At 74.5% G+C, this 224,014-nt stretch carries 220 protein-coding genes, 1 tRNA gene, 1 pseudogene and 3 riboswitches (1 of these 225 cut by a window edge); of the genes and pseudogenes, 118 read left to right on the plus strand and 104 right to left on the minus strand.

Going from position 1 to position 224,014, the window contains the following annotated elements; all coding sequences use genetic code 11:
• Positions 1–516: 516 nt before the first annotated feature.
• The 12 genes from Q6350_RS13790 (at position 517) to Q6350_RS13845 (ending at position 13,230) form a co-directional block, all read left to right on the plus strand.
• Positions 517–1,203 (plus strand): hypothetical protein, encoded by a 687-nt coding sequence (locus Q6350_RS13790; protein WP_304603820.1) that lies wholly within the window; start codon positions 517–519, stop codon positions 1,201–1,203.
• Complete coding sequence (locus Q6350_RS13795; protein WP_305066493.1) at positions 1,200–2,210, plus strand: HAD-IIA family hydrolase; 1,011 nt, start codon at positions 1,200–1,202, stop codon at positions 2,208–2,210. The genes Q6350_RS13790 and Q6350_RS13795 overlap by 4 nt, the downstream gene beginning before the upstream one ends.
• 74 nt (positions 2,211–2,284) lie before the next feature.
• Positions 2,285–2,470 (plus strand): hypothetical protein, encoded by a 186-nt coding sequence (locus Q6350_RS13800; RefSeq protein WP_171245879.1) that lies wholly within the window; start codon positions 2,285–2,287, stop codon positions 2,468–2,470.
• A complete protein-coding gene (locus Q6350_RS13805) occupies positions 2,470–3,360 on the plus strand; it encodes a TlyA family RNA methyltransferase (protein WP_304607630.1) in 891 nt (296 codons plus the stop codon). Before Q6350_RS13800 ends, Q6350_RS13805 begins: the two co-directional genes overlap by 1 nt.
• Positions 3,357–4,295: an NAD kinase gene (locus Q6350_RS13810; protein ID WP_171245877.1), complete on the plus strand. Its 939-nt coding sequence runs from the start codon at positions 3,357–3,359 to the stop codon at positions 4,293–4,295. The genes Q6350_RS13805 and Q6350_RS13810 overlap by 4 nt, the downstream gene beginning before the upstream one ends.
• 2 nt (positions 4,296–4,297) lie before the next feature.
• Positions 4,298–5,998 carry a DNA repair protein RecN gene (gene recN, locus Q6350_RS13815; RefSeq protein WP_304604443.1) on the plus strand — a complete coding sequence of 567 codons (1,701 nt, stop codon included), beginning with the start codon at positions 4,298–4,300 and terminating at the stop codon, positions 5,996–5,998.
• A 6-nt stretch (positions 5,999–6,004) separates the two neighbouring features.
• Positions 6,005–7,195 carry a putative cytokinetic ring protein SteA gene (gene steA, locus Q6350_RS13820; protein ID WP_304603823.1) on the plus strand — a complete coding sequence of 397 codons (1,191 nt, stop codon included), beginning with the start codon at positions 6,005–6,007 and terminating at the stop codon, positions 7,193–7,195.
• Between the two features lie 40 nt (positions 7,196–7,235).
• The gene (locus Q6350_RS13825) at positions 7,236–8,282 is read left to right on the plus strand and encodes a copper transporter (protein WP_305066495.1); all 1,047 of its coding nucleotides are present in this window, start codon (positions 7,236–7,238) and stop codon (positions 8,280–8,282) included.
• Positions 8,282–9,169 carry a hypothetical protein gene (locus Q6350_RS13830; protein ID WP_304603825.1) on the plus strand — a complete coding sequence of 296 codons (888 nt, stop codon included), beginning with the start codon at positions 8,282–8,284 and terminating at the stop codon, positions 9,167–9,169. Before Q6350_RS13825 ends, Q6350_RS13830 begins: the two co-directional genes overlap by 1 nt.
• Entirely contained in the window at positions 9,166–10,812 is a 1,647-nt protein-coding gene (gene murJ, locus Q6350_RS13835; RefSeq protein WP_305066496.1) for a murein biosynthesis integral membrane protein MurJ, read from the plus strand. The genes Q6350_RS13830 and murJ overlap by 4 nt, the downstream gene beginning before the upstream one ends.
• Positions 10,813–10,891: 79 nt before the next feature.
• Positions 10,892–12,577: a CTP synthase gene (locus Q6350_RS13840; RefSeq protein WP_305066497.1), complete on the plus strand. Its 1,686-nt coding sequence runs from the start codon at positions 10,892–10,894 to the stop codon at positions 12,575–12,577.
• Positions 12,574–13,230 carry an NUDIX hydrolase gene (locus Q6350_RS13845; protein WP_304603828.1) on the plus strand — a complete coding sequence of 219 codons (657 nt, stop codon included), beginning with the start codon at positions 12,574–12,576 and terminating at the stop codon, positions 13,228–13,230. Before Q6350_RS13840 ends, Q6350_RS13845 begins: the two co-directional genes overlap by 4 nt.
• Before the next feature lie 16 nt (positions 13,231–13,246).
• On the opposite strand, the gene Q6350_RS13850 is transcribed toward Q6350_RS13845, so the two are convergent.
• The 3 genes from Q6350_RS13850 to Q6350_RS13860 all read right to left on the minus strand — a co-directional run bounded on the left by Q6350_RS13850 (position 13,247) and on the right by Q6350_RS13860 (position 15,996).
• Positions 13,247–14,200 (minus strand): heme A synthase, encoded by a 954-nt coding sequence (locus Q6350_RS13850; RefSeq protein WP_304607632.1) that lies wholly within the window; start codon positions 14,198–14,200, stop codon positions 13,247–13,249.
• Between the two features lie 66 nt (positions 14,201–14,266).
• Positions 14,267–15,043 carry an ABC transporter permease gene (locus Q6350_RS13855; protein WP_304607633.1) on the minus strand — a complete coding sequence of 259 codons (777 nt, stop codon included), beginning with the start codon at positions 15,041–15,043 and terminating at the stop codon, positions 14,267–14,269.
• Positions 15,040–15,996, minus strand: coding sequence for an ABC transporter ATP-binding protein (locus tag Q6350_RS13860; protein ID WP_304603831.1), 957 nt, complete (start codon positions 15,994–15,996; stop codon positions 15,040–15,042). Before Q6350_RS13860 ends, Q6350_RS13855 begins: the two co-directional genes overlap by 4 nt.
• Positions 15,997–16,035: 39 nt before the next feature.
• Between Q6350_RS13860 and Q6350_RS13865 the strand changes: the two genes are divergently transcribed.
• From Q6350_RS13865 to Q6350_RS13905, 9 genes are all read left to right on the plus strand, one after another.
• Positions 16,036–16,662, plus strand: coding sequence for an HdeD family acid-resistance protein (locus Q6350_RS13865; RefSeq protein ID WP_304603832.1), 627 nt, complete (start codon positions 16,036–16,038; stop codon positions 16,660–16,662).
• Between the two features lie 191 nt (positions 16,663–16,853).
• Positions 16,854–17,600: a metalloregulator ArsR/SmtB family transcription factor gene (locus Q6350_RS13870; RefSeq protein ID WP_304603833.1), complete on the plus strand. Its 747-nt coding sequence runs from the start codon at positions 16,854–16,856 to the stop codon at positions 17,598–17,600.
• Positions 17,597–19,048, plus strand: coding sequence for a Fe-S cluster assembly protein SufB (gene sufB / locus Q6350_RS13875; protein WP_171245865.1), 1,452 nt, complete (start codon positions 17,597–17,599; stop codon positions 19,046–19,048). Before Q6350_RS13870 ends, sufB begins: the two co-directional genes overlap by 4 nt.
• A gap of 1 nt (position 19,049) precedes the next feature.
• Entirely contained in the window at positions 19,050–20,249 is a 1,200-nt protein-coding gene (gene sufD / locus Q6350_RS13880) for a Fe-S cluster assembly protein SufD (protein ID WP_305066499.1), read from the plus strand.
• A gap of 7 nt (positions 20,250–20,256) precedes the next feature.
• Entirely contained in the window at positions 20,257–20,604 is a 348-nt protein-coding gene (locus tag Q6350_RS13885; protein WP_171245863.1) for a non-heme iron oxygenase ferredoxin subunit, read from the plus strand.
• Between the two features lie 37 nt (positions 20,605–20,641).
• The gene (gene sufC / locus Q6350_RS13890; RefSeq protein ID WP_171245862.1) at positions 20,642–21,412 is read left to right on the plus strand and encodes a Fe-S cluster assembly ATPase SufC; all 771 of its coding nucleotides are present in this window, start codon (positions 20,642–20,644) and stop codon (positions 21,410–21,412) included.
• A gap of 11 nt (positions 21,413–21,423) precedes the next feature.
• A complete protein-coding gene (locus tag Q6350_RS13895) occupies positions 21,424–22,728 on the plus strand; it encodes a cysteine desulfurase (RefSeq protein WP_304603835.1) in 1,305 nt (434 codons plus the stop codon).
• 10 nt (positions 22,729–22,738) lie between these two features.
• Positions 22,739–23,239: a Fe-S cluster assembly sulfur transfer protein SufU gene (gene sufU / locus Q6350_RS13900; RefSeq protein ID WP_304603836.1), complete on the plus strand. Its 501-nt coding sequence runs from the start codon at positions 22,739–22,741 to the stop codon at positions 23,237–23,239.
• Positions 23,232–23,594 (plus strand): metal-sulfur cluster assembly factor, encoded by a 363-nt coding sequence (locus tag Q6350_RS13905; protein ID WP_304603837.1) that lies wholly within the window; start codon positions 23,232–23,234, stop codon positions 23,592–23,594. Before sufU ends, Q6350_RS13905 begins: the two co-directional genes overlap by 8 nt.
• 75 nt (positions 23,595–23,669) lie before the next feature.
• Here the strand turns inward: Q6350_RS13905 and Q6350_RS13910 are convergent, their stop codons facing one another.
• Together Q6350_RS13910 and Q6350_RS13915 are read right to left on the minus strand one after the other, a co-directional pair.
• On the minus strand, positions 23,670–25,181 hold the full coding sequence (locus tag Q6350_RS13910; RefSeq protein WP_304603838.1) for a DUF2809 domain-containing protein: 1,512 nt from the start codon (positions 25,179–25,181) through the stop codon (positions 23,670–23,672).
• A gap of 44 nt (positions 25,182–25,225) precedes the next feature.
• Positions 25,226–26,086, minus strand: coding sequence for a formate/nitrite transporter family protein (locus Q6350_RS13915; protein WP_304603839.1), 861 nt, complete (start codon positions 26,084–26,086; stop codon positions 25,226–25,228).
• A gap of 138 nt (positions 26,087–26,224) precedes the next feature.
• Here Q6350_RS13915 and Q6350_RS13920 point away from each other — a divergent pair, with 138 nt between their 5' ends.
• Complete coding sequence (locus Q6350_RS13920; protein WP_304603840.1) at positions 26,225–27,823, plus strand: ABC-F family ATP-binding cassette domain-containing protein; 1,599 nt, start codon at positions 26,225–26,227, stop codon at positions 27,821–27,823.
• Here Q6350_RS13920 and Q6350_RS13925 read toward each other — a convergent pair.
• Genes Q6350_RS13925 through Q6350_RS13935 form a run of 3 tightly spaced genes read right to left on the minus strand, consistent with a single transcriptional unit; the run spans position 27,796 to position 29,281 of the window.
• Positions 27,796–28,689, minus strand: coding sequence for an SURF1 family protein (locus Q6350_RS13925; RefSeq protein ID WP_305066500.1), 894 nt, complete (start codon positions 28,687–28,689; stop codon positions 27,796–27,798). The two genes, Q6350_RS13920 and Q6350_RS13925, sit on opposite strands and share 28 nt — an antisense overlap.
• Positions 28,686–28,925 carry a hypothetical protein gene (locus Q6350_RS13930; RefSeq protein ID WP_171245854.1) on the minus strand — a complete coding sequence of 80 codons (240 nt, stop codon included), beginning with the start codon at positions 28,923–28,925 and terminating at the stop codon, positions 28,686–28,688. Before Q6350_RS13930 ends, Q6350_RS13925 begins: the two co-directional genes overlap by 4 nt.
• Positions 28,925–29,281, minus strand: coding sequence for a DUF3099 domain-containing protein (locus tag Q6350_RS13935; RefSeq protein ID WP_304603842.1), 357 nt, complete (start codon positions 29,279–29,281; stop codon positions 28,925–28,927). The genes Q6350_RS13930 and Q6350_RS13935 overlap by 1 nt, the downstream gene beginning before the upstream one ends.
• A 170-nt stretch (positions 29,282–29,451) precedes the next feature.
• On the opposite strand from Q6350_RS13935, the gene fabG (Q6350_RS13940) reads away from it, so the two are divergent.
• The 3 genes from fabG (Q6350_RS13940) to Q6350_RS13950 are packed head-to-tail and all read left to right on the plus strand — an operon-like array spanning position 29,452 to position 31,572.
• Entirely contained in the window at positions 29,452–30,177 is a 726-nt protein-coding gene (gene fabG, locus Q6350_RS13940; RefSeq protein WP_304603843.1) for a 3-oxoacyl-ACP reductase FabG, read from the plus strand.
• Between the two features lie 59 nt (positions 30,178–30,236).
• Positions 30,237–31,004, plus strand: a complete 768-nt coding sequence (fabI, locus tag Q6350_RS13945) for an enoyl-ACP reductase FabI (protein WP_171245851.1) — start codon at positions 30,237–30,239, stop codon at positions 31,002–31,004.
• A gap of 10 nt (positions 31,005–31,014) precedes the next feature.
• Positions 31,015–31,572 (plus strand): histidine phosphatase family protein, encoded by a 558-nt coding sequence (locus tag Q6350_RS13950; RefSeq protein ID WP_304607640.1) that lies wholly within the window; start codon positions 31,015–31,017, stop codon positions 31,570–31,572.
• Positions 31,573–31,591: 19 nt separating this feature from the next.
• Here the strand turns inward: Q6350_RS13950 and serB are convergent, their stop codons facing one another.
• Positions 31,592–32,314, minus strand: a complete 723-nt coding sequence (gene serB, locus Q6350_RS13955) for a phosphoserine phosphatase SerB (protein ID WP_305066501.1) — start codon at positions 32,312–32,314, stop codon at positions 31,592–31,594.
• A complete protein-coding gene (glgC, locus tag Q6350_RS13960) occupies positions 32,307–33,551 on the minus strand; it encodes a glucose-1-phosphate adenylyltransferase (RefSeq protein ID WP_304603846.1) in 1,245 nt (414 codons plus the stop codon). Before glgC ends, serB begins: the two co-directional genes overlap by 8 nt.
• A gap of 67 nt (positions 33,552–33,618) precedes the next feature.
• Here glgC and glgA point away from each other — a divergent pair, with 67 nt between their 5' ends.
• Positions 33,619–34,845, plus strand: coding sequence for a glycogen synthase (gene glgA / locus Q6350_RS13965; RefSeq protein WP_305066503.1), 1,227 nt, complete (start codon positions 33,619–33,621; stop codon positions 34,843–34,845).
• 44 nt (positions 34,846–34,889) lie between these two features.
• On the plus strand, positions 34,890–35,468 hold the full coding sequence (locus Q6350_RS13970; RefSeq protein ID WP_304603848.1) for a hypothetical protein: 579 nt from the start codon (positions 34,890–34,892) through the stop codon (positions 35,466–35,468).
• 15 nt (positions 35,469–35,483) lie between these two features.
• Here Q6350_RS13970 and Q6350_RS13975 read toward each other — a convergent pair whose 3' ends face one another.
• Positions 35,484–36,251, minus strand: a complete 768-nt coding sequence (locus Q6350_RS13975; RefSeq protein WP_305066505.1) for a hypothetical protein — start codon at positions 36,249–36,251, stop codon at positions 35,484–35,486.
• 97 nt (positions 36,252–36,348) lie between these two features.
• Between Q6350_RS13975 and Q6350_RS13980 the strand changes: the two genes are divergently transcribed.
• The 7 genes from Q6350_RS13980 to Q6350_RS14010 all read left to right on the plus strand — a co-directional run bounded on the left by Q6350_RS13980 (position 36,349) and on the right by Q6350_RS14010 (position 44,997).
• Complete coding sequence (locus Q6350_RS13980) at positions 36,349–37,146, plus strand: ABC transporter ATP-binding protein (RefSeq protein ID WP_305066506.1); 798 nt, start codon at positions 36,349–36,351, stop codon at positions 37,144–37,146.
• A 92-nt stretch (positions 37,147–37,238) separates the two neighbouring features.
• Positions 37,239–37,730, plus strand: coding sequence for an NfeD family protein (locus tag Q6350_RS13985; protein WP_305066507.1), 492 nt, complete (start codon positions 37,239–37,241; stop codon positions 37,728–37,730).
• Between the two features lie 35 nt (positions 37,731–37,765).
• Positions 37,766–38,950 carry an SPFH domain-containing protein gene (locus tag Q6350_RS13990; protein ID WP_305066509.1) on the plus strand — a complete coding sequence of 395 codons (1,185 nt, stop codon included), beginning with the start codon at positions 37,766–37,768 and terminating at the stop codon, positions 38,948–38,950.
• Positions 38,951–39,070: 120 nt separating this feature from the next.
• Complete coding sequence (locus Q6350_RS13995) at positions 39,071–40,822, plus strand: ABC transporter ATP-binding protein (protein WP_305066510.1); 1,752 nt, start codon at positions 39,071–39,073, stop codon at positions 40,820–40,822.
• Entirely contained in the window at positions 40,819–42,834 is a 2,016-nt protein-coding gene (locus tag Q6350_RS14000) for an ABC transporter ATP-binding protein (RefSeq protein ID WP_305066511.1), read from the plus strand. Before Q6350_RS13995 ends, Q6350_RS14000 begins: the two co-directional genes overlap by 4 nt.
• Positions 42,835–42,864: 30 nt before the next feature.
• A complete protein-coding gene (locus Q6350_RS14005; protein ID WP_305066512.1) occupies positions 42,865–44,097 on the plus strand; it encodes an alpha/beta hydrolase in 1,233 nt (410 codons plus the stop codon).
• 75 nt (positions 44,098–44,172) lie between these two features.
• A complete protein-coding gene (locus Q6350_RS14010; protein ID WP_305066513.1) occupies positions 44,173–44,997 on the plus strand; it encodes an RNA methyltransferase in 825 nt (274 codons plus the stop codon).
• A 25-nt stretch (positions 44,998–45,022) separates the two neighbouring features.
• On the opposite strand, the gene Q6350_RS14015 is transcribed toward Q6350_RS14010, so the two are convergent.
• A complete protein-coding gene (locus tag Q6350_RS14015; protein ID WP_171245839.1) occupies positions 45,023–45,181 on the minus strand; it encodes a hypothetical protein in 159 nt (52 codons plus the stop codon).
• Positions 45,178–45,828, minus strand: coding sequence for a DsbA family protein (locus Q6350_RS14020; RefSeq protein WP_304603855.1), 651 nt, complete (start codon positions 45,826–45,828; stop codon positions 45,178–45,180). Before Q6350_RS14020 ends, Q6350_RS14015 begins: the two co-directional genes overlap by 4 nt.
• A 218-nt stretch (positions 45,829–46,046) precedes the next feature.
• Here Q6350_RS14020 and Q6350_RS14025 point away from each other — a divergent pair, with 218 nt between their 5' ends.
• Positions 46,047–46,967, plus strand: a complete 921-nt coding sequence (locus Q6350_RS14025; protein WP_171245963.1) for a siderophore-interacting protein — start codon at positions 46,047–46,049, stop codon at positions 46,965–46,967.
• On the opposite strand, the gene Q6350_RS14030 is transcribed toward Q6350_RS14025, so the two are convergent.
• Both Q6350_RS14030 and Q6350_RS14035 read right to left on the minus strand, forming a co-directional pair.
• Entirely contained in the window at positions 46,968–47,555 is a 588-nt protein-coding gene (locus Q6350_RS14030; RefSeq protein ID WP_304607650.1) for a YbaK/EbsC family protein, read from the minus strand.
• Positions 47,552–48,082, minus strand: a complete 531-nt coding sequence (locus tag Q6350_RS14035; RefSeq protein ID WP_304603858.1) for a YbhB/YbcL family Raf kinase inhibitor-like protein — start codon at positions 48,080–48,082, stop codon at positions 47,552–47,554. The genes Q6350_RS14030 and Q6350_RS14035 overlap by 4 nt, the downstream gene beginning before the upstream one ends.
• A gap of 80 nt (positions 48,083–48,162) precedes the next feature.
• On the opposite strand from Q6350_RS14035, the gene Q6350_RS14040 reads away from it, so the two are divergent.
• Complete coding sequence (locus tag Q6350_RS14040; RefSeq protein WP_305066514.1) at positions 48,163–49,134, plus strand: squalene cyclase; 972 nt, start codon at positions 48,163–48,165, stop codon at positions 49,132–49,134.
• Positions 49,135–49,141: 7 nt separating this feature from the next.
• Here Q6350_RS14040 and fabG (Q6350_RS14045) read toward each other — a convergent pair whose 3' ends face one another.
• Positions 49,142–49,903, minus strand: coding sequence for a 3-oxoacyl-ACP reductase FabG (gene fabG / locus Q6350_RS14045; protein ID WP_304603860.1), 762 nt, complete (start codon positions 49,901–49,903; stop codon positions 49,142–49,144).
• 188 nt (positions 49,904–50,091) lie between these two features.
• Between fabG (Q6350_RS14045) and Q6350_RS14050 the strand changes: the two genes are divergently transcribed.
• From Q6350_RS14050 to Q6350_RS14060, 3 genes are read left to right on the plus strand one after another with little or no spacing between them, the layout of a single operon-like run.
• Positions 50,092–50,904, plus strand: a complete 813-nt coding sequence (locus tag Q6350_RS14050; protein WP_305066515.1) for a hypothetical protein — start codon at positions 50,092–50,094, stop codon at positions 50,902–50,904.
• Positions 50,901–52,550 (plus strand): DNA polymerase Y family protein, encoded by a 1,650-nt coding sequence (locus Q6350_RS14055; RefSeq protein ID WP_305066517.1) that lies wholly within the window; start codon positions 50,901–50,903, stop codon positions 52,548–52,550. Before Q6350_RS14050 ends, Q6350_RS14055 begins: the two co-directional genes overlap by 4 nt.
• Positions 52,543–56,097 carry an error-prone DNA polymerase gene (locus Q6350_RS14060; protein ID WP_305066518.1) on the plus strand — a complete coding sequence of 1,185 codons (3,555 nt, stop codon included), beginning with the start codon at positions 52,543–52,545 and terminating at the stop codon, positions 56,095–56,097. The genes Q6350_RS14055 and Q6350_RS14060 overlap by 8 nt, the downstream gene beginning before the upstream one ends.
• Before the next feature lie 29 nt (positions 56,098–56,126).
• Here the strand turns inward: Q6350_RS14060 and Q6350_RS14065 are convergent, their stop codons facing one another.
• Positions 56,127–56,525, minus strand: a complete 399-nt coding sequence (locus tag Q6350_RS14065; protein ID WP_171245831.1) for a hypothetical protein — start codon at positions 56,523–56,525, stop codon at positions 56,127–56,129.
• A gap of 199 nt (positions 56,526–56,724) precedes the next feature.
• Between Q6350_RS14065 and thpD the strand changes: the two genes are divergently transcribed.
• The gene (thpD, locus tag Q6350_RS14070) at positions 56,725–57,624 is read left to right on the plus strand and encodes an ectoine hydroxylase (RefSeq protein WP_305066519.1); all 900 of its coding nucleotides are present in this window, start codon (positions 56,725–56,727) and stop codon (positions 57,622–57,624) included.
• A gap of 106 nt (positions 57,625–57,730) precedes the next feature.
• Here thpD and Q6350_RS14075 read toward each other — a convergent pair whose 3' ends face one another.
• The gene (locus tag Q6350_RS14075; protein ID WP_305066520.1) at positions 57,731–58,573 is read right to left on the minus strand and encodes a serine protein kinase RIO; all 843 of its coding nucleotides are present in this window, start codon (positions 58,571–58,573) and stop codon (positions 57,731–57,733) included.
• A 176-nt stretch (positions 58,574–58,749) separates the two neighbouring features.
• Here Q6350_RS14075 and fmt point away from each other — a divergent pair, with 176 nt between their 5' ends.
• Together fmt and Q6350_RS14085 are read left to right on the plus strand one after the other, a co-directional pair.
• Entirely contained in the window at positions 58,750–59,712 is a 963-nt protein-coding gene (gene fmt / locus Q6350_RS14080) for a methionyl-tRNA formyltransferase (protein WP_305066521.1), read from the plus strand.
• Positions 59,709–61,238 (plus strand): RsmB/NOP family class I SAM-dependent RNA methyltransferase, encoded by a 1,530-nt coding sequence (locus tag Q6350_RS14085; protein ID WP_305066523.1) that lies wholly within the window; start codon positions 59,709–59,711, stop codon positions 61,236–61,238. The genes fmt and Q6350_RS14085 overlap by 4 nt, the downstream gene beginning before the upstream one ends.
• A gap of 12 nt (positions 61,239–61,250) precedes the next feature.
• On the opposite strand, the gene Q6350_RS14090 is transcribed toward Q6350_RS14085, so the two are convergent.
• Positions 61,251–61,475, minus strand: a complete 225-nt coding sequence (locus Q6350_RS14090; protein ID WP_304607660.1) for a hypothetical protein — start codon at positions 61,473–61,475, stop codon at positions 61,251–61,253.
• On the minus strand, positions 61,469–62,218 hold the full coding sequence (locus tag Q6350_RS14095; RefSeq protein ID WP_305066524.1) for a DUF3592 domain-containing protein: 750 nt from the start codon (positions 62,216–62,218) through the stop codon (positions 61,469–61,471). The genes Q6350_RS14090 and Q6350_RS14095 overlap by 7 nt, the downstream gene beginning before the upstream one ends.
• Before the next feature lie 182 nt (positions 62,219–62,400).
• On the opposite strand from Q6350_RS14095, the gene Q6350_RS14100 reads away from it, so the two are divergent.
• Positions 62,401–62,649 (plus strand): helix-turn-helix transcriptional regulator, encoded by a 249-nt coding sequence (locus Q6350_RS14100; RefSeq protein WP_304607662.1) that lies wholly within the window; start codon positions 62,401–62,403, stop codon positions 62,647–62,649.
• Positions 62,636–63,916 (plus strand): type II toxin-antitoxin system HipA family toxin, encoded by a 1,281-nt coding sequence (locus tag Q6350_RS14105; RefSeq protein ID WP_304607663.1) that lies wholly within the window; start codon positions 62,636–62,638, stop codon positions 63,914–63,916. The genes Q6350_RS14100 and Q6350_RS14105 overlap by 14 nt, the downstream gene beginning before the upstream one ends.
• Positions 63,917–63,920: 4 nt before the next feature.
• Here the strand turns inward: Q6350_RS14105 and Q6350_RS14110 are convergent, their stop codons facing one another.
• Positions 63,921–64,469 (minus strand): GNAT family N-acetyltransferase, encoded by a 549-nt coding sequence (locus Q6350_RS14110; RefSeq protein WP_304603870.1) that lies wholly within the window; start codon positions 64,467–64,469, stop codon positions 63,921–63,923.
• 38 nt (positions 64,470–64,507) lie between these two features.
• On the opposite strand from Q6350_RS14110, the gene rpe reads away from it, so the two are divergent.
• The 4 genes from rpe (at position 64,508) to Q6350_RS14130 (ending at position 66,963) form a co-directional block, all read left to right on the plus strand.
• Positions 64,508–65,170: a ribulose-phosphate 3-epimerase gene (rpe, locus tag Q6350_RS14115; RefSeq protein WP_171245822.1), complete on the plus strand. Its 663-nt coding sequence runs from the start codon at positions 64,508–64,510 to the stop codon at positions 65,168–65,170.
• A 149-nt stretch (positions 65,171–65,319) separates the two neighbouring features.
• Positions 65,320–65,583 (plus strand): phosphoribosyl-ATP diphosphatase, encoded by a 264-nt coding sequence (locus tag Q6350_RS14120; RefSeq protein ID WP_304603871.1) that lies wholly within the window; start codon positions 65,320–65,322, stop codon positions 65,581–65,583.
• Positions 65,584–65,652: 69 nt separating this feature from the next.
• On the plus strand, positions 65,653–66,501 hold the full coding sequence (hisG, locus tag Q6350_RS14125; RefSeq protein WP_304603872.1) for an ATP phosphoribosyltransferase: 849 nt from the start codon (positions 65,653–65,655) through the stop codon (positions 66,499–66,501).
• Between the two features lie 3 nt (positions 66,502–66,504).
• Positions 66,505–66,963: a PH domain-containing protein gene (locus Q6350_RS14130; RefSeq protein WP_304603873.1), complete on the plus strand. Its 459-nt coding sequence runs from the start codon at positions 66,505–66,507 to the stop codon at positions 66,961–66,963.
• A gap of 17 nt (positions 66,964–66,980) precedes the next feature.
• Here the strand turns inward: Q6350_RS14130 and Q6350_RS14135 are convergent, their stop codons facing one another.
• The gene (locus Q6350_RS14135) at positions 66,981–68,792 is read right to left on the minus strand and encodes a DEAD/DEAH box helicase (protein ID WP_304603874.1); all 1,812 of its coding nucleotides are present in this window, start codon (positions 68,790–68,792) and stop codon (positions 66,981–66,983) included.
• A gap of 272 nt (positions 68,793–69,064) precedes the next feature.
• Between Q6350_RS14135 and Q6350_RS14140 the strand changes: the two genes are divergently transcribed.
• The 8 genes from Q6350_RS14140 (at position 69,065) to Q6350_RS14175 (ending at position 74,803) form a co-directional block, all read left to right on the plus strand.
• The gene (locus Q6350_RS14140; RefSeq protein WP_304604444.1) at positions 69,065–69,667 is read left to right on the plus strand and encodes a CDP-alcohol phosphatidyltransferase family protein; all 603 of its coding nucleotides are present in this window, start codon (positions 69,065–69,067) and stop codon (positions 69,665–69,667) included.
• A complete protein-coding gene (locus Q6350_RS14145) occupies positions 69,664–70,530 on the plus strand; it encodes a DUF881 domain-containing protein (protein WP_305066525.1) in 867 nt (288 codons plus the stop codon). The genes Q6350_RS14140 and Q6350_RS14145 overlap by 4 nt, the downstream gene beginning before the upstream one ends.
• Entirely contained in the window at positions 70,527–70,859 is a 333-nt protein-coding gene (locus Q6350_RS14150) for a small basic family protein (RefSeq protein WP_171245815.1), read from the plus strand. Before Q6350_RS14145 ends, Q6350_RS14150 begins: the two co-directional genes overlap by 4 nt.
• A 2-nt stretch (positions 70,860–70,861) precedes the next feature.
• Positions 70,862–72,133 carry a DUF881 domain-containing protein gene (locus tag Q6350_RS14155; RefSeq protein ID WP_304603876.1) on the plus strand — a complete coding sequence of 424 codons (1,272 nt, stop codon included), beginning with the start codon at positions 70,862–70,864 and terminating at the stop codon, positions 72,131–72,133.
• Positions 72,134–72,238: 105 nt separating this feature from the next.
• Positions 72,239–72,715, plus strand: coding sequence for an FHA domain-containing protein (locus tag Q6350_RS14160; protein ID WP_171245814.1), 477 nt, complete (start codon positions 72,239–72,241; stop codon positions 72,713–72,715).
• Positions 72,712–73,449 (plus strand): MerR family transcriptional regulator, encoded by a 738-nt coding sequence (locus tag Q6350_RS14165; RefSeq protein WP_304603877.1) that lies wholly within the window; start codon positions 72,712–72,714, stop codon positions 73,447–73,449. Before Q6350_RS14160 ends, Q6350_RS14165 begins: the two co-directional genes overlap by 4 nt.
• A 78-nt stretch (positions 73,450–73,527) precedes the next feature.
• Entirely contained in the window at positions 73,528–74,046 is a 519-nt protein-coding gene (locus Q6350_RS14170; protein WP_304604445.1) for a bifunctional nuclease family protein, read from the plus strand.
• A gap of 169 nt (positions 74,047–74,215) precedes the next feature.
• Positions 74,216–74,803, plus strand: coding sequence for a MerR family transcriptional regulator (locus tag Q6350_RS14175; RefSeq protein WP_304603878.1), 588 nt, complete (start codon positions 74,216–74,218; stop codon positions 74,801–74,803).
• 54 nt (positions 74,804–74,857) lie between these two features.
• On the opposite strand, the gene Q6350_RS14180 is transcribed toward Q6350_RS14175, so the two are convergent.
• Both Q6350_RS14180 and Q6350_RS14185 read right to left on the minus strand, forming a co-directional pair.
• Entirely contained in the window at positions 74,858–76,138 is a 1,281-nt protein-coding gene (locus Q6350_RS14180; protein WP_304603879.1) for a phosphatidylserine/phosphatidylglycerophosphate/cardiolipin synthase family protein, read from the minus strand.
• 4 nt (positions 76,139–76,142) lie between these two features.
• Positions 76,143–77,249 (minus strand): tyrosine-type recombinase/integrase, encoded by a 1,107-nt coding sequence (locus Q6350_RS14185; RefSeq protein WP_304607668.1) that lies wholly within the window; start codon positions 77,247–77,249, stop codon positions 76,143–76,145.
• Between the two features lie 114 nt (positions 77,250–77,363).
• On the opposite strand from Q6350_RS14185, the gene Q6350_RS14190 reads away from it, so the two are divergent.
• The 6 genes from Q6350_RS14190 to Q6350_RS14215 all read left to right on the plus strand — a co-directional run bounded on the left by Q6350_RS14190 (position 77,364) and on the right by Q6350_RS14215 (position 82,312).
• A complete protein-coding gene (locus Q6350_RS14190; RefSeq protein ID WP_305066527.1) occupies positions 77,364–77,906 on the plus strand; it encodes a hypothetical protein in 543 nt (180 codons plus the stop codon).
• A gap of 185 nt (positions 77,907–78,091) precedes the next feature.
• Positions 78,092–78,158: riboswitch (guanidine-III (ykkC-III) riboswitch) on the plus strand.
• Between the two features lie 12 nt (positions 78,159–78,170).
• Complete coding sequence (locus Q6350_RS14195; RefSeq protein WP_304603882.1) at positions 78,171–78,488, plus strand: multidrug efflux SMR transporter; 318 nt, start codon at positions 78,171–78,173, stop codon at positions 78,486–78,488.
• Positions 78,489–78,652: 164 nt separating this feature from the next.
• Positions 78,653–79,090 (plus strand): GNAT family N-acetyltransferase, encoded by a 438-nt coding sequence (locus Q6350_RS14200; protein ID WP_304603883.1) that lies wholly within the window; start codon positions 78,653–78,655, stop codon positions 79,088–79,090.
• Between the two features lie 225 nt (positions 79,091–79,315).
• Positions 79,316–80,773, plus strand: a complete 1,458-nt coding sequence (locus tag Q6350_RS14205; RefSeq protein ID WP_304603884.1) for a choice-of-anchor B family protein — start codon at positions 79,316–79,318, stop codon at positions 80,771–80,773.
• 241 nt (positions 80,774–81,014) lie between these two features.
• A complete protein-coding gene (locus tag Q6350_RS14210; RefSeq protein WP_304603885.1) occupies positions 81,015–81,788 on the plus strand; it encodes an SDR family oxidoreductase in 774 nt (257 codons plus the stop codon).
• 17 nt (positions 81,789–81,805) lie between these two features.
• Positions 81,806–82,312: an Hsp20/alpha crystallin family protein gene (locus tag Q6350_RS14215; protein WP_246246260.1), complete on the plus strand. Its 507-nt coding sequence runs from the start codon at positions 81,806–81,808 to the stop codon at positions 82,310–82,312.
• On the opposite strand, the gene Q6350_RS14220 is transcribed toward Q6350_RS14215, so the two are convergent.
• The 7 genes from Q6350_RS14220 to adhP all read right to left on the minus strand — a co-directional run bounded on the left by Q6350_RS14220 (position 82,300) and on the right by adhP (position 88,865).
• Positions 82,300–83,175: a phosphotransferase gene (locus Q6350_RS14220; protein WP_305066529.1), complete on the minus strand. Its 876-nt coding sequence runs from the start codon at positions 83,173–83,175 to the stop codon at positions 82,300–82,302. The genes Q6350_RS14215 and Q6350_RS14220 overlap by 13 nt on opposite strands.
• Positions 83,176–83,179: 4 nt before the next feature.
• Positions 83,180–83,692: a GNAT family N-acetyltransferase gene (locus tag Q6350_RS14225; RefSeq protein WP_304603887.1), complete on the minus strand. Its 513-nt coding sequence runs from the start codon at positions 83,690–83,692 to the stop codon at positions 83,180–83,182.
• A 3-nt stretch (positions 83,693–83,695) separates the two neighbouring features.
• Positions 83,696–86,092, minus strand: a complete 2,397-nt coding sequence (locus Q6350_RS14230; RefSeq protein WP_304603888.1) for an excinuclease ABC subunit UvrA — start codon at positions 86,090–86,092, stop codon at positions 83,696–83,698.
• Complete coding sequence (locus tag Q6350_RS14235) at positions 86,089–86,508, minus strand: VOC family protein (RefSeq protein ID WP_304603889.1); 420 nt, start codon at positions 86,506–86,508, stop codon at positions 86,089–86,091. Before Q6350_RS14235 ends, Q6350_RS14230 begins: the two co-directional genes overlap by 4 nt.
• Before the next feature lie 10 nt (positions 86,509–86,518).
• A complete protein-coding gene (locus Q6350_RS14240; protein ID WP_171245802.1) occupies positions 86,519–86,962 on the minus strand; it encodes a helix-turn-helix transcriptional regulator in 444 nt (147 codons plus the stop codon).
• A 48-nt stretch (positions 86,963–87,010) separates the two neighbouring features.
• Positions 87,011–87,652 carry a YitT family protein gene (locus Q6350_RS14245; protein WP_171245801.1) on the minus strand — a complete coding sequence of 214 codons (642 nt, stop codon included), beginning with the start codon at positions 87,650–87,652 and terminating at the stop codon, positions 87,011–87,013.
• A gap of 184 nt (positions 87,653–87,836) precedes the next feature.
• A complete protein-coding gene (gene adhP / locus Q6350_RS14250; RefSeq protein ID WP_305066532.1) occupies positions 87,837–88,865 on the minus strand; it encodes an alcohol dehydrogenase AdhP in 1,029 nt (342 codons plus the stop codon).
• Between the two features lie 127 nt (positions 88,866–88,992).
• Between adhP and Q6350_RS14255 the strand changes: the two genes are divergently transcribed.
• On the plus strand, positions 88,993–89,322 hold the full coding sequence (locus Q6350_RS14255; RefSeq protein ID WP_304603890.1) for a helix-turn-helix transcriptional regulator: 330 nt from the start codon (positions 88,993–88,995) through the stop codon (positions 89,320–89,322).
• Positions 89,319–89,756, plus strand: a complete 438-nt coding sequence (locus tag Q6350_RS14260; protein ID WP_305066533.1) for an SRPBCC domain-containing protein — start codon at positions 89,319–89,321, stop codon at positions 89,754–89,756. Before Q6350_RS14255 ends, Q6350_RS14260 begins: the two co-directional genes overlap by 4 nt.
• Here the strand turns inward: Q6350_RS14260 and Q6350_RS14265 are convergent.
• A complete protein-coding gene (locus Q6350_RS14265) occupies positions 89,705–90,706 on the minus strand; it encodes a methylenetetrahydrofolate reductase (RefSeq protein ID WP_305066535.1) in 1,002 nt (333 codons plus the stop codon). The genes Q6350_RS14260 and Q6350_RS14265 overlap by 52 nt on opposite strands.
• 154 nt (positions 90,707–90,860) lie before the next feature.
• Here Q6350_RS14265 and Q6350_RS14270 point away from each other — a divergent pair, with 154 nt between their 5' ends.
• The gene (locus Q6350_RS14270; RefSeq protein ID WP_305066537.1) at positions 90,861–92,012 is read left to right on the plus strand and encodes a ThuA domain-containing protein; all 1,152 of its coding nucleotides are present in this window, start codon (positions 90,861–90,863) and stop codon (positions 92,010–92,012) included.
• On the opposite strand, the gene Q6350_RS14275 is transcribed toward Q6350_RS14270, so the two are convergent.
• Positions 91,978–93,402 (minus strand): NAD-dependent malic enzyme, encoded by a 1,425-nt coding sequence (locus tag Q6350_RS14275; protein WP_304603894.1) that lies wholly within the window; start codon positions 93,400–93,402, stop codon positions 91,978–91,980. The two genes, Q6350_RS14270 and Q6350_RS14275, sit on opposite strands and share 35 nt — an antisense overlap.
• A gap of 118 nt (positions 93,403–93,520) precedes the next feature.
• Here Q6350_RS14275 and Q6350_RS14280 point away from each other — a divergent pair, with 118 nt between their 5' ends.
• A complete protein-coding gene (locus Q6350_RS14280; protein ID WP_305066539.1) occupies positions 93,521–94,402 on the plus strand; it encodes an aminoglycoside phosphotransferase family protein in 882 nt (293 codons plus the stop codon).
• Between the two features lie 3 nt (positions 94,403–94,405).
• Here Q6350_RS14280 and Q6350_RS14285 read toward each other — a convergent pair whose 3' ends face one another.
• Complete coding sequence (locus Q6350_RS14285; RefSeq protein ID WP_305066628.1) at positions 94,406–95,425, minus strand: LLM class flavin-dependent oxidoreductase; 1,020 nt, start codon at positions 95,423–95,425, stop codon at positions 94,406–94,408.
• Positions 95,426–95,497: 72 nt separating this feature from the next.
• Between Q6350_RS14285 and Q6350_RS14290 the strand changes: the two genes are divergently transcribed.
• From Q6350_RS14290 to Q6350_RS14315, 6 genes are all read left to right on the plus strand, one after another.
• Positions 95,498–96,289: an alpha/beta fold hydrolase gene (locus tag Q6350_RS14290; protein WP_304603896.1), complete on the plus strand. Its 792-nt coding sequence runs from the start codon at positions 95,498–95,500 to the stop codon at positions 96,287–96,289.
• Positions 96,290–96,335: 46 nt separating this feature from the next.
• The gene (locus Q6350_RS14295) at positions 96,336–96,842 is read left to right on the plus strand and encodes a GNAT family N-acetyltransferase (protein ID WP_304604447.1); all 507 of its coding nucleotides are present in this window, start codon (positions 96,336–96,338) and stop codon (positions 96,840–96,842) included.
• Positions 96,843–96,894: 52 nt separating this feature from the next.
• Positions 96,895–97,428: a DinB family protein gene (locus Q6350_RS14300; RefSeq protein ID WP_304603897.1), complete on the plus strand. Its 534-nt coding sequence runs from the start codon at positions 96,895–96,897 to the stop codon at positions 97,426–97,428.
• Positions 97,429–97,516: 88 nt separating this feature from the next.
• Positions 97,517–97,906, plus strand: a complete 390-nt coding sequence (locus tag Q6350_RS14305; RefSeq protein WP_304603898.1) for a hypothetical protein — start codon at positions 97,517–97,519, stop codon at positions 97,904–97,906.
• Between the two features lie 75 nt (positions 97,907–97,981).
• Positions 97,982–99,439 carry a tyrosine-type recombinase/integrase gene (locus tag Q6350_RS14310; protein WP_305066540.1) on the plus strand — a complete coding sequence of 486 codons (1,458 nt, stop codon included), beginning with the start codon at positions 97,982–97,984 and terminating at the stop codon, positions 99,437–99,439.
• Between the two features lie 106 nt (positions 99,440–99,545).
• Entirely contained in the window at positions 99,546–100,574 is a 1,029-nt protein-coding gene (locus Q6350_RS14315; protein ID WP_305066541.1) for a DNA-binding protein, read from the plus strand.
• Between the two features lie 16 nt (positions 100,575–100,590).
• Here Q6350_RS14315 and Q6350_RS14320 read toward each other — a convergent pair whose 3' ends face one another.
• Positions 100,591–101,148, minus strand: a complete 558-nt coding sequence (locus Q6350_RS14320; RefSeq protein ID WP_304607680.1) for an Lrp/AsnC family transcriptional regulator — start codon at positions 101,146–101,148, stop codon at positions 100,591–100,593.
• Between the two features lie 131 nt (positions 101,149–101,279).
• Between Q6350_RS14320 and ald the strand changes: the two genes are divergently transcribed.
• Both ald and Q6350_RS14330 read left to right on the plus strand, forming a co-directional pair.
• Positions 101,280–102,392, plus strand: coding sequence for an alanine dehydrogenase (gene ald / locus Q6350_RS14325; RefSeq protein WP_304607681.1), 1,113 nt, complete (start codon positions 101,280–101,282; stop codon positions 102,390–102,392).
• Entirely contained in the window at positions 102,389–102,865 is a 477-nt protein-coding gene (locus Q6350_RS14330) for a hypothetical protein (protein ID WP_304603903.1), read from the plus strand. Before ald ends, Q6350_RS14330 begins: the two co-directional genes overlap by 4 nt.
• A gap of 25 nt (positions 102,866–102,890) precedes the next feature.
• Here Q6350_RS14330 and galE read toward each other — a convergent pair whose 3' ends face one another.
• Genes galE through Q6350_RS14345 form a run of 3 tightly spaced genes read right to left on the minus strand, consistent with a single transcriptional unit; the run spans position 102,891 to position 105,739 of the window.
• The gene (gene galE / locus Q6350_RS14335) at positions 102,891–103,913 is read right to left on the minus strand and encodes a UDP-glucose 4-epimerase GalE (protein WP_304603904.1); all 1,023 of its coding nucleotides are present in this window, start codon (positions 103,911–103,913) and stop codon (positions 102,891–102,893) included.
• Between the two features lie 48 nt (positions 103,914–103,961).
• Complete coding sequence (locus Q6350_RS14340) at positions 103,962–104,582, minus strand: FMN reductase (RefSeq protein WP_171245785.1); 621 nt, start codon at positions 104,580–104,582, stop codon at positions 103,962–103,964.
• Positions 104,579–105,739, minus strand: a complete 1,161-nt coding sequence (locus Q6350_RS14345; RefSeq protein WP_171245784.1) for an LLM class flavin-dependent oxidoreductase — start codon at positions 105,737–105,739, stop codon at positions 104,579–104,581. Before Q6350_RS14345 ends, Q6350_RS14340 begins: the two co-directional genes overlap by 4 nt.
• Before the next feature lie 294 nt (positions 105,740–106,033).
• Here Q6350_RS14345 and Q6350_RS14350 point away from each other — a divergent pair, with 294 nt between their 5' ends.
• Positions 106,034–106,378: an RNA polymerase-binding protein RbpA gene (locus Q6350_RS14350; protein WP_171245783.1), complete on the plus strand. Its 345-nt coding sequence runs from the start codon at positions 106,034–106,036 to the stop codon at positions 106,376–106,378.
• A 113-nt stretch (positions 106,379–106,491) separates the two neighbouring features.
• Here the strand turns inward: Q6350_RS14350 and Q6350_RS14355 are convergent, their stop codons facing one another.
• The 10 genes from Q6350_RS14355 to Q6350_RS14400 all read right to left on the minus strand — a co-directional run bounded on the left by Q6350_RS14355 (position 106,492) and on the right by Q6350_RS14400 (position 118,163).
• Positions 106,492–107,247: a polyprenol monophosphomannose synthase gene (locus Q6350_RS14355; RefSeq protein ID WP_304603905.1), complete on the minus strand. Its 756-nt coding sequence runs from the start codon at positions 107,245–107,247 to the stop codon at positions 106,492–106,494.
• A complete protein-coding gene (gene lnt, locus Q6350_RS14360; protein WP_305066542.1) occupies positions 107,244–109,007 on the minus strand; it encodes an apolipoprotein N-acyltransferase in 1,764 nt (587 codons plus the stop codon). Before lnt ends, Q6350_RS14355 begins: the two co-directional genes overlap by 4 nt.
• 4 nt (positions 109,008–109,011) lie before the next feature.
• A complete protein-coding gene (locus Q6350_RS14365; RefSeq protein WP_305066543.1) occupies positions 109,012–110,673 on the minus strand; it encodes an amidohydrolase in 1,662 nt (553 codons plus the stop codon).
• Between the two features lie 53 nt (positions 110,674–110,726).
• On the minus strand, positions 110,727–113,576 hold the full coding sequence (locus tag Q6350_RS14370) for an RNA helicase (protein WP_304603908.1): 2,850 nt from the start codon (positions 113,574–113,576) through the stop codon (positions 110,727–110,729).
• Between the two features lie 16 nt (positions 113,577–113,592).
• Positions 113,593–114,579, minus strand: a complete 987-nt coding sequence (locus Q6350_RS14375; RefSeq protein WP_304603909.1) for a diacylglycerol kinase family protein — start codon at positions 114,577–114,579, stop codon at positions 113,593–113,595.
• Positions 114,576–115,349, minus strand: a complete 774-nt coding sequence (gene tatC, locus Q6350_RS14380) for a twin-arginine translocase subunit TatC (RefSeq protein ID WP_343035560.1) — start codon at positions 115,347–115,349, stop codon at positions 114,576–114,578. Before tatC ends, Q6350_RS14375 begins: the two co-directional genes overlap by 4 nt.
• A 10-nt stretch (positions 115,350–115,359) precedes the next feature.
• Complete coding sequence (locus Q6350_RS14385; protein ID WP_171245777.1) at positions 115,360–115,671, minus strand: twin-arginine translocase TatA/TatE family subunit; 312 nt, start codon at positions 115,669–115,671, stop codon at positions 115,360–115,362.
• A gap of 105 nt (positions 115,672–115,776) precedes the next feature.
• The gene (locus Q6350_RS14390; protein ID WP_304603910.1) at positions 115,777–116,145 is read right to left on the minus strand and encodes a hypothetical protein; all 369 of its coding nucleotides are present in this window, start codon (positions 116,143–116,145) and stop codon (positions 115,777–115,779) included.
• 10 nt (positions 116,146–116,155) lie between these two features.
• Positions 116,156–117,130: a YafY family protein gene (locus Q6350_RS14395; protein ID WP_304607686.1), complete on the minus strand. Its 975-nt coding sequence runs from the start codon at positions 117,128–117,130 to the stop codon at positions 116,156–116,158.
• A complete protein-coding gene (locus Q6350_RS14400) occupies positions 117,123–118,163 on the minus strand; it encodes a YafY family protein (RefSeq protein ID WP_304603911.1) in 1,041 nt (346 codons plus the stop codon). Before Q6350_RS14400 ends, Q6350_RS14395 begins: the two co-directional genes overlap by 8 nt.
• Positions 118,164–118,198: 35 nt before the next feature.
• Between Q6350_RS14400 and Q6350_RS14405 the strand changes: the two genes are divergently transcribed.
• From Q6350_RS14405 to Q6350_RS14435, 7 genes are read left to right on the plus strand one after another with little or no spacing between them, the layout of a single operon-like run.
• Positions 118,199–119,395: a DUF3866 family protein gene (locus Q6350_RS14405; protein ID WP_304603912.1), complete on the plus strand. Its 1,197-nt coding sequence runs from the start codon at positions 118,199–118,201 to the stop codon at positions 119,393–119,395.
• A complete protein-coding gene (locus Q6350_RS14410; RefSeq protein WP_304603913.1) occupies positions 119,392–120,111 on the plus strand; it encodes a DUF4129 domain-containing protein in 720 nt (239 codons plus the stop codon). The genes Q6350_RS14405 and Q6350_RS14410 overlap by 4 nt, the downstream gene beginning before the upstream one ends.
• Positions 120,108–120,590: a hypothetical protein gene (locus tag Q6350_RS14415; protein ID WP_304603914.1), complete on the plus strand. Its 483-nt coding sequence runs from the start codon at positions 120,108–120,110 to the stop codon at positions 120,588–120,590. Before Q6350_RS14410 ends, Q6350_RS14415 begins: the two co-directional genes overlap by 4 nt.
• Positions 120,587–121,570, plus strand: coding sequence for a MoxR family ATPase (locus tag Q6350_RS14420; protein ID WP_305066544.1), 984 nt, complete (start codon positions 120,587–120,589; stop codon positions 121,568–121,570). The genes Q6350_RS14415 and Q6350_RS14420 overlap by 4 nt, the downstream gene beginning before the upstream one ends.
• Positions 121,567–122,964 carry a DUF58 domain-containing protein gene (locus Q6350_RS14425; RefSeq protein ID WP_305066545.1) on the plus strand — a complete coding sequence of 466 codons (1,398 nt, stop codon included), beginning with the start codon at positions 121,567–121,569 and terminating at the stop codon, positions 122,962–122,964. Before Q6350_RS14420 ends, Q6350_RS14425 begins: the two co-directional genes overlap by 4 nt.
• Positions 122,961–123,527, plus strand: a complete 567-nt coding sequence (locus Q6350_RS14430) for a hypothetical protein (protein ID WP_305066547.1) — start codon at positions 122,961–122,963, stop codon at positions 123,525–123,527. The genes Q6350_RS14425 and Q6350_RS14430 overlap by 4 nt, the downstream gene beginning before the upstream one ends.
• Entirely contained in the window at positions 123,515–124,201 is a 687-nt protein-coding gene (locus Q6350_RS14435; protein ID WP_370375400.1) for a GNAT family N-acetyltransferase, read from the plus strand. The genes Q6350_RS14430 and Q6350_RS14435 overlap by 13 nt, the downstream gene beginning before the upstream one ends.
• A 64-nt stretch (positions 124,202–124,265) precedes the next feature.
• Here the strand turns inward: Q6350_RS14435 and Q6350_RS14440 are convergent, their stop codons facing one another.
• From Q6350_RS14440 to Q6350_RS14450, 3 genes are read right to left on the minus strand one after another with little or no spacing between them, the layout of a single operon-like run.
• Positions 124,266–124,910, minus strand: a complete 645-nt coding sequence (locus Q6350_RS14440) for a hypothetical protein (protein WP_305066550.1) — start codon at positions 124,908–124,910, stop codon at positions 124,266–124,268.
• A 4-nt stretch (positions 124,911–124,914) separates the two neighbouring features.
• Complete coding sequence (locus Q6350_RS14445) at positions 124,915–126,219, minus strand: MFS transporter (RefSeq protein ID WP_305066551.1); 1,305 nt, start codon at positions 126,217–126,219, stop codon at positions 124,915–124,917.
• A complete protein-coding gene (locus Q6350_RS14450) occupies positions 126,216–126,851 on the minus strand; it encodes a transcriptional regulator (RefSeq protein ID WP_305066553.1) in 636 nt (211 codons plus the stop codon). Before Q6350_RS14450 ends, Q6350_RS14445 begins: the two co-directional genes overlap by 4 nt.
• A 50-nt stretch (positions 126,852–126,901) precedes the next feature.
• Here Q6350_RS14450 and Q6350_RS14455 point away from each other — a divergent pair, with 50 nt between their 5' ends.
• A complete protein-coding gene (locus Q6350_RS14455; RefSeq protein WP_305066554.1) occupies positions 126,902–127,567 on the plus strand; it encodes a YigZ family protein in 666 nt (221 codons plus the stop codon).
• A 28-nt stretch (positions 127,568–127,595) separates the two neighbouring features.
• Here Q6350_RS14455 and Q6350_RS14460 read toward each other — a convergent pair whose 3' ends face one another.
• From Q6350_RS14460 to Q6350_RS14470, 3 genes are read right to left on the minus strand one after another with little or no spacing between them, the layout of a single operon-like run.
• The gene (locus Q6350_RS14460; protein ID WP_305066555.1) at positions 127,596–129,005 is read right to left on the minus strand and encodes a UTP--glucose-1-phosphate uridylyltransferase; all 1,410 of its coding nucleotides are present in this window, start codon (positions 129,003–129,005) and stop codon (positions 127,596–127,598) included.
• A 57-nt stretch (positions 129,006–129,062) separates the two neighbouring features.
• Positions 129,063–129,683 carry an L-threonylcarbamoyladenylate synthase gene (locus Q6350_RS14465; protein WP_304603922.1) on the minus strand — a complete coding sequence of 207 codons (621 nt, stop codon included), beginning with the start codon at positions 129,681–129,683 and terminating at the stop codon, positions 129,063–129,065.
• 9 nt (positions 129,684–129,692) lie between these two features.
• Positions 129,693–130,688 carry a threonine/serine dehydratase gene (locus tag Q6350_RS14470; protein ID WP_304603923.1) on the minus strand — a complete coding sequence of 332 codons (996 nt, stop codon included), beginning with the start codon at positions 130,686–130,688 and terminating at the stop codon, positions 129,693–129,695.
• Between the two features lie 95 nt (positions 130,689–130,783).
• On the opposite strand from Q6350_RS14470, the gene Q6350_RS14475 reads away from it, so the two are divergent.
• A complete protein-coding gene (locus tag Q6350_RS14475; RefSeq protein WP_304603924.1) occupies positions 130,784–131,740 on the plus strand; it encodes a LysR family transcriptional regulator in 957 nt (318 codons plus the stop codon).
• Positions 131,741–131,749: 9 nt separating this feature from the next.
• On the opposite strand, the gene Q6350_RS14480 is transcribed toward Q6350_RS14475, so the two are convergent.
• A complete protein-coding gene (locus tag Q6350_RS14480) occupies positions 131,750–133,576 on the minus strand; it encodes an ABC transporter ATP-binding protein (RefSeq protein WP_304603925.1) in 1,827 nt (608 codons plus the stop codon).
• A complete protein-coding gene (locus Q6350_RS14485; protein WP_305066556.1) occupies positions 133,573–135,435 on the minus strand; it encodes an ABC transporter ATP-binding protein in 1,863 nt (620 codons plus the stop codon). Before Q6350_RS14485 ends, Q6350_RS14480 begins: the two co-directional genes overlap by 4 nt.
• A 70-nt stretch (positions 135,436–135,505) precedes the next feature.
• Here Q6350_RS14485 and Q6350_RS14490 point away from each other — a divergent pair, with 70 nt between their 5' ends.
• A complete protein-coding gene (locus Q6350_RS14490; RefSeq protein WP_304603927.1) occupies positions 135,506–136,147 on the plus strand; it encodes a class I SAM-dependent methyltransferase in 642 nt (213 codons plus the stop codon).
• Here Q6350_RS14490 and thiD read toward each other — a convergent pair.
• The 6 genes from thiD to Q6350_RS14520 form a co-directional block, all read right to left on the minus strand.
• Entirely contained in the window at positions 136,123–137,049 is a 927-nt protein-coding gene (gene thiD, locus Q6350_RS14495) for a bifunctional hydroxymethylpyrimidine kinase/phosphomethylpyrimidine kinase (protein ID WP_369810862.1), read from the minus strand. The genes Q6350_RS14490 and thiD overlap by 25 nt on opposite strands.
• A riboswitch (TPP riboswitch) is annotated at positions 137,041–137,136 on the minus strand. (Overlaps the previous gene by 9 nt.)
• Positions 137,137–137,222: 86 nt before the next feature.
• On the minus strand, positions 137,223–138,227 hold the full coding sequence (locus Q6350_RS14500; RefSeq protein ID WP_304603928.1) for a hemolysin family protein: 1,005 nt from the start codon (positions 138,225–138,227) through the stop codon (positions 137,223–137,225).
• A complete protein-coding gene (locus Q6350_RS14505; protein ID WP_304603929.1) occupies positions 138,224–139,651 on the minus strand; it encodes a hemolysin family protein in 1,428 nt (475 codons plus the stop codon). The genes Q6350_RS14500 and Q6350_RS14505 overlap by 4 nt, the downstream gene beginning before the upstream one ends.
• 170 nt (positions 139,652–139,821) lie before the next feature.
• Positions 139,822–142,254 carry a glycoside hydrolase family 3 protein gene (locus Q6350_RS14510; RefSeq protein WP_304607696.1) on the minus strand — a complete coding sequence of 811 codons (2,433 nt, stop codon included), beginning with the start codon at positions 142,252–142,254 and terminating at the stop codon, positions 139,822–139,824.
• A gap of 119 nt (positions 142,255–142,373) precedes the next feature.
• Entirely contained in the window at positions 142,374–142,802 is a 429-nt protein-coding gene (locus Q6350_RS14515; RefSeq protein ID WP_369810863.1) for an organic hydroperoxide resistance protein, read from the minus strand.
• A gap of 35 nt (positions 142,803–142,837) precedes the next feature.
• Complete coding sequence (locus Q6350_RS14520; RefSeq protein ID WP_304603931.1) at positions 142,838–143,293, minus strand: MarR family winged helix-turn-helix transcriptional regulator; 456 nt, start codon at positions 143,291–143,293, stop codon at positions 142,838–142,840.
• A 107-nt stretch (positions 143,294–143,400) separates the two neighbouring features.
• On the opposite strand from Q6350_RS14520, the gene Q6350_RS14525 reads away from it, so the two are divergent.
• Positions 143,401–143,670 carry an acylphosphatase gene (locus tag Q6350_RS14525; RefSeq protein ID WP_171245754.1) on the plus strand — a complete coding sequence of 90 codons (270 nt, stop codon included), beginning with the start codon at positions 143,401–143,403 and terminating at the stop codon, positions 143,668–143,670.
• A gap of 17 nt (positions 143,671–143,687) precedes the next feature.
• On the opposite strand, the gene Q6350_RS14530 is transcribed toward Q6350_RS14525, so the two are convergent.
• A complete protein-coding gene (locus Q6350_RS14530; RefSeq protein ID WP_304603932.1) occupies positions 143,688–145,028 on the minus strand; it encodes an amidohydrolase in 1,341 nt (446 codons plus the stop codon).
• A 120-nt stretch (positions 145,029–145,148) separates the two neighbouring features.
• Here Q6350_RS14530 and Q6350_RS14535 point away from each other — a divergent pair, with 120 nt between their 5' ends.
• Complete coding sequence (locus Q6350_RS14535) at positions 145,149–145,997, plus strand: LLM class F420-dependent oxidoreductase (protein WP_305066559.1); 849 nt, start codon at positions 145,149–145,151, stop codon at positions 145,995–145,997.
• 81 nt (positions 145,998–146,078) lie between these two features.
• On the opposite strand, the gene Q6350_RS14540 is transcribed toward Q6350_RS14535, so the two are convergent.
• The 11 genes from Q6350_RS14540 to Q6350_RS14590 all read right to left on the minus strand — a co-directional run bounded on the left by Q6350_RS14540 (position 146,079) and on the right by Q6350_RS14590 (position 156,619).
• A complete protein-coding gene (locus Q6350_RS14540; protein WP_305066560.1) occupies positions 146,079–147,458 on the minus strand; it encodes a copper resistance CopC/CopD family protein in 1,380 nt (459 codons plus the stop codon).
• Positions 147,455–148,000: a DUF305 domain-containing protein gene (locus tag Q6350_RS14545; protein WP_305066563.1), complete on the minus strand. Its 546-nt coding sequence runs from the start codon at positions 147,998–148,000 to the stop codon at positions 147,455–147,457. Before Q6350_RS14545 ends, Q6350_RS14540 begins: the two co-directional genes overlap by 4 nt.
• A gap of 81 nt (positions 148,001–148,081) precedes the next feature.
• Positions 148,082–148,546: a hypothetical protein gene (locus tag Q6350_RS14550; RefSeq protein WP_305066564.1), complete on the minus strand. Its 465-nt coding sequence runs from the start codon at positions 148,544–148,546 to the stop codon at positions 148,082–148,084.
• Between the two features lie 10 nt (positions 148,547–148,556).
• The gene (locus Q6350_RS14555; protein WP_305066565.1) at positions 148,557–149,957 is read right to left on the minus strand and encodes an NADH-quinone oxidoreductase subunit N; all 1,401 of its coding nucleotides are present in this window, start codon (positions 149,955–149,957) and stop codon (positions 148,557–148,559) included.
• A gap of 7 nt (positions 149,958–149,964) precedes the next feature.
• The gene (locus Q6350_RS14560; protein WP_305066567.1) at positions 149,965–151,482 is read right to left on the minus strand and encodes a NuoM family protein; all 1,518 of its coding nucleotides are present in this window, start codon (positions 151,480–151,482) and stop codon (positions 149,965–149,967) included.
• A gap of 4 nt (positions 151,483–151,486) precedes the next feature.
• Positions 151,487–153,436 (minus strand): proton-conducting transporter membrane subunit, encoded by a 1,950-nt coding sequence (locus Q6350_RS14565; protein WP_305066568.1) that lies wholly within the window; start codon positions 153,434–153,436, stop codon positions 151,487–151,489.
• Positions 153,433–153,747 (minus strand): NADH-quinone oxidoreductase subunit K, encoded by a 315-nt coding sequence (locus Q6350_RS14570; RefSeq protein ID WP_304603940.1) that lies wholly within the window; start codon positions 153,745–153,747, stop codon positions 153,433–153,435. The genes Q6350_RS14565 and Q6350_RS14570 overlap by 4 nt, the downstream gene beginning before the upstream one ends.
• Positions 153,744–154,304: an NADH-quinone oxidoreductase subunit J gene (locus tag Q6350_RS14575; protein ID WP_304603941.1), complete on the minus strand. Its 561-nt coding sequence runs from the start codon at positions 154,302–154,304 to the stop codon at positions 153,744–153,746. The genes Q6350_RS14570 and Q6350_RS14575 overlap by 4 nt, the downstream gene beginning before the upstream one ends.
• Positions 154,301–155,245: an NADH-quinone oxidoreductase subunit H gene (locus tag Q6350_RS14580; protein WP_305066569.1), complete on the minus strand. Its 945-nt coding sequence runs from the start codon at positions 155,243–155,245 to the stop codon at positions 154,301–154,303. The genes Q6350_RS14575 and Q6350_RS14580 overlap by 4 nt, the downstream gene beginning before the upstream one ends.
• Entirely contained in the window at positions 155,238–156,278 is a 1,041-nt protein-coding gene (locus tag Q6350_RS14585) for a hypothetical protein (RefSeq protein WP_305066570.1), read from the minus strand. The genes Q6350_RS14580 and Q6350_RS14585 overlap by 8 nt, the downstream gene beginning before the upstream one ends.
• The gene (locus Q6350_RS14590; protein ID WP_304603944.1) at positions 156,269–156,619 is read right to left on the minus strand and encodes an NADH-quinone oxidoreductase subunit A; all 351 of its coding nucleotides are present in this window, start codon (positions 156,617–156,619) and stop codon (positions 156,269–156,271) included. Before Q6350_RS14590 ends, Q6350_RS14585 begins: the two co-directional genes overlap by 10 nt.
• 103 nt (positions 156,620–156,722) lie before the next feature.
• Between Q6350_RS14590 and Q6350_RS14595 the strand changes: the two genes are divergently transcribed.
• Positions 156,723–157,451: an alpha/beta fold hydrolase gene (locus tag Q6350_RS14595; protein ID WP_305066571.1), complete on the plus strand. Its 729-nt coding sequence runs from the start codon at positions 156,723–156,725 to the stop codon at positions 157,449–157,451.
• A gap of 6 nt (positions 157,452–157,457) precedes the next feature.
• Here Q6350_RS14595 and Q6350_RS14600 read toward each other — a convergent pair.
• Positions 157,458–158,406: pseudogene (locus tag Q6350_RS14600) on the minus strand (aldo/keto reductase).
• An 80-nt stretch (positions 158,407–158,486) separates the two neighbouring features.
• Between Q6350_RS14600 and Q6350_RS14605 the strand changes: the two are divergent.
• Together Q6350_RS14605 and Q6350_RS14610 are read left to right on the plus strand one after the other, a co-directional pair.
• A complete protein-coding gene (locus tag Q6350_RS14605) occupies positions 158,487–159,836 on the plus strand; it encodes a carboxylesterase family protein (protein ID WP_305066572.1) in 1,350 nt (449 codons plus the stop codon).
• A 60-nt stretch (positions 159,837–159,896) separates the two neighbouring features.
• Positions 159,897–160,817 (plus strand): NAD(P)-dependent oxidoreductase, encoded by a 921-nt coding sequence (locus Q6350_RS14610; RefSeq protein WP_304603947.1) that lies wholly within the window; start codon positions 159,897–159,899, stop codon positions 160,815–160,817.
• A gap of 12 nt (positions 160,818–160,829) precedes the next feature.
• Here the strand turns inward: Q6350_RS14610 and Q6350_RS14615 are convergent, their stop codons facing one another.
• Positions 160,830–161,435: a DUF998 domain-containing protein gene (locus Q6350_RS14615; protein ID WP_305066573.1), complete on the minus strand. Its 606-nt coding sequence runs from the start codon at positions 161,433–161,435 to the stop codon at positions 160,830–160,832.
• A gap of 181 nt (positions 161,436–161,616) precedes the next feature.
• Here Q6350_RS14615 and Q6350_RS14620 point away from each other — a divergent pair, with 181 nt between their 5' ends.
• The 5 genes from Q6350_RS14620 (at position 161,617) to Q6350_RS14640 (ending at position 164,522) form a co-directional block, all read left to right on the plus strand.
• Entirely contained in the window at positions 161,617–161,904 is a 288-nt protein-coding gene (locus tag Q6350_RS14620) for a hypothetical protein (RefSeq protein ID WP_171245735.1), read from the plus strand.
• A 102-nt stretch (positions 161,905–162,006) separates the two neighbouring features.
• Complete coding sequence (locus tag Q6350_RS14625; protein ID WP_305066574.1) at positions 162,007–162,429, plus strand: hypothetical protein; 423 nt, start codon at positions 162,007–162,009, stop codon at positions 162,427–162,429.
• Positions 162,430–162,527: 98 nt separating this feature from the next.
• Positions 162,528–162,770, plus strand: a complete 243-nt coding sequence (locus Q6350_RS14630) for an SHOCT domain-containing protein (RefSeq protein ID WP_304603949.1) — start codon at positions 162,528–162,530, stop codon at positions 162,768–162,770.
• A complete protein-coding gene (locus tag Q6350_RS14635) occupies positions 162,770–164,233 on the plus strand; it encodes a multicopper oxidase family protein (protein WP_304607708.1) in 1,464 nt (487 codons plus the stop codon). The genes Q6350_RS14630 and Q6350_RS14635 overlap by 1 nt, the downstream gene beginning before the upstream one ends.
• Positions 164,234–164,255: 22 nt before the next feature.
• Positions 164,256–164,522: an SHOCT domain-containing protein gene (locus Q6350_RS14640; protein ID WP_304603951.1), complete on the plus strand. Its 267-nt coding sequence runs from the start codon at positions 164,256–164,258 to the stop codon at positions 164,520–164,522.
• An 11-nt stretch (positions 164,523–164,533) separates the two neighbouring features.
• Here Q6350_RS14640 and Q6350_RS14645 read toward each other — a convergent pair whose 3' ends face one another.
• From Q6350_RS14645 to Q6350_RS14655, 3 genes are all read right to left on the minus strand, one after another.
• A complete protein-coding gene (locus Q6350_RS14645; protein ID WP_304607709.1) occupies positions 164,534–166,162 on the minus strand; it encodes a LuxR family transcriptional regulator in 1,629 nt (542 codons plus the stop codon).
• A 60-nt stretch (positions 166,163–166,222) separates the two neighbouring features.
• Positions 166,223–167,344, minus strand: coding sequence for an NAD(P)/FAD-dependent oxidoreductase (locus Q6350_RS14650; RefSeq protein ID WP_304607710.1), 1,122 nt, complete (start codon positions 167,342–167,344; stop codon positions 166,223–166,225).
• Positions 167,345–167,437: 93 nt separating this feature from the next.
• Positions 167,438–167,806, minus strand: a complete 369-nt coding sequence (locus Q6350_RS14655; protein WP_305066576.1) for a DUF2200 domain-containing protein — start codon at positions 167,804–167,806, stop codon at positions 167,438–167,440.
• A 162-nt stretch (positions 167,807–167,968) separates the two neighbouring features.
• Between Q6350_RS14655 and Q6350_RS14660 the strand changes: the two genes are divergently transcribed.
• On the plus strand, positions 167,969–168,937 hold the full coding sequence (locus Q6350_RS14660; RefSeq protein ID WP_305066629.1) for a peptidoglycan-binding protein: 969 nt from the start codon (positions 167,969–167,971) through the stop codon (positions 168,935–168,937).
• A gap of 3 nt (positions 168,938–168,940) precedes the next feature.
• The gene (locus Q6350_RS14665; protein ID WP_305066577.1) at positions 168,941–169,315 is read left to right on the plus strand and encodes a hypothetical protein; all 375 of its coding nucleotides are present in this window, start codon (positions 168,941–168,943) and stop codon (positions 169,313–169,315) included.
• On the opposite strand, the gene Q6350_RS14670 is transcribed toward Q6350_RS14665, so the two are convergent.
• Positions 169,295–170,083 carry a BTAD domain-containing putative transcriptional regulator gene (locus Q6350_RS14670; RefSeq protein WP_304607712.1) on the minus strand — a complete coding sequence of 263 codons (789 nt, stop codon included), beginning with the start codon at positions 170,081–170,083 and terminating at the stop codon, positions 169,295–169,297. The two genes, Q6350_RS14665 and Q6350_RS14670, sit on opposite strands and share 21 nt — an antisense overlap.
• 199 nt (positions 170,084–170,282) lie before the next feature.
• Here Q6350_RS14670 and Q6350_RS14675 point away from each other — a divergent pair, with 199 nt between their 5' ends.
• The 13 genes from Q6350_RS14675 to Q6350_RS14735 are packed head-to-tail and all read left to right on the plus strand — an operon-like array spanning position 170,283 to position 188,787.
• Entirely contained in the window at positions 170,283–170,927 is a 645-nt protein-coding gene (locus Q6350_RS14675; RefSeq protein ID WP_304603957.1) for a hypothetical protein, read from the plus strand.
• A 1-nt stretch (position 170,928) separates the two neighbouring features.
• A complete protein-coding gene (locus Q6350_RS14680; protein WP_304603958.1) occupies positions 170,929–171,225 on the plus strand; it encodes a hypothetical protein in 297 nt (98 codons plus the stop codon).
• Positions 171,222–172,373, plus strand: coding sequence for a hypothetical protein (locus Q6350_RS14685; protein ID WP_304607713.1), 1,152 nt, complete (start codon positions 171,222–171,224; stop codon positions 172,371–172,373). Before Q6350_RS14680 ends, Q6350_RS14685 begins: the two co-directional genes overlap by 4 nt.
• Positions 172,370–172,888 (plus strand): phage baseplate assembly protein V, encoded by a 519-nt coding sequence (locus tag Q6350_RS14690; RefSeq protein ID WP_304603960.1) that lies wholly within the window; start codon positions 172,370–172,372, stop codon positions 172,886–172,888. The genes Q6350_RS14685 and Q6350_RS14690 overlap by 4 nt, the downstream gene beginning before the upstream one ends.
• Positions 172,888–173,211: a hypothetical protein gene (locus Q6350_RS14695; RefSeq protein ID WP_304607714.1), complete on the plus strand. Its 324-nt coding sequence runs from the start codon at positions 172,888–172,890 to the stop codon at positions 173,209–173,211. The genes Q6350_RS14690 and Q6350_RS14695 overlap by 1 nt, the downstream gene beginning before the upstream one ends.
• Complete coding sequence (locus Q6350_RS14700; RefSeq protein WP_305066579.1) at positions 173,208–173,612, plus strand: GPW/gp25 family protein; 405 nt, start codon at positions 173,208–173,210, stop codon at positions 173,610–173,612. The genes Q6350_RS14695 and Q6350_RS14700 overlap by 4 nt, the downstream gene beginning before the upstream one ends.
• On the plus strand, positions 173,609–176,161 hold the full coding sequence (locus Q6350_RS14705; protein WP_305066580.1) for a hypothetical protein: 2,553 nt from the start codon (positions 173,609–173,611) through the stop codon (positions 176,159–176,161). Before Q6350_RS14700 ends, Q6350_RS14705 begins: the two co-directional genes overlap by 4 nt.
• Positions 176,158–178,608: a baseplate J/gp47 family protein gene (locus Q6350_RS14710; RefSeq protein ID WP_304603964.1), complete on the plus strand. Its 2,451-nt coding sequence runs from the start codon at positions 176,158–176,160 to the stop codon at positions 178,606–178,608. The genes Q6350_RS14705 and Q6350_RS14710 overlap by 4 nt, the downstream gene beginning before the upstream one ends.
• Positions 178,605–180,833, plus strand: a complete 2,229-nt coding sequence (locus tag Q6350_RS14715) for a phage tail protein (RefSeq protein WP_305066581.1) — start codon at positions 178,605–178,607, stop codon at positions 180,831–180,833. Before Q6350_RS14710 ends, Q6350_RS14715 begins: the two co-directional genes overlap by 4 nt.
• Before the next feature lies 1 nt (position 180,834).
• Positions 180,835–183,822, plus strand: a complete 2,988-nt coding sequence (locus Q6350_RS14720) for a DUF6519 domain-containing protein (RefSeq protein WP_305066582.1) — start codon at positions 180,835–180,837, stop codon at positions 183,820–183,822.
• A 5-nt stretch (positions 183,823–183,827) separates the two neighbouring features.
• The gene (locus Q6350_RS14725) at positions 183,828–185,534 is read left to right on the plus strand and encodes a DUF4157 domain-containing protein (RefSeq protein WP_305066583.1); all 1,707 of its coding nucleotides are present in this window, start codon (positions 183,828–183,830) and stop codon (positions 185,532–185,534) included.
• Between the two features lie 11 nt (positions 185,535–185,545).
• Positions 185,546–186,715, plus strand: a complete 1,170-nt coding sequence (locus Q6350_RS14730) for a DUF4157 domain-containing protein (protein ID WP_305066630.1) — start codon at positions 185,546–185,548, stop codon at positions 186,713–186,715.
• Positions 186,716–186,744: 29 nt separating this feature from the next.
• Positions 186,745–188,787, plus strand: a complete 2,043-nt coding sequence (locus Q6350_RS14735) for a DUF4157 domain-containing protein (protein ID WP_305066584.1) — start codon at positions 186,745–186,747, stop codon at positions 188,785–188,787.
• A 308-nt stretch (positions 188,788–189,095) separates the two neighbouring features.
• Here Q6350_RS14735 and Q6350_RS14740 read toward each other — a convergent pair whose 3' ends face one another.
• The 6 genes from Q6350_RS14740 to Q6350_RS14765 are packed head-to-tail and all read right to left on the minus strand — an operon-like array spanning position 189,096 to position 196,106.
• On the minus strand, positions 189,096–191,012 hold the full coding sequence (locus Q6350_RS14740) for an ATP-binding protein (RefSeq protein ID WP_305066585.1): 1,917 nt from the start codon (positions 191,010–191,012) through the stop codon (positions 189,096–189,098).
• A complete protein-coding gene (locus Q6350_RS14745; protein WP_305066586.1) occupies positions 191,009–192,268 on the minus strand; it encodes a DUF4255 domain-containing protein in 1,260 nt (419 codons plus the stop codon). The genes Q6350_RS14740 and Q6350_RS14745 overlap by 4 nt, the downstream gene beginning before the upstream one ends.
• Entirely contained in the window at positions 192,265–193,275 is a 1,011-nt protein-coding gene (locus Q6350_RS14750) for a hypothetical protein (protein WP_304603972.1), read from the minus strand. The genes Q6350_RS14745 and Q6350_RS14750 overlap by 4 nt, the downstream gene beginning before the upstream one ends.
• A gap of 6 nt (positions 193,276–193,281) precedes the next feature.
• Complete coding sequence (locus tag Q6350_RS14755) at positions 193,282–194,019, minus strand: hypothetical protein (protein WP_304603973.1); 738 nt, start codon at positions 194,017–194,019, stop codon at positions 193,282–193,284.
• 7 nt (positions 194,020–194,026) lie between these two features.
• The gene (locus Q6350_RS14760) at positions 194,027–194,548 is read right to left on the minus strand and encodes a phage tail protein (protein ID WP_304603974.1); all 522 of its coding nucleotides are present in this window, start codon (positions 194,546–194,548) and stop codon (positions 194,027–194,029) included.
• A 28-nt stretch (positions 194,549–194,576) separates the two neighbouring features.
• Positions 194,577–196,106 carry a phage tail sheath subtilisin-like domain-containing protein gene (locus Q6350_RS14765; protein WP_305066587.1) on the minus strand — a complete coding sequence of 510 codons (1,530 nt, stop codon included), beginning with the start codon at positions 196,104–196,106 and terminating at the stop codon, positions 194,577–194,579.
• A 197-nt stretch (positions 196,107–196,303) separates the two neighbouring features.
• Between Q6350_RS14765 and Q6350_RS14770 the strand changes: the two genes are divergently transcribed.
• Both Q6350_RS14770 and Q6350_RS14775 read left to right on the plus strand, forming a co-directional pair.
• Positions 196,304–196,717, plus strand: coding sequence for a hypothetical protein (locus tag Q6350_RS14770; protein ID WP_304603976.1), 414 nt, complete (start codon positions 196,304–196,306; stop codon positions 196,715–196,717).
• Between the two features lie 44 nt (positions 196,718–196,761).
• Complete coding sequence (locus Q6350_RS14775; protein WP_305066589.1) at positions 196,762–197,331, plus strand: dienelactone hydrolase family protein; 570 nt, start codon at positions 196,762–196,764, stop codon at positions 197,329–197,331.
• 37 nt (positions 197,332–197,368) lie between these two features.
• Here Q6350_RS14775 and Q6350_RS14780 read toward each other — a convergent pair whose 3' ends face one another.
• The 3 genes from Q6350_RS14780 to Q6350_RS14790 all read right to left on the minus strand — a co-directional run bounded on the left by Q6350_RS14780 (position 197,369) and on the right by Q6350_RS14790 (position 199,086).
• On the minus strand, positions 197,369–197,659 hold the full coding sequence (locus tag Q6350_RS14780) for a DUF1905 domain-containing protein (protein WP_305066590.1): 291 nt from the start codon (positions 197,657–197,659) through the stop codon (positions 197,369–197,371).
• Between the two features lie 74 nt (positions 197,660–197,733).
• On the minus strand, positions 197,734–198,408 hold the full coding sequence (locus Q6350_RS14785; protein ID WP_305066591.1) for an SDR family oxidoreductase: 675 nt from the start codon (positions 198,406–198,408) through the stop codon (positions 197,734–197,736).
• 195 nt (positions 198,409–198,603) lie between these two features.
• Positions 198,604–199,086 (minus strand): SRPBCC family protein, encoded by a 483-nt coding sequence (locus Q6350_RS14790; protein ID WP_304603980.1) that lies wholly within the window; start codon positions 199,084–199,086, stop codon positions 198,604–198,606.
• Positions 199,087–199,377: 291 nt separating this feature from the next.
• Here Q6350_RS14790 and Q6350_RS14795 point away from each other — a divergent pair, with 291 nt between their 5' ends.
• Together Q6350_RS14795 and Q6350_RS14800 are read left to right on the plus strand one after the other, a co-directional pair.
• Entirely contained in the window at positions 199,378–199,845 is a 468-nt protein-coding gene (locus Q6350_RS14795) for a hypothetical protein (protein ID WP_304603981.1), read from the plus strand.
• A gap of 237 nt (positions 199,846–200,082) precedes the next feature.
• Complete coding sequence (locus Q6350_RS14800) at positions 200,083–202,638, plus strand: VCBS repeat-containing protein (RefSeq protein WP_305066592.1); 2,556 nt, start codon at positions 200,083–200,085, stop codon at positions 202,636–202,638.
• 167 nt (positions 202,639–202,805) lie between these two features.
• Here Q6350_RS14800 and Q6350_RS14805 read toward each other — a convergent pair whose 3' ends face one another.
• Complete coding sequence (locus tag Q6350_RS14805; RefSeq protein ID WP_305066593.1) at positions 202,806–203,429, minus strand: NAD(P)H-dependent oxidoreductase; 624 nt, start codon at positions 203,427–203,429, stop codon at positions 202,806–202,808.
• A gap of 112 nt (positions 203,430–203,541) precedes the next feature.
• Between Q6350_RS14805 and Q6350_RS14810 the strand changes: the two genes are divergently transcribed.
• Positions 203,542–203,895, plus strand: coding sequence for a helix-turn-helix transcriptional regulator (locus Q6350_RS14810; protein WP_305066595.1), 354 nt, complete (start codon positions 203,542–203,544; stop codon positions 203,893–203,895).
• Between the two features lie 160 nt (positions 203,896–204,055).
• Positions 204,056–204,736, plus strand: coding sequence for an HNH endonuclease family protein (locus tag Q6350_RS14815; RefSeq protein ID WP_305066597.1), 681 nt, complete (start codon positions 204,056–204,058; stop codon positions 204,734–204,736).
• Between the two features lie 195 nt (positions 204,737–204,931).
• Here the strand turns inward: Q6350_RS14815 and Q6350_RS14820 are convergent.
• The 13 genes from Q6350_RS14820 to Q6350_RS14880 all read right to left on the minus strand — a co-directional run bounded on the left by Q6350_RS14820 (position 204,932) and on the right by Q6350_RS14880 (position 216,708).
• Positions 204,932–205,005, minus strand: a tRNA-Pro gene (locus tag Q6350_RS14820).
• A 134-nt stretch (positions 205,006–205,139) separates the two neighbouring features.
• Positions 205,140–205,634 (minus strand): 6,7-dimethyl-8-ribityllumazine synthase, encoded by a 495-nt coding sequence (gene ribH, locus Q6350_RS14825; RefSeq protein WP_305066598.1) that lies wholly within the window; start codon positions 205,632–205,634, stop codon positions 205,140–205,142.
• Positions 205,631–206,965, minus strand: coding sequence for a bifunctional 3,4-dihydroxy-2-butanone-4-phosphate synthase/GTP cyclohydrolase II (locus Q6350_RS14830; RefSeq protein WP_305066600.1), 1,335 nt, complete (start codon positions 206,963–206,965; stop codon positions 205,631–205,633). Before Q6350_RS14830 ends, ribH begins: the two co-directional genes overlap by 4 nt.
• Positions 206,962–207,600, minus strand: a complete 639-nt coding sequence (locus tag Q6350_RS14835; protein ID WP_305066601.1) for a riboflavin synthase — start codon at positions 207,598–207,600, stop codon at positions 206,962–206,964. Before Q6350_RS14835 ends, Q6350_RS14830 begins: the two co-directional genes overlap by 4 nt.
• Positions 207,600–208,712 carry a bifunctional diaminohydroxyphosphoribosylaminopyrimidine deaminase/5-amino-6-(5-phosphoribosylamino)uracil reductase RibD gene (ribD, locus tag Q6350_RS14840; RefSeq protein ID WP_305066603.1) on the minus strand — a complete coding sequence of 371 codons (1,113 nt, stop codon included), beginning with the start codon at positions 208,710–208,712 and terminating at the stop codon, positions 207,600–207,602. The genes Q6350_RS14835 and ribD overlap by 1 nt, the downstream gene beginning before the upstream one ends.
• 130 nt (positions 208,713–208,842) lie before the next feature.
• Positions 208,843–208,973: riboswitch (FMN riboswitch) on the minus strand.
• A gap of 77 nt (positions 208,974–209,050) precedes the next feature.
• Entirely contained in the window at positions 209,051–210,610 is a 1,560-nt protein-coding gene (gene der / locus Q6350_RS14845; RefSeq protein ID WP_305066604.1) for a ribosome biogenesis GTPase Der, read from the minus strand.
• A complete protein-coding gene (cmk, locus tag Q6350_RS14850; protein ID WP_171245712.1) occupies positions 210,607–211,305 on the minus strand; it encodes a (d)CMP kinase in 699 nt (232 codons plus the stop codon). Before cmk ends, der begins: the two co-directional genes overlap by 4 nt.
• Before the next feature lie 50 nt (positions 211,306–211,355).
• Positions 211,356–212,165 carry a pseudouridine synthase gene (locus Q6350_RS14855; RefSeq protein WP_171245711.1) on the minus strand — a complete coding sequence of 270 codons (810 nt, stop codon included), beginning with the start codon at positions 212,163–212,165 and terminating at the stop codon, positions 211,356–211,358.
• A 38-nt stretch (positions 212,166–212,203) separates the two neighbouring features.
• Positions 212,204–212,863, minus strand: a complete 660-nt coding sequence (scpB, locus tag Q6350_RS14860) for an SMC-Scp complex subunit ScpB (protein ID WP_305066606.1) — start codon at positions 212,861–212,863, stop codon at positions 212,204–212,206.
• The gene (locus Q6350_RS14865) at positions 212,860–213,741 is read right to left on the minus strand and encodes a ScpA family protein (RefSeq protein ID WP_305066607.1); all 882 of its coding nucleotides are present in this window, start codon (positions 213,739–213,741) and stop codon (positions 212,860–212,862) included. The genes scpB and Q6350_RS14865 overlap by 4 nt, the downstream gene beginning before the upstream one ends.
• Positions 213,725–214,636 carry a ParA family protein gene (locus Q6350_RS14870; protein ID WP_304603996.1) on the minus strand — a complete coding sequence of 304 codons (912 nt, stop codon included), beginning with the start codon at positions 214,634–214,636 and terminating at the stop codon, positions 213,725–213,727. The genes Q6350_RS14865 and Q6350_RS14870 overlap by 17 nt, the downstream gene beginning before the upstream one ends.
• 109 nt (positions 214,637–214,745) lie before the next feature.
• Positions 214,746–215,702, minus strand: coding sequence for a site-specific tyrosine recombinase XerD (gene xerD, locus Q6350_RS14875; RefSeq protein WP_304603997.1), 957 nt, complete (start codon positions 215,700–215,702; stop codon positions 214,746–214,748).
• Between the two features lie 91 nt (positions 215,703–215,793).
• A complete protein-coding gene (locus tag Q6350_RS14880; RefSeq protein WP_304604451.1) occupies positions 215,794–216,708 on the minus strand; it encodes a heme o synthase in 915 nt (304 codons plus the stop codon).
• A gap of 403 nt (positions 216,709–217,111) precedes the next feature.
• Here Q6350_RS14880 and tkt point away from each other — a divergent pair, with 403 nt between their 5' ends.
• Both tkt and upp read left to right on the plus strand, forming a co-directional pair.
• Positions 217,112–219,388 (plus strand): transketolase, encoded by a 2,277-nt coding sequence (tkt, locus tag Q6350_RS14885; protein ID WP_305066608.1) that lies wholly within the window; start codon positions 217,112–217,114, stop codon positions 219,386–219,388.
• Between the two features lie 2 nt (positions 219,389–219,390).
• Positions 219,391–220,026, plus strand: a complete 636-nt coding sequence (gene upp, locus Q6350_RS14890; protein ID WP_171245974.1) for a uracil phosphoribosyltransferase — start codon at positions 219,391–219,393, stop codon at positions 220,024–220,026.
• 33 nt (positions 220,027–220,059) lie between these two features.
• Here upp and Q6350_RS14895 read toward each other — a convergent pair whose 3' ends face one another.
• A protein-coding gene (locus Q6350_RS14895; RefSeq protein WP_305066611.1) for a sigma-70 family RNA polymerase sigma factor crosses the window boundary here: on the minus strand, positions 220,060–224,014 show its 3' portion. Its footprint extends 11 nt past the window's final position; 3,955 of the gene's 3,966 nt are visible here — the last part of the coding sequence; its start codon lies off the right edge, out of view — the gene reads right to left on this strand; its stop codon occupies positions 220,060–220,062.

Below are 224,014 nucleotides of genomic sequence, written 5' to 3' on the forward strand. Positions count from 1 at the left end.
CAGCGCCGATGGTACTGCCCTGGAGACGGGGTGGGAGAGTAGGACGCCGCCGGACACCCTTCACAGCAGGCCCCCCACCACAGGTGGGGGGCCTGCTGCTGTGTGGGCGACTCCACACGCGCCCACCGCAGCCCGCGGGGGGCCGGTTCGCGGGCCGGCCGACGGACATGGGAGAATCGGGCGTTGCCCAGTCACGAGAGGACCACAGTGAACGACACGCCGCGCGGCACCCCGGATTCCGGCGACGGACACGACCCGCGCCGGGGAGCGCCACGCGGAGGTTCGCGCGGGGGAGCCCCTCGGGGCCGCCCGTCGCGGGACGGTCGTCCCGGACGTGGCGACCAGCCCCGCCGTGGGAACGACTCGCGTCGTCGCGACGGAGGCCACCCGCACGGCGGTCACCGGGACCGCGCGGACGACCAGCACCGTGGCAACCGCGGTGCGCCCCGGGGCGATCGACCCTCCGCCCCGGCCGACCGTGGCCCCCGTGACCCGCAGCTCCCCGAGGACGTGCACATGCGTGACCTCGACAAGGAGGCACGTGCCCGGCTGCGCGGACTGAGCAAGGAGAACGCCGAGCGGGTGGGCGCCCATCTCGTCATGGCCGGTCGCCTGCTCGACAGCGACCCGGAGCTCGCCTACGCCCACGCCCAGGCGGCGGTCCGCCGTGCCGGGCGCATCGACGTCGTGCGCGAGGCCGCGGGGATCGCCGCCTACCGCACCGGACGCTACGCCGAGGCGCTGCGCGAGCTGCGCACGGTGCGGCGCCTGAACGGCTCCTCTGAGCACCTGCCGTTGATGGCCGACGCGGAACGCGGGCTCGGGCGTCCGGAGCGCGCGATCGCGCTGGCCGGGTCCGAGGAGGCGCGCACGCTCGACGCCGCGGCGCGGACGGAGCTGGCCATCGTCGTCAGCGGCGCCCGCACCGACCTCGGCGAGCACGACGCCGCACTGGTGGTGCTTGACCGCATCCCCGCGTCGGAGCGACGTGGTGACCTCGGTCTGCGCGTCCTGCAGGCGCGGGCCGTCGCTCTGGAGGCTGCGGGACGGTCCGACGAGGCCGCGACGGTCCTGGCAGGTGTCGACCCGGTGGCGCTCGAGCGGGCCATCGGTGCCGCCGCGACGCCCGACGAGGACGTCGTCGTGTTCGACGCCTACGACGAGTCGGCCGACGAGGGGAACGAGGCGGAGGACGACCGGTGAGCGCCGGTCTCGAGGCCTGCGACGTCCCGCTCGCCGAGGCCTACGACCTCGCTCTCGTCGACCTCGACGGGGTGGCCTACCAGGGTCACCTGCCGATCGACCACGCGGCCGCGAGCCTGGGCTCGGCGCGTGACACCGGCCTGCAGTTGCTCTTCGTGACCAACAACGCCTCGCGTGAGCCCGAGGAGGTGTCCGGCCAGCTGAGCGACCTCGACATCCCCACGTCACCGGACGAGGTCATGACGGCTGCGCAGGCCTGCGCCAGCCTCCTCTCCTCGCGCCTCGCGCCGGGGGCCCGCGTGCTGGTCGTCGGCGGACGGGGACTGGTCACCGCGGTGCGCGAGGCGGGTTTCGAGGTCGTCGGCAGCGCCGACGACGCGCCGGACGCCGTGGCGCAGGGATTCGCCCCGGAGCTGGCGTGGGCCGACCTGGCCGAGGCGGCCTACGCGGTCGCCGGCGGCGCCTGGCACGTCGCGAGCAACCGCGACATGTCCCTGCCGACCGCCCGGGGCTTCGCGCCCGGCAACGGTGCGCTCGTCGCGGCCGTCGTCGCCGCGACCGGGATCGAGCCGGACAGCGCGGGCAAACCCTCGCCGACGATGTACCGCCTGGCCGTCGACCGCGTCGGTGCCGAACGACCCCTGGTGATCGGGGACCGGCTGGACACCGACCTGGCCGGTGCCCGGGCCGCCGGCTACGCCGGCCTGCACGTCCTGACCGGGGTCTCCTCGGCCCGGGACGCGGTGCTGGCCGAGCCGGGCCTGCGCCCGCACTTCGTGGGGGCGGACCTGCGGTCCCTCCTCGAGCCGCACGAGGCACCGTCCCGCGAGGGCGGCTGGTGGCGGTGCGGTGACCGGGCGGCCCGCGTCGTCGACGGCCGGCTCGAGCTCGACGACCAGGGCCCCGCCGGCATCGACGTCGTGCGGGCAGCCTGTACCGCCGCATGGAGCGCCGCCGACGACGGCGAGCAGGTCGCCGCGGACAGCGTGCCGGAACTGACCGCCTGAGGGCTCCTGTGCGTCGGGACGGCCGGACGGGCCCGACCAGGTAGCGTTGAGCAGGATCGATCGAGGGGAGTGCCATGTCGGACGACGCGACCGCCGTCGGCGACCAGCCGACCGACCGCACCACCTCTCTCGCCCCGCTGGACGGGCTCGACGACCTGCCGACGACCGAGCACCCGGCGCGTTTCGAGGCCGTGCACGAGCACCTGCGGGCGCGTCTGGACGACCCCGAGGGCTCGAGGACGGACGGAGCGGAGGCCTGATGCCCAGCCGTGCCGACAGCGAGCTCGTGCGGCGCGGACTGGCCCGGTCCCGTCGCCAGGCCACCGCGTTCGTCGCCGAGGGGCGGGTCCTGGTCGACGGGACCGTCGTCACCAAGGCGTCCGCACCCGTCGGCGACGACGACCGTCTGACCGTCACCCCCGACCCGGACGATCCCGGCTACGCCTCACGTGCCGGCGGCAAGCTCGCCGGGGCGTTGGACGCCCTGTCGCGGCAGCCGGCGGGTCGTGCCCTGACGGACCGGCTCGCCGGCGCCCGCTGCCTGGACCTGGGCGCCTCCACCGGCGGGTTCACCGACGTGCTGCTGCGTCGTGGGGCGTCGCACGTCGTCGCGATGGACGTCGGGCACGACCAGCTCGTCGACGCGCTGCGCAGCGACCCTCGCGTCACCGTCGTGGAAGGGTTCAACGTCCGCGACCTCACGCCCGACGACCTGCCCGTGCCGCCCGACGTCGTCGTCGGTGACCTGTCGTTCATCTCCCTGCGGCTCGTGCTGGGTCCGGTGGCCGCGTCCGTCCCGCCGGGGGCCGACCTGCTGCTCCTGGTCAAGCCGCAGTTCGAGGTGGGGAGGGACCGTCTCGGCAGCGGGGGCGTCGTCCGCGACCCGTCGCTGCACGCCGCGGCGGTGACGGACGTCGTCACGGCAGCCGCCGGCCACGGGCTCGTGCCACGGGCCGTCGTGCCCAGCCCGGTGCCCGGGCCCAGCGGCAACCGGGAGTTCTTCGTCTGGCTGCGTCGTTCGGCCGAGGTCGCCACGGCCGACGACGGCGCCGTGCGGCAGGCGGCGGACCGGTCCGCCGCCTGGGAGCCCGACGGCCAGCTGCCGCCGGTGATCGCCGTGGCCCGGCCCGGCACGGGAGGTGAGAGATGACGCGCCGCGTCCTGATCGTGACCCACGCGGGCCGTCCACGCGCCGTCGCCGCGATGTCCGAGGCGGTCGAGGAGCTCGAGGCGGCCGGCTTCGAGGTCACGCTGCACGACGACGACCTCGCCGAGACCTTCGGCGACCGGATCTCCTCGGTCCGGCTGCGCGAGGGCGTCGCCGAGTCCGAGGTCGTCATGGTGCTCGGCGGGGACGGCACCATCCTGCGCGCCGCGGAGCTGACGCACGGCACGGACGTGCCCCTGCTCGGGGTCAACCTGGGCCACGTCGGCTTCCTCGCCGAGTCCGAGCGCGAGAACCTGCACGACGCCGTGCGCCGGCTGGCGGCCCACGACTACGTCGTCGAGGAGCGGCGCGTGGTCGACGTCGTCGTGCACCGGCCGGACCAGGACGAGCCCGTCACGGGCTGGGCGCTGAACGAGGCCACGATCGAGAAGGGTGACCGCGAGCGCATGCTCGAGGTCGGGATCGCCGTCGACGGTCGTCCGCTGAGCTCCTTCGGGTGCGACGGCGTGCTGGTCTCGACCGCGACCGGCTCCACGGCGCACGCCTTCTCCGCCGGGGGACCGGTGATGTGGCCGGACGTCGACGCCGTCCTGCTGGTGCCCCTGTCCGCCCACGCGTTGTTCTCCCGGCCCCTGGTGATCAGCCCGCGCTCGGAGTACGTCGTGGAGGTCCTGGAGCGCAGTCCCGTCCCCGGCGTGCTGACGTGCGACGGCCGGCGCAGCATCGAGCTGCCCGCCGGCTCCCGCGTGCACGTCCGCAGCGGCGCGATCCCGCTCCGGTTCGCCCGCCTGATGCCGGCCCCGTTCACGGACCGGCTCGTGTCCAAGTTCAACCTGCCCGTCATCGGCTGGCGGCAGGCCGCCGACGGGTCGGCGCGGCGGTCCGTGCCCACCGACCAGGGCCAGAAGGAGGCGTGAGGGTGCTCGAGGAGATCGCGATCGAGGACCTCGGGGTCATTCGCTCGGCACGGGTCCCGCTGTCCGCGGGCCTGACCGTGATCACCGGTGAGACCGGTGCGGGCAAGACCATGGTGCTGACCGGGCTCGGGCTGCTCATGGGTGGCAAGGCCGACCCGGGCGGCATCCGGCCCGGTGCCGAGCGGGCCGTCGTGGAGGGCCGGATCGACCTGACCCGTCACCCCGAGGTCGTCGGACGGGTCGACGACGCCGGGGGCAGCGTGGACGACGACGGCTCGGTCGTGGTCGTGCGCACGGTCGCCGCGGGCCGGTCCCGCGCCCACCTCGGCGGACGCGGAGTGCCCCAGGGGGTCCTGGCCGAGGTCGCCGACGAGCTCGTGACGGTCCACGGGCAGTCCGACCAGCTGCGGCTGCGGACGCCGGCCAAGCAGCGCGAGGCTCTCGACCGGTTCGCCGGGTCCGAGCACGCGGAGGTGCTGTCCGCCTACCGCACGGCGTGGACCGAACGGGCCGGGCTGCGGGCCGAGATCGACGACCTGACGTCGCGCGCCGCCGAACGCGCCCGCGAGGCGGAGCTGCTGCGGCTCGGGCTGGCCGAGGTCGAGCGCATCGACCCGCAGCCCGGCGAGGACGCGGAGCTGACCGCCCTCACGTCGCGGCTCGGCAACGCCGAGGAGCTGCGGCAGGCCGCCCAGCGGGCGCACGACGCCGTCGTCGGCCTCGACATGGAGACCGAGGGGTCGGCCGTGCACGCGCTCGAGCAGGCCCGTCGCTCCCTGGAGGCCGTCGCGGAGGCGGACCCGGCGCTCGGCGAGCAGGCCGGGCGGCTCGCGGAGGCGACCTACCTCGTCAACGACGTGGCGACCGAGCTGTCCGGCTACGTGGCCGACCTGCAGGCCGACCCGGCCGCGCTGGAGACGGCGCACCAGCGACTCGCGGAGCTCGGCACGCTGACCCGCAGCTACGGCGACACCGTCGACGAGGTGCTGCGCTGGGCCTCCGACGCCGGGCTGAGGCTCCTCGACCTGGACGACGGGGACGACCGCGTCACCGCGATGCGCGACCGGGTCGTCGAGCTGGACGACCGCCTCGCCGAGCTCGCCACGCGGGTGACGGCGGGGCGTCGGGCCGCCTCCGACCGGCTCGCCGAGGCGGTCACCGCCGAGCTGTCGGGCCTCGCGATGTCCGGGGCGCGCCTCGAGGTCGAGGTGCGCGGGACCGACCCCGGGCCCTCGGGTGCGGACCAGGTCGCCTTCCTGCTCGAACCGCACCCCGGGGCCCCCGCCCGCCCGTTGGGCAAGGGAGCCTCCGGCGGTGAGCTCTCGCGCGTCATGCTGGCGGTCGAGGTCGCCCTGGCCACGGCCGGCGACGAGCCCGTGCTGCCCACCTTCGTGTTCGACGAGGTCGACGCCGGGGTCGGGGGCCGCGCCGCCGTGGAGGTCGGCCGCCGCCTGGCGCAGCTGGCCCGTCGCACCCAGGTGGTGGTGGTCACGCACCTGGCGCAGGTGGCCGCGTTCGCGGACGCCCACCTGGTCGTGACGAAGGCGACCGAGGGCGACGACGTCACCGTCACCGGGGTCCAGCAGGTCGCCGAGGACGACCGGGTCCGCGAGCTGGCGCGGATGCTGTCCGGCCAGGAGGACTCCGCGACGGCACGTCAGCATGCCCTCGAACTTCTCGAGTCCTCGGCCGTGGGACGATAGGCGGCGATGAAAATGATCCTGCGCCGGGCCGACCGCAGCCCCGACACCAGCGACGACGCCGACGGCGGGGGCACGGCGCGCGTCGGCGCGCGGACCAAGGACCTCACCAAGCGGCTGCGTCCGGGCGACGTCGCCGTCATCGACCACGCCGACATCGACCGGGTCGCCGCCGAGGCGCTGGTGGCCGCCGGCCCGTGCGCGGTGCTCAACGCCGCGCCGTCGACGACCGGCCGCTACCCGAACGCGGGTCCCGACATCCTGCTGCAGGCGGGCATCATCCTGGTCGACGACCTCGGTCCGGAGATCATGACCGTGCACGACGGCGCGCGGGTGACCGTCGAGGGCGGCGCCGTGCTCGTGGACGGTCAGCGCTTCGCGACGGGCACCCGGCAGACGCCCGAGACCGTGGAGCGGGACCTCGCCGCCGCGCGCGAGGGGCTCTCCGACGAGATCGAGCGGTTCGCCGAGAACACGCTGTCGTACCTGCGGCGTGAGCGCGACCTGCTGCTCGACGGCGTGGGCGTGCCGGACGTGCGCACCGAGATCGACGGCCGGCACGTGCTGATCGTCGTGCGCGGGTACCACTACCGCGAGGACCTCGCGATGCTGCGCTCGTACATCGCGGAGAACCGGCCCGTGCTGGTCGGTGTCGACGGCGGGGCGGACGCCATCCTGGACGCCGGGTACCGGCCGGACATGATCGTCGGGGACATGGACTCGGTCTCGGACCGTGCACTGTCCTGCGGCGCCGAGATCGTCGTGCACGCCTACCGCGACGGCAACGCCCCGGGACTGGAGCGCGTGCGGGCGCTGGGGGTCGACCCCGTCGTGTTCCCGGCCACCGGCACCAGCGAGGACATCGCGATGCTGCTCGCCGACGACAAGGGCGCCAAGCTGATCGTCGCGGTCGGCACCCACGCCACCCTGGTGGAGTTCCTCGACAAGGGCCGCGCCGGCATGGCGAGCACCTTCCTGACCCGGCTGCGGGTGGGCGGCAAGCTGGTCGACGCCAAGGGTGTCTCCCGGCTGTACCGCACCAGGATCTCCAACCTGCAGCTGACACTGCTGTCGCTCGCCGGCGTGGCGGCGGTCCTGGCCGCCCTGTGGTCGACGGCAGCCGGGCAGACCGCGTTCGGGCTCGTCGGAGCCCAGATCGACGACCTCGTGTCGTGGATCGGTAGCCTCTTCGGCGGCTGAGCCGCCCGCGATCCCCTCGACCTAGGAGCACCCCGACCCCGTGATCGACTTCCGTTACCACCTCGTCTCGCTGATCAGCGTCTTCCTGGCGCTCGCGGTCGGCATCATCCTGGGCGCCGGCCCCCTGCAGAACGCCATCGGGGACCAGCTCACGGACCAGGTGGAGGCGCTGCGCGTGGAGCGCACCGCCCTGCGCGACAGCCTCACCGCGACCGAGGCGGAGCTCGCCGACCTGCAGGCGTACGCCCTGGGGGCCGGTGCCGAGCTGGTCGACGGCTCGCTCGAGGACGTCAACGTGGCCGTCGTGGACGTCGACGGCATCTCCGAGACCCTGGAGCTCGACGTCGTGAACCAGCTCGAGGCCGCCGGGGCCCGGGTGGTGGCCCAGTCCTCGATGACCGAGTCCTGGGACGCCGTCGACGACTCGGTGCTCCGCGACACGGTCGCGGACGGCCAGCGGGGCCGTCTCGAGGACATGGTCGCCGAGGACGCCACCACGTCCCAGGTGCTCGGCACGGTGCTGGGCGTGGCCCTGACCGAGGCCGACGAGCAGACGCCGGGACAGCGCAGCGACCGCGCCGTCGAGCTCTACCAGCTGCTCACCCAGGTCGGCCTCGTCGACTCCCGGTTCGCGCCGTCGGCGCCCGCGGACGCGGTGCTGCTGCTCACCGCGGGTGCGGCCAAGGACGACGGTGCACCCGGCTCGGAGTCGCCGGAGGTGGACGAGGACGTCGACGTGCCGAGCACCGTGGTGACGCTGCAGTCGGTGGCGGGCACGGTCGTCGTGGCCGGCCCGACCGCGGTCGACGGCGACCTGCTCACCGAGCTGCGGGCGACCGAGGAGGTCGTGGCGTCCACGAGCACGGTCAGCGGGATCGAGCAGGAGACCATGCGGATGAACGTCCCGCTGGCGATCGCCGCGCAGGCGGCCGACGAGGTCGGGCAGTACGGGTTCGAGGAGGACGCCGAGGCCGTGCCCCCGGTGGTCCGGGCCCCCGACGGGGAGGACACCGCGCAGGAGTCCGGTGGCACGGCCGGTGACGAGGCGTCCACCGGGGACACCGGGACGACCGGCGAGGACTCCTGATGCGGTCGCTCCGTCTGCTGGCGGCCGGGCTGTCCGCCGCCGTGGCGACCGCTGTCGCGCGCCGGGTGCTGGAGTCCGCACCACCCGGCGGGCGCGAGCGGTGGACGCGGACGAACCATCGCGACGAACCCGTCTCCATGCTGGAGGGCCCGGCGGCGGCCGCCGGGCTCGTCGTGGGAGCGGTCGTGGGCGGTGCCGACACCAGGACGCGTGCGGCGCTGGTGACGGCGACCACGGGCGCCGCGGCGTTCGGCGTGGTGGACGACCTCGCCGAGGACACCACCACCCGCACCAAGGGGCTGCGGGGTCACCTGGGCGCGCTGTCGCGCGGCGAGGTCACGACCGGCGGCCTGAAGGTCCTGGGTATCGGGACGACGGCGCTCCTCGCCGCGGCGGTCGGGACACCTCGTCGGGGCGGTGCGGCCGGGCACCTGGCGGACGTCGTCGTCAACGGCGCGCTGATCGCCGGCACCGCGAACCTCGTGAACCTGCTCGACCTGCGCCCGGGCAGGGCGCTGAAGGCCTCCGCGGCGCTGTCCGCGGGGGTGCTCGCCGCACCGGGCGGCGGGACCACGGGTGCGGTGCTGGGTGTCGCGGCGGCGTCCGCGCCCGCCGACCTGGCCGAGCGCGACATGCTCGGCGACGGTGGGGCGAACGCTCTGGGTGCCTTCGTGGGGGCGCAGTGGGCGGTCTCCGCGTCCCGCCCGGTCCGGGTCGGGGCGCTGGCCGCCGTGGTGGGGCTGACGCTCGCGTCGGAGCGGGTCAGCTTCTCCACCGTCATCGACCGCACGCCGTGGCTGCGGCGCCTCGACCGGCTCGGTCGGCGCCCCGCGGCACCCGCGGCGGTCGCGGGCCGGGCGCCCGACGCCGGGGGCGCGGCCGGGTGAGCGCGCCGGGCGCTCGGCGGATCGGCTCAGCGGTCGCCGGCGCGGCGGCACTGATCACCGTCGTCACGCTGGCGAGCCGGGTCGTCGGGTTCGGGCGCTGGCTGGCGCAGGCCCGGTTCGTGGGAACCGACGGGGTCGACGCCCCCCTCAACGCCGCGAACCTGCTGCCGAACGTCCTGTTCGAGATCGCGGCCGGCGGCGCCCTGACGGGTGCCGTCGTCCCGCTGCTGTCCGGGTTCCTCGTGCGCGGGGACCGGCAGAACGCCTCGCGGACCGCCTCGGCGCTGCTGGGCTGGACCGTCGTGGTCCTCGTCCCGGTCGCCGGTCTCATGGCGCTGCTCGCCGACCCCCTGGCCGAGCACGTCCTGCGGCTGCACGACCCGGTCAACGTGGCCGTCGCGGCGGACTTCCTGCGGGTCTTCGCCGTGCAGGTGCCGCTGTACGGCCTGGCCGTCGTCCTCGGCGGCATCCTGCAGGCCCACAACCGCTTCTTCTGGCCGGCGTTCGCGCCGCTGGTCTCCAGCCTCGTCGTCATCGGGGTCTACGCCCGCTTCGGGCAGCTGGCCGAGGGCAACCAGCAGGACGTCGCCGAGCTCACGTCCCAGGCCCTCGGCTGGCTCGCCTGGGGCATGACGGCGGGGGTGGCGTTCCTCGCGCTGCCGCTGGTCGTGCCCGTCGCGCGGACGGGCCTGCGGCTGCGCCCCACCCTGCGCTTCCCGGACGGCGAGGGCCGGCGGGCCGCACGGCTGGCCTCGGCGGGCATCGGCGCGCTGGTCGCGCAGCAGCTCGCGCTGCTGGCCACGATGGCGTCCGCCAACGAGGCCGGGGGTGACGGGACCTGGACGATCTTCCTGTACGCCCAGAACGTCTACTTCCTGCCGTACGCGGTCCTGGCCTTCCCGATCGCGACGAGCGCCTTCCCGCGGTTCTCCGAGCTGGCCTCCCAGGGACGCGGCGACGACCTCGCGCGGCTGGTGTCGTCGACCACGCGGGTCCTCGTGGTCGTCTCGGCGGCCGGTGCCGCCGCGCTCGTCGCCGCGGCGCCGCTGGTCGAGAACGTCTTCGGCGTGGTGGCGGACGGGGACGCCGACGGGCTCGCCGCCGCGCTGGCCTGGATGGCACCCGGCCTGCTCGGCTACGCCCTGATCCTGCAGCTGTCGCGCCTGCTGTACGCGGTCGGCGCCCCCCGGGCCGCGGTCGTGGCGACGGCGTCCGGCTGGGTCGTCGTCGCCGTCGGCGTCGGGCTCGCGGTCCCGGTCTTCGCCGGGGGAGCGGACGCCGAGCAGGCCGTGCTGGCCTGGTTGGGCGGGGCCACCACGGTCGGCATGACCGTCGCCGGTGCCGCCCTGCTGCTGGCGGTGCGGCGCCGGGTCGGGGTACCCGCCCTGCGCGGCGTGGTGCGCACCGGTGGTGTCGCGGTGCTCGCCGGCGCGCTCGGCGCGGTCGCCGGGCGCTGGGCGGTGCCGGTCGTGGATCGTGCCACGGACGACCTCGAGGCCGCCTGGATCGCCGCCGACGTCGGCTGGGGGCTGCTCGCGGGGCTGCTCGCGGCGCTCGTGGTCCTGCTCGCGGCGGCGGTGGCCGACCGGGGCGTGCGGTCGCGGGCCCTCGGCACGGGGCGACGGCTGCTGCGACGCCGGTGACCCGCTGTGCCGCACGGCACGCTCCCGACCCCCGTGTCCCGCACGCCGAGCGGGCGGGGTTCGGTTAGCATGGAGTTCCGTGGCTGACACCGTGAACCGAACCTCCCGTTCCTCGAGCCGCGCCGGTGCCACGCACCCGACGCGCCACATCTTCGTGACGGGCGGCGTCGCCTCGTCTCTCGGCAAGGGGCTGACGGCCTCCTCCCTCGGACGCCTGCTGCGGTCCCGCGGCCTGCGGGTCACGATGCAGAAGCTCGACCCGTACCTCAACGTGGACCCGGGCACGATGAACCCGTTCCAGCACGGCGAGGTGTTCGTCACCGAGGACGGCGCCGAGACCGACCTGGACATCGGGCACTACGAGCGCTTCCTCGACGTCGAGCTCCCGGCCTCGTCCAACGTGACCACCGGCCAGGTCTACTCCCGCGTCATCGCCAAGGAGCGCCGCGGGGAGTACCTCGGCGACACGGTGCAGGTCATCCCGCACATCACCGACGAGATCAAGCTGCGGATGCGGGACCAGGCGGGCCCCGACGTCGACGTGATCATCACCGAGATCGGCGGCACCGTCGGAGACATCGAGTCGCTGCCGTTCCTCGAGGCGGCCCGCCAGGTGCGCCACGAGCTCGGCCGCGACGACTGCTTCTTCCTGCACGTGTCCCTCGTGCCGTACATCGGGCCCTCCGGCGAGCTGAAGACGAAGCCGACCCAGCACTCGGTCGCCGCGCTGCGCTCGATCGGCATCCAGCCGGACGCCATCGTGCTGCGGTCCGACCGGACCGTGCCGACCCCCATCAAGCACAAGATCGCGATGATGTGCGACGTGGAGAACGAGGCGGTCGTCAACGCGGCGGACGCGCCGAGCATCTACGACATCCCGCGCGTCGTGCACTCCGAGGGGTTGGACGCCTACGTGGTGCGCCGGCTCGACCTGCCGTTCCACGACGTCGAGTGGGGCGGCTGGAACCGTGTCCTGGAGCGGGTGCACGCCCCCGAGCACAACGTCGAGATCGCGTTGGTCGGCAAGTACATCGACCTGCCCGACGCCTACCTGTCGGTCACCGAGGCCCTGCGCGCCGGCGGGTTCGACAACGACACGCGGGTCGGGATCCGCTGGGTCGCGGCGGACGACTGCGCCACGCCCGCGGGGGCCCAGGAGGCCCTGGCCGGTGTGGACGCCGTCCTCGTGCCCGGCGGCTTCGGGGTGCGCGGCATCGACGGCAAGGTCGGGGCGCTGCGCTGGGCGCGTGAGAACCTCGTACCCACCCTGGGCATCTGCCTCGGGCTGCAGTCCATGGTCATCGAGTACGCACGCAACGTGCTGGGGCTGACGGAGGCGTCCTCGACGGAGTTCGACCCGGACTCCGCCGACCCCGTCATCGCGACCATGGCCGAGCAGCTCGCCATCGTCGGCGGCGACGGGGACCTGGGTGGCACGATGCGTCTCGGTGCCTACCCGGCGGCCCTGGCCGAGGGATCCGTGGCGGCCAAGACCTACGGCACCACGGAGGTCTCCGAGCGGCACCGGCACCGGTACGAGGTGAACAACCTGTACCGCGACCGGCTGGAGGAGGCCGGGCTGCGGATCAGCGGCACCTCGCCCGACGGTGACCTCGTGGAGTTCGTCGAGCTCCCCGCCGACGTGCACCCGTACTACATCAGCACGCAGGCGCACCCGGAGTTCAAGTCCCGGCCGACGGGCTCGCACCCGCTGTTCTCCGGCCTCGTCGCCGCGGCCCTGGAGCGCCAGGGCGCGACCGCATGAGCGGCCGGACGTCGGAGGTCGTCGCGGGCCGGGACGAGGTCGCCCCGCGGCCCGTCGTCGGCCGGACCACGGTGCATGCCGGCACGGTCTTCGACCTGGTGCGCGACGACATCGACCTCGGCGACGCCGGCGTCGTGACGCGTGAGTACCTGGACCACCCCGGAGCCGTCGCGATCGTCGTCCTGGACCCGCAGGACCGGGTCCTGCTGCTGCGCCAGTACCGGCACCCGGTGCGCACCGTCATGTGGGAGGTGCCGGCCGGGTTGCTCGACGTCGACGGCGAACCCGCCGTCGAGGCGGCGGCGCGCGAGCTCGCCGAGGAGGCCGACGTCGTCGCGGACCGCTGGGACGTGCTGGCCGACTACGCGACGACGCCCGGTTTCAGCAACGAGTCCGTGCGGATCTTCCTGGCGCGGGACGTGCACGAGGTGCCGGAGGCCGAACGCCACGAACGGCACGGCGAGGAGGCCGAGATCGTCACGGCGTGGGTGCCGCTGGACGAGGCGGTCGCCCACGTCCTCGCCGGTGAGCTGCACAACCCGTCCGCCGTGACGGGCATCCTGGCCGCGGCGGCGAGCCGCGCCGGCGGCTGGGCCTCGCTGCGACCTGTGGAGGCGGAGTGGCCCCACCGCCGGGGAGTGCTGCCCGACTGACCGCGGGCGTGGTGGGTCAGGCGCGGGTGCGCAGCCGCAGGACGGCGTTCGCCGTCGCCCACACGAGCAGACCCGCGCCCAGCATGTGCAGGGCGACGAGGATCTCGGGCAACCCGGTGAAGTACTGGACGTAGCCGACCGCGCCCTGTGCCAGGGTCACGGCGAGCAGGAGCCACGCGCCGGCCCGCGCGCGGCGCACGAGCGGGTCCTCGGCAGCGTCAGGGGTCCGGTGCAGCAGGACCAGCAGCACCGTGAGCACCCCGACGAACAACCACACCGAGGCCGAGTGGGCGCGTGTCATGAGCAGCGGGTCGACGGCCAGGCGGTAGCCGACCTCCGCGTCCCCGGAGTGCGGTCCGGCGGCGGTGACGGCGACGCCGAGCAGCACGACGGGCACCACGAGCAGCGCCAGGGCACGCCCGGCGAGGGTGACGGTGCGGGGTCCGACCGGGGTCGGGGCCCCGTCGCCCTCGCAGTGCCGGTGCAACAGGTACGCGGCGAGCCACACCAGCGCCGCCGAGACGACGAAGTGCAGCGAAACCCACGCCGGGTGGAGGTCGAGCAGGACGACGACGCCGCCGATGACGGCCTGGGCGACGACGCCGGCCAGCGGGACGACGCCGAGCCACCGGTAGGCACGCGACCGGCGGCGGTCGGTGAGGACCAGGAGCAGCACGAGCACCGCGATCGCCGCCAGGACGAACGTCAGGAGCCGGTTGCCGAACTCGATGTACGGGTGGATCCCGACCTCGGCGTGGAAGACGGGGGTGAAGCTCCCGGGCTCGCACTGCGGCCACGTGGAGCATCCCAGCCCGGACCCGGTGAGCCGCACGGCGCCCCCGGTGACGATGATGCCGATCTGGGCGATCACGTTGGCGATCAGCACGCCCCGGGTCCAGCCGCGGAACCGGGCGAGCCGGTCACGGCGTGCGGGGGTACGGGAGGCCTCGGCGGGTGCGGACGTGCTCACAGCACCACGGTAGCCGCTGCGGCGGGCCGTTCTCGCCCGTCGTCGGGGTCATGGGTGTGATGTCGGTCAGTGCCAGCGGAAGAGCCGTCCGGCGCCGGCACCGAAGGCCGCCGTCCAGGCCACGAGCACCACGACGCTCAGCGCGGGCACGCCGTCGCCCAGCAGGGCGCCGCGCAGTCCTTCGCCGAGGGCCCCCGAGGGCAGGAACGCCGCGACGTGGGCCAGCGGCCCGGGCAGCTCCGCCGGGGGCACGATGAGCCCGCCGCCGACGACGAGCAGCACCAGCACGAGGTTGGCCACCGCGAGGACCCCTTCCGCGCGCAGGGTCCCGGCCAGGAGCAGGGCGAGGGCGGTGAAGGCCGCGGTGCCGAGCAGCAGCAGACCTGCGGCGGGCAGCAGCCCCGTCGGCTCGGGCCGCCACCCGAGGGCGAGGGCGACGGTGCCGATCACGACGACCTGGACCGCCTCGACGGCGAGCACCCCGAGGACCTTCCCCGCCAGCAGCCCGCCGCGTCCCAGGGGCGTGGTGGCCAGGAGGCGCAGCACGCCGTTGCGCCGGTCGAAGGCGGTGGCGATGGACTGCGAGGTGAAGGCCGTGGTGACACAGGCCAGGGCGAGGACGCCCGGGGTGACGAAGTCGATGCGGGTCGCGCCGGCGGTGTCCAGCTCGACGACGGAGGTCCGCACCAGGCCCACGAGCAGGAGCACGGGCACCACGATGGTCACGAGGAGCTGTTCGCCGTTGCGCAGGATCGCCCGGGTCTCGAACCCGGCCTGGGCCGCGACGCGCCGGGCGGGAGAAGCCGCGCCGGCGTGCACCGCGGGGGTGGTCGAGGGGCTCATCGCAGGTGCCGTCCCGTCAGGTCGAGGAAGACGTCTTCGAGGGTGCGCCGTCCGACGGTGACCCGACGTGCCAGCACGTCCTGCTCGGCGAGCCACGCGGTGAGCGTCGCGAGCGCGGCCGGTCCGGCGTCGCCGGTCACGGTGTACACCCCGGGGGACGGCTCGGCGGCCGTCCAGGCGTCGCCGTCGTCCTCGGCGAGGAGGGTCGCGAGCGCGGCCACGTCGAGGCCGGGCCGAGCCTCCAGACGGATCGTGGGCGAGGACCCGGGACCGGCCGCCACGAGCTCGGGCACGCTCCCGGAGGCGATGACGCGTCCGTGGTCGACGACGTGGACGAGGTCCGCCAGGTCCTCGGCCTCGGCCATCAGGTGCGTGGTCAGCACGACGGCGACCCCCTCGTCGCGCAGCTCGCGGACGAGGTCCCACACGGCGTGCCGGGACTGCGGGTCCAGCCCGGCGCTCGGCTCGTCGAGGAACACGACCTCGGGGCGCCCGACCACGGCGGCCGCCAGCGCGAGCCGCTGGCGCTGGCCCCCGGAGAGGCGGCGGACGGTGGTCCGGGCGAAGGCGTCCAGACCGAGCCGCGCGGAGAGCTCGTGCAGGTCACGGGGCGCCGCGTACATGGCCGCCACGTGGCGGAGCATCTCCGCGGCCCGCACGCCGGTCGGCAGGCCGCCGTCCTGGAGCATCACCCCGACGCGGGGTCGCAGGCGGGCGGCGTCGGCGACGGGGTCCAGGCCGAGAACGCGGACGGTGCCTCCGTCGGGGGAGCGCAGGCCCTCGCAGCACTCGACGGTGGTGGTCTTGCCGGCGCCGTTCGGGCCGAGCACCGCGGTCACCGCTCCGGCGGTAGCCTGCAGATCGAGCCCGTCGACGACGTCGCGGCCGGCGTAGGTCTTGCGCAGGCCGCGCACGACGACGGCGGCGCCGGGTGGCGCATCGGTGGTGGGCACCCGAGGATTCTACGAGGCGACGGAACCCAGGGAGCGACGATGTCCTTCTACACCTTCACCCCGCCGGCCGACCTGGCGCAGATCGCGCGACGGATCTGGTACTGGCCGGTCGTCCGCGGCGTCCTGGCCGTGGTCTTCGGCCTGCTGGCCATGGTGCTCCCGCGCGACGTCCCGGACCTGCTCGTGCAGGTCTTCGGCGCGTTCGTGCTCGTGGACGGCCTGGTCTCGCTCGTGGACGGCCTGCGTCGCCGCGGGACCCCGGCGGGTTCGGGCAACCTCGGCATCGGCGTGGTGGCCGTGGCGTTCGGCGCCGCGCTGCTGTTCCTGCCCGGGGTGTTCCTGACGATCGCCGTCGTGCTGGTCGGGATCTGGGCGATGATCTTCGGCCTGCTCCAGATCGTGGGGGCGTTCGCGGTGCGTGGCAGGGGAGGGGCCTCGTGGCTGCTCAGCCTGCTCTCCGGGGTCCTCTTCGTCGCGCTGGCGGTGGTCTGCTTCGCCAACCCCGGCACGGCGATCACCGCGATGGCCGTCGTGGTGGGCGTCTTCGCCGTCGTGATCGGTGCGGCGCTCATCGCCCTGGGGGTCAAGCTCCGCTCGATCGGCCGGCAGCCCGGTCCGGCCGGGTCCGGTCACGACGTCATCGAGGGCGAGATCGTCGAGGAGTGATCGACGGTCACGCCGGGCGAGGTGAACCGCCGGTGAAACCTCTGTGACGTCGGTCCCGACGCCCGCACGAACGTGCCGGTCGCGGGGTTCGGTGAGGCATGCCTTGCTTGACATTCGCAATTTCGCAACAAGGATGTTCTCTATATCGACGTCAGGTCCGGGCCGAGCGATGCCCCGGACGACCCCGGGAGGTGAGCACGTTGACGACGACCCCGACACCGGTCGGCACCGTGCCGCACGCCGGAGCGGACACCGACGGCACGCGCCGCCGGGTCCTCGCACTGGTCGCCAGCGACGGACCGGTCACCGCCGGTGACCTGGCCCGCACCCTGCGCCTCACCTCCGCCGCCGTGCGCCGTCATCTCGCCTGCCTCGAGCAGGACGGCACCATCGCGGTGCACGACGCCGGGCCCGCGGGCGGTCAGGCCCGCCGGGGCCGTCCCGCACGGCGCTACGTGGTGAGCACCGCGGGACAGGCCGAGCTCGGGGGCGAGGACGTCGAGCTCGCGACGCAGGTGATGCGTTACCTGCGCCGCACGGCCGGGGACCAGGCGGTGGCGGAGTTCGCCGCCGAACGCAACGACGCCGTCGTGCGTCGCTACGCCCCGCGCCTGACCGGCACCGACCCGCACGAGCGGGCCGCCCAGCTCGCGGACCTGCTCGCCGCCGACGGCTACGCCGCCTCGGTGCGGCCGGTCGCCGGCCCCCGGGTTCCCACGGTCCAGCTGTGCCAGGGCCACTGCCCGGTCCAGCACGCGGCCGAGGACTTCCCCGAGCTGTGCGAGGCGGAGGCCGACGCCTTCGCCCGGCTGCTCGGGACCCACGTCCAACGTCTGGCCACGCTCGCGGGCGGCGCGCACGCCTGCGTGACCAACGTCCCGCTTGCTCCCACCACCCCCGCCGGCCGCTCCCGCGGTACGCAGGAAGGAACACGATGAGCGCCCCCACCCAGGACGCCGCCCAGGCGGCACCGGAGCAGCGCACCGACGAGGAGATCATCAACTCCATCGGTGCCTACGAGTACGGCTGGCACGACGACGACGCGGCCGGCCAGACGGCCGAGCGCGGCCTGAACGAGGCCGTCGTGCGCAACATCTCGGACCTGAAGGACGAGCCCGAGTGGATGCGCAAGCGTCGGCTCAAGGCGCTGCGCCTGTTCGAGAAGAAGCCGATGCCGAACTGGGGCGCCGACCTCACGGGCATCGACTTCGACCGCATCAAGTACTTCGTCCGCTCCACGGAGAAGCAGGCCACCAGCTGGGAGGACCTGCCCGAGGACATCAAGGCGACGTACGACAAGCTGGGGATCCCCGAGGCCGAGAAGCAGCGCCTCGTGGCCGGCGTCGCGGCGCAGTACGAGTCCGAGGTCGTCTACCACCAGATCCGTGAGGACCTGGAGGCCCAGGGCGTCATCTTCGTCGACACCGACACCGGCCTGCGCGAGCACCCGGAGCTCTTCGAGGAGTACTTCGGCACGGTCATCCCGGCCGGCGACAACAAGTTCTCCGCGCTCAACTCGGCCGTCTGGTCGGGCGGCTCGTTCATCTACGTGCCGCCGGGCGTGCACGTCGACATCCCGCTGCAGGCCTACTTCCGGATCAACACCGAGAACATGGGCCAGTTCGAGCGGACGCTGATCATCGCCGACGAGGGCTCCTACGTGCACTACGTCGAGGGCTGCACGGCGCCGATCTACTCCACCGACTCGCTGCACTCCGCGGTCGTGGAGATCGTCGTCAAGAAGAACGCCCGCGTGCGCTACACGACCATCCAGAACTGGTCGAACAACGTCTACAACCTGGTGACCAAGCGCGCCACGGCCGAGGCCGGCGCCACCATGGAGTGGGTCGACGGCAACATCGGCTCCAAGGTCACCATGAAGTACCCGGCGATCTACCTGCTGGGCGAGCGCGCCCGCGGCGAGACGCTGTCCATCGCCTTCGCCGGCGAGGGCCAGCACCAGGACGCCGGTGCCAAGATGGTGCACGCCGCCCCGCACACGTCGAGCTCGATCGTCTCGAAGTCCGTGGCCCGTGGCGGCGGCCGCACCTCCTACCGCGGTCTGGTGCAGGTGCTCGAGGGTGCCGAGGCGTCGGCGTCGAACGTCCTGTGCGACGCGCTGCTCGTCGACCAGATCTCCCGGTCCGACACCTACCCGTACGTCGACGTCCGCGAGGACGACGTGTCCATGGGGCACGAGGCGACGGTGTCCAAGGTGAGCGAGGACCAGCTGTTCTACCTCATGTCCCGAGGCATGGAGGAGACCGAGGCCATGGCCATGATCGTGCGCGGGTTCGTCGAGCCCATCGCGCGGGAGCTGCCCATGGAGTACGCCCTCGAGCTCAACCGCCTCATCGAGCTGCAGATGGAAGGGTCCGTCGGCTGAAATGACTCTCACTACCGATCACTCCCGCGCGACCGCCGACGGCGCCCACTCCCACGGTGTGGTGCCCGCCGGTTCGCGCGCCGAGCGCAAGACCTCCTTCGACCTCGCGGACATCCCGGTGCCCACCGGCCGCGAGGAGGAGTGGCGCTTCTCGCCGGTGGCGCGGCTCCAGCCGCTGTTCTCCGACGAGCTGACCGGTGACGGCGTCGCCGTGACCGTCGAGACGGCCCCCGAGGTCACCGTCGAGACGGTCGGACGCGACGACGAGCGCCTCGGCCGCACCGGCAAGCCCGGCGACCGTGCCGCCGTCACCGCGTGGAACGCCGTGCGCGAGGCCACCGTGGTGACCGTCCCGGCCGACACCGTGGCCTCCGGCCCGACCTCCGTGCGGATCGACGGCACCTCGAAGGACGCCACCGCGTCGCACCTGCTGGTGCACGCCGAGCGGCACTCCGAGGCCGTCGTGGTCATCGACCACCGCGGGGACGCGCTGCTGAACCAGACCGTCGAGGTCCTCGTCGAGGACGGCGCCCAGCTGACCGTCGTGTCCGTCCAGGACTGGGAAGACGGTGCCGTGCACGCCTCCTCGCACCGTGCGAGCATCGGCCGTGACGCCAAGCTCAAGCACGTCGTGGTGACCTTCGGCGGCGACGTCGTGCGCGTCACGCCGGACGCGACCTTCACCGCCGAGGGCGGCGAGGTCGAGATGGTCGGGCTGTACTTCGCCGACGCCGACCAGCACCAGGAGCACCGGCTCTTCGTCGACCACGCCGTGCCGCGGTGCCGCTCGCGCGTCACCTACAAGGGCGCGCTCCAGGGTGCCTCCGCGCACACCGTGTGGGTGGGCGACGTGCTCATCCGCGCCGAGGCCGAGGCGACGGACACCTACGAGCTGAACCGCAACCTCGTGCTGACCGACGGCGCGCGGGCGGACTCGGTGCCGAACCTCGAGATCGAGACCGGTGAGATCGACGGGGCGGGCCACGCCTCGGCGACCGGCCGGTTCGACGACGAGCAGCTCTTCTACCTCATGGCGCGCGGCATCCCCGAGATCGACGCCCGTCGTCTCGTCGTGCGCGGCTTCTTCGCCGAGCTGATCGACGAGATCGGCGTCGAGTCGGTCGAGGAGCGGCTGCTCGCCTCCATCGAGGCCGAGCTGGAGAAGTCGATGAGCGTCATCACCGGCGCTCCGGCGCAGTGAGCACGTCGTGACCGCACAGATCGCCTGCGCCACCGCCGACCTCGGCCCGGAGGAGAGCCTGCTCGTCGAGCTCACCGCCGCCGACGGCGCCTCCGTGCCGGTCGCGGTCGTCCGCGACGAGGACGGCGACTTCCACGCCATCAGCGACATCTGCTCGCACGGTGCGGTGTCGTTGTCCGACGGCGAGGTCGAGGGCTGCCGCGTGGAGTGCTGGTTGCACGGTTCGCAGTTCGACCTGCGCACCGGCAAGCCGCTCCAGCTGCCGGCGACCCGGCCCGTACCCGTCTACCCGGTGACGGTGGACGGCGACAAGGTGCTCGTCGACATCGACGCACCGCTCGCCGCCGCGTCCTGACCAGCCTTTTCGAGAACAAGACCTGGAGAACCATCTGATGTCCACCCTGGAGATCCGCGACCTGCACGTCAGCGTCGACACCAAGGAAGGCGCCAAGCCGATCCTGCGCGGTGTCGACCTGACCATCAAGTCCGGCGAGACGCACGCCATCATGGGCCCCAACGGCTCCGGCAAGTCCACCCTCGCCTCGGCGCTGGCCGGGCACCCCAAGTACGAGGTGACCTCCGGCACCGTGACGCTCGACGGCGAGGACGTCCTGGCCATGAGCGTCGACGAGCGCGCCCGCGCCGGCCTGTTCCTCGCGATGCAGTACCCGGTCGAGGTGCCGGGTGTGTCGGTCGCGAACTTCCTGCGGACGGCCAAGACCGCGATCGACGGCGACGCCCCGTCCCTGCGTCACTGGGCCAAGGAGGTCCGCGGCGCCATGGAGAACCTGCGCATCGACTCCTCCTTCGCGGAGCGCTCGGTGAACGAGGGCTTCTCCGGCGGTGAGAAGAAGCGGCACGAGATCCTGCAGATGGAGCTCTTCAAGCCGCACTTCGCGATCCTCGACGAGACCGACTCCGGTCTCGACGTCGACGCCCTGCGCGTCGTCTCCGAGGGCGTCAACCGCGCCAAGGAGTCCACCGACGTCGGCGTGCTGCTCATCACGCACTACACGCGCATCCTGCGCTACATCAAGCCGGACTTCGTGCACGTGTTCGTCGACGGCCGCATCGCGGAGGAGGGCGGCCCCGAGCTGGCCGAGCGCCTCGAGGAAGAGGGTTACGACCGCTTCCTGCCCGCGGGCACGACGGCCTCGGCCTGACGGAGGATCGCATGACCGCCACCGACGCCGTGCGTCCGGACGACGCGATGGGCTCGCGCGAGCTCGCCGCCGTGCGGGCCGACTTCCCGTTGCTCGGACGCACGGTGCGGGGCGGGCAGCCGCTGGTCTACCTGGACTCGGCGGCGACGTCGCAGAAGCCGAGCGTCGTGCTCGAGGCCGAGGTCGACTTCTACGAGCAGCGCAACGCGGCCGTGCACCGCGGCGCGCACCAGCTGGCCGAGGAGGCCACCGAGGCCTTCGAGGGCGCCCGGTCCGCCGTGGCGTCCTTCGTGGGCGCCGACGACGACGAGATCGTGTGGACCTCGGGCGCGACGGCGGCCATCAACCTCGTGACCTACGCGCTGTCCAACGCGACGGCCGGGCGCGGGGGCGAGGCAGCCGCGCGGTTCCGGCTCGGCGCGGGCGACGAGATCGTGGTCACCGAGGCCGAGCACCACGCCAACCTCGTGCCGTGGCAGGAGCTGTGCGCGCGCACCGGCGCGACCCTGCGCTGGTTCGGTGTGACCGACGACGGCCGGCTCGACCTGTCGGACGTCGACGCGGTCATCACCGACCGCACCAAGGTCGTGGCCTTCGGGCACGTCTCCAACGTGACCGGCGCCGTGGCCCCGGTGGCCGAGATCGTCGCGGCCGCCCGCCGGGTCGGTGCGCTGACCGTGCTGGACGCGTGCCAGTCCGTGCCGCACCTGCCGGTCGACCTGCACGCCCTGGGCGTCGACTTCGCGGCGTTCAGCGCCCACAAGATGCTCGGCCCCACGGGTGTCGGTGCGCTGTACGGGCGGCGGGAGCTGCTCGAGGCGATGCCGCCGGTGACGACGGGCGGGTCGATGGTCGAGGTCGTGACCATGACCGAGACGACGTACATGCCGCCGCCGCAGCGGTTCGAGGCGGGCACGCAGATGGTCGCCCAGGCCGTCGGCATGGGAGTGGCCGCGCAGTGGCTCGGCGACCTCGGCATGGACCGCGTGGCGGCGCACGAACGGCGCCTCGCCGCGGAGCTGCTGCGGGTCACCGAGATCCCCGGCGTCCGCGTGATCGGTCCGACCGACACCACGGACCGGGTCGCGGTGGTGTCGTTCGTCGTCGACGGCGTGCACTCCCACGACGTCAACCAGGTCCTGGACGACCAGGGCATCGCGATCCGGGTCGGGCACCACTGCGCCCAGCCGCTGCACCGCCGGTTCGGGCTGGCCGCCACGGCGCGTGCCTCGGCCTCGGTGTACACAGGAGTCGAGGACGCCGCCGCCCTGCGGGAAGCCCTGGCGGGGGTCCGGACGTTCTTCGGGGTGGAGTGAGGAGACCCGCATGAGCTCGCTGCAGGACCTGTACCAGCAGGTCATCCTGGACCACGCCAAGCACCCGCACGGCCACGGCCTGGTCGAGGTGGCCGACGGCCACCTGGGCGGGGAGTCCCACCAGGTCAACACGACCTGCGGGGACGAGATCACCCTGAGGGTGGACGTCCGGTCCGTCGACGGCGACCCGACGCTCGAGCGCGTGTCCTGGGAGGGTCAGGGCTGCTCGATCTCGCAGGCGTCCGCGTCGGTGATGACCGAGCTGGTGACCGGCCAGGACCTGGCGGAGGTCGAGCGGCTCGACGCCGCCTTCCGCGACCTCATGGGCTCGCGGGGCAAGGGCCTGGACGACGAGGACACGCTGGACGCCCTCGGCGACGGCACCGCCTTCACCGGGGTCTCCCAGTACCCCGCCCGCATCAAGTGCGCGCTGCTCGGCTGGGCAGCGTTGAAGGACTCGCTGGCGCGCAGCGGCGCGCTGGCCGACCGACCCGGAGGATCGGATGACTGACAACCCGACCGACACCGCTCCCGAGCAGACGCCGGCGGCGCCGGGCGCCACCACGGCGGCCGACGTCGAGGAGGCGATGCGCGACGTCATCGACCCCGAGCTCGGCATCAACGTCGTCGACCTCGGCCTCGTCTACGGCGTCGAGGTGGACCAGAACAACCACGCCACCATCGACATGACGCTCACCTCGGCGGCCTGCCCGCTGACGGACGTCATCGAGGACCAGTCCGCCCAGGCGCTCGAGGGCATCGTGACCGGGCACCGGATCAACTGGGTCTGGATGCCGCCGTGGGGTCCGGAGAAGATCACCGACGACGGCCGCGAGCAGCTGAGGATGCTCGGCTTCAACGTCTGAGACGTTCCCGACCACGCGGGCCGCGGACACCTTCTACCGGTGTCCGCGGCCCGCGTCGTCGTCGCGCGACCGCGGTCAGTAGGCGTCCGGGGTCTCCACCGACTCCCAGTGCCACGGCTCCGGCAGGCGCCCGGTCGGCCCGGCCCAGTCCGGGTGGGTCCAGCCGTACTCCTCGGCGTGCTCCGTCAGCCAGGCGAACCGTGACCCGCTGAACCCCTCCGGCCCGACGCTGAGATCGACGGCGGTCCCCAGGCCGTGGTTCGAGCAGCCGGGCGGTGCGGCCAAGGGGTTCGGGTTCGCGGGGGTGTAGACCGCGGTCTGGTCCTCCATGCTGCGGTAGGCGGAGTTCACGGTGAGGTGCTCGCCGAACGCCGCGAGATAGGCCTCGTCGAGCGCCACCAGCCCGTCCAGGAGGTCCGCCCGGATCGAGTGCTCCGGCGCCCACGGGATCGGGGCGAGCCGGTCGGCGGCGATCCGCCCGCCCTCGGGGAACCAGACCTGGTCGGGGAACGGGCACACGACGGCGTCCTGGGCCGACATGAGGTCGGCGGTCGCCTCCCCGACGGCGTCGTGACGGGCCAAGAGCGCGGGAGCGACCTGCTCGAGGTCGGAGAGCGGCAACGCCGCGAGGCGGTCCGGGTCGGCCAGGGTGACCGTGTCGTCGGCGGCGCCGAGGGCGTCGCGGACCGCAGCCCGGCTGGCCTCCCCGGCGTCCTGGCCCGCCGCGGCGAGCTCGTCGGCCGCGTCCAGCACGGTCTCGGCGCGGCGCCGGGCCGGCGCCAGCTCCTCGCGGGCGGCGGTCGCCTGGTCGGTCGCGAACTCGCGTCGGGACTCCCGCACCACGGCGACGGCCCGCTCGAGGTCGGTGACCGCTGCCGGGGCGTCTCCCGGCAACCGCTGCAGGACCGGGGTGGCCTCGAGCACGGACTCGCCCTGGCCGAGCGCCTTGCCGAGCCGCTCCCGGACGGCGTCGTCGGTCACCTTGTCCGCGGACGTGTCCAGCTCGCGCTGCGCCGTGGCGACCTGAGCGCTCAGCGCGTCGGCCTCGTCGTCCACGACCCCGACGAGGAGGACGCCGCCGGCGGTGAGGAGAGCGAGGACGGTGAGCGGCGCGACGACGGACGCGACACGGCGGCCGCGCCGCGTCGAGCCGCTGCCCGACGGCTGGGCGGAGCGATGGGTGACGGCGGCCAGGACGGCCGCACCGAGGCAGGCCCCGATCGCGTTCCAGGCGAGGTCCACGACGCCGAAGGGCGTGCCGAGCACGAGCCGGGCGAGCAGGAACCGGTCGAGCAGCGCGTCGGCGACGGGGGTGAGGTGCAGGGTCTCGACCGCCGCGCACACCGCGAACGCGACCGAGGCTGCGACGGCCAGGGGAGTGCGGGGGAACGCCAGCGCGAGGAGACCGACCACGGTCACGGCGGCGAGGGCGTCGGCGAGCGGGTCCCCGACCGGCGGGGGGAGCAGCGCCCGTCCGGCCGGCCCGACGGTGATCGCGGCGGCGGCGAGCAGTGCGGACGCGGCACGGGGGACCCGCGGTGCCGGAGCGTCCACCGTCGTCCGGGGAAGGGCGTCGGTCCAGGTCACGGGCGCGACTCTACCGCCCTGAGGACGTGGCGGGAGACAGCCTCCTAGGCGTCGGTCGCCGCACCGGCTCCCTGCTGGCGCAGGTAGCGCCGGTCGTCGTTGGCGAAGGCGTAGTAGTAGCCGATGAGCAGCCCGCCGCCGAGGAAGTTCCCGGCGAGCACGATCGCCAGGTTGCCGAGGGCGAGCCCGACGTCGATGCCGTGGTTCAGCCCGACCATGAGGAACAGCGCCGTGTTCGCGACCGAGTGCTCGAAGCCGACGAACGCGAAGATGAACACGCTGACGACCATCACGAGCGCCTTGGTGATGTCGTTCGTCACGAAGCCGTTGTAGACGAGCAGCATCCCGACGTTGATCATGAAGTTGCACAGGATCGCCCGGACGAACAGGTCCGACCAGCCGGCGAGACCCTCGCCGAGATAGGCCAGCTTGTGGTCCACCGAGTGCTGCATCTGCTCGCCCACGGCACCGTCGCCGAGCGACGAGGAGACCACGGCCAGCGCCACGGCCAGGCCGCCGAGGATGTTGCCCGCGTAGCAGAGCAGCAGGACGCGCAGGCCCCGCCACGCGGTGATCTTCCGGTAGTACCGCCCGACCGAGACGATCATCATGTTCGACGTCAGCAGCTCGGACTTGCTGAAGTAGATGAACACGAGCGCGAAGCCGAACACGAGCGCGCCGACCATGCTCCCGAGTCCCGTCAGGTCGCCGTCCCCGATCCCCGCGAACGTCGCGATCACCGAGTAGTAGGTGATGTACATGATCCCGATGAGCACGCCGGCCATGGCGGCTCGCATGAGATAGATGTGGGCCAGGCCGCCGCTCATCGTGCTCTTCGTCTGGAGGGCGTCCAGGACGGTCGAGATGAACTGCTTGCCAGGGAACAGCTTGCCCTGATCGGTCATGGTCACACGGTACTCAGGTCGGGTGCCGCAGGTCCGCAGCGCGACGGGTCCGGAGGGGTGACCTGCGTCGCTGTCGGCGCGGACGGCGGGCCGTAGACTGGCGCACGACCCCGCACTCTTTCGAAGGACACCCCTGCCTTGATCACGGCCCACGGCGTCGAGCTGCGCTTCGGCGCGCGCACCCTGCTGCACGAGGCCACGTTCCGCGTGGCCCCGGGCGACCGCGTCGGCCTGGTCGGTCGCAACGGTGCCGGCAAGACCACGCTCACCAAGACCCTGGCGGGCGAGACGCTGCCGGCGGGTGGGACGATCACGCGCGGGAACGAGATCGGCTATCTGCCGCAGGACCCGCGTACCGGTGATCTCGACGTCGTGGCGATGGACCGGGTGCTCAGCGCTCGCGGCCTCGACGTCATCGTGACGAGGATGCGCCAGACCGAGAAGGAGATGGCCAGCGAGGACCCGCAGGTCCAGGCCGCGGCGCTGGAGCGGTACCCGAAGCTGGAGACGCGTTTCCTCGCGGCGGGCGGGTACTCGGCCGAGTCCGAGGCGCACCGCATCACGAGCAACCTGGCGCTCGACGACCGGATCCTCGCCCAGCCGCTGCACACGCTCTCCGGCGGCCAGCGTCGCCGGGTCGAGCTGGCGAGGATCCTGTTCTCTGGCGTGGACACGTTGCTGCTCGACGAGCCCACCAACCACCTCGACGCCGACTCCATCGTGTGGCTGCGCGAGTACCTGCGGTCCTACTCCGGGGGGTTCATCGTGATCTCCCACGACGTCGAGCTGCTGCGCGCGTGCGTGAACAAGGTCTTCCACCTCGACGCGAACCGCGGCGAGCTCGACCAGTACAACCTCGGCTGGGACAAGTACCTGGAGCAGCGCGAGCAGGACGAGCGCCGTCGTCGGCGCGAACGCGCCAACGCCGAGAAGAAGGCCGAGACCCTCATCGCCCAGGCGAACAAGATGCGCGCCAAGGCCACCAAGGCGACCGCCGCGCAGAACATGCTCAAGCGGGCCGAGCGTATGCTCGCCGGCACCGAGGGCGAGCGGCAGACGGACAAGGTGGCCGCGCTGCGGTTCCCGAAGCCGTCGCCCTGCGGCAAGACGCCGCTGATGGCACGGGAGCTGTCCAAGAGCTACGGCTCGCTGGAGGTCTTCACGGGTGTCGACCTGGCGATCGACCGGGGGTCACGGGTCGTCATCCTCGGACTGAACGGTGCGGGCAAGACGACGATGCTGCGGCTGCTCGCCGGTGTGGAGACGCCGGACACGGGCGAGATCCTGCCGGGCCACGGGCTGAAGATGGGCTACTACGCCCAGGAGCACGACATGCTCGACATGGACGCCACCGTCGTGGAGAACCTGCGGCACGCCGCCCCCGACCTGACCGACACCCAGGTGCGCACCACGCTGGGGTCGTTCCTGTTCAGCGGCGACGACGCCGACAAGCCCGCGCACGTGCTCTCCGGCGGGGAGAAGACCCGCCTGGCGCTGGCCACGCTGGTCGTCTCGAGCGCGAACGTGCTGCTGCTCGACGAGCCGACGAACAACCTGGACCCGGCCTCGCGCCGGGAGATCCTCGGGGCGCTGAACACCTACGAAGGTGCCGTCATCATGGTCACCCACGACGACGGTGCGGTCGACGCGCTGAACCCGGAGCGGGTGCTGCTGCTGCCCGACGGCGACGAGGACCTGTGGTCGGACGACTACGCCGAGCTGGTGTCCCTGGCCTGATGCTGGGCGGCGTCCACCAGGGCGTCCTCGTAGTCCTCGTCGACGCGGCGCCGGCGCTCGCGGCGGGGGCGTGAGGTCCCGCCCGGGTCGTCGGCGGCCAGCAGCTCGCCCGCGGTGACGGTCGCGGCACGCGTCTCGCGGCGCCACAGCAGCACGTAGCCACCCACGGCGCCGAGCGCGAAGATCGCCCACTGGAACGTGTAGCTCAGGTGCGAGCCGGGGTCGGTGTCCGGGCGGGGGAGCGCGACCGGGGTCTCGGCGGCCGCCGGGTCCTCGTCCCGCAGCTGCCCGTAGGCGCCGACCGTCGTGCCGTCCGCCCAGGCCCCGCCCTCGGGGCCCTGGTCCAGCACCTGGTCGGTGTTGATCCGCACCACGGTGCCCGACGGCGCGCCCCGGTCGGAGGCCGGCTCGTCGGCGCGCAGCGTCACGGTCACGGTGACCTCGCCGGACGGCGGCTCCGGGACGAGGGCAGGCTCGGTGGCGTCCGCCCCGAGCGGGACGAAACCGCGGTCGACCACCAGTACCGTCTCCTGCCCGTCCAGCTCCGTGCGCAGCGGGACCAGCAGGTGGAACCCGGGCGTGCCGCCGACCGGCCGGTTGCGCAGCAGCACGGTGCTCTCCGGGACGTACTCGCCCGTGACCTCGGCCGGCCGCCACACGTCCTCAGGAGCGAGGGTGTCCCCGGGGCCGGTCACCAACGCCGACAGCGGCTCCGGCGCGGCGGTGTAGTTGGTCTCGACGAGGTCGATCTGCGCCTGGCGGTCGGTGTACCGGTGCCACTGCCAGAAGGCGGCCAGGACGCACAGGGACGCCAGCAGCACGGCGGCCAGACCGAGCGTGACCCACTGACGGCGGGTCCGCTTCACGCACGCTCCAGCTCGTCGACCCCGACGGTCTGCTTCCAGAAGCTCCGGGCACCGAGGAACTGCTCGAGGTGGTCGCGGTGGTCGTCGCAGGCGAGCCACACCTTGCGCCGTTCGGGCGTGTGCAGCCGAGGGTTGTTCCACAGCAGACCCCAGCGCGCGTCCGCGTGGCAGCCCTTGGCGGAGCAGACCAGGGCGTCGTCGGCGACGGGGTCGGCCCCCAGGCCGAGCACGTCCATCAGTCGTCCTTCCGGTCGGGGTCGTCGGTCTGCTCGACGATGCGGATCTCCTCCTGCGGGGCCGAGGCGCTCGCGGGCAGCTCGGGCGGCATCGCCGGCGGGACGGCCTCGACGTCCCGGGCCGACCGGTCGCGACCCGCGTTCGCGAAGAGCACGGCCGTGTACGGCAGGATCACGGCACCGGCGACGAACACCCACAGCAACCAGCCGTCGACGAACAGCGCCGCGGTGATGATGAGCACGACGCGCAGACCCATCTGGATGAGGTACGTGCGCATGCGCCGGTGCTGGTCGTCCGTCAGGTTCGTCGGGACGGCCGTGATCGAGTGCACCTCGGACGGGCTGGACGTACTCACCCGGTCAGTCTACGGCGGCTCGGCGATGGTCCGGATTTTGGAGGGTTCCCACAACGCCGGGGCGTGACATGTGGCGCGCCGTCAGCGCGGCCGGGGGGCACCGACCGGGTACGGTCGCTGCGGCGTACGTCGTGCGTCCGGGCACGGCCCGTCGTCGAGAGGAGCATCCCGTGGCAGAGCAGGCAGCAACCGGTGGTCGCACCGTGGTCGTGACCGGGGCCGCGCGCGGCATCGGGCGGGCGATCGCGGAGCGCTTCGTCGCCGCCGGCGACACCGTCGCGACGATCTACCGCGGGGGAGACCTGCCCGAGGGGGTGCACGGGTTCGTCGCCGACGTCACCGACAGCGCCGCCGTCGACGCCGCGTTCACCGAGATCGAGCAGCAGCTCGGCGCGCCGACCGTCCTCGTGGCCAACGCCGGCGTGACGCGCGACCAGCTCCTGATGCGCATGAGCGACGAGGAGTTCGAGCAGGTCGTCGACGTCAACCTCACCGGGACCTTCCGGTGCGTGCGGCGCGCCTCCAAGGGCATGATCCGTGCGCGTGCCGGACGGATCGTCCTCATCGGCTCCGTCGTCGGCCTCTACGGCGGCGCCGGGCAGGTCAACTACTCCTCGACCAAGGCCGCCCTGGTGGGCATGGCCCGGTCGATCACCCGCGAGCTCGGCGGACGCGGGATCACCGCCAACGTCGTCGCCCCGGGGTTCGTGGAGACCGACATGACCGCGGCCCTGCCGGAGGACACCCAGAAGAAGTACAAGTCCTCCATCCCGGCCGGACGGTTCGCCGACCCCGCCGAGATCGCCGGGGTGGTCGAGTTCCTCGCCTCCGACGCCGCCGCCTACGTCTCCGGCGCCGTCGTGCCCGTCGACGGCGGCCTCGGCATGGGGCACTGACTGTCCCTCGGGCATCCCCACCCAGTACGCTCCGGAAAGAACTTCACCGAAAGGTCACCATGGCTCTGCTCGACGGCAAGAAGCTGCTCGTCACGGGCGTCCTCACGGACAGCTCCATCGCCTTCCACGCCGCACGCCTCGCCCAGCAGGAGGGCGCCGAGGTCGTCCTGACGTCCTTCGGGCGTCAGATGAAGCTCACCCAGGCCTTCGCCAAGCGCCTGCCGGTCACCGCGCCCGTCGTCGAGCTCGACGTCACCAGCGGCGAGGACCTGGCGGCGCTCGCGGAGCGCGTCGGGGAGCACACCGACCGGATCGACGGGGTCGTGCACTCCATCGGGTTCGCGCCCCAGAGCGTCATGGGCGGCAACTTCCTGTCGGCCGAGTGGGACGACGTCGCCACCGCCGTCCAGATCTCGACCTTCTCCTACAAGTCGCTCATCACCGCGGCCCGGCCGCTGATGACCGACGGGGGGTCGTACGTCGGCCTGACCTTCGACGCCCAGTTCGCCTGGCCCGTCTACGACTGGATGGGTGTGGCCAAGGCCGGTCTGGAGTCCGCCAACCGGTACGTCGCCCGCGACCTGGGCCCGGAGGGCATCCGGGCCAACCTCGTCTCGGCCGGCCCGATCCGCACCACCGCCGCGAAGTCCATCCCGGGCTTCGAGACCATGGAGGACGCCTGGCCGAAGCGCGCCCCGCTGGGGTGGGACCAGACGACCGCCGAGCCGGCCGCACGAGCGGTCGTGGCGCTGCTGTCCGACTGGTTCCCCGCCACGACCGGCGAGATCGTGCACGTCGACGGCGGCCTGCACGCGATGGGACAGTGATCTCGGCCCGATGAACGTGTCGTCGACGCACACGCCGGACGTCCCGCGCGAGGGGCGCCGTCTCGTGCTGCTGCGGCATGCCAAGGCCGAACCGGGCAGCGACCCCGTCCCGGACGCCGACCGACCGCTCGCCCTCCGGGGGCGCAAGCAGGCCGGTCGGGTCGGGTCGGCCCTCACCGCGGCCCACCTCGTCCCCGACCTGGCGCTCGTCTCCTCGGCGCTGCGCACCCGCCAGACCTGGGAGCTGGCCGCCGCGCACCTGCCGTCGCGCGAGTCGATCACGGTGGACGTGCGCGACGAGCTGTACGCCGCCAGCGTCAAGGACGTGCTCGAGCTCGTCCGCGGTGCCGCCGACGACGTGACGACGGTTCTCGTCGTCGGGCACGAGCCGACCATGGCCGCCACGGCGGCCTACCTGGCGGCCCCGGGTTCGGACGACGCCGCGCTCGCCCAGGTGCGGGTCGGGGTGCCGACGGCGACCTACTCCGTCCTGCACGCCGAGGACCTGCCCTGGTCGCGGTGGGGGAAGAACAGCGCGACCCTGGTGCGGGTGGGTCGGCCCTCCTGAGACGAGCCGACCCGTCGCCTCAGGACGGGTGCGTGTCCGCGGCGGTCCGCCGTCCGTCGACCGTGTCGACGATCCGCAGCACCGCGTCCAGGCGCGGTCCGTCGAGGCTGTAGGGCGCCCGCGCCCGCACGGCGGGCTTCGCCGCGAAGGCGATCCCGATCCCGGCCGCGTCGATCATGTCCAGGTCGTTCGCGCCGTCCCCGACCGCCACGGTGTCCGCCATCGACAGCCCGAGCTCGGCGGTCCACTGCCGCAGCGTGGCCTCCTTGAGCGCGCGGTCCACGACCGGCCCGGTCGTGCGACCGGTCAGCACGCCGTCGACCGCCTCGAGACGGTTGGCCCGCCAGCGCGTGATCCCCAGCGACGTCGCCAGCGGCTCGAGGACCTCGGCGAAACCGCCGGAGACGAGGCCGAACTCCCACCCGCGACGTCGCACCTCGGCCACGAGCTCCTCCGCGCCCGGCGTGAGCACAACGGCCTCGCGGACGGCGTCCAGGGCGCTCACCGGCACCCCGGCGAGCGTGGCGACCCGCTCGCGCAGGGAGTCGGCGAAGTCGAGCTCGCCGCGCATCGCCCGCTCGGTCACCGCGGCGACCTGCTCGCGGGTGCCGGCGTGCTCGGCGATGAGCTCGATGACCTCCTGGGTCAGGAACGTCGAGTCGACGTCGGTCACGACCAGCCGCCCCGGGCGGGGCCGTGCGGTGGAGTGCTCGGGCAGGCGCGTCGGGGCGCTGTCAGGCAACGTGAGTACCCTTCGGGACGACGGTGATCCCCGAGTCGGTGACGGTGAACCCGCGGGCCCGGTCCTCCTCGTGGTCGACGCCGATCCGGGCCCGCTCGTCCACCACCACGTTCTTGTCGAGGATGGCGCGGTGGACCTGGGCGTGCCGGTGCACCTGGACGCCGTCCATCACGACCGAGTCGGTGAGCGTCGCCCAGGAGTGCAGGTGCACGCCCGGGGACAGGATGGACCCCGCGACGGTCGCGCCGGAGACGAGGACACCAGGTGAGACGATCGAGTCGGCGGCGTGCCCCAGCCGGCCGGGCCCGGCGTGGACGAACTTCGCCGGCGGCAGTCCCGTGTACCCCGTGTACAGCGGCCAGTCCTCGTTGTAGAGGTTGAACACCGGCTGGACGGCGATGAGGTCCTTGTTCGCCTCGAAATACGCGTCGATCGTGCCGACGTCGCGCCAGTAGTACCGGTCACGGTCGGTGGCCCCGGGCACGTCGTTGCGGATCATGTCGTAGACGCCGGCCGTGCCCTCGTCGACGAAGGCCGGGATGATGTCGCCGCCCATGTCGTGCCGTGAGTCCGGGTTCGCCGCGTCCTTGGTGACGGCCTCGACCAGCGCGTCGGCGTCGAAGACGTAGTTGCCCATCGAGGCCAGCACCTCGGTGGGGGAGTCCGGCAGGCCCACCGGGTTGACGGGCTTCTCGAGGAACTCCCGGATGCGCGTCGGGTCCTGCGGGTCGACGTCGATGACGCCGAACTGGTCGGCCAGGGCGATGGGCTGGCGGATCGCCGAGACGGTCGCCCGGGCGCCGGACTCGACGTGCGCCTCGACCATCTGGGAGAAGTCCATGCGGTAGACGTGGTCGGCCCCCACCACGACGACGATGTCGGGACGCTCGTCCTCGATGATGTTGAGCGACTGGTGGATCGCGTCGGCCGAACCGAGGTACCAGTGCTTGCCGACGCGCTGCTGGGCCGGGACCGAGGAGACGAAGTTGCCCAGCAGGGGCGACATGCGCCAGGTCTTGGAGATGTGCCGGTCCAGCGAGTGCGACTTGTACTGCGTCAGCACCACCACGTGCAGGTACTGCGAGTTGATGATGTTCGACAGGGCGAAGTCGACCAGCCGGTAGATCCCGCCGAACGGCACCGCGGGTTTCGCGCGCTGTGCCGTCAACGGCATGAGTCGTTTGCCCTCGCCGCCTGCGAGAACGATGGCCAGGACCCGGGGATGTGACGACGCCATGGGTCGACCCTAGAACCTCGGCGGCGTGCATGCCGCACGACGCGGCGGGCGACGCTATGTTGAACGGGTGAGCACCCGACCCACCATCGACCTGTTGACCCGCGAGTACCCCCCGCACGTCTACGGTGGCGCCGGCGTGCACGTGGCCGAGCTCTCGGCCGTGCTGCGCGACCACGCCGAGGTGCGCGTGCGCTGCTTCGACGGCCCGCGACCGGACGCCGACGACGTGACCGGCTACGACGTGCCCGGCACGCTGACCGCGGCCAACGCCTCCCTGCGCACGCTCGGCGTCGACCTCGCGATGGCCGAGGACGTCGCCGGGGCCGACGTCGTGCACTCCCACACGTGGTACGCCAACATGGCCGGCCATCTCGGCGGGCTGCTGCACGACGTCCCGCACGTGGTGACCGCCCACTCGCTGGAGCCGTTGCGGCCCTGGAAGGCCGAGCAGCTCGGCGGCGGGTACGCCGTGTCCAGCTGGGCCGAGCGGACCGCGTACCTCGGCGCGGCCGGCGTCATCGCGGTCTCCGCCGGGATGCGGGCCGACATCCTGCGCTGCTACCCCGAGCTCGACCCCGACCGGGTGCACGTGGTGCACAACGGCATCGACCTGGACGGCTGGGTCCGCCCGCACCGGGACGCCGTGGCCCGGGTCGCCGCAGCCCGCGGGATCGACCTCGACCGGCCCGCCGTCGTCTTCGTCGGGCGGATCACCCGGCAGAAGGGGCTGCCGCACTTCCTGCGCGCCGCCGCCCAGCTGCCCCCCGAGGTGCAGGTGATCCTGTGCGCGGGCGCCCCGGACACCGAGGAGATCATGGCCGAGGTGCGCGGGCTGGTCGACGAGCTGCGCGACGCCCGCGGCGGCGGACCCGAGGCGGGGGTCGTCTGGATCGAGGAGATGCTGCCGCGCGACGAGCTGTGCGCCGTCCTGGCGGCGTCGACCGTCTTCGTCTGCCCCTCGGTGTACGAACCCCTCGGCATCGTCAACCTGGAGGCCATGGCCGTCGGGCTCCCCGTGGTCGGGACGGCCACCGGCGGCATCCCCGAGGTCGTCGACGACGGTGTGACGGGCACCCTGGTCCCGATCGAGCAGTCCGACGACGGCACCGGGACGCCGCTCGACCCGGAGCGGTTCGAACGGGACCTGGCGACGGCGCTGACCGACCTGGCCGGCGACCCCGCCCGGGCCGCCGAGATGGGGGCTGCCGGCCGGCGTCGTGCCCAGGAGCACTTCGCCTGGTCCGCGATCGCCGAGCGCACCATGGACGTGTACCGGCGCGTGCTGGCGACGTGAGCCCGGCGCGTCGTCGCCGCCAGGGGCTCTGGGAGGATGTCCGCGTGCGCGCCCTGAGCCCGGAGGAGAAGGTCCGCCCGGCGGCCTTCCTGCGTGCGGGTACGGGGGACGCGGCGACGTTGCTCGTGCTGCGTGCGATGCGCCGTGCGGTCTGGCCGCTGATGGTGCTCGGTCTCGCGGTGGCCCTGTCGAGCGGGGACCTGACGGCCGAGGAGCTGGACCAGCTGACGAACCCGGTCGAGCTGACCGACCCCTCCCGGCTGTGGGCGCTCGTCCTGTCCCCCCTGGTCGTGCTCGCCGCCGGGCTGGCGCTGCGTCTCGTCGTCAACCTCACCGCTCTGGTCGTCTCGGCGCCGCTGGCACGGGGCGCCTGGGTCGCCGGGACGGAGGCGACCTCCCGCTGGCGGCGGCTGATGGACCTGACCCACCTGTCCGCGGGGTATCGGTCGGTGCGCTGGTCGTACGCGGTCCAGCGCGAGGCCGTGGCCCGCTGCGGGCTCCTGGGACGCCAGCTCGCGCTGGCCGAGACGTTCGGGCGCATCGCGCTGCCCGTGTCGGTCGCCGTCCTGCTCTGGGTGCTGTTCCAGGGCGTGCCGGACGCGGTGGGCACCCTGCAGGGTTGAGCAGGGCGCGTGGCGTCATCCCACCGCCGCGTAGGTCGCCGCCCCCAGGGCCCGCCGGGCGGTGCGGTCGACCTCCCGCAGCGCGGTGGAACGCTGGTCGGCCTGCCAGAGGTTCACGGCGCCGCCGTCGTCGGCCGTCGCGAGCTCGACGATCTGCAGCAGGCGCCAGGCGAGCTGCAGCACCCGCGCCCGGCGTCCCTCCAGCTCGGGGACGGGCCAGCCGGCCGTCGTCGAGTGCCGCAGCCGCTCGATGGCATCGGCGGCGTCGTCACGCCAGCGCGCGACGTCCAGGGAGTCCAGGGCTTCGGTGGCCACGACGAGGCTGCTGCGCAGCTCCCGCTCGGCGTCCGCGAGGGAGCCGACCGTCCCGGCCACCAGTGTCGACCACGGCGGCACCGTGATGACCTCCCACGACACCAGGTGCCCGGGCTCGAGCGCGCTGCCGAACGCGGTCACGCGTGGCACCAGGGCCCACGAGCCCGCCGGGGTGGCGACGAGCACGCACTCGCCGGACTCCACGGCGTCGTGGGCGGCAGGGGCCGGCACTCCCGACGGGTCGCCGGGCGCGGGCAGCAGGGCGCAGACCTCCCGGGGGCCGGCCGTGAAGGCGGCGACCAGCTCGGTCAGCGTGCCCGGGTCCGTGCCGGCGCCCGGCAGCCCGACCACCGTGTGGGGCTCGTCGTCGTCGGTGACCGACCGCACGGCGACACCGTGCGAGGCGCCGACGGCCTGGAGCCACAGCGCCAGGACCACGCTGCGCGGCAGGAGGTTCGTCGCTTCCACCCCAGCACGATAGACGCCCGCGACGCCGGTACGCTCGCAGCGGTACCTGCTGGTCGGCGGTCCGCGGGCGGGGCGGGCTCCGGTAGGGTCGGACACCATGAGCGCGGTACTCGACCTGCAGGGCGTCACCGTCCGACGCGGCACCTCGACCATCGTCGACTCGATCGACTGGAGCGTGTCCGAGGGGGAGCGCTGGATCGTCCTCGGGCCCAACGGGGCCGGCAAGACGACCCTGCTGCAGATCCTCGCCGCGCGGTCGCACCCGACCTCCGGGACCGTCACCCTGCTGGGCGAGCAGCTCGGCGCGACCGACGTCTTCGAGCTGCGCCCCCGCATCGGGTTCTCGTCGGCGTCGCTGGCGGACAAGATCCCGTCGGGGGAGACGGTGCGCGACGTCGTCCTCACCGCCGCGTACGGCGTCACCGGCCGGTGGCGCGAGGAGTACGAGGAGCTCGACGAGGAGCAGGCCCGGGCGCTGCTGGCCGCCTTCGACGTGGACGACCTGGTCGACCGCCGCTACGGCACGCTGTCCGAGGGCGAGCGCAAGCGGGTGCAGATCGCCCGGGCGCTGATGACCGACCCCGAGGTGCTGCTGCTCGACGAGCCGGCCGCCGGGCTCGACCTCGCCGGCCGGGAGGAGCTCGTGGGGGCGCTGGCCGAGCTCGCCGGCGACCCGGCCTCGCCGGTCCTGGTGCTGGTCACCCACCACGTCGAGGAGATCCCGCCCGGCTTCACACACCTGCTGCTCATGGGCGACGGCACCGTGGAGGCCGCCGGCCCGATCGAGGAGGTCCTCACCTCGGAGAACCTCTCCAAGGCCTTCGGCATGGACCTGCTGGTGGCGCACGGCGGAGGCCGCTGGCTGGCGCGCGCCGCCCGACCCGCCGGCCGCTGAGGCGGCCGGCGCGACACTCCCGCCGGACTCTGTCCGGGGACGCTCCCGTTTGGTAAATTCGGAGCAAAGCAGACGGTGAGGTCGGAGGCGTGATGGACGGCTGGTTGTGGTGGATCGCCGGGGCACTGGTGCTGGCGGTCGTCGAGATGATCTCCCTCGACCTCGTCTTCATCATGCTCGCCGGCGGCGCGGTCGCCGGCGGCCTCACGGCGGCGGGAGGTGGACCGTTGTGGCTCCAGATCATCGTGGCCTGCGTCGTGGCGGTGCTGCTGCTGGCGGTGCTGCGCCCCTGGCTCCTGCAGAACCTGCGTCAGCGCACGGACCTCGTCGAGACGAACGCCGCGGCCCAGGTGGGTCGGACGGCGGTCGTGCTCGCGGAGGTCACCGAGACCGGCGGCCGCGTCAAGCTCTCCGGTGAGGTGTGGTCGGCGCGCCTGCCCGACGACGGCGTCCCCAACAGCTCGGACCGGATCCCGGCGGGCGTGGAGGTGCGGGTCGTCGCCATCGACGGGGCGACCGCCGTCGTGACGCCCGCGTCCTCGCCGAGCGCGCCGACCACCGACGACGGCGGCCGGATCGTCTGACCTCCCTGCACCACCCACAACCGAAGGAGCGCTTCGTGGAAGGCATACCCATCTTCGTCTGGGTCGCACTGCTCGCCCTCGTCGTCTTCATCATCACCGTGCTGTTCAAGATGGTGCAGGTAGTCCCTCAGGCGAGCGCACAGGTCGTCGAGCGACTTGGGCGGTACGACAGGACCTTTCAACCGGGGCTGCACTGGCTCATCCCGTTCATCGAGAAGGTCCGGGCCCGTGTTGATCTGCGCGAGCAGGTCGTCTCCTTCCCCCCGCAGCCCGTCATCACCTCGGACAACCTCGTCGTCGAGATCGACACCGTCATCTACTTCCAGGTGACCGACCCGAAGTCCGCGGTCTACGAGATCTCGAACTACATCAAGGGCATCGAGCAGCTCACCGTCACGACCCTCCGCAACGTCGTCGGGTCGATGGACCTCGAGCAGACGCTCACCAGCCGTGACCAGATCAACGGCCAGCTGCGCGGCGTCCTCGACGAGGCGACGGGCCGCTGGGGCGTGCGCGTCAACCGGGTCGAGCTGAAGTCCATCGAGCCGCCGGCCTCCGTGCAGGGCGCGATGGAGCAGCAGATGCGCGCCGAGCGCGACCGTCGCGCCGCCATCCTCACCGCCGAGGGTGTCAAGCAGTCCCAGATCCTCACCGCCGAGGGCGAGAAGCAGTCCCAGATCCTGCGGGCCGAGGGCAACGCGCAGTCCGCGATCCTGCAGGCCGAGGGCGAGGCCCGGGCGATCCTGCAGGTGTTCGAGGCCATCCACCAGGGCAACCCGGACCCGAAGCTGCTGGCCTACCAGTACCTGCAGATGCTCCCGCAGATCGCCAACGGCACCGCCTCGAAGATGTGGGTCGTGCCGACCGAGTTCACCGCGGCCCTCAGCTCGGTCGCCAAGGGCTTCGGCGGGACCCCGGGTACGCCCGGCATCCCCACCGAGCCCGGCGACGACGAGGACGGCGGCGGTGCGGGCGCCCTGTCCACGGCCCTGGGCCAGGCCGGGCTGCAGGACCCGGGCGAGGCGCTCGCCGAGGCCCGCCGCCAGGCCGAGGCGGCCACCGCCGACGCCACGAGCTCGGGCACCCGGTCCGGCGCGCCGTTCGACCCGTCGGTCGAGCGCGGCCAGCGCCCGGCGGGGGAGCAGCCGCCCGCCGCGCCGCCGTCGCCCCGGCCGCGGCCGCTCGGTGACGAGGAACCGCCCGCCCCGCCCCAGCAGTGACCTGACGCGTGCCGTCCTCGCGCGGCACGCCCGGCGCGCCCCGCCGTCCACCGCTGGACGGCGGGGCCCGCCGCGTCCAGGCTGAGGGGTGCACCGCCCGCCACGGACCCAGGAGCCGCGATGCTCGTCGCGCTGATCCGGCGCTACCTGCGCCCCTACCTCGGCGCCGTCGTCGTGCTCCTGGTGCTGCAGCTCGTCCAGACGCTGGGGACGCTCTACCTGCCGTCGCTCAACGCCGACATCGTCGACCAGGGTGTCGTCCAGGGGGACACGGGCTACATCCTGCGGGTCGGGGGCTGGATGCTGGTCGTCTCCCTGGCGCAGGTCGTCTGCGCGATCGGGGCGATCTTCCTCGGTGCCCGGGCGGCGACCGCGTTCGGCCGCGACCTGCGCCGCGACCTGTTCGACGCGGTCCAGGGGTTCTCGGCCCGCGAGCTCGGGCAGTTCGGGGCGCCGTCGCTGATCACCCGGACCACCAACGACGTCCAGCAGGTCATGATGATGGTCCTGCTGACGTTCACGATCATGGTCGTGGCGCCGATCATGATGGTCGGCGGCGTCGTGATGGCGCTGCGCGAGGACGGCAGCCTGTCGCTGCTCCTGCTCGTCGTGGTCCCCGTGCTGGGCGTCACGCTCGGGTTGCTGCTGTGGCGCATGGTGCCCTACTTCCGGGCCATGCAGGCGCGCATCGACGCGATCAACGGCGTGCTGCGCGAGCAGATCGCCGGGCTGCGCGTGGTGCGGGCGTTCGTGCGGGAGCGGGCCGAGGCGGAACGCTTCGCCGCGGCCAACACCCGGCTCTACGACGTCTCGCTCGGGGCCGGGAAGCTGATGGCGCTGGCGTTCCCCTCGGTGATGCTCGTCATGAACCTGTCCCAGGTGGCGGTGCTCTGGTTCGGGGCCGCGGAGGTCGCCGACGGGTCGCTGCAGGTGGGCTCCCTCATCGCGTTCCTCAGCTACATCATGTTCATCCTCATGGCGGTGATGATGTCCACGATGATGTTCATGATGGTGCCGCGGGCCTCCGTCGCCGCGGGCCGCATCAGCGAGGTCCTGGCCACGGAGTCCTCCGTCCGCGAGCCGGACCGGCCGGTCGCCCTGTCCCGCCTGGCGGGCGGCGCCGGGCCGCGGGGGCGGGTGACCTTCGACGGCGTGCGGTTCGGCTACCCCGGTGCCGACGCCCCGGTGCTGCAGGACGTCACCTTCGCCGCCGAGCCGGGCGCCACGACCGCGATCATCGGGTCCACCGGGTCCGGCAAGACGACGCTGCTGAACCTGGTGCCGCGCCTCTACGACCCGACGGGTGGCCAGGTCCGCCTCGACGGCGTCGACGTGCGCGACCTGTCCCTCGCGGACCTGGGCTCCGTGCTGGGTCTGGTGCCCCAGCAGGCCTACCTGTTCTCCGGCACGATCGCCGACAACCTGCGCTACGGCCGGCCCGAGGCCACCGAGGACGAGATGTGGGAGGCCCTGGACGTGGCCCAGGCCCGCGACGTCGTCGAGGCGCTGCCCGAGGGTCTGCAGGCCCCGGTGTCCCAGGGCGGGACCACCTTCTCCGGCGGGCAGCGCCAGCGGCTCGCCATCGCCCGCGCGGTGATCCGGCGGCCGCTGGTCTACCTGTTCGACGACTCGTTCTCCGCCCTGGACTACGCCACCGACGCCCGCCTGCGCGCGGCGCTGCGACCCCGGACCGCCGAGGCCACGGTGCTCGTCGTCGCCCAGCGCGTCGCCACCATCCGCGACGCCGACCAGATCCTCGTGCTCGACCACGGCCGCATCGTCGGCCGCGGCACGCACACCGAGCTGCTCGCCTCGAACGAGACCTACGCCGAGATCGTCACCTCGCAGATGTCCCTGGAGGAGGCACGATGAGCGGGCCGGCGGCGCACCGCCCGCCGCCCCGACCGCCCGGGCCGCCCGCCGGGGCGCACGGGCCCCGGGCCGTCGCCGGCATGCCCACGGCCAAGCCGCTGGACTTCACCGGCTCGCTGCGCCGGTTCGCCGCCGTCATGCGGCCCGAGCGCGTCCGCGTCACCGTGCTGCTGCTGTGCGGCACCGCCTCGGTCGTGCTCACGGTGCTGGGGCCCAAGCTCCTCGGGGACGCGACCGACGTCATCTTCGCCGGCGTGGTCGGCCGGATGCTGGGGCGCGCCATGCCGCCGGGCACCACCACCGCCGAGGCCGTCGAGCAGCTGAGGGCCGCCGGCGACGTCAACCAGGCCGACATGGTCGCCGCCATGAACGGCGTCGTGCCCGGGGTGGGCATCGACGTCACCCAGCTCACCCAGATCCTCACGACGGTCGCGGCGGTCTACGCGGGGGCCTTCCTGTTCGGGTGGTGGCAGGCACGGCTGATGACCGTCGCCGTGCAGAACACCGTGCGGCGGCTGCGTGACGAGGTCGAGGCCAAGCTGCACCGGATCCCGCTCAGCTACGTCGACCGCCAGGCGCGCGGCGACATCCTGTCCCGCGTCACCAACGACATCGACAACGTCGCCCAGACGACCACGCAGACCCTGGCCCAGCTCGTCACCGCCGTGCTGACCGTGGTCGGCGTGCTGACCATGATGTTCTGGATCTCCTGGGTGCTGGCACTGGTCGCCCTGGTGACCGTGCCGGTCTCGATCCTGCTGACCATGGCGATCGCACGGCGCTCCCAGCCGCAGTTCGTCGAGCAGTGGGCCGCCACCGGCCGGCTCAACGCGCACGTGGAGGAGATGTTCACCGGTCACGCGCTGGTCAAGGTCTACGGGCGCCAGGCCGACGCCGCCGAGACCTTCGCCCGGGAGAACGAGGCCGTCCACGACGCGACGCGGCGCTCGCAGTTCATCTCCGGCACCATCCAGCCCTCCATGGGCTTCCTGGCCAACCTCAACTACGTGCTGGTCGCGGTCATCGGCGGGCTGCGCGTCGCGGGTGGTCAGCTCTCGATCGGGGACGTGCAGGCGTTCATCCAGTACTCGCGCCAGTTCACGCAGCCGTTGAGCCAGATCGCCTCGATGATGAACCTGCTCCAGTCCGGGGTGGCCTCGGCCGAGCGGGTCTTCGAGCTGCTGGACGCCCCGGAGCAGGAGCCCGACCCGGACCCGGCGCGGGACCCGGCGATGGTGCGCGGGCGGGTCGAGTTCGACGACGTGTCCTTCTCCTACGTGCCCGACGAGCCCCTCATCGAGCACCTCGACCTCGTGGCCGAGCCCGGCCGCACGATCGCGATCGTGGGGCCGACGGGGGCCGGCAAGACGACGCTGGTCAACCTCGTCATGCGCTTCTACGAGGTCGACGGCGGCCGGATCCTGCTCGACGGCGTCGACACGCGCGAGATGACCCGCGACGGGCTGCGGTCCCGGATCGGGATGGTGCTGCAGGACACCTGGCTGTTCGGCGGCACGATCGCGGAGAACATCCGGTACGGCGTGCGCGAGGGCCGCGACGTGTCCGACGAGGAGTTCCTGGCGGCCACCCGGGCGACGTCGGTCGACCCGTTCGTGCGCACCCTGCCCGACGGCTACGACACGGTCCTCGACGAGGGCGGCGCCGCGCTGTCGACCGGCGAGAAGCAGCTGCTGACGATCGCGCGGGCCTTCCTCGCCGACCCCGACATCCTCATCCTCGACGAGGCGACGAGCTCGGTCGACACCCGCACCGAGGTGCTCGTGCAGGAGGCGATGAACGCCCTGCGTTCCGGGCGCACCTCGTTCGTCATCGCCCACCGGCTGTCCACCATCCGCGAGGCCGACCTCATCGTGGTCATGGAGCACGGCCGCATCGTCGAGCAGGGCGACCACGACGGTCTGCTCGCGGCGGGCGGCGCCTACGCCCGGCTCTACGCGAGCCAGTTCGCCGCTCCGATGACGGACGAGCCCGACGGCGGTTCCGGTGCGTGAGACGCCGCCGCGCGTGCCACAGTGGAGCGCGTGACCGCACCCGACACCCGTCCCGACCAGGAGCCGACGTCCGCGGCCACGGTCGGGCCGGGCCGCCCCTCGCGTGGCGGCGGACTCGCCGTCGGCGTGCTCCTGGCCGTCGCCCTGCCGCTGGCGGTCCTGTCGTCCGGCGCCCTGGTTCCCGGCACCCCCTGGTGGGGGCACGTCGGGGTGGCGGTGTCTCCCTGGGCGGTGTGGTTCGTGGCGGCGGGGATCGTCGTGGTCGTGCTGGGGACGATCGCGCTGCTGCGCCGGGCGTCGGTGGCGCGGGTCCTGGTGCTCGCGGCCGGCGTCGTCACCACGGTGTGCGCGTTCGTCGTCGTGACCCAGCAGCTGCTCGTCGCCCAGCACCACGACGTCGCCGTCCGGATCGGCGAGCTGTTCGCCGTGTCCCGGGGTGACGTGTCCGCCGACCTGCACGCCACCTACGGGCAGCAGGACGGCGAGGCGCAGGAGCTGTCCGTCTGGCTGCCCCGCACCGGCGGGGACGACGCCCCGGCGCCCGTGGTCGTGCTCGTGCACGGCGGCGGGTGGGCCACCGAGAACCGCCTGCAGCCGACCACGGCCTCGCACGCCGCCTGGTTCGCGCAGCAGGGCTTCCTGGCCGTCAGCGTCGACTACCCGCTCTCGGACGACGAGCACCACCGCTGGGACGTCGTCGAACCGCAGGTGGCGTGCGCGCTGGTATGGGTGGGCCGGCACGCCGCCGAGCACGGCGGAGACGGCACCGCGGTCCACCTCGCCGGGGACTCCGCCGGTGGCAACGTCGCGCTGGACGTGGCCTACCGCGCCGCCACCGGGGAGATCGAACCCGCCTGCACCGGCGACCTGCCCCGCGTCGCCGCCGTCAGCACGCTCTATCCCGTGGCCGACCCGGTGGCCTTCCACGACAACACCGACCCGGTCGTCGGGAGCAGGGCACGGGTGCTGTCCGAGCGGTACACGGGCGGGACCCCCGCCGAGGTGCCCGAGCGCTACGCCGCGGTGACGCCGGCCGAGCACGTCGCCGGCGGGGCGCCGGCGACCCTGATGATGCTCGGGACGGCGGACCGTCTCGTCCCGCCGGCCGGCGCGCAGGACCTCGCCGACGAGCTCGCCCGGCACGGGGTGGAGCACGAGCTGGTCGAGCTGCCGCGGGCCGGGCACGCCTTCGACGTCGCCCCCGGGGGAGTGGGGACGCAGACCTGGCGCGAGCTGACGCTGCGGTGGTTCTCGGGGTCCTGACGCGGTGGGCTCCGCCGACGGCGGCTCGACGAGCCGACGGCGTCGACGGGTTCGGGAGTACGGGAGAATCGGCGGATGCCGCTCGTCCACGTCACCGACCCCGCCGACGCGCGCCTGCGCGACTACACCGACCTCACCGACGTCAAGCTGCGCACGGCCCGCGAGCCCGCCGAGGGGCTGTTCATGGCCGAGTCGTCCAACGTCATCCGCCGGGCGCTGGCCGCCGGGCACCGGCCGCGGTCGTTCCTCATGGCCGACAAGTGGCTCGACTCGATGTCCGACGTGCTCGCCGCGCACCCCGACGTGCCCGTCTTCGTCGCCGACGAGGTCGTGCTGCGCGAGATCACCGGGTTCCACCTGCACCGCGGGGCGCTCGCGGCCATCCACCGCCCCGCGCTGCCGGCCGTCGCCGAGCTGCTCTCGCGCGGCGGGGCGGCCGGGGGAGCGCGCCGGGTGGCGGTGCTGGAGGACATCGTCGACCACACGAACGTCGGGGCGGTCTTCCGCTCCGCGGCGGGGCTGGGCGTGGACGCCGTGCTGGTGACCCCGCGGTGCGCGGACCCGCTGTACCGGCGCAGCGTGCGGGTCTCGATGGGCACGGTGTTCCAGGTGCCGTGGACGCGGCTCGACGCGTGGCCCGCCGACGTGGGCGTCTTGCAGGACCTCGGGTTCACGGTCGCCGCCCTGGCGCTCAGCGACGACGCCGTCACCCTCGACGAGCTGGCGGCCGAGGCCCCGGACCGGCTCGCGCTCGTGCTCGGGACGGAGGGCGACGGGCTGTCGCGCGGTGCGGTGGCCGCCGCCGACCGGGTCGTGCGCATCCCGATGGCCGGCGCCGTCGACTCGCTCAACGTCGCCGCGGCCTCGGCGGTCGCCTTCTGGGCGACGCGCGTCCGCTAGGTCGACTTCTCCGGGGGCCGGCCGGTCAGTCCGTCGGCTGAGCCTCCTGCGGCGCCGCGGCACCGGGGGCGGCGCACGCGTCTCCCTCGCACAGCGCCGCCCCGGGGTCACCGAGGACGACGAACGGTCCGGTGGGGGTGCCGTCGTCGGAGGGCCGGTCGGCGGGGCGGTCCGGGGTGCTCACGCGGCGTCCTCGGCGGCGGCCTGCCGGAGCGCGTCGACGAAGACCTCCACCGGCTGCGCGCCGGAGACCGCGAACCGTGAGTCCAGGACGAAGAACGGCACTCCCCGGATGCCGAGGGAGGCGGCCTGGGCGACGTCCTGGTCGACCGCGGCGCCGAACGAGCCGTCGGCGAGGACTCCCAGCGCCTCCTCGCGGTCCAGCCCGACCTCGGCGGCCAGGTCGGCGAGCTCGTCGTGGCGACCGACGTGCCGTCCCTCGGTGAAGTAGGCCGCGAGCAGGCGCTCCTTGAGCTGGGCCTGACGTCCGTGGGCCAGGGCGTGGTGCAGCAGACGGTGCGCGGCCCGGGTGTTGGCCGGGTGGACCTGCTCGTAGTCGAAGGCGAGGCCTGCGCGGGCGGCGAGCTCTGTGGTGCGCCGCTCCATCTGGTGCGCCTGGTCGACGTCCACGCCCATCTTCGCGGCCAGCATCTCGGCGTGGCTGCCGGTGGTGTCCACGGGGAGGTCCGGGGAGAGCTCGAACGAGTGGTAGACGATCTCTGCCGGGACGTCGGCGACCTCGACGGCCGCCTCCAGGTTGCGCTTGCCGATGTAGCAGAACGGGCAGGCGATGTCGGACCAGACGTCGACACGGATCGGGGTGGCAGGCATGCGGGCGTCGCTCTCCTCGGGATGCGGTACGGGCCGCGGGGTCGGCCCGCCGTCGCCAACCGACCGTCCGGCACCGTTGTTCCGACCGAGGCGGCGCCCGGTGTGTGGTGCGGGTCACTCTTGCCGGAGCCTGGTCAGGTGAGGTTAGGCTGGCCTACGTGACCGAAGCCGTGACCGACTCCCGCACCGAGACCTCCGTCGCGCCGCGCCCCTGGCGCATGTTCGACGTCGAGGTCCTGCGCGTCACGCGGCTGTGCCCGTCCTTCGTACGGATCACCTTCACCGGTGAGGACCTGCACGAGTTCGCCGACAACGGCCGCGACCAGCGGATCAAGTTCCTGCTGCCCGCGCCGTGCGGCGGCTGGGAGTACCTGGACCGGCAGAACCCGGACTGGTTCACCTCCTGGCGTGCCCTGCCCGAGGAGCGTCGCAACCCGCTGCGCACCTACACCGTGCGCGCCGTGCGGCCCGCGCGGCGCGAGGTGGACGTCGACATCGTCCTGCACGGGGACACCGGGCCCGCCTCGCGGTGGGCGAACGGGGCCCGGCCGGGCTCGCCCCTGGTCATCCTGGGGCCGAACGCGGCCTACGACGGCGGCCCGCACGGCGGGCGCGAGTTCGCCCCGCCGTCCTCGAGCCACGCCCTGCTGCTGGCCGGCGACGAGACCGCCGTGCCGGCCATCGCGTCGATCTGCGAGTCGCTGCCCGCGGACGCCGTCGGGGAGGTCTTCCTCGAGGTGCCGCACGCCGAGGACCGCTGGACGCTCGCCGCCCCGGCGGGCGTGCGGGTCACCTGGTTGCCACGCGACGGCGCGGAGCACGGCGACGTCCTCGTCCCGGCCGTGCAGGACGCCGCCGACCGCCTGCTGGCGATGGGCGTGCGCCCGACGGCGGACGGCGCGGCCGCGACGCCGTCCGCCGAGCTGGCCGACGTCGACGTCGACACCGACCTGCTGTGGGAGGTCCCGGTCGACGCCGACGGGCGCCCCCTGGCGCAGGACACGGTGCTGTACGCCTGGCTGGCCGGCGAGGCCGGCGTCATCAAGACGTTGCGCCGCTACCTGGTGCGCACCAAGGGCGTGGACCGCCGGTCCGTGGCCTTCATGGGCTACTGGCGGCGCGGCCGCTCCGAGTGCTGATCAGTCCCGCACCACACCCAGGTCGTCGACGACCTCGACGCCCGGCGCGGCGCACAGCAGGTCGCCGGGCATGAGCAGCTTCGAGGACCGCAGCCCGGAGCCCATCAGGGCCGGGGCCGCGGCGTCGTCGAAGCGGCCGTCCACCAGGACCCGCCACGCGGCCGGCACCCCGATCGGGGTGATGCCGCCGTAGGCCATGCCGGACTCGCGCGTGGCGCGGTCCATCGGCAGGAAGGACGCCTTGCGGGCGTCGAGCAGCTTGCGCACCCGGGTGTTGACGTCGGCGAACGTCGTGGCGGGCACGACGCAGGCCGCGACGCGCTCGACCTCGCCGCGCCGGCCGGCCACCACGACGCAGTTCGCCGACGCCTCGGGCGGGAGCCCGTGGACCTTGTTGAGCGTCGCCGTGTCGGCGTGGTCCGGGTCGATCTCGGCGACGGCCACCTGTCGCGCGACCCGGGCGTCCGTGGCGGCCCAGTCGCGCAGCGCCGCGGCGACGGGCGCCGCCAGCAGGTCGGGCCGCTGCAGGGCGGGCTCCCACCCCAGGTCGCCCAGCGTGGGCAGGCCCGCCCCGGCCGTCTCGCTCATCGGCGATAGGTCCCGGTCAGCGTGGCGCGGGCGATGACGTGGAAGTACACGTTGAACGCGGCGTGCACGTTCGTGTTCTCGGTGGTCAGGCCGAGGGTGTCCACGTCGAGGGCGTGCACCGCGAAGACGTAGCGGTGGGCGTGGTCGCCGGGCGGCGGCCCGGCGCCCTCGAAGCCGATCTGCCCGCCGTCCGAGGTGAGCTGGAAGGCGCCGGCGGGCAGCCCGTCGCCGTCGGGCGACCCGGCGCCGCGCGGCAGCGAGGTCACCGAGGCCGGGACGTCCAGGACGTGCCAGTGCCAGTAGCCCGACGGCGTGGGCGCGTCCGGGTCGAAGCAGCTGACGACGAACGACTTCGTCTCGGGCGGGAACCCGGACCAGGCCAGCGCCGGGGAGGTGTTGCCGCCGTCGGCGGCGTGGTCGGCGGACATCGGGTCGCCCTCGGTGACGTCGGCGCTCGTGAGCTCGAACGTCGCCGGGACGGGCAGCAGCGAGTAGGGGTCCGGTGGGGTCGGCCGTGTGAAGTCCATGCCCCCACCCTGGTACGCGCCCCCGGCGGCGGCAACGGCACACGCGGGCGTGCGCACCCGGTGCGCCCTACGATCGCGGCATGACCGTGCCCACGTCGTGGCTGCTCGACGCCGACCCGGCGCTGCGGTGGCAGGTGGAGCGCGACCTGCTCGGGCTCGACGAGAGCGTCTGGCGTGCCACGCGCGCCCGGGTGGCGTCCGAGGGGTTCGGTGCCCGGCTGCTGGCGCTGCAGGACGACGACGGCCGGTGGGCCGGCGGCGCGTTCTTCCCGGGCGGGCAGGCGTACTTCGCCGTGCAGCGTGCCGAGGCCGACGCGCCCCAGCCGTGGACGGCGACGACGTGGTCGCTCAACGCGCTGCGCGAGTGGGGCCTGGACGCCGCGGTGCTGCGCGCCCGCGACACCCCCGGCCGCCTCGCCCGGGACTGCCGGTGGGAGTACGACGACCTGCCCTACTGGGGCGGGGAGGTCGACTGCTGCATCAACGCCTTCACGCTCGCCAACGGCGCCTGGCTCGGGGTGGACGTCGAGCCGGTCCTGGACCGTCTTCTCGAGGTGCGCCGGGCGGACGGCGGGTGGAACTGCGACTGGGTCGAGGGGGCCACGGTCTCCTCGGTCACCTCGACGCTGAACGTGGTCTCCGGGCTGCTGGACTACGAGCAGCGCGTCGGCGGCGACGAGCGCGCCCGCGAGGCGCGTCGCACGGGCCAGGAGTACCTGCTGCGGCGCCGCCTGATGTACCGGCTGTCCACCGGCGAGCTCATCGGCCCGTGGGTGCTGCCGGCCGAGTACCCGTACCGCGGCCGCTACAGCGTGCTGCGCGCGGCCGACCACGTCCGCCGCGCCGCGGCGTACGACGGCCTCGCCCCGGACGAGCGGCTGGCGGACGCGGTCGAGGTCGTGCGGGCGGCCCGCCGCGAGGACGGCACCTGGGTGCGCGACCGCCACCACCCGGGCGAGGAGTGGTTCGAGGTGGACGTCCCGGCCGGTGAGCCCTCGCGGTGGCTCACGCTGGCCGGGACGCTCCTGCTGCGGTGGTGGGACGGCGCGTGAGCGGCCGTCAGTCCTTGGGGCCGCCCGCGACGTACAGCACCTGACCGTTGGTGTACCCGGCCTCGGGCGAGCAGAAGAACGACACGGCCGCGGCGATGTCCTCGGGCCGCCCGACGCGGCCGGCCGGGACGTCCTTCGCGATGCCGGCCAGGAACTCCTCCAGCGGCACGCCGACCCGCTGGGCGGTCTCGGCGATCATGTCGGTCTCGATGACCCCGGGGGCCACGGCGTTGGCCGTGACGCCGAACTTGCCGAGCTCGACGGCGAGGGTCTTGGTGAACCCCTGCATGCCGGCCTTGGCCGCGGAGTAGTTCGCCTGACCGCGGTGCCCCTGGGCCGAGGTGCTGGACAGGTTGACGACGCGGCCCCACCCGGCGTCGACCATGTACCGCTGCACGGCACGGGTCATGAGGAACGCGCCGCGCAGGTGCACCCCGAGCACGGCGTCCCAGTCGTCGGCGGACATCTTGAACAGCAGGTTGTCGCGCAGGATGCCGGCGTTGTTGACCAGCACCGTCGGGGCGCCGAGCTCGGCGACCACGCGCTCGACGGCGTCGGTCACGGACTGCTCGTCGGCGACGTCCACGCCGACGCCGATCGCGCGGTGCCCGTCCGCGACGAGGGTGGCGGCGGTCTCGGCCGCGGCCTCCTCGCGCAGGTCGAGCAGCGCCACGGCGTGGCCGTCCGCGGCGAGCCGGGCGGCGGTGGCGGCGCCGATGCCGCGGGCGGCGCCGGTGACGATCGCGACGCGGTCAGTGGTGGGGGTCATCGAGGGTCCTCTCGTCGACGGTGACGGTCGGGGGCGGGGTTCTCCCGCGCGCCCGGTCCAGTGTGCCAGGCCTCGGCGACCCGGTTGACACCCGGCGCCGCGGCGCGTGTACTAGAGACATGTTCGAACAGATGTTCGAACAGGGGTCGACGGTCCGTCGGCCGCCGCATCACCGGGGGAGGGGGCGTGTGACCGTCGTCCCCGAGGCGCCCGCCCGCAGCGACCACGCCGCACGGCACGCGCGGGCGCTCGCCGCCCTGCGGTCCGCGGAGCGTGCGGTCCCCGCGCGGCCGCGGCCGACCCCGGTCGGCGTGCCCGGTCCCGGCGACGACGCACCGCCCGCCGCCGGGCCGCCCCGGACCGCCCCGCCCCGCGGCGGCCGCGCCGTGCACCCGGACCTCGCGCCGCTGCTGCCCGGCGGGGTGCTGCCCACCGGCGGCGTCCTGGCGGTGCAGGGGTCGACGAGCCTGCTGCTCGGGCTGCTGGCCGCGCCCTCGCGCGCCGGCGCCTGGACCGTCCTGGTCGGGGCGCCGGCCGTCGGGCTGCTGGCCGCCGCCGACGCCGGGATCGACCTGGCGCGCACCGTCGTCGTGCCGGCCCCCGGCCCGGACGCCCCCGCGGTGCTGGCCGCGCTGCTGGACGGCATGGACGTCGTCGTGGTCGGTCCGCAGGCCCCGCTGGCGGACGCCGACCGGCGCCGCCTCGCCGCCCGGGCCCGCCAGCGCGAGGCCGTCCTGGTCGCGGCCGGCCGCTGGGCCGGTGCCCACGTCACGCTCGACGCCCGCGGCGGGACCTGGACCGGCGTGGACGCCGGGGCGGGCTGGCTGCGCCGACGCACCCTGCGCGTGCTGCGCACCGGGCGCGGGGCGTCCGCCCGCCCGGTGGAGATCGACGTCGAGGTGCCGCTCGGCGGCGAGCCGCCCCTTGCCGCCTCCCCGGCGGACACCGTCGCGCAGGACCTGCCCGGCCTGCCCGACGACCGGCACCTGAGGGTCGCATGAGCACGCCCGGCCCCCACGGGACCCGGCACGCCCCCACCCGCACCGCGGCGCTGTGGGTCCCGGACTGGCCGGTGGTGGCGGCCCTGGCCGCCGCCGGGCTGGACGCGCACGTGCCGGCCGCCGTCCTCGGTGCCCGCGCCGGCGGGGGGACGACCGCCGGGCGCAGCGTCGTGGCGACCTCCGCCGTCGCGCGCAGCGCCGGGGTGCGGCGCGGCATGCGGCGTCGTCAGGCCCAGGAGGCGTGCCCCGAGCTGGTGCTGCTGGAGGTCGACGACGAGCGCGACGCGCGCACCTTCGAACCCGTGGCCGCGGCCGCCGAGACCGTCGTGGCCGGTCTGGAGATCGCCCGCCCCGGCCTGCTGCTGCTGCCCGCCGACGGCGCGGCGCGCTACCACGGCTCCGAGCCCGCGCTGGCCGAGGCCCTGGCCGACGCGGTGGCCGCGACGGGCCACGAGTGCCAGGTCGGGGTCGCCGACGGGCTGCTGGCCGCGGTGCTCGCCGCCCGCTCCGACGCCGTCGTGCCGCCCGGCGGGTCGGCGGCGGCGCTGGCCGCCCGACCCGTGGGCGAGCTCGTGCACGCCGTGTGCGACCCCGGTGTGGTGGCGGCCGTGCGCGACGCCGTGGGGCTGTGGTGGCGCCTCGGGCTGCACACCCTGGGGGACCTCGCCGCCCTGCCCGCGGCGAGCGTGGCCGCCCGGTTCGGCGACCTCGGTGCCTGGGCGCACCGCCTGGCTCGCGGCGAGGACGAGCGCCCGCCCGCCCGCCGCCGCCTCGAGGCCGACCTGGCCGTGGAGACCGCGCTGGACCCGCCCGCCGACCGGGTCGACGTCGCCGCGTTCGCCGCCCGCCGCCTCGCCGAGGAGCTGCACGCGCTGCTCGTGGCCCACGGCGTGGCCTGCGGCCGGCTGCGCATCACCGCCCGCACGACCGAGGGCGAGCTGGAGCGCTGCTGGCGCACCGACACCGCCGCCGGCGGGCTGTCCGCCGCCCGGATCACCGACCGGGTGCGCTGGCAGCTCGAGGGCTGGCTGACCGACGCCGCCCGGCGGCGCACCGGCACCGCGGGCTCGCCCGAGGTCGCCCCCGTGGTCCACCTCGCCCTCGCCGCCGAGGACGTCGCCCCCGCCGGCACCCACCAGCCCGCCCTGTGGGGCGCCGACGCCGGGCAGGACGAGCGCGCCCGCCAGGCGCTGGACCGGGTGCAGGGGCTGCTCGGCGGGGACGCCGTGCTCACCGTGCGCCGCGCCGGCGGCCGCGACCCGCGCCACCGGGTCCGGCTCGTGCCCTACGGCGAGGAGGCCGTCGTCGACCGCCCGCCCGACCGGCCCTGGCCCGGGGCGCTGCCCAGCCCGGCCCCGGCCACGCTGCTGCCCGAACCCGCCCCCGCCCGGCTGCTCGACGCCGCCGGCACCGACGTCGTGGTCGACGCCCGCCTCGGGCGCAGCGGCGACCCGCACCGGGTGCGCTGGGACGACCAGGAGCACCGCGTCGTCGGCTGGGCCGGCCCGTGGCCGCTGGCCGAACGCTGGTGGGCGCCCGACGGCGGCACCCGGCGGGTGCACCTGCAGGCGGTGCTCGACGACGGGCGCGGGCTGCTGCTCGCCCAGACCGCGGGCGCCTGGACCGTGGAGGCGCTCTATGACTGAGCCCCGCCCGGCATCCCGGTACGCCGAGCTGCACGCCCACTCGGCGTTCAGCTTCCTCGACGGCGCCAGCCACCCCGCCGAGCTCGCCGCCGAGGCCGCCCGGCTCGGCCTGGAGGCCCTGGCCCTGACCGACCACGACGGCCTGTACGGGGTGGTCCGGTTCGCCGAGGCCGCCCGCGCCGTCGGGCTGCCCACCGTGTTCGGCGCCGAGCTGCACCTGCCCGCTCCCGTGCCCGGCGGCGCGCCGGTGCTCGACGAGCCCACCGGCGTGCCCGACCCGCGCGCCACGCACCTGCTCGTGCTCGCCCGCGGACCGGACGGCTACCGGAACCTGTCGCGCGCGATCGCCACCGCCCACCTGGAGGCCGGCGTCAAGGGCAGGGCCCGCTACGACCTCGACCGGCTCGGGGCCGAGGCCGACGGCCAGTGGCTGGTGCTCACCGGCTGCCGCAAGGGGGCCGTGCGGCAGGCGCTCGAGCAGGGCCCGCCCGGCACGGACCCGCTGCGCGCCGCCCGCCGCGAGCTCGACCGGCTCACCGCCGTCTTCGGCCGCGACAACGTGGCCGTGGAGCTCACCGCCACCGGCGACCCCCGCGACGCCGACCGGCACCAGGCGCTCGCCGCGCTGTCGCAGGAGGCCGGGCTGCCGCTGGTGGCCACCACCGCCGCCCACTACGCCCGCCCCCGCGACGCCGACCTGGCCGGGGCGCTCGCGGCCGTGCGCGCCCGCTCCTCCCTGGACGACCAGGACGGCTGGCTGCCCGGCGCCCCCACGGCGCACCTGCGCTCGGCGGCCGAGATGGCCCGGCTGCACCACCGGCACCCGGCCGCCGTGCCGACGGCCGCCGACCTGGCCACCGAGTGCGCGTTCGACCTGCACCTGGTGGCGCCGGACCTGCCGCCGTACCCGGTGCCGGACGGCCACGACGAGGCGAGCTGGCTGCGCGAGCTCACCCACCGGGGCGCCGCCGAACGCTACGGCCCGCGCCCCGGGCCCGGTGTCGCCGAGCGGGAGCCCGGGGCGTGGGCGCAGATCGACCACGAGCTGCGCGTCATCGACCAGCTCGGCTTCCCGGGGTACTTCCTCGTGGTCTACGACCTGGTCGAGTTCTGCCGGCGCGAGGGCATCCTGTGCCAGGGCCGCGGCAGCGCCGCCAACTCCGCGGTCTGCTACGCCCTGGGCATCACCGCCGTCGACGCCGTGCACCACGGGCTGCTGTTCGAACGCTTCCTGGCCCCCGAGCGCGACGGACCCCCCGACATCGACATCGACATCGAGTCCGGACGGCGCGAGGAGGTCATCCAGCACGTCTACGCCCGGTTCGGGCGGACGCACGCCGCCCAGGTCGCCAACGTCATCTCCTACCGGCCGCGCTCGGCGGTGCGCGACGCCGCCCGCGCGCTCGGGTACGACGTCGGCCAGCAGGACGCCTGGAGCAAGTCCATCGAACGCTGGGGGTCGCTGCGCGGCCCCGACCCGGCCGGCCCCGCGGCGGACCGCGCCACCGCGGCGGACCGCGCCGCCGCCGGGGCCCCGGTCACCCGGCGCGACGAGCGCCGCGCCGAGGTCGCCGCCCGGTGGCGGCACGGCACCCCGCCGCGGCCGGACGCCCCCGTGGTCGACCCGCTCGCCGTCGACGGCGGGCTGCGCCGGGCCGACGACCCGCACGACGTCGTGCCCGCCCAGCCGCCGCCGTCGGCCGAGCAGGAGGGCCACATCCCCGCGGCGGTGCTGGACCTCGCCGAACGGTTCCTGCGCCTGCCCCGGCACCTGGGCATCCACTCCGGGGGCATGGTGATGTGCGACCGGCCCGTCATCGAGGTCTGCCCGGTCGAGTGGGCCCGGATGGAGGGACGCACCGTGCTGCAGTGGGACAAGGAGGACTGCGCCGACGCCGGGCTGGTCAAGTTCGACCTGCTGGGGCTCGGGATGCTCACCGCGATCCGGTACGCCTTCACCTCCGTCCGCGAGGCCACCGGGCAGACCCTCGCGCTGCACACCCTGCCGGCCGAGGACCCGCGCGTGTACGACCTGCTGTGCGCCGCCGACACCGTCGGGGTGTTCCAGGTGGAGTCCCGCGCCCAGATGGCCACCCTGCCGCGGCTGCAGCCCCGGACCTTCTACGACATCGTCGTCGAGGTCGCCCTCATCCGGCCCGGCCCGATCCAGGGCCGCTCGGTGCACCCCTACATCGAACGCTCCCGGGGCCGCGAGGAGGTCACCTACCTGCACCCCCTGCTGGAGCCGTCGCTGCGGCGCACCCTGGGGGTGCCGCTGTTCCAGGAGCAGCTCATGCAGATGGCGATCGACGTCGCCGGGTTCACCCCCGCCGAGTCCGACCGGCTGCGCCGGGCCATGGGCTCCAAACGCTCCGTGGAACGCATGGAGGCGCTGCGCGGGCGCCTGTTCGCCGGCATGACCGAGCGTGGCGTGCCGCCGGACGTCCAGGAGGAGATCTACGACAAGCTGCGGGCCTTCGCCGACTTCGGGTTCCCCGAGTCGCACGCCTACTCGTTCGCCTTCCTGGTCTACGCCAGCTCCTGGCTCAAGGTGCACCACCCCGAGGCGTTCTACGCCGGGCTGCTCGCCGCCCAGCCGATGGGGTTCTACTCCCCGGCGTCCCTGGTCGCCGACGCCCGCCGGCACGGGGTGCGCGTGCTGCGCCCGGACGTCAACGCCTCGGCGGCGCTCGCGGGCGTCGAGGCGCAGACGCACGACCCTGTCGCCGGCCCGGTCGAGCATGCCCGGGGGGCCCGGCCGGAGAGCGGGACGGGCCCCCCGGGCATGCTCGACGAGGGCGTCGTCGGCAGCGGCGGGGTGCCGCTCGACGTCGACGAGGCGCTGGCCGTCCGGCTCGGCCTCGGCGCCGTGCGGGGGCTGGGCGCCGACGTCGCCGAGCAGATGGTCGCCGAGCGGGCCGCGCGCGGGCCGTTCACCGACCTGCGCGACCTCGTGCGCCGCGTCGAGCTGTCCACCGCGCGCCTGGAGGCCCTGGCCACCGCCGGGGCGCTGGCCTCGCTCGGGGTGACCCGCCGCGAGGGGCTGTGGGCCGCGGGCGCGCTCGGGCAGGAGGGGCCCGCCACGCTCGAGGGGGTCAGCGTGGGGGTGTCCGCCCCGGCGCTGCCCGGCATGGACCCCCTGGAGATCGACGTCGCCGACGCCTGGGCCACCGGCATCACCCCGGACTCCACCTCACCGCTGGAGCACGTGCGCGCCGGGCTGGACCGCCAGGGCGTGCTCACGGTGGCCGCGGCCACGGCGACGGAGCCGGGACGCCGCGTCGCGGTCGGCGGGGTGGTCACCCACCGGCAGCGGCCGGGCACCGCCGGCGGGGTGACGTTCCTGTCCCTGGAGGACGAGACCGGGCTGCTCAACGTCATCTGCACCCCCGGGCTGTGGCGCCGGTTCCGCACCGTGGCGCGCGGCGCCCCGGCGCTCGTGGTACGCGGACAGGTGGAGCAGGCCGACGGCGCGGTCAACCTGCTCGCCGAGCACCTGGCGCCGCTGCGCCTGCCGGTCACGACCCGGTCGCGCGACTTCCGCTGACAGCGCTCGGCGCCGGTCCGCCCGCCGCCTCAGGCGAGCGGCACCACGACGCAGACCTCGAAGGTGCCCCGGGCCCGCCGCAGCAGGTAGCGCACCCGCCGGCTGGAGCGTTCCGCGGCCAGCTCGTCGCGCAGGCTCCAGCGCACCTCGACCCACAGCAGCGCCCAGCCCAGCTCGGCGGAGTCGGTGACCTGGGGCACCAGCGCGACGGCGTCCCCCGGGTCCGGCGCCCCGGCGTGCTCGCGCAGCATGTCGTGCACCCGCTCCGGGGTCGACAGCGCCACCGTCTCCTCGGCGAGCACCAGCACGGCGGTCGCGTCGAACCGGTCGGCGACCGCCTCCAGGTCGCCGGAACCCAGTGCCAGGCCCTGCTCGACGAAGTAGGTGCGCAGCGCCTCGTGGTCGTAGTCGCCGGTGTCGGTCGCCATCTGCCCACGGTAGGCCGGGTGCCGGGTCCACACGAGCCGACCGCCACGGCACGGCCCGGCGGCCGACCTTTTGACACGACCGGTCCGGTCACGTACTGACTGGAGGGTGCGCGTGCTCGCCCCGTCGGCCCTGACGGCGCGGGCACGCTGCGTGCATGAGACGCCACGATCCCGGGACGACCCGGGAGAAGGGAGACCCATGACCGCCATGGTCGAGACCACGACCGACCTCTACCCGAGCCGTCTGGCCCAGCCCGGCGCGTTCGTCGAGCGTCAGCACCCCACGGTGTGGGGCACGGCCGAGGACGGCCCGTTCGACGCCGACACCCTCGCGGCGCACGAGCAGCGGGGCTTCACCGTCCTCGAGGACTTCATCACCCCCGACGAGGTGACCCGGTACAGCGCGGAGCTGAGCCGGCTGTCCTCGGACGATTCGCTGCGGGGCGACCCGCGGGTCGTCACCGAGAAGAGCTCCGGCGAGGTCCGCTCCGTCTTCGAGGTCACGAGGCTCAGCCAGCAGATCGACGCGCTCGCCCGGGACCCGCGGCTGCTCGACCGTGCCCGCCAGCTGCTCGGCTCGGAGGTGTACCTGCACCAGACGCGCGTCAACTACATGCCCGGCTACAAGGGCGCCGGCTTCTACTGGCACTCGGACTTCGAGACCTGGCACGCCGAGGACGGCATGCCGGCCCCGCGCGCCGTGAGCTGCTCGATCGCGCTGACGCCCAACTACCCGTACAACGGCGGCCTGATGGTCATGCCGGGCTCGCACCGCACCTACGTGCCGTGCGTAGGCGAGACCCCGGAGAACTACCACCAGGACTCCCTCAAGGAGCAGCGGATCGGCGTGCCCTCCGAGGACGCCATCACCGAGCTCGCCCGGAGGTACGGCATCGACCAGTTCACCGGTGCGGCCGGCTCGGCGCTCTGGTTCGACGCGAACATCATGCACGGGTCCGGCAACAACATCACGCCGTTCCCGCGGTCGAACATCTTCCTGGTGTTCAACAGCGTCGAGAACGCGCTCACCGAGCCGTACAGCGCGCCCGCGCCGCGGCCCGAGCACATCGGCAGCCGCGACACCACGCCGCTGCGGTAGTCCGGGAGCCGGGCTGGGCCGGGCAACACGGTGCCCGGCCCAGGTCGGCCGCCGGTCTGCCGGCCCGAGCGCCGGTGCGCTCGCAGCGCACCGGCGCCCGGTGCCGTCACCAGGCCTGCGCCAGCAGGTCGGCGAACACCTCGTCGGCGTCCACCGCGAGCCCGCGCGCGGCGAACCAGCGGCAGACCGTGCGGCAGTCGCGGTGCAGCAGCTCGGGGCCCGCAGGGTTGGCCACGAGGTCCACGACCTGGGGCACGTCGATGACGACGATGCGCCCGGCGTCGACCAGCACGTTGTACGGCGACAGGTCCCCGTGCGCCCAGCCGAGCCGGGCCAGCACGCTCATCGTGGCCAGCAGCTGCTCGAACCAGTCGGCGGCCTCGTCCGGGGCCGGCCGGCTGCGGTCCAGGCGCGGCGCCGCGACCGCCGTGCCGTCGTCGTCGACCGTGCCGACGAACTCCATGAGCACCTCGGTGCCGTCGACCTGCACCGGGTAGGGCACGGCCGCCCCCGCGTCCCACAGCGTGCCCAGCGTGGTGAACTCGGCGTCGGCCCACTGGGTCGCGCGCACGCCGCGCCCCCACGCCGAGCGACGGTCCTCGACGGCGCGCTGGTCGCGCGTGCGGCGCACGCGGCGTCCGTCGGTGTAGGTGCTGTCGCGGTGGAACTGGCGGTGCTCGGGGGAGCGGTACCGCTTGGCGGCCAGGAGCGAGGCCTGGCCGGGGTCGGCGGGCACGGCACGTTCGACGAGGAAGACGTCGGCCTCCTTGCCGGTCTTGAGGACGCCGAGCTCGGTGTCCAGGGCGGCGGCCGCGGTGACGACCCAGTCGGGTCGTGGCGCCGGGCCGCGCTGACCCTTGGCGACGGTCGGCCAGGTCGACCAGCGCTGGTCCGGGCCGGGGCCGTCGTGGTCGGCGGTGGTCAGGGAGAGGGAGAGGTTCGGGGGCACGGAAGGATCCTTCGGGTGGTGAGGGCACGAACGGTCCGGTGGGTCAGGGTCATCGCTCGGCCTCCTTCCGTGTCGGCCCGCGCAGGTCGCGGGTGCGTGCTCCGGCGCGTGCGGTGCCAGTCTGGGCCCGCCGGCGCGCGGGACGCACGGGATTTTCCGCGGCCTAGACTTGCACGGTGCGTCTGCTGTTTGCCGGAACCCCCGAACCCGCCGTGCCCGCCCTGCGGGCCCTGATCGACTCCGACCACGAGGTCGTCGCCGTGCTGACCCGCGCCGACGCCCGCGCCGGCCGCGGTCGCCGGCTGGTGCCGAGCCCCGTGCGCGTCGCCGCGGAGGAGGCCGGCCTCGAGGTCATCACCGACGTCCCGCGCGGGGAGGAGTTCGTGGCCCGGCTGCGCGCCCTCGAGGTGGACGCCGCCCCCGTGGTCGCCTACGGCCACCTGCTGCGCCCCGACGTGCTCGCCGTGCCCCGGCTGGGCTGGGTCAACCTGCACTTCTCCGTGCTGCCCGCCTGGCGCGGCGCCGCCCCCGTCCAGCACGCGGTGCTGGCCGGCGACGACGTCACCGGCGCCACCACGTTCCTGCTCGACGACGGCATGGACACCGGCCCGGTGCTGGGCACCTCCACCGAGACGATCCGGCCCCGCGACACCTCCGGCGACCTGCTCGGGCGTCTGGCCACCTCCGGCGCGGGGCTGCTCGTGGCCACCCTGGACGCCCTGGAGGCCGGCACCCTGTCCCCGCAGCCGCAGAGCCCCGACGGCGCCTCCTACGCCCCCAAGATCACCGCCGAGGACGCCCTGGTGCGCTGGGACGACCCGGCGCTCGCGGTCGACCGGCGCGTGCGGGCGGTCACCCCCGCGCCGGGGGCGTGGACGACGCTGCCCGCGTCCGAGGAGGGCACGCCGGGTGCCCGGCTCGGCCTGGGCCCGGTGCGCCCGCGACCCGACGTGGTCGACCTCGCCCCCGGCCAGGTGCGGGCCGGCAAGTCCGAGGTGCTGGTGGGCACCGCCACCCATGCCGTCGAGCTGGGCGAGGTGCGGCCCGTGGGCAAGAAGCCCATGGGCGCGGCCGACTGGGCGCGCGGCGCCGGACGGGACGTCGTCGAGTCCGGCGCCCCGCTGGGTGGTGCCCGATGAGCGAGGACCGTCGCGACGAGCGCCGCAACCCCCGGGGACGTCAGCGGGGGGCCGCCCGCTCCCGCGGGCAGGGCCACCGCAGCGCCCAGGCGCCCTCCGAGCGCCGCCGACGCACCGACCCGGCGCGCACCGCCGCCTACGACGTGCTGCGCGAGGTCGACACCTCCGACGCCTACGCCAACCTCGTGCTGCCCCCGCTGCTGCGCGAGCGCGGCCTGAGCGGGCGCGACGCCGGGTTCGCCACCGAGCTCGCCTACGGCACCCTGCGCCTGCGCGGGCGCTACGACGCGATCCTGGCGCGCTGCGTCAGCCGCCCGCTGGACCGCCTCGACACCGAGGTGCTCGACGTGCTGCGCCTGGGCGCCCACCAGCTGCTCGGCATGCGGGTGCCCGCCCACGCCGCGGTCTCCGAGACGGTCGCCCTGTGCCGCGACCGGGTCGGCGCCGGGCCCGCCCAGATGGTCAACGCCGTGCTGCGTGCCGTGGGTCGCCGCCCGCTGGACGAGTGGCTCGACGAGCTGCGCGCCGACGCCCCCGACGCCGTCACGGCCCTGGCGCAGGTCGGCTCGCACCCGGTGTGGGTGACCCGCGCCCTGCGCGAGGCCCTGCACGGGTCCGGGCGCGACGTCGGCGAGATCGGCGACCTGCTCGACGCGGACAACACGCCCCCGCGGGTGACCCTCGTCGCCCGGCCCGGGCTCGTGGACGCGGACGCCCTGACCGACGGCGCCGGGGACGACGTGCACGTGGAGGCCGGCCGCTGGGCGCCGACCGCCCGGGTGCTCGCCGCCGGGACCGACCCCGCCGACCTGCCGGCCGTGGCCGACGGACGGGCCGGCGTCCAGGACGAGGGCAGCCAGCTCGTCACCCTCGCCCTGGCAGCCGCACCGCTGGGCGGGCGCGACGCGCGCTGGCTCGACCTGTGCGCCGGCCCCGGGGGCAAGGCGGCCCTGCTGGCCGCGCTCGCCGCGCAGCGCGACGCCCGCCTGGTCGCCAACGAGGTCCAGCCGCACCGGGCGCGCCTGGTGCGCCGCGGGCTGCGGGCCGTGCCCGAGGGGGTCGTGGAGCAGGTGCGCACCGGGGACGGACGCGAGATGGGCTCCGAGGAGCCCGGCGCCTACGACCGCGTGCTCGTCGACGCCCCCTGCACCGGCCTGGGGGCGCTGCGCCGGCGTCCCGAGTCGCGCTGGCGACGCACCCCCGCCGACCTCGGGGTGCTCACCCGGCTGCAGGGCGAGCTGCTCGACTCCGCCGTGGACGCCGTCCGGCCCGGGGGAGTGGTCGCCTACGTGACCTGCTCGCCGCACCTGGCCGAGACGCGGCTCGTGGTCGACGACGTGCTGCGCCGCCGCGACGACGTCACCCGCCTGGACGCCCGCGCCGCCGTGCGTGACGTGCTCGTCCCGGGGGCGCAGATCGACCTCGGGCCCGACGACGGCGGCGCGGGCGGGCTCGACGTCCAGCTGTGGCCGCACGTGCACGGCACGGACGCGATGCACCTGACGCTGCTGCGCCGGACCGGCTGACCGGGACCGGCGTCAGCCGTCGACGGGCGTTCGTCGACGTCGTACCAGGCCGGTGACGGCAGCCGGGACGAGGATGGCCGTCACCACGAGGCCGGTCGCCGCCAGGACGGCCGCGGACCGCTCGGACGTCCCCCACACGCCCGCGCCGGCCTGGGCGACCAGGGAGGGGTCCTCGGGGTCGACGACCACGTCCAGGATCTCGTCCCGGGCCGGTACGCCGTGCCAGTGGCTCAGCATCGCCCGCTCGTACCCCTCGACGTCCACGACGAGCCGGTGGCCGACCGGTCCCGCCCAGTCGGCGTGGACGACCGTCGCGTGGGCGGGAACACCCTGCAGCTCCAGAGTGCGCGACCGCTCCCACGTGGCCACCACGAACCCTGTCGCCGCCACGGTGACGTCAGCGGAACGACGAGCAACGCGATCACGGTGCGCGTGACGGGGGCGTGCTGGGCGTGACGGGCGATGTGCCCCAGCACGTCGGTACGCCACCAGCCACGGCGTCGGCGTGACCAGAGCACCGAGACGCCGTACCCGGAGGGGAACCAGAGGATCAGCGCCAGCACGTCGAGGGCCGTGACGAGGAGGATCTCCGCGTCCACCAGGGGCTCGTCCACGGCGATCGCCCGGGCGGGGTCGTCGGGGTCGTAGACGACGTCGAGGACCGATCCTTCCCGCTTCCCTCCGGGCGGGTGCGCGATGCGCACGGTTCCGCCGGTACCGTGGAGCAGCTCGACCGTCACGGCCCCGACGAGGTCCCGGCGCCCGCCCTCCACGTGCACGACGCGTGCCCGGGACTCGACACCGTCCTGCGCGAGCGCGATCCGCGTACCGACGTGGTCGACGGACAGACCTGCCAGCACGAGCGAGAAGATGGTCATGAGGGCCAGGACCAGGGCGATGTGCCCCGTGGAGCTCGCCTCGACCCTGCGGAACGCCTGCTGCCACCGGGCCGGCGGGGGATGATGACCGGCGTGGTTCATCGGATTCTTCCGGGGCTGCCAGTCGGGATGTGTCCTGCGTGCCAACGGTCCGCCTCCCCGGAGTGTGTCGCCGCAAGGTAGCGCAGACGCGGCCCAAGACGCCAGGTATTCCTTGCACAGCGAGGGATGTCGGGATACTCTGACAGAAAGGTCCGTCAGAGAAACCTGACATCGGAGGCGACATGACCACCACCGACCGCTGGACCCGCGCCCGCGGCGCCCGTGACCTCGGTCGCTTCGTGCAGCAGGCCCGCAAACGCCGCGGACTCAGCCAGGCTGCGCTCGCGGACGAGCTCGGCCTGACGCGCCAGTACGTCTCCGAGGTCGAGTCGGGTGTCGGGAACCTCTACATCACCCGGCTGTTCGAGATGTTCGACGAGCTCGGCATCGACGTCCGGCTCGAGGAGCGGGGCACGGATGACCGCGTCTGAGCTCGACGCCTGGCTCTACGGCAGCCGCGTCGGCCGGTTCTCCGCGCGGGACACCGGCCGGGGCGCCCTGCGCGTGGAGCTGGAGTGGGACGCCGCGGCGATCGACCGCTGGGGATACGGGTCGCGCGTGCTGTCCCACCTGCTGCCCATGGACGCCGACGCCCCGCCCGCACCGGCCCGTGTGAACGCCTGGCTCGACGGACTGATGCCCGAGGGTCGCGTCCGTGACCACATGGCGATGGACGTCGGTGTCGACCCGGACGATCCGGTCGGCTTCTTCGGCGCCTACGGCGGGGACACCGTCGGGGCGCTCCAGTTCGTCGCCGTGGGCGCGGACCTCCGCAGCGTCGACGGTGATCCCGTACCGCTGGACGAGTCCGGTGTCGCCGACCTGCTGCGCGCGAGCATCGCCCGCGCGGGCGGGACGGCGCGCAGCCAGCGGCTGACGAGCTCGCTGCCGGGCATGGAGCCGAAGATCGGTCTCGTCCGGGACGCCGGCACCTGGTGGCGCGCCGCCCCGGACCGGCCGACCACCCACATCCTCAAGGTCGCCCGGGACGCCGACTCGCCGACTGCGGACCTCGTCGACACCGAGGCGGCGGCGATCGAGCTCGCACGGCGTATCGGCCTCACCACGATCCAGGCGCACGTGGAGACCTTCGAGGACGTGCGCTGCCTCGTGGTGTCCCGGTACGACCGTGTCCCCGACGCCGAGGCACCGGGCGGGCTGCGGCGGATCCACCAGGAGGACGCCGCCCAGGCGCTGGGCATCAACACCCGCGACCCGGAGCGCAAGTTCCAGCACGGACGGACCATCCCGTCGCTGCGGGCGATCGCCCAGGTGCTGCGCGACGACGGCTCCCGCCCGGACCGCCTCCTGGCGCTGACGACGCTCAACCTGGCCCTCGGCAACACCGATGCACACGCCAAGAACATCTCGATGCTGCGCCGCGCGGACGGGACGGTGTCCCTCGCCCCGGCCTACGACATCTCCATGCACCTGCACCACGAGCACGCCTCGCGCGTCTTCGCCATGGACGTGGCGGGCACGCGGGACATGGATGCGATCACCGGCACCGACCTCGTGGACGAGGGGGTCGCGTGGGGGCTGCCGCGTCGCCGGGCGGAGCGGGTCGTCACGACCACGCTGGACGGCCTGCGCACGGCGCTGGGGGAGGTCGACCGCGACGCCCACCCCGGCGTCGGCGAGGCGGCGTGGCGCACCGTCGAGGCCTGCACCGACCGTCTGCGCGCTGACCTGCGCTGACCGGTCAGTGCAGCGTGCGCTGCATCAGCATCGTGCTGACGTCGCGTCCGTGCTTGCGCCCGACGTCGCGCAGCACCCCGACGACCTCGAACCCGAGGCGACGGTGCAGGGGCACCGACCCGGCACCCGCCGGGTCGTCGGCGACGACCGCGACCACCTGGCGGATGCCGGCCACCGTGCAGGCGTCCAGCAGCGCCGACAGCAGGCGGGTCCCCACGCCGCGCCCCTGCGCGGCCGGTGCCAGGTAGATCGTGTCCTCGACGGTGTGGCGGTAGGCCGCCCGCGGACGCCAGGGTGTCACGTAGGCGTACCCGACGACCGCGCCGTCGAGCTCGGCGACGAGGAAGGGGAGTCCGCCCGCGTCCGCGTCCTCCAGCCGGTCGGACCAGTCGGCGGCGCTCGGCGGGTCCTCCGCGAACGTCACCGCCGTACCGGTCACGTACGGCGCGAAGATCGCGGCGACCGCCGGGAGGTCGGCCGGGACCGCGCGCCGGATCCGGGGACGGTCCACCGCACCGGGCGGCCCGTCGCCGGGGGAGGGGAGTGGTGCCACGGGGCGAGCGTAGACCGACCGCGGCCTAGGCTGAGGCCATGCCTGCACTGATCAACCCGAGCATCCTGTCCGCCGACTTCGCCAACCTCGAGCGTGACCTGCACGCCATCGCGACGGCGGACGCCGCCCACGTCGACGTCATGGACTACCACTTCGTGCCGAACCTGACGCTCGGCCTGCCGGTGTTCGAGCGGCTGGTGCAGGTCTCGCCGGTGCCCGTCGACGGCCACCTGATGATCGCGGACCCCGACCGGTGGGCGCCCGCCTACGCCGAGGCCGGCGCGGCGTCGGTCACCTTCCACGCCGAGGCGGCACAGGCCCCGGTGCGGCTGGCGCGCGAGCTGCGACGCCTGGGAGCCCGCGCCGGGGTGGCGCTGCGCCCGGCGACGCCGGTGGAGCCGTACCTCGACCTGCTCGCCGAGGTGGACATGATCCTCGTCATGACCGTCGAACCGGGCTTCGGCGGTCAGTCCTTCATCGAGGGCACGCTGCCCAAGATCCGCCGCGCGCGGCGCGCGATCAGCGAGCAGGACCTCGATGTGCACATCCAGGTCGACGGGGGAGTGTCCCGCGACACGATCGAGCGGGCGGCCGAGGCGGGGGCGAACGTCTTCGTGGCGGGCTCCGCGGTGTACGGCGCCGAGGACGTCCCGGGGGAGATCGAGACCTTGCGGGCGATGGCCGAGCGCCACGTGCACTGAGCGGCACGGAGCCGGGTCGGCGCGCGATGACGCGCCGACCTCGCTCCCACAAAAAATAGTGTGCCAAGCACCAAAGGGTGACCAGATCGACGTCCGCACCACGGACCCCAGCAGCAGGGACGCGAGGGTCTCCGTCTACGCTGGGGATCGTGAAGACCTTCGACTCCCTGTTCGCCGAGCTGTCCGCCAAGGCCGAGTCCCGTCCCGCCGGGTCGGGGACCGTCGCGCAGCTGGACGCCGGCGTCCATGCGATCGGCAAGAAGATCGTGGAGGAGGCCGCCGAGGTGTGGATGGCCGCCGAGCACGAGTCGGACGACGCGGCCGCCGAGGAGATCTCCCAGCTGCTCTACCACCTGCAGGTCCTGATGCTGGCCAAGGGGCTCACGCTGGAGGACGTCTACGACCATCTCTGAGCGCTCGGTCGTTCCCGGCCCGGCGCGCTCCGACGTCTCCACCGATCCAGACCAGAACGAGGTAACCCGTTGCTCCGCATCGCCGTCCCCAACAAGGGGTCACTGTCCACACCCGCCACCGACATGCTGCGCGAGGCCGGGTACCGCCAGCGTCGCGACGGCCGTGAGCTCGTGCTCACCGACGCCGACAACGACGTCGAGTTCTTCTTCCTGCGCCCGCGGGACGTCGCCGTCTACGTCGGCGCCGGCACCGTCGACGTCGGTATCACCGGCCGCGACCTGCTGCTCGACTCGGGCGCCGCGGCGGTCGAGCACCTTCCGCTCGGCTTCGCAGGGTCGACGTTCCGCTACGCCGCACCGGCCGGGACCATCACACAGGTGGAGGACATCGCCGGCAAGCGCGTCGCCTCGTCCTACACCCGGTTGGTCGCCGACCACCTGGCACGCAAGGGTGTCGAGCCCTCGGCGATCGTGCACCTCGACGGTGCGGTGGAGAGCTCGGTCCGGCTCGGCGTCGCGGACGTCATCGCCGACGTCGTCGAGACCGGGACGACGCTGCGCGCCGCCGGCATGGAGGTGTTCGGCGAGCCGATCCTGCGGTCCGAGGCCGTGATGATCCGCCACGCCGACGCACCGGAGCCCGCCGGGCTCGACGTCCTCACACGACGCCTCCAGGGCGTGATCACCGCCCGGGAGTACGTCCTGCTGGACTACGACGTGCCGATGGAGCTCCTCGACGCCGCGGTGGCGGTGACCCCGGGCTTCGAGTCGCCCACGGTGTCCCCGCTGCACAACGGCCAGTCGGCCGCCGTGCGGTCGATGGTCCGCCGGGCGGACACCAACCGCGTCATGGACGTGCTCTACGAGGTGGGGGCACGCGGCATCCTCGTCACGTCCATCCACGCCTGCCGCCTCTAGACGATGGTCGACGACGGCACCGGTCGGGAGTTCCGCACGTTCCGCCCGCTCTGGGCGAGGGTGGCGGTCGTCGTGACCGGTGCCGTCGCGGCGGGCGGCAGCCTGCTCGTCGGGCTCTTCGCCCCCACGGGCGTCCTGCTGGGCGACGGGACCAGGCTGTCCTTCGTCGTCTTCGCCGCGTTCGTCGTGTGGCTGCTGTGGCGCCTGGGAGGCGTGCACGCCCGTCCGGACGACGACGGCCTCACGGTGCGCAACGTCGTGCGGACCCGACGGGTCACCTGGCCCGAGATCGTCGCGGTGCGGATGACGACGAACGACTCCTGGGTGGTGCTCGACCTGGCCGACGGCGGCACCCTCGCCGTCATGGCGATCCAGCGCGCCGACGGCGAGCGGGGGATGGCCGAGGCCCGTCGGCTGCAGTCTCTCGTGCAGCGCCTGGGCGAGGCGCCCGACGTCGACTGACGCCGGGCGCCCCGTGCTCAGGCGGTGTGGGCGGGGTGCCGCTCGCTGCGCGGGGCACGACCCTGCGGTGCGCCCTTGTCCGGGGCGATGCGCAGCTGGCGGCCGGCGACGTTGGCCCGGCCGATCTTGTTCATCGCCGCGTCGTCGAGCGGCTTGGTGATGTCGACGAGCGAGAAGCTGCCGAAGATGTCGATCTTGCCGATGTCCGCGCCGCGCAGACCGCCCTCGTTGGTCAGCGCCCCGACGATGCCGCGGGGCTGGGCGCCGTGCGCGTGGCCGACCGCGACCCGGTACCGGGTGCCCTCGGCGGGGCGCCGGATGCCGCGAGACCGGTCCTCACGACGGTCGGCCCGGGGGTGGCGGTGCGTGCGGTCGCCGTCACGGTCCGACCGCTCGGCACGCTTCGTCTCCCGCGTGCGTCCGCCGCGGACCTCGGCGCGCTCCTTCTCGTGCTCGGCCTGAGCGGCCAGGTGCTGCGGCCCGTCGTCTCCCACCGCGAGCGCCAGCAGGGCTGCGGCGACCTGGGTGGGGTCGGGGGTGGTGCCGTCCTCGCCGGGGGTGAGGTGCTGGGTGAGCAGCTCGGTGTACAGGTCGAGGCGGCCGGCCTCGAGCCGGGTGGGCACCGTGGACAGGATGGTGCCGGCCCGGTGGGCGGAGACGTCGCGGGGCGAGGGGATCTCGGCCTCGGTGAGCCTGGTGCGGATGGTGCGCTCGATGTGCTTGAGCTTGCCGCGCTCGTGGGGGGTGACGAAGGACAGGGCCTTGCCGGTGCGGCCGGCGCGACCGGTGCGGCCGATGCGGTGCACGTAGGCCTCGGCCTCGCGGGGCAGGTCGAAGTTGACGACGAGTCCGATGCGGTCGACGTCCAGGCCACGGGCGGCGACGTCGGTGGCGACGAGCACGTCGAGGGAGCCGTTGCGCAGGCGCTCGACGATCTTCTCGCGCTCCTTCTGGGCGACGTCGCCGGAGATGGTGGCGGCGGAGACGCCGCGCTCGACGAGGGCGACGCCGACCTCCTCGGCGGCGGCGCGGGTGCGGGTGAAGACGATGGTGGCGTCGGCGTCGGAGGTGGCCAGGACGCGGACCAGCGAGCCGACCTTGTGCCGGAAGGGCACGACGGCGTAGGTCTGCTCGACGGTGGTGACGGTGCTGGACTGCCGGCTGACGGCGATCTGCACGGGGTCGGTCATGTGGGTGTCGGCGACGTGGCGGATCGCGGCCGGCATGGTGGCGGAGAACAGGGCCACCTGCCGCTCGGCGGGCGCCTGGCCGAAGATCTTCTCGACGTCCTCCGCGAAGCCCATGCGCAGCATCTCGTCGGCCTCGTCGAGGACGAGGAACTTCACGTCCTCGAGGGTGAGAGCGGAACGCTCCATGTGGTCCATGACGCGCCCGGGGGTGCCGACGACGACGTGCACGCCGTCGCGCAGGGCGCGCTGCTGCGGCTGGTAGGGGGCGCCGCCGTAGACGGGCAGGACGTGGACGCCGGGCAGGTGGGCGGCGAAGGACTCGACGGCCTCGGCGACCTGCATGGCGAGCTCGCGGGTGGGGGCGAGCACGAGCGCCTGGACGCGGCCCCGGGCGACGTCGGCCGCGGGGTCGAGCGCGGCGAGCAGCGGCAGGCCGAAGGCGGCGGTCTTGCCGGTACCGGTCTGGGCGACACCGGTGATGTCGCGTCCGGCCAGCAGGGCGGGGATGGCCTCGGCCTGGATGGGGGAGGGCGTGGTGAAGCCGAGGTCGTCGACGGCGCGCTGGAGCGGGTCGGGCAGGCCGAGCTCGCTGAACGCGGGCTGCACGTCGGTGGGCAGGGTGGAGTCAGGGGTGCTCATGGGGTTTGACCATTCGTCGGGTGCGGGGGAGTCCTGCGTCGCCGTGGCGGCGAGGCGGTCGCTCTGTCCCGTACACACACCTGCCCCGCCGCTGGTGGCGGGGCCCTTGAACACGCGGGAGGACGACGAACTCCGAGGGAATGCCCCCATGCTACGGGGCGTGCGGTCACCGGGGGAGGGCGGGGCCCGGTGAGTTTGCCCACTACGTCGTGGACGGGCCGCGGGTGCGTAGGATGTGCGAGGTAGCAGCCCGGTGGACGCAGGCGGTGAACGTGCAGGCAGGTGGGCAGGCCGACTCGGCGGTCTGGACGGTCCCGAACGTCGTCAGCATGCTTCGTCTGGCGCTGGTGCCCGTGTTCGCCGTCCTGATCGTCGTGGGCGAGGACGTGTGGGCGCTGGTGGTCCTCGCCGTGTCGGGCGCGACGGACTGGCTGGACGGCGTCCTGGCGCGCCGGCTGAACCAGGTCACCAAGCTGGGCCAGATGCTGGACCCCGCGGCGGACCGGTTGTTCATCCTCGTGACGCTGATCGGCCTGACCTGGCGCGGCGTCATCCCGTGGTGGGTGCTGGCGGTCATCGTGGCGCGCGACGTGATGCTCGCGTTCCTGGTGCGCCCGCTGGCCCGGCGTGGGTACGGTCCGGTGCCGGTCACGTTCGTCGGCAAGGCCGGCACGTTCGCGCTGCTGTACGCCTTCCCGCTGCTGCTCCTGGCGGCGATGCCGGGCGGCGTCGGTGCGGTGGCGCACGTGATCGGCTGGGCGTTCGCCTGGTGGGGCATCGGGCTGTACTGGCTGGCCGGCTTCCAGTACGTGCGGCACGTGCGCCGACTGGTGACCGACGACCGTGGTGAGGCGCAGACGGAAGGTGCGGCATGAACGTGGCGACGGGTCGGCGCCCGGACGAGTCGATGACGCTCCTGGTCGAGGTGATGGAGAGCCCGCTGGACGCGGGGTACGCCCAGGCGGCACGTCGCCGCGCGGCGGGGGAGCGGAGGCACCGGTCCACGCTGGCGCTGCTCGGGCTGCTGGCGGTGCTGCTCGGGCTGATGACGGTCGCTGCCGCCCAGCAGCTGCGAGCGCCCGTGGAGGGTGTTTCGGCGCGCGAGGTGCTCCAGGAGGAGATCCTCGCACGGCAGGCGGCCGCCGAGGACCTGCGGGAGCGCTCGGCGGCGCTGTCGGCGGAGATCACCGCACTGAACGAGGAGACGTTGGCCGCCCAGGACTCGGAGCTCGTGGACCGGCTGCGCCTGGACGGGGTGACCACCGGGTCGGTGGCGGTCTCGGGGCCGGGACTCGTGGTGACCCTGAGCGACGGCGCGGTGGGGACCGCCCAGGACGGTTCGGCGACGTCGGCGCCGGTGCAGGCGATCGACCTGCAGCGGGTCGTCAACGCGCTGTGGGCGTCCGGCGCGGAGGCGATCAGCGTCGGCGGGGAGCGGCTGACGTCGGTGTCGGCGATCCGGCACGCCGGCCAGGCGATCATGGTGGATCTCGTGCCGCTGCCCGGGCCGAGCTACGCGGTCGAGGCGATCGGTGACCCGGAGGCGATGCAGACCGCGTACGCTCGGACCGACGCGCCGGCGTACACGCAGCTCCTGTCGTCGCAGTACGGCATCGGGTCCTCGCTGGAGACCGCCGACTCGTTGGAGCTCGCCGGGGTGGGCAGCCAGCTGTTGCGGTATGCGGAGCCGGTGGAGGCGGACGTGAGTCCGGACGAAGACCAGGAGGGGAACCCATGATCGCCGTCGTCGGGCTCGTGATCGGCGTGGCCGCCGGTCTGCTGCTGGAGCCGACCGTGCCCGTGGCGCTGCAGCCGTACCTGCCCATCGCGGTGGTGGCGGCGCTGGACGCGTTGTTCGGTGGCCTGCGCGCGAAGCTGGACGGGCTGTTCGACGACAAGGTCTTCGTGGTGTCGTTCCTGTCCAACGTGCTGGTCGCGGCGTTCATCGTGTTCCTGGGCGATCAGCTCGGTGTCGGTTCGCAGCTGTCGACGGCCGTGGTGGTCGTGCTGGGCATCCGCATCTTCTCCAACGCGGCCTCGATCCGCCGGCACCTGTTCAAGGCATGAGGATGAACGACGACGAGCGCACGGACTCCCCGGACCGGACGCCGGGCGAGGACGACACCGCACCGCTGACGCCGCCGGACGCGGCCGCGGAGCCGCCCGCGCCGGGGGGCGGGGACGTCGAGCCGACGCCGGTCGCCGAGCACCCCGACGAGCCGGTCGGGGAGACGGCACCGCTCGAGGAAGCGACCCCGCTCGGCGAGGGCCTCGACGAGCCGACGCCGCTCGAGGAACCGGCACACCCGGACCTGCCCACGGACGCCTCCGGGGAGTCCGCGAGCGGCCACGGGGCGCGCGTCGCGGCGGACCCCCTGGACCTGTCGGTGCCCGTCGAGCAGCTCGACACCGGCGACGAGCCGGTGCCGGGCCACGGGGCGGCCGCGGCCGAGGACCCCGCCCCGGGGACGGGCGAGACCGACGACGGCGCGCACCGGACGCCGGAGCCGGTGCACACCGGCCCGTTCCCCCCGACGGGTGCCCAGGCCCTCCCCAGCCGTGCCGACGACGAACCGGCCGGCTCCGCCCCGAAGGGCACCGGTGCGCACGAACCGCCCCCGGCGACCGGCTGGCGGGCGCTGGGTCAGATGCTGCGCCCGCGGGGCACCCGCTCGCAGCTGCTGGTCGCGCTGCTGCTCGCCGCGCTCGGGTTCGCGCTCGTGGTCCAGGTGCAGCAGTCCGCCCAGGACCCGCTGTCCTCGGCGCGCCAGGACGACCTGGTGCGTCTGCTGGACGAGGTGACCCAGCGCTCGGAGCAGCTCGGCGACGAGGTGCGCGAGCTGACGGAGACCCGGGACGAGCTCGCCTCCGGTTCCGGGCAGGCGCAGGCGGCGCTCGAGCTGGCGGAGGAGCGGGCGACGTCCGAGGGCATCCTGTCCGGCAGGCTCCCCGCGGTGGGGCCCGGTCTGGAGATCGTCATCAGCGACCCCGACCGGGTGCTGGCGGCCTCGAAGATGTTCAACATGCTCGAGGAGCTGCGCAACGCCGGGGCGGAGGTCATCGCGGTCAACGACGTCCGCCTGGTGACCTCGACCTGGTTCCTGGACGGCGCGAGCGGCATCATCGTCGACGACCAGCTCATCGAGCCGCCGTACCGCTGGCAGGTCATCGGTGACCCCGCCACCCTGACACCCGCGCTGGAGATCCCCGGCGGCGCCCTCGCCGCGGTGCGCAACGACGGGGCCGACGCCCGCACGGAGGAACGGGACGAGGTCCTGATCGACGCCGTCCGCGTGCCCAGCGAACCCGAGTACGCCACCCCGAGGCGCCCCGCGGAGTAGACCGCGGTCGGAACCTCACGAAGGCTGCTTCCCGACGCAGGTGGTGAGAAGGTAGGTTGAGCGGACGACGGCGCACGTCGCCCGCGTGATTCAGCAGGAGGACGAATGACGGACCCGCGCTCCACGCCGCGCCACGAGGCCGGCGCGGACACCACCGCGCATCTCGGTCGGATCGGTGGTTCCACCGAGGAGCAGACCCCGCGCGTCCCGCTGACCGCGGAGGAGTCGGCCGCCGTGTCCGCGCTGCCGCGACACTCCGCCCTGCTCGTGGTCCAGTACGGGTCGGGTGCCGTCGGCGAACGGTTCCTGCTGGACACCGACCGCGCCGTGGCCGGACGCAGCGAGCACGCCGACATCTTCCTCGACGACGTCACCGTGTCGCGCAAGCACGCGGAGTTCGTCCGCGAGGGCGACCGCTTCGTGGTGCGCGACATCGGCTCGCTCAACGGCACGTACCTCAACCGCGAGCGCATCGACGCGGCGGTCCTGACCACGGGCGACGAGGTCCAGATCGGCAAGTTCCGGATGTCCTTCCACGCCAGCCCGCAGGCGCCGCGGGACCTGCAGGCGCCGGCATCGTGACGGCCGGTTCCGGGGCGGCCTCGGCTTCGGAGCCCGACGCGCCGGAACCCTGGCCGCGGGGGATCTCCCGCCACGCGGGCATGCGGATCTCCGACGTGCTCAACCACCTGCGGGGCGACTTCCCGCACGTGTCCCACTCCAAGCTGCGGTTCCTGGAGGACCAGGGCCTGATCACCCCGGTGCGGACACCGGCGGGCTACCGCCAGTACAGCCCTGCGGACGTCGAGCGGCTGCGGTTCGTGCTGTCGGAGCAGCGGGACTCCTACCTGCCGCTGAAGGTCATCAAGGAACGCCTGGCCGCGATGGACGCGGGGGAGCCCGCGCCCGGTCCGTCGCCGCGCCCGGCACCGGACGGTCCGGGCGAGGACTCGCGGCGACGCTGGACCGTGGAGTCGGTCGCCGGCACGACGGGCACGAGCGTCGAGTTCGTCGAGTCCCTGGTCACGGCCGGGGTGCTGCAGCCCAGCGGCGACACCCTGGACGGGTCGGCGGCCGAGGTGGTGCGCATCGTGCAGCGCCTGACCGAGCACGGCATCGAGCCGCGGCACCTGCGTCCGCTGCGTGCCTCCGCCGCCCGCCACGTGGCGCTCGTCGACCAGGCGGTGGCCCCGTACCGCAGCCACCAGAACGGCAACGGCGGCACGGTCGCCGGGGAGCTCGCCGCCGAGCTGGGCGACCTGCTGGCCCGGCTGCACACCACCTGGATCCGCCAGGGCACCGACGGCACCGTCTAGCCGACCCGGCACGCGCGGGTGGGCCCACGTCGTCGTACCGTGGACAAGGTGGGAAGAGACGAGGGCGCCGAGGCGCCCATGGTGCCCGTCGAGGTGCTCGGGGTGCGTCAGCAGCAGAACGACCAGGAGATCGTCGTGCTGCTGCTGGACACCTCCGCGGAGCTCGCCGTCCCGATCGTCATCGGTGCCCGCGAGGCGTCCGCCATCGCCATGGCGCAGGCGGGGGTCGCCACGCCGCGCCCCATGACGCACGACCTGCTGCGCGACCTGCTCACCGCCGTGGGGGTCGAGCTCGAGCGGGTGGAGATCGTCGCCCTGGACGGCGGCATCTTCTTCGCCGAGCTGGTGCTGTCCAACGGCACCCGCCTGGACTCGCGGGCCTCGGACGCGATCGCCCTGGCCGTGCGCACCGGCAGCCCCGTGCTGTGCTCGGCCGAGGTGGTCGCCGCGGCCGGCGTCGAGATCGTCGACCTCGCCCAGCAGCGCGAGGTGGAGAAGTTCCGCGACTTCCTCGACCACGTGAACCCGGAGGACTTCACCAACCCCGAGTCGGGCGACGACGTCGAGGACGGCGGCAGCCCCGACACGCCCCCTTGACCCTCACCTCGACGGTGAGGGTTCGCGCGTATCCTCGACAGCACCCGTCGGCCGCGACCGCAGGTCGCGGCTCGGCACCGCCCCGCGACACGCCACGTCCCGCGAAGGCGACGTCGTTGACGACCCCCCGGGGCCGCCATAGCGTGGAAGCGACAACTCAGGAGGCACAGTGGACAGCAGCAGCGAGGCCAGCGCTTCGGTCGGTGTCACCCCGGCGGGCGCCCAGGGCCTCCTGTTCGGCGAGAACCTCACGGAGCAGGACGCCGGGACCGGGTACCGGGGGACGACGGCGTGCCGCGTCGTCGGGATCACCTACCGGCAGCTGGACTACTGGGCCCGCACCGGTCTGGTGGAGCCGTCGATCCGCGCCGCCACCGGGTCCGGCACGCACCGTCTCTACAGCTTCCGCGACGTGCTCGTGCTCAAGATCGTCAAGCGGCTGCTCGACACCGGCGTCTCCCTGCAGCAGATCCGCAGCGCGGTGACGCACCTGCGGGAGCGCGGGGTGGAGGATCTCGCGCAGATCACCCTGATGAGCGACGGCGCGTCCGTCTACGAGTGCACCTCGCCGGACGAGGTCGTCGACCTCGTCCAGGGCGGTCAGGGCGTGTTCGGCATCGCGGTCGGCCGCGTGTGGCGCGAGATCGAGGGCACCCTGTCCCAGATGCCGACGGAGTCCCTCGAGGACCACGACCCGGAGGGCGTGCACGCCGACGACGAGCTCGCCGCCCGACGCCGGGCCCGCACCGCGGGCTGAGGACATCGACCGGCGGGACCGTCGGCAGGGTCCGGCCGGGGCGAGCGGCGCGGCTCAGAGCAGGGGCTCGAGCGGCTCCAGGGCGCGCTCGGCGACCTTGTTGACGAAGGAACGGCCCAACCACTCCTCGTAGGTCAGCTCGCGCGCGTTGGACTCGTCCATCCGGAAGATGTCCTCGAGCCGGCCCGCCAGGCCCCGGTCGACGATGTCGAGGTTGATCTCGTAGTTGCCCGTGAGGCTCAGCCGGTCGATGTTGGCCGTGCCGACCGTGGCCCACCGTCCGTCGATCGTGGCCGTCTTGGCGTGCACCATCGCACCCTGGTAGAGCATGATCCGCACGCCGCCGCGCAGCAGCTTGGTGTAGCGGCCCCGGGCCAGCCAGTCCGCGAGCGCGTGGTTGGACCGTTCGGGCACCAGCACGCGCACGTCGACGCCGCGGGCGGCGGCGGCGAGCAGCGCGCGCAGGATGTCGCGGTCCGGGATGAAGTAGGCCTGGGTGATGTAGATGTGGCTGGTGGCGCGGTCGATGGCGTCGAGGTAGATGCCCCGGATGGGGAACACGAGGTCGCTGGGGGCGTTGCGGGCGGCGCGCAGGGCGGGCTGCCAGTGCTCGGCGCCGACGTCCTGCAGCACGGGGTGCTTCGGGCCGCGCCACCGGTTCCAGAAGTCGACGAAGGCGTTGCGCAGCTCCCACACGGCCGGGCCGTCGATGCGCACGTGGGTGTCGCGCCACTGGGTGGCGTACACGTCACCGATGTTGTAGCCGCCGACGAACCCGACCCGGTCGTCCACGACGAGGATCTTGCGGTGGTCCCGCCCGGACTTGCGGATGTTGAGCGTGAGCAGCCCGGCCCGCACGACCGGGAAGCGCAGCACGTGCACCTGCGGCGGGAACACGTAGAAGGAGGGGGGCACGACGAGGTTCGCGAAGCCGTCGTAGATGACGTAGACCTCCACGCCGCGTTCGCACGCGTCGGCGATGGCCTGCTTGAAACGTTCGCCGATCCGGTCGCCCTTCCAGATGTAGGACTCCAGCAGGACCGTGTGCTCGGCCGACTCGATGGCCTCGAGCATCGCGTCGTACAGGTCGGCGCCGTAGGTGTACAGCGTGGCGTGCGACCCCTCGACGTCCGTCGTCGTCGGTTCCGCGGTGGGGAACTTGGCGTCCAGCGGATGGCGTTGACCGCGGATCTTGTCGATCGTCATCACGGCCGCGCCCGCGGTCAGCGGGATCGCGGCGGCGACGGCCGCGGCACGGCCGGCCAGGCGCAGGACCCTGCGCCAGTCGACGTGGACGTCGATGGGGAGCGTGGAACGGAAGGAACCATCGGGCACAGGGTCACCGTAGCGACGACTCCGGCGATCTGCGCGGCGAGCCGCTCGCCGCGGTCGGCGGTGTGCCCTGCAACGACGTCGCCAGGGGGTGGGTGCGCAGGGCGGCGGCGAGCTCGCCGTCGATGCGGTCGAGGTAGACGTCGGTGGTCGCGATCGAGGAGTGGCCGAGCAGCTCGGCGACGACCTTGACGTCCCACCCGTCGGCCACGAGGAGCGTCGCGGTGGTGTGGCGCAGGGCGTGCGGGGTCGTGGGTCGCCGGTAGGGCTCGGGCATCCGGGCCACGGCGCGCGCCAGCAGGGCCCGCACCGCCTGGGTGTCCAGCCGTCGGCCGCGCCAGGACAGCAGCAGGGCGCCCTGGGCGTCGGCGTCGTCGGGGCGGCGGGCGGCCAGCCGGGGGCGCAGGGTGCCCAGGTAGGTCTCCAGGGCGTCGGCCAGCGGCGGGCTGAGCGCGACCGTGCGGGTGCTGCCGCCCTTGCCGAGGATGCGCCAGCTCGTCTGGTCGGGTTCGCGCACGAAGTCCGCGACGTCGGCGCGCACCAGCTCCGAGACGCGGGGGCCGAGCACGATCAGCAGCGCCACGACGAGCCGGTCACGGTCGGCGAGCGCCTGGTCGGCCCGCGTCGGCGGTGCGGTGGTGGCGGCGTCCGGGTGGACGGTGCCGAGCAGGGCCTGGGCGGCGGACGCGGACAGGGCGGTGCGCTGGACGCGCAGGCGTTCGCGGACCTTGGCCGGGGGAGCGGCCCACTGCATCGGGTCGGCCTGGACCCAGCACTGCCGGGTGGCGTGGGAGAAGAAGCGGGTCACGGACTGGCGGAACCGGTTGACGGTGGCGGTGGAGCGGCCGGGGCCGGCCTTGCGGGCGGGGTCGGTGTACCGGCCGTCGGGGCCGGCCTGGTAGCGCACCAGGGCGTCGTCGACGTCCTCTCCGGTGACGTCGTCCAGGACCCGGTCCGGGCCGAGCAGCTCGACGAGCTCGCGCACGTCGCGACGGTAGGAGCGTTCGGTGGCGGCGGAGAGCACGCCCCGCACCGTCTCCACACGGACGGCGGCGAGGTAGCGGTCGCCGGCGTCGGCGACGGTGACCCGTTCGGGGCGGGGTGGGGCGACCACGGCTGCAGAGGATCCTTTCGCTGCGTGACCTGCGACGACCCCGTGAGACTAGTGCCGGGCTCCGACACCGGCGCGGGTATCCCACGCGAGGGCGGACGTGCTTGGATGCCCCTGATGCCCGTCATGTCCGTGAAGGCCCGGTTGATCACCCTCCTCATGGCTGTGGTGGCCCTCGCCGTCACCCTGGCGTCGTCCGGGCACCCCGGGCCGGTCCCGTACGCCGAGGGGTTGGTCGAGCGTGTCGACGTGGGCGACGTCCAACCGTGGCCGGACTCGGTGCAGGGCGCGCCGGTGGACGTCGCCGACGCGGTGGTGGTCGGGAGGTTCACCGCGCAGGTGCTGCTGGTCGGATTCTTCGACCAGCGCGAGCTCGCCGACGTGGCCGACGAGCTCGTCGCCGTCGAGCGTGTCGCGCTGTTCCTGAACCGTCCGGTGTTCACCGAGCGCTCCGGCTGGGCCGTCAGCCTGGACTGGAGCCTGCGGGGGGAGGTGTCCGCGGACGAGGCGGTGACGTGGCCGGTGCTGGACGCGGCGCGCGCGGCGGAGGAGGAGCGCCGCGACGGGGAGGCGCTCCCGCCCCAGCGGCAGGGCAGGACGCCGGGGAGCCTCCCGGTCGACGTGTTCACGCTGGAGGATCTGCGCTCCGGAGCCGGGTGAGGGGTTCGACGTCAGGACGCTCGACGGTCGCGCATCTCGGCACAGACCACTGTGTTGCCCTATACACAATGGTTTGGGCCTCATGTCCGTTTCATGATAGCGCGGACGGCCCGGTGGTGCCCGACGTCACTGGGCCGGCGGCGCGCGGGGGTGTCCGGGGGTGACGCCCGGTGCTAGCGTCCGGCGCAGAGTCCGCGACCAGGACTCCCGGACGAGGGGTGCCGTACCCGGAGCGCGACAAGACGGCATCGGGGAGTGGTGGTCATGTCCTGGATCCTGCTGGTGGTCTCCGGCGTGCTGGAGGCCGTGTGGGCGACCGCGCTGGAGCGCTCCGAGGGCTTCTCGCGCCCGGTGCCGTCGATCGTCTTCGCCGTCTCGCTGACCGCCAGCATGGCGGGCCTGGCGTTCGCGCTGCGTGAGCTGCCGGTCGGCACGGCCTATGCCGTCTGGGTCGGCATCGGCGCCACGCTGACCGCCGGCTACGCGATGTTCACCGGCGCCGAGCCGGTCACCGTCGTGCGCGTCCTGCTGATCCTGGGGATCGTCGGCTGCGTCGCCGGCCTGAAGTTCGCCGGCCACTGACGTCGGTGACAGAACGCCGGCCGGAGGGGACCGGCTCCCGTGCCGCGGGCCGGCTCCCTTCTCAAAATGACATAATGTACATTATCGGCCCCTTACCGGATCGGCCGGACGACCGCTGCGAGCCCCCGAGATCCGCGCCTCTCGTGCTGGCTAGCCTGGTGCGCGTGACCCTCCGCCCACGTCGGGACGCCGACCTGCCCGAGCTCGTCGAGCGGCTCGACGAGACCCACCGGCTCGACCGGTACCCGGTGCGCCCCGCCAGCGTCCGCGTCGGCTGGCTCACCGCGCACGACGGGCCCGCGTTCGTGGCGCTCGTGGCCGGACGCCCGGTCGGCCACGTCGCCGTCCATGGCCACGGTCCGTGCGAGATCGTGCGCTTCTTCGTCGCGCCGACGGCACGAGGCCGTGGTCTGGCGGGTGCGCTGCTCGACCGTGCCGTCACCGCGGCGCGGCTGCGGTGCGACGACGTCGTGCTGCAGGTCATGGAGCACAGCACCGCCGCGATCGCGTTCTACGAACGGCGCGGCTGGCGACGCACCGGTGCGTCCACCATGGACTGGGACGACGCAGGCCGGTCCTGCCACTGGTACACGGCGCCGTGACCGGCTCCCGGCCGCGGCCGGCCGGGCGGGGGTGACACGTGCCCCTGCCGGCCCCGGCGCCGATCTTTCATGACACGGCGTCCTCTCCCCCGGGATCTGGACAGAAATTCTGTGAATTCTCCCAATTGACGCTCAATTTACGTGAGATTGATGCGCAGGAAGCATTCACCTGATATTCAGGTTCTGCAGTCCGTCCAGCACGATGACGTCGTCGGAGGTAGCAGAATGCCAGGCAAACGGATCATCAGCGGGGCCGCGGCGGCCGCGCTCGTCGGAGGGCTCCTCGTCGGAGGGGCTTCAGTGGCCGGGGCGCACCCCGGCCACGACTTCACCGGAGACAGCAAGCCGCTCAAGGAGCGCTACTTCGACAACGGCGTCGTCGCCGACGTCAGCCCCGGCGGGGTGCCCATGGAGGCGATGTCGGGCGAACGGTGCGAGGACGGCATGGCGGCCGACCTCTTCCCCTGCCAGAAGGTCGACCTCGCCTCGTTCACCCCGTTGCAGGACCTCGGCGCGACCCACCTCAACGACATCTGGGGCTGGGAGGACGACGAGACCGGCATGCAGGTGGCCATCGTCGGCACCTTCGAGGGCACCGCGTTCGTCGACGTGACCGACGGGGAGAACCCGGTCCTGCTCGGCACGCTGGGAGCCGTGAACCCGGACGACTCCGGGAACATCTGGGGTGACGTGCGGGTGTTCGAGGACACCGCCTACATCGTCACCGAGTCGTTCGACATCAGCACCTACGACCGTGCCACGGGCTACCTGGAGGGCAACGGCGTCCAGATCGTCGACCTGACCCAGTTCCGTGGTGCGACCGGCGAGATGGAGGTCGTCGAGGAACCGCGGATCACCGACTTCACGCAGAGCCACAACGTCTCGATCAACACCGACACGGGCCGGCTCTACGTGGTCGGCGCGGTCTACTCGGTGAAGAACGAGTGCGCCGTCGATCCCCCGGCCGGGTACCCGGCCGTGTACAGCGGCAGCGGTGGCGCGATCGTCTACGACCTCAACGGCGACCCGACCTCCCCGACCCTGGTCGGCTGCCTCAACGACGACGGGTACTCCCACGACATCCAGTGCGTGGTCTACCACGGCCCCGACGAGGACTACCAGGGCCGTGAGGTCTGCATCGGCTCCAACGAGGACACCGTCACGCTGTACGACGTCACGGACATCGACGACCCCGTCGTGCTGTCCCGCCTGCCCTACGACGCCGCGGCCTACACCCACCAGGGCTGGCTCAGCGAGGACCACCGGTTCTTCTTCCTCGGCGACGAGATCGACGAGCTGGCGGGCACCGTCAGCGAGCGCACCACCTACATCTGGGACTTCACCGACCTGGACGACGCCGAGCTCATCGGCATGCACAGCGACGGCAACACCTCGATCGACCACAACATGTTCGTCAAGGACGGGCTGCTGTACCAGTCGAACTACACCTCGGGCCTGTGGATCTACGACGCCTGGAAGGCCGAGCAGGGCCGGGTGACGTCGCGCGGCTTCTTCGACGTCTTCCCCTCGGACGACCGCACCGACTTCTTCGGCACCTGGGGCAACTACCCCTACTTCGGTGACGGGAAGGTCGTCGTGACCAGCAGCGACGAGGGTCTCTTCGTCCTGCAGTCGCGGGCGAAGAGCTCCTCGCAGAACAACGGCATGAAGCCTGCGATGTAGCAGGCACGCTGAACGAGCGTCGCGCGGGTCGGACCGGTCACGGTCCGGCCCGCGCGGTCGTTCCACCCGCACCTCTCCCCCGGCGGCCGCGACGGCGAAAGGTCGGATCCCGGACCAAGGTCCCGGCCGGGAGGGACGAACGCGGGTACCGCTGCATGCGCCGCACTCCTAGCGTGGACGGTGTCCGTCGGGGCGCCTCCACGAGGAGGCGCCCGGCGGGCACGGGACCGGGGAGAGCCACATGCGTACCGTCGTCGTCACGGGGTCCGCGTCCGGGATCGGGCGCGCGACCAGAGATCTGCTGCAGTCGCGCGGGCACCGGGTGATCGGGGTGGACGTGCACGACGCGGACGTCGTCGCCGACCTGTCGACCACGGACGGTCGCGCGCGGCTGGTCGAGGGCGTCCGCGAGCTGGGCGACGGACGCCTCGACGCCGTCGTCGCCAACGCGGGCCTGGCCCACGAGTCCCCGGCGACCGTGGCGGTCGACTTCTTCGGTGCCGTGGCGACGCTGGACGGGCTGCGCGACCTGCTGACGGGTTCCACGGCGCCGCGCGCCGCCGCCACCGCCTCGATGGCGGGGCTGCTCGGCGCGGACGACGAGCTCGTCGAGCGGTGCCTCGCCGGCGACGAACCCGCGGCGCTGGAGCGAGCCGAGCATCTCGTGACGTCCGGGCGGGGCGGCATGCTCTACCCGAGCGCCAAGAGGGCGCTGTGCCGGTGGGTCCGGCGGCACGCCGCGACGCCCGAGTGGGCCGGCGCCGGCATCCCGCTGAACGCCATCGCCCCGGGCATCGTGCGGACGCCGATGGTCGCGGACCTCATCGCGACGCCGGAGCAGCGTGACGCGATGGCGCAGGCGGTCCCCATGCCGTTGAACGGCTACATGGACCCCGAGGTCCCGGCACGACTGCTGGCCTGGCTCGTCGACGAGGAGAACTCGCACCTGTGCGGACAGGTCGTCTTCGTCGACGGTGGCTCCGACGTCGTCCTGCGCGGCGACACCACCTGGTAGCGAGAGAGGGCATCACCATGACCAAGGACGACAGCACGGGCGCCGTCACGCCGGCGTCGGACAACCCGGCGGCCGCCACGGTACGCCGCACCTGGGAGGACATGACCCGGGACCTCGGTGCGCTGTGGCCCGCACGGTGGGACTGGCCGTTCGGCGAGGGGACGTCGCCCCGCGACACGTCCCCCGTGAGCGGGTTCCCGCTGCGGGTCGAGGAGTTCCGTGAGGACGGCGACCTCGTGGTCCGCGCGGAGATCCCGGGCATCGACCCGGACGAGGACGTCGAGGTCACCGTCGACAACGGCGTGCTGAGGATCTCGGCGCACCGCGAGGAGCGCACCCGCCAGGAGGGCGACGAGTTCCGCAGCGAGTTCCGGTACGGCAGCTTCGAGCGCCGCATCCGGCTGCCGCAGGGCGCGGACGTCGCAGACGTGGCCGCCACCTACCGCGACGGTGTGCTCGAGGTGCGTCTCCCCCTGCCGGCGGAGCGTCCTGAGACCCGGTCGGTCCCCGTTCAGCGCACCTGACCCGCGGCGGTCCGACGCAGCGCCTGCTGCGCGCGGGCCAGCGTCCGGGCGACCTCGTCGTCCGGACGGGCACCGAGGACCGCGAACGCGACGATCTGCAACGGGATCGTCCCGCGGAACGCGTCGGCCCGGCGCACGGTGCCGGGGTCCGCGAGCGCCTCGACGTGCGGCCACAGGCCGAACGAGGTCGCGACGGTGGCGACGTCCTCGGCGGGGTCCTCCCGGGCGGTGAGGTCCCAGTCGATCACTCCGCTGACGCGGTCGCCCAACCACAGGACGTTGCTCGCCCCGAGGTCGCCGTGGTTGAGGGTGCGGGGGGCGTCCTCGAGGGCGGCGAGGGCGTCGATCCGGTCCTGGGCGTCGGCGCGCAGGTCGGCGTCCAGCAGGGGCACGACGCGCTCGCGCAGGGTCTGCTCCCAGGCCGCTCCCCCGCAGAACGCCCGTCGTGGTGCCAGGTGCTCGGTGACGGGCGCGGTGTCGACGGCGTGCACGGCGTCCAGCAGCTCGCGCAGCACGCCCGGGTCCGGCGTGGCGGCCGGTGCCGTGCTGCCGTGGAGGCGCCGGGTGGCGACGGCGGTGTAGCCGTCGATCTCGACGGCCTCGCCGAGCGACCGCGGCACGGCGAACGGCAGGTCGGGCAGCGCGTCCACGAGGCGTCGGGCCCGCAGCACCTCTCCCCCGGCCTGGCGCTGCCGGGCGACGCGCACGGCGACCCGGTCGGTGAGCGCGACGACGGTGGCCGAGCCGTGCTCGACCCAGGTGACCTCGGTGCCGGGCGGTTCGTCGGCGGCCGCGAGCGCCGCGGTGGCCAGGGCGTCGAGGGTGGCGCGCGGGGGGCGCGCGTAGCGGGTCTCCCAGGTCATGGCGTCAGGTCGGGGTGCGGGTCAGGCGGATCTCGGTGACGCCGTCGTCGTCGACGGTGCCGGCCCCGTCGGGGGTGAAGCCCTGCTTGCGGTAGAAGGCCTGGGCGCGGGGGTTGGGGTCGGCGACCCACAGCGCGGCGGCCTCGTCGGGGGCGAGGACGGCGTGCAGCAGGTCGGTGCCGGCGCCGGAGCCGTGGTGGGCGGCGTCGAGGTAGAGCACGTACAGCTCCCGGGCCCAGGCGGCGTCCTCGTCGCGGGGGATGCCGGCCAGCGCGATGCCGACGACCTCCCCGTCGGCGGTGGCGACGGCGGTGCGGTGCCCGCGCTCGTCCTGGTGTGCCAGCAGATCGGTCCACAGCCGCTGGCGGGCGGGCACGAAGCCGGGGTCGTCGAGCACCCGGTCGGGCATCAGCCCGCGGTAGGTCTGCTGCCAGCAGCGCACGTGCACGCGGGCCATGGCGGGGGCGTCGGCGGGGACCGGGGGGCGGACGGTGAGCGCGGGTCCGGGGGCGGGCATGCGTCATGCTCCCACGTAGTCGGCCAGGTGCTTCCCGGTCAGCGTGGCGCGGGCGGCGACGAGGTCGGCGGGGGTGCCCTCGAAGACCACGGTGCCGCCGTCGTGCCCGGCGCCGGGGCCGAGGTCGATGATGCGGTCGGCGTGCGCCATGACGGCCTGGTGGTGCTCGATGACCACGACGGTCCTGCCGGCGTCGACGAGGCGGTCCAGCAGGGCCAGCAGGTGGGCGACGTCCGCCAGGTGCAGGCCGGTGGTGGGTTCGTCCAGCACGAGCACGCCGCCGTCGTCGCCCATGCGCATCGCGAGCCTCAGGCGCTGGCGCTCGCCCCCGGACAGGGTGTTCAGCGGCTGGCCGAGCCGCAGGTAGCCGAGCCCGACGTCGTGCAGGTGTCCCAGGATCGTGCGGGCCGCGGGGACCTCGGCGTCGGTGGTGCCGAAGAAGTCGTGGGCCTGCGCCACGGAGAGGTCCAGGACGTCGGCGATGTTCTTGCCGCCCAGGGTGTACTCCAGGACGGCGGCCTGGAACCGGCGGCCGCCGCACTCCTCGCAGACGGTCTCGACGGTCTCCATGAAGCCGAGCTCGGTGTAGATGCGGCCGTTGCCCTGGCAGGTGGGGCAGGCGCCCTCGGAGTTGGCGCTGAACAGCGCGGGCTTGACGCCGTTCGCCTTCGCGAAGGCCTTGCGCACCGGGTCGAGCAGCCCGGTGTAGGTGGCGGGGTTGGACCGGCGCGAGCCCTTGATGGCGCCCTGGTCGACGACGACGACGCCCTCGCGCCCGGCGAGGTTGCCGTGGATCAGCGAGCTCTTGCCGGACCCGGCCACGCCGGTGACCACGGTGAGCACCCCGGTGGGGACGTCGACGTCGACGGCGCGCAGGTTGTTCTGCCTCGCCCCGCGGATCTCCAGCGCACCGGTGGGTTCGCGCACGGTGTCCTTGAGGCGGGCGCGGTCGTCGAGGTGGCGGCCCGTGAGGGTGTCGGCGGCGCGCAGCCCGGCCACGTCGCCCTCGTAGGTGATCGTCCCGCCGTCGCTGCCGGCGCCGGGGCCGAGGTCGACGACGTGGTCGGCGATGGCGATGGTCTCGGGCTTGTGCTCGACCACGAGCACGGTGTTGCCCTTGTCCCGCAGGTCCTCGAGCAGGGTGTTCATGCGGGCGATGTCGTGCGGGTGCAGGCCGCTGGTGGGCTCGTCGAACACGTAGGTGACGTCGGTCAGGGCGGAGCCGAGGTGGCGGATCATCTTGACCCGTTGCGCCTCTCCCCCGGACAGCGTGCCCGCGGGTCGGTCCAGGGAGAGGTAGCCCAGGCCGATCGCGACGAAGGCGTCGAACAGGCGCGCCAGGTTGGCCACCAGCGGCGCGACGCCCGGGTCGTCGACCTCGCGCACCCAGTCGGCGGCGTCGGTGATCTGCATCCGGGCGACCTCGGCGATGTTCCTGCCGTGCACGGTGGCCGAGCGGGCGGCGTCGTTCAGGCGGCTCCCCTCGCAGGCCGGGCAGGGCGCGAACACGGCGGCACGCTCGACGAAGCGGCGCACGTGCGGCTGCAGCGCGTCGGGGTCCTTGGAGAAGATCGACTCGCGCAGCTTGGGGATGAGCCCCTGGTAGGTCATGTTCATGCCCAGGGCCTTGATCTTGCCCTTGTCCCGGTACAGGAAGTCGTGGCGCTCGGTGGCGGTGTAGTCCTTGATCGGCTTGTCGCCGTCGAGGAACCCGGACTCGGAGAACCCGCGCACCATCCAGCCGTCGGCCTTGTAGCCGGGCACGAGGATCGCGCCGTCGTTCAGCGACCGCGACTCGTCGACGATGACGGACAGATCCAGGTCGGAGACGGTGCCGCGGCCCTCGCACTCGGGGCACATGCCGCCGAGATAGACGGCCTCGCGCACGATCTTGGTCGTGGTGCCCCCGCCGGCGGCCTCGGTGCGCATCACCCCGGAGGCGCGCGAGGTGGGCACGTTGAAGCTGAACGCGGCGGGCGGGCCGACGTACGGGTCCCCGGCGCGGCTGAACAGGTGGCGCAGCATGGCGTGGGCGTCGGTGACCGTGCCCACGGTGGAGCGCGCGTTGGCGCCCAGGCGCTCCTGGTCCACGACGATCGCCGTGGTGACGCCCTCGAGCTCGTCGACGTCGGGGCGGGGCAGGGACGCCATGAACCCCTGCAGGAACGTCGGGTAGGTCTCGTCGATGAGGCGGCGCGACTCGGCGGCGATCGTGGCGAACACCAGCGAGCTCTTGCCGGACCCGGACACGCCGGTGAACACGGTCAGGCGGCGCTTGGGCAGCTCGACGGACACCTCGCGCAGGTTGTTCTCCCGCGCGCCGACCACCCGGATGCGGTCGTGGCGGTCGGCCGGGTGCACCGCGGCGCCGGGCGCCGGGCGCGGGGTCGTGGTGGTCATCGCGCCGGCCCGACCTCGTCGATGCGGACCATGTTCCCGGCCGGGTCGCGGAACGCGCAGTCGCGCACGCCCCACGGCTGCTCGGCCGGCTCGGACACGACCTCGGCCGCGGCGCCGGCGACCCGGGCGAAGGTCGCGTCCAGGTCGGTGGTGGCCAGGATGATCGACTGGTAGGCACCCTTGGCCATCAGCTCGGCGATGGTGCGGCGCTCGTCGTCGGTGATGCCCGGGTCGGCGGCCGGCGGGGCCAGGACCAGACGCACGCCCCGCTGGGTCGGCGACATGAGCGTCAGCCAGCGCATGTCCCCCGAGCCGACGTCCTGGACGAGCTCGAAGCCGAGCAGGTCGCGGTAGAACGCCAGCGACGCCTCGGGGTTGGTGTGCGGCAGGAACGTGGTGTGAATGGCGATGTCCATGCCGACCACGCTAGGCATCACCGGGGGGCGACGCTTCTCGATTCCTGATCGGTCGGCGCACCTGCTTGGTCACGCAGGACGGCAGCTCGGCCGCTCCGGCGGTGCGGGCCCGACGCCGGTACTCCCCCGGCGGCATCCCCACCAGCTCGGTGAACCGCGTGGTGAACGTGCCCAGCGAGGACGCGCCGACGGCGAAGCACACCTCGGTCACGCTCAGGTCGCCGCGGCGCAGCAGCGCCATGGCCCGCTCCACCCGGCGGGTCATCAGGTACCGGTACGGCGGTTCGCCGAAGGTCTCGGCGAACCGGCGGCTGAGGTGCCCGGCGGACATGCCGACGCCGGCCGCGAGCGCCGTCACGTCCAGGGGTCGGGCGTGCTCGCGGTCGATGCGGTCGCGCACGCGGCGCAGCAGCACCAGGTCGTGCAGGTGCTGGTCGTGGGCGCTGCGGGCCATGGCCCCGATGGTGCCACCGTCGGGGCGGGTGTGCGCGGCACGGGCGGCTCAGTAGCCGGTGTAGCGCCCGGGCCGGTGGTTGAGCGCCACCAGGAAGTTCAGCAGCACCGCCCCGAGCGCGGACAGCAGCACCGTGGTGGCGGGCACGGCCGCGAACGCGGACAGCACCACGGCGGTGTCCAGCACCATCAGGACGTACCCGGCGCGCCAGCCGAGGCGGTCCTGGGCGATGAGGGCGGCGATCATGAAGCCGCCGAGGCTGGAGCGGTGCCGGAACAGGATGAGCAGGCCGACCCCGCACAGGATGTTGCCGGCCAGCACCGCGTACAGCGGGGGCAGGTCGAGGGTCCCGAACACGAGCGGGTGCAGCTGGGACAGGCCGGCGACCAGCGCGATGGACAGGCCGGTGCGCAGGGTGAAGTCCCAGCCCTTCTTGCGGATGGCCAGCAGGAAGAACGGCAGGTTCACGGCGGCGAACAGCACGCCGAAGGGCACCGGGGCGACGTAGCTGACCAGCAGCGACAGCCCGGCGGTGCCGCCGGTGACCGCCGAGACCGAGCGGAGCAGGAACAGCCCGAGGGAGACCACGAAGGTGCCGGTCAGGATGCCGAGGGCGTCCTCGACCGGGGAGTGCTTGACCCCGGCGGGGGCGACGGGCTGGTCGGCGGGGGCGGGCGGTGTGGCGGTCATCGGCGGGTCTGGTCCTCGTGGGTCCGGTGCGGCGGGCGGGGCACGGGGTCGCCGTGCGCGTGCCATGGTGCCACGTCGCCGGTGCGCCGAGGGTGACGGCCGGGCCGCCTCAGGGGGAAGGCGGTCCGGCCGTCGGGGTCGCCGGGCGCGGGAGGGGAGGTGCGCCCGGCGGGCTGCGCGGTCCTCAGGCGCGCATGTCCATCACGACGCGGCCGTCGATGGCGCCGGCGAGCATCTCGTCGAAGATGTCGTTGACCTCGCCCAGGGGCCGCACCGTGTAGGTGGGCTCGACCTGGCCGCGGGCGAAGAAGTCCAGCGCCTCGGCCATGTCGGCGCGGGTGCCGACGATGGAGCCGCGCACGGTCAGGCCGAACAGGACGGTGGAGAAGATGTCCAGGCCGAACTCCTCCGGCGGCAGGCCCACCAGCGCCACGGTGCCGCCGCGGCGCAGCCCGCCGACGGCCTGGCCGAAGGCCTTGCCGGCCACCGCGGTGACCAGGCCGCCGTGCGCTCCCCCGCCGGTGATGTCGACGATGCGGGCGGCGGGGTCGTCGGTGGTGGCGGCGTTGACGGTGGCCTCGGCGCCGTGCCGGCGGGCCAGGGCGAGCTTGTCGTCGGCGACGTCGACGGCCAGCACGCGCATGCCCATGGCGCGGGCGTACTGCACGGCGAGGTGGCCCAGTCCCCCGATGCCGGAGATCAGCACCCACTGCCCGGGGCGCACCTCGGACTGCTTGAGGCCCTTGTAGACGGTCACCCCGGCGCACAGGATGGGGGCGGCGGCGGCCAGGTCGACGCCGGCGGGGATGATCGGGGCGTAGCGGGCGTCGACGAGCATGTACTGCCCGAAGGATCCGTCCACGCTGTAGCCACCGTTGGTCTGGTCCGGGCAGAGGGTCTCGCGCCCGGTCTGGCAGAACTCGCACTGGCCGCACGCGCTCCACAGCCAGGCGTTGCCCACGGTGTCGCCGACGGCGAGGCGGGTGACGTCCTCGGCCACGGCCACGACCTCCCCCACGCCCTCGTGGCCGGGCACGAACGGCGGGGCGGGCTTGACCGGCCAGTCACCGTGCGCGGCGTGCAGGTCGGTGTGGCACACGCCCGAGTAGAGCACCTTCACCAGCGCCTGGCCGGGGCCGGGCTGCGGGAGGTCGACGTCGGTGACCTCCAGCGGGGCGCGGAACGCGGTGACGACGGCTGCCTTCATGCTCATGGTGACCTCCTGGGTCCGTGTGGTAATACCATGCTACGCCTTGTGGTCGGACCTCACCGCCGCCGGCGATGTGGCGTGCGTCATCCCTGGCCTGCGGGCATCAGTTGCTGTAGAGTAACGGTTACTGATGAGCAACATTGTTGATCCCCACAGCGCGCTCGACGCCCTCGGCGACCCGACCCGGCGGCAGATCGTCGAGCGCCTGCGGCACGGACCCCTCCCGGTCGGCGACCTGGCCGCCGCGCTGCCCGTCGGGCGCCCCGCGGTGAGCAAGCACCTGCGGGTGCTGGCCGACGCCGGCCTGGTGCGGCACACCGCGGTCGGCACCCGCCACCTGTACTCCCTGGCCCCCGCCGGCCCGGACGCCGTGCGCTCCTGGCTGGCCGCGCAGTGGGGCGGGGTGCTGGAGGCGTTCGCCGACCACGTCGAGCACACCGAGCACAGGAGTCAGCCATGAGCGTCGAACCGAGCCTCGCACCCGTCGAGTGCGAGGTCCTCTTCCCCTGTCCCCCGGCGCGGGCCTACCGCCTGTTCGTCGACGACCTCGGCACCTGGTGGCCGCTGGGAACGCACAGCGTCTTCGGGGCCGAGGGCACCGTGGCCGTGACCGACGGCCGCCTGGTCGAGACCGGCCCGGACGGGGCCACCGCCGTGTGGGGCACGATCACCGAGGCCGTCGAACCCGAGGTGCTGGAGTTCACCTGGCACCCCGGCGCGGACCCCGACACCGCGACCCTGGTGCGGGTCACCTTCGCCGCGGCCGGGCCGGGCGGCACCCGCGTGCGGCTGGTGCACACCGGCTGGCAGGCCCGGCCCGACGGCGCCGCGGCCCGCGCGGGCTACGACCGCGGCTGGCCGGGGGTGCTGGACGCGCTGGCCGCGGCCGCCTGAACCGGCCGGCCGGTGCCGTCGCCACCGGCCCGCCCGCGCGCGTCGGCGTCGAGGCGGGCGCGCAGGTGGGCCGCCAGGCGCACGGACGCCTCGATCTCCGCGCGCCGGATCGAGACCGACTCGACGTTGAAGCCGTACGGGATGCGGTGCCGCGTGCAGAACTGGGCCAGGTCCTCGGCGATGGCGACGCACTGGTCGTAGCTGGTGCCCAGCGGGTCGTCGGTGTGCCGCAGGTCGTTGCGCATCCAGCCCGGCACGTGCACGCCCAGCCACTCCAGGAACGCCAGCGTGCGCGCCGAGCCGCACACGGACAGCGTGAACACCACCGGCACCGTGGCGGTGCCCGCGTCGCCGCAGGCGTAGTGGTAGTCCGAGACCATCGACTTGGCGGCGCCCACGTCGTAGACGACCTGGGTGACGAAGAAGCTCACGCCGGCGGCCTGCTTGGCGCGCATGCGCTCGTGCTCGTCCCCGCGCGAGGCGTGCCGCTCGGGGATCGCCACCCCGCCCAGCGGCAGGTCCGGGGCGTGCTCGCGGCGCAGCCGCTGGGCCTGGGACAGCGTGGTGCGCACCGCGGCGTCCGAGGAGGAGGCCCCCACCAGCACGGTGCGCACCCGCTGCGGGTCCTGGGCGGCGAACCAGTCCGCGAGCGCCGCCGGGTCGTGCTTGCCGGCGCTGCGGTAGACGATCACCGGCCGGTCCCAGGCCTGCAGGTGCCGGGCGTGGAAGTCGCCGGGGTCCAGGGTGGGCAGGTACGGGAACGGCCGCTCGGCGCTGGTGCGGTCGGACTCGTCGTCGATGTCGTAGATGACCAGGGCGTCCAGGCCGAGCCCGCGCAGCCGGGCGCAGGTGCGGTCGGCGATGCGCTGGGCCTCGGCGGGCTCGGTCGAGCGCCGCGGCGGCGTGATCGCGAACAGCAGCCAGGGGCGCGGCGGGTCGGGGGCGGCCATGCGTCCACGCTAGCCGCGCCCGCGCCGGGGTGCCGGGCGGTGCGGCACTTCTGCCGATCAATGTCACTCTTCTGCCTGCCTGGTGCTGACAAGTGGCGCGCCCGGCGTATAAGTTGAGCGGACGTACACAATGTCGTCCGCGCAAGGGAGCGCCATGACCACCTCGACCCGTCCTCGCCGCCTCGTCTCCGCGCTGGCCACGTCCGCCGTCGCCGTCGGGCTCTGCTCGGCGGCCACCGCCCCGGCCGCGGCCGCCGAGCCCGGGCTGGAGGAGATCCTCGTCGTCGGCAAGACCCTCGGGTTCCGGCACTCGCACATCGACGAGACCACCCACGCCCTGATCGACCTCGGTGCCGAGCACGGCTACGAGGTCGACGTGTGGGACCCGCCCAACGACTCCGGCGGCTGGTGGGGGCCTGGCTCGCCCGGCCAGCCGGACCTGACGATGGACAGCACGCCGTTCACGACCGCCGCGGACCTGGCCCGCTACGACTCGATCGTGTTCGTCTCCCCGGTGGACAACACCAACAACCTCGACCCCGCCCAGCCCCGGCTGCTGGACGAGACCGAGATCGCCGCCCTGCAGGGCTACGTCCACGCCGGTGGCGGCGTGGTCGGCCTGCACGCCGCCACCGACACCATGCACACCTCGAGCTGGTTCACCCGGCTCATCGGCGGCGGGGCACGGTTCGCCGGGCACCCGCGCCAGCAGACCGCCACCATGCGCGTGGAGAACCCGGCCCACCCCTCGATGACGGACGTGCCCGCCACCTGGGAGCGCTGGGACGAGTGGTACAACTACACGCTCAACCCGCGCGGCGAGGTCCAGGTGCTCATGACCCTGGACGAGGACACCTACGACGGCGGCACGATGGGCGACGACCACCCCATCGCGTGGTGCCAGAACTTCGAGGGGGGCCGCTCCTGGCACCAGGGCGCCGGGCACGTCGACGAGGCGTGGTCGGACCCGACGTTCCTGACCTCGGTGCTGCGCGGCATCCGGTGGACGGCCGGGACGGTCAGCGGCGGCGGCGACTGCGTCACCTTCGGCGAGGTCGACGCCCTGGTGGCCGACCTGCCCGCCGCCACGGCGCGCGACCGGGTCGCCGTGGACCAGCTCGAGCGCCGGCTCGCCACCGCGCGGGCGCAGGCCGAGGCCGGCGAGCACGGCGCCGCGGTGCGCACGCTGCGCCCGGCCACGGCCCTGGCCGACGCGCTCGTGGCCGACGGCGCCACCGCCGGGCACCTGTCCGGCAAGGTCGCCGACCTGGTCACCTGGCAGCAGGCCCTCGCCACGACGTCCTGACCCGCCGCCCGCCGGCCGCGACGGTGCGCACCGCCTCGGCCACGGACTCGGCCACCCGGTGGTCGAACACCCCGGGGATGACGAAGGCGCTGTTGAGCTCGTCGTCGGCGACCACCCCGGCGATCGCCAGCGCGGCCACGCGCATCAGCTCGTCGGTGATCTCGGTGGCGCCGGAGTCCAGCAGGCCGCGGAACAGCCCGGGGAAGGCCAGCACGTTGTTGATCTGGTTGGGGTGGTCCGAGCGGCCGGTGGCCACCACGGTGGCGTGCTCGGAGGCGGCCACCGGGTCGACCTCGGGGGTGGGGTTGGCCAGCGCGAACACGATCGCGTCGTCGGCCATGCGGGCGATGTCGGCGCCGGTGAGGATGTCCCCGGCGGAGACGCCGATGAACACGTCGGCCCCGGCCAGCCCGTCGCGCAGGGAGCCGGTGAACCCCTCGGGGTTGGTGTGCTCGGCGATCCAGGCGCGGTGCGGGTCGCCGTGCTCCTCGCCGGGGTGCAGCGCCCCGGTGCGCCCGAAGGCGACGATGTGCCGGGCGCCCTGGGCGCGCAGCAGCCGGATGATGGCGTTGCCGGCCGCGCCCACCCCGGAGACGACCACGCGCACCTGGGAGATGTGCTTGTCCACCACCTTCAGGGCGTTGACCAGGGCCGCCAGCACCACGATCGCGGTGCCGTGCTGGTCGTCGTGGAAGACGGGGATGTCGAGCTCGGCGCGCAGCCGGGCCTCGATCTCGAAGCAGCGCGGGGCGGCGATGTCCTCGAGGTTCACCCCGCCGTACACCGGGGCGAGCGCCTTGACGATCGCCACGATCTCGTCGGTGTCGGTGGTGTCCAGGCACACGGGCCAGGCGTCCACCCCGCCGAACTGCTTGAACAGCGCCGCCTTGCCCTCCATCACCGGCAGCGCCGCGGCCGGGCCGATGTCGCCCAGGCCGAGCACCGCCGTGCCGTCGGTGACCACCGCGACGGTGTTGCGCTTGATCGTCAGCCGGCGCGCGTCCTCGGGGTTGTCGGCGATGGCGGTGCACACCCGCGCCACGCCCGGGGTGTAGGCGCGCGACAGGTCGCGCCGGGTGGTGATCGGGGACTTGACCGCCACCTCGATCTTGCCGCCCAGGTGCAGCAGGAACGTCGAGTCCGACCACTTGAGCACGTGCACGCCCTCGAGCTCCTCGAGCCGCGCCGCGATCCGGTCGCCGTGCTCGGCGTCGACGGTGTCGCAGGTCAGGTCCACGACCAGGCCGTGCGCGGTGGAGTGGGCGACGTCGACGCCGGTCACCGCCGCCCCGGTGTCCGCGACGGCGGCGACCACGGTGCTCGAGGCCCGCTGGGAGGCCGGGACCTGCACGCGCAGGGTGATGGTGTAGCTGGGGCTGGGCAGGGCCACGGTGCTTCCTTCCGCGACGGCCACGGTGCCGCCGGGTCGAGGTCGGGTCGGGGCCACAGTATGGCGCGCCCGCCACCCCGGCGCGCACCCCCGTCCCGCGGGTCGATATCGTGCCCCGATGACGTGCGAGCCGCAGGGACCCGACCCCGCCGTCCGCGACGTCGTGGCCGGCTGGCTCGGACCCGTCCGCGTCGTGGCCGCCCACTCCCGGGGGTCGACCGGCACCGGCGTGTGGCAGGTGCGGGCCGCCGACGGCACCCTGGCGGCGGTCAGGCGCTACCGCGACATGGACGGGCGCTTCGGGCGCGAGCTGGCCGCGCACACCGAGGTCCTGGACGACCTGACCGGCCAGGACCGCTTCCCCCGCCTGCTCGGCGCCGACCGCGAGCAGCGCCTGCTCGCGCTCGGCTGGCTGCCGGGCCGCCCGGCCGAGGGCCACCCCGCCGCGGAGCGGCCCGAGACCTACCGGCAGGCCGGGATGCTGCTGGCCCGGCTGCACGCGACCGGGTCGCGCGTGGACGGCGACTGGGAGGCCGCCCAGGACGCCCGCACGCTCGCCCTGCTCGACGACGACCACCGCATCGCGCCCGCCGCGGTGGCCGCGCTGCGCCGCGCGATCGCCGCGCACGAGCACCCGCCGGTGCGCGTGGTCCCCACCCACGGCGACTTCGTGCCCCGCCGCTGGCTGCTCGACGACGCCGGACTGCTGCGCGTGGTCGGCTTCGGGCGGTACGGGTGGCGCCCGCCGGTGGCCGACCTGGCCCGCCTGGACGCCCGGGAGCTCACCGGTCGGGCCGACCTGCGCGCCGCCGTCGTCGAGGGCTACGGCGCCGACCCCTTCCACGGCCCGACCTGGCGCCGGGCGCGGCTGCGCGAGGCGGTCCGCACCGCCGTGCGGGCCCACCGGGCCGGGGCGCGCGCCCTGGAGGCCCGCGGCCACCGGCTCATCGACGCGGCGCTCGCCGACGCCGCGGCCGACGCGCCGGCGGCCGCCTGCTGAGGCTCAGCGCCAGCCGAGCTGCGGGGCCACGTGCCGCACCACGTTCTCGATGACGTGGGCGTTGTAGTCCACCCCGAGCTGGTTGGGCACCGTCAGCAGCAGGGTGTCCGCGGCCGCGACCGCCGTGTCCCCGGCGAGGTCCGCCACGACCTGGTCGACCTCCCCGGCGTAGGTCTTGCCGAACCGCGCCCGGCCGCCCTCGAGCATGCCCACCTGGTCGGTGGAGCGCGTCTCCAGGCCGAAGTAGGCCCGGTCGCGGTCGTCGGTGATCGGGAAGACCGACCGGGACACCGACACCCGCGGGGCGTGCGCGTGCCCGGCCGCGGCCCAGGCGTCGCGGAACCGCCGGATCTGCTCGGCCTGCAGCTCGTGGAACGGCACGCCCGTGTCCTCGGTCAGCAGCGTCGAGCTCATGAGGTGCATGCCCTGGGCCGCCGCCCACTCGGCCGTCGCCCGCGAGCCCGCACCCCACCAGATGCGCTCGCGCAGGCCCGGCGCGTGCGGCTCCAGGCGCAGCAGGCCCGGCGGGTTGGGGAACATCGGGCGCGGGTTCGGCTCGGCGAACCCCTGGCCGGACAGCAGCTCCAGGAACCGGGCGGTGTGCCGGCGGGCCATGTCCGCGTCCGACTCCCCCGGCGCCGGGACGTGGTCGAAGTGCCGGTAGCCCTCGATGACCTGCTCCGGGCTGCCGCGCGAGATCCCCAGCTGCAGCCGCCCGCCGGCGATGAGGTCCGCCGCCCCGGCGTCCTCGGTCATGTAGGCGGGGTTCTCGTAGCGCATGTCGATCACCCCCGTGCCGATCTCGATGCGGCGCGTGCGCGCCCCCACGGCCGCCAGCAGCGGGAACGGGCTGGCCAGCTGGCGGGCGAAGTGGTGCACCCGGAAGTAGGCGCCGTCGGCACCCAGCTCCTCGGCCGCCTCGGCCAGATCGATCGACTGCGCGAGCACGTCCGCCGCGCTGCGGGTGGCCGAGGACGGGTGGTCGGTCCAGTGGCCGAAGGACAGGAAACCGATGTGCTTCATGTCCATGACAACCGATGGACCGGCGCGGCATTCCCGGGTGCGATCCGCCCCCACGCCTCCTAGCGTGGGGTCATGCTGCTCGCCCACGACGTCACCGGCACCGGTCCGCACGCCCTTCTGCTGCACGCCGGGGTCGCCGACCGGCACATGTGGGACCCCGTCATGACGGGTCTGAGCCAGGTCTTCCGCGTCCTGCGGCCCGACCTGCGCGGCTTCGGCGAGACCCCGCTGCCCGCCGAGGACTACGTCGACGCCGACGACGTGGCCGAGGTCATGGACGCCTGCGGCATCGAGGACGCCGTCGTGGTCGGCAACAGCCTCGGCGCGCGCGTGGCCCTCGAGCTCGCGAGCCGCCACCCCGACCGCGTGCGCGAGCTCGTGCTCATCTCCCCCGCCTACCCCGACCTGCCGCCGAGCGCCGCCCTGCGCGACTTCATCGCCCACGAGGAGACGCTGCTGGACGCCGGGGACCTGGACGCCGCCGTGGCGCTCAACGTCGACACCTGGCTGGGGCCCGACGCCGACGACGAGACCCGGGCCGCGCTGGCACGCATGCAGCACCGCGCCTTCGACATCCAGCTCGCCGCCGAGACCGACGCCCACGCCCGCGGCGCCGCCGCCGGCACCCCGCGACCCGTCGACGTCGACCTGCACCGCATCCACGTGCCCACCCTCGTGGTCACCGGCGGCCACGACATGGACCACTTCCGGGCCGTGGCCGCGCGCCTGGTCGAGTCCATCCCCGGCGCCGAGCTGCTCGCCCTGGACTGGGCCGGGCACCTGCCCACCCTGGAGAACCCCGACGCCATCGAGCCGCTGCTGCTGGACGTGCTGCGCGACGACCCCACCGTGCACGCTCCCTGAGACTCCCCGCGCCGCCGTCACACCCGCTCAACACGCGCCAGGGATGATGGCCTGCGTGAACATCGCCGTCGACTCCCCCGCCCGCGCGGACGTGCGCGCCCTGCTCGAGGAGCACCTCGCCGAGATGCACGCCACCTCCCCGCCGGAGTCCGTGCACGCCCTCGACCCGGTGGCGCTCGCGGGCCCGGCCGTGACGTTCCTGACCGCGCGCAGCGACGAGACCGGGCAGTTGCTCGGCTGCGGGGCGCTCAGCGAGCTCGACCCGGGCCCGGGCGGGCACGGGGAGATCAAGTCGATGCGCACCGCCCGCGGGGCGCGCGGGCTCGGGGTCGCCACCCGCCTGCTGGGCGAGCTGATGACCCTGGCCGCCGAGCGCGGGTACACCCGCGTGAGCCTGGAGACCGGCGCCGAGGACTTCTTCGCCCCGGCCCGGCGCATCTACACCCGGCACGGGTTCGTCGAGTGCGAGCCGTTCGCCACTTACGTGCCGGACCCGAACAGCGTTTTCATGACGTTCGCCTTGCCTGTCCCGCCTCCTGAGGACGGTCGCTGAACGGCGGCGTGCCGCCGTCGCGGCCCGGCAGCGGGCCGATAGCGTCAGGCGTATGCCGACGATCACCGGTTCCGCCGACCGGACCCGCACCCCGCAGGTCGGGGACGAGCGGGAGACGCTGCTGAGCATGCTCGCCTTCCAGCGCGACACGATCCGGTGGAAGTGCTCCGGGCTGAGTTCCGAACAGCTCGCCCAGCGGCATGCCCCGAGCGCGCTCACCCTCGGCGGTCTGCTCAAGCACCTGGCCGTCGTCGAGGCGGGCTGGGTCAACCTGACCTTCGCCGGCGGTGTGGAGGCGCCGTCCTGGCTCGACCAGTGGCAGCGCGAGAACGAGGGCTGGACATTCACCACGGCCGCGGCGGACTCCCCGGCGCAGCTGTTCGCCTGGCTCGACGAGTCGCAGCGCGTCACCGAGCAGATCGTGGCCAGCGCGGCAGGGCTCGACGTCCTCGCGGTGAACCCACCCGAGGGCGAGGGGCCGTACTCGCTGCGGTGGATCCTGCTGCACCTGGTCCAGGAGTACGCCCGGCACCTGGGGCACGCCGACCTGATCCGCGAGGCGATCGACGGCTCCGTGGGCGTCTAGGACCGGGCTGACCACCGGTCGGCGTTTCGCCCCCGGCCGCACACGGCGCGCCGCTAGCGTGGAAGTCGGCCCGTCGAGAGGTGGCAGCGTGGACGAGACGTTCGACCACGTCAACGGTCTGCCCTACTACGACCGCCAGGGGCGGCGGATCTCCCATGCGGAATGGCTCGACCACATGGCGGACTTCGAGTTCAGGGGGGTGGCCTTCGACGCGCTCGGCCGCTACCAGGTGTCGACCGTGTGGCTGGGCACCGACAACTGGCGCGGACTGCCCGTCGCGCGCCCGCTGATCTTCGAGACCATGGTCTTCCCGGTGCTCAAGCCGTCCCTCCCCGGCGTCAGGGGGCCGGACTACGGACCACCGTGCACGACACGGCGGTACGCCACCGAGGCCGAGGCGCTCGCCGGGCACGACCAGATCCTCGCGGAGTTCCGCATCCTGCGGGCCATGGAGGACGACCTCGCCGCCGAGCCCTGAGCAACTCGCACCGACCCTTGTCCTCCACGGCGTCGCCGCAGGTCATCGCCGTGACCGGGCCAGTAGGCTCCCCCCATGGCCTACACCGAGAAGCGCACCGGAGCCGGCGGCACGACGTCGTACGTAGGGCGCTTCCGCATCGACGGCCGTCTGCGCAGCACCCGGGCGTTCCGGGACCGACGTGACGCGCTGGCCGAGGCCCGCCGGGCCGAGGAGGCGGGCAAGCGCGGGGACTGGGTCGACCCGCGGTCCGGCACGCTGACCGTGGCCGAGTGGTTCGAGGCCTGGCAGGCCGCCCGCGCCGACCGCGCCCCGCGCACCCTGGAGTCCGAGCGCGAACGGTTCCGGACCCTGGTCGCCCCCGCCTTCGGCCAGGAGCCGCTGCGCCGGGTGACGCACGACGACGTCGCCCGGTGGGCGGTCGAGATGCGCCCGCACGGGGCCGCCGAGCCGGCCTCCCCCGCCCGGCGTCGTGACGCGGTGCGACTGCTGGTGGCGCTGCTGGACGCCGCGGTGGACGCCCGCCGACTGACGGCCAACCCGGCCCGCACCCCCTCGGGGCGCGTGCCGTCCCTGCCGCGCGCGCCCAAGACCAAGCCGCACCGGTACCTGTCCCACGAACAGCTGCGCCGCGCGGCCGACGCGACCGCCTCCGCCCCGGCGCGCACGCTGGTGCTGCTGGCCGGGCTGACCGGGCTGCGCTGGGGCGAGGTCTCGGCCCTGCGCACCGGGGACGTGGACCTGCTGCGGCGACGCGTCACCATCGAGCGCGCCTACACCCGCCTGGACGACGGCACCCTGCTGCTCGGCAGCACCAAGACCCACGCGCGCCGCGAGGTGCCGGTCCCGAGCGTGCTGGAGCCCCAGCTCGCCGAGCGGCTCGGCGGCCGCCCGGGCACCGCGCTGCTGTTCACCGCGCGCGACGGCGGCCCGCTGCGCCGCGAGTCCTTCGACCGGCACGCCTTCCGCCCGGCCGTGCGCGCCGCCGGCACCGCGGTGAGCACGCTCCAGGAGCTGCTCGGGCTGCCCGCCACCGGGATCTACGACACGACCACCCTGACCGCCGTGCGCCGGGTCCAGGCCGATCAGGACCTGCCGGTCACCGGCGTCGTGGACGCCGCCACCTGGGCGGTGCTGGTCGAGGCCGACCGCACCCGCCGCGACGGCCTGACCCGCGGCCAGAAGATCGCCCGCACCCGGCGCCTGGAGGCCGTGGCCCGCGTCACCCTGCGCGCCGGCGCCGAGGACTTCGCCCCGCTGACCCTGCACGACCTGCGGCACACCGCCGCCTCGTTGGCGATCGCCAGCGGCGCGAGCGTCAAGGCCGTCCAGCGCATGCTCGGCCACGAGTCCCCCGTCCTGACCCTGCGCACCTACGCGGGGCTGTTCGAGGACGACCTCGACCGCCTCGGCGAGTCGATGTCCGCGCAGTTCGCCGCGCACGACCCGGCAGACGCTGCTCACGATGTGCTCACCGATGGTGCAGATGCACCTTTTGGGTTGGTTGACCTGACCGCCCGCGCAGCGCGCTGAACTGCGCAAATGCTCTCCGTACGGCATTCCCCCGCATTCTTGCGCACCCGCTTTGGAAAAGCGGGTGTCGGTAGTTGGTCAGGAGGAGTAGCGGTAGGATTGCATCATGACTACTCCTCCTCCGGTCCTCTCGTCCGTCACACCCTCCGAGGACGACGGCCGCCCGGCGGACGACGCCGCCGACGCTCCCCCGGCACCGGTCACCGCCCGGGAGCGGGTGTTCGCCGCGGCCGACGCGCTGCTGGCGGACGACGAGCCGGTGACGGTCAGCACCGTGCGTGAGCGGGCGGGGTGCTCCAACGCCACGGCCACCACGCACCTGCGCGCCTGGCGGACGCAGCGCGCCGAGGACGCCGCCGACGCGGCGCGCCTGCCGGAGCTGCCGCGGTCGGTCGAGCTGCTGGTCGAGCGCGGGGTCGCCGGCCTCTGGGGCGAGGCGGTGCGACGGGCGCGCGACGAGCACGCCGAGGAGACCGCGACGCTGCAGGAGCGTGCGGCCTCGGCGCGTGAGGACGCCGACCGGCTGGCCCGCGCCGCCGACACCGCGGCCGCCGAGCGGGACGAGGCCCGCGCCGACCTCGCCGAGGCACGGGCCGAGACCCAGCGGCTGCGGAACCTCCTGGACGAGGCCGGGCTCGCCCGCGAGCAGGCGGCCGCCGCGGCGCGTCGGGCCGAGGGTCAGGCCGAGGAGCTGCGTGCCGAGCTGGCACGGGCGCACGCCGAGACCGCGGCGCTGCGCGAGGACCTCACCGCCGCGGTGGACGCCCGCTCGGCCGCGGCCGAGCAGCGCGCCGAGGCGCGCGCCGCGCTGAGCGGCGTCCAGGAGACGCTGGCCGAGGCCCGCTCCGCGCTGGAGTCGGTGCGCGGCGAGCACCGGCGCGGCGAGGACGAGCGGGCCCGTCTGGCCGCCGAGCTCACCGCGGCCCGGTCCGCGAGCGACCGGCTCGAGGGCGAGGCCGCCCGGCTGCGCGACGAGCTGGCCGCGGCCCGGTCCCGCGCGGACGACGCCGCCCGCGACGGGGCGGCCCAGGCGGCGGCCCGGGCGCGGGCCGAGGGCGAGCTCGCCGGGCTGCGCGCGTCGGCGACCGCGGCGGAGGGGACGGGGGACCCGGACACCCCGGAGGCGACGGCCTGAGCCGACGCCCGGGGGCTCAGTACCAGCCGCCGCGGGTGTGCTGGAAGATCAGGTTCGTCTCGGTCAGCGCCACCCCGGGGTTGGCCGAGAGGTTCTCGATGACGAACTCGTTGAGCACGTCCGTGTCCGGGGCGGTGACGTGCACGAAGAAGTCGTGGGCGCCGCCCAGCAGGTAGACGTCCAGCACACCCGGCAGCCTCGCCAGCTCGCGGGCGAACGCCGGCAGGTGCGACCGCGCCGCCCCCTGCATGCGCACGGCGATGACGGCCTGCAGGGGCCGGCCCGCCAGCGCCGGGTCGACGTCCGCGTGGAACCCGCGGATGACGCCCTCGTCCCGCAGGCGCCGCACCCGGGTCAGACAGGTCGACGGCGCGATGCCGACCTGGGCGGCCAGGGCGTTGTTCGGCACGCGGGCGTCCTCGGCCAGCGCCGCCAGCAGCCGGTGGTCGATCGCGTCCAGGCGCACCGCCGCGCGGGCGCGCCGCTCCAGACCCGGTGCGGCCTCGGGCCGGGACCGAACATCCTGCGAACGGGATGTGCGCGACGCCCGCGTGGACGAAGAACTCGATGCCATCCATCGACGGTACCGAAGAAACCGCTGATCTGACCGCACACACCGAACGGAGGCGGCACACTGGAGGTGAGCGCCGTCACATCCGGTCGGCGCGTCCGTGCTCGCGATCCGAGCCGACCGAGAGGGCCACGATGGACGTCGCCGTCCCGAAGGAAGTCAAGAACCACGAAGACCGCGTCGCCATCACCCCGGCCGGCGTGCACGAGCTCGTCACGCGCGGACACACCGTGCACGTCCAGGCCGGTGCCGGCCTCGGCGCGGGCATCACCGACGCCCAGTACGCCGAGGAGGGCGCCCGCATCGTCGAGGGCGCCGCCGCGACCTGGGCGGCCGGCGAGATGGTGCTCAAGGTCAAGGAACCCGTCGCCGAGGAGTACCACCTCCTGCGCGAGGACCAGCTGCTGTTCACCTACCTGCACCTCGCCGCGGACAAGGCCCTCACCGAGGAGCTGCTCGCCCGGCGCGTCACCTCCGTGGCCTACGAGACCGTCCAGCACGCCGACGGCTTCCTGCCGCTGCTGGCCCCGATGTCCGAGGTCGCGGGCCGGCTCGCCACCCAGGTCGGGGCGGCCACCCTGCAGAACGCCGCCGGCGGCCGCGGGGTGCTGCTCGGCGGCGTGCCCGGCGTGCCGGCCGCGCAGGTCGTCATCATCGGTGCCGGCACCTCGGGGATGAACGCCGCCCGCATCGCCGTGGGCATGGGCGCCCACGTCACCCTGCTGGACACCAACGTCGACGTGCTGCGCGCCGCGGACCGCGAGTTCGCCGGCCGCGTGCAGACGCTGACCTCCAACCGGCTCAGCCTGCGCCAGGCCGTGCTCGAGGCCGACCTGGTCATCGGCGCCGTCCTGCTGCCCGGCGCCAAGGCCCCCGTCCTGGTGCCCAACGAGCTCGTGGCCCAGATGCGGCCCGGTGCGGTGCTGGTCGACATCGCGATCGACCAGGGCGGCTGCTTCGCGGACTCGCGGCCCACGACCCACGACCAGCCCACCTACCCGGTGCACGACACCGTGTTCTACTGCGTGGCCAACATGCCCGGCGCCGTGCCGCGCACCTCCACCTACGCCCTGACCAACGTCACGCTGCCCTACGCCGTGGCGCTCGCGGACTCGGGCTGGCGCGAGGCGCTGCGCGCCGACGCCGCGCTCGCGCGCGGGCTCAACACCCACGCCGGTCACATCACGCACGCGGGGGTCGCCCAGGCCCACGGCCTGGACCACCGCGAGGTCGCCGGGGTGCTGTGAGCCGACCCCGCCGCGGATCGACGCCCGCGCCCGGCACCGCCGGTCGCGGGCGTCCGCGCGCTCCGGCGGCGCTCGTCCTGGCCGGCGTCGTGCTGGCCGGGTGCCAGCCGGCCGGCCCGGACGACGGCGACGGCGCCCCGTCCTCCGCGACGACGGCGGACGCCCAGCGCCACCCGGACGTGCTGGAGGTGGTGGCCGACTGCTCGGGCGAGACCTGCGACCTCGAGGTCACGATGAGCTCGCCGTACGACACCCCCGAGCGGTACGCTGACGGCTGGCGGGTGCTGACCCCCGACGGCACCGAGCTGGCGGTGCACACGCTGGCCCACGACCACGCCGGCGAGCAGCCGTTCACGCGCACCCAGCGCGGCGTCGAGATCCCGCGGGAGGTCGAGGCGGTCGTCGTCGAGGGGCGCGACCAGGTCCACGGCTTCGGCGGGCGGACCGTGACGGTGACCCTGCCCGACCGCTGAGCCCGCGCGCCGACGTCGTTCCTGGTCAGGCGTCCGGGAAGCCCTGCGGGTTGGCCTGCTGCCAGCGCCAGGTGTCGGCGCACATGTCGTCGATCGTCTTGTGCGCACGCCAGCCCAGCTCGGTGTGCGCCCGCGTGGGGTCGGCCCAGAACGCCGGCAGGTCACCGGCGCGGCGCGGACCGATCTCGTAGGGCAGCTCGCGGCCGGTCGCGCGCTCGAAGGCGTGCAGCATCTGCAGCACCGAGGTGCCGGTGCCGGTGCCGAGGTTGAACGCCCGCACCGGCTCGACCATCGCGTCGAGGTGCTCCAGGGCGGCCACGTGCCCGGCGGCGAGGTCCTCGACGTGCAGGTAGTCGCGCTCGCAGGTGCCGTCCGCGGTCGGGTAGTCGTCGCCGAACACCGTCAGGCGCTCGCGGCGGCCCACCGCCACCTGGGCGATGAACGGCATGAGGTTGTTCGGGATGCCCTGGGGGTCCTCGCCGATCTGGCCCGACGGGTGGGCGCCGACGGGGTTGAAGTAGCGCAGCAGCGCCACCCGCAGCCCGTCGGTGGCGGCGGCGACGTCGGTCATGATGCGCTCGATCATGACCTTCGTCTGCCCGTACGGCGAGGAGGAGGACAGGTGCTCGTAGTCCTCGACGTACGGCACCGGGGCGTGCTCGCCGTAGACGGTCGCCGAGGAGGAGAACACCAGCCGGTGCACGTCGTGGCGGCGCATCGCCTCCAGCAGCGACAGCGTGGAGTCGATGTTGTTGCGGTAGTACGCCAGCGGCTTGGCCACGGACTCCCCCACCGCCTTGAACCCGGCGAAGTGCACGACCGCGTCGAAGGTCTCGTGGGCGAACAGCCGCTCGGTCTTCTCGGCGTCGGTCAGGTCGATCGCGTGCACCGGCACGTGCCGGCCGGACAGGGCCTCCAGCCGGCCGATGACGCTCGGCTTGGCGTTGGAGAAGTCGTCGACCACGACGACGTCGTGGCCGGAGGCCAGCAGGGACAGGACCGTGTGGGAACCGATGTAGCCGGCTCCGCCGGAGACCAGGACGCGCATGGGCCCGAGCGTACCCGGACCTGCGCGTCCGCCCCGACGGCGGACCGGTCAGGAGCCGCCGAGCAGCTCGGCGAAGTCGGGGGTGTCGCCGAACGGGTCGTCCTGCGGGCCCGCGGCCGGGCGGGCGCCCACGGCCTCGGCGAGCTCGCGGCCCGCCCGCGCGATGCGGCGCGGCAGGGCGCCGTCGTCGTCCTGGCCGGCCCAGTCGTCGGTGGCCGCGAAGACCGCGGTGGGCACCACCTGGGCGCGCAGGTAGGTCAGCAGCGGGCGCATCGAGTAGTCCAGCGCCAGGGAGTGCCGCGCGGTGCCGCCGGTCGCCCCGAGCAGCACCGGCGTCCCGGTCAGGGCGTCGGGGTCGACGATGTCGAGGAACGACTTGAACAGCCCCGAGTAGGTCGTGGTGAACAGCGGGCTGACCAGGACCAGGCCGTCGGCGTTCGTGACGGTGTCCAGGGCGTCGGCGAGGTCGCCGGCGGGGAACCGGGTCAGCATCGCGTCGACGATGGCGTGCGCGTGCTCGCGCAGCTCGACGACCTCGACGTCGACCTCGTGCCCGGCGGCGCGCAGCTCGTCGGCGGCGGCGCCGGCCAGCCGGTCGGCGAGCAGCCGGGTCGAGGACGGCTGGGACAGCCCCGCGGTGACGACCGCGAGGGTGCGGCGGGTGCTCATCGGAGGACCTCCTCGGCTCGGGTGCCGGTCACGGCGTCGCCGCCGTCGCCGACGTGCGTGGCGCCGGAGCGGCCGGCCGTGCGGGCGGCGGCGACGCGTTCGGCGTGGGTGGGCGGGTTCAGCGGCACGTCCTCGGCGGGCCGCTTGGCCTCGACGATCGTGCGCAGCGCGGGCACGATCTCCTCGGCCAGCAGGTCGATCTGCTCCAGGACGGTCTTCAGGGGCAGGCCGGCGTGGTCGATGAGGAACATCTGGCGCTGGTAGTAGCCGACGTCCTCGACGAACGCGCCGTAGCGGTCGATGACCTGCTGGGGCGAGCCGACGGTCAGCGGCGTCTGGGCGGAGAAGTCCTCCAGGCTCGGGCCGTGGCCGTAGACCGGCGCGACGTCGAAGTAGGGGCGGAACTCGCGCACCGCGTCCTGGGAGTTCTTGCGCACGAACACCTGGCCGCCCAGGCCCACGATCGCCTGGTCGGCACGCCCGTGGCCGTGGTGCTCGTAGCGCTGGCGGTAGAACCGCACCATCTGCTTGGTGTGGTGCATGGGCCAGAAGATGTTGTTGTGCAGGAACCCGTCGCCGTAGTAGGCGGCCTGCTCGGCGATCTCCGGGGACCGGATGGAGCCGTGCCAGACGAACGGCGGCACCCCGTCCAAGGGCCGCGGGGTGGAGGTGAAGCCCTGCAGCGGGGTGCGGAACTGCCCGCTCCAGTCCACGACGTCCTCGGTCCACAGCCGGCGCAGCAGCGCGTAGTTCTCGATCGCGAGCGGGATGCCGTTGCGGATGTCCTGGCCGAACCAGGGGTAGACGGGACCGGTGTTGCCGCGGCCCATCATCAGGTCCATGCGGCCGTCGGAGACGACCTGGAGCATCGCGTACTCCTCGGCCAGGCGCACCGGGTCGTTGGTGGTGATCAGGGTGGTGGCCGTGGACAGCGTGATGTTCTCGGTGACGCCGGCCAGGTAGCCGAGCAGCGTGGTGGGGCTCGAGGCCACGAACGGCGGGTTGTGGTGCTCGCCGGTGGCGAAGACGTCCAGGCCCGCGGCGTCGGCGTGCCGGGCGATGGTCAGCATCGAGCGCACCCGCTCGGTGTCGTCCGGGGTGCGGCCGGTGGTGGGGTCCGTCGTGACGTCCGAGACGGAGAAGATGCCGAACTGCACGTTGCACTCCTGTCGGTCCTCTGCATGCGTTTGCATGCACTCGCGCCAACCCGTCGGTGCCGTCGATTGTTCCCGGCGCACGCCCCGCCCGGGTGACGTCACCCACACCAGGGTGCCGCACAAGGCTCTCGACTTGCGAGCGGGGGCGGTCCTCGCCACATTGGGTCCCGTCGCCGGACCCGGAACCCGAGGAGCCGGTACGCTTCACCGGACCTTCACGCCCGGGCGGAACAACCGCCGTCGGCGGCGCGTTGGATCCCACGGCCCCCTGAAACCCGACCTGTGGAGGACGACATGCCCGACCGCTCTCTGCGTGGCATGAGCATCGGCAGCAAGAGCATGGAGTCCGACGAGGGCGTGGACTTCGCCCCGCGATTCCAGGCGCACTACGACTGCCCCAACGGCCACACCATCATCCTGCCGTTCTCCACCGACGCCGAGGTTCCCCCGATCTGGGAGTGCCAGTGCGGTGGGGAGGCCCTGCTGCGGGACGCGGAGCGTCCCGACGCCAAGCCGACCAAGCCGCAGCGCACCCACTGGGACATGCTGCTCGAGCGCCGCACCGTCTCCGAGCTCGAGGAGCTCCTCGACGAGCGGCTCGAGCTGCTGCGCGCCGGCAAGCTGCGCCGCTCGGCCTGACGTCGGCCGGCCCGGCGCCCGGCTCGACACGCACGATCAAGGGCGGCCCTCCCGCGGGAGGGCCGCCCTTCGTCGTGCCCGGCACCGCCGGTCGGGCGGGCGCCGGGGCGCGGTCAGGGGCGCCGCCGCCCGCCGGGCAGCAGCCGGCGCAGCTGGCGGCCGCGGTGCGCCAGGCCCCACGCGGTCACCTTCGTCAGCGCCTCGACCACGATCGCCCGCGACATCTTCGACTCCCCCACCGTGCGCTCGACGAACGTGATCGGCACCTCGGCGACGGTGCCGCCGCCGCGCAGCACCCGCCAGGTCATGTCCACCTGGAAGCAGTAGCCGTGCGACTCCACGGCGGCCAGGTCGATCGCCCGCAGCGTGTCCGCCCGGAAGGCGCGGAACCCCCCGGTGGCGTCCCGCACGGCCACGCCCAGCAGCAGCCGCACGTAGGTGTTGCCGCCGCGGGAGAGCAGCTGGCGGTGCCACGGCCAGTTCACGACCCGGCCCCCGGGCACCCAGCGCGAGCCGAGCACCAGACCGGGGGCGTCGGGGTCCGCCGCACGGTCCAGCAGCCGTGACAGCTCCTCGGGCCGGTGGGAGCCGTCGGCGTCCATCTCGCACAGCACGTCGTAGCCGCGCCCGAGCCCCCAGCCGAACCCGGCGACGTAGGCCGCGCCGAGCCCGCCCTTGCCGGTGCGGTGCAGCACGTGCACCCGTGGGTCCCGGGCCGCGACCTCCTCGGCCCATCGCCCGGTGCCGTCCGGCGAGGCGTCGTCGACCACCAGCACGTCCACGTCCGGCTGCGCGGTGCGCAGCCGTTCCAGCGTGCCCGGCAGCGACTCGCGTTCGTCGTACGTGGGGATGATGACCAGCGTGCTCACGACTCTCCTCCCGCGCGACGGCGGCTGACGAGGGCCGAGACCGCACCGGCGGCCACGAGCAGCACGGCCGCGGCCTCCACGACGATCCCCGGCCCCTCCCCGGCGCGCACCGCCGGGGTCATGGTGGTGCGCAGCGGCAGCTCCGCCACGAGCTGGTCGGCGGTGAACAGGTCGGTCGCCGCCACCAGCGTGCCGTCCGGTGCCACGACGCCCGAGACCCCCACGGTGGAGATCTGCACCGCCGCGCGACCGGTGGTCATCGCCTGCATGCGGGTCATGGCCAGCTGCTGGGTGGACTCCGCGGTGTACCCGAACGAGGCGTTGTTCGTCGGGACCACCAGCACCTGCGCACCGCGCCGCACCGCGTCCCGCACGATCTCGTCGTAGGCGACCTCGAAGCAGATCGCCGTGGCCATCGGCACCGTGGGCCCGTCCGAGCGCGGCAGGTCGACCACGGCCGGCTCGGTGCCCGCCAGCATGTCGTTGGTGACCCGGTCCACCTGGGCCGAGAACAGCCGCACGAACCCGCGCAGCGGGATGTACTCCCCGAACGGGGCCGGGTGCTGCTTGGCGTACCGGTCGATCACCCCGGCCCCCGGCTGCCACAGCAGGGACACGTTGTACCGGCCACCGGTCTCGGGGTACTCCTGGGCGCCCACCAGGATCGGGGCGCCCACCCGCGCCGCGGCCGCGTCGAGCGCCGCGGCGACGTCCTCGGCCTCCTGCGGGTCCAGGTCCGATCCGTTCTCCGGCCACAGCACCACGTCGAGGTCGAGGTCGCGGCCGGCCAGCGCGTCGGTGCCGTCCAGGTGGTTGGTCAGCACCTCGGCCCGGTTGGCGAACGACCCCAGGCCGGGTTCGGCCACGTTGCCCTGCACCGCGCCGGCCCGCAGCACGGGGCCCGGTCCCTCATGGGTGGCCGTGCCCGCGTCCACCACGACCGTGTCCAGGTCCGCGGTCGCCACCGGCTCCGGCGGCACGGGGCCGGCCGGCAGCGGCAGCGCCGCCGGCGCCACCGCCAGGACCACCGCGCCGAGCACGCCGGCCCCGGCACCCAGCAGCGCCGGCCGCACCGCACGACCCGCCCGCCGGGCACGGACCGCCGCCAGCGCCCGGCCCGCGGCCACCGCACCGAGCACCCCGACCAGCGCCACCAGCAACGAGACCGCGACCGTTCCGCCCAGCCAGGCCGCCCGTCCGGTCGGGGCGTCCACCATCGTCCAGGCCAGCCGGCCCCACGGGAAGCCGCCGAACGGCACCTGCGAGCGGGCCTGCTCCACCCCGACGAACAGCACCGCGAACGCCGCCGCGTGCCCGAGCGTGCGCAGCACCGCGGTCGCGGCGGACGCGCCCGGGTCCGGCAGGGCCAGCGCCGGCCAGCGGCGCGCCCACGTCCACACCGCCCCCAGCAGCGCCCAGAACGCCGCCTGCAGGGTGGCCAGCGCCAGCCACGGCACGGTGTCCGTGGCGAAGTTCGCCCACCAGATGTGCGGCAACCAGAACGACCAGCCGGCCACCAGCCCCACCAGCGCGTTCCACGCGGCCGCGCGCCGGCCCGTGCGGCGCCAGGCCGCGAACAGCAGGCCCACCGCCACGAACGCCGCCGGCCAGGCCCCCACGTCGGGGAAAGCGGTCCACAGCACCACCCCGGCGGCGACGCCCAGCAGCAGCGTCGCCGACCGCGACGTCATCCAGGACGCCGGCGCGCCGGAGGCGCTCGCGGACGCGGGGGACGGGGCGGGATCGGTCACGGTGCTCATCCGGTCAGCCGTCGAGCACGTCGTGCAGCACGACGCCGTCCCGCACGGTGCGCAGGCACTGCGGGGCCGGCGCGTCCTCGGACAGGTCCGGCAGCAGCGGCTGGCCGGCACGCGCCTCGGGGTTCCACTGCGACAGCCGGCCCGGTGCGGACTGCACGGCCAGCGACCCGGTGCGCCACACCGCCAGGTGCGCCGGTGCACCGACGCGCAGCTCGCCGGCACCGGTGTGGTCCAGCCCGGCCAGGCGCCAGCCGCCGCGGGAGTGGGCGCGGAACGCCGAGCGGGCGCTGACCCGCTGGGAGGGGTCCGCGTGCCCGATCGCCGCGCGGACCGCCTGCCAGGGGTCCAGCGGGGTCACCGGACTGTCGGACCCGAACGCGATCGGCACCCCCGCCCCGGCCAGGTCCGCGAACGGCGACAGGTTCGCCGCGCGCGGCCCGCCGAGCCGCGTGGTGTACATGCCGTCCGGGCCGCCCCAGGTCGAGTCGTACGCCGGCTGGATCGACAGCCCCATGCCGTACAGCAGCAGTGAGGCCAGGGCCGCGGCGTCCACGAACAGGGCGTGCTCGATGCGGTGGTGCCCGCCGCGCAGCGTGGCGGCGTCCGCGCGGCCCACCGCGACCTCCAGCCCCTCGACGAGCTCGTCCATGGCCCGGTCGCCCACGACGTGCAGGCCGCCCTGGACCCCGGCGGCCGAGCAGGCCAGCAGGTGGGTGGCGATCTGGTCGGCCGACAGGTACAGCCGGCCGGTGCGCTCGCGGGCCTCCGACGGCAGGTCCGTGTAGGGCGAGGTCAGGGCCGCGGTGCGCGAACCGAGGGTGCCGTCCACGGTCAGGTCCCCGCCGATGCCGGTCAGGAACGGCAGCTCGGCCAGCAGCGCCCGGGCGTCCTCGGGACCGGTGCACAGCTCGGCGCGGTAGGCGGTCACGTGCGGCAGCCGCTGGTCGGGGTCGGCGGCGAGCGACATCAGCGCGGTCAGGCCCTCGCGGGTGTCCACGTGCGGGGTGCTCATCTCGTGCACGGCCACGATGCCGCGCGCGGCGGCCTGCGACAGCGCCCGGCGGTACAGCGTCTCGCGGCGCGCGGGGTCCAGGTCGTGCACGGCGGCGCGGGCGCTCGCGTACGCCTGCCCGCCGACGAGCCCGGTGCCGTCCCAGTCCGGGGTGCGGTCCAGGCCGGTGCGGGCGGCGAGCGAGGACGAGGCCAGCGCGCTGTGTCCGTCGACGCGCACCGCGAGCGTGGGCCGTCCCCCGGTGGCGGCGTCCAGCTCGCTCAGCCAGGGGGCGCGACCCTCGGGCCAGGCGCCCTCGTCCCACCCGAGGGCGAGCAGGATCTGCTGCCCGCCGGGGTCGGCGGCGTCCAGGTCGCGGGCGGCGGCCGCCAGGCGGTCCAGGGCGGCGGCCAGGGTGTGGCCGCCGGCGGCCGGGGACAGGTCGACGCCCGCGGCGGTCAGCCCCGTCTCGAGGGTGTGCACGTGGGCGTCGACGAACCCGGGAGTGACCAGCGCGCCGTTGAGGTCGACGACCTCGTCGGCACGGGCGGCCAGACCGGCGGCGGTGTCCTCGGCGCCGAGCCAGGCCACCACCCCGTCGTCGACGAGCAGGGCCTCGGCGAACGGGTCCGCGGCCGAGTGGACGACACCGTTGCGGTACAGGGTGGAGGTCACGGCCGAAAGCCTAGGGCACCGCGGGGGTGCCCCGGGGAACCGGCGGCCCGGGATCAGACCGTGGAGTGCGCCACGACACCGCGCAGCACCGCGTCCTGGGCGGCCCGCGCCCGGCCCCGCAGCGGCGGCCCGGCGGCCGCGGCGAGCTGGTCGAGCACGTCGACGACCTGCTTGCACCAGCGCACGAAGTCACCCGCCGCGATGTCGGTGCCGCGCAGCACCGTGTCGAGGCTGGCGCCCGAGGCCCACTGGTGCACGGGGGCGGTCAGCGCGGTGTCCAGGGTGCCGGTCACCTCCAGGCGATGGGCGGCCTCCAGCTCGGTGACACGGGCCCACACGGCGGCGGTCGCGTCCACGGCGTCGGCGAGCCGGCGCCCCGGCACCCCCGCCAGACCGGTCTGGGCCTCCTCACGCCGCCCGGCGTACACCACCACCGACACGGCGGCGGCCAGCTCGGCGGGTCGCAGCTCGTCCCACACGCCCTGGCGCAGGCACTCGGCCAGCAGCAGGTCGTCCTCGGCGTACAGCCGGCCCAGCCGACGTCCGGACTCGGTGACCTGCAGCCCGTCGTCGCCGCGGTGCAGGTAGTCCAGCTCGGTCAGCACGTCGCAGATCCGGTCGAACGTGCGGGCGATGGACCCGGTGCGGCCCTCGATGCGCCGGACCAGCGCGTCCTGCTCGCGGGCGAGCGTCTCGGCGCGCTGGGCCCACCGCAGGTGGTCCTCCCGCTCCGGGCAGCCGTGGACCGGGTGGGCGCGCAGGTCGCCGCGCAGCCGCTGCAGCTCGCGGTCGGAGGCGACGTCACCGCCCCGCTCGCGCGCCTCGCGCCCGGCCGGGTCGTTACCGGGGGCGGACCGCTCCCCCAGCGCGTTGCGCAGGCTGGAGGCCAGGTCCCGCCGGTCGGCGGGCCGGCGGGAGTTGAAGCTCTTCGGGATGCGCACCCGGGTCACGGTGCGCACCCCGTCGGGGGTGTCGGCGACGGTGAGCTTCTTGACCTGCCGCTCCTGGGTCAGCACCGTCGGGCGCGGCCCGTCGAAGCCGCCCTCGTCGCCGCCGGGGTCCAGCACGACCACGAAGCCGCGCCGCCGACCCGACGGCACCTCGGCGACGTCGCCGCGCCGCAGCCGCGACAGCGAGTCGATCGCGTCGGCGCGGCGCGCCCCCTTGGCGGCGCGGGACAGCTCCTTCTCCCGGGCGGTGATGGCCCGCCGGATCGTGAGGTAGCCCTCGACGTCGCCGTGCTCGCAGTGCGCGGCGCCGCGGTAGCCCTCCAGCGCCTCGGCGTGCGCCTGGGCCTGCTTGGCCAGGTCGACCACGCCCCGGTCGGCCTGGAACTGCGCGAAGCTGGTCTCCAGCACCTCGCGGGCACGTTCGGCGCCGACCTGGCCGACGAGGTTGACCGCCATGTTGTACGTCGGGCGGAAGCTGGAGCGCAGCGGGTACAGCCGGCGCGAGGCGAGCCCGGCCAGGGCGACCGGGTCCAGGCCCACGTGGTCGACGACGACGGCGTGGCCCTCGACGTCGATGCCGCGCCGTCCGGCGCGTCCGGTCAGCTGGGTGTACTCCCCCGGCGTGATGGGCTGGTGGGCGGTGCCGTCGAACTTCACCAGCTTCTCCAGCACCACCGACCGGGCGGGCATGTTGATGCCGAGCGCGAGCGTCTCGGTGGCGAACACGACCTTGACCAGCCCGCGGGCGAACAGCTCCTCGACGGTCTCCTTGAACACCGGCAGCAGCCCGGCGTGGTGGGCGGCCACGCCCCGTGCCAGCGCGTGCTGCCACTGCCAGAAGCCCAGCACCTCCAGGTCCTCGGGCGGCACGGTGACCGTGCGCTCCTCGATCACCCGGCGGATCTCGGCCTCCTCCTCGGCGTTGGTCAGGCGCAGCCCGGCGCGCAGGCACTGCTCGACGGCGCCCTCGCAGCCGGCGCGGGAGAAGATGAAGTAGATCGCCGGCAGCAGGGCGTCCTCGTCGAGCGCCTCGACCACGGCGTACCGGCGCGGCACGCGGCGCTGCGGGACCACGCCCTGGTCGCCGCCGCGCCCGCCGCGACCGCGGTAGCCGCGGTCCCCGCGGCCACGGCGTCGGGCGCCCGGCGCGGACCCGGCGCGGCCGTGCGTGCGGAACAGCCGGGCCAGGTCGGGGTCGATCGGCGGGTTGGTGCCGGGGTCGGTGGGGTCGACGTGCCCCGCGTACAGGTCGAACAGGCGCGGGTGCCCGCGCGGCTCGTCCGGGGCGGTGATGACGTGCTGCCACAGCGGCACCGGGCGGTGCTCGCTGACCACCACGGCGGTGTCGCCGCGCACGGTGGCGAGCCAGTCGCCGAACTCCTCGGCGTTGGACACCGTCGCCGACAGCGAGACGAGCTGGACGTGGTCGGGCAGGTGGATGATGACCTCCTCCCACACCGGGCCGCGGAACCGGTCGGCGAGGTAGTGCACCTCGTCCATCACCACGTAGGCCAGCCCCTCCAGCGTGGTCGAGCCGGCGTAGAGCATGTTGCGCAGCACCTCGGTGGTCATCACGACCACCGGCGCGTCGCCGTTGATGGAGGTGTCGCCGGTCAGCAGCCCGACGGCGTCGACGCCGTGCCGGTCGACGAGGTCGTGGTACTTCTGGTTGCTCAGCGCCTTGATGGGCGTGGTGTAGAAGGTCTTGCCGCCGCGGGCGAGCGCCAGGTGCACGGCGAACTCGCCGACCACGGTCTTGCCGGCGCCGGTGGGGGCCGCCACCAGGACGCCGCGGCCGCGCTCCAGGGCGGCGCAGGCCTCGGCCTGGAAGTCGTCGAGCTCGAAGTCGACCAGGGAGCGGAACCGGCCGAGCTCCCCGGCCTCGGCCCGCGCGCGGGCCGAGCGGGCCCGGGCGGCGGCGTAACGTTCGGCGGGGCTGGGTACTGCCGTCATGCCGTCAGCCTACGGCTCAGGCCGAGGTCAGCACCTGCAGCGCCCCGGGCACCGCGCGGGCCGTCAGGGGCAGCGCGGACAGCGCCTCCCCGTCGCCGTGGGCCACCGGCCAGACGGTGCCGGGCTCGGCGTCCGGGCCGGGGCTGATCGTCACCGCCCGGGCGCGCAGCACGTGCACGTCGCGCCGGCGGACGTGGGTGCCGGCGTACATGAACGGGAAGATGCTCGCCGCGGCCGCCCGGGAGGTGATCGGCGCCACGAGCACGTCGAGCAGCCCGTCGTCGACCCGCGCGTGCGGGGTGACGCGGATGCCGCCGCCGATGCGGTCGACGTTGGCGGCGGTGACCATCGCGGCACGCCCCTGCCAGGTCGGGCGGCCCGGGTCGCCGGCCAGCGCCAGCCCGCCGTCGTCGACGACGTCGGTGAGCTCCAGGCGGTAGTCCCACGCCCGGAACCGGGCCAGCTCGGCCAGGGTGGCCACGGTGTAGCGGGCGGGACCGCGCGGGTGCCGCATCCGCAGCGCCCGGGCGCTGACGGCGGCGTCCAGCCCGGCCGAGACCGCGCCGGCCACCCAGCGCGGGGGGTCGTGCGGGCCGGTGACCTCGATGGCGTCCACGGCGCGGCGGGTGCCGTGCTCCAGGGCCGCCACGACGTGGTCGACGGCGTCCAGCGGGTCGTCGGGCAGCCCGAGCACGGCGGCGAAGTCGTTGCCGGTCCCCACCGGCACCACCCCGAGCGGGGTGCCGGTGCCCGCGGTCGCGCCCGCTCCCAGGTGGACCATGCCGTCGCCGCCGACCACCACCAGGGCCTCCAGGTCGTGCCGGGCGGCCAGGCGCGCGGCCGTCGCCGCCCCGTCGGGGCCGGACAGGTCGCTGACCCGGTGCCCCGCCCGCCGCAGCCGGTCGGTGGCCACCGTGGCGATCACGCGGCCGCGGCCCGCCCCGGCGGTGGGGTTGACCACCAGCCCGACGTGGTGGGCGCCGGTCCGTGCCGCGGCGCTCACTCGACGGGGGCGACGCGGCGCCGGTCGACGCGGCGGTCGTGCACGAAGCAGATCCCGGTCGCCACGAAGTACAGCGCGGCGATGGGCAGCGCGATCCCGAACATGCTCAGCACGTCCATGGTCGGGGTGACGATCGCGGCGAAGAGGAACGAGACGAGGATCGCCCAGCGCCAGCCCGCGAGCCAGGTGCGCGCGCGCACGAGGCCCATCAGGTTGAGCACCACCATGAACACCGGCACCAGGAACGCGATGCCGCACGCCAGGATCAGGCGCATCACGAAGCTGAGGTAGAGCTGGGCGCCGATGAGGTTCGAGCCGCCCTCGGGCACGAAGTCGTTGAGGACCTCGACCACGAACGGCAGCACCGACCAGGCCAGCAGCGCCCCGGCCAGGAACATCGGCACCGCCGCGGTCAGGAACCCGAAGACGTAGCGGCGCTCGGAGCGGGTCAGACCCGGGGTGATGAACGCGAAGACCTGGTACAGCCACCAGGGGCTGGAGACGATCACTGCCAGGAACAGCGAGACCTTGACCCGCATGTCGATCGCGGTGGCCACGCCGTCGAAGTTCAGCCCGATCAGCGCGCCGCGCCGGTCCGCCGCCATCTCCAGGGGACGCATCAGCGCGTCCAGCAGCGGGTCGTACAGGATCCAGCCGACGATCGCGCCGAGCAGCAGGCCGATCGCGATGCGCACGATCCGCCGCCGCGCCTCGACCAGGTGCTCGCGCAGCGGCATCCGCCCCTCGGGATCCCGGGGGGTTCGAGCCATCAGCCCGCTCTCAGGACTGGTGCGGGTCGGGACGACCCGAGCCCTGCGCCGGGGCCTCGCCCTGCGGCGGCTGCGCCGACGACGCCGACGGGGCGCCGTCCTGCGCACCGGTGCCCTGCGTCGTGGTGCCCGACGCGGTGGACCGCGAGGTCGTGGTGTCGTTGTCGTCGTCGTCCTCGCCCAGGTCCTTGATCTCCTTCTTGAAGATCTTCAGCGACGAACCGACGCTGCGGGCCACGTCCGGCAGACGGTTGGCCCCGAACAGCAGCACGACCAGCAGGATCAGCGCGATGATCACAGCCGGGTTGCGGAAGATACCCACGGACTTCAACTCCCAGGACGTTCGGACGTGCCGCGACCGGCACGCAAGCCCAGTGTAGGCCGACACCGGTGTGCGACGGAACACACGCCCGCCCCGCGGCGCCGGTCAGGGGTGCCGGTCAGCGCGGCGCTCGGCCTGCCGGCGTTCCAGCCAGGTGCTCTCGGACCAGGTGCGCCACACCGCGGCCTGGTCCACGCGTCGCCGGTCGCGCCGCTCCCAGCGGTCCCGCCGCAGCTGCTCGCGCCGCGCCCGCAGCACCGCACGGTCCTCGAACATCGTCGCCGTGATCCGCGGCGGGTCGGCCTGCGCGGCCGCGGCCGCCGCCCCGACACGCTCCGCCGCCTCGCCCCACGTGCTGCCCGCCTCCGCGGCGGTGCGCAGCAGCGCGAGCCCGGTGCGCACCACGCGCCAGGCCAGCCACGCCAGGAACACCACGGCGGCCAGCGCCAGCACGGTCCAGATCCAACCCCACACGCCCGCCAGCCTAGCCCTCGTCGTAGGCGGCCAGCGCCTCCCGCGCCGCCGCGGCCACCTCCGCGGCCACCTGCGGCGGCTCCACCGCCAGCACGTCCACCGCGTGGGTGAGCAGCAGCCGGCGCAGCCACGCCGGGTTCGTCACCCGCAGCCGCACCTCGAACGACCCGTCGGCCAGGTCCGTGACCTCCTCGACCGGCACCTCCTCGGCCACCCAGCGCGCCGCCGAGCGCCAGCGCACCCGCGCCTCACGCGCCCGCCCGGCGGCGTCCGCGACCACCTGCGCGGCCACGTCCACGTCGGCGTCCGTCCCGCGCGCCTCCACCGGCACGTCCAGCAGCTCGGCGCCCAGCACCCGGTCCACCCGGAAGGTGCGCCGCCCCCCGGCGCGGTGGCACCAGCCCACCAGGTAGGTCGCCCCCGACTGCGTCAGCAGCCGCCACGGGTCCACGTCCCGCTCGCTGGTGACGTCCGCCGCGTCCACGTATCGCAGCCGCACCCGGCGCCCGGCCGCCAGCGCCTGCGACAGCACCCCCAGCGTCGCCACGTCCTCCGGGCCGCCCAGGCGCACGTCCACGGCGCTCGCGGCCTCGCCGGTGGCGGCGGTGAGCTTGTCCAGCGCGCCGGTGACCACGGCCGCCCGGGCCGGGTCGGCCTGCACGGCGGGGGTGGTGCTCATGGCGCGCAGGGCGGCCACGAGCGCGACGGCCTCCCGGGTGCCCAGCCGCAGGGGGCGGGTCAGGCCACGGGACTGGGTGAGGCTGACCAGCCCCTCCTCCAGGGAGAACGCGTCGAAGTCGATGAGGTCGTCGGGCATGTAGCCGGGCGTGCCGGAGACCCACAGGGCGTCGATGTCCTCGCGCAGCCGGGCCGGGGTGACGCCGAACCGGTGGGCGAGCTCCTCGACGTCGACCGGGCCGGCGCCGTCGAGGTAGGCGACGATGCCCAGCAGGCGCACCAGCCGGTCGTCGGCGCGTTCAGCCACGGTCGGCCTCCTCCTCCGGGCGCGTGGACAGGGCGGCGGCGGCCCGCAGCCGGCGCAGCACCTCGGCGCGCAGGTCGGGCGGGTCCAGCACGACCACGGCCGCGCCGTAGCCCGCGACCTCGTCGGCGAAGGTCGTCAGGCTGCCGTAGGGCACCGTGACCAGGTCCCGCCCGGCAGGAGCCGCCGGGGTGCCGGGACGCGCGACCGCCGGGACGGTGTCCGCCGCCCGGGCGCGCAGCGCGGTGGCGCGCTCGGGCACCACCGCGAGCAGCGCGGTGCTGTCGTGGCGCACGCGGGCGCCCAGGGCCGCGTCGACGTCCACCCGGTCGGGCAGCTCGTAGGCGTGCGGCGTCGCGCCGAGGCGGACCCGGCCCTCGATGCGCGAGAGCCGGAAGACGCGTTCGGCGTCCCGGTCGCGGTCATGGCCCACCAGGTACCAGCCACCGCCGCGGGCGGCGATGCGCCACGGCTCGACCTGCCGGGTGCGCACCTGCCCGGTGGAGGCGGCGCGGTAGCGGAAGCTGACGACCCGCCGTTCGGAGATCGCCTCCAGCAGCGGCCCGTAGGCGTCGCCGGCGGCCCGCACCCGGGGTGTCAGCCCGGCCACCGCGTCCCCGACGGCGTCGCCGGCGCCGGCGGCGGCGAGCTTGGTCATCGCCCGCGACATGTCGGTGCGCAGCGTCTTGTCGGACCACAGCTGGGCGGCCAGGGCGACCACCCCCAGCTCGGCCGGGGTGAGGTCGACCGCGCCCAGGGCGTAGGCCTCGTTGTCGATGCGGTAGCCGACCTCGTCGCTGTGCCCGCTGCCCTCGACCGTGACGATCGGCACCCCGAGCGCACGCAACGTGTCCTTGTCCCGCTCGAACATCCGCTCGAACGCCTCGGTCGAGGCCGCGGCGTCGTAGCCGTGCACGCCCGCGCGGACCTGCTGCTTCGTCATCGCCGCCGAGGTGTTCACCAGCGCGATGACGAGGTTGAGCAGCCGCTCGTCGGGTCGTGTCGGCGGCCCGCCCGCCGCGATCTCACCAGCCATCGGCCACCACGCTATCCCCCGGTACGCTCGGGCGGGTGACGACAGGGCCGACGCAGCACCGAACCGCAGCCGACCACGTGACCTGGCGCACCGGCGTCGTGACCGCCACCGGACGGTCGTGGCCCGGCGCCGCGGAGCTGCGCGTGCGGCTCGACGACCCGCTGCCCGCGGGTCCCGACGACGGGACGCCGCCGCGCGAGGTGCGGGCGCTGGCCTACACCACGCTCGTCGGCACGCCCGCCGTCGGCGACCCGGTCGCGCTGAACGTCTCGGCCCTGGCCCGCGGCCTGGGTACCGGCGGGTACGCCCTCGTGGTCGCCCCCACCGACGCCGCCGCGCTGCCGGGCGACCCCGCTCCCGGGCCGGGTCACCTGGTCAAGGCCCGCTACACGCCCCTGCAGGCCCTCGTGCTGGGCGTCGACGAGCAGGAGTCGGCCCACCACGAGCTGCTGCGCGACGCCGACGACCTCGACGGCACACCCGTCGTCGTCGCCGACCTGCACTCCGCGCTGCCGGCGGTCGTGGCCGGGGCCCGCCACGCCGCCGAGCAGGCCGGCCGCCCCGCCCCCCGCGTCGCCTACGTGATGACCGACGGCGGCGCCCTGCCCGCCGCCTTCTCGCGCACCGTCGCCGCGCTGCGCGACACCGGATGGCTGGCCGCCACCATCACCGTCGGGCAGGCCTTCGGCGGCGACCACGAGGCCGTCACCGTGCACACCGGGCTGCTCGCCGCCCGTCACGTCGTCGGCGCCGACCTCGTCGTCGTCGCCCAGGGCCCCGGCAACCTCGGCACCGGCACCCGGTGGGGGTTCTCCGGGGTGGCCGCCGGGGACGCCCTCAACGCCGTGGCCACGCTCGGCGGGACCCCCGTCGCCTCGCTGCGCGTCTCCGGCGCCGACCCGCGCGACCGGCACCTGGGCGTCTCGCACCACTCGCTGACCGCCTACGGCCGGGTCGCGCTCGCCCCCGCCGACGTCGTCGTGCCGCACCCCAGCGCCGCGCTCGAGGACCGGCCCGGCTGGGGTGCCGGGCTCACCCGCCGCCTCCACGACCAGGCCCGCACCCTCGCGGACCGCCACCGCCTCGTGGACGTCGACGCGGACACCGACCTGCTCGACGCGCTCGACCGCTCCCCGGCCCGGCTGTCCACGATGGGGCGCGGGCTGCACGACGACCCCGCCGCCTTCGTCGCCGTGGCTGCCGCCGGCCGGCACGCCCAGCAGGTCGCATGAACCGCCCGCACCCGGGCGGCCGGCCGCTGCTGCTGACCGGCCTCGCGGCCCTCGTCGTCCTCGGCGCCGCCACCGCCACCCCCTGGCAGGTCCGGATGCCCACGGCCCTGGCCGGGCTCGGCGGCCTCGACCTGCCCGACGGGCCCACCCCCAGCGTCGTGCCCTCGCCCGTCGAGGACCTGCAGACCACCGAACCCGACGACTCCCTGCTCACCGTCCTGCTGCTGGTCGGCGCCGCCGTCGCGTTCCTCCTGCTCGCCCTCGTCGCCCGTCGCGTCCTCACCATGCTGCAGGCCGCCCCACCCGCCCCCCAGGACCCCGACCAGCCCGCGGCCGGCGCCGCGCTGGCCGGCACCGAGGCGCCCTCCGTCCCCCTGCCCGCGCTCGACGACGCCGTCACCCGCGCCCTCGGCCGTCTGGAGGACGCCCGCACGCCCCACGACGCCGTCGTCGCCGCCTGGGTCGCCCTCGAGGACGCTGCGGCCCAGCACGGCACTCCCCGCGACCCCGCCCAGACCCCCACCGAGTACACCCAGGACCTCCTCGCGCGCACCCCCGCACCGCCCGCCGAGGTCACCACCCTGCGCAGGCTGTACCAGCAGGCACGCTTCGCCGACCACCCCACCACCGACGCCCAGGTCGACGACGCCCGCGCCGCCCTGACCCGCATCGCCCGGCGACTGGCCACCGCCCCCACCGCGGACCGCACCCCGTGACCCGCCGGTACCTGCCGGCCGCCCTCGCCGTCGCCGCCGCGCTGCTCCTCGCCCTCAGCGACACCCTCGACCCCGTGCACGCCGTCCTGCTGCCCGCCGCGCTGCTCGCCCTGCGGCAGGCGTGGGCCGCGCTCGACGACGGCGACCACGCCGACTGGCCGCCCCCGCCCACCGAGGAACGCCACGGCGCCCGCCGCGACGTCTCCGACCTCGCCTGGGCCGCCTTCACCCGCAACGGCCGCGTCTCCCCCCGGGTCACGCGTCGCGTCCGCGAGCTCGCGGCGCACCGGCTCCGGGCCCGCGGCATCGACCCGCACGACCCCGACCGGTACGACGACGCCGCCGCCCTGCTCGGCGCCGACACCCTCGCCGGCCTCCTGTCCCCCGAGCCGCCCACCGCCCGCACCCTGCACCGCTGGCTCGACGACCTCGACCGCCTCACCACCGACGCACCACCATCCGGAAGGCCCACCCGATGACCGACACCCCCGCCGCCCTGCCCGTCCCGGCCGTCGCCGCCCACGCCGACGCCGTCCTCGACGAGATCGGCACCGCCGTCGTCGGCATGCGCGACGCCCTCGAGCTGGCGCTCGCGGCGGTGCTGGCGGGCGGGCACGTGCTCTTCGAGGACGTGCCCGGGCTCGGCAAGACCCTCGCGGCGCGTTCGCTCGCGACCGCCCTCGGTCTCGACTTCGCGCGTCTGCAGTGCACGCCCGACCTGCTGCCCAGCGACGTGACCGGCTCCAGCGTCTTCGACCCGGCGACGCGCGAGTTCGTGTTCCGGCCGGGCCCGGTCTTCACCGGCCTGTTCCTCGCGGACGAGATCAACCGGACGGCCCCCAAGACGCAGTCGGCGCTGCTGGAGGCGATGGCCGAGCGCCAGGTGTCGGTGGACGGCGTGACCCGGCCGCTGCCGGCCCCGTTCCACGTCGTGGCGACGTCCAACCCGGTCGAGTACGAGGGCACCTACCCGCTGCCCGAGGCGCAGCTCGACCGGTTCATGGTGCGGCTCGCCGTCGGCTACCCGGGTGCCGCGCAGGAGCGCGACGTCCTGCTGCGTCGCGTGGCCCGTCGGCAGGAGGCGGCCGAGGTCGGTCGCGTCGTCGACGCGGACACCGTCCGGGCCATGCAGGCCGGCGTCGAGGCCGTCGCCGTCGACGAGGACGTCGTCGACTACTGCGTGGCGCTGACGGCGGCGACCCGCGCCCACCCGGCGCTGGAGGTCGGCGCCTCCCCGCGCGGTTCGCAGAACCTACTGCTCATGGCGCGTGCCGTGGCGGTGCTGGACGGCCGTGACTACACGCTGCCGGAGGACGTGAAGCGGGTCGCCGTCCCGGTCCTCGCGCACCGGCTGACGCTGACCCCCACGGCGTGGGCGGCCGCGACCCGCCCCGAGGACGTCGTGCGCGAGCTGCTGGCCTCCGTGCCCGGTCCGGCGACCGTCGGAGCCGCGCGGTGACCTTCGGGGCGACCCTCCGCGACCGCGCGCTGGACCGAGGGGCACGGACCGGGGCCGAACCGGTGTGGCGCCGGACGCCCACGGCGGTCCTCGGGACCGTGGCGGGCGTCGTCGTGCTCGGTGCGGGGCTCCTCGCCGGGCGCGCTGACGTCGCCGCGTTCGGTGTGCCGCTGCTGCTGTCCGGAACCTGGAGCGGCCGTCCCGGCGCGCCCCGGGGAGACGCGCCCGACCGACCCACCGCGGCGACGGTGGTCTCGCCCGAGGAGCCCACCGCACCCGGTGAGATCCGGGCGACGGTCCGTCTCGACCCTCCCTCCGGCGCCGGGCTCGTCGTGCTGCGCGCCGCGGCCCCGGGGCACGAGTCGACGGATCTCGTGGTCGCGGCAGACCGGGCAGAGATCGTGCTGCGCTCCGCGACCGTGCGCACCGGGCCGCAGCCGACGTTCGTCGTGGACCTGCGCGGCTACGGTCCCGGCGGGACGGCGGCGGAGGACCCGGTGCGGGCGGCCGGCGCGACCCGTCTCGTGCTGCCCACGGCGGTCCCGCTCGGGCGGGTGCCGCTGCCCCCGCGGATGCGAGGGCTCACCGGGCCGCACACGTCCCGCCGGCTCGGCGCCGGGGACGAGCTGCGCGACGTCCACCCCTTCACCCCGGGTGACCGGCTCCGTCGCATCGACTGGCGCACCACCGCGCGGCGGTCACCGGACCTCGACGAGCTGTCCGTGCGCCGCACGTACGCGACCGCGGAGGCCACGACGATGCTCGTGGTCGACTCCCGGGACGACGTGGGTCCCGACCTGCGCACCTGGCGCGGCCAGGGTGAGCAACGGGTCGACGAGGCGACGTCGTTGGACCTGGCCCGGCAGGCCGCCGCGTCCGTCGCCCGCGCCGTGGTCGACGCCGGTGACCGGGTGGGGCTGCAGGACCTGGGACGTCGTCGTCGACCGCTGCCGCCCGCGGCCGGACGCCGGCACCTGCGCAGGATCCTGCACGGCCTGGCGATGACCAGCCCGCTGGGGAGCCCCGCACGACGCCTGCGTCCCCCGCAGCTCCCGGCCGACGCCGTGGTGTTCCTCTTCTCGACCGTGCTGGACGACGAGCCGGTGGTGCTGGCGCGCACCTGGCGCGAGCAGGGGCACCGTGTGGTGCTGGTCGACACGCTGCCGGCGCTGCGGCCGGTCACCGAGCCGCACATGCAGATCGCCTGGCGCGTGACCTCGATGGAGCGGGAGGACAGGCTCCGCCAGCTGGTCGCCGAGGGCACGCCCGTGGTGCCGTGGCGGGCGACGGAGCGGACGCGCGCCGCGGCCAGGTTCGAGGCCCTGGTCAAGGCCTCCGAGCGCCGCCACAGCGCGCACGTCCACCGGGCGCAGGTCGCCGGGGGTGCGGTATGACGCTGCGCGCGGAGCTCCAGGACTGGCGGCACCGGCGCCACGACCGTCCGATGCCCACCGTGCAGGTGGAGCACGGCACCGCCGTGCGCGGCGTCTGGTTGCGGATCGCCGCGGCGTGCGCCGCGACGGGGCTCCTGCTCCTGGCCGCCGCACGCACCGACGTGATCGTCGAGCTCGCGCTCGTGGGCGCGGGGTCGGTCGGGGGGTGGTCGCTGGTGCGCCCGGGCCGCGTGCCGGCCCATCTCGCGGTCGTCGTCAGCGCGCTCCTCCTGCTCGGTTCGCGGTCGGCGCCTTTCGACCCCGCCGTCCTCTGGCTGCTCCCGGCGGCCCTCCTGACGGTGCGTCTGGGGTGGTGGGCCGAGCACGTCGCGGGGGGAACCCTGGTCGAGGTCGCGGCGCTGCGCCGGGAGGTCGGTCGTGACCTGCTGATCGTCGCCGTGTCGACGGTGGTCGCCGCCGTGGCGTGGGCCGTCACGGCCTGGACCGCTGGGCCCCTGCTGGTGCTGGGGGGCCTCGCGCTCGTCGTCCTGGCCTGGTGGACTCTGCCACGATGGACGCCGTGAGCAGCCTCGAGATCCGTCCCTACCGATCGTCCGACCGCTCGGCCGTGGCCGAGATCTGCGTCCGGACGGCTGCCGGCGGGGGTGACGCCCGGGGCGTCTACTCCGACGACTCGCTCATGCCCGACGTCTACGCCCTCCCCTACGTCGAGCACGCCCCGGACCTCGCGTTCGTGGTCGTCGACCGCGAGGCCGACGGGACCACCGACCCGCTGGTCGTGGACGACGGACGGCTGATCGGCTACGTCCTCGGGACACCGGACACCACGGCGTTCGTCGGCTGGTGGCGAAAGGAGTGGACGCCGTCGTTCCGCGCACGCCATCCGGAGGTCGGCGAGGTCACCGCTGCGGCACCCGGGTACACCGAGGAGGCCCTGTGGCGGGACGGCACGGACCCCGAGCGGATGACCCGGGGTCTCGACCCGGCCGACCTGCGCACGTACCCGGCGCACCTGCACATCGACCTGGTCCCCGAGGCCCAGGGACGTGGCCTGGGCCGACGGCTGGTGCGCACGCTGTGCGACGCCCTCGCGGCGCGCGGCGTCGGCGGCGTGCACCTCTCCTACGACCCGGCCAACACCGGCGCCCGCGCGTTCTACGACCGGTTGGGCTTCGTCGAGCTCAGCTCCTCGACCCCGCACCTGCCCGTGCTGGGGCTCCCGACCGGGCGGGGCTGACCCCGCTCCTCCGGGCTGGGTGACTGTTTGCGGGTCGGTACGTTGGTTGTCGGCGCTTGGCACACTATTTTTCTTGGAGTGTGACGCCGGGATCGGGGATCCCCGCGTCCACCCAAGCGCGCCGCACCTGCTCGAAACGGGTCGGCAGCGGAGGCCGCGTCGCCCCGAGGCGCGCGTTCGTCCGATGGACGAACCGCCTCCACGAGAGCACCAGCCCCTGCTTCGTGATCGGCAGTCCGCTCGAGACCGTGGTGCCGTTGTCGTGCGTGTGGTGCACGGTCAGCAGCAGCGCGCGGGGTACGGAGCCCTCCAGCTCGGCGGCCAGCTCGGTCCGCACGACGGCCCAGTGCCGGAGCACCACGACGACCTCGCCCGGCACGCGGTGACGACGGGGGGTGCGATGCTTCCCGTGGCGCACGACGACGCGCCCCTCCCCCGGCACGCGGGCCCCGGCCACGCGCCCTCGGCCGGCCAGCACGTCGGGCCCCAGGTCGAGGTCCTCGACACGCACCCGCAGCAGGTCGCCGTAGCGCGCACCGGTGCTCCGCGTCAGGCCGGCGACGACCGCGAGCCGCACCGTCTCGGGCTTGGCCTCCGGTCGCAGGGCCTCGACGGCCAGCTCGCGCCAGACCCAGTCCGCCTCCTCGAGCGAGACGGTCGGCCGCGGGTACCGGGTCGGGGCGCGATGGTCGGTGTACTCCGGAGTCATGGGTTCAGTCTGCCGCTTGGCACACTTTTTCATCCCCGCTGGTCTCGGCGTGTCCACGATCCGCGGGCGGCCAGCGCACCAGGGCCAGCACTCCCAGCGCGAGCACGCCGCCCGCCACGGCGAACGCGAGGCCGCGAGAGGTCGTCGTGACGAGCGCTCCGAGGGCGAGCGCCGCCCCGGCTCCGCCGGCCTGCAGGACCATCGAGTTCACCGACAGGGCCGTGGCGCGCTCCCGGGACGACACGGCGCGGTGCGTCAGGTCGTCGAGCAGCGGCCCGCCGACGCCGAGCAGCAGGTAGAAGGTGACGAACGCCGCGGCCGCCGCTCCCCCGACCGGGATCCCGACCGCGGCCAGGGCGCCCGCCGCGAGGACCGCCGACACCGCGACCGCCCGGGGCGACGACCGCGCGAGGCGCGCAGCGGCGGGGGCCAGCGCCGCCCCCGCCGCGGAGGCGCAGAACCCCGCCGTGACGAGGGCGGCGTAGGGGGCGGCCGCGCTCGACGCCCCGCCGAGCAGCGCGGCGGCGGCCGCCGGCGCGAGGAGCTCGATCCCCGCCAGCGCGAACCCGAGCACCACCATGAACGAGGCGATGCGGCGCAAGGGTGCACGGGACGCAGCCAGCACGACCCCACGGACGACCGTCCGCGGGACGTCCGCGACCAGGTCGCGTGGCCGGCAGGCGCCGTTCGGGCGGACCTCGCGCACCCAGGCCACGACCAGCACCAGGTGCACGAGCCCGACGGCCGCGGCGACCAGGAACGGCGTCGACAGGGCGACCACCACCGTCCCGGCGGTGGGCCACGGGGAGACGGCCACGAGGACACCCCCGACCAGCGCGCCCCCGCCGAGCCCGAGCGACTCGGCGGCGCCGGCCCGTCCGAGCGCGGGTCGCAGGTCGGCCTGCGCGTCGAGCTCCTGCGCGCGGTCGACGTACCAGGCCTGCAACGGTCCGGAGTCGAGGGCGCGCGCGACACCGAGCAGCACCGAGGCCGTCCCCAGCACGAGCAGGGAGGTGCCCGTCGCATAGAGCACCGAGGCGGCCACGGACAGCACCGAGGCGGCCACGAGCACGGGGCGCCGGCCGACGACGTCCGCCATCCCGCCCGTCGGCAGCTCGAGGACCAGCGTGGTGACGCTGTACAGCGCGACGAGCAGACCGACGGCGGCGAGGTCGAGACCGCGCTGCTGGAGCAGCAGGACCATGACGGGCACGATCAGCCCGGTGGGGAACCACCGCAGGAAGGCCAGCGCCACGAACCGCCGCCGCGCGGCCACCAGGGGGTCGGGCCGCACCCCGGGCGCGGTCACCGGTGCGCCTCGCCGGCGTCGGGACCACCGGGGTAGGCGTAGGCGAAGAGACGGACGGCGCGGGCGCCCTCCGGACGCGCGGCCGGGTCGGCGTCCCGCTCCTCGTACGGCGCGAAGAGGTCGTAGAGGCCCTGCGTGACCCGCTCCAGCTCCGCGGGGGTCAGCCACGCCACCACGTCGGTGGACAACGCCGCTCGCCGCCACGGCTCGGGTTCCGCGGCCCGCCGCCGCCGGAACCGCCGCCAGGCGTCGAACCGGAACTCGTCGACGGCCTCGTCCAGCGCGACCCGGGCAGCCACGCCCGCCGGACCGTCCTCGTCCCAGGTGATGCCCTCGTCCCGCGCACGCCAGGGTCGTTCGCGGCCGTGCCCGCCGTCCGCCCGGAACACGTGCCCGTACTTCTCGAGCTGGCGCAGGTGGTACGAGCAGTTCGCCGGGGTCTCCCCCAACCGTTCGGCGCACTGCGTGGCCGTCAGCGGCCCTTCGGCGAGGAGGTCGATGATGGCGAACCGCACCGGGTGGGCGAGGGCGCGCAGCTCCCGGGGGTCGGAGATCTTCCGCACGGGGAACGGCGGGACGGGCTTCCCGTTCCCGGGCGGGGGCACCGAGGGTGGTGTCGAGGGCGTCTCCATGTATCGAAAGTATTCTTTCGAAAGAGTTCTTGCAAGTGTAGGATGGGGGTGTGCCCGCTCCTCTGCCCCGCACCCTCGCCGATCCCGTCGACCACGAGCTGGTGATCAAGAAGTCGCGGTTCCTCGCCCACCTCGCGCCGGTGGCGTCCGAGACCGAGGCCGACGCCGTGATCGCGGCGGTCCGCAAGCGGCACTGGGACGCCCGCCACCACTGCGTGGCCATGGTGCTGGGCACGCACGCGGACTCCCAGCGCTCCTCCGACGACGGCGAACCGTCCGGCACGGCGGGCGTCCCGATGCTGGAGGTGCTGCGCCACCGCCGCCTGACCGACGTGGTGGCCGTGGTCACCCGCTACTTCGGCGGGGTCCTGCTGGGTGCCGGCGGGCTGGTGCGCGCCTACTCCGCGGCCGTGGCGGGAGCGGTCGACGCCGCCGACGCCGGGGGCGGCATCCTGGAGCGCCGCACGGTGCGCGAGGTCTCCGTGGACGCCCCGCACGCCGATGCCGGCCGCATCGACCACCTGCTGCGCGACTGGAGCGCCGCGCACGGCGCTGTCGTGGACGACCCCGAGTACGCGGAGGTCGCACGACTGCGGCTGCTCGTCCCGCCGACCGAGCTGGAGACGCTCGACGCCGAGCTCGCCGCCGCGTCCGCCGGACGGCTGCGGGCCACCGTGGGTGCCGAGCGGATCGTCGACGTCCCGGCGCACGGCTGACGCGCACCCGGCGCCGGGCCGCCCCGGGTCAGGCCTGCACGCCGTCCGCGGTGATCGTCGCCCCGTCGGGGACGGTGCCCGCGTCGCCGTCCGGTTCCGGCAGCATCGCGTCGCCCACGACGGTGACGTCCGCACCGAACGTCCAGTCGCCGGCCACGGCGAGGCCGTCGGCGCCGCGCAGCGACGGCGGCCCGGCGGCGAAGCGCTCGTCGAACGCGCCGATCGTCTTGTAGGTCTTCGAGAGCTGGACCAGGGGCGCGGGGACCGTGGCCTCCAGGCGGAAGTCGTCGGTGAGGTCGTACACGTCCGAGCGCAGCAGCAGCAGGTCGTTGGTGGTCTTCACCGGCAGGAACCGCTCCCGGCCGACCTCGATGGCGGTGGCGCCGTCGAAGACCGCGACCGCCGCGCCCATCGCCGACTCGATCTGGACCACCTCGGGAGAGTCGCCGTCGGTGGGGTCGACCGTCTTGGCGTTGCGGATCAGCGGCAGCTCGAGCACTCCCCCGGTCCGGTCCAGCTCGGCGGCCAGCGACTCCAGGTCGAACCACAGGTTGTTGGTGTGGAAGTACCGGTGGCGCGACGCGTCGAGGAAGGCGTCCATGTCGTCCGGGTGCGTCTGCGCGGTCTCGCGCTGGATGATCCGGCCGTCGGAGCGGCGCACCACCAGCTGACCCCCCTTGACGTCGGCCGGTGTCTTCAGGCACATCTCGGCCGCGTACGGGGCGCCCGACCGGGCGAACCACGCAGCGATCTCCCCGTCGGGCGTCGCCCCGAGGTTGTCGGAGTTGGACACCGACGCGTACCGGAAGCCCGCCTCGAGCAGGGCGTGGACCACGCCGCCGGCGTGCAGCGCCGGGTACAGGTCGCCGTGCCCCGGCGGGCACCACTCCATCGCCGGGTCGGCGGGCCACTCCACCGGCTCGAGCGTGTCGGCCCGCAGCTTCGGCTCACGGTTCTGCAGGAAGTCGAGCGGCAGGCCGTCGACGGCGAGGTCGCCGTAGGGAGCCAGCGCCGCGAGCGTGTCGTCCTGTGTCCGGAAGGAGTTCATGAGCACCAGCGGCAGCCGTGCGCCCGTGGCCCGCCGGGCGGCTCGCACCTGGCCGACGATGACGTCGAGGAAGCTCATCGAGCGTCCCTCCGCGTCGCGACGGACCTCCAGCAGGGACTTGGCGCGGTCCATGCCCATCGAGGTGCCGAGACCCCCGTTCAGCTTGATGATCGCGGTGCGACCCAGCGCCTCGGCGGCCTCCTGCGGCGTCACGTCGAGGTCGGCGTGGCGGGTCAGGTCGGTCAACGGCTCGACGTCGTCCTCGCGGACGAGACCCGTGGCGCCCTCCTCCAGCAGCCGGTAGAACCGGGTGAAGGTGTCGATCGCGGCGGTGGCCACACCCGCCGCGCGCATCTTGTCCTGTGCCAGCTGGAGTCCACGATCGCTCATGCCAGGAACCCTAGCCGCCAGGGGCGCCGAGCGCGTGGGCGGGTCGTGGTGGGGTCCTCACAGGAAGGGGTCGGGATCCCCCGCGCCCTCGCGGACGACCTCCGGCGTCGGGCCGGAGAAGTCCACCACCGTCGTGGGAGCGGCGGTCACCTCACCGGACTCGACGACGAGATCGACGTCACTGTCCAGCTCCTCGGCGACCTGCCATCCCTCGGTCATGGCCTCCTCCTCGCCCGGCAGGATGAGCGTCGAGCTGAGCAGCGGCTCGCCGAGCTCGCGCAGGATCTCCTGCACCAGCCGCGAGTCGGGGATGCGCACCCCCACGGTCTTCTTCTTGGGGTGCGCGAGCCGCCGGGGCACCTCCGACGTCGCCGGGAGCACGAAGGTGTAGGGACCGGGCGTGGCGGCCTTGATCGCCCGGAACTCGGCGGTGTCGAGACGGACGAGCTGGCCCATCTGGGCGAAGTCGGAGCACACGAGCGTGAAGTGGTGCTTGGCGTCCAGACGCCGGATACGCCGGATCCGCTCCGCGCCGTCGTGCTGCCCGATGCGGCAGCCGAGCGCGTAGCCGGAGTCGGTCGGGTAGGCGATGAGCGCCCCGTCCCGCAGGGCGTCCACGACCTGCCGGACCAGTCGCGGCTGCGGGTCCACCGGATGGATGTCGACGATGCGCGCCATCGGGCCAGGTTACGCCGCGGCACCGGCCGCGTCGCACGTCAACGCGCGCAGCAGCTCCTCCTCGCGCGCGTTGCCCCCGCTGCACACCACCCCCACGCGCCGTCCGGCGAACCGGTCGGGAAAGGACAGCACCGCGGCCAGCGCCGCGGCGCCCGCGCCCTCGGCGACCGTGCGCGCCGCGGTGAGGTAGGCGTGCTGGGCCTCGGTGATCGCCTCGTCGTCCACGAGCAGGAAGTCGGCCAGGTGCCGGAGCAGCACCGTCTGGGTCAGGGCGAAGCCGCACCCGACCGCCAGCCCCTCGGCGCGGGTCCTCACGGGCCGGGTCCGCAACGCACCGGACCGCCAGGAGTCGTGCGCGGCCGGGGCGGCGGACGACTGCACGCCGACGACCTCGACGTGCGGCGCGAGCGCCGCCGTGACCAGGCAGGCGGCCGCGGCACCCGAGCCGCCGCCGACCGGCACGACGAGCGTGTCCAGGTCGGGCGCCTGCTCCAACAGCTCGACGGTCGCCGTGGCGACCCCGGCCACGAGCTCCGGCTCGTCCCCCGCGCTGACGAGCCGTGCCCCGCGCCGGTCCGCGATGCTCCGGGCGTGCACGGCGGCCTCGCCGAGGTCCGCACCGTGCAGGACGACCTCGGCACCTCGGTCGCGCACGGCGCGTTCCTTGACCGGGTTGGGGTCCCGCGGCATCACGATCGTGCACGGCACGCCCGCCGCGGCGGAGGCGTAGGCCAGCGCCTGGGCGTGGTTGCCGGTGGAGTAGGCCACGACGCCGTGCTCGATCCCGCGACCTCGACGCACGAGGTTGAGGGCGCCGCGCACCTTGAAGGCACCGGTGTGCTGCAGGTTCTCGTGCTTGACGACGACGGACGTCCCCGCCGACCCACGGGCCCGGACACGCCGGTCGAGCTCGGGGTAGGCGGTGGTCGGCGTCGTCACCACGAGCCCCTCGAGCCGCTGCCGCGCGGCCCGCACGTCGTCGATGGTCGGCGGTGCTGGTGCCATGTGCACCATCGTCCGCCGCACCGTCCCATCGGTCCAATGCCTGTCTTCGCAGCTTTGGATCGCAACCATCGATGAATCACTCGTAGGCTGGTGGCATGACGGACGTCCCTCCTCCCCCGGCACAGCTCGACCTGACCCGGCTCCGGGTGCTGGCCGCCGTCGCCCGCACGGGTTCGGTGACCGCGGCCGCCCGGGACCTGCACTACGCCCAGCCCTCGGTGAGCCACCACCTGGCCCGGCTGGAGGCGGAGGCGGGCCTGCCCCTGCTGGAACGCGTCGGCCGCGGCGTCCGCCTCACCGAGGCGGGCCAGCTCCTGGCGGATCGCGCGGAGGAGATCATCGCCCGCGTCGAGGGCGCCCAGCGCGAGCTGGACGCCCTGGCCGGGCTGCGGGCCGGACGCGCGCGCCTGGCCGCCTTCCCGTCCGCCCTCGCCACGCTCGTGCCCGAGGCGGTCAGCAGGCTCCGCGAGGCCCACCCGGGCCTCGGCGTCAGTCTCGTCGAGGCGGAGCCACCGGAGGCCGTCGCCGCGCTGCGCGCCGGTGAGGTGGACGTGGCACTCGTGTTCGAGCACCAGGACATCACCGGCGAGCGCTCGGTCCAGGACCCGTCGCCGTTCACCGCGACACCGGTGCTCGACGACCAGGTCCACCTCGTCACGCGCACGGCGGACGGCGGAGCCCCCGCCCCCGAGGGCCCCGCCGACGGGTGGACGCCGCTGCGCCCGTTCGCGGACGCCGCGTGGATCGCCGGCTGCGAGCGCTGCCGCGCCGACCTGGTCGCACGGTGCGCCGTCGCCGGCTACGCGCCCCGGATCGCGTTCGAGACCGACGACTACGTCGCGGTGCAGGCGCTGGTCGCCGCCGGGGCGGGGGTCAGCCTGCTGCCGGGTCTGGCGCTGCGCGCCCACCGCCACCCGGACGTCGACACGGCGGTGCTGCCGGGAGCGCGCCGCGCCGTCCGCGCCCTGACCGTCGGCGAGCCGTCGCCGCCGGTGCGGGCGCTGGTGGACCAGCTCGTCGCGATCGGGGCGTCCGCACCCGCCCCGGCCTGACCTGCCGTCTCAGGCCACGGAGTCGCGCCACGCGGCCTGCATCGCCGCGTAGCGTCCGCCGGCGGCCACCAGGTCCGCCGGTGCGCCGTCCTCCAGGACGCGACCGTGCTCGAGCACGAGCACCCGGTCGGCGATGTCCACCGTGGAGAGCCGGTGGGCGATGATGATCGCGGTCCGGTCGGCCAGAAGGGTCTGCAGGCCACGCTGCACCAGCCGCTCGCCCGGGATGTCGAGCGAGCTGGTCGCCTCGTCGAGGACCAGCACCGCGGGGTCCGCGAGGAAGGCCCGCGCGAAGCTGAGCAGCTGGCGCTGCCCGGACGACACGCGGCCGCCGCGCTTGTTGACGTCGGTGTCGTAGCCCTCGGGCAGGCTCGTCACGAACTCGTGCACACCGACGGCGCGTGCCGCGGCCTCGACCTCCGCGTCGGTGGCGTCCGGCCTCCCCAGGGCGATGTTCTCCCGCACCGACCCGCTGAACAGGTAGGCCTCCTGGGTGACCATGACGACGGCACGGCGCAGGTCAGTGCCGGAGACGTCGCGGACGTCCACGCCGTCCAGCAGCACCCGTCCCGCGCTGGCGTCGTAGAACCGCGTGACGAGCTTGGCGAGGGTGGACTTGCCGGCACCGGTGGACCCGACCAGGGCGACGGTCTGACCGGCCGGGATCGTCAGGTCCAGCCGGGGCAGCACCACCGGGCCGTCCCCGTAGCCGAAGGTGACGTCCTGCAGGCGGATCTCGCCGCGCGGTGACGGCAGGGGTGTGGGGTCGGACGGCTCGACGACGGTGGGTTCCTCGGCGAGCAGGCCGGACACCTTCTCGAGCGCGGCGACGGCCGACTGCAGCGCGTTGTAGAACATGCCGAGCTGCTGGATGGGCTGGAAGAACCGCTTCACGTACAGCAGGACGGCGACGAGCGCGCCGACGTCCAGGGAGCCCTCGACCACGCGCCATCCGCCGTAGGCGAGGGCGGCGGCGACCGTCAGGTTCCCGATGAGCACCAGTCCCGGCTGGTACCGGCCGTTGACCCCGAAGATCCGCAGGTTCGCGTCGCGGTACTGCTCGCCGAGCCGGCCGTACTCGGCGTCGTCGGTGGCCTCCCTGCGGAAGGCCTGGACCGCGCGCATGCCGGTCATGGTCTCGACGAACTTCACGATCAGCCGTGCCGAGGCGGTGCGCTGCTCGCGGTAGGACTGCTGCGAGCGGCGCTGGAACCAGCGCGTCAGGAGCCAGGCCGGCACGAGGGCCGCCAGGAGCACCAGCCCCGAGCGCCAGTCGACGTAGAAGAGCGCGCCGGCGGTGAAGACCATGAGCATCAGCGACGAGACCACGCCGGTCAGCCCGCCGTCGAACAGCTCGCGCAACGCCTCCAGGTCGGAGGTCTGGCGGCTGATCACCCGGCCCGACGTGTACGACTCGTGGAACTCCAGGGAGAGCCGCTGGGTGTGCCGGAAGACGCGGCGGCGCAGCTCGAGCAGGACGCTCTGGGCGACCCGGGCCGCGGCACGCACGTAGGCGCCCGCGCACAGCCCGCCGAGCACGGCCGCCAGCACGTAGATGCCGCCGACGAGGACCAGCCGGGTCGGGTCGCCCTCGCGCAGGGCGGGCAGCGCCGTGTCGATCGCGGCCTGGACCAGCAACGGCCCGGAGACCTGGGCCAGCGTGCTGATCACCACGAGCGCGCCGGCCCCGGCGAGCGCCCCGGCGCGGGGGCGCAGGAGCTGGCCGAGCAGGTGCAGCGAGCGGCGCCGCACGGCCCGGGAGGTGCCCCGGTCGAGGTCGGTGGCGTCGTCGGCCCGCGCGTCGGTGGGGCGCAGACGTCCGGTGGCCGCGGTCATCGCGCCTCCTGGGTCACGTCGGTCTCGTGCTCGTGGGCCACCCAGTCCTCCTCGAGCGAGGCGACGACGTAGCGGTAGTGGGGGTCGCGGGCGAGCAGCTCGCGGTGGGTGCCCACCGCGCTGATGCGGCCGCCGGACAGGACGGCGACCCGGTCCGCGAGCGCGACCGTCGAGGGACGGTGGGCGATGACGAGGCTCGTGGTGCCCGCCAGCACCTCGCGCAGCCCGCGGGTGACGGCCTCCTCGGTGGTGACGTCGAGTGCGGACAGCGGGTCGTCCAGGACGAGGACGCGGGGCCGGGCCGCGATGGCGCGGGCCAGGGCCAGGCGTTGCCGCTGCCCGCCCGACAGCGACAGGCCCTCCTCGCCGATCCGGGTGTCGACACCCTGGGGCAGGTCGTGGACGAACCCGGCCCGGGCGACGTCGAGGGAGCTGTGCAGCAGCCCCTCCCGCTCAGGCGCGGGCAGGGAGTCGTCGACACCGAGCAGGACGTTCTCGCGGACGGTGGTGGAGAACAGCGTCGGCTCCTCGAAGGCGACGGCGACCGCGCGACGCAGGTCGTGGCGACGCAGGTCGCGCACGTCGATGCCGTCGAGGCGGACGGACCCGGTGGTCACGTCGTGGAGACGGGGCAGGAGCATCGCCAGCGTCGACTTGCCGGAGCCCGTGAGCCCGACGAGCGCGGTCGTGGTGCCGGCCGGCAGGTCGAGGTCGACGCCGTCCAGGACCGGGGGCTCGTCGGCCTCGTGGCGGAAGGTCACGTCACGCAGCGTGACGTCACCGCGCACGGTGCCGAGCTCACGGGGCTCGGCGGGGTCCGTCAGCGGGTTCGCGGTCTCGACGACCTCGAAGAAGCGGTCGACGGCGGTCCGCGCGTTCAGCGTCATGGACAGGGTCATGCCGAGGTCGACGACGGGACCGTTGATGACGGCGGCGGTGAGGAAGAAGGCGGCCAGGGCCCCGACGGTGAGCTGCCCCTCGGCGGCCGACCAGACGCCGAGGACGAGGCAGACCGCCAGGGTGGCCTCGGGGATGAGGTGCAGGGCGGTGGTGACCGTCGCCTGGTTGCCGGCCTTGCGGATCTCGGTGCGACGCAGCTGCTCGGCCTGTCCCGTGAAGGACTCCAGGGCGTCGCCCCCGCGCCCGAAGGCCTTGAGCACCCGGATGCCGTGCACGGACTCCTCGACGGTGTTGGCGAGGTCGCCGGACTGGTCCTGGGACGTCCGGGCGATGACGCGGTACCGGCGCGAGAAGCGGTAGGCGATGACGACGACGGGGACCGCGCCGACGAGGTAGACGAGCCCCAGCCATCCCGCCGTGGCGACCAGCACGGCGATGCCGACGACGACGGTGATCGTGCTGACCACCAGCTGCAGGAGCCCGAAGACCAGCCAGCGGCGCAGCAGCCCCAGGTCGGTCATGGAGCGGCTGAGCAGCTGGCCACCGGCCCACCGGTCGTGGAAGGAGGCGGGCAGCTGGAGCAGGTGACGGAACAGCGTGGTGCGCAGCGCCGCCTCGACCCGCGTGCCGGGGTACATCACGAGCGTGCGGCGCAGGAGGATCAGTCCGGCCTCCAGCAGCCCGAGGGCGAGCACGGCCAGCGTGGGCCACAGCAGCGCCGCAGGGTCGCCGGCCGCCGCGCCGGCGGCCAACGGACCCTCGACGAGCACCTGCAGCACGCGCGGGATCGCGAGGGCCGCCAGGCTGGCACCGAGCGCCGCGACCAGCCCGGCGACGAGGCGCGGCAGCGCGGGACGGACGGTGGGCAGCAACCGGCGCAGGGAGGCGAGGGTGCTCAGGTCGGACCCCGCCGGGACGGACGGGCTGGCGGGGCGGTCGGCGCGCGCGGTGGGGGGCATCGAATCGATTCTCGCACCACCCACCGACACGGTTGCTCCGGGCACTCCGGTGCGGGCCTACCCTGGGCCCGTGGTCCGCTTCGACGACGAGCACTGGGACGCCTACAACGCCCGGCAGGGCACGCGGCCGGTCCGTGACCTGTGCCGACGGCTCCTCGGCCACGCCGGTCCCGGCGCGGGCCGGCTCGCGCTGGACGTGGGGGCCGGCGCCGGGGTCGAGACAGCGGCGCTGGTGAGCCACGGGTGGCGGGTGCTGGCGATCGACCCGGCGCCGTCGACGGTCGCCCGGGTCACGGCGGCGGTGCCGCCCGGGCACCGGCACGCGCTCCGGGTCCGACGGGTCGGCGTCGGTGCCGCGCTGCCGCTGCCCGGCCTCGACCTGGTGCACGCCTCCTTCGCCCTGCCGTTCGTGCCCCCGGAGGAGTTCCCGGACGTCTGGCACGGCCTGCGGTCCGCGCTGCGCCCGGGCGGCTGGTGCGGGGTCACGTTCTTCGGCCCACGGGACCAGTGGGCCTGCGCACCGGGTCTCGCCGACCGGCTGACGTTCCACGACCGCGCCGCGGTCGACGAGGTGTTCGCCGGGTGGGAGACGGTCGAGGTCACCGAGCACGAGTCCGACGGCACCTCCTTCGGCGGCCCGAAGCACTGGCACACGATCGAGGTCGTGGCCCGCCGACCGGCGTCCGGTCAGACGTCGACGGGCACGCGCTGAGCCACCGGACCCCATCCCCCGCCGACGGGTTCGGCCCCGGCGGCCACGACGACGTCGCGCAGGGCCGCGAAGTGGTCCACCGGCCCGCGCCCCCGGCCGACGCCGAGGTCACCGGCGCCGGTCAGGGCCGACGTCAGCCACGCCTTGGTGCCCATCAGCGCACGGCGCCAGTCCCCCTCGCGCACGTACCGCGTCGCCAGCCCGGAGGACAACGAGCAGCCGGTCCCGTGCGTGTGCCGGGTGCCCACGCGGACGCCGTCGACCTGCTGCACGTCACCGCCCGGCCCGACGAGCGCGTCCGGGGCCTGGTCACCGGCCAGGTGACCGCCCTTGACCAGGACACGGACCTGCCACCGCGCCGCCAGCCGCGCGCCCTGGGCGAGGGCCGCCGACCAGTCCCCGGCGCACGGTTCGCCGAGCAGCACGCCCAGCTCGGGCAGGTTCGGGGTGACCACGTCGCAGCGCGCCAGCAGGCCGCGGACGGCCTCCTCCCCCGCCGGGTCCAGGAGCCGGTCGCCCGAGGTGGCCACCATCACCGGGTCGAGCACCACCGGCACCGACGCGGGGGTACGGCGCAGCCAGTCGGCCAGGACCGCGGCGACCTCGGCGGTCGCCAGCATGCCGATCTTGACGGCGTCGACGGCCACGTCGTCCGACACCGCCGCGAGCTGCGCCGCCAGGAACTCCGGCGGCGGCACGTGCACGGCACGGACCCCGCACGTGTTCTGGGCGGTCAGCGCCGTCACGGCCGCCATGCCGTAGCCGCCGGCGGCACCGATCGACTTCAGGTCGGCCTGCACGCCGGCCCCGCCGGACGGGTCGGAACCCGCCACCGCGAGCACCCGCGGCACGGGACCGCGGGGGGTTGCGGTGACCGGCTGGTGCGGCGCGTTCGTCGTCATCGGCGACATCCCTTCGTCAGTGCGAGCTGCTTCAGGTTCGACGGGTGTGATCTCAGCGCCCCGACGGGCGCACCCCGTGTCGGTCCCTCACCGTAGTAGCCCCCGGCGCCGTGGGGCGACGGGGGCTACGGGGGCAGGGGCGCACCGGCGTGCCGACGAACGGTGGTGCCGGCTCAGGACCGCGGGATGACCTGGTCCAGCGCGTCCTCGAGGGAGACGACGCCGACCAGCAGGTCGCCGTCCATCACCACGGCGAGCTGCACGCTCTCGCGGCGCATGCCCGACAACGCCTCGTGGACCGGCATCCGGGGGCGCACCACGTAGGCCGGTCGGGCGAGGTCGCGGGCGAGGCGGTCGGAGGGCTCCAGCAGCGTGTCGCGCACGTGCACGATGCCGGGCGGGCCGTCACCGGTGTCGACGAGGATGCGCAGGTGGCCGCTGCGTCGGGCGGCCTCCTGCACGGCGGCCACGTCGGCGTCGGCGGGCACCGCCGTGGGTGCCGCCTCGGCGCTGACGAACGAGGACACCTCGCGCGTGCTCAGGTCGAGCGCACCGGCCAGCGGGCCGCTGAGCGCGTCGTCGAGCGCCCCCTCCTTCGTGGAGTGGTCGACCAGGTGACGGATCGTGTCGGCGTCCTGCCCCCCGACGGCCGCCCGGTCCACCGGTTCGACGCCGGTCGCGGCCACCAGCCTGTTCGCCATCCGGTTGATCCAGCCCAGCAGCGGCCGGAACACCCAGATGAACGCGCGTGCCGGGGGTGCGATGAGCATCGCCGAGCGCTCCGGGTGGGTGATCGCCCAGGACTTCGGCGCCATCTCCCCCAGGACCAGGTGCAGGAAGGTCACCACGAGCAGGGACAGCAGGAACGCGGCCGTGTCGGCGAGCCAGTACGGGGCGCCGACCGCCTCGAGCCCGGGGCCGAGCCAGGCGTCCAGGGCCGGCTTGGTCACGGCGCCCAGCGCGAAGGTGCAGGCGGTGATCCCGAGCTGGGCCCCCGCGAGCATGACGGTCAGCTCGTTGGTCGCCCGCAGCGCGGAGCGGGCCGCGCCGCTGGACGGCGCCATCTCCTCCAGCCGGTGCCGGCGCGCGCCGATCAGCGCGAACTCGATGATCACGAAGAAGCCGCTCGCCACGAGGAGCGCCGTCGTCACGGCCAGCACGATCCACGGGTTCGTCATCGCCGGTCCCCCTCGCTCTCGAGGTCGCCGCTCGCGACGTCCCCGTTCTCGTGCCCCTCGTCCTCGGCCGGTGCCTCGACCTCGTGCAAGGTCACCCGGAGCTGGGACGGGACGTAGCGGTCCACGGAGAGCACCTCGATGCTCAGCCGGCGCCGCACCTGCTCGTGCAGGGCGAGCTCGACCGCTTCGGTCGCGAGCTCGATGGTCACGGTCTCCCCGACCTCCGGCAGGTTGCCGTGCTCGGCGATCACCAGTCCGGACATCGTCTCGTAGTCGCCGCGGGGCAGATCGTGGTCGAGGACCCGCTCGGCCTCGTCCAGGTGGACGTCCCCGCCCATGCGCCAGGTCGCCTCGCCCTCCGGCTCGACGACCTCGGCCTGCTCGACGTCGTGCTCGTCGGTGATCTCCCCGGCCACCTCCTCGGCGAGGTCCTCCACGGTGAGGATGCCGGCGAACCCGCCGTACTCGTCGATGACGCAGGCCAGCTCGTCGCGGCGCGCCGTGAGCTCGGCGAGCGCGTCCGGCAGCAGCATGAGGGTCGGCAGGACGGTCGCCGGCTGCATGATGTCGCCGACCGGGGTGTCATGCGCCTCACCGGCGGCCAGCACGTCGAGCAGGTGCACGACACCGACCGGCTCGTCCTCGTCGGAGATCACCGGGTACCGCGTGTGGGCCTGCGCCATGGCGGCCCGGGCCTCGCCGACGGTGTCGTCGGGGTGCAGCGTGTCGACCCGGGCGCGCGGCACCATGGCGTGCTCGACGTCGCGCTGCGGGAAGTCGAGGATCCGGTCCAGCATCATCGACAGGTCCTCGGGCAGGTCACCGCTGTGGCGCGAGTCGGCGACGATGTGCTCCAGGTCGCGGGCGGTCGCGCTGGAGTCGACGTCGTCCACCGGCTCGATGCCCACCAGGCGCAGCAGCCCGTTCGCTGCGCGGTCGAACACCGTGATCAGCCAGCCGAAGGCGGCCAGGTAGATCCGGGTCGAGCGGGCGAGCCGCCGCGCCAACGGGTCGGGCGCGGCGATCGCGAGGTTCTTGGGGAACAGCTCGCCGAAGATCATCTGGGCCACGGTCGACAGCGCGAGCGCCCCGACGGTGCCGACCGCCACGCTCACGCCCGCCGGGACGCCGACGACGCCGAAGATCTCACCGAGGGACTCCCCGACGAGCGGTTCGGCCACGTACCCGATGAGCAGACCGGTCACGGTGATGCCCAGCTGGGCACCCGAGAGCATGAAGGACGTGCGCCGCGTGACCGCCAACGCGTCGGCGGCGCTGCGGTCCCCGGCCTCCGCCTGGGCGCCGAGCCGGGACCGGTCGACCGACATGTAGGCGAACTCCTGGGCGACGAAGTACCCGTTGAACGCGATGACGACGGCGATGACCACGATCCCGAGGAGCAGGGTGGCGACGGTGATCAGCACCGGTCACCCCCGGAGGGTCGGCACGACGGACGATGACGATGGTGCCCGTCTGCTGGACCAGCAGGGTTGTTCACGAGTTCTCTCACGCCTCCCAGCGGCTGTCGTCCCGGGATCGTATCCCGGGACGACAGGGTCGGCCACGCCGACGACGGCCGCTGCGCCGCTGCAGGTCAGCGGCCCGGGGACAGCCGCGGGTTCGACAGCGCCAGGCGCAGCACGTTGGCCGCGGTGCGCTGCAGCTCGCCGAGCGTGACGCCGTCGGCGGCCGCCAGGGAGGCCAGCAGCGACCCGTCCCCGTGCCGGTCGTCACGCCCCCACGCACCGGGCATGTGGACGTCCACCTGGGCGCGCACGCGGTAGGCGTCGTTGGTCACGGCCGGGAAGTCGGGGTCGACGGCCTCCCGCATCCACCAGTCGGTCATCACCGCGCCGTCGAAGCCCCACTCGCCGCGCAGGATCGTGGTGACCAGGTCGTGGTGGTAGTGACCCCAGACGCCGTTGATCTTGTTGTACGAGGTCATGAGGGTGCGCGGCGCCGACTCGGCGACGCAGATCTCGAACCCCCGCAGGTAGATCTCCCGCAGCGCCCGCTCCGAGACACGGGAGTCGTTGTACTCCCGGTTGTCCTCCTGGTTGTTGGCGGCGAAGTGCTTGGGGCAGGCCGCCAGCCCCTCGGACTGGATGCCGCGCACCGTGGCGGCCGCCATCCGGCCCGTGAGCAGCGGGTCCTCGGAGAAGTACTCGAAGTTGCGGCCGCAGAGCGGGTCGCGCTGGATGTTCATCCCCGGCGAGAGCAGGATGTCCGACCCCTTCGCCGCCATCTCGACGGCCAGCAGCGCGTTCAGCGTCGTGACCAGCTCGGGGTTCCAGGTCGAGGCCAGGGCGGTGCCGCTGGGCAGCAGCGCGGTGTGCGTGGCCAGGCGGATCCCGGCCGGACCGTCCGTCGTGGTCAGCGCCGGGACGCCCTTGGCCCGCAGGGACTCGACGGTGCCGGCGAGCGCGCCGGCGTTGCCCGGCGCGCCGAGGCTCGAGTCCATCGTGAAGTCGCCCCGCGACAGCGCTTCGAGCTCGTCGTCGTCGAGCTGGGCCACGAACTCGTCGAGCGACGCGTCCCCCGCGGCGACGTCGGCCAGCGTGACACCGCGGTCCCCGGTGCGCTCGACGGGCGCGGGCAGCGCACCGAGCACGCGGTCCCGACGCGAGACCGTCGCCTCCGGGACCGTCTCGCGTGCCGCCCGGACCTCACCGCCCTCCGTGCGGGCGACGACGCGTTCGAAGGCGTGCCCGGGTGCGACGGCGCCGGCCTCGGTGACCTGCCGCACCACCCGCAGCTCCGCGACGTGCGCACCGCCGCACGGCACGGCGGTGCGCACGTCGGTGCCCACGAGGACCTCGTAGCGGCCGGCCTCCAGGACGTAGGCCGACCGGTGGCCCGTCGCGCCGGTGTCGTCGTAGGCCGCCAGGTCGTCGAGGCGGAAACGCAGCTCGAGCGTCTCGGACTCGCCGGGCGCCAGCTCGCGGGTCTTGCCGAAGGCGGCCAGGTGCCGGGCCGGGCGGCCGAGGGCGCCCTGCGGGGCACGGACGTAGGCCTGGACGACCTCGGTGCCGCGGTGCACGCCGTGGGTGTTCGTGACGCGTGCTCGCACCACGACCTCGCCGTCGCGGGTGTCGACCTCCTCGGCGCGGACGTCGAAGCTCGCGTAGGTCAGGCCGTAGCCGAACGGGAACAGCACGTGCTCGGGGGCGAAGGTCTCGAACCATCGGTAGCCGACGTAGACGTCCTCGACGTACTCGTTGTGGTCGTGACCGCCGAAGTGTCCGGCGCTCGGGTAGCGGTCGTACGCGGTCGCGATCGTCGCGGTGAGCTTGCCCCCGGCGGGCACCGCACCGGTGAGCACGTCGGCCACGGCCCGCCCGGACTCCATGCCGCCCTGCCAGGCCAGCAGCACGGCGTCGAGGTCGTACTCCTGCGTCCAGGCCAGGTCGACCACGTTGCCCGTGTCGACGACGACCACGGTCCGCTCGAACGCCGCGCTGGCGTGGGAGAGCAGTGCCCGCTCGTCGGCGGTCAGGTAGTAGCCGCCCTCCTCGAGCGCCTGCTCGCGTGCCTCGCCCGCCGCGCGCCCGATGACGACGACGGCGGTGGAGGCGCGGTCGGCGGCCGCCGCGACCTCGTCCGCGGTCAGCGGCATCTCCGGGTGCGACCGCGGCCAGGTGCCCCAGGCCGGCTCCGGGTCGACCGGGTGGTCCGCGCACCAGGCCGCGTACCGCTCGGCCAGCGCCTCGTCCACCCGCAGGTCGGTCGCCTGCAGAGCGTCGATCAGGTTCCACGTGTACGGCGGGCGCACGTCGCCGCCGGAGCCGTAGCCCACCATGAAGTAGTCGCGCTGCACCCGGCCGAGGACCGCGATGGTAGCGCTCTCAGCCAGCGGGAGCGTCTCGTTCCGGTTCGTCAGCAGCACGATGCCCTCGGCCGCCGCGCGCCGGCACGTCTCCCCCATGCCCTCCGGGATCCACGTGTCCGTGGACTGCAGCTGTACCCGTCCCTGGGCGAGCTGGTCCGTGCTGTCGATCTGGCCGATACCTGCGCCTCGTTGATTCACCCGAACACTGTACGCGCCGCGTGCGAGCGCGGACGTCCGGGCCGTCCGGCGCACCGGACGTCCGCCCCGGCCGCCGGGGGCGGGTCCCGGACCGCTCCGGGACCCGCCCGCGGCGCGTGTCAGCCGTCGACGACGGAGACCGTCACGTCGATGTTCCCCCGGGTGGCGTTGGAGTAGGGGCACACCCTCTCCGCGGCGTCCGCGAGCGCCCGGGCGTCCTGCGCAGGCAGGTCGGGCACGACGACCTCGAGCTCGACGGCCAGGCCGAAGCCGCCGTCGCCGTCCGCCCCGATGTGCACGCGGGCGCCGACCGAGGTGTCGGTCAGGCGGATCTTCCGCTGCCTCGCGACGCTCTGCAGCGCCGAGTGGAAGCAGGCGGCGTACCCGGCGGCGAAGAGCTGCTCGGGGTTCGACCCGTCGCCCGAGCCGCCGAGGTCCTTCGGGACGGCCATGTCGAGGTCGACGCGGCCGTCGTCGGTGCGGACGCGGCCGTCGCGGCCGGCGCCGGTGGAGAGGGCTTCGGCGGTGTAGCCGATGTTCTGCAGCACGGAGCGTTCCCTTCGTTCGGACTCACCGCGCCCGGTCAGGCGTCGGCGTGCAGGGCCAGGTAGTCGTTGGCCTCGCGCAGCCGGGCGAGCAGGTCGCCCGCGGCGGCGCGGTCGGGCGGCAGGCGTTCGGCCAGGCAGCGCTGGACGTCGCCCAGCTCCCCGTGCAGGTCGTCCCCGGCCGCGGTCAGCGCGACCGTGACCACGCGTTCGTCGTCCCGGCTCCGCTCCCGGCGCACGACCCCCCGCGCCTCGAGCCGCTTGACCAGCGGGGACAACGTCCCCGAGTCCAGGTCCAGCAGCCGTCCGAGCTCGCCGACGGTGAGGGGCTCGCCGTGGTTCGCGCCGAGCATCTCGACGACGAGGTACTGGGTGTAGCTCAGTCGCCACGGGGCGAGGAGGTCGGCGTAGAGCCGCCCGATGCGTCGCTCGAGCGAGTACACGGCGAAGCACAGCAACGGGTCGAGGGCCTTCGAGGCGCCGACGTCTGGCATGCGTTCATGGTTGCACGCAATTCTATTGCGCACAACTGAGTATGGCCAACGGTCCCCGGAGAGCTCTCGTCAGGGCCGACGGCCCCGGTCAGGGCTACCGTGGAGACATGACCACCCGGCTGCGCGCCGTCGTCCACGGCAGGGTCCAGGGCGTCGGGTTCCGCGACGCCACGGCCCGGGTGGCCGAGCGCGCCGGGGTGGCCGGTCAGGTCGCCAACCTGCCCGACGGCACCGTCGAGGTCGAGCTGGAGGGCGACGAGGGCGCGGTCGGGTCCGTGGTGGAGTACCTGCACCACGGCCCGCCCGCCGCCGCCGTCTCGAGCGTGCGGGTCACGGACCTGGAGCCCCGCGGGGACACCGTCTTCCGGATCCGGTGACGCGCGGCCGTGACGCCTCAGTCGAAGTAGTGCGGGACGTCGATGGGCCCGCCCTGCGCGGCGAACTCGGCGTGCACCGACTCGCGCAACGAGGCGTCCCCCAGGTAGTCGAGCGCGGTGGCGGCCAGTCCCGCCGCGCCGTCGACCGCGGCCCGGACCGCGGCGGGGCCGCCGGCGGCCTCCGCGAACTCCACCGTGTGCAGCGCCACGTCGGGGTCCGCGACCTGGACGAGCGGGTGGATGCCGGGGATGCGGAAGCTGACGTTGCCGAAGTCGGTGGACGCCGCCAGCGTCTCGGACACCACGCCGCCGGGCAGCACGTCCCGGCCCCGCCGACGCTGCGCCGCGACCCACCGCCGGGTCAGGGCCTGGTTCGTGCGCACCGGCAGCGAGGGATGGGCGCCGTCGTCCCAGGCGATGTCGACCTCGGTGCCGGTCATGAGCGCGGCGCCGCGTGCGACGTCGTCGAGCCGCCGGGAGAGGTCGCGCAGGGTGTCCGGGTACTTCGAGCGGGCGTACAGGTGCATCACCGCCCGGTCCGGGACGATGCTCGGCCGGGTCCCGCCCTCGACGATCGTGGCGTGCACGCGGTCGACCGGCGGGAGCTGCTGCCGCAGCAGCCCGATGCCGGTGTAGGCGAGGTTGGCCGCGTCCAGGGCGTTGCGCCCCATGAAGGGCTGCGCCGAGGCGTGCGCGCTGCGTCCGGTGAACGTCCAGGTGAGCAGGCGGCGGCCGAGCCAGACCTGGTCGGCCACGTCCACGCCGTAGGGGTGCAGCATGATCGCGGCGTCCAGGTCCTCGAACGCGCCTGCCCGCGCCAGCACCTCCTTGCCGCTGTGCCCCTCCTCGGCGGGCGTGCCCAGCAGGACGACCCGCCCGGCCGGCGCGTCGGGCGCGGCCAGGGCCTCGTGCAGGGCCAGGAACGCGCCGACCGCGGCGGCCGCGATGACGTTGTGCCCGCAGGCGTGGCCGATGCCGGGCAGGGCGTCGTACTCCGCCAGGACCGCGATCGCCGGGCCGTCGGCGGGCCGCCCGGTCCCGGCGCGGAACGCCGTCTCGACGCCGTGCACGCCGGTGGCGGCCTCGACGCCGTGCCGGGCCAGGACCTCGACCAGCAGCCGTGCGCTGGCGTGCTCGGCGAACGCGGTCTCGGGGTGCGCGTGCAGGGTCCGGACGATCTCGGCGAGCTCCGGCTCCAGGGCCGAGGCCGCGGCCTCCGCCGCGGCGACCAGGGCCTCCGGGGCTCCCCCGGCGGCGGCCCCCGGGGGCCCGGCAGCCAGCGCCGCCTCCCGGCGGTCGTCGGTCTCGGCGGCGAGATGGTCGAGGTAGGCCGTGCTCGGCCGGTTCGGCGCTGGCATGCGGCCATCGTACGGAGGCGTCGGCCCGGTGCACGCGGCTACGCGCGGAGCCCGCCCCGCGTGCGGGGAGCCGGGCCGCGACCCGTCGCGCGCCCGGGTGCGCGCTGCCAGGATGACGGGATGCACCGTCGACTCGGCCTCAAGCTCACCCAGGACGCCCCGGTCACCGCGTTCGCGGACGTGTGGCGCACGGCCGACGACGCCGGGTTCGACCACGTGTGGGTGATGGACCACATCGCCTCCCTCGGCCCCGACCCGGGACGCCCCGTCTTCGACGCCTGGGCGATGCAGGCCGCGATGGCGACCCTGACCTCACGCGTGCGCATCGGCTGCATGGTCTCGGGCAACTCGTACCGGCACCCCGCGATGCTCGCCAAGCTCGCCACGACGGTCGACCACCTCTCGGGCGGGCGCCTGGAGTTCGGGATCGGCGCCGGGTGGAACGAGCGCGAGCACACCATGTACGGGCTGGACCTCGGGGACGTGGGCACCCGGATGGACCGCCTCGAGGAGGCGCTCGTCGTCATCCGCTCGCTGTGGGGGCGGCCGACCACGACGTTCCACGGCGAGCACTACCGCCTCACCGACGCCGTCGCCGAGCCGAAACCCCTGCAGCGGCCGCACCCGCCGATCTGGGTCGGCGGGTCCGGCCCCCGCCGCACGCTGCGGCTGGTGGCGCGGTACGCCGACGTGTGGAACGACACCGAGAGCAGCCCGGAGCGGATCGGTGAGCTCAGCGAGGTGCTGGCGCGGCACTGCGACGACGTGGGGCGCGACCCGGCCGAGATCCGTCGCACCGTCCAGCTGCGCCTGCGTCAGCACGACCTGGCGGACCTGCCGGCGCTCGTGGCGGCCTACGAGGCCGTCGGGGTCAGCGAGTTCGTCATCGTGCTGCCGTCCGACGGGGACGTGCGTCCGCACCTGGACGCCGTGGTCGACGCGCTCCCCCGGCTCCGGTCCGCCGGCTGACCCCGGTCGAGGCCGGGCGGCAGGCCTCGACGAGGTGTCTCGTCGAGGCCTGCCGCAAGAGGGTCGTACCGACGGGCGTGCTCAGTCGTGCACCGAGGCGGCGACGAGCCAGGCGGTCAGCAGCACGACCACGACCATGAAGCCCGTCTCGTGCCCCGCGCCGCGCTGCAGCAGGCTGGCGGCCTTGTGGGCCCGCCGGGCCCCGTGACCCGGCGCCTGCAGCAGCGGCACCACACGGAAGTGCTGGTAGGCACCGATCGCGGCGACCACCGCCACCACCGCGACCTTGGCCAGCAAGAACAGCCCCCAGCTCGTCTCCCACAGCTGGGAGGGTCGGTCGAGGATCTCCACCGTCAGCGCCACCCCGGCGAGGCCGACCAGCGCGATCGACCCCGTGGCCAGCACCGCGAAGCGGCTGCCCAGCAGTCCGGCGTCCAGGGGGCGGGCGTCCCGGCGGCGGCGGCGCAGGACGACGCCGACCATGACGACGCCCCCGACCCACGCGGCGGCCGCGAGCAGGTGCGTGACGTCGGTGGTCACGACCAGCCAGTGCGGCCCGACGCTGCGGCTGTGCCCGTCCAGCACGATGCCGGTGCCGAGCAGCAGGGCACCCACCACGGCCAGCCACGACCCGGCGAGCGTGCGCCGTGCGCCGACCAGCACGGCCAGGGCGCCTGCGGCCTGCAGACCGAGCACGAGCGCCGTGTCGCCGGTCAGGGCGTCGCGCAGGGCCGACGGTGTCCAGGCGGCGCTGATCTCGCCCTGGGCCACCACGACGGCCCGGGCCGCGAGGCGCAGCGGGACGGCCACGAGCGCGAGCAGACCGACCCAGCGCACGGCGGTGAGCACCGTGGGCACGTCCTCGCGGTCGCGCCCGCGCAGGACGAGCGCCGCGAACAGCAGCCCGCCTCCGGCCACGAGCGCACCCCACAGGACGGCGGCACCGGCGAGGCGGGACACCACGGCGGCGAACCCCGCCGCCGTCTCGTCGTCCTCCTCGGCAGCGGTCACGCCCGCGTCCGCGTCCGGCGCGGGTTCGGGCGACGGCTCCTCGGAGGCGTCCGGCTCGGCCGGCTCCTGCGCGGGCGCGGCCCCGGTGACCGCGAACACCACGGTCCCGTCCAGCGGGTGGCCGTCCTCGGCGGCCACGTTCCAGTCGACCGTGTACTCCCCGTCCGTGAGCGGCTCGGCGGGGGTCGCGGTCAGCACGGTGCCGTCGTCGGACTGCGTGACCTCGACGGGCACGGCACCGTCCGGGCCGGTGACCTCCACGGCTTCGCCCAGCGGGGTGACCGGCAGCGTGTAGGTGAGCACGACCTCCTCGACCGGGCCCTGCGCGGTCGAGCCGTCGGCGGGTTCGGCGGTGTCGAGCTTGGTGTGCGCCGAGGCGGGTCCGGCCCCGGCGAGCAGGAGCAGCAGGGCGAGCAGGAACCCGCCGACGAGGGTACGGGCGCGCGTCATGAGGACTCCTCGGGGTCGGAGGAGGCGGCCGCGAGCAGGTCGGCCATCTGCTCGATCTCGGCGGTCTGGGCGGCGACCATCCCGGCCGCCAGCTCGACCATCTCGGTCGACGAGCCGTCGGTCACGACGCGGTCGGCCATCTGCACGCCGTGCTCGTGGTGCACCGTCATCTGCCGCAGGAACACCTCCTGCAGCTCGTCGGCGGGCACGGCCTCGAGGTCCTGCGCAGTGATCTCGGGCACGGTGTCGTCGACCCGCTCGAGCTCGCGGGCGCCGAGCCAGTCGTTCATCCGGGTGTTCTCCTGGCTCTGGGAGCCGGCGACGGAGCGCGCGAGGTCGCGCACCTCGGCGTCGACGCCGTCGGCCTGCAGCAGCGCCTGCGACATCGCGATCGCGTCGACGTGGTGCGGGATCATCATCTGCGCGAACATCACGTCCACGCGGTTGTGGTCGTCGGGGGCGGTGGGTCCGTCGGCCGCACAGGCCGACACGGTCAGGGTGAGGGCGGCGCCGAGCGCCGCCGCGGTGCTCCGGGCGGTCATGAGGTCCTTCTGCGGGGTCGGTCGCGAGGCCGGGTTCACCGGCACGTGGGGTCAGGGCGGTCGTCGTCGACGACCGCGCCCTCACGTGCGCGAGATACCCAGGACGACGGGTTCGGGCGTGCCCGGCACGCGCGCGGTGCGCGGGAGCGCCGGCAGGAGCGCGCTCGCCGGGGCGGGCGCCCAGACCGCCCGGCCGGCGGGCCGGGGTCGCAACCGCCGCAGGGCCAGCAGGGTCAGGGCGGCCAGGAGGGTGCAGGCGACGAGCGTCTCGTGGTCGTGGTCGTTCGTCGGGCTTCCGTGGCCGGCCGGCGAGGCCGCCGTGCGCGGGGCGTCCGCGGCGTGGTCGTGTTCCCCGGGCTCCGCGAGCGCACCGGCGGTCTGGTGGACGCCGTCACCGGGACCGTGCACGTGGCCGGACGACCCGGACGGCTGGTGCGAGACGAGCAGCAGCGCGAGCGCCACCACGAGCAGGCAGACGCCCGCCCACAGCGCGAGGGCGCGCAGCGGGACGCTGCGGCGCGACGCGACCGGTGCCGTTCTCGTCATGCCCCCGATCCTACGCGGACGCGCCGAGCAGCCCGGCGGTCATCCCCAGCAGCAGGCTCGTCGCGGCGGCCGTGTGCAGGACGACCACCGCGGGGCGCGGGACGGTCCCCCGCCGGGGGCGGGTGGACGTCACCGCCCGGAAGGCGGGGGCGACCCAGCGCAGGTAGTAGAACAGGCTCGCCACGGAGTTGACCGCCGCGAGCACGACGAGCCAGGCGTACCCGCCGTCGGCCGCGGTGGTGAACGCGCCGAGCTTGCCCAGGAAGACGGCCGTGGGCGGGGTGCCGACCAGACCGAGCAGGCACACCACGAGACTGACCAGCAACCACGGGCGACCCGTGACCCCGGCGGCCCACCCGACCAGCGTGGTGCGGCGCGGCACGGCGGCCACGGCGGCGAAGGCGCCGATGTTGGTCACGGCGTAGGCGGCGAGGTACAGCCGCAGCGCCGGGGCGGCGAGCTCGACCGTGCCGGCCACCGCGACGATCATCAGCAGGTAGCCGACCTGGCTGATCGTCGAGTACGCGAGCAGCCGCTGCAGCGAGGTCTGCCAGAACGCCGCGAGGTTGCCCAGCGTCATGCTCGCCGCCGCGACGAGTGCCACGCCGAGCGCCAGGCCCGCCGGGGTCTCGGCGAACGGGCCGGCGACGAGACGGAACGCGGCGGCGACGGCGCCGATCTTCGGGACCGTGGAGATCAGCGCGGCCACCGCGGGGCTCGCACCGTCGACGGCGTCGGGCACCCAGAAGTGCACGGGGACGGCACCGGCCTTGAACAGCACGGCGGCCAGCAGGCCGAGGGCGGCGAGCGCCGCGACGGCGGGAGCCGCGGCCGGCAGCGACGCCGAGACGGCGGCGTAGCCGGTGCGGCCGGTGCCGAGGACCAGGGCGGCCGCGCCGACCAGCAGCACCACCCCCACCAGGGCGCTGAGCAGGTAGTACTTCAACGCCGCCTCGGTGCCGCGGGCGTCCTTGCGGAAGGCGGTCAGCGTGTACGCGGGGACGCTCGCCAGCAGGTAGGCCGCCACGAGCAGCAGGGCGTCGGTGGTCCCGGCGAGGGCGTCGGCGCCGAGGGCGACGAGCAGCGTGAGCACGTAGGCCTCGGTCTCGCGCGGGTGACCCGCCAGCTCGGTGCGCAGCAGCACGACCACGGCCGCCGTGGCCGCCGCCACCGCGAGGCGCACCACGCCCGTGGTCGCGTCCACCGTCCAGGTGCCGCTGAAGACCGTCCGCACGGGGTCGCCGAGCACGGCGGCCGCCGCGGCCGCGCTCACCAGGCAGCCGACGACGGCGATCCAGGCCACGCGTCGCTGGGCACGCTGCGGCGTCCACAGCCCGACCAGCAGGCCGCCGACGGCGGCGGCGAGCAGCGCGGCCTCGGGCAGCAGCGCGAGGGCGTCCTGGGCCGTCATCCGCGCCTCACCGGGCCACCAGCGCGACGAGGCCGTCGGCCGCCGGGCCGACGACGTCGACGAGCACCCAGGGCAGCAGCCCGACGGCGACGCTGAGCCCGAGCAGGGGCACCACGGCCACCCGTTCGACGGTGGTCACGTCCCCGAGCCCGCCGGCGTCGACCCCGTCGGGCACCCGCAGGTCTCCGGTCAGCAACCGCTGCAGCGCCCGCAGGAACAGGCCGGCGGTGAGCAGGATGCCCACCACCGCGACCACCACGGCCACGGGGACGGCCGCGAGCGACCCGGCGAAGATCTGGAACTCGGCCACGAAGCCGGACAGGCCGGGCAGCCCGAGCGAGCCGAAGGCGGCCACGGCGAACAGGACGGCGAACCCGGGCAGGGCGCGCGCGAGACCGCCCCACCGGGCGAAGGCGTACGTCCCACCCCGCGTCCACAGCATCCCCGCGACGAGGAACAGGGCGCCGGTGAGCAGGCCGTGGCTGACCATCTGCACGACGGCGCCGGTCGCCGCGACACCGGCCGCGGCGGCGGGGCCGGACCCGTCCGCGCCGTCCCGGGCGAGCACCCCGACGGCGCCCAGCCCGAGCAGGACGTACCCCATGTGGTTGACGGAGGTGTAGGCGATCATCCGCTTCAGGTCGTCCTGGGCCAGGGCCACCAGCGCGCCCCACAGCACGCTGACCACACCGATCACCACGATCCACGTGCCCCAGCGCTGCCAGGCGTCCGGCAGCGTGGGCATGGCGATCCGCACGAACCCGAAGGTGCCGAGCTTCAGCAGCACACCGGCCAGGACCGCGGACCCCTCCGCCGGGGCGTCGGTGTGCGCGGGCGGCAGCCACGTGTGGAACGGGACCAGGGGCGTCTTGACCGCGAGCCCCACGACCAGGGCGAGCAGCACCCAGGACGCGGTCCCGCTCTGACCGGCCCACGGCGGGTCCTCGACGAGCCGCACGATGTCGAAGGTGCGCGGCTCGCTGCCGAGGAACAGCCCGATGAAACCCAGGAGCAGCGCCAGCGATCCCAGGAACGTGTACAGGAAGAAGGTCAGGGCGCTGCGGCGGCGGTCGCCGTGGCCCCACCCGGCGATGACGAAGTACATCGCCACGATCGACAGGTCGAAGAACAGGAAGAACAGGATCAGGTCGAGCGCCGCGAACGTGCCCAGGCAGGTCGTCTGGAGCAGCAGGAACAGGGCCGCGTGGCTGCGCGGCCGCGGGGTGCCGCGCAGCGACCACACCGCGCAGCACCAGAACAGCACGGCGGTCAGGGCCAGCAGCGGCAACGACAGCCCGTCGACGCCCACGTGGTAGGAGGCGTCGACCGTCGCGATCCAGCGCAGCTTGACGTCGTACTGGAACCCGCCACCGGGGTCGAACCCCCACCAGACCCAGGCGACCAGCCCGACCACCACCGAGGACGTGGCCACCCACGCCCAGGACGCGGCCCGGTCCGGGACACGGGCCGCCACCAGGACGAGCCCGGCGAGCGCCGGGAGCAGGACGAGGACGGTCAGGAGCACGAGGTCACCTCACGAGGAGCAGCAGGAGCAGCAGCAGGCCGAGACCGGCCGCCGCCTGGGCGTAGTACTGGTGCAGCAGTCCGGTCTGCAGGCGCCGCGCGGCGTGCCCGGCCCGTGCCACGCCGGAGGCGACGTCGCGCACGGCGCCGTCGACGCGGCGGTCGTCCAGGACCGCCGCACGGCGGGCACCGGCCACCGCGAGCCCGGCGGTGCGCCGCACCGCGCGATGGATCCCGGAGTCGTCGAGGACGGCGACCCGCCCGGCCAGCGGCAGGACCGCCCTCGCCACGGCGTGGACGGAGCGGTCCAGACCGCCGTCCACCCGGTCGACCCGGCGCGCCAGGGCGCGGACACCGCGGCCGACCGTCACGAGCAGCGCGGGCATGGCCCACCACGACGTCAGCGGTGCGCGCTCGGCGACCCGTACCAGGGCGGGGCGCCACAGCACCACGGCCGCCACGACGACGGCGAGCCCGCCGGAGAGCACCAGAGCGCCGGGCGTGGGGGCGGGTCCGGGCTGCGCGCCGAGGACCCGGGCGGCGCCGTCGCGAACGACGGGAAGGGCGAACGCCCCCAGGCCCACCGCGGCCGCGGCGAGCGCCAGCGCGGCGGCGACCGCCGGACGCGGTGCGCGGGAGCCGTCGCCCGGGTGCCGCGGGGCGAGCACCACCGCGACGATCTTCGCGGCGTAGGCGGCGGACAGCGCGCCGGCCACCAGGGCCACGACGTGCAGCACGGCGCCGCCGGCCAGGTGCGCCTCCTCCGCCCCGGCCAGGATCTCGTCCTTGGTCACCCACAGCGACAGCGGTGGGACACCGGCCAGGGCCGCCGCCGCGGCGACCGACGCGGCCCCGACGAGCGGGTACCGGCGGCCGGCGCCACGCAGCTCGGCCAGCGCCCGCGTGCCGAGCGCACCGAGCCAGATGCCGGCCGCCACGAACAGCCCGGCCTTCACCGCCGCGTGCGCCACCAGGTGCTCGACGCCACCGAGCAGCCCGGTACCCGCCCCGGCGGCCCACGCCCCGGCGGCCAGGACGACGAACCCCATCTGCGCCGCGGTGCTCGCGGCCAGCAGCTGCTTGAGGTCGGTCTGCGCCACGGCGACGAGTCCGAGCGCCAGCGCCGTCGCGGCCCCGACCCAGGCCACCACCGGGGCGGCGCCGTCGGCCAGGGCAGGGCCGAGTCGCAGGAGCAGGTAGCCGCCGGCCGCGACCATGGTGGCCGAGTGCAGCAGCGCCGAGACCGGGCTGGGACCCTGCATCGCGGCGGACAGCCAGCCGGACAGCGGCAGCTGGGCCGACTTGCCGAGCGCGGCGACGACGACGCCGGTCGTCGCCACCGCCGCCCAGGGCGCCGGCAGCCCCTCGAGGCCGGACAGGCCCAGGCTGCCGCTGCCGGCGAGCACGGCACCGGCGGCGACGTACAGGCCGAGGTCAGCGGCCCGGGTGGTCAGCAGCGCCGTCGTACCCGCGGACGTCCGTCCCGCCAGCCGCCACCGGAAGCCGATGAGGGCGTAGGAGGTCGCCCCCATGACCTCCCAGCCGAGCATCAGCGCCGGGAAGGTCGTCGCCGTGACGGTCAGCTGCATCGCGGCGACGAACAGCAGCCAGTAGCCGAAGAACCGGGCCCGCGAGGTGCGCGCCTCGTGGTCGACCGCGGCGTGCACGGTGACGGTCAGCGCGACGACGGCGACGGTCACCGTGAGCACCGCCGAGAGCCCGTCCACGGCCAGCGCGAGATCCGCGCCGTCGGCGACGGCCGCGGCGCCGCTGCCCAGGAACGGGACCGAGACGGTGGGTCGCCCCGTGGCGGCCACGATCGCGAGAGCCGCGCCGACCAGCCCGATCCCGAGCGCCAGGGGTGCCGCGACCCCGTCCAGCCGGTGCCGCCCGAGCAGCAGTGCCGTCCCGCCGACGGCGGGCAGCAGCACGACCAGCAGCAGGGCGGCGCTCATCCGGCGAGGTCCTCGGCGGCGTCGACCGTGTCGACCTGTCGGGCGCGATAGATCGCCAGGGCGACGGAGAATCCCATCGCCATCTCCACGGCCATGACGACGGTGGCCACGAGCACGAGCACCTGCGCCCCGGGCAGCTGCGGGGTGAGGTAGGCCCAGGCGGCACCGGCGGCCAGGATGACGCCGTTGACCACGAGCTCGAGGCCCATCATGACCATGACGATCGACTGCTGGGACAGCGCGCCGAACAGGCCGGTACCCACGAGGGCGGCGGCGACGGTCAGCACGACCTGCAGGGTGACCTCGGTCATCGGGGCAGCCCTCCGCGCACGGGGTCGTCGGGGTCGCGTTCCAGGTCGGCCCCGAACCGGTCGTAGCGTCCGCGGTGCGTGGCCAGCGCGATGCCCGCGACCATGGTGGCGAGCAGGACGACCCCCACCACGATCATCACGAGCATGTAGTCCCCCATGATCGCCTCGCCGACCTGGACGGTCGCGTTCGCGGGCCGGGGTCCGGGCCGGTCGGGCCAGTCGACGGTCCACACCCCGACCGTCAGCACGACGAACGCCACGACCCCCGCCGCGATCGAGCCCCGGGTGTTGTGCACCATGGTCATGGGCATGAGCCCGGCGGGGTTCATCATCAGCATGATCATGAACACCGCCATGATCGCCATCTCGATGGTCATCATCAGGATGGTCAGCAGCCCGAGGTAGGCCAGGTCCATCAGGAGCAGCGCGGCGCCGGTGGCGAGGAAGGACGCGAGCAGGGAGAACGTCGCGCGCGCCATGGAGTCGACGACGAACACCAGCACCCCGGTGCACACCGCCACGGCGCCGAGGACGGCCAGGAGCAGCAGCTCGGTCATCGGTAGAAACCTCCCAGCACGAGCACCGCCGCCACGGCGGACTGCACGACGGTGGCGGGCAGCAGCACCACCCAGGCGACGTCGGCGAACCGTTCGGGGCGCACGACCGGCCAGCGCCGGCCCACCCCGACCAGCAGAGCCATGACGGCGAGCGTCTTCAGGGCGTACCAGACCGGGCCGGGCAGTCCTGGCCCGTCCTCGCCCCCGAGGAACCACGCCGCGGCGGTGGCGGCGGCGACGCCGAGGAAGGTCGCACGGCCGACCTGGACCAGGAGCCGGTCGACGCCGGAGGTCTCGGCCAGCACTCCCCCGGCGACGTCGGCTCCGGCGGGGGCGCCGAACGGCCCCCAGAAGGCGAAGGCCGCCGCGCCGATCAGGAAGACGACGAACGCCACCGGCATGGTCCACAGGAACCAGGCGCCGCCCGCCTGGGCGGCGACGACGTCGTTGGCGCGCAGCGAGCCCGCGCCCACCCCGACGGTGATGATCGCGAACATCAACGGCAGCTCGTAGGCCAGGCCCTGGGCCAGGAACCGGTAGGCGCCCACCAGGGGGTGCACCGCGTTCGGTCCCCAGCCCAGCAGCCAGACCGCGGCCCACAGCAGCGCCTCGGCCGCGTTGAACCACACCAGGTCCGCCGACGTCGAGACCACGCTGCGTCCTCCGAACGGCAGCACCGCGGCCGACATCAGGGCCAGGACGAGCACGGCCGGCACCGCCACCGTGCTGAGCAACCGGTCCGGGGCGATCGTCGTCCGGCGCCGTTCGAGCAGCATCCGGGCACCGTCGCGCACCGGAGCGACGACCACGTCCGCGCGACGCCCGCCCGCCGGGGCGCGGCGTGCCAGGGCGTCCATCACGGCGAGCACGAGCCCGAGCAGCAGCGCCACGGCCACCACGACCGGTCCCGCCCACGGCGAGGTCCAGACGGTCTCAGGCATGTCGGTCCCCCTCGTTGGCGGCCGGTTCGTGCTCCCCCGGCCCCACCTCGACGCTCGCCACCGCGAGCCGGGCGGCGGCGAGCTCGGCGCCCTCCAGCGCCACGGCCACGGCCTGGGGCGGCACCGGCTCGGGCGGGGCGGCGCCGTCGAGGACGTCGCACCAGGTGTGCAGACGGTCGAGGACGTCCGTGCCCTGCGGCGCGGGCAGGCCGCGCAGGGACCACCGCAGCCGGCGGGAGCCGCGCAGGTCCCGGGCGAGCCGGCTCACCTGCTCCGACGCCGACGGACGCTGCTGCCCGACGGCGTCCCGGGCGCGGCGGGCGCGGTGCAGGTCGCGCTCGGGTCCGGCGAGGACCAGGACGCGGCACACGGCGTCCAGGGCACGCAGCTGTGCCGGGCGGGGCGCGGCCGTGACGCCGTCCGCCCAGCGCACACCGGCACCGCTCAGCACGTCACCCTGCATGGTGGCCCGCACGACGAGACCGTCCGGGGACCCGGGCAGCCAGGGACCCAGCGTGACGTCCAGGGCCTCGAGCTCCAGGCCGTCGCGGTCGGGGGCCGAGGACGCCATCGGCAGGCCGGCCACCTCCATGTCCCCGTGGCCCCCGTGGCCCCCGTGGCCGTGCTCGTCGTGGTCCTCATGGTCCTCGTGGTCGGGGCCGTCCGGCTGCGCCCCCCGGCCGACCCACGGGTCGCCGTCGGCGTCGGCCGACCGACGCTGCGCGCCGCGGTCCACCAGCGACGCCGCGGCGGCGTCGAGGCGAGCGCCGACCTCCGCGGGCCGATCCACCCGGGTCCGCGCCCGCGGTGCGGGCATCTGCGACCAGAGCACCTCGACGGCGCCGCCGAGCTCGGGACCGGGATCGCCGACGACGACGAGGAGGTCCGCACCCGCCGGTGAGAGTGCCGGCGGCCACCCCCGTCGCAGCAGGGCGGACTCGACCTCCTGCCCGGCCGCGGTCGCTCCCGGGGCGACGACGAGCACGCGGGGCCGCCCCAGCGCGAAGCCCCACAGCCGTGCGCTCAGGCCCATCGCAGCGCTCCTTCGCGCCAGGCGTACACCACACCCACCAGCAGCACCGCCAGGAACCCGAACATCTCCACGACGGACGTCGCCCCCATCTGCGCGACGACGACCGCCCAGGGGTACATGAAGACCATCTCCATGTCGAAGGCCAGGAAGAGCACGCTCACCGCGTACCACCGCACGTGGAACCGTGACACGGCGTGCTGGGTCGGCAGGACCCCGGACTCGAAGGGGAGACTCATCGCGGGCGTCCGGGCCACCGCGAGCGCGGTAGCCGCGCCCCGCAGGCCGAGCAGCAGCAGGGCGATCCCTGCCACGAGTCCCGCCAGGGCCATCCGTGCACTCACCGTCCCATCGTGGTGGTCGTGTCGGCAGCGCCCATGATGGTGGCCGTGGACCGGCTCGGCATCCCGAGAACCGGGACGCGAGCAGCGGACATAGGCTCGGGACATGGCCCACCGCCGGACGACGCTCGCCCTGCTGCCGGGTTGGTGCGAGACGGGCGGCGTCTTCGAGCGCCTGATCCGCCAGCTCCCGCCGGCGGTCACCCCTCTCGTCGTCGAGCTGTCCACCCAGACCGTCACCGACTGGTCGGTCCCTGCCCTGGCCACCCGCGCCGCCGACGCCCTGACCCGTGCGTCGGTGGACGGACCCACCGTGGCGCTCGGGACCTCCAGCGGCGGCTACGTGGCCCAGCAGCTCGCCGTCGACCGCCCGGACCTGCTGGACGGGCTGGTCCTGGTCGGCGCGCCCGCGGACCTGCGTGGCAGGCCGCCGTTCGCCGAGGACGTCGACCGGCTCACCGACCCGATCGACCCCGAGTGGGTCCGGGACTCCCTGGCCTGGTACGGCACGGGCACGGCGATCGACCCGGCCTTCCTCACGGCACGTGCCGCCGAGGCCGCCGACCTGGGCGCCGACGTCTGGCAGGCGTCGCTCCAGGGGTTGACCGAGTCGACGCCGCCCCTGCTCACGGGCACGATCGATCTGCCGACGCTGGTCCTGAGCGGGGAGCTGGACGACGTCGTGGGCCCCAGCCACGACCGGATCCTGGCGGCCGTCCCGCGCGCCCGCGGGATCGTCTACGCGGCCACCGGCCACCTGGTGCTCTGGGAGCGGCCGGAGCGGGTCGCGGCCGACGTCGCGGCGTTCCTCGGCGACCTCGACGTGCGGCGGTGAACCGGCTCAGGCGGAGGCGGCGGTGAGGTGCTCGAGCTCGTCCGGTGCGAGCTCGAGCGTCATGGACGTCAGCAGGGCGTCGAGCTGCTCGGTGTGGCGGGCGGAGGCGATCGGCGCGACGACGGTCGGCCGCGAGCGCAGCCAGGCGAGGGCCACCGAGGCCACCGGCACGTCGTGCGTGGCGGCGAGGTCGTCCAGCACGGCCAGCACACGCCGTCCGCGCTCGTCGAGGTAGCGCGACGCGCGCCCGGCCCGCGGGCTGTCCGGCGCGACGCCGTCACGGTAGGCGCCCGTGAGGAACCCCGAGGCCAGCGCCGAGTACGGCAGCACACCCAGACCGTGACGCTGCGCGGCGTCCCGCGACGCGCCCTCGAACCCTCGCTCGACGAGGTTGTAGAGCGGCTGCAGCGCGACGGGCCGGTGCAGCCCCTCGGCCTCGGCGACGGCGAACCACTCGGCGATGCGCTCGGGGGTGTAGTTCGACAGCCCGATCTCGCGGACCCAGGCCGTCCTCGACGAGCCGGGAGAACGCCGTGGCGGCCTCGGCGACCGGGGTGTCGGGGTCGTCGGCGTGCGCGTAGTACAGGTCGACGTGGTCGGTCCCGAGGCGCTGCAGGGACGCCTCCGCGGCGGCGCGGACGTTGCCGGCGGACAGCCCCGGGAACCCCGGGTGCCGGGAGACCTTGGTGGCGATCACGACGTCGTCGCGGCGTCCCCCGCGCTCCAGCCAGCGGCCGATCGTGGCCTCGCTCTCGCCGCCGGTGTGCCCCGGTGCCCAGGCGGAGTAGGCGTCGGCGGTGTCGACCATCCGCCCACCGGCCCGGACGAAGGCGTCCAGCACGCCGAAGGACGCGTCGTCGTCGGCCGTCCAGCCGAACACGTTGCCGCCGAGGGCCAGCGGAGCGTTCGCGAGGTCGAGGGAACCGAGATGTGCTGTGATCGTCGACGAGGTCATACGGGAGACAATCGAGGAGGGGCCGCGCGCATTCCGGCGTCGGCCCGACGGGACCCGGGGCGGCGGCGGAGGTGGAGCACATGAGGCACCGGACGACGGACACGACGGCGACGGCGCGGCACGACCGGGACGACCGCGTCGTGGACGCCCCGGCAGGCAGGTTCCGGGCGAGCGTCGGCGGCGACGTGGTGCGCGCCGGTGGGATCCGCTACGCCCGTGCGGCGAGGTTCTCGCCGCCCGTGGACGAGCCGCCGGCCGCCGGGACGGTGGACGCCACCGGGTTCTCGCCGTCGTCGCCGCAGAACCCCGACCCGATCGGTCTGGACGTGTTCGGGCCGGACTCGGCGCGCCCGCTGCCCCCGTCGGAGGACTGCCTGCGCCTGACGGTGACCGCCCCGGCGGACGTGCGCCCGGGAGAGGGCTTGCCGGTGATCGTCTGGATCCACGGGGGCTCCTACGTCTCGGGTGCCGGTGACGCCATCAGCTACGACCCGTCGGCGCTCGTGCGCGAGCACCGGGTCGTCGTGGTCGCGGTGACCTACCGGCTGGGGGTCCTGGGGTTCCTCGGCGACGACGGCCGTCCCGCCAACCTCGGCCTGCGGGACATGCTGTCCGCGCTGCGCTGGGTGGCCCGCAACGCCGAGGCGTTCGGCGGCGACCCGGCGTCGGTGACCGTCATGGGCGAGTCCGCGGGCGCCGACGCGATCACCCGGCTCATGGTCGCCGACGGCGCCGCGGGACTGTTCCGGCGCGCCGTGGTGCAGAGCCCGCCGCTGGGGATCTCCCGACGCCGCGCGCAGATGGCCGCCACGATGGCGGCCGAGGTCCGCGGCGTGCCCGACGACGCCGATCTGGACGAGCTCCTCGCCGCCCAGCGACGGGCCGTGCGCCGTGTGCTGCCCCGGTACGGGCTCCGGGCGGCGATGCCCTTCGGTCCCCAGCACGGCTACCCTCCCGTGCCTCCCGAGGAGCACCTCGAGGCGGCGTGGACCCGCGTCGCGCCGGACGTCGACCTGCTGATCGGGACGAACGCGCGCGAGACGGCACTGTTCGTCGAGGGGGTCCTGCCCCGCACCATGGTGCCCGCCGTGGGACCGGCGCTGCGCGAGGGCGTCGGGCACGGGTTGACCCGCGCCGTCTACGGCCGCGCGGTCGACCAGTTCGTCGAACGGCACCGGCGTGCCGGCGGCCGTGCGGCGCGCTACACCTTCCTGGGCGGCCCGACCGAGCACCCGCTGCGCGCGGCGCACGCCACCGAGCTGCCCCTGCTGCTCGGGGACCCGGAGAGCTGGCGCGGCGTGCCGGTCGTGGCCGGCCGCGACGACGCAGAGCTCGTCGCCAGCGGTCGGCTGCTGCGCGGCGCCTGGGCCCAGTTCGCCCGGACGGGCCGCCCGCCCACGGACATCCCGGGCCTGCTGCGCGTCGACTGACGACAGGCGCGGGTCCGGCCGCCGCCCTCCTGCACCACGTTCCCGCACCGAAAGGCCCTCATGACGTCACGTCCCGCGATCAGTGCTGCCCCTCAGGCTCCGGACTGGGTGCCCGACGCCGTCGCCGCGGCCGGGGCCCGGCTCGTGCCGCTCGGCGCCGAGACCGAGGGGCTGCTGTGGTTCGGGCCCCTGGGTGTGGACGGGCTCGGCCCGGCGCTGTCGGCGGCGCCCGAGGCCCGGTGGGTTCAGCTCCCCTCCGCCGGTGTCGACGCCGGCCTGGAGGCCGGTCTCATCGACTCGACCCGCACGTGGACCTCGGCCAAGGGGTCCTTCGCGGAGCCCGTGGCCGAGCACGCCCTCGCCCTGACCCTCGCCGCGCTGCGCCGCCTGCCCGAGCGGGCCCGCACCCGCTCGTGGGGGCCGGAGTTCGGCCGGACGCTCTACGAGGCCGAGGTGCTCGTGGTCGGAGCCGGCGGGATCGCCCGGTCCTTCCTGGAGCTGCTGGGGCCGTTCCGCACCCGTGCGGTCGTGGTGCGCCGCCGCCCGGAGCCGGTCGACGGCGCCCGGGTCGTGACCTCCGAGAGGTTGCGGGACGAGCTCGGGCGGGCGGACGTCGTCGTGCTCGCCGCCGCACTCACGGACCGCACGCGGGCGATGATCGGGGCCGCCGAGCTCGCGGCGATGCGGCCCGGCGCCGTGCTGGTCAACGTGGCCCGGGGCGCGCTGGTCGACACCGACGCGCTCGTGGCCGCCCTGCGGTCGGGTCGGGTCGGAGCCGCGGGGCTCGACGTCACCGATCCCGAGCCGCTGCCGCCGGGGCACCCGCTGTGGGAGCTGCCGAACGCCCTGGTGACACCGCACACGGCCGACACCCCGGAGATGGTCGACCCGCTGCTGCGCCGACGGGTCGAGGAGAACCTGCACCGCTTCGTGCGGGACGAGCCGATGGTGGGTGTCGTCGATCCGCGGACCGGGTACTGAGACCCCGGGGCCTCACAGCTCCCGGTACCTGCCGGGCGCGTCGGGGCGGGCGAGCCGCACGGCCTCGACGCCGTACCAGGTGAGGCCGATCGCGAAGAGCAGTCGCTGGGCCGCGCCCGCCACGAACGGCATGGTCAGCATCGTCAACGGCAGCACCACGGCGGCCACGAGCGCGACGATGTCCAGGACGCGGATCCAGCCGGGTCGACGTCCCCGGCGGATCGTCACGGCCAGCACGCCGACCATGAAGGCGAACCCGACGGTCGTCGACGCCACCGCGTGCAGGGTGTCCTCGGCCCGGTCCCAGGCGGCGCTGTACCAGGGGCTGTGGGAGAACACCGCGACACCGAACATCCCGGCGCCGTAGACCGCGTGCGCGCCGCGCCCCCACGGACCCCACGCCTCCCCCGCGCGCGCGGCCTCGACCAGCACCGCGAGCCCGAGCAGCACGAACCCCGTGCGCGCCACCCAGGCACCCGGCACCCCTTGTCCCGCGGACTCGCTCACCGAGTGCCGCACGACGTCGTAGGAGTCGGGGACGGCCAGCGGGGCGAGGGCCAGGCACAGCAGAGCAGCACCGAGCAGGACCAGCACCGTCACCGCCGAGGATCGACTCACGACCTCACGATCTCATCGTCGCGCCGGTCGGGCGCGACGTCGTGACGCCGGGTGAAGTCCGCGCGGGCGTGGGCCGCCCCGCGAGCGTGCGCCCGCCGACCTGCCTACGTTCGACCCGGTGACGCAGGAGCAGGCTCGACGGCGAGTCCGCCCGGTCACCCGACCCCCAGGAGGTTCCGAGATGAAGAAGCTCGCTGTCGGCGCTGCCACGCTCGCCCTGCTCGCCGCTCCCCTCGCCGCCGCCCCGGCCGCCGCCGCGGGGCACGGACCGCACCCGTCCTGCTGGGGCCAGGCCTCGGCCGTGTTCGCCCAGATGCAGATGATGGGCGAGCACTCGTCGTCGTTCGCCACCCCACGTGTGGGGCTGCGCAACCTGGCCCGCTCCGCGCTCGGCGAGGACGCCACCATGGCCGACCTCGGGGTGTTCGTCGCCGATGAGCTCGGGCTGTCCATCGACGCCTGCATGTGACCTGCGGTGGCGCCCGGGGACGGTCGACCCCCGGGCGCCCTGGGAACATCGTCACACCGGTCGGGGGCCGGTCAGCACGGTGTCGTGACCTACCCTCGGGCCATGGCCACCTTCTCCTCCGTCACGCGTCCGCACGTGCTCTCGGCGATCGCCGAGCACGACGACCGCGGTGCCACCGCGTTCCTCAGCGTCTACGGGTTCACCCCGACCCCGGGGGTCACGCTGACGCACGAGGGCCGGACCTACGACGCCACGGCCCTGCTCGCCGTCGCGCACCGCTACGCGACCGGACGGGCCGCCCTGCCCGAGGAGATGACCGGGGGCAAGGTCGCCGTGGGCACGCTGCTGAGCAAGCGCGGGTTCGACGTCACGGGCGCCCCGTCCTCCCGGACGACCGCACGCCGCACGACGGCCTCCCGGCCCGCCACGCCTCGCAAGGCTCCCGAGCCGGAGAAGCCCACCCCCGTGTGCCCGTCGTGCTTCATGGCCCTGCCCGCGACGGGGGTCTGCGACAGCTGCGGGTGAGCCCTCTCACCCGTCGGTGACGGGTGTGGCGCGACGCCCCGATTGTTACGGTGGGGGGTATCTGGACGACGCCCCCTGACGCCGGAGACGATGCGCACATGACGTGGCTCTACCTGGCACTGCTCGTGCTCGGTGCCACGCTGCTCGGCGTCACGGCCGTGCGCGTGCTCGTCGGCGGCCTCCGCCCCCCGCACCGCGCCCGCCCGGACGACACGCCCGCCGCGCCCGCGAGACCGCGGGCCGCGACCTCGACGGCGCGAGAGATCCTCGACGAGCGGTACGCCGCCGGCGAGCTGAGCACCGAGGAGTACGACCACCGACGCCGGGTCCTGGAGCGCTGATGGAGCCCATCAGCCGGCGCACCGCGTTGACCCTCGGCGGGCTGGGGCTCGTCAGCGCCACCGTGGGGGGCGTGGGTCTCTGGCGCGAGCTGAGCACCACCGGCACGACCTCGGGAGCGACGGGCGAGACCCTCCGCGCCCCCGAGGTCGTGCGCAGCACCGACGGCGTGCTCGACGTCCGGCTGGAGGCGGCCCGCGGGACCCACGAGATCGCCGGACGACGGGCCACCACCCTGGCGTACAACGGCGGTGTTCCCGGTCCGACCCTGCGGGTGCGCGCCGGGGACACGGTGCGCGTCGAGCTCGTCAACAGCACGGACGAGACGACCAACCTCCACGTGCACGGCCTGCACGTCTCGCCCGAGGGCACCGCGGACAACGTCTTCCTCGCCGTCGAGCCCGGCGGGTCCCAGCAGTACGAGTACATGCTGCCCGCCGATCACCCGGCCGGGACGTACTGGTACCACCCGCACCACCACGGCACCGTCGCGGACCAGCTGTTCGGGGGCCTCTACGGCGCCATCGTCGTCGAGGAGGACGACGCGCTCCCCGTCACCCGCGAGCGCACCCTGGTGATCGCCGACATCACCCTGGACGGCGCCGGAGCCGTCGCGGCGCCCTCGGCGCCGGAGCGCATGATGGGACGTGAGGGTGAGCTGCTCCTCGTCAACGGGCAGCGGCGCCCTCGCCTGCGGGCGGCGGCCGGGGAACGCGAGCGCTGGCGGATCGTCAACGCCTGCGCCTCCCGGTACCTGGACCTGAGCCTGGCCGGTCAGAGCGTCCGGGTGATCGGGCGTGACGGCCCGCGGTCCACGGGCATGCCGTCGCTGGACGACGCCGTGCTCGCCCCCGGCAACCGCCTCGACCTCGTCGTGGACATGCGCGAGGGCACCGGTGAGCTGGTCGCCGCTCCGTTCGACCGCGGCGGGCCGATGGGTCGGATGATGGGCGGGGGCACGGGCGCCGGAGGCGACGACCCCGTCGTGGTGGCCGACCTCGCCGTCGCCGCCGGCCCGGGGGCGGACCTCGGCCCGCTGCCGCCCGCCCCCGCACCGCGCGACCTCCGCGGCGCGCCGGTCGACCGGCGCCGCACCCTCCGGTTCGCGATGGGGAGGGGCGGCACGATGGCCGGGGACGGCGGCCGGTTCACCATCGACGGGCGGACCTTCGACCCCGAGCGCGTCGACCAGCAGGTGAGGCTGGGCACGGTCGAGGAGTGGACCATCGTCAACGACAGCCCGATGAACCACCCCTTCCACCTGCACGTCTGGCCGATGCAGGTGGTCACCGCCGCCGGCGTCGACCCCCCGGCCCCGCTCTGGCTCGACGTGGTCGACGTCCCGGCCGGGCAGAGCGTGACCGTGCGGGTGCCGTTCGAGGACTTCGGCGGACGCACCGTGTACCACTGCCACATCCTCGATCACGAGGACCTGGGAATGATGGGCGTCGTCACCGCCCGGTGACGCCGACAGGAGGGAGAGAGCCATGATGGGCGACGGATTCGGCATGGGATGGATGTGGCTCGTGTGGCCGCTGATCGTCGTCGGCGTGGTGCTGGTGGTGCTGGCGGTGGTGCTGGCCGTCCGGAGCAGCGGGAACTCTCGAGGCGGCGGCCAGGCACCTCCCGCGACGCCGGGGCGCCCGCCGAGCCGGGCCGAGGAGATCCTCGACGAGCGGTACGCCCGGGGTGAGCTCACCGACGAGGAGTACCAGGACCGCCGCCGGCGCCTGCGGGACGGCACCGAGCGCTGATCCCGGCGTGATCACACCAGGCGGTGCTCGTAGGCGTAGGCGACGGCCGCCGCGCGCGACCCGACGTCGAGCTTGGCGAAGATGTTCGACAGGTGCCGCGCCACCGTCTTGACCGACAGCACCAGCTCGGCCGCGATCTCGGCGTTGGTGTACCCCTCGGCGACCAGGCACAGCACCTCGACCTCCCGGGCGCTCAGACCGCCGGGCCGCTCCTCCCCGGGCAGCAGCGCGGCCACCTGGGCCGAGGCGGGCATCGCGCCCAGCTCGGCGAAGGTCCGGGCGGCCGGCTCGAGCTCGGCGAGCGCCGACCGCTCGTCACCCAGCGCTCGCAGGGCGCGCGCGACCAGCACGCGGCACCGGGCGCACTCGTAGGGGGCCTCGAGGCCACCCCACGACGTCCCGGCCCGACGGGCGGCGGCCAGCGCGCGTTCGGCGTCGCCGCGGGCGAGAGCGACGGATGCCGTCGCGTACGCCCCGGCGGCGGCCAGGGCGACGCTGCCGAACTCGTCGGCGGTGGCACGGATCTCGTCGGCGAGCCCCGCCGCCTCGTCGACCTCTCCCGCCGCGGTCAGGATCTCGACCGCGGCCGGGAGCAGGGCCGAGCGCCGCACCGGGTCGACGGCCTCGGCGAGCGACACACGGATCGCGCGCTCGGCGGCGTCGGTCTCGCCGCGCGCGAGCCACAGCAGCGACCGGCCGGGCTGACCCGGGTGGCCGAAGCCGGTCGCCCGGTCGTAGGCGGATGCGGCGTCGTCCTCCCGGCCGAGGACACGCAGCGCCTCGCCGCGCTCGTAGTGAGCGAGACCGGCGGCCGCTCCCCCGCCGGCGGTGCCGTGCCGCGCGGCAGCGTCCTCCAGCTCGCGCACCGCGTCCGGGAACGCGCCGTGCATGCGCAGCAGCTGGCCGCGGTGCACGGCGCACTGACCGGTGAACGCCACCAGGCCGGCCTGGCGGTCGCACCACGTCGACATCGCCCGGGTCCACTCGTGGGCGCGTCCGAGGTCGGACAGCTCCTGGCACGCCTCGATCGCGGCGCAGAAGGCGAGGCCGGAGTAGATCGGCGAGGTCTCACCGGCCACGACCGACGCCATCGCCTCGTCGACGAGCGCGAGACCACCAGGCACGTCGCCGGTGTAGATCCGCAGCCGCCCCTCGACGACCAGCCCCGCCGCGGCGAGGTCCGGGTCGGCGAACCGTCGACCGTAGGCCGTGACGGTCGGCGCGAGCGCGAGGGCGTCGGCGATCTCCCCGCGCGCCAGGTGGGCGAAGGTCTGGCGCTCGCGCAGGTACCCGTGCTCGACGACGTCCTCGTCCAGCCGCCCGAGCAGGCCCTCGGCCCGGGACAGCCAGCCGTGGGCGACCGCTCGCTCTCCCGCGTCCTCCAGGACGGTGGTCAGCCACAGCGCGGCCCGTGCGGCCCCGCGCAGGTCACGGGCCTTCTCGGAGGAGCGGTAGGCGCGGTGCAGGGCCTGGACGACGTCGTCGTGCCGTCCCACCAGGTATGCCGCGGTGGCGAGAGCGACGAAGTCGGGGCCGACCAACGCGTCGTCGTCGAGGGCGCTCAGCAGGCGGTAGGCCGAGATCCAGTCACGCCGCTCGTAGGCCGCGCGAGCGAGGTCGAGGTCCTCCGGTGCACCCATCGCAGATCATCCCTGCTCCCGACGATAGCTCCGCCCCCGACTCCTCGACAGGGCGGCGGCTCACGCCGACGCCAGGGACCGCGACACCGGCCGGGCGGCACGGTGGGCGATGTGGTCGGCGACGTACGCGGCGTCGGCGGCGACGCCGGGGAGCACCATCGAGGCCATCGACCACTGGAAGACCAGTCCGCAGAAGTACAGGCCCGGGACGTCGTGCGCGACGCCACGGTACTCCCGAGGCCATCCGTCGTCGCCGAGGACCGGCAGCTCGATCCAGGAGTGGTCCAGCGCGTAGCCGGTGCACCACACGACCGTCTCGACGTCCACCGCGGTGCCGTCGGCGAGCAGCGGCCGGCCGTCAGCGGTGACGTCCTCGACGCGTTCCTCGATCCAGGTCACGCCGCGCTCGGCGAGCTCGCGCCGCGTGATGCGCGCCGTCGGCAGGCCGTGGTGCGGTCCGCGCAGGCGCCGCATGAGGGCCCGCCCCGGCGGGGTGCGGCGGGTCAGGACATGCCGGGCCACGAGGACGAGAAGGGGCGTCCCGATCCGGTCCCAGCGCGACCCCGGCCGCACCGGTTCCCGGCCGGTGAACCGGCCGCACAGCGTCACCGGGACGTGCGCGGCGAGCTCGTAGGCGATCTCGCAGCCGCTGTGCGACGTGCCGACCACCAGGGTGGGGCCGCTCACGGACGCCGGCGACCGGTACTCGCTCGAGTGGAGCTGGCGGACGGAGGGGTCCAGCCGCCGGGCGACGTCGGGGACGGCCGGCGTGCGCCCGCGGGTGCCGGTGGCGACCACGACGTCGTCACAGGCGATCGCCTCGTCGCCCACGTGGGCGAGGAACCCGCCATCGGGTGCCGCGGTCAGCCGGTCGACCCGGGTGCGCAGCCGCACGGGCAGGCCCGTCTCGAGGGCGTACTGCTCGAGGTAGTCGGCGACGTCGTCCTTGCCGGGGTAGGACCACGGGTCGCCCGGGAACGGCAAGCCCGGCAGCCCGTCGTAGCGGACGGGCGTGAACAGGCGCAACGAGTCCCAGTGGCAGCGCCAGTTGTCGCCGAGCCGGGCGTTGCCGTCCACGACGAGGACCTGGACACCTCGTTCCTGCAGCTCGTGGGCGGTGGCCAGGCCGGCCTGGCCCGCGCCGATGACGAGGGTCTGCACGTGCTGACGGTGCGGGTTCATGTCCTCGACGCTAGGTCGCGGTGCGGGGACCCGGCATCGGACGAACGACCCATCTCCGCCTCGGGCCGGATGGGTCGGACGTCGCGGGGCCGCTCAGGGTGCCGTCGCCGTGGGCTGACGCAGGATGGACGACATCTTCTTGCCGCGAGCCACCTCGTCGACGAGCTTGTCGAGGTACCGGATCCGCTGCATCAGGGGGTCCTCGATCTCCTCGACGCGGTGCCCGCAGATCATGCCCGTGATGAGCGAGGCGTGCGGGTTCATCCGCGGCGCCCGCTCGAAGAACGTGGCCATGTCGACCTCGTCGTCCAGCACCCGCTGCAGCCCGGCCTCGTCGTAGCCGGTCAGCCAGGTGATGACCTGGTGGAGCTCGTCGACGGTGTGCCCCTTGCGCTCGACCTTGGCCACGTAGTGCGGATAGATGCTCGCGAAGCTCGTGCTGAAGATGCGGTGGCCCGCCATCGTCCGCCTCCTGGTCGCCGTCCGGCCGGTCGACGTCATCGTCGCACGGCGGGCGTGACATGCGCGTGACACGGCGGTGACGAGCCCCGACGAGCATCGGCGGGAGGGGCGGACCGGCCGGTCGCGCCGTGGAGCGAGTCGAGGGGCGACATCGTGACGACCATGCGATTCGGAGGCAGGACCTTCAGCAACGGCGACCTGCCGTCCGCGGTGCTGAGCGAGCTCTCCCCGCGGGGCGTGCACGGCACCTCGGGGCGCTCCCGCGCGTACCTGCGCAAGGATGCGGCGCGCTCGTGGAACCGCGCGATCCGGCAGGTCCGGTCCGAGACCGGCCTCGACCTGACGGTCCGCGGATGGAACCGCTCGCGGGCGGAGCAGGAGCTCTTCTTCTTCCAGCGCTACCGCCGCGGTGCCAGCAGCCCGTTCCGCGACTACCGGTTCTACCGGGGCGTGAAGTACGGGCGCGTGTCGGGTGCAGCCGCCGCCGTCCCCGGGTTCTCCAACCACGGCTGGGGGCTGGCGGTCGACGTCAACGACTTCGGTGGCGTCGGCGAGTTCGGCAACGCCCGGCGGGTCAAGGCCTACCCGATCCTCAAGACCTACGGGTGGACCGAGACCGAGGGGCGCCGGGTCAGCGAGCCCTGGCACCTCGTCTACGACCCGGCCGCCGACCGCGCGAAGGGCGGCGGCAAGCCCCGCGCCAAGAAGGCTCCCCGACGCAAGCCGGCGCGACCGCCGACGATCAAGCGTCGCAGCAGGCAGCGTGCCTGGGTCGCGCTGTGGCGTGAGTTCCTCACGGCGGAGAAGGGCTCCGACCCCGGCACCGGCACGGCGTTCGACGGGACCCTCCACGACGCGACCACGCAGTGGCAGAAGCGCCACGGCCTCGAGCCGGACGGCGTCGTCGGGCCGAAGACCTGGTACACCGCCACCAGCGGCGTCCGGACCGGGAGCCGGGGCAGCGCCGTCCAGATCGCCCAGCGCATCGGCGGGTTGCGCGGGTCCGCCGTCGACGGCGTCGCGGGGTCGGTGTTCGCGAGCCGGTGGAAGCAGATCCAACGGTGGCTGGGGGTCGAGGCCGACGCCGTCATCGGGCCGAAGACCGTCGCCGCGCTCATCGCGAAGGGTTGACCCATGATCCCGGACCTGTCCCACCTCGCCCTGCGCACCACGACCGCCGCGCTGGCCGGAGGCACGATCGCCCGGCTCGTCCGCCGGGACGCCGACGACGCGGGACCCGACGTCGTCGCCACCGCGGTCGCCGCGGGCGCCTACGCCGTCCTGGTGACGGTGCTCGCCGAACGCGTCCACCCGGCCTTCGGCCTCGCCCTCGGCGACGTCGGCGTGCTGGGACCGGCGCGGGGCGTCGTGGAACCCACCCCGGACTACGAGGCCGAGAACGAGGCGCTCGTCATGGCCGCCGGGCCGGTGGACGACGAGCCGACCCCTGAGGAGCTGGGTGACCCGAGCCCGGAGGAGCTGCGGGGCTCAACGCCCGGGGACGGATAGCCGTCGGGGCGACGGTTGCGCGCCTTGGGGCGGGGCCGCGACGGCGCCCAGCAGTCCCGACACGGTGGGCGACGGTTCGATGCCGAGCTCGGTGCGCAACGTCGTGCAGCAGGCGTCGTACGCCCGGCAGGCCTCGCCCACGTTGCCCTCGGCCAGGTGGATCGAGATCACCGTGCGGTGCGCGCTCTCGCGCAGCTCGTCGGCACGCAGGGCGGCGAGTGCCGCCTCCAGCGCGAGGCCGAACCTCCCGGCCGCGGCCAGCCGCGCCGCCGTGGCCTCCAGGACGTGCAGCCGCAGCTGGTGCAGCCGCTCCCGCTCGGTCTCGAGCCACGGGTCGTCCCAGTCGGGCAGGAGCTCGTCGCCGCCCAGCTCGGGCGCGCCCTCGTCGGCCTGCACCCGCGCGTCCGGATCTCCCAGCAGGGTGCGCGACGCCGCGATGAGCCGGTCGACGTCGACGTCCGGACCCAGCCCGAGCTCGACCACGCCGTGGGCGGCGGCCACGAGGCCAGGCGCCGCCTGATTGACGCGCCAGATCCCCGTGCGCAGGCTCGCGAGGGCCCGTTGCTCCTGGGTGTCCGGCCAGAGCATCCCCGCCAGCCGGCTGCGACCCAGCCGGCCGCGCAGGGCCAGCATGGCGACCAGGCGCTGCGCTCCCACGGGGAGCGAGACGGGTTCCCCGTCGACGTCGATGCCGAACGGGCCGAGCAGGCTGATCGCGACGACGGGGGCAGGGCGCGACGGCGAGCGGGTCCTCTTCTGCTGCGACACGCGTCACCCCCGGGGGCGGGTGGGCGGCCCGTGGGGCCGCCGGCGAACGTCCACGACACCAAGAAGGAGCCGGTGCCCTCCGTCCATGATACGAACGTCCCTCCCGCTCACCGGCGCGGACCTCCATTTCACCCCGCCCGCGTCCGCCGTGACGGCGGGGTGATGGGGCGGTGACGTCGCACCGCGCAGGATCGGCCCCATGAGCACCTTCCCGGGCAGCCCCCGCACGGTCCCCGGCGCCGTCGTGGCCGTCGAACCGCTCGGTGCGCTCTCCCGCGTGGCCGTGTTCCAGTACAACCCCGACCAGGTGCGCCGGACGCTGCGCCGTCGGACCCCCGAGGGCAGGACGGGCTCCTCGGACCGTGACCGGATCTGGGGTGCCCCCACCCAGCGGATCTCCCTGCGCATCGAGCTGGACGCCGCGGACGAGATGGAGGTCGGGAACCCGGCGTCGAGCCCCTCCGGGGTCGCGGCCGGGCTCGCCGTGCTGGAGATGCTCCTGTACCCGGCGGTGGCGTCGGTCGTGGCGAACGTCGCGCTGCTCGCCGCCGGCACGATCGAGGTCGTGCCCCCGCGAGCGCGGCTCGCCGTGCTCGCCTGGGGCCCCGGGCTCGTCGTCCCGGTCACCGTCCAGGAGCTCGACGTGACCGAGGAGACGTTCGACCCCACGACCCTCCTGCCCACCCGCGCGACCGCGGAGCTCACGCTGGACGTCCTCACCTACGACGACCTCGCCCCGACCGACCCGGGGTTCGCCGTGTTCCTCGCCCACCAGGTGGCCAAGGAGGCGCTGGCGACGCTCGGCGGGGCCCACGGGGTCGCGGCCCTGGCCGGGGGTGCCTGAGATGTCCCGGTACGCCGACGTGCCCACCACGACCCTGGAGGTCGTCGCCGACGACGGGAGCCGTCGACAGGTGCGCTACCTGCGGCGACGTTTCCCTCCCGAGGCACCGCCGTCGCCGGCCCGGCACACGGTCGTCCCCGGGGACCGCCTCGACCTGCTCAGCGCCCGGCTCACCGGCGACCCGCTCGGCTTCTGGCGGCTCTGCGACGCCAACACCGCGCTCGACCCGGACTCCCTGGTCGACGCCGAGGCCGCGGGCACCCGCATCGTCGTGCCGCTCCCGGGGACGGCGCGATGACCGGCGACCTCGGCTGCCACGTCACCCTCCTCGCCGGCGCCACCGTGCCGGTGCCCCTGCCGCCGGACCTGACCGCGCGGGTGGTGTCGGTGACGGTCACCGAGTCCGACCACGACCGGTCCGCCTTCACCGTCGTCCTCGACGCCGGGCGCTCCGGCCCCCTCGGCGCCCTCGACACCCCCGTCCTGGGGCCGACGTCGCCGCTGCGTCCCGGCTCGCGCGTGGTCGTGGTGCTGACCACCGGCGTCGTCCCGCACGTCCTCGCCGACGGCATCGTCACCGAGACCGAGCTCACGCCAGGGAGCACCGCGTCGGCCGCGGAGCTGCGGGTCACGGGTCACGACCTGTCGGTGCTGCTGGACCGCCGGGAGCGCTCGGCCGAGCACGTCGCCCTCGAGGACTCCCTCCAGGCCCTGGCGATCGCCGCCGGGTACGCGGTGCACGGCGTCGCCCCGCTCGTCGTCCCGCCGGCCGACCTCGACCCGCCGCTGCCGATCGAGCGCACCCCCACGCAGCAGGGCACCGACTGGTCCCACCTGCAGCTCCTCGCCCGGCGCCACGGGTACGTGTGCTGCATGGTGCCGGGCCCGTTCCCCGGTCTCTCGACCCTGTACTGGGGCCCGCCGGTCCGCGAGGGACTGCCGCAACCGGCGCTCGCGGTCGACTGCGGGCCCGCGACCAACGTCATCGGCGCGCTCCGCTTCCGGGAGGACGCCCTGACGCCCGAGGTCCAGGAGGGGCGGGTCATGGACCGGCGCACCGGCGTCACCCTCCCCGTGCGGACCGTGGCGCCGCTGCGCGTCCCGCAGACGGCCATGCCGACCTGGGCGACCCACGCCGGCGACGTGCGCGTCCGCCAGTTCCGCGACTCCGGCGTGGGCGCCGTGACGGCCTTCGCCCGCGCGCAGGCGACCACCGATCGCGCCGCCGACGCCGTGACGTGCGACGGCACGCTCGACGGGGCGGTGTACGGAGACGTGCTGCGGCCGCGTGCCCTCGTCGGGCTGCGCGGCGCCGGCTGGTCGCACGACGGGCTCTGGTACGTGCGCCGGGTCGTGCACCAGGTGCGGCCGGGCGCATGGACGGCCGACTTCTCGCTGACCCGCGACGGGCTCGGCTCGACGGTGCCGGTGGTGAGGGTGCGATGAGCGAACCGTCCGGCGAGCCCCGCCGGTTCTACGGCAAGTACCGCGGCACGGTCGAGAACGACCTCGACCCGATGCAGCTCGGACGCGTCCAGGTCTCGGTGCCGGCGGTCCTCGGCGAGGGCACGCTGAGCTGGGCGATGCCCTGCACGCCGTACGCCGGAGACCAGGTCGGGCTCTTCCTCGTCCCGCCCCGCGGGGCGCGCGTGTGGGTCGAGTTCGAGGCGGGCGACCCCGACCAGCCGATCCTCGCCGGCTGCTTCTGGGGCCTCGGGGAGGTGCCGGCGAGCCCGGCGGTCCCCCAGCTCAAGGTGCTGCGGACCGAGGCGGTGACCGTCGAGGTCAGCGACGTGCCGGGGGCCGGGGGCGTGCGGATCAGCGTCGACCCGCCGGCGGTCGCGGTCCCGATCGCCGTGGAGGCCACCGCGTCGGGGGTCGAGATCTCCGTCGGGGCCAGCAAGATCGCGCTCACCGCCGCTTCCGTGTCGATCAACGACGGTGCGCTGGAGGTGACCTGATGCCCGGGTTCCTCCTCACCACCGCCTCCTCCGTCGCGTGCGCGCACCAGGGCGCGGCCACGGCCGTCGTGCCGGCGGCACGGGTGCGCCTCGGTGGGACCCCGGCCGTGCTCCTGTCCTCGCCCTGGACGGTGGCCGGCTGCACGTTCCCTCCGCCCAGCGCCGGCAACGGCCCGTGCGTGACGGGGACGTTCACCACGGGGAGCGTCCGCGTGACGTCGACCGGGCAGCCGCTCGCCCTCCAGCATGCGCCCGGGCAGTGCGTGCCCACGGGCACACCCCTGATCGTGCGCCAGACCCAGCCGCGGGTGCGTGCGACGTGACCGACGACTTGCCCCGCCGCGCGTGGGCCCCCAGGCACCTCGCGTTCCCGCTGCGGCTCGACGGCCGGGGCCGCACGGCCATGGCCGACGACGCCGAGTACGTCCGCGGGCTCGTCGAGCAGGTGCTGTTCACGGCGCCGGGCGAACGCGTCAACCGGCCGGACTTCGGCAGCGGCGTCGGCCGACTGGTGTTCGCCCCGACCGACGACGCACTCGCCCACTCCACCCAGGCCCTGGTGCACGGCGCCCTCCAGCGTTGGCTCGGTGATCTCCTGCAGGTCGAGGAGGTCCGGGTGACGTCCGTCGACTCGCGGCTCGAGGTGGTCGTGGAGTACCTCCCGCTGTCCGCCACGGCACCCGAGGAGCGCCGCACCGTCACCGTCTCGGGAGGCGCCCCGTGAGCGCCGGGGGGTTCCTCGCCGCGGTCGACCAGGAGTCGCGCCGTGCGCAGGTGCGCGGGGTGCCGGGCCTCGACGGCGTCGACTTCGTCGAGGTGCTCTCCAACCACCGGGGGTCGGCCGGGTACGTGCCGTCGGCCCCCCAGCAGCGCACCCTGCTGGTGCACCTGGTCAACGGCCCCGTCCCCGCCGACTGGAGCGCCGACCGCGTCGAGGTGCTCGGCGGGGTGCGTTCCGACCCGGCCCTCAACCCGGTCGCCGTCGAGTGGGCCTACCCGGCCGAACGGGTCCTCGACCCGACCGTGCCTCTTCCGGACCCGGCGCTGCCGCACGTCGGCGCCGGTGACCGCGAGCTCGTCGACCGGGCGCTCCGGGACCCGGCCGGCCAACCCGACACGGAGGCCCGTGCGCGCGCGTTCGTCGTGCGCACCTCGTCCCCGGGCGACTGGTCGACGTACACGCTGCGGCTCGTGGACTCCGCCGACGCCGCGGGCTCCGCCCCTCCCCCGGGGTTCGACGTCGCGCTGGCCACCGCGCCGTTCACCTTCACCGTGGACTGCCCCACGGACCTCGACTGCGCGCCCGGGACCCCCGGCGCACCGACGGACGAGGACCTGCTGCCCGGGGACTACCTCGCCCGTGACTACGAGGGCCTGCGCACGCGGCTGCTGGACCGCGTCGCGACCCTGCTGCCGGGGTGGACGGACGACGGGCCCGCGGACCCCGCCGTCATGCTGGTCGAGCTGTTCGCCGCTGTCGGCGACCGCCTGGCCGCCTGGCAGGACGCCGTCGCCGTCGAGGCGTACCTCGGCACGGCACGGCGCCGCACCTCCGTGCGACGGCACGCCCGCCTCCTCGGCTACACGGTGCACGAGGGATGCTCGGCACGTGCCCTGCTGGCCTTCACCACCCCCTCCGGCCAGGACGTCGTCGAGGTCCCTGCCGGCACTCCCGTCACGGACCTGCCGGGCCGCGTCGAGGCCGGGTCGCCGCTCGACGCGGCGGACCAGGGCGCCACCGTGTACGAGACGATGACGCGCCTCACCGTGCGGGCCGTCCGCGACGCGCTGCCGCTGTACGCGTGGGGCGGATCCGACCACCGCCTGCCGGCCGGGACCACCGCGGCGTTCGTGGCGACCGGCCTCACCGAGGATCCCCGGCTGCGGCGCGGTGACCTCCTGGTGCTGGCCGAGCAGCCCGCCGACGGGACGCCCGGCGCCGGGCCGCCGGACCGGCGTTACGCGGTGCGGCTCGTGCGCGACGCCGAACGGTTCGAGGACGAGCTCCACGGCGTCGCGGTGTGGCAGCTCGTCTGGTCCCGGGACGACGCGCTGCGCGGCCCGCTCCAGGTCCGCGCCGGGGATCCCGCCGCCGTGCGGGCGGTCGCGCTCGCGAACGTCGTCGTGGCGGACCACGGCGCGACGGTCGTGGGCGAGCCGCTCGTCCCCCCGTCCGTGCCGGCGTCCCGCGCGTACCGCCCGCGCCTGCGCAGACCGGGGCTCGCCCCGGTGGACCCGCGGCTGCCCGAGGCCGCCTCCGCGAGCGCCCTGCTCTCCCCCGACCCGACCCGTGCGGGCGCGGCGATGTCGCTGTGGGACGGGCGCCGCGAGTGGATCCCCCGGCCGGACCTGGTGGGCAGCGGGCGGCTCGCGGCGCACGTCGTGGTCGAGCCGGAGCCCGGTGGCGTCTCCCGGCTGCGGTTCGGCGACGGGCTGAACGGTCGCCGTCCGACGCCCGGCAGCGAGCTGCGCGCCACCTACCGGATCGGGGGCGGCCCGGAGGGGCGGGTCGGCGCCGGGCGCCTGGTCAGGGTGCTGCCCGCGGCGCGCCCCGACGCGGTGCTCACCGGTCCCCCGCCCGTGGTGTGGAACCCGCTGCCGTCCTCGGGCGGGGCGGCCCCGGAGTCGCTCGAGCAGGTGCGCCAGCTCGCGCCGGCGGCCTTCCGGACCCAGCGCCGGGCGGTCACCTCGCGCGACTACGCCGTGGTCGCCGAGCTCGACCCCGGCACGCAGCGGGCGGTCTCGCGACGCCGGTGGACCGGTTCGTGGTACGCCCAGGAGGTCACGCTCGACCCCCTGGCGGGCGCCGACGACGAGTCCCTGCGCGCGGCGGTGACGGCCGAGCTCGAGGTGCGCCGGACGGCGGGCGTGGACGTCGAGCTCGAGCGACCGGTGCACGTGCCGCTCGACCTCGTGCTCACCGGCTGCGTCCGGCCCGGCTATCCGCGCGAGGACGTCGAGCAGCGGCTGCGCGAGGTGTTCTCGTCGGGGGTGGGGACCGACGGACGGCGCGGTTTCTTCCACCCCGACCGCTTCACCTTCGGCGACCCCCTGCGGCTGTCGGACGTCGTCGCCACCGCCACGGCGGTCGACGGGGTGGCGTGGGTCGAGCCGGACCGGTTCACCCGTGCCGGTGCCACCCGGGCGCAGGCGGCCGCCGACCTGGCCGCCGGCGTGATCGTGATGCAGCCCCGCGAGCTCCTGCGCTGCGACAGCGACGTCAACGAGCCGGAGGCCGGGCGCGTCGTGGTCCACCTGGGAGGTGGGTCATGACGTGCGACTGCCAGGGCCCGGGCTGCTGCTGCGGGGACGAGGAGCCGGTCACCAACGCGCCGGGGCTCAGCGCCCTGCGCTGGCGTGTCGCCCCGCACGGCGCGGCCCTGCGACGGATGCGCCGGACCCTGCCCGCACCGGGCGCGGACGACCCGGCGGCCGTGCTCCTGGACGCGTGGGCCGTCGTCACCGACGTCGTGTCGTTCTACACCGAGCGCATCGCGCAGGAAGGGTTCCTGCGCACCGCCACCGAGGGGCTCTCGGTGCGCGAGCTGGCCCGCACCATCGGCTACGAGACGCGGCCCGGCGTCGCCGCCCGGACCGAGCTCGCGCTCGACGTCGAGGAGGCGCCGGGGGCACCGGCCACGGTGCACGTCCCGGCGGGCTCTCCGGTGCGGACGATCCCGGCCCCGGACGCCCTGCCGCAGGTCTTCGAGACCTCGGCCGAGCTCGAGGCGGTCGCCGCGTGGAACGCGGTGCCCGCGCTCGCCACGGTCCCCCAGCCGCTGGGCTGGAGCGTGACCGACGTCTGGCTGCCCACCCTGACCCCCGGCGTCCAGGTGGACGACCGCCTGCTGGTCGTCGGGGCCGAGCGCGCGGGCGTCGGACCGGGAGACCCGCACGGCCCGGACACCGAGCGGTGGGACCTGCGCCGGGTGACCGCCGTCGAGGTGGCACCCGCCGCCCACCCCGGCTGGACGAGGATCCGGCTCGACCGCCGGATCGGTTTCCGCGCCTCCACCCCGCTCGTCGCCGAGGACGACGTGCAGGTCTTCCGCCTGGCACGCCGTCTCGCCCTGTTCGGTCACGACGCGCCCGACCCGCAGATGTTCAGCGCGGACTTCCGGCCGCCCCGGGTACCGTCCGGCGACGACTGGTCCGGTCTCGCGGCGAACTCCGTGGGCCCGCGGCTCGTGGAGCTCGCCGGCGACCACCCGGACGTCGTGCCCGGGTCCTGGCTGGTGCTGGAGCAGCCAGGGCTCACCGAGGCCTACCGGGTGGAGGACGCCACCCCCGACGGGGACAAGCGTTTCGGCCTGTCGGGGCGGATCACCCGGCTGCGGCTCGACATCGACGAGAACCTGGCGGGCTTCGACCGTCGGCAGACCGTCGTCCACGCGGTCTCCCGGCCCCTGTCGGCGGCCGTCATGCCGCGGTTCGACTCCGTCGGCGCCGCACCCGGGAGCTCCGCGACGGTGCTGGACGTCGCGGGCACCACGCCGCCGCTGCCGGCGGGACGGCTGGTCGCCGTCACCGGCCGGACCACCACCGGCGCCCCGGGCGTGGAGACCGCCGTCGTCGTCGCCTCCACGGCGCTCCCGGGCGGCGGCCAGCGGCTCGTCCTCGACCCCGCCCTGACCCAGGCCTACGACGCCGGGACCGTGGTGGTGCGGGCCAACCTCGTCCCCGCCACCCACGGCGAGACCGTGCACCAGGTGCTCGGCAGCGGCGACGGCCGCGTCGCGTTCCCCCGGTTCCGCCTGCGTCGCGGGCCGCTGACCCACGTCCGCTCGACGACGGCGGCGGACGGGGCGGTGGCCGACCTCACCGTCCTCGTGGAGGACGTCGCCTGGCGCGAGGTCCCGTCCCTGCTCGACGCGGGTCCGCACGACCAGGTCTACGTGCTGCGGCTGGACGCGGAGGGACTCGGCACGGTGACGTTCGGGGACGGCGCCCACGGGGCACGGCTGCCCTCCGGCACGGAGAACGTGCGTGCCGTCTACCGCGTCGGGATCGGTCCCGACGGCGCGGCCGGGACGGGTCAGGTCTCGCTGCCGGTCCGGCGTCCCCGCGGCATCGGCACGGTCGCCAACCTCGCCCCCGCGCGCGACTGGGCGGGCCCGGAGGACCTCGGGCAGGCGCGGGTCAACGCCCCGCAGCGGATCCGGACGCTCGACCGGGCGGTCTCGGTGGCCGACCACGCCGACTTCGCCCGCGCGTACTCGGGTGTCGGACGGGCGCGCGCGGACCTCGTCTGGGACGGGAGGGCGGACCGGGTGGTGGTGTCCGTCCTGGCCGCCGACGGCGGTCCGGCGTCGGGTGCGCTGATCACGGACCTGCGCTCCACGCTGGAGGACGCCCGTGACCGCCGGACGCCGTGGACCGTCGTGGCGGGCGAGGTCGTCGACGTGGCCGCGAAGCTCACCCTCGACGTGGACCCCCGGCACGAGCGCGACGCCGTCCGCGACGCCGTGACGGCCGCGCTCCTGGACACGTTCGGCGGGCTCGACCTGGGCGCGCCGCTGGCGGCGTCCGCGGTCCTGGTCGCGGCGACCTCCGTGGACGGGGTGCTCTCGGCGACGATGCCCGTGCTCCGGGGACCGGTCGGGGACGACGCCCTGCTCACCGCCGAGCCGGCCCGCTGGGACACGGGGACCCGCACGGTGCGGCCCGCCCGGGCGCTGCGGCTCGTGCCCGGCCTGCTCGACGTGGGGGTGCGGACATGACCGTCGACGACGCACGCCGCGACGAGCGCACCGACTACCTCGCGGCGCTGCTGCCCGCCCACGTCATGGAGCGCGACGCCGAGACCGGCGGGCTGGTCCGCGCCCTGCTCGGCGCCGTCGCGGGCGAGCTCGCCCGGGTCGAGGACGACCTCGACGCGCTGTACGACGCCTGGTTCGTGGAGACGGCACCCGAGTGGGTGGTGCCCTACCTCGCCGACCTCGTGGGGCTCGACTCGCTGCCCGGCGACCTCGGCACCGGCAGCGGCGCCGGCGTGAGCCGTCGGGCCGTCGTCGCCAACACCGTCGCCTACCGGCAGCGCAAGGGCACGGTCGCCGTGCTGGAGCAGGTGGTCCGCGACGTCACCGGCTGGCCCGCACGGGCCGTCGAGTTCTACCGGCTCCTGGCCACGACGGCGCACGTCAACCACGTGCGTCCCGACCGGCCGGCGCTGGCGTCCCTGCGGCACGCCGGCGGCGTCGAGCTCGAGGCGGACGGGCTCGCCCACGGCGCTCTCACCACCCGCGCGCACACCGCGGAGGTGCGCCGGGTGGACCCCGGTCCGACGGGAGGCCGAGGCCGCTACGGCATCCCGCACATCGGCGTGTTCGTGTTCCCGTGGCAGGTGTACGAGGTGACCGGGACCCGCGCGCACCCGGTCGGCACGGACCTCCTCACCCACCCGCTCGACCGCCCGTGCCCGTGGTTCTTCCCGCCGGCGACCGAGGACACGATCGAGCACCTGGCCGGTGAACCAGACCTTCCGGTCCCGCTGCGCCCGCGACGGCTCCTCGCCCTGCTGCGGGGCGCGCGGCGGGGCACGGCCACCCCGGGGCCCCTGCCCGTGACGGTCCGGGTCGACGACGGTGACGCCCTGCCGCCCGTCCGCCTCCGCGTCTGCGGTCTCGAGGGCCTCGCCCGCCGGGGCGACGACACCGCCGACACCGGGGACGACGACCCGACGCAGGCGCTCGACGGCTGGCAGGTGATGGTGGACCCGGTCGCCGGGCGCATCCAGCCGTACCTCGACGGCGACCCGTACGACCCCGCCGTGCACGGCGTGCACGTCTTCGACGTGGACCACGCCGCGGGGGCCGTCGCCGACGTCGGTGCGGGGACGTACGACCGGTCCGCGGCCCACGACGACGCGCTCGACGGCGACCCGTTCGTCGCGGTCGAGGACCGCCGCGACCGCGTCGACGCCCAGGCCGGCGTGCCGGGCGGCCCGGCCGCGCCGGACGTCGTCACCATCGCCGACGCCGTCGCCGCCGTCGCGGACGGCTGGGCCGCGGACGCGGCGTCGCACCCCGGTGGCACCCGCGTCGTCTCCGTGGCCGACCCGACCGACCACGTCGGCGACGTCGACCTCGCCGTGCCGGCCGACTCGCGACTCGTCGTGGTGGCCGCCGCGTGGGAGGCGCGCACCCTGCTGTCCGGCGACGTGGCGGCGCCCGTCCCGGGCGTCTACGCGCCGACCGGTCTGCGACCGCGCGTCGTCGGGGACGTCCTGGTGACCGGCGCGGAGGGCAGCGCGCTGCTGCTGGACGGGCTGGTGGTGCTCGGTGACGTGCGCGTCCGGCCCGGGAACCTGACCTCCCTCACGGTGAGCCAGTGCACCGTGGCGGGCCGGGTGCTCGTCGAGGGAACCGCCGGCGACGCGAACCGGGCGCTGCAGGTCACGGTCGTGCGCAGCATGGTCGGCGGCGTCGAGCTCGTCGGCACGGTGCCGGGGCTGCGGCTCGCGGACAGCGTGGTCGACCCGGGCCTGGCCGTCCTGGCCGGAGGGTCGGCCGGCCCCGCCGTCCGGGCCGACGGCGCGCACACGAGGATCGACGGCTCGACGCTGCGCGGAGAGGTCGGGTGCCGCCTGCTCGACGTCACCTCCAGCATCTGCGACGGCGTCGTGACCGTGGAGGACCGTCAGCGCGGCTGCGCGCGGTTCTCCTACCTCGGCCCGGGGTCGCGCACCCCCCGCCGGTTCCGGTGCGTGCCGTCCGCGGACGCGGACGGTGCGCCCGGGCCCGCCTACGCGTCCCTCGACCCTGCCTCGCCGTCCTACCCCGCCCTCTCCGCGACCGCACCGGTGGCGATCCGCCGGGGCGGCGAGGGCGGCGCCGAGATGGGCGTCCACCACCACCTGCGGCGTCCCCTGCGGACGGACGCCGCCCGCCGTCTCGTCGAGCCGTACGTGCCGGCGGGTATGCAGATCGGGATCTTCGGGAGCTGACATGCACGCAGACCTCACCCGCTGGACGTTCGACCCCGCGAAGGGCTACCGCTCGGTGCTGCTGCAGCAGGGCCGCGTGCTGCTGGACGCCGAGTGGAACGAGCAGGCCTCGATCGCGGCTCACCACGACGAGACGCGCACCGCGGACGTGGTCGGCGCGGACGGCGGCCCGGCCCCGCACGACGGAGGGCCCGGGCCGTTCGCGGTCGTCGACGACTCCACGGGCCTCGCGCCGTCGGGCACCGCGTGGGGCGACCTCGCGGTGACGGGGGGCCGCTACTACGTCGACGGCGTGCTGGTGGAGTCGGCGGCGACGGTGCCCCTGGGTGACCAGCCGTACCTCGAACCCGGCGAACCCGGGACCGGGCGCTGGGCCGTCCGCCTCGACGTGCTCGACCGCCTCGTCACCCCCGACGAGCGGCCCGAGCTGCTGGAGTCGGCGCTCGGCGGCCCGGACACCGCGCTGCGCACGCAGACCGTCTGGCAGGTGCGGCTCGACGCCGCCGCGCCGGGCCAGGTGTGCTCGGACGTGGCGGGCGCCGGCGCGCGGACCCCGCGCAAGCTGAGGGTGCGACTGCAGCAGGCCGCCGCGACCGACGACCCCTGCTCGATCACCTCCGGCGGAGGCTTCACCCGTCTGGAGAACCAGCTCTACCGTGTCGAGGTCCACGACGTGGTCGGCGGCACGGCACGCTGGGTGTGGTCCCGCGAGAACGGGTCCGTGGTCGCCGGGCTCGACAAGCTCGAGGACTCGCCGCTGAACGGCACGCTGGCGCAGCTCACCGTCGACCGCACCGGACGCGACGACGAGCTGTCGATCGGCCAGGACGACTGGGTCGAGGTCACGAGCCCGCAGCGCCAGGTGCGCGGGCTGCCCGGGTGGATGGCGCAGGTCACCGACCAGTTCGACACCGAGCTGCACGTCGACTGGCTCGACGGCTCCCACCCGGCCTCGCTCGCGGAGGTCGGCGGGACCCCGCTCGTCCGACGCTGGGAGGGTCCGCCGACCGACGTCAAGACCACCTACGCGGCGCTCGAGGCGGGGATCGAGGTGTCCTTCCCGGCGGGCGGGGAGCCGGCCGTCGGGGACTACTGGCTGGTGCCGGCCCGCACCTCGCGCCTGGCCTACGGCGTCGTGGCCACGCACGGCACCGTCGAGTGGCCGTGGTCGGGCGCGGGCTCCGTCGCGCTGCCGCCGCTGGGGCCGGTGCGGCACTCCGCCGCGCTGGCGGTGCTGGACCGCACCTCGGCCGGGTGGACGCTCGTGGGCGACTGCCGCCACCTGTTCCCCGCCCTGACGGAGATGGTCTCGATCGACCTCGTCGGCGGCGACGGCCAGGAGGCGCTGCCCGGTTCCGAGCTGGCGCAGCCCGTGCGTCTCGTGGTGCGCAACGGCGGTCTGCCCGTCGTCGGCGCGCCCGTGCACGTCTCGGCGCCCGACGGCGGCATGCTGCGGGACCCGGACGAGCCGACGCCCGCCACGACGCCGCTGACCGTCCGCACCGACGCCGACGGGGTGGCCGAGGTCTGGTGGACGCTCCTCGCCGGCACCGGTGCGCCCACGACGCAGACCCTCGTGGCGCACCGCGAGGACGACCACGGCGCCGCCGTCGGCGTGGACGTGGTGGTCACCGGCCGGCTCAGCGTGGCCAAGGAGGTCGCCTGGACGCCGCCGTGCCCGGCATTCGGTGCGACCGGCACCGTGCAGGAGGCGTTGGACCAGCTGGCCACGACGCCGTCGCTCCGGCTGCTCGGCGGCGACGGCCAGGAGGTGGCTGAGCCCGGGGCCACCGTGCCGCGGGCGGTGCGGGTGGCGGTCGACAGCCCGTGCGGCCCCGTCGTCGGGGCCCGCGTGACGGCGACGGCGAGCCAGGGCGCCCTCGTGCTCGTCGTGCCCGGCGACGGTGCGGTGCCGGGCAAGCTCTCGGGTGCGGCGGGTGCGGCGGCGTCCGCGACCGCCACGACGGACAAGGCCGGCGTCGCGGCCTTCGCATGGCAGCCCTCGTTCTCCTCGGCGGCGCCCGGGTCGCCGGCGAGCGACGTGCTGTCCCTGGCCCTCCCCGACAGCGACGAAGCCACGGTCCGGGTCACGGCACAGCTCGATCCGCCCGGGTCACGGGTCGGCGGTGTCCACGTGCAGGAGGTCACGTTCTTCACCGGCACGGAGCTGGTCAACGACCACACCTACGGCTTCGCGGACATCGGCACCCAGACGTCCGGGATCGCCGTGGGGCTGGACGCACCGGTGCAGCAGGCCAGCGTCCAGGGCAAGCCCGTGGCACGCCTCCTGCTGGACCTGCCCTGGCCCGCCGGGCCCGAGACGGAGATGTTCGGTGCGCCGGCGTGGGCGCGGCGCACCGTCGAGATCGCGGGCGAGACCAACGCCGACGGGCCGCTCATCGTGTGGTGGTCCGTCCGTCCCCTCAGCGCCGTGCTCGCCGACGTGCTCCAACGGCTGCGCGAGCTCAAGGAGGCCGGCCAGCTGGCCGAGCCGGTGGTGCCGCTGCTGCTGCGGTTCCAGCTCGACGGATGGGCCGTCCTCGGGGAGGACGACGGGACGCACCTCAACGGCCACACCGACACCGTCCTGGACGACAAGGGCCGGACCCGGCTGGTCCTGCCCAGCACCGACGCCGTGACCGGCGGCCGGTTCGAGACGTGGTTCTGGTTCAGCGACGAGGGGACGCAAGCGGTCGGCCCCTCGTCCGGACGGCTGGACCTGACACGGTTCGGCACCGAGACCGGCCGGCTGCTGACCCGCCTGTCGGAGCGACGGGGCGTCACGCGGCTGCCCCTGGACGACCTCCCGGGCCGCACCCTCGGTTTCGTGGAGCGCCGGGCCGTCGACGCCGGCGTGACCCTCGACGTGGTCGAGGAGGACGCACCGGACGTGCGCCGCAACACCGTGCTGGGCACGGAGCTGCTCTCGGACGACGTGCTCCGCGTCCGGGTCTCGCGGGGGGCCGCAAGACCCGTGGGAGACGGGTGACGTCCGTGGGAGGCACTGCCGAGGTCGAACGCCGGACCGAGCGCGCGGCCACCGGGCCGGTCGCCCCGGCCCGCGTGCCGGCGTCCGCGCCGCCGACAGGCACCGCACTGCACGACGTCTCCGCCGTCGACCTCCACGCGCCGGTGGTGAGCGCACCGGACGACGCCGGGGAGCGGCAGGCCGCGCGTGCCGCGGACGACGTCATGGCGGGGCGCACGCCGTCGACGTCGGTCTCCCCCCGCGACAGCGGAAGCGCCCCGGGCGCACGGGGGCCCGCGCTGCCGGAGCGGGCCGGTGCCGGGGTGGAAGCGGCGGTCGGCGGGGGCGATCCGCTCGACACGGTCACGCGTTCGTTCATGGAGACGTCGTTCGCCCGCGACTTCTCGCAGGTCCGGGTGCACACCGGGGCGGCAGCGGCGGAGTCCGCGCACTCGCTGCACGCCCGCGCCTACACCACCGGCAGCGAGATCGTCTTCGGTCGCGGAGCGTACGCCCCGCACACGGTCGCCGGCCGTCACCTGCTCGCCCACGAGCTGACGCACGTGGCACAGCAGGGGCACTCCTCCGCAGGGCGCCCCGTGCAGCGACTGATCCGGCGTCGGCCCACCTCGTTGGCAGCGGTTCCCGCGGCGGAACGCCGTGCGATCACGATCGGCACGACGGACGTCACCGTGCCGCCCGCGCAGATCACCGAGTTCTTCACTCTCCTGCCCAGCGGCCGGCCCGGCACGACCCTGTCGGTCGGCGCGACCGACAGCTTCGGCCCGGGGATCCCGGTGTCGCTGCAGACCGGGCTCGGCAGCGTCGCCTCCTGGGTGGCGGGACAGACCAACGCCCTGCCGGTCAACACCAGCATCACGGTCGACCTCGACCTGACGGCGCACGGCGGCGCCCGCACCACCTACCGCTTCACCTACTTCGACCACACCACGGGCAGCGGCCGATCGGCGAGCAGCTCCCGCGTCATGCTCATCGAGCAGGTCGGCGCGGCGCTCACGGCGCCCACGCAGCAGACAGCGCCCGCCGGCAGCTCGTTCGCCGTCGGCACGGCGACCTTCCGCCTGGCCAACACCTGGAGCGATGCCGACTACACCACGCTCCGTCAGGCGATCGCCCTGCTGCCGGCCGCCGCCCTGACGGGTGCCTCCGGCCTCTCGTTCCGACGGGTGCGCACCGCCGCGGGCACGGAGGGCGGGCACTACGACCAGAGCACGGACACGGTCGAGATGAACGACCGCGCCTTCCGGTCCAGCAGCCTGCGCATCGGGCAGCACACGCGCGCGGTGCGTGACGTCCTGCACGAGATCGGCCACGCCCTCGACCTGCGTGTCCTCGAACGGGCCTGGACGACCTTCGACACGGCCGGTCAGACCGGTGCTGCACGGACCGCCCTACTGCGGACGCGCTCCAGGTCCGGCAGCCGGTACGTCGCCGCGGGTGGGAACTACGGGGTCGACGAGGCTCCGAACGACGTCACGCCCGCGTTCCGTGCCGCGGCCAGGCGTGACGGCGTCCGCCGCGACACGAGCGGCCGGACCACCCCGGAGGGCACGACGGCCACGCTCAGCGGCGGAGGCACCAGCTACTCGGACACCGACTACCAGGAGCTGTACGCCGAGTCGTTCGCGCTCTACGTCACCGAGCCCGACACGCTGCGGCTGCTGCGGCCGTCGAACTTCGCCTACTTCCGACGTTCCTTCCCGCGGCCATGAGCCACGAGCGCATGTCACGAGGGGTGCGGACGGCGAACCCGGCGCGCGGGGAGCTCGGCGAGCCTGCCGGGGGCCGCCCACTGCCCCTCGCCACCCGAACGGTGATGGAACGGAGCCTGGGCCACGACTTCGCCGCGGTCCGCGTCCACGTCGACGACACGGACCACCGGGCCCGAGGGCTGGGCGCTCGCGCGGTCACGCTGGGTCAGGACATCCACTTCGCCCCGGGCGCGTACGCGCCGGGCACGGCCGCCGGTCGCCGCCGGATCGCGCACGAGCTCGCGCACGTCGTCCAGCAGGGTGGGCGCGTGCCGTCGGGGAGGACGCCGGAGCGGGGCGGCGAGCACGCCGCCCACGCCGCCGCGGCCCGGGTCGCGGCGGGAGGGCGTGCGCACGTCGCCCCGCGTGCGGCGTCGGGCCCCCAGCTCGACGACGGCACCGCCCCGCCCGAAGCCCCGACGAAGGACGAGGACGCGCTGATCGGCGGGCTCAGGACCGTCGGCAACGAGCTGCTCAAGAACGAGAAGGTGAAGAAGGAGCTCGTCGAGCCCGTCACCGATGCCGTCGGCTCACGGGCGAAGCGCGAGTGGGGCTCGCTGTCCACGGGCGAGAAGGCTGGACTGATCACGTTCGGGGCCGGCGCGGTCGGTCTGGCGGGCGGCGCGATGCTGCGCGATCCGGCCGGCCGCAAGGCGCTGTCCGGCGTCAACCTGGCTGCGCCCGCCGGGCTCATCCCGTACGCGACGCTGCAGAGTTTCAGCTACACGCTGCCCGACGCGACGTCGCCGCGGTGGACGTTCAAGACCGGCTTCGACCTGACCGCCGTCCTCAAGCTCGGTGGCGACAAGCTCGACTGGAAAGGGCTGAGCCTGACCGCGGACCTCACATGGGACTACGACCCCGCGACGCGATCGCTGCGCCTTGTCGGAGGGACGGGCAGGCTCGGCCTGCTCCCCGGGCTCAGCATCGCGGGCGGCACCTACCCGGGCCTCCTCACGGCGCCCCGGTTGTTCCCGACCGACACCGGGTTCGTGGAGTCCCGGCAGTCCCTGCCCGGGGGTCCGAAGGCACCGGGCGTCCCCGACGTCCGCGTCATGGTGACGTTCGACGTGCTGGCGTTCGCCCGGTCGGGAATGGTGCCGGGGATCGCCGCGGCGTTCGGGTCCTCGAAGAAGCAGTAGCCATGATCGGGGCCACACATAATCACGAGATGTCCAGCAGCGAGAACGCCGGCCGTGTCCGCTCCAACGACGGCGCGGTTTCGAAGGGGGTGCGACTTTCTTCGGGGACAGCCACATACTTCGGAAGGCTGTATGGACACGACTTCTCATCCGTGCGCGTCCACACCGACACGCAGGCCGACGACATTCGGCACCTCCGGGCCCAGGCGTTCACCCTCGGCTCGGACATCTACTTCGCGCCCGGACAGTACGAGCCGGACACGACCGAGGGGCGCCGGCTAATCGCCCACGAGCTCGCCCACGTGGTGCAGCAGCAGGGGCACCACCCGGCAGGGATGACGCCCGACCGGTTTGGTGAAACGGTCGCGAATGACGCCGTCCAACACGTGCTGGCTGGCCGTTCCGCAACGGTGCCGGCGAGGACGCCGAGCGGACCGCAGCTCGACGACGGCGGGCCAGCAACCGGAGCACCGAGACAAGCGCCGCTCACTCCCGACGAGCTCTGGAAGGTGGCACAAAGCGTCCGCGGGTTCGAGTCGACCTCAGGTGGCAAGGGCGACGACTACCGTTCGAAGCCAGCAGCCCTGCCCCAGCACGCACTTGAGGTAGACGAGACTGGACGACTCCCGAAGGGGGCACCACTCGGCAAGGGCTACGAGACGGTCGCGGCCGTGCAGGTGCTCGACGCCGAAGGCAGCCAGGTCGCCATCGGCACTGGAATCTTTCACGGCGGCGGAACCGACGATCACGCGGAGGCGCGCGCTGTGCGAGGGCTTGACCGGGACACCCCGGCGCGCATCGAGGGTGGGAAACTCGTGGTCGTGGGCGACCAGATGATCTGTCCGACCTGTCGCGCCCGACTCCTCATATACGCCGAAAGCCGCGGACTGACAGTGATCGAACCGCACGAACCCTCCCGTGCAAAGGTTCGAGGAACCGGCACCGTCTCCCCGAAGACGGCTTCTCGATCATCCACCCAGGGCGAGATGCCTGCACTGTTCGTCGTACGGCGTCTGCCGATCTCGGTGAGTTCGTCCGGTGGCGATGGTCGCGCAGCTGCCCCCAGCAAACGCTTGTCTGCACCCCCGAAGGCGCCGAACACCCGGTCGACGGACTCGACCGTCGGGTCCACAACGCCGCCGAGGACGGAGACCTTGAGGAAGGGCACCGTCAGCATCAAGCTCGAATCGGGTGGCAAGCAGCGGCTCACACTTCAGGAGATCGACGCATCAGGGCTTTCCGTCGACAAGGGCACGCATCTCTCCAAGTCGCCGTCAGGAGCAGCACTCGTTCACGCGTACTCGGCAGCACGGATCGGCCGGCAGCTCCTAGAATTCGGGGCGACGTCCTCCGACAGTGACACGGCAAAGAAAATCCTCCGAGTCACGCACCCGCTCGAGTCGTACCTGTTGTCCAAGGTGACCGACGCGGAGCACGACTTCTTGGCCGACCACCCAGATCCAAGCTCCCTCAAGAGTCACGTCGATGCGGGGAGGCTGCGGGGCGTGTACGAGGCAGCGTGGATGCGTCTGTCCGCACCGCAAGGCGCGCGCATTCTGATGGCGATCGCCGTTGCCATCACTCCCGAGGAGCAGCGGGGAAACGAGTGGCACCAAGCCGCGGAGTACGTCAGGCAAGGTACGGCAGGCGTCAATCCAGCGGACCTCGAGGCCTTCCGCTCGGCAGCCTCTGCCTACCAGAGCCGCATGATCGACACCTTGCAGGAAGTTGCGGAGTACCGGCCGAACCTGCCGCAACTGGCTGGGGAGATCGAACAGCGCGCCAATGTGCTTGGGCGGATCGCCAACGACCTCGAGGAGGTGTGGTTTATGGCCATCCAGCGCATGCCGTTGGCGTTCTACGTCGTCCCGGACCTTCTCGGTGAGGCAGGGTTGATCCGGCAACTCTCGTCGCGGATGTCCTTGTTCGCCGCGACGGTCCGGTCGCGCGACCGCGCGTACGAGCGGGTGGACGAGGAGTTCCATGCCCGGCTCCTCCAGGTCGAAAAGCACCTCGACAACCCCCGCGCCGCCGCGAGCGCAGCTATGAGGCGTCGCATGCATCGACGCTGAGGGAGGAGCATGTCGAGCAACCTTCAGCGGTCGGCTAGGTCCTAGGCAACACGCCGTACATCTCTGGGCTCACGGCCCGTGATGCGCGCCGGGTTCGAAGGGCGGACAACCCGCCCGCCGAATACGTGGTCTGGCATGAATGCTCCGCCATCCGCGTTTACACGGACGAGCGCGCACGCGGGGCGCGTCCGGCGGCGGCTGCAGCTACAGCCCCGCACGGCGGACGTCCAAGACGTCATGCGCGCCGTGGGCGCCGCTCGCATTCGGGGCGCCCGCAAGGTCTGCGACTCAGGAGCTCAAACGGGCACTCAGCGGACAGGTGATGCCACCCGTCCCGTCTTGGCCAGCTCCCAGCGCACCGCCTGCCCGAGGTGGTCCATGGTCACCACCCCGCCGTCGGCGGCAGCGAGGTAGGCGGCCTGCAGCGCCGCCGCCGCGATGGCCCCGCCGGTCAGGTCGGCATCGGCCAGCCGCGCGAGCGACACGTCCGCTCGGGGCAGTGCTGCGGGCAGGCTCAGGTCCCACATGCGCTCGCGGGACGCCCGGTCCGGCGAGGGGAAGTCGACGACGACAGCCAGTCGCCGCGTGAACGCCGGGTCCAGGGCGGAACGGGCGTTCGTCGTCAGGACGGCGAGCCCGCCGAACGCCTCGAGCCGCTGGAGCAGGTAGCCGACCTCGACGTTCGCGTACCGGTCGTGGCTGTCCTTGACCTCCGACCGCTTCCCGAACAACGCGTCGGCCTCGTCGAACAGCAGCACCATGCCGCCGTCCTCGGCGGCGTCGAAGAGCCGCGCCAGCCGCTTCTCCGTCTCCCCCAGGTACTTGTCCACCACCTGCGACAGGTCCACGTGCACGAGGTCGAGGTCCAGGTCGTGGGCGATCACCTCGGCGGCGAAGGTCTTGCCCGTGCCGCTGCCGCCGGCGAACAGTGCGGCCGTGCCGCGGCCCCGCCCCGACCGGGCCCCGAGTCCCCAGTCGTCGAGCACGCGCGCCCGGTGCCGCACGGTCGCGGCCAGCGCCCGGAGCTGGTCGAGCTGCCGCTCGGGGAGCACGAGCTCGTCCCACCCGGCGCGCGTCGTCCGGACGCGGGCCAGGGTGCCGACGTCCGCCCGGGGACGGCGCCGGCACGCCTCCCACAGGCCCACCCGCGCCGTCTCCTCGGCGACGGGACCGAGGTCCGGCAGCGCGAGGTCGAACGCCCCGGCGGCTCGGTCGACCTCGGCGGGGGCGACGCCGACCCGGGCTCGCCCCAGGGCGTCGGTCAGCAGGTCGCGGCGCTCCCCCGGCCCCAGCCGCGGGACCTCCACCACGCTCGTCCCGAGCGCCTCGGCGACGCCGTCGGGACGGCTCGACGACACGAGCAGCACGGGCGCCGTCGTCCCGGTGAGGAGCGGGCCCAGCACGCGCGCCGTCGCGACCGGCAGGTCGTCGACGTCCAGCACCCACCCGACCCGTCCGAGCACGGACTCACGGACCAGCCGCCGCACCGTCGCCGGCACCGGGGCGTCGGCGAACACGTCGGCACCCAGCAGACGCGGGCGCACGCCGGCGGCGAGGCACGCGGCGGCCGCGAGCGCCCTCGCGCTCCGCGGTTGCGGCCCGCGCAGGAGCACCGGTCCGGCGCGTCGCCGGGAGACGACGTCGGCGACGACCCGGGCCGGCGTCGCGGTGAGGTGCACCGGGGCCTCCAGCGGACTGCTGGCGAGCTCGAGGCGCTCGTCGAGGACGTCGAGGCCGACCAGGTGGTGCACGACGCGCTCGTCGGGGACGAGGGGCCCGGCCACCACGCTGTCCGGGTCGGCGAGGCGGACCAGGTGCCAGCGCCGCAGCGGACCGCGGTGGGTCACGGCGTCCCAGTGGGCGCCGGGCAGGAGCTCGAGCGCGGTGCCGAACGTCGCGCGGGGTGACCCGAAGCGCTCGGCGAGCTCGCGGCCGACGGCGCCGACCAGCTCGGGTCCGCAGGCGAGCAGCAACGTGGCCCGCTCGAACGGCGAGAGGCCGAGGCCCTGGGCGATCTCGTCGAGCGGTGCGGTCGCGTGGCTGCCTCTCCGGAGCGCGGCGAGCGCACGGCCCGCCGGGGTGGGGTCGGTGTCGGTGAGGTGCGCGCGCACCACGGCCAGCTCGGCGACGGTGAGGTCCCGGCGGGCTCCGTCGTCGTCCGGCGGGTCAGGCGCCGATCCCTGCGCGGCGGCTCCCGGGTCGGTGTCGTCCGGCGCGAGGGTCACGGGATCGTCACCGCCGGGGCGTCGTAGGTTCCTTCCGTGCCCAGGGTCGGCACGGAGTCCACGCCGTCGACGGTGACCCGGACCAGCCAGTCACCGGCCACGAGCCCGTCGTCGGGCACGTCCAGCGCCGTGAGCGCCGGTCCGGGCGGCACGGGAGCGAGCGTGAACGAGACCACCGGCTGGTCCTGGTCCGGCGGGTCGGCCGGGTCGACCAACCGGCCGAGCGCCACGACGGGGCGCTGGCCCTCGACCAGCGGCGGCTGCACCGGCACGTGGACCTCACCGGCGCCGGCCGTCACCGCTCCGACGGTGGGCACGACGACCAGCGGCACGGCGGCCGAGCGTGCGAGCGTGCGCTCGGGCTCGCCGGTCGTCGGGTCGGCGGGCCGGGTGTGAACCACGCGCAGGGGCTGGACGCCGGCGGGAACGTCGGCGGGCAGCGTGACCGTCATGCGCGCGGCGGTCGAGGTCGGGTCGGGGGTGAGCCGGACGCCGCCGACCTCCACGTGGGCACGGGCGGAGGCCAGCCCGGAGCCCTCGACCACCAGCACGGACCCGGTGACCGCAGGGCCGCCGTCGGCCGTCGTGACCGCGACGACCCGGGGCCGGGCGACGGGCCGGGCGTCGATCTGGCGGGTACGGACGGGCAGCGCGCGGCGGCGGGGCGCCTCGGCCTCGAGGACCACGACCGTCGCGGTGTAGGTCTGGGAGAGCAGGTAGGGGGTACCGAGCACGCCCCACAGCTTCGAGAGCTCCTCGAGCGAGAGCGGCGTCGGGCTGAGCTTGACGGCCTCGGCCTGGTCCGCGAGGTCGGCGCGCTGCAGGAACGTCGTGCCGGTCTCGCCGCCGTAGAGCGCCGTGGCGTCCTCCACGACGTCGCGGGTCAGCACGGGGTTGGCCGCCAGCGCCAACTCGGCGCGGGCGAGATAGCGCTCCGGCTCCAGCGCTGCCTCGTCACCGTAGGCGGTGATCAGGTAGGACAGGTCGAGCGCCGCGACCGGAGGCTGCACGACGGCGCCCCCGCGGCTGCGGGTCGGCAGGTCGGTGAGGTTCCACGCATGGTTGGGCGTGACCTGGTAGAGGAAGACGTTCAGCCCGCTGGCGGGGTTCGTCTCGGTCCCGAGCTCACCGAGCCGCGCGGGGCTCAGGGTGGTGACCTTGCGCCCGGCGACGGGGTCGGGCTCGGCGTCGACGGCCTGCTGGAGCAGGTAGCGCACGGTCGAGGTGACGGCGGCGATCGCGTGGGTGTTGCTCATGACCATCGCCGCCGCTGCCGGGCGAGGTAGTCCGCGTGGTCGATCGGGCGGGGTTCCGCCGCGCCCGAGATGGGGGCGGGCGCGGGCGACGGCCGGCGGACCTCGACGCGGTCGATGTGCACGTGCACCTCGCCGGACGGCACCTGCGGCAGCTCGCTCGTGCCCGGGACCAGCCGGGCGGCCTCGTCGGACGTCAGGGTTCCTCGCGCCACCAGTGCGGGCGCCACGTGGTCGCGCAGGAGCTCCTCGGGATCGAGCGGCCGCCCCGGCGGAGCGGCCGTCTCGACCCGGCGACGGCGGGCGGGACGCGGGGTCGGGCTCTGGTCGGGACCCGTACCGGAAGAACGCGTATCCGGCCGGCGCACGGCTGCCGGCAGCGCGTCGTGGGACCGGGTGGATGGCGGTGGCACAACACCGGCAGGCGGGCGGGGCGCCTCGGGCGGTCGGGACGGCACCTCGACCGCGGGACGTGCCGCCGCGGCGCTCGCGGCGGCGACGGCCGCGCCCACGGACGGGGGCGGACCGCCCGGTGCCGGGTCGACGGGTGGCGCCGGGACGGGGGGTGACCCGCCGTCGTGCGGCGGCGCACCGGATGGCGTGACGAGGGCCGGTGCGGGCCGGGCAGCAGGGACGTCGGAGGGCGGGGCCTCGACCGGATCGGGCGAGCGCGGGTCTGGATCGTCCGCCACCGGCATGGCGCCGCGCCCCCGCCGTGCCGCCGGGGGTGTGCCGTGGCGCGTCGCCGGGGCCGGGCCGCCCTCGTCCTCGTCCTCGTGCTCGTCCTCGTGCGGTCGCTGCTCCGGCGTCGCGGGCCAGGTCGCGGGCCGACCCTCCTCGGCCGCGGGCCACGTCCGCGACTCCTCCGCGCCCCGGGACGGCGGCGGATCGGGCGAGACAGCGACGTCGGCGAACGACAGGGGCCGGCGCAGCCGCACGGACCCCGCACGGGACGGCGGACCGGGCGAGACCGCTGCTCGCCCGGCGATCCGGTCGAAGACGTCGGTCATGGCCGGTCACACCCGGGTGCGTGCCAGGTCGAGGTAGGCGTCGAACCGTGCCGGCGAGAGCTCGAGGACGTCGTGCTCCGACCACCCGAACGCCCCGCAGAGCGTCGCGACCTCGGCCAGGGTCGCTCGCGCCTGGTCCGTCACCCGGTCGGTGAGCAGCCGGACGACGTCGACGTCGGCGAGCACGTCCTCGCCGCACTCCGGGCATCCCAGCCGCACGGACGCCCCGGCCGCACCCGCCAGCCGCTCGGCCGTCGCCGCCACCCGGACCGCCAGGTCCGCGTCGTCGTCGGGCCCCGTGCCGGCGGGCCAGGACACGCACCGCCGGCGCAGCGTCGCCGCGGGGTCCGGCGCGTCGAGCGCGGCCAGCACGTCCGCGGTCGTCGGCCCGCGCACCTCCACCGCACCGACCCGGACGGCGGACGGGGTGACGTCGGCGTCGGCCAGCACGTCGTCGAGCGGCAGGGGCACGTCGAGCAGCGCCTCGCAGGCCGGACACGTCAGCACGGTGTCCAGCACGGGCCCGACCCGGTCCCGCAGGTCGGCCAGCGCGGCGCGCGCCGCCACCGCGAGCGGCACGTCGCAGGCCGCCCCCAGGTCCGGGGCGAGCCCACGGGCCACCAGCACCGCCGCGCCACGGGCCGGCGGCGCGGTGGCCGACAGCAGCTCCCACAGCGCGAGCGTCGCGGCCCGCGTCACGGGACGGTCCGCCGACACCAGCCGGTCCGCCGCGACCGACGGCATGGTCTAGTCACTGCCCGGCGAACGACGGCTCCGTGGGTTCGACGACGGCCTCGTCGCGCTCCCAGCCCTCGTTCTCGAGCTTGATGGTCTGGATGGCCACGCCGTTGGCGTTCGCGTCGAGCTCGGGCAGCGGCTGGTACTCCGAGACCCAGGCGCGGTACACCTTGTACGAGAGCACCACCTGCCCGGCCTCGTTGTAGACCTCGATGATGAGGTCCTTGCGGAAGTCGCGCAGCGAGACCTCCGACCCGAGGCCCGCGCCGTAGTTCCAGACCTTGTTCGCCCACTGCTCGAACTCGGGGTCGTGGGTCACGCCGCGTTCCAGCGTGATGGGCTCGTACTCGGTGCGTCCGGGCGACTTGCGGCTCGACGAGACGTCGCCGCCGTGCCGGTGCTTGACCACCTCGGTGGTCTTCTTCAGCGCACTGACCTTGGACACGCCCGCCACGTACCTGCCGTCCCACTTCACCCGGAACTTGAAGTTCTTGTACGGGTCGAAGCGGGTGGCGTTGACCGAGAACTCAGCCATCGGGACTCCTTCACGAGTTGGTGCGGCGCTAGCGCGCGGCAGCCGTCTTCTGCTGGATCGAGACGATCACGAACTCGGCCGGCTTCAGCGGGGCGAACCCCACCTGGATGTTCACCACGCCCCGGTCGATGTCGTACTGGCTCGTGGTCTCGCCGTCGCACCGCACGAAGAACGCGTCGCGCGCGCTGGTGCCCTGGAACGCGCCGCGCCGGAACAGGTCCTGCATGAACGCGCCGACACCGAGCCGGATCTGGGACCACAGCGGCTCGTCGTTCGGCTCGAACACGACCCACTGCGTCCCGCGGTAGAGGCTCTCCTCGAGGAACAGGGCCAGCCGCCGCACCGGGACGTACTTGTAGTCGTCGCTCAGCACGTCGGCGCCCCGCAGGGTCCGGGCCCCCCACACGACCGACCCGGCGTCGCGGAACGTCCGCAGCGCGTTGTAGCCGGCGGGGTTGAGCTGCCCGTTCTGGTCGTTCGTCAGCGTCGACTCCAGCGCGACGACACCGGTGAGCCCCGCCTCCAGGCCCGCGGGCGCCTTCCACACGCCTCGGGCCGCGTCGGTCCGGGCGTACACGCCGGCGACGGCGCCACCCGGCGCGAACGTGTCGACCTGGCCCCCGCGCAGCGGGTCGGCGTGGCGCACGCGCGGAAAGTAGACCGCGGCGTTGCGGGCCACCTCACCCGTCACACCGAGACCATCGGCCCAGGCCGCGAAGCCCTCGACCGTCTGCCCCGGCTTCGGGTCCACGACGAGGAACGCCCTGCGGGACGCCGCGTACTGGGCCGCGAGCGGCCAGACCGAGTCGTGCAGCGACCCCGACGGCGTCGGTGGCGGCAGGACGACGATGTTGACCAGGTCGACCGTGTCGAGGGCGTGGAAGCCGCGGCCGTCGTCCGTGTAGTCGTCGGGTTCGACGGCCGCGCCGTCGGTTCCCTCGTCCCCGGTGGCGACCGTGTAGGTGTCCTCCCCCGGTGCCGACGTCGACGACGCCGACGCCTGCCTCACGAGGCGGGAGGACTCGAGGAGGTTGGCCAGTCGCGCCGGCCCGTCACCGACGGTGACGTTGCGGTACACCTCGGTCTCCTCGCCGAGGCTCAGGGTGAGCGTGAACAGGTCGTCCGGGTCCACCCCCTGGGCCGCGCCGATGTCGGCGGCGTCCGCGGTCGCGGGGTGGGTGACGACCCCGACGAGGTCGTTCGCCCACTCCCCCGGGCCGTGGGCCTCCAGCGTCACGTCGCCGACCACGAGCTGGGCCGCCGCGGCGTCGTGCGTGGGGTCCGCGTCGCCCTGGCGCGCGACGCGGACCACGTAGGCCGGCCCGCCCCCGTTGAGGTAGAAGTCGCGCACGGCGTAGCCGAGCCCGCTGGAACGCACCAGCCCGCCGAAGGCCCGCTCGAAGTCGGTGAAGCTGCCGATCCGGACGGGGGTGTCGAGGGGACCACGCCGCGCGGTGCCCACGAACGCCGTGATCGACGTGGCCACACCCGTCACGGTGCGGTTCCCGCTCGGTACCTCGGTGACGTACACGCCCGGGTACGGGGTGGAGATGCTCATGAGGACTCCTTCGACGCTGCGGCGTGGCCCTGCCCCGACGACGTTCCACCGCGCGCGTCAACCACCCGTCACCGGGCTGTCACACGGACCCCGCCCCGTCATGACGGCGTCGTGACCGGGCGGTGACGGCTCCCGGGCACGATGGTGCCCGTCCCGGAGCCGGTCCCACCGGCCGACAGGGTCCAGGGGGTGTCGAGATGGTGAGCATTTCGGTGGTCGAGCGCGTCAGCGTCGCCGACGGGCCGTCGTGGACGCTCGACGTCGACCTGGAACCGGACGCCTACGTGGTCTCCGAGGCCACGCTCGCGCGGCACGGGCAGGCCGGTGACCGCGTCGAGGTCACGCTCGTTCCCGCGGGCGTCTCCGTGACGCTGCTGGCGGTCTCGGCGGTCGACGAGACCGGGCGGCCGGCGGTGGTCCGGGTGACCCCCCGCGGCGACGTGGACGGCGCGCCGCTGGCGGTGCACGGCGCGCTGCTCCTCGCCAACGCGGACGTCGTCGGCGGACTGGTCCCGGTGGGCGGGCCCGTCCAGGTCCTCGACCTCGTCAACGACGGCACGGCGGCGATCAGTGTGCGGGTCCTGGCCGCGTTCGACGAGCTCGACGGCTAGAGCCCTCCGTGTCCGTGTCGGGGGGCCGTCGTAGCGTGTTCCGCATGGCAGAGATCGTGCTCTTCCACCACGCGGGGGGCCTGACCGACGGCGTCCGTTCCTTCGCGCAGCAGCTCCGCGACGCCGGGCACACCGTGCACACGCCCGACCTCTTCGAGGGGCGGACCTTCGCCGACGTCACCGACGGCGTCGCGTTCGCCCAGGCCGCGGGCGAGGGCACGTTCGCACGCCGAGCGGCCGCCGTCGTCGCGGACCTCCGGACGGACGTGGTCTACGGCGGCATGTCGATGGGGATCGCGCGCGCCACGGAGTGCGTCCTGGAGCGGCCCGGCGCCCGGGGGGCGTTCTTCCTCTACGGCGCCGTCGACCCCGCCTGGTGGGACGCGACGTGGCCGGCCGACGTCCCGTCCCAGGCGCACGTCACCGAGGACGACCCGTGGCGCGAGCCGGAGGCCGAGGAGGCATACCTGGCGGCCGTGGCCGGCGGAGAGCTCTTCGCCTACCCGGACGGCGGGCACCTGTTCGCCGAGCCGGGACATCCCGACCACGATGCGCGCACCGCCTCCCTGGCGACGCAGCGGGTCCTCGATCTCCTGGCCCGCCTCTCGCGCTGACGAGGCGGAGGAGCCGTGGACCCGACTCCGCCGTGTCCTAGCTCAACCGCCGCGACAGGTGCACCGTGACCGTGTCACCGACGTCCTTGCCCAGCCGCTTCCGCACCTTCGCGTTGAGCGACAGCATGAGCTCGCCCCGGCCGGTCGGCATGAGGCCGACGTTCTCCAGGGCGACGCCGTCGACCGTGGCGTCGACACGGACCGAGCGGCCGGTGCCGAGCAGCTCGGTGGCGCCGGGGAGCTCGACGCAGGGCCAGACGTCTCCCTTGACGTCGACGCCGACGGGCGCGGTGACGGTGTGGTCGAGGTCGGTGGGCGGCGTGGTCATGGGTCTCCTCCTGTCGTCGGACAACTGTCCAGGGGGTGACGCCACGGCCAGGCAATACTCATCGGTCGGTGCCGCTACTCGCGGCCCTCCTCGAGCGGGATGAGCATGGTCCGGAAGTCGCCCGGGGTGCTCGCCAGCTCCCAGACCTGCTCGGCGACGTCCTCGATGCCGTTCTCGAGCTGCAGCTTCGGGATCGCGCCGGGGATGACGAGCTGGGCGACACGGATGCCCTCGTCCGCCAGCGCGTCGTGCAGCATCTCGCCGTAGGCGCTCTCGGCGGGGAACGCCACCGAGGTGCCGGCGAACCCCGCACGGGCCTTCACCGAGGTGCCGCCGTTGATCAGCACGATGCTCCCCTCCCCCTGCTCGCGCATGCCCGGCAGCACCGTACGCACGGCGGTGACGAGTCCCAGCGCCGAGAACTTCAGCGCGTCCAGTGCGAGGTCCGGCGTGAGGTCCAGGACCGGCTTCAGGTACTCGCGGGCGGGCAGCGGGCTGTACTGCAGCGCCGTGATCGGGCCGAGGTCCGCGGCCGCTCGCCCGAGGGCCACCTCGAGCGAGGCGCCGTCCCGCACGTCCGCCGCGTAGCCGCGGGCCGTCACGCCGTGCTCGCCCAGCTCCTCGGCCAGCGCGTCCAGCTTGGCCAGGTCCCGCGAGATCAGCGCGACCGCGTACCCCTCGCGGCCGAACCGGCGTGCGACCGCGGCTCCCAGGTTCGGTCCGGCTCCGATGATGGCCAAGGTCGGCATCGAGGTCTCCTTCTGTCGTCGGTCCCTCTCGCCCGGACGCTACCCGCGAGAGCACCACCGGGCACGACGAGGCACGGCCGCTCCGCGCGAGCGGCACCTCCCGCAGACCCCGGGCACCGAGCCGTCGACGATGACCAGGCAAACGGTCGGACCGTCGTCCGTCGGCCCGCCCGTGCGTGCTCCCGCACCGCGCCCCTACGCGGTCGCCGTGCCGCTCTCGACCGCTTCCTTGATCCGCTGCAGGCGGTCGTGCACCAGCCTGTCGGGTCCCCGGCCCTCGAACCGGTCGATCAGGCGTTCGTACAGCGGCGGGTCGTGCACCATGACCGTCAGGGTCATCCGCGTGCCGCCGCGCTCCGGCTCGAAGACGTGCGACAGGGTGTACAGCGCGGTCTCGTGCCGCGGGTGCTCCCACCGGCTGAACGACATCGTGGGCTGCATGGCGATGTCGATCCGCTCGTCGGGCACGACCTCGACGTACTCCAGACGATCGTCCTCCTCCATCACTCCTGCGCTGCGCGAGAGGCGTGCCGTCGTGCCCACGCCGTCCGGGGACGTCGAGGACTCCACGACGTGCTTGGGGTCGCCGGCGAACAGCTGCTCGGGATCGAGGCAGTAGGCGTACACGCGGCCGGGCGTCGCGTCGATGTGGATGGACTGCTGGACCCTGGTCCTCACGTCAGTCATCTTTCTCACCCCCTCTCGCACCTCGCGAGGTGGGATCTCCACACCTCCAGGCTACGGCGGGCACCACTCGCACGCTCGGGTCGCCGGGCGCCCGCCGGGCCCTCTCGGTCTCCCGATGAACTGGTGGTCGGTGCGGGTGAACTTGCCCCCGGCAACCCCGGTTCACCCGCCTCCGCACTGCGTTCTCCGGGGCATGTCGGCCACGATGGAGCAGTTCCGTCACGTCATGGTTCGCGAACGGTCCCGAACCGGCAAACGACGTCACCGAGAGAAGGATGTCCCATGAAGATCCAGCGCATCGCCGCCGGCACCGCCGCCGTCGCCCTCGCCACCCTCGGCGTCGCGGGCACCGCCCACGCCGCCGACCACAGCACCACTGTCCCGGGCCACCAGGGTCGCGACGGCACCGTCGTCGGCCACTACACCTCGCTGTACGCCGAGGACGACGCGGGCGACTGGTACTGGGACCTCGGGGACGGGCGCGTCATGGGCAGCGTCGACGGCGTCGGCGACCTCGACCCGGACACCGTCGTCACCTGCGACTACCAGGTGATCTACCGCGGTGACTTCGGCGACGACCCGAGCCTCGACGACGGCTGGATCAAGAACAACATCCGCTGCGACGACGGCACGACCTACAACAGCACCTACGTCAGCTCCGAGGACCCCCGCTACACGGGTGAGCACCCCATCTGGGGAACGTGGGACATCGTGGTCAGCACCGTGTCCGGCCAGGGCAACACCGTCTGACCGAGGCCCCGGCCGCGAACGATGAACGGCCCGGGTCCACGCCCGTGGACCCGGGCCGTTCCGGCTCTCGTCGAGAGATGCACCCGGACCGGGACCGGTACGCCGCGGCGGGGGCACCGCAGCAGGCGAGGGGGTGAAACACGACGGGTCCTGCCGCCGGGGTCGCATGCCGGGCTGCCTCAGCGGATCCTTGGAGCATCAACGCCCGAGCACGGGGGGCCCACCGTGAAGGTTCGCATGGCTGTCGCAGGCATCGTCGCCTTCGTCCTGGCTCTCGCCCTCGGGCTGGTCTCCCCCGCCGTGACGGCGGTGGCGGACCCCGGGGACCGCGACCGTCCCGCCCCCAAGGCGTCGTCGGGCCAGAGCTCGAGCGGTGGGCCGCGGACGACGCCGTTGTCACGGCCGTCGAGCTCCCTCCAGGCCCGCGGCCCCGCCTCCGCCACGGCGACGGCTTCCTCGCCCTCCGCGACCCCGGGCCTGGCCATTCCCGCCTGGGGTGACGCGCAGTGGAAGCACCCCGACACCTTCCAGACCATCGAGCTCGCCGACCTCGACGGCGACGGGCGGGACGAGATCTACGGCCGGTTGCCGGCCGGGCTGGAGGTCTACGACTTCCGTGTCGACTCCGGCCAGTGGGCCCCCACCTACGTCACGGGCACGCTGCCGTTCGCCGACGCCCCGCGGGCCCCGGTGGGCTGGCTGCCGCCCTACTACTACGCCACCATCCAGACCGCCGACGTCGACGGTGACGGCAGCGAGGAGGTCGCCGGTCGAGGACCGACCGGTCTGCAGATCCATTCCTTCGAACCGGCGGCGACCGCCGGGGAGTCGACGTGGTGCACGCTCGCGGCCGAGGGCCCCTTCACCGACTCGGGGCCGTGGGCGCAGGATGCCGCCTACTACTCGACGATCCAGGCCGCCGACCTCGACGGCGACGGTCGCGAGAACGAGTTCTTCGGACGCGGCACGGACGGGATCGAGGCATGGCGCTTCAACGCCGGGGGCGACTGCTCGACCGCGGGGTCGTCGTGGACGAAGCTGCCGACCCTCCTGCACTTCAGCGACACCACCGCCGGCCCGGGCGTGGCCGACCGCTACGCCACGATCCAGGCGGCCGACATCGATGGGGACGGCACGGACGACGTCCTCGGCCGGGCCGGGAACGGGATCTACGCCTACAGCCTCGCGACCGGTGCGTGGACCGACCTGCCGGTGCTCCACGAGTTCACCGACAACCAGGGCTTCACACAGGCAAGCCAGTACAGCACGATCCAGACCGGCGACCTCGACGGCGAAGGTGGCGTGGAGGTCTTCGGGCGCAACGCCGACGGGATCGTCGGCTACCGGCTGGAGGGCGGCACCTGGCAGACGCTCAAGGCGCTGGTCAAGGACTTCGGCAACTCGAGCAGCGTCGACTGGGGCAGCGCCCCGGGCTACTACCGCACGATCCAGGCGGCCGACATCGACGGCGACGACCGCGACGAGGTCGTCGGTCGCAGCGCGGACGGGATCCACGCGTGGGAGCTGCTCGCCTCCGACAACTGGCACGAGGTCTCGACCGGCGGACCGTTCGCCGACGCCGACGGCTGGTCGCAGGACTGGAGCCGGTTCGCCACCATCCAGCTCGGCGACATCGACGGGACGGTGCCGCTCAACGCACCGACGACCAACGGCGGCGACCGCGCCGAGATCATCGGCCGCGGCCCGACCGGCGTCCAGACCTATGCCTGGGACGACGTCAAGAACACCTGGGTCTCGCCCTCGGCGACCTTCCCGGACTACTCGACCGGGACGGCGAAGGCTGCCTACCAGGCCGTCAACGCGACGATCGCGACCCAGCTCGGGTACACCAACCCCGACTTCGACCTGCGTTCAACCTATGGTTCCGAGACGGGCTACAACCTCGGGACGAAGTACCCCGAGCTGGTGGCCGCCGCGACCCAGCCGTCCAACGTCCCCGACGCTGTGTGGGAGTCGGTCACCACCCAGCTCACGAACGAGCTGTCGGCGGCGGCGAGCGTCGAGGCGTACTTCGCCGGAGTGCAGGGGGCGCTGCAGCAGGACGAGATCACCGACCTGGCGCAGGACGGGCCGCAGATCGCCGAGCAGCTCGACTACAACATCAAGTCGTCGCACGCGCTCGAGGCCGACCTCTTCGGCCTCGCCGCCGGCGTGGCGGAGGCGCTGGCCAACCTGGCCACCACCGAGACCGGCGTGCCGGTGGGCAGCGTGGTCGGCGGCCTCTTCTCCGCGGGATGGGCCACAGGGACGCGGGTGAGCGAGGGTTCCGCCAACTCGACGCTGCACAAGGACCTGCAGAAGATCCTGGACGACTCGGCCGGGATGATCACCGCAGCGGCCGACGCGATCCCTGCCGCTCGGGAGGCGGTCGCCACCGACTACGGCATGTTGTGGGAGGTGGGCGCACTGACCGGCAACGACACGTGGGTCCCCCCGACGAACGACTCCACCGCGGCGCGCACCGCCCAGGCGTTCAACGTGTGGGTGTGGCAGGTGGTCCTCAACGACCAGGCCCACGTCGAGCACAAGGACAAGGCGAACGCCGCGTGGAGCTACGACGGTTTCCACTACGGCCTGAAGGTCGGTGACGCCTCCGACATCGAGAGCCAGCTCTTCGGCAAGACCTCGGCCGGATGCCTCGCGAACTTCGACCCGTCGTGCAACCTCCACGTGCCGCCGGACTTCGTCTTCCAGGGAATCTACGGCTGGGACATCCCGTGCGGCTTCTTCACGACGTGCCAGCCCACGGGCGCCTGGCTGCCGCCGGAATGACGAGGGCCACGTGCCCACGTCCCAGGCCTGGCGTCGGAGCGCGCCCCGCCCGGGCCAGCGGATGCCCTGCTCCTGAGGAAGTCGAGAGCGGTGCACGGGCGTGACACAGGGCTCGTCCCCGAGGTGTCGGGGACGAGCCCTGTGTCAGTGGTACCGCCGGGCGGAGATCAGGCGAACGATCGGGCGCTGCCCGTCACGTTCGGCACAGGCCCGAAGTGCGCCGCGAGGTGCGCGTCGAAGCGGGCGAAGTCGTTCTCGACGTCGGGGTTCTTGAGGACGTCGTAGGCCATGAACGTCGGGGCCGGGGACAGCCCGATCCACTTGAAGTTCAGGTGCATCGGTCGCATCAGCTCGTCCTCGCTCAGGCCGGCGAAGAACTCCTCGGCCGGGTCACCGAACGCCTCGGCGGGCGCGTTGCCCGTGAGCGACATCATGTACGTACCGGACAGTCTCGGGGCGAGACCGTAGTTCTTCGTCGGAGCCTCGGCGGTGCGACCGTCGCCGCCGGAGAGCTCCCCCATCATGCCCTGCGTCCAGACGTCGTCGATGTACTTCTTGAGCGCCCACGACACGCCCATCCAGTTGACCGGCGCCTGCAGGAGGACGATGTCGGCCCGCTGGAGCTTCTCGATCTCCGCGTCGATGTCGTAGGGCTGCGCGACCTCGGTGACCTCGACGTCGTGACCGTGCCCGGCGAAGAACGCCCGAGCGCGCTGCACGAAGGCGTCGGTCAGCGTGCCCGGTGACATCGGGTGGTGCGCGTGACCGTTGATGATGAACACGTTCGACATGAGTTCCTCTCGGGATGGTGGAGGTCGGGTACCGCCCTCCTCGAGGGCGACCGCACCGACGCTACATCATGTACGCATGATTGCGTACATGCTCTCCCGTTAGCATGGCGGCATGGCGAGCCGCACCTCCTCCCCGCTCGTCCACCCTGACGCGGCGGACTTCGACCTCTTCACGGTGATGAGCGCCTTGTCGGACCCGACACGGCTGGGGATCGTGATCATGCTCTCGAACGACCCCGGCCTGAACTGCGGCGGCTTCTACCGCGACGTGACACCGTCGGTCCTCACCCGGCACTTCCGCGTGCTGCGCGAGGCCGGCGTGATCCGGCAGGAGGACGTCGGCAACCAACGTGTCAACACGCTGCGCAAGGACGAGCTCGATCGACGCTTCCCCGGCCTGCTCGACCTCGTGATCAACGAGGGTGCCGACCGTGCCGCACCCTTCCCGGGCCTCAGCCTGCCGTGAACCGAGGACCCGCGGTCACGGCGCTGCCACGGCACGCCGACGCGGGTGACGCCTCTCGCGTGCAGGGTGAAAACCTGACGCACTCCCGGGCCGGGAGGTCCACATCGAGTGTTGCCTCGGTAGACTGACGGGAACGACAGCCCGAGCTCAGGGGGCAACGGTGAGGTTCCGCATCGCCATCGCCGGCATCGTCGCCTGCGTGCTGACACTTGGCCTCGGGCTCGTCACCCCCGTCGTGACGGCTCCTCCGGCAGAGGCGGTCACCAAGATCTCGGCCCGCACGCTCCTGCGCCAGCTCCCGGTGGCCTCCGAGACCAACAAGGGCTACGACCGGTCGAAGTTTCCGCACTGGATCGACACCGCCGACAAGGACGTGTGCGACACCCGCGAGGAGGTCCTCATCCAGGAGGCGATCCGCGCCCCGCGAGTTGCGGCATCGACCTGCGCCATCTCGGGCGGCACCTGGCGCTCCAAGTACGACCGCGTGACCACGACCGACAAGTCGACGTTCGACATCGACCACGTCGTACCCCTCAAGGAGGCCTGGGCCTCCGGAGCGAAGAAGTGGACCACGAGCACGCGCAAGCGGTTCGCCAACGACCTCGGCTACCGAGCGACACTCATCGCGGTGTCCGCGTCGTCCAACCGGTCGAAGGGCGCGCGTGAGCCGCACGAGTGGATGCCGCCCAACCGGGCGTACCACTGCACCTACGCCAAGCAGTGGATCGCCATCAAGTGGCGCTGGTCGCTCAAGGTCAACCAGACGGAGAAGACCTACCTGCGCCGCCAGCTCGACAAGTGCGACAGCGTCCTGGTGAACAAGCCCCGGCGAGCCACCTAGCACTCCGTCTGCCATGGGGATCTCCGAAGGTGCCGCGCGGAGACGTCAACGCCGCGACCGACGCGATCCTGCGCGAGCTCACCATCGACCTCACCCGCGACGACCAGCCACGCCGCACCAAGACCCGAAGATGACAAAGGCCCGAACCCACCAACGTGGATCCGGGCCTTGCCGATGTCTGACGACATCACACGGTCGGGCTGACAGGATTTGAACCTGCGACCCCCTGACCCCCAGTCAGGTGCGCTACCAAGCTGCGCCACAGCCCGTCCGGTTCATACCTGGTGCCGAAGCACCGGGAACGGACCGGTCCGGCCCCGTAGGGCCGACCGAAATACTACCCCAGACCGGGCACCGCTCGTCCACTCCGCATCGCGGGTGTGTCCGGGGTCACCGGGGACGGTCAGGCGGTGGGCGCCGACGCACCCGTCCGTACGCCGCGCACGACGTGCGCCGTCGCCAGCGCTGCCGCCGCGGCCTCGTAGCCCTTGTCCTCGTGCGAGCCCTCGAGCCCGGCGCGGTCGAGGGCCTGCGCCTCGTCGTCGCACGTGAGCAGACCGAACCCGACCGGCACGGTGTGGTCCAGCGCGACCCGGTTGAGCCCGTCGGTGGCCGCGGCGCACACGTAGTCGAAGTGCGGTGTGCCGCCCCGGATGACGACACCGAGCGCCACGACGGCGTCGTACCCGGCCGCGGCGCAGGCCTGGGCCGCCACCGGCAGCTCGAAGGACCCGGGCACCCGCAGCACCTCCGGCTCGACGGAGTGGTCGGCGCACGCCCGCCGGGCGCCGTCGAGCAGCCCGTCCATGACGGTCTCGTGCCAGGAGGCGGCGATCACGGCCACCCGCAGGTCCGAGCTGTCCACGGCGTGCGTGGTGGGCGCCCCCGCCCCGCTCATCGCAGCACCTCGCGCGCCGTCGTCATGCCGTTCATCGGGCCTCCTTCAGGTTCGACTCGAGGGTGAGGGTCGGTCCCCGGGCGAGGTTCGACCTCGGGTTCAAGGTTGGGCAGGTCGTGCCCCATGCGGTCGCGCTTCGTCCGCAGGTAGGCCACGTTGTCGGGCGCCGGGTGGATCGCCAGCGGCACCCGTTCGGCCACGGTCACTCCCCCGGCCTGCAGGCCGTCGACCTTGGCGGGGTTGTTGGTCAGCAGGCGGACGGACCCCACGCCGAGGTCGCGCAGCACGTGCGCGGCGGCCGTGTACTCGCGGGAGTCCACGGGCAGCCCCTGGGCCAGGTTCGCGTCGATCGTGTCCTGGCCGCCGTCCTGCAGGCTGTACGCCGTCAGCTTGGCGACCAGGCCGATGCCGCGGCCCTCGTGGCCGCGCATGTAGACGACGACGCCGCGGCCGGCCTCCTGCACCGCACGCAGCGCGGAGTCCAGCTGCGGCCCGCAGTCGCAGCGCAGCGAGCCGAAGGCGTCCCCGGTCAGGCATTCCGAGTGCACACGGGTCAGCACCGGTCCGCCCGCGTCCAGGTCGGCGAGCGCACCGGCCACCAGGGCGACGTGCTCGTCGCCGGTGACCCGGTCCCGGTAGCCGACAGCCGTGAACTCGCCGTGCCGGGTGGGCAGCCGCGTCACCGCCAGCCGGTCCACCGTCGACTCGGTGACGCGGCGGTAGGCGACCAGGTCGGCGACGCTGACGAGCTCCAGACCGTGCTCGGCGGCGAACTCGCGCAGCGCGGGACGACGCATCATGGTCCCGTCGTCGTGCGTGATCTCGGCGAGCACCCCGGCGGTACCGCGGCCGGCCAGGCGGGCCAGGTCGACGGCGGCCTCGGTGTGCCCGGTGCGCTCGAGCACGCCCCCGGCGCGAGCACGCAGCGGCAGCACGTGGCCCGGACGGGTCAGGTCGGCCGCCGTCGCGTCCGGGTCGGCGAGAACCCGCGCGGTGCGGGCACGGTCGGCGCCCGAGATGCCCGTGGTCACGCCCTCGGCGGCGTCCACGGTGATCGTGTACGCCGTGCGGAACGCGTCCCGGTTCTCGGTGACCATCAGCGGCAGCCGGAGCCGGTCGAGCGTGTCGCCGTCCGCGGCGACGCAGATCAGCCCGCTGGTGTGCCGCACGGTGAAGCCCATGAGCTCCGGCGTGGCCGCCTCCGCGGCGAAGATGAGGTCACCCTCGTTCTCCCGGCTCTCGTCGTCGACCACGACGACGGCGTGGCCGGCGGCCACCGCCGCGACGGCTCGTTCGACGCGCTCCCGCAGTCCGGGGTCCACGGTGCTCATCGGGCCACCTCCGCGATCTCGGCCGGCGGCACCGCCGGCCCGGTGAAACGTCCGTCCAGGAGCCGCTCGACGTGCCGGGCGAGCACGTCGGTCTCCAGGTTGACCTGCTCCCCCACCGCCCGGGCACCGAGCGTGGTGCGCGCGAGGGTCTCGGGGATGAGGCTGACCGTGAACCGGTCGGTGCCTGCCTCCACGACGGTCAGGGAGACGCCGTCGACCGCCACGGACCCCTTGCCGACCACGTACCGCGCGAGGTCGGCCGGCAGCGAGATCTCCACGACCTCCCACCGCTCACCGGGCGTGCGGGACAGGACGGTGCCGACACCGTCGACGTGCCCCTGCACGATGTGGCCGCCGAGGCGCTCCCCCACGGCCAGCGCCGGCTCGACGTTGACCCGGTCCCCGGCGCGCAGCGCGCCGAGGGACGTGGCGTCGAGGGTCTCGGCCATGAGGTCGGCCGTCCAGGTCGACGCGTCGTGCTCGGCGACCGTCAGGCAGCACCCGTTGACGGCGATCGAGTCGCCGGTGCGCACGCCGTCGAGCACGCCCGGCGACCGGACGGTGAGGCGGGCGGCGTCGGCGCTCTTCTCCAGGGCCTCCACGGTGCCGAGCTCGGACACGATGCCGGTGAACATCAGGACTCCTTCCGCGGCCGCAGGGTGAGCCGCACGTTCGTGGCGGCCAGGCCGGAGGCGGGGCCGTCGGGGGTGGAGAGGTCGTCGGGGGTCGGCTCGACGACGGTCACGTCGACCAGGTCGAACCGTGCGGCGTCGGAGATGGTCGTGACGCCCAGGTCGCCCACGGCGGCCGGGCCGGCACCGAGCAGGGTCGGGGCGACGTAGGCGACGATCTCGTCGACGAGGCCTGCGCGCAGGAACGCCGCGGCCAGCGTCGCGCCGCCCTCGAGCAGCACGTGCCGCCGGTCGAGACGCCACAGCTCGGCGAGCGCCTCGTGCGGGTCGTGGGTGCGCAGGTGGCACGTCTCCACGCCGTCCGGGCCCGGAGCGGCGAGGCGGGAGGTCGCGGGCAGGTCGCGCCGTCCCATGACGGCCCGCAGCGGCTGAGGGCCGTCGGCGTCGCGGACGGTCAGCGCCGGGTCGTCGTCGAGCACGGTGCCGGTCCCCACCAGCACGGTGTCGACCTCGGCGCGCAGCCGGTGCACGTCGCGCCGCGCGGCCGCCGACGTGATCCACCGGGAGGTGCCGTCGACGGCGGCGGTCCGCCCGTCCAGGGTGGTGGCGACCTTCCAGGTCACGACCGGGCGGCCGAGCTCGACCGCGGTCGACCACACCCGGTTGAGCTCGCGCGCGTCCTCGGCGCCGACGCCACCGACGACGTCGACCCCGGCGGCGACCAGGACGCCTGCTCCCCCGGCGGCCGTGGGGTTGGGATCAGCCTGGGCGTAGACCACGCGTGCCACGCCGGCGTCGCGCAGCGCGTCGGCGCACGGACCCGTCCGGCCGGTGTGGGCGCAGGGTTCGAGCGTGACCACGGCGGTGGCGCCCCGTGCGGCGTCGTCGCCGTGGGCGTGCCGGGCGTTGGTCAGCGCGACCACCTCGGCGTGCGGGCTGCCCGCACCCCGGTGGAACCCCTCGGCGAGCGTGGCGCCGCCGGGGTCGAGCAGGACGCAGCCGACGCGCGGGTTGGGTCCCAGGTCGAGTCCCGGTGTGGCGGCCAGCGTCAGGGCTCGCTGCATCGCGGCCTGCTCGGCCGGGGTCACCGTGGATGCCGCCGCGGCGGTGGTCATGTCCTGGCCCCTCGTCGTCCGGTCGCGGACCCCGGGGGCTCGGCGGCATGGTCGCCCGCCGGTCCTCGCGGGACGCCGGAGCGTCCGCGGGGCGTGGACGTGCCACGCCGTCGGCGAGCGAGCGGTGCCGTCGCGTGCGTCTTCCCATCCGGACTTTGACCGTCGGTCCAGGAGTTCCACCTGGTCAACCGGTCACTGGCTGTGACCGGGTCGCGGACTGTTACCGCCGGTTCGGAGTTTCACCGACCCCAGAGCACGCGAGCTGTTGCTCGTTCAGCACGAGAGTATCGCACCGCGCCCCTGCGGACGTACGACGCACGTCACAGCTGCCCCGCCGGTCAGCGCCGGCGGCGCTTCTCCCGCACCCGGACGCTGATCCGGATCGGCGAGCCCTCGAACCCGAACTCCTCGCGCAGCCGGCGCTCGATGAACCGGCGGTAGCCGGCCTCGATGAAGCCGGTGGCGAAGATGACGAACCGGGGCGGCCGGGTGGAGGCCTGGGTGGCGAACAGGATGCGGGGCTGCTTGCCCCCGCGCACCGGGTGCGGGTGCGCCGAGACCAGCTCGCCGAGGAACCCGTTCAGGCGCCCGGTCGGGATCCGGGTGTCCCAGGACGCGAGCGACGTCTCCAGCGCCCGGACCAGCCGGTCGGTGTGCCAGCCGGTGCGCGCCGAGACGTTGACGCGCGGCGCCCACGTGACCTGCACGAGCTCCTTGTCGATCTCCCGCTCGAGGAAGTGCCGGCGGTCGTCGTCCATCAGGTCCCACTTGTTGTAGGCGATGACCAGCGCACGGCCGGCGTCGACCGTCTGGGAGATGACCCGCAGGTCCTGCTCGGTCAGCGGCGTCGAGGAGTCGATGAGGACGACGGCGATCTCGGCCTTCTCGATGGCGGCCTGGGTGCGCAGCGACGCGTAGAAGTCGGCCCCGCGGGTCTGGTGCACCCGCCGACGGATGCCCGCGGTGTCGACGAACCAGTACGGGATGCCCTTGATCTCGACCAGCTCGTCCACCGGGTCACGGGTCGTCCCCGCGGTCTCGTCCACGACGACGCGCTCGGCGCCGGCCAGCTTGTTGAGCAGGGAGGACTTGCCGACGTTCGGGCGCCCCACCAGGGCGACCCGGCGCGGGCCCTCGGGACGCAGCTCGCCGCGGGCGGACTCGTCCGGCAGCACCTCCAGGACGGCGTCGAGCATCTCGCCCAGACCCCGACCGTGCAGGGCCGAGACCGGCATCGGCTCGCCGAGACCCAGCGACCAGAGGTAGGCGGCATCGGCCTCGCCGGACGGCCCGTCGACCTTGTTGGCGCACAGGATCACCGGCTTGCCCGAGCGGCGCAGCAGCTCCACGACGCGCTCGTCGGTGGCCGTGGCACCCACCTGGGCGTCCACGACGAAGACGACCGCGTCGGCGAGGTCGATGGCGACCTCGGCCTGCTCGGCCACCTTGGACTCCATGCCCGCGACGTCGACCTCCCAGCCGCCGGTGTCCACCAGCGCGAAGTCCTTGCCGGCCCACTCGGCGGCGTAGGTCACGCGGTCGCGGGTGACCCCGGGCGTGTCCTCGACGACCGCCTCGCGGCGACCCAGGATCCGGTTGACGAGGGTCGACTTGCCGACGTTCGGCCGGCCGACGACGGCCAGCACCGGCAGCGGCGCCTCGGCCGGTGCGGACTCGAGGTCCTCCCACCCGGTCTCCAGCAGCTCGCGGTCGGCCTCGTCGAGCTCGAAGTCCTCGAGACCGGCGCGCAGCGCGCGCTCGCGGGCCTCGTCGTCGTCGAAGGGGGTGACGAGTGCTCCGTGGTCCTCGACCAGGACCTCGGCGGTGTCGACCGGCGCGTCGGTGGTGTCGACGGAGTCGGCGGGCAGGGGCTCGGGACCGTCGGCGGAGGTGCTCATGCCTGCCATTGTCCCAGGCGCTCGACGGCCGTGAGGACCGCGGCGACGGTCTGGTCCAGGTCCAGCTCGCTGGAGTCCACCGTCACCACGCCGTCGGCGGCGGTGAGGAACTGGCTCACGGTCGAGTCGTCGCGGTCGCGGCGCAGCACCTGGTCGCGCGTGGCGTCGACGGCCGCGGCGTCGGCGGCTCCGTGCACCTCCAGGGAACGCCGACGCAGCCGGGCCTCCTCGCTGGCGGTGAGCAGGATGCGCGCGTCGGCGTCCGGGGCCACGACGGTGGTGATGTCGCGCCCCTCGGCGACGATGCCGCGGCCGCCGGAGAACCCGTCGGTCGCCTCGACGTCGATGATGGCCCGCTGACGGCGCTTCATCTCGGCGCGGACCTCGAGGTTGGTCGCGACCTGCGACACGGCCGAGGACACCTCGGTGGTGCGGATCGCGGCGGCGACGTCGTCGCCGTCCAGCACGACGCCGGGGGCGGCCGGGTCGACGCCCATCTCCAGCGGCATGTCGCGCACGGCCCGGGCCACGGCGTCGGCGTCGGTGAGGGCGACGTCGGTGCGCACGCACCACAGGGTGGCGGCCCGGTACATGGCGCCGGTGTCAAGGTAGGCCAGGCCGAGGCGGCTCGCGACGGCCTTGGAGACGCTGGACTTGCCGGAACCGGACGGGCCGTCGACGGCGATGGTGACCACAGGTGTTCGCTCTCTTGTCGGGGGACGGGGCGGATCGTGCGGGGGTGGACTCAGAGGTCCACGGCACGCATCAGGGTGCCGAGCTCGGTGCGGCCCAGCACGCGCGTGCGGCCGGCCTTGAGGTCGCCGAGCGTGATCGGGCCGATCCGGGTGCGCACGAGGCGGGTGACCGGGAAGCCGATCGCGTCGAACATCCGGCGCACGATCCGGTTGCGACCCTCGTGCAGGACCACCTCGATCATGGTGCGGCCGGGCACGGAGTCCACGACCCGGACCTTGTCCATGCGGGCCGGGCCGTCGTCGAGCTCCACGCCCGCGGTCAGCTCCTTGGCGTGGCGCGGGTAGAACTCGGCGCCCTCGACCGTGACGAGGTAGGTCTTCGGGATCTCGTAGCTCGGGTGCGACAGCCGGTTGCCGAGCTCGCCGTCGTTGGTCAGCAGCAGCAGGCCCTCGGAGTCGGCGTCCAGGCGGCCCACGTGGAAGAGCCGCTCCGGGCGGTCCTGCACGAGCTCGGCCACCGTGGGCCGGCCCTCGGGGTCGCTCATCGAGGACAGCATGCCGAGCGGCTTGTTGACGGCCACGGTGATCTTGGACTCGTCGAGCTGGACGCGCAGGCCGTCGACGTGCACGACCGCGGTGGCCGGGTCGACGCGCACGCCGAGCTCGGCCACGACCTGGCCGTCGACCTCGACCCGCCCCTGGGCGATGAGCTGCTCGCAGGCGCGTCGTGAGCCGACGCCGGCCTGGGCGAGGACCTTCTGCAGCCGGACGCCGTCGGGCACGTGGACGTCGACGGGCGGGTTCGCGGGGGCGTGTCGGCGTGAGGAGCGGCGGCTCCCGCCGCGGCGTGAGGTGGGCATGGCCCCTATTGTCGCAGGACGCCGGAGCGGGGCCGACCTCAGTCGATGCCGAGGCCCTCCAGACCGCCGAGCGCCTCCACGCCGGGCAGGTGCGGCGCCAGCGGCGGCAGCTCGTCGAGCGAGGTCCAGCCCATCCGGTCCAGGAACTCCCCGGTGGTGCCGAACAGCACCGCGCCGGTGGTCGGGTCCTGCCCGACCTCCGCCACCAGGTTGCGTGCCAGCAGGGTGCGCACCACCCCGTCGACGTTCACCCCGCGCACCGCCGAGACCTGGCCCCGGGTGACGGGCTGCCGGTAGGCCACGACGGCGAGGGTCTCCAGGGCGGCCTGGCTCAGCCGGGAGGACTGGCCCTCGAGCACGAACCGCGCGACGACGTCGGTCAGGTCGCGATGGGAGTAGATGCGCCAGCCCTCGGCCCCGCGGCGCAGCTCGAAACCCCGCGGCCGGGCCCCGTCGGCCCCCTGGTACTCCTCGGCGAGCGCCGCCAGCGCCGCGTGCACCTCGGCCGTGGGTCGGGCGACGGCCGCGGCGAGACGTTCGGCGGGGACCGGCGACTCGGCGACCATGAGGATCGCCTCCAGGGCGGCCGGCAGACCCCCGGGCAGGTCGTCGACGTCGACCGGTGCCGGACTGTCTCCCGACGCCGCCGGGCCCGGGGCGACCGCTGTCCCTGCGGTCGCGGGGACGTGCTCGCTCATGCTGCTCCTTCCACGGCGCCGTCGAACTCCTCGACGTCGCCCACGTCGTCGTCGGCCCCGCCGGTCCACCGCACGGTCAGCTCTCCCAGGGCGGTGACCTGCTCGAAGCCCACCTGGCCGCTGCGGAACAGCTCCAGCAGCGCCAGGAAACGCGCCACGACCACGAGGCGTTCCGCCCCCGTGGTCAGGGCGCGGAACGTCGCCGTCCCCTCGCGCCGCAGCTGGTCGGCGACCAGGAGCGCCTCCTCGCGCACGCTCACGGCGGCGCCGTGCAGATGGCTCAGGCCCACCACCGGCGGGACCTTGGGTTCGAGCGCCCGCGCGGCGAGCTCGGCCAGCCGGTCGCCGTCGAGGGTCCACACGAGGTCGGGGAGCATCGCGGTCAGGTGCTCCTCCATCGGGACCGACCGGGGCACCCGGCGGCCGGTGTCGGCGAGGCGGTCGGCGAACACGGCCGAGATCTCCTTGTACGCCCGGTACTGCAGGAGACGGGCGAACAGCAGGTCGCGGGCCTCCAGCAGCTCGAGGTCCTCGGCGTCCTCCTCGACGACACCGGGCAGCAGCCGGGCCGCCTTGAGGTCCAGCAGCGTGGCCGCCACGACGAGGAACTCGCTCGCCGCCCCCAGGTCCCACGAGGGGTGCTGCTCGCCGCGGTCGGCGGCGTCGCGGGCGGCGGACTCGGCGGCGCGCAGGTGGGCGACGAAGTCGTCCGTCACCTCCGCCAGCGCCACCTCGGTCAGGTCCAGCTCACGAGCGTTGATCAGGGACAGCAGCAGGTCGAACGGCCCGTCGAAGTTGTCGAGGTGGACCTCGAACGCCCCGGCGCGGGCCTGTCCCGCAGGTGCCTCCGCCGGGGTCCGCTCAGGTGGCGCTGCCACGAGCGACGAGCTCACGGGCCAGGTGCCGGTAGGCCGCCGCGCCTGCGTGGGACGGCGCGTGCGAGGTGATGGGCTCGGCGGCCACCGAGGCGTCGGGGAACTTCACGGTCCGACCGATGACGGTGTGCAGCAGCGTGTCTCCGAACGCCTCGTGGACCCGCTGGACGACCTCGCGCGAGTGCAGGGTGCGCGCGTCGTACATGGTGGCCAGGATGCCGTCCACGGCGAGGTCCGGGTTGAGCCGGTCGCGCACCTTGTCGATCGTCTCCACGAGCAGCGCGACGCCCCGCAGGGCGAAGAACTCGCACTCCAGCGGGATGAGGACGCCGTCGGCGGCGGTCAGCGCGTTGACGGTGAGCAGCCCCAGGGAGGGCTGGCAGTCGATGAGCACGACGTCGTAGACGTCCAGCGCCGGGCGCAGCGCGCGGGAGAGGACGGACTCGCGCGCAACCTCGCCGACGAGCTGGACCTCGGCGGCGGACAGGTCGATGTTCGCCGGTACGACGTCGAGCCCCTCGATCGCCGTGGGACGGACGACGTCCTCGAGGGTCACGTCACGTTCCATGACGAGGTTGTAGACGCTGAGCTCCAGCTCGTGCGGGCTGACACCCACGCCGACGGACGCGGCGCCCTGCGGGTCGAAGTCCACCAGGAGCACCTTGCGGCCGTACTCGGCCAGCGTGGCTCCGAGGTTGATGGTCGTGGTCGTCTTGCCCACGCCGCCCTTCTGGTTGCACATCGCGACGATCCGGGCCGGACCGTGCGAGTCCCGCGGTGCGGGGACGGGGAACTCGGGCAGCGGGCGGCCGACGACGTCCGTGGGCGGACCGTCCTCGTTCGCCGCGGTACCCGGGATCCCGGGCAGGGTGTTCTCGGCGGTCGCCGGCTGCGTCATCGTCTCACTCCCCCGGGTGCCTCGGTCACGCTGTCACGCTACACCGCGCCACGGGCCGGGACCGGGCGCTCGTGCGGCGCGCCGCGCGGAACCGCGGGGGCACGGCCGGTCACCCGAGCGCCCGCGGGTGGGCCGCGGCGTAGACCTCGCGCAGCGCCTCCGGGGTGACCATCGTGTAGATCTGCGTCGTGGTGACCGAGGCGTGCCCGAGCAGCTCCTGCACCACCCGCACGTCCGCTCCTCCGGCCAGCAGGTGGGTGGCGAAGGAGTGGCGCAGGGTGTGCGGCGACACGTGCTCCGCGATCCCGGCCCGGTCCGCCGCGCGCTGCAGCACGGCCCACGCGCTCTGCCTCGAGAGCCGGGTGCCGCGGGCGTTGAGGAACAGCGCCGGGGTGCTCCGGCCGCGCACGGACCCCGCCTCGACCAGTGCCGGCCGGGCACGGACCAGGTAGGCGTCGATCGCGTCGCGGGCGTACGACCCGACGGGCACGACGCGCTCCTTGCCGCCCTTGCCGAACAGACGCACGGCGTCCTCGGTCCCGACGTCGTCGACGTCGAGCCCGACCACCTCGCTGATGCGCCCTCCCGTGGAGTACAGCAGCTCCAGCAGCGCCCGGTCCCGCAGACCGGTGGCCCCGTCGCCCGCCGAGGCCGCGGCCAGGAGGCGGGCCACGGCGTCGACGCTCAGGGCGTGCGGCAGCCGACGCGTCTTGGTGGGTGCCGCGACGTCGGCGCTCGGGTCCGTGTCGGCGTCGCCCTCGGCGAGGGCGAACCGGTGCCAGCCCCGCAGCGCCGCCAGGGCCCGCGCCGTGGAGGACGCCGACAGGGGACGCCCGCCGTCGTCCCCCGCCCGCACGGCGTCGAGATAGGCCTCGACGTCCGCCTCGGTGACCTCGGCCGGTGCGGTCCGGCCGCGGACGCCGAGGAAGTCCGCGTACCGGGTCAGGTCCCGGCGGTAGGCCTGCACGGTGTTGGTGGACAGCCCGCGTTCGACCCGGAGGTGGGCGAGGTAGTCGCGCAGCCCCGACTCGAGGGCGGCGGGCAGGTCCGTGGGCGTCGAGGTCACCCGGCCATCATGCCCCCGGGCAACGGTCGTCGAGCGGCAGCCCGGGCAGCGCGTCGAGCACCCCGTCGAGGCGCTCGTCGGGCGCCGGCGGTCAGAACGGCAGGAAGACGTCGACCGCGACGGCCACGAAGAGCAGGGTCAGGTAGGTGATGGAGGCGTGGAACACCTTCATCGCCCCGGGGCCGTTGCGGGTCCGGCCCTGGGCCTTGCGCAGCATGGCGACCGTCAACCAGAGGAACCATCCGCCCAGCCCGACCGCGACCACGGTGTACACCCAGGTCATCCCGGCCAGCGGCACGAGCGCCAGCGAGGAGAGGATCATCGCGATCGTGTGACCGAGCATCTCGCCGGCGACCCGGCGGTCGGTGGCCACGACGGGGAGCATCGGCACCCCGGCGGTGGCGTAGTCCTGCTTGAACTTCACCGACAGCGGCCAGTAGTGCGGGGGCGTCCAGAAGAAGATGACGCCGAACAGCGCCACGGCCGCCCAGCTGAGCCCGCCGGTGACGGCCGCCCAGCCGATGAACACCGGCATGCATCCGGCGATGCCTCCCCACACGATGTTCTGGGGGGTGCGGCGCTTGAGGATCATCGTGTAGCCGACGACGTAGATCGCGATCGCCGCGAAGGTCAGCCACGCGGCGGCGACGTTGACGAGCCAGGCGAACCAGACCAGGGCCACCACGCCGAGCGCCGTGGCGAAGATCAGCGCGTTGCGCGGGCGGATCTCCCCCGTGACGAGCGGACGCCGCTTGGTGCGGTTCATCATCTCGTCGATGTCGCGGTCGAGGTAGCAGTTGAACGCGTTGGCCGAGCCGGCCGCGAGCGCCCCGCCGACCAGCGTCGCCACGACGAGCCAGAGGTCGGGCAGCCCGCCCTCGGCGAGGATCATCGTGGGCACCGTGGTCACGAGCAGCAGCTCGATGATGCGGGGCTTGGTCAGGGCGACGTAGGCGCCCACCCGGTCACGCCAGCCGGCCGAGCGCCGCGTGGCCGACCCGTGCACGGCAGCGCGTGTCGGGGTCGACGAGGAGTCCGTCGGGCGGCTGATGGTGCTCACGCGCGCAGTGTTCCGTTCGCGAGGGTGTTCCGGGCGGTCCCATCGTACGCGCCACGCGGAGGTCGGTCGCCCCCGCGGGGTGCGGGTGACCTGTGAGATTCCTCCGGCCGCGCGGTACGTGTCGCCGGGGCGCTCACATGGTGGGACGGTCGGCGGCGCCGAACGCGGCCCACGGCACTCCCCGCTAGTGTGGAGACGCACAACGCAGGGCATCGGTGCCGTCGTGCGCACCGGGTCGACCGCTGCGCACGGCGCCAGGCCCCCGCCTCCTGATGGGTGGAGCCGCCGCGCCCGGCACCGGTACAGCAGAGCAACCCGGGGCAGCGCCTCGGGCAGGAAAGAGGCATTCGTGAACGCGTTCGATCCCGCACCGGCCCCCCTCGAGTGGAACGACCTGGACGAGCGGGCCGTCAAGTCCATCAAGGCTCTCGCCGCCGACGCCGTGGAGAAGTGCGGCAGCGGTCACCCCGGCACGGCCATGTCGCTGGCCCCGGCCGCGTACCTGCTGTTCCAGAAGACGATGCGGCACGACCCCACCGACCCCACCTGGGTGGGCCGCGACCGGTTCGTGCTCTCGGCCGGGCACTCGTCGCTCACGCTGTACCTGCAGCTGTTCCTGGCCGGGTACGGCATGGAGATGGACGACCTCGCCGCGCTGCGCACGTTCAACTCCCAGACCCCGGGCCACCCCGAGTACGGCCACACCCCGGGCGTGGAGATCACCACCGGCCCGCTGGGCCAGGGTCTCGCCTCCGCCGTCGGCATGGCCTACGCCTCGCGCCGCGAGCGGGCGCTGCTCGACCCCGAGGCCGCCCCCGGCACCTCGCCCTTCGACCACCACGTGTACGTCATCGCCTCCGACGGCGACCTGCAGGAGGGTGTCACCTCCGAGGCCTCGTCCCTGGCCGGCACCCAGCAGCTCGGCAACCTCGTGGTGATCTGGGACGACAACAAGATCTCGATCGAGGACGACACCGAGATCGCGTTCACCGAGGACGTGCTGGCCCGCTACGCGGCCTACGGCTGGCACACGCAGCGCGTGGACTGGACCGACGGCGGCACCGGCTACGCCGAGGACACCGACGCGCTGGCCGCCGCCCTGGACGCCGCGAAGAACGAGACCGGCAAGCCGTCGATCATCGCGCTGCGCACGATCATCGGCTGGCCCTCCCCCACGAAGCAGAACACGGGCGGGATCCACGGCTCCGCGCTCGGCGCCGAGGAGGTCGCAGGCCTGAAGAAGGCGCTGGGCCTCGACCCCGAGGCGACCTTCACCATCGACGACGACGTGCTCAAGCACACCCGGTCCGTCGCCGAGCGCCACAGCTCCGGCCGGGCCGCGTGGGACACCGCGTTCGAGGCCTGGAAGACCGCCAACCCCTCGGGGGCCGAGCTGCTGGAGCGGCTCAGCGCCCGCGAGCTGCCCGCCGGCTGGACGGACGCCCTGCCCGAGTTCGAGGCGTCGGAGAAGGGCGTCGCCACCCGCGCCGCCTCCGGCAAGGTGCTGTCGGCGCTGGCCGACGTGCTGCCCGAGCTGTGGGGCGGGTCCGCCGACCTCGCCGGCTCCAACAACACCACGATGGACGGCGAGCCGTCCTTCATCCCGTTCGAGCACGCGACGAAGAAGTTCCCGGGCAACCCGCAGGGCCGCACGCTGCACTTCGGCATCCGCGAGCACGCCATGGGCGCGATCCTCAACGGGATCGTGCTGCACGGCCTGACGCGCCCCTACGGCGGGACGTTCCTGCAGTTCTCGGACTACATGCGGGCCGCGGTCCGCCTGTCCGCGCTCATGGAGATCCCCTCGACGTTCGTGTGGACCCACGACTCCATCGGCCTTGGCGAGGACGGCCCCACCCACCAGCCCGTCGAGCACCTCGCCGCCCTGCGCGCCATCCCGGGCCTGGACGTCGTCCGCCCGGCGGACGCGAACGAGACCTCCTGGGCCTGGCGAGGCATCCTCGAGAACACCTCGAACCCGGCCGGACTCGTGCTCACCCGGCAGGGCGTGCCGACCTTCCCGCGGGGCGAGGACGGCTTCGCGGCGGCCGAGGGCACGCTCCGCGGCGGCTACACGCTCCTGGACACCGACGGCACGCCGGACGTGATCCTCGTGGGCACCGGGTCGGAGGTCCAGCTCGCCGTCGAGGCGCGCGAGCAGCTCGCCGCCGACGGGATCGCCGCCCGCGTGGTGTCGATGCCGAGCCTCGAGTGGTTCGACCGTCAGGACGCCGAGTACCGCGAGTCGGTGCTGCCCTCCGCGGTCCGGGCCCGGGTCTCGGTGGAGGCCGGCATCGCGCTGAGCTGGCGCGGGATCGTCGGCGACGCCGGCCGGTCCGTCTCGCTCGAGCACTACGGCGCGTCCGCGGACTACCAGACGCTCTACCGCGAGTTCGGCATCACGGCCGACGCCGTGGCCACGGCCGCGCGCGAGTCGCGGGGCCCCCGGCCCCGGGGGGGGACCACCCCACCGCGGGGGGGGGGGGGGCGCGCCCCCCCCCCCCCCGCCGCCCGGGGGGGGCGGGCGGCCCCCCCCCCCCCCGGCCGCCGGGGGGGCCGCGCCCCCCCGCCGGGCGCGCCCCCGCCGCCGTGCGGTCCGCGCCCGGGCGCGACCGGTACCGTGTGACCATGCGCCTGCACATCGCCGACCACCCGCTCGTCGCCCACAAGCTGTCCGTGCTGCGTGACGAGTCGACACCGTCGCCGATCTTCCGGCTGCTGGTCGACGAGCTCGTGACGCTGCTCGCCTACGAGGCGACCCGGCACGTCAGGACGGAGCAGAAGGAGATCCGCACGCCGGTCACGACGACCACCGGTGTCCGGATGAGTCACCCGAGCCCGATCGTCATCCCGATCCTGCGGGCCGGCCTCGGCATGCTCGACGGCCTGACGCGACTGCTGCCGACGGCGGAGGTCGGGTTCCTCGGGCTCCAGCGCGACGAGTCGACGTTCGAGGCGGTCACCTACGCCAACCGTCTGCCCGACGACCTGACCGACCGGCAGGTCTTCCTCCTGGACCCGATGCTCGCGACCGGCGGCACGCTCGTGGCAGCGATCGACTACGCCCTCGAGCGGGGCGCGCGCGACGTGACGGCCGTGTGCCTGCTGGCCGCGCCGGAGGGCCTGGAGGTCGTCAAGGAGGCGATCGGCGAGCGCGCCGACGTCCAGATCGTCACCGCCGCGGTCGACGAGCGGCTCAACGAGCACAAGTTCATCGTGCCCGGCCTGGGTGACGCGGGAGACCGCCTCTACGGCGTCGTCTGAGCACCGGGGTCGGCCGGCCGCCCGCCGGCCGGCTCAGCGTTCCTCGCAGTCGCCGACCTGCTCCCAGCGGGACCAGCCGCCGGCCCAGGTCTCGGTCCGCTCGGACCGGTCGAACCTGCCGTCGGTCCCGCCCGGCGCCCGTCCGTTGCGCTCGGACCGCCCCACCTGCCCCGGGGGGTCCCCCTCGTCGCCGCTCACGCCGCGGTAGCGGTAGTCGACGCCGTTCCACGACCGCACCTCACCGGTGGCGTAGCGCTGGCCCCAGCCGATCGGCTCGGCGCACCAGCCGGCCTCGGCCCCCGTGAACGCCGCGACGTCGAGCGTCGTGGACCACGTCTCGGTGGAGACCGTCCAGCGTCCCCCCTGTCGGCCGTCGACCCGCTGGACCTCCGTGGTCCGCGTCGCGCGGGCCGGCACCGTCACCTCGGTGTCGCCCCCGGGACCCTCGACGCGGAAGTCGACCTCCACGGTCGAGCCGGTGTTGTCCAGGACGACCCCGACCTCGCGCCACGAGGTCGTCCCGTCGCCGGAGGACTCCGTCTCGAGGGACCCCTCGTCGAGGAACGCGGAGGGGGCGATCACCACGCAGCGGGTGCCTCCGTGCTCGACCGTCCGGCGGACCGTGGTCGAGGTGCCCTCCACGCTCCGGGTCAGGCTGACCGTCACCTCCCCGGCGGCGAGCCGCGCGCCGTCGGCGTCGACGACGAACCGGACGGCACCGTCGGCCGCCAGGTCACGGGCCGCGACCTCGTCGCCGTCGCGCAGCAGCGTCGCGCGCCAGTCGTGCCCGTCCTGCTCACGGACGTCGACCACCAGCCGTGCGTCACCGTCCTCGCACTGAGCGGCGGCCGTGACGTCGACGTCCGGCGAAGCGGGTGCGGTCGCGCACCCGGCGAACCCGACGTCGACGGTCACCAGGCTCCGTCCGTCGGCGCTGACCACGGCCTCGTCGGTCCCCCACGGGACCTCGACCTCGAACCTCGCGGACTCCCCGCCCCCGAGGCGCAGCTGCTCGACCCGGTCGCCGAGCTCGACCCGGAACACCACCGGCAGCGTCGAGGCCGAGTTGTCCAGCGGCACGGTGAAGGTGCGCGTCGACACCTCCGCGGCCGGGTCGAACCGGCAGGCACCCGCGGGGACGACCTTGCCCACGGCGGGGGCGATCGCCGCCGCCGGGTAGGTCGCCGTCGGCGCGGTGGCCGGCACGACCCCGACGACCGGCTCGTCCCCGTCGACGTCGAGCACCCAGCGGTACAGGTCGAAGGTCACGCGGCCGGCGTCCGTCGCGGTGCTGCCGGTCGGGACCGTGAAGGTGCTGCTCTCGCCGGCACCGAGCCGCACCCGGTCGGCCTCCCGACCGAGTGCCGACATCCCGGCCTGCATCGGCTCGTCACCGCGGTTGACGATGGTGCCCCGGACGCTCACCCGCCCCTCGACGTTGACGGCCTCGGCGGTGGTCTCGACCTCCCACCGGGGGTCGTAGCACTCGGCCGCGCCGTGGGCGCCCGAGGCCACGACGCGGCTGTACGTCTCCCCGGCGACGACGGTCGACACCGTCCAGGTCGCCCTGCCCGCCGGTACCCGCAGCCCGTCGGGCACGGTCAGCGTGGCCCGCGCCCCCGGGACCAGCACCGGGCGCTCCGTCGCGGTCGACCCGGCGGCGGCGAGCGCGACCGTCACCGTCCAGCCGGTGGTGTTGGTGTAGGTGCCGGAGACCACGGCGTCGGCCACGCCGACGCCGCCGGTGGCACGGCAGGAGGCCTGCACCCCGCCGACCCCGGCGAGCACCCCGGCCCAGCCCTCCGGCACGCCCACCGAGGACGCGGCGGCGATCGTCGGACCGTCGTCGGCGGCGACGGGCTCCACGTCGACGGTGTACGCACCGGCCTCGGTGCTGCCGTCGACGACGACGCTCACGGCCGCGTCCACGGCCTCCCCCGGCTGCAGCACGGCACCCGAGCAGAACCAGACCCCGGCGCCGCCGGCCGAGGGCTCGCAGTCCAGCCCGCCGGTGACGGAGTGCGGCACCAGCCCGGCCGGCACCCGGAGGCGGACGGCCCACCCGTCGCCGGTGGGCTGGTCGCCGGTGTTGCGCACCGAGAACGGGACCGTGCCCAGACCCGGGTTGGCGGCGAGCTCGGCGTCGGCGGCCCGCGTCGTCAGCTCGGGGCCGAACGAGCCCACGCGGGTCGGCGGCAGAGCCAGCCGGCGGACCTCCAGGCCCTCCGCCCAGACCTCCGCCATCACGTCGTAGGACCCGCCGTCCCGCACGACGACGGGCACCCGCACCGTGGTCTGCTCGTCGGCGTCGATCGTGCCGAGCCTGCACAGCACCCGCTGCGGCTCCGCGGTCGCGGTGCACGGCAGGGTCTCGACCGTCAGCGGACGCGGCACGGTGCCGCCGGCACCCTGGATGGCCGAGGACGGAGCGTGCTGCATGCCCGCCGGCAGCGTGAGCCGCACGTGGGCGTCCACGGCCGGGAGCCCTCCGGGGTTGGAGACCTGGACGGTGAGGTAGTCGGTCGCGCGGGGCCGGAGCTCGGCGTCGGCGTCGGGCACATGGACGCTGACCGCGGCCGGCACCGGGATGCCGGGGTCGTCCGCGAGCCACGGCAGGTTCGCCGGGTCGGTGGGGTCCTCCTGCGGGTCCGGGCCGGGAGACGGGTCGGCCCGCCCCTCGGCGTCCGCCGACGGCCACGGGGACGCCTCGACCGCCACCGGGGCGCCGTCCGGGACCTCCTGCGCGGCGTCGGCGTCGCTGATCACCCCGAGCACGGAGACGACCCCGACCGTGGCCGCGGCCACGGCGCCGGTCGAGGCGACGACAGCCGCCCCGGACACTCCCGCGGCGCCGGCGGCACCAGCCCCTGCCGTGGCACCGGCGGCTGCCGCCGCTCCGCCGACGGCCGATCCGGCGGCCGCCCCGGTGGCCGTGCCCGCGGTGGCCGCACCGGCCGCTACGGCGCCGGCTGCTCCGGCGCCGGCCGCTCCGGCCCCGCCGGCGGCCGCGGCCCCACCCGCACCGGCGGCCGTGGAGGTCCCGGCGACGGTCGAGGCCCCGGCGGCCGTGGCGCCCGCGCTCCCGGCCGTCGCCCCGGTCCCCACGGTCCCGGCCGTCGCCCCTGCACCCGCGGCACCGGCTCCCACGCCGGCACCCGCCGCCGCGCCCGCGCCGATCGTCGCGGTGCCCAGCGGGAGCGCACCGAGGATCGCGGTCCCGGCGAGGCCGACGACGAGGGGCGCGACGACGGCGCGCATGCCGTGGGCGACGTCGCCGAGCTCGAGCACGAGGGTCCGGCAGTCCTGGCACACCTCGAGATGACGGTCGACCTTGGCGACCTCACGGCGGGCGAGCCCGCCGCGCACGTAACCACCGAGCAGGGGGTTCACCGCCCGGCAGGAGTCGGCGGGGTCGCCGCAGAGGTGCTGCTGCAGGTAGCCGACCCGCAGCCCCTCCCGGGCGCGGTAGGCCAGGGCCGAGACCCCGTTCGGCGTCAGCCCGAGGATGGGCGCCACCTGGGCGGGTGAGAGCTCCTCGACCTCCGTGTACCAGAGCACGGCCTGCCAGCGCTCGGGGAGGCCGTCGTAGGCACGGGCGACCACGGAGCTCTCGAACCCGGCCAGCGCGGGGTCCTCGGGGGACGAGGAGGGACCCATCGCGTCCTCGAAGGTCCCGTCGTCGTCGGTGGGCCGGGTGCGGCGCGCGCCGTGGGCGAGGTCGGCGGCGAGACGGCGCACGACGGTGAACAGGTACGCGCGGAAGTGGGTGTCCGGTCCGTTGCCCTGCTGCAGCACGCCGAGGACCCGCTGGAAGGCGTCGGAGACCACGTCGTCGGCGTCGCCGTCGCACCGCACGTACTGGCGCGCCAGGACCCGGGCGGCGCCGCTGTGCCGTGCGTAGAGGGCGCCGTAGGCCTCGAGGCTGCCTCCGCGCACCTCAAGGATCAGCTCGCCGTCGCTGGGAGCTGATCCGTCCGATCCCACGTAG

It is taken from the genome of Isoptericola sp. b515 (genome assembly GCF_030588125.1).
GTDB lineage: Bacteria > Actinomycetota > Actinomycetes > Actinomycetales > Cellulomonadaceae > Isoptericola > Isoptericola sediminis.

Bases quoted from the DNA above. Each gene is read 5' to 3' on its own strand.
- Q6350_RS13790 (WP_304603820.1), top strand. From the start codon at position 517: ATGCGTGACCTCGACAAGGAGGCACGTGCCCGGCTGCGCGGACTGAGC.
- Q6350_RS13800 (WP_171245879.1), top strand. From the start codon at position 2,285: ATGTCGGACGACGCGACCGCCGTCGGCGACCAGCCGACCGACCGCACC.
- Q6350_RS13805 (WP_304607630.1), top strand. From the start codon at position 2,470: ATGCCCAGCCGTGCCGACAGCGAGCTCGTGCGGCGCGGACTGGCCCGG.
- Q6350_RS13810 (WP_171245877.1), top strand. From the start codon at position 3,357: ATGACGCGCCGCGTCCTGATCGTGACCCACGCGGGCCGTCCACGCGCC.
- steA (WP_304603823.1), top strand. From the start codon at position 6,005: ATGAAAATGATCCTGCGCCGGGCCGACCGCAGCCCCGACACCAGCGAC.
- Q6350_RS13830 (WP_304603825.1), top strand. From the start codon at position 8,282: ATGCGGTCGCTCCGTCTGCTGGCGGCCGGGCTGTCCGCCGCCGTGGCG.
- Q6350_RS13845 (WP_304603828.1), top strand. From the start codon at position 12,574: ATGAGCGGCCGGACGTCGGAGGTCGTCGCGGGCCGGGACGAGGTCGCC.
- Q6350_RS13855 (WP_304607633.1), bottom strand. From the start codon at position 15,043: ATGAGCCCCTCGACCACCCCCGCGGTGCACGCCGGCGCGGCTTCTCCC.
- Q6350_RS13865 (WP_304603832.1), top strand. From the start codon at position 16,036: ATGTCCTTCTACACCTTCACCCCGCCGGCCGACCTGGCGCAGATCGCG.
- sufB (WP_171245865.1), top strand. From the start codon at position 17,597: ATGAGCGCCCCCACCCAGGACGCCGCCCAGGCGGCACCGGAGCAGCGC.
- sufD (WP_305066499.1), top strand. From the start codon at position 19,050: ATGACTCTCACTACCGATCACTCCCGCGCGACCGCCGACGGCGCCCAC.
- sufC (WP_171245862.1), top strand. From the start codon at position 20,642: ATGTCCACCCTGGAGATCCGCGACCTGCACGTCAGCGTCGACACCAAG.
- Q6350_RS13895 (WP_304603835.1), top strand. From the start codon at position 21,424: ATGACCGCCACCGACGCCGTGCGTCCGGACGACGCGATGGGCTCGCGC.
- sufU (WP_304603836.1), top strand. From the start codon at position 22,739: ATGAGCTCGCTGCAGGACCTGTACCAGCAGGTCATCCTGGACCACGCC.
- Q6350_RS13905 (WP_304603837.1), top strand. From the start codon at position 23,232: ATGACTGACAACCCGACCGACACCGCTCCCGAGCAGACGCCGGCGGCG.
- Q6350_RS13915 (WP_304603839.1), bottom strand. From the start codon at position 26,086: ATGACCGATCAGGGCAAGCTGTTCCCTGGCAAGCAGTTCATCTCGACC.
- Q6350_RS13930 (WP_171245854.1), bottom strand. From the start codon at position 28,925: ATGGACGTGCTCGGCCTGGGGGCCGACCCCGTCGCCGACGACGCCCTG.
- fabI (WP_171245851.1), top strand. From the start codon at position 30,237: ATGGCTCTGCTCGACGGCAAGAAGCTGCTCGTCACGGGCGTCCTCACG.
- Q6350_RS13950 (WP_304607640.1), top strand. From the start codon at position 31,015: ATGAACGTGTCGTCGACGCACACGCCGGACGTCCCGCGCGAGGGGCGC.
- glgC (WP_304603846.1), bottom strand. From the start codon at position 33,551: ATGGCGTCGTCACATCCCCGGGTCCTGGCCATCGTTCTCGCAGGCGGC.
- Q6350_RS13980 (WP_305066506.1), top strand. From the start codon at position 36,349: ATGAGCGCGGTACTCGACCTGCAGGGCGTCACCGTCCGACGCGGCACC.
- Q6350_RS13985 (WP_305066507.1), top strand. From the start codon at position 37,239: ATGGACGGCTGGTTGTGGTGGATCGCCGGGGCACTGGTGCTGGCGGTC.
- Q6350_RS13995 (WP_305066510.1), top strand. From the start codon at position 39,071: ATGCTCGTCGCGCTGATCCGGCGCTACCTGCGCCCCTACCTCGGCGCC.
- Q6350_RS14000 (WP_305066511.1), top strand. From the start codon at position 40,819: ATGAGCGGGCCGGCGGCGCACCGCCCGCCGCCCCGACCGCCCGGGCCG.
- Q6350_RS14010 (WP_305066513.1), top strand. From the start codon at position 44,173: ATGCCGCTCGTCCACGTCACCGACCCCGCCGACGCGCGCCTGCGCGAC.
- Q6350_RS14020 (WP_304603855.1), bottom strand. From the start codon at position 45,828: ATGCCTGCCACCCCGATCCGTGTCGACGTCTGGTCCGACATCGCCTGC.
- Q6350_RS14025 (WP_171245963.1), top strand. From the start codon at position 46,047: ATGTTCGACGTCGAGGTCCTGCGCGTCACGCGGCTGTGCCCGTCCTTC.
- Q6350_RS14030 (WP_304607650.1), bottom strand. From the start codon at position 47,555: ATGAGCGAGACGGCCGGGGCGGGCCTGCCCACGCTGGGCGACCTGGGG.
- Q6350_RS14035 (WP_304603858.1), bottom strand. From the start codon at position 48,082: ATGGACTTCACACGGCCGACCCCACCGGACCCCTACTCGCTGCTGCCC.
- Q6350_RS14040 (WP_305066514.1), top strand. From the start codon at position 48,163: ATGACCGTGCCCACGTCGTGGCTGCTCGACGCCGACCCGGCGCTGCGG.
- fabG (WP_304603860.1), bottom strand. From the start codon at position 49,903: ATGACCCCCACCACTGACCGCGTCGCGATCGTCACCGGCGCCGCCCGC.
- Q6350_RS14055 (WP_305066517.1), top strand. From the start codon at position 50,901: ATGAGCACGCCCGGCCCCCACGGGACCCGGCACGCCCCCACCCGCACC.
- Q6350_RS14060 (WP_305066518.1), top strand. From the start codon at position 52,543: ATGACTGAGCCCCGCCCGGCATCCCGGTACGCCGAGCTGCACGCCCAC.
- Q6350_RS14065 (WP_171245831.1), bottom strand. From the start codon at position 56,525: ATGGCGACCGACACCGGCGACTACGACCACGAGGCGCTGCGCACCTAC.
- thpD (WP_305066519.1), top strand. From the start codon at position 56,725: ATGACCGCCATGGTCGAGACCACGACCGACCTCTACCCGAGCCGTCTG.
- Q6350_RS14085 (WP_305066523.1), top strand. From the start codon at position 59,709: ATGAGCGAGGACCGTCGCGACGAGCGCCGCAACCCCCGGGGACGTCAG.
- Q6350_RS14090 (WP_304607660.1), bottom strand. From the start codon at position 61,475: ATGCTGAGCCACTGGCACGGCGTACCGGCCCGGGACGAGATCCTGGAC.
- Q6350_RS14095 (WP_305066524.1), bottom strand. From the start codon at position 62,218: ATGAACCACGCCGGTCATCATCCCCCGCCGGCCCGGTGGCAGCAGGCG.
- Q6350_RS14100 (WP_304607662.1), top strand. From the start codon at position 62,401: ATGACCACCACCGACCGCTGGACCCGCGCCCGCGGCGCCCGTGACCTC.
- Q6350_RS14105 (WP_304607663.1), top strand. From the start codon at position 62,636: ATGACCGCGTCTGAGCTCGACGCCTGGCTCTACGGCAGCCGCGTCGGC.
- rpe (WP_171245822.1), top strand. From the start codon at position 64,508: ATGCCTGCACTGATCAACCCGAGCATCCTGTCCGCCGACTTCGCCAAC.
- Q6350_RS14130 (WP_304603873.1), top strand. From the start codon at position 66,505: ATGGTCGACGACGGCACCGGTCGGGAGTTCCGCACGTTCCGCCCGCTC.
- Q6350_RS14135 (WP_304603874.1), bottom strand. From the start codon at position 68,792: ATGAGCACCCCTGACTCCACCCTGCCCACCGACGTGCAGCCCGCGTTC.
- Q6350_RS14145 (WP_305066525.1), top strand. From the start codon at position 69,664: ATGAACGTGGCGACGGGTCGGCGCCCGGACGAGTCGATGACGCTCCTG.
- Q6350_RS14150 (WP_171245815.1), top strand. From the start codon at position 70,527: ATGATCGCCGTCGTCGGGCTCGTGATCGGCGTGGCCGCCGGTCTGCTG.
- Q6350_RS14155 (WP_304603876.1), top strand. From the start codon at position 70,862: ATGAACGACGACGAGCGCACGGACTCCCCGGACCGGACGCCGGGCGAG.
- Q6350_RS14160 (WP_171245814.1), top strand. From the start codon at position 72,239: ATGACGGACCCGCGCTCCACGCCGCGCCACGAGGCCGGCGCGGACACC.
- Q6350_RS14170 (WP_304604445.1), top strand. From the start codon at position 73,528: ATGGTGCCCGTCGAGGTGCTCGGGGTGCGTCAGCAGCAGAACGACCAG.
- Q6350_RS14190 (WP_305066527.1), top strand. From the start codon at position 77,364: ATGCCCGTCATGTCCGTGAAGGCCCGGTTGATCACCCTCCTCATGGCT.
- Q6350_RS14195 (WP_304603882.1), top strand. From the start codon at position 78,171: ATGTCCTGGATCCTGCTGGTGGTCTCCGGCGTGCTGGAGGCCGTGTGG.
- Q6350_RS14205 (WP_304603884.1), top strand. From the start codon at position 79,316: ATGCCAGGCAAACGGATCATCAGCGGGGCCGCGGCGGCCGCGCTCGTC.
- Q6350_RS14210 (WP_304603885.1), top strand. From the start codon at position 81,015: ATGCGTACCGTCGTCGTCACGGGGTCCGCGTCCGGGATCGGGCGCGCG.
- Q6350_RS14215 (WP_246246260.1), top strand. From the start codon at position 81,806: ATGACCAAGGACGACAGCACGGGCGCCGTCACGCCGGCGTCGGACAAC.
- Q6350_RS14220 (WP_305066529.1), bottom strand. From the start codon at position 83,175: ATGACCTGGGAGACCCGCTACGCGCGCCCCCCGCGCGCCACCCTCGAC.
- Q6350_RS14225 (WP_304603887.1), bottom strand. From the start codon at position 83,692: ATGCCCGCCCCCGGACCCGCGCTCACCGTCCGCCCCCCGGTCCCCGCC.
- Q6350_RS14230 (WP_304603888.1), bottom strand. From the start codon at position 86,092: ATGACCACCACGACCCCGCGCCCGGCGCCCGGCGCCGCGGTGCACCCG.
- Q6350_RS14235 (WP_304603889.1), bottom strand. From the start codon at position 86,508: ATGGACATCGCCATTCACACCACGTTCCTGCCGCACACCAACCCCGAG.
- Q6350_RS14240 (WP_171245802.1), bottom strand. From the start codon at position 86,962: ATGGCCCGCAGCGCCCACGACCAGCACCTGCACGACCTGGTGCTGCTG.
- Q6350_RS14245 (WP_171245801.1), bottom strand. From the start codon at position 87,652: ATGACCGCCACACCGCCCGCCCCCGCCGACCAGCCCGTCGCCCCCGCC.
- adhP (WP_305066532.1), bottom strand. From the start codon at position 88,865: ATGAGCATGAAGGCAGCCGTCGTCACCGCGTTCCGCGCCCCGCTGGAG.
- Q6350_RS14255 (WP_304603890.1), top strand. From the start codon at position 88,993: ATGAGCAACATTGTTGATCCCCACAGCGCGCTCGACGCCCTCGGCGAC.
- Q6350_RS14260 (WP_305066533.1), top strand. From the start codon at position 89,319: ATGAGCGTCGAACCGAGCCTCGCACCCGTCGAGTGCGAGGTCCTCTTC.
- Q6350_RS14265 (WP_305066535.1), bottom strand. From the start codon at position 90,706: ATGGCCGCCCCCGACCCGCCGCGCCCCTGGCTGCTGTTCGCGATCACG.
- Q6350_RS14270 (WP_305066537.1), top strand. From the start codon at position 90,861: ATGACCACCTCGACCCGTCCTCGCCGCCTCGTCTCCGCGCTGGCCACG.
- Q6350_RS14280 (WP_305066539.1), top strand. From the start codon at position 93,521: ATGACGTGCGAGCCGCAGGGACCCGACCCCGCCGTCCGCGACGTCGTG.
- Q6350_RS14285 (WP_305066628.1), bottom strand. From the start codon at position 95,425: ATGAAGCACATCGGTTTCCTGTCCTTCGGCCACTGGACCGACCACCCG.
- Q6350_RS14290 (WP_304603896.1), top strand. From the start codon at position 95,498: ATGCTGCTCGCCCACGACGTCACCGGCACCGGTCCGCACGCCCTTCTG.
- Q6350_RS14295 (WP_304604447.1), top strand. From the start codon at position 96,336: ATGGCCTGCGTGAACATCGCCGTCGACTCCCCCGCCCGCGCGGACGTG.
- Q6350_RS14300 (WP_304603897.1), top strand. From the start codon at position 96,895: ATGCCGACGATCACCGGTTCCGCCGACCGGACCCGCACCCCGCAGGTC.
- Q6350_RS14310 (WP_305066540.1), top strand. From the start codon at position 97,982: ATGGCCTACACCGAGAAGCGCACCGGAGCCGGCGGCACGACGTCGTAC.
- Q6350_RS14315 (WP_305066541.1), top strand. From the start codon at position 99,546: ATGACTACTCCTCCTCCGGTCCTCTCGTCCGTCACACCCTCCGAGGAC.
- Q6350_RS14320 (WP_304607680.1), bottom strand. From the start codon at position 101,148: ATGGCATCGAGTTCTTCGTCCACGCGGGCGTCGCGCACATCCCGTTCG.
- ald (WP_304607681.1), top strand. From the start codon at position 101,280: ATGGACGTCGCCGTCCCGAAGGAAGTCAAGAACCACGAAGACCGCGTC.
- galE (WP_304603904.1), bottom strand. From the start codon at position 103,913: ATGCGCGTCCTGGTCTCCGGCGGAGCCGGCTACATCGGTTCCCACACG.
- Q6350_RS14340 (WP_171245785.1), bottom strand. From the start codon at position 104,582: ATGAGCACCCGCCGCACCCTCGCGGTCGTCACCGCGGGGCTGTCCCAG.
- Q6350_RS14350 (WP_171245783.1), top strand. From the start codon at position 106,034: ATGCCCGACCGCTCTCTGCGTGGCATGAGCATCGGCAGCAAGAGCATG.
- lnt (WP_305066542.1), bottom strand. From the start codon at position 109,007: ATGAGCACCGTGACCGATCCCGCCCCGTCCCCCGCGTCCGCGAGCGCC.
- Q6350_RS14370 (WP_304603908.1), bottom strand. From the start codon at position 113,576: ATGACGGCAGTACCCAGCCCCGCCGAACGTTACGCCGCCGCCCGGGCC.
- tatC (WP_343035560.1), bottom strand. From the start codon at position 115,349: ATGGCTCGAACCCCCCGGGATCCCGAGGGGCGGATGCCGCTGCGCGAG.
- Q6350_RS14400 (WP_304603911.1), bottom strand. From the start codon at position 118,163: ATGGCTGGTGAGATCGCGGCGGGCGGGCCGCCGACACGACCCGACGAG.
- Q6350_RS14410 (WP_304603913.1), top strand. From the start codon at position 119,392: ATGAACCGCCCGCACCCGGGCGGCCGGCCGCTGCTGCTGACCGGCCTC.
- Q6350_RS14420 (WP_305066544.1), top strand. From the start codon at position 120,587: ATGACCGACACCCCCGCCGCCCTGCCCGTCCCGGCCGTCGCCGCCCAC.
- Q6350_RS14430 (WP_305066547.1), top strand. From the start codon at position 122,961: ATGACGCTGCGCGCGGAGCTCCAGGACTGGCGGCACCGGCGCCACGAC.
- Q6350_RS14435 (WP_370375400.1), top strand. From the start codon at position 123,515: ATGGACGCCGTGAGCAGCCTCGAGATCCGTCCCTACCGATCGTCCGAC.
- Q6350_RS14440 (WP_305066550.1), bottom strand. From the start codon at position 124,910: ATGACTCCGGAGTACACCGACCATCGCGCCCCGACCCGGTACCCGCGG.
- Q6350_RS14450 (WP_305066553.1), bottom strand. From the start codon at position 126,851: ATGGAGACGCCCTCGACACCACCCTCGGTGCCCCCGCCCGGGAACGGG.
- Q6350_RS14460 (WP_305066555.1), bottom strand. From the start codon at position 129,005: ATGAGCGATCGTGGACTCCAGCTGGCACAGGACAAGATGCGCGCGGCG.
- Q6350_RS14465 (WP_304603922.1), bottom strand. From the start codon at position 129,683: ATGGCGCGCATCGTCGACATCCATCCGGTGGACCCGCAGCCGCGACTG.
- Q6350_RS14470 (WP_304603923.1), bottom strand. From the start codon at position 130,688: ATGGCACCAGCACCGCCGACCATCGACGACGTGCGGGCCGCGCGGCAG.
- Q6350_RS14475 (WP_304603924.1), top strand. From the start codon at position 130,784: ATGACGGACGTCCCTCCTCCCCCGGCACAGCTCGACCTGACCCGGCTC.
- Q6350_RS14480 (WP_304603925.1), bottom strand. From the start codon at position 133,576: ATGACCGCGGCCACCGGACGTCTGCGCCCCACCGACGCGCGGGCCGAC.
- Q6350_RS14485 (WP_305066556.1), bottom strand. From the start codon at position 135,435: ATGCCCCCCACCGCGCGCGCCGACCGCCCCGCCAGCCCGTCCGTCCCG.
- thiD (WP_369810862.1), bottom strand. From the start codon at position 137,049: ATGACGACGAACGCGCCGCACCAGCCGGTCACCGCAACCCCCCGCGGT.
- Q6350_RS14500 (WP_304603928.1), bottom strand. From the start codon at position 138,227: ATGACGAACCCGTGGATCGTGCTGGCCGTGACGACGGCGCTCCTCGTG.
- Q6350_RS14520 (WP_304603931.1), bottom strand. From the start codon at position 143,293: ATGCCAGACGTCGGCGCCTCGAAGGCCCTCGACCCGTTGCTGTGCTTC.
- Q6350_RS14525 (WP_171245754.1), top strand. From the start codon at position 143,401: ATGACCACCCGGCTGCGCGCCGTCGTCCACGGCAGGGTCCAGGGCGTC.
- Q6350_RS14530 (WP_304603932.1), bottom strand. From the start codon at position 145,028: ATGCCAGCGCCGAACCGGCCGAGCACGGCCTACCTCGACCATCTCGCC.
- Q6350_RS14535 (WP_305066559.1), top strand. From the start codon at position 145,149: ATGCACCGTCGACTCGGCCTCAAGCTCACCCAGGACGCCCCGGTCACC.
- Q6350_RS14540 (WP_305066560.1), bottom strand. From the start codon at position 147,458: ATGACGCGCGCCCGTACCCTCGTCGGCGGGTTCCTGCTCGCCCTGCTG.
- Q6350_RS14545 (WP_305066563.1), bottom strand. From the start codon at position 148,000: ATGACCGCCCGGAGCACCGCGGCGGCGCTCGGCGCCGCCCTCACCCTG.
- Q6350_RS14550 (WP_305066564.1), bottom strand. From the start codon at position 148,546: ATGACGAGAACGGCACCGGTCGCGTCGCGCCGCAGCGTCCCGCTGCGC.
- Q6350_RS14555 (WP_305066565.1), bottom strand. From the start codon at position 149,957: ATGACGGCCCAGGACGCCCTCGCGCTGCTGCCCGAGGCCGCGCTGCTC.
- Q6350_RS14565 (WP_305066568.1), bottom strand. From the start codon at position 153,436: ATGAGCGCCGCCCTGCTGCTGGTCGTGCTGCTGCCCGCCGTCGGCGGG.
- Q6350_RS14570 (WP_304603940.1), bottom strand. From the start codon at position 153,747: ATGACCGAGGTCACCCTGCAGGTCGTGCTGACCGTCGCCGCCGCCCTC.
- Q6350_RS14575 (WP_304603941.1), bottom strand. From the start codon at position 154,304: ATGACCGAGCTGCTGCTCCTGGCCGTCCTCGGCGCCGTGGCGGTGTGC.
- Q6350_RS14580 (WP_305066569.1), bottom strand. From the start codon at position 155,245: ATGCCTGAGACCGTCTGGACCTCGCCGTGGGCGGGACCGGTCGTGGTG.
- Q6350_RS14585 (WP_305066570.1), bottom strand. From the start codon at position 156,278: ATGGGCCTGAGCGCACGGCTGTGGGGCTTCGCGCTGGGGCGGCCCCGC.
- Q6350_RS14595 (WP_305066571.1), top strand. From the start codon at position 156,723: ATGGCCCACCGCCGGACGACGCTCGCCCTGCTGCCGGGTTGGTGCGAG.
- Q6350_RS14605 (WP_305066572.1), top strand. From the start codon at position 158,487: ATGAGGCACCGGACGACGGACACGACGGCGACGGCGCGGCACGACCGG.
- Q6350_RS14610 (WP_304603947.1), top strand. From the start codon at position 159,897: ATGACGTCACGTCCCGCGATCAGTGCTGCCCCTCAGGCTCCGGACTGG.
- Q6350_RS14620 (WP_171245735.1), top strand. From the start codon at position 161,617: ATGAAGAAGCTCGCTGTCGGCGCTGCCACGCTCGCCCTGCTCGCCGCT.
- Q6350_RS14625 (WP_305066574.1), top strand. From the start codon at position 162,007: ATGGCCACCTTCTCCTCCGTCACGCGTCCGCACGTGCTCTCGGCGATC.
- Q6350_RS14630 (WP_304603949.1), top strand. From the start codon at position 162,528: ATGACGTGGCTCTACCTGGCACTGCTCGTGCTCGGTGCCACGCTGCTC.
- Q6350_RS14635 (WP_304607708.1), top strand. From the start codon at position 162,770: ATGGAGCCCATCAGCCGGCGCACCGCGTTGACCCTCGGCGGGCTGGGG.
- Q6350_RS14640 (WP_304603951.1), top strand. From the start codon at position 164,256: ATGATGGGCGACGGATTCGGCATGGGATGGATGTGGCTCGTGTGGCCG.
- Q6350_RS14645 (WP_304607709.1), bottom strand. From the start codon at position 166,162: ATGGGTGCACCGGAGGACCTCGACCTCGCTCGCGCGGCCTACGAGCGG.
- Q6350_RS14650 (WP_304607710.1), bottom strand. From the start codon at position 167,344: ATGAACCCGCACCGTCAGCACGTGCAGACCCTCGTCATCGGCGCGGGC.
- Q6350_RS14655 (WP_305066576.1), bottom strand. From the start codon at position 167,806: ATGGCGGGCCACCGCATCTTCAGCACGAGCTTCGCGAGCATCTATCCG.
- Q6350_RS14660 (WP_305066629.1), top strand. From the start codon at position 167,969: ATGCGATTCGGAGGCAGGACCTTCAGCAACGGCGACCTGCCGTCCGCG.
- Q6350_RS14665 (WP_305066577.1), top strand. From the start codon at position 168,941: ATGATCCCGGACCTGTCCCACCTCGCCCTGCGCACCACGACCGCCGCG.
- Q6350_RS14675 (WP_304603957.1), top strand. From the start codon at position 170,283: ATGAGCACCTTCCCGGGCAGCCCCCGCACGGTCCCCGGCGCCGTCGTG.
- Q6350_RS14680 (WP_304603958.1), top strand. From the start codon at position 170,929: ATGTCCCGGTACGCCGACGTGCCCACCACGACCCTGGAGGTCGTCGCC.
- Q6350_RS14685 (WP_304607713.1), top strand. From the start codon at position 171,222: ATGACCGGCGACCTCGGCTGCCACGTCACCCTCCTCGCCGGCGCCACC.
- Q6350_RS14690 (WP_304603960.1), top strand. From the start codon at position 172,370: ATGAGCGAACCGTCCGGCGAGCCCCGCCGGTTCTACGGCAAGTACCGC.
- Q6350_RS14695 (WP_304607714.1), top strand. From the start codon at position 172,888: ATGCCCGGGTTCCTCCTCACCACCGCCTCCTCCGTCGCGTGCGCGCAC.
- Q6350_RS14710 (WP_304603964.1), top strand. From the start codon at position 176,158: ATGACGTGCGACTGCCAGGGCCCGGGCTGCTGCTGCGGGGACGAGGAG.
- Q6350_RS14715 (WP_305066581.1), top strand. From the start codon at position 178,605: ATGACCGTCGACGACGCACGCCGCGACGAGCGCACCGACTACCTCGCG.
- Q6350_RS14720 (WP_305066582.1), top strand. From the start codon at position 180,835: ATGCACGCAGACCTCACCCGCTGGACGTTCGACCCCGCGAAGGGCTAC.
- Q6350_RS14730 (WP_305066630.1), top strand. From the start codon at position 185,546: ATGTCACGAGGGGTGCGGACGGCGAACCCGGCGCGCGGGGAGCTCGGC.
- Q6350_RS14735 (WP_305066584.1), top strand. From the start codon at position 186,745: ATGTCCAGCAGCGAGAACGCCGGCCGTGTCCGCTCCAACGACGGCGCG.
- Q6350_RS14745 (WP_305066586.1), bottom strand. From the start codon at position 192,268: ATGAGCAACACCCACGCGATCGCCGCCGTCACCTCGACCGTGCGCTAC.
- Q6350_RS14750 (WP_304603972.1), bottom strand. From the start codon at position 193,275: ATGACCGACGTCTTCGACCGGATCGCCGGGCGAGCAGCGGTCTCGCCC.
- Q6350_RS14755 (WP_304603973.1), bottom strand. From the start codon at position 194,019: ATGCCGTCGGTCGCGGCGGACCGGCTGGTGTCGGCGGACCGTCCCGTG.
- Q6350_RS14760 (WP_304603974.1), bottom strand. From the start codon at position 194,548: ATGGCTGAGTTCTCGGTCAACGCCACCCGCTTCGACCCGTACAAGAAC.
- Q6350_RS14765 (WP_305066587.1), bottom strand. From the start codon at position 196,106: ATGAGCATCTCCACCCCGTACCCGGGCGTGTACGTCACCGAGGTACCG.
- Q6350_RS14770 (WP_304603976.1), top strand. From the start codon at position 196,304: ATGGTGAGCATTTCGGTGGTCGAGCGCGTCAGCGTCGCCGACGGGCCG.
- Q6350_RS14775 (WP_305066589.1), top strand. From the start codon at position 196,762: ATGGCAGAGATCGTGCTCTTCCACCACGCGGGGGGCCTGACCGACGGC.
- Q6350_RS14780 (WP_305066590.1), bottom strand. From the start codon at position 197,659: ATGACCACGCCGCCCACCGACCTCGACCACACCGTCACCGCGCCCGTC.
- Q6350_RS14785 (WP_305066591.1), bottom strand. From the start codon at position 198,408: ATGCCGACCTTGGCCATCATCGGAGCCGGACCGAACCTGGGAGCCGCG.
- Q6350_RS14795 (WP_304603981.1), top strand. From the start codon at position 199,378: ATGAAGATCCAGCGCATCGCCGCCGGCACCGCCGCCGTCGCCCTCGCC.
- Q6350_RS14800 (WP_305066592.1), top strand. From the start codon at position 200,083: ATGGCTGTCGCAGGCATCGTCGCCTTCGTCCTGGCTCTCGCCCTCGGG.
- Q6350_RS14805 (WP_305066593.1), bottom strand. From the start codon at position 203,429: ATGTCGAACGTGTTCATCATCAACGGTCACGCGCACCACCCGATGTCA.
- Q6350_RS14810 (WP_305066595.1), top strand. From the start codon at position 203,542: ATGGCGAGCCGCACCTCCTCCCCGCTCGTCCACCCTGACGCGGCGGAC.
- ribH (WP_305066598.1), bottom strand. From the start codon at position 205,634: ATGAGCGGGGCGGGGGCGCCCACCACGCACGCCGTGGACAGCTCGGAC.
- Q6350_RS14830 (WP_305066600.1), bottom strand. From the start codon at position 206,965: ATGAGCACCGTGGACCCCGGACTGCGGGAGCGCGTCGAACGAGCCGTC.
- Q6350_RS14835 (WP_305066601.1), bottom strand. From the start codon at position 207,600: ATGTTCACCGGCATCGTGTCCGAGCTCGGCACCGTGGAGGCCCTGGAG.
- ribD (WP_305066603.1), bottom strand. From the start codon at position 208,712: ATGACCACCGCCGCGGCGGCATCCACGGTGACCCCGGCCGAGCAGGCC.
- der (WP_305066604.1), bottom strand. From the start codon at position 210,610: ATGAGCACCTCCGCCGACGGTCCCGAGCCCCTGCCCGCCGACTCCGTC.
- Q6350_RS14855 (WP_171245711.1), bottom strand. From the start codon at position 212,165: ATGCCCACCTCACGCCGCGGCGGGAGCCGCCGCTCCTCACGCCGACAC.
- scpB (WP_305066606.1), bottom strand. From the start codon at position 212,863: ATGAGCGAGCACGTCCCCGCGACCGCAGGGACAGCGGTCGCCCCGGGC.
- Q6350_RS14870 (WP_304603996.1), bottom strand. From the start codon at position 214,636: ATGACGCAGCCGGCGACCGCCGAGAACACCCTGCCCGGGATCCCGGGT.
- upp (WP_171245974.1), top strand. From the start codon at position 219,391: ATGCGCCTGCACATCGCCGACCACCCGCTCGTCGCCCACAAGCTGTCC.